Here is a 189062-nt window from a genome sequence, read left to right as displayed (position 1 = left end):
AAGATCCTGACGCTGCGCTTCTACGGCAACCTGACCCAGTCGCAGATCGCCGACCAGATCGGGATCAGCCAGATGCACGTGAGCCGCCTGCTGACCAAGGCCCTCACCAAGCTGCGCGGCCAGCTGGCCGCCGACACCCTGTAACAACACCCAGTCGTTCGTGGCCGGCCCGGTTCGGGCCGGCCACGAGTGTTTCCACCGGTCGCGCTACCGAGGCCAATAGGGCGGTGGGTCCCGCCTGGGGTCGACAATCGAGAAACGCTTGTGGGTCAAGTCGATGCCGATGATTGCCACGAGGCGCTGCCCATCGGCGTTGGCCAACTCCGCCACAGCGTCCGGCATGGCTGCCACCAGGGACGCGACAGCGATAGCGAGTCCACGCAGCCCAGGATGGCGCTGTTTGTACGACACCCGGTGCATGCCCGCCCGCTTAACTTCGCGGCACTCGTCAGGGTCGGACATCTGGGCGGCGTCGTTGGTGACGACGATGTCGTATCCCGCCCGCTTGGCGTCCTGATAGAGCACCAGATCCTTCTTGCCCGCCCACTTGATCAGATGGACATGGTCCACATCGTGACCGCGCAGGACGTGCCGCAACAATTCGACCGAAGGCCGTGGGACATCCTCGTCCAGCAGGATTCGCATCAGGCTGCCGTACGCTCCGGTGCTTGATCGACGTAGTCGGCGAACGACGCTGCATCGCGAGCTGCCGCTGCGGTGACGCCCGGGTAGTACTCCTTGACCGCCTCTGGCGGCACTCCGTCTCGTACCAGACCTGCGACAAGGTCGAATGCGACGCGCGTCCCTGCTACCACGGGGTAGCCGCGTCGCACCGATGGATTCACCGAGATCCGGCGCCGCGGGTGGGCGAGGCTTGGGATCTCTATCTCGCCCAGCGGGAACGCCCGCAACATGTCGCCCAGCTTGATGACCGTGAGCTGCTGACCGGGCTTCTCAACGAGGTCGACAGCCCCGTCCCCGGCGTCCTGGACGAGGGCGATACTCCGGCGACCCTGCGCTACCAGACGATATCGGGAGAGGTGATCGGTCTCGCCGATCTCTCTCAGCTTGTCGAGAGCGCGCCTGATGGTTTGCAGCGGACGCTCTTCACGTAGGTAGACAAAGGTGCGCAGGGCAATGAGATCCCGGAACGAATAGAGCACCGGCCTGGTTGCCGAGACCTCAGGAACAAGGAGCTTTTGACGGCGCCAATAGGCCAACTGGCCGCGCGTCGCGCCGGACAGCGCGGATGCGATGCGCGGTTCGTATGCCATGAATTCATGCTGTCACACCGACCACCCTCCGCGAAAGCGCAGAGCAAGCTGTCGTGTGCCAAGTAGGCCGGCGTGTTCTCCTGCCGCCCACACCGATCAGGCCAGGGATGTGATCGTGGCGTAGCCCGCAGCCAGCCGGAACGGCGGACGGACCGCGCTACCCATGCCGGCCAACAGAACCAGATTGCCCGTGGACTTCTGGACTGCGGCTAGGTCGGGAAAGCCGTCGCGGTCGAAGTCGCCGATACCGATCAGGTCGCGCAGGTCGGTGGCGGAAGCGTTCAGGGGCAGCCGGGCGCCGGTGAAGCCGCCCTTGCGGCCGGGCCACAGGTGGAGGCGGCCGTCGGTGTCGCGGGCGGCCAGGTCGGGGAAGCCGTCGCGGTTGAAGTCGCCGGCGCCTGCGAGGTCGGTGCGGCCGGACCAGCCGGTGCCTACGAGTTTGGCTCCGGACAGCTTGGGGCCGGGCTGGCCGGCGTACAGGTAGAGGTTGTGGCCTGGGGAGACGGCCAGCAGGTCGGGGCGGCCGTCGCCGGTGAGGTCGCCGATGGGGGTGATCTCGCGCATGGTCTGCCAGCCGCGGGTGAGGCGCTTGCGGGCGCCCAGGGTGGTGCCTGTGCCGGGGTGGAACCAGAGGTCGCCGTTGGTCTGGCGGGTTATCACGTCTTCGCGGCCGTCGCGGTTGAGGTCGCCGATGCGGACCACGGCGTTCATCGCGCGGATGTCGGCCAGGGTGCGGCGCTGGTTGTTGTCGATCAGGGAGCCGTTGCCGTGGTAGGCCGACAGGACGCCGGTCGGGGAACGGCCGAGGACGTCGGACCAGCCGTTGCCGGAGAAGTCGGCGGACCTGGTTTTCGGGAGGGGTGCGAAGTCCACGTAGTCGTTGTCGATGTTGATCGTGACGCCGCCGTACGTTTCCTTGTGGCCGCCCCGCCACTGCTTCATGCGGCGTTTTCCGGGCCACACGGTTGCCGGGATGGCCCGGTCGGTGACTGTGGACACCAGGTCCCAGCGGGCGAAGTCCAGGTAGTCGGGGCGGGTGTAGCCGGGGGTGGAGTAGTTCGCGACCTGGTCGGCCACGCCCGACGACACACTGGAGTAGAAGCCCGAGAAGTAGCCGTTGTCGTGCAGCCGGGCGGTCCAGCCGTTCATGAAGGCGAGCACGCCCCGGCGGCACGCCGGGTCGTTCGTGCGGTACGACTCCATGTCGTAGATGAGCACACTCTCGCGGGCCAGCCCGAGTCTGGTGGCCTGCGCGACGGCATCGGACGCGGTGATCCGGCCCTGGGTCTCGGCGTGCGCGTTGTCGATGAGCCGGCGGCCGCCGCCGATCGTCGTGCAGGTCGCCTGCGGTCCGACGTACAGCGGCAGCAGCTTCCAGCCGGCCTGCACCTGCTGCTTGACCCAGGCGGCGCTCAGCTGCGGCTGGGCGCATCCCCGGTTGACGCCGCCGATGTAGATGCCGACGGCCCGGTACGGCGATTTCGCCCGCCACGCCTTCATGGCCGCACTGGTGGGGGCGGTGCAAGCGTCGAAGGCCTCGCCGGTGAAGGCGCCCGGCTGCACGGTCGTCCAGGCGGCGGCGTCGGCCCGCTTCAGCGCGAACGACGACGCGGCCACGACCACGGCGGCGATCAGCGCGCCGACAGCGATCCGGCGCCGGGCTGGTGTCACGACAGACATGACTGCCGAGCCAAGCAAGCCGCGGCCTAGAAAACCTCGGCTGAACGGCTCTTGTCACCCGTCCGGGTAGACATCCGACCCGCCAGGAGCAGGGCCGCCGCCAGTCCGAGCGCGCCCACTTCCATGGCCGCACCGACCAGCGGCGTCGAGTCGTACCCCCAGCCGGCGGCGATGGCCCGGCCGCCCAGGTAGGCGCCGGCGGCGTTGCCGAGGTTGAAGGCGGAGACGGCGGCGGCCGAGACGACGAGGTTGTCGCCGTCGGCCGCGGCGATCACGCGGGTGGTCAGGCCGGGCACGGTGGCGTACGCGGCGACGCCCAGCGCGAAGAGGGTCACAGCGGCCGGCGCCGGCGAGTGCGCGGTCCAGGCGAAGACGACCAGGATGATCAGCATGGCCGCCGAAGCCACGATGATCGTCGGCATGAGGTGGCGGTCGGCTGACCGCGCCCCGATCACGTTGCCCAGCACGAGCCCGAGGCCGAACAGCACGAGCAGCCAGGGCAGCGCGCCCGGGCTGAACCCGGCCACGTCGGTCATCAGCGGCGCCACGTACGTGAAGGGCGCGTAGACCGCACCGAAGGCGAGCGCGGTCATGCCCAGCGCGAGCCAGACGACGGGGCTGCGGAACGCGCCCCACCGGGCGCTGGGCTGATCGCCGGAACCCGTGGCGGGAACGAAGGCCGCCGTTGCCAGGGCGGCCACCACGCCGAGCAGGGCCATCGCCCAGAACGTGGCCCGCCAGCCGAACTGCTGGCCGAGCAAGGTGCCCAGGGGCACGCCGGCCACGCTGGCGACGGTGATGCCGCTGAGCATCGCGGCGATCGCGCTGCTGCGGCGCTCGGGACGGACGAGATCCGCCGCCGTGATCGTGGCGATGCCGATGAACGCCCCGTGGCACAGCGCGGCGACGACGCGGCCGGTCATCATCGCGGCGAAGCCGGGCGCCACGGCCGAGATCAGGTTGCCGGCGACGAAGAACCCGAGCAGGCCGATCAGCACCGGTTTGCGGGCCCGGCGGGCGACCGAGGCGGTCAGCAGCGGGCCGCCGATCACCACGCTCAAGGCGTACCCACTGATCAGCAGCCCGGCCGTGGGGATCGAGACGGACAGGTCGGCGGCGATCGGCGGCAGCAGGCCGGTGATGACGAATTCGGTCATGCCGAGCGCGAACGTGCCGACGGCCAGGGCGGTGAGCGCGGGTGCCGATCGCGATGCCATCGGCACACTGTGGCAGAAGGTAGCGTCGGCGGGGTGGAGCCCGCCTTTGTGCTGCATGACCACCGCAAGCCGCGGCCGCACTTCGACCTGCGGCTCGAGGAGGACGGCGTGCTGCGGTCGTGGGCCGTGCCGCGGGGGCTGCCGACCGACCCGGCTCGCAACCGGCTGGCCGTAGCCGTGCCCGATCACGACCTCGACCACCTCACCTACACCGACGCGGACAAGTCGATCGCAGACATCGGCTGGTGGCGGGAAGAGGACCGCAACGACAAGCGGTTCGTCTTCACCCTGCACGGGCGGGACGGGTCGCACCGGTACGCGCTGATTCACACGGACGGCGTCAACTGGCTGCTGCACCGCACGAAGGAACAACCGCAGTAGCGGCTCCCCACGTCGCGCCCGCACAGCCCCGGTTACCGTTGACGCGATGCCACCTCAAGCTGATCTTCCCGGATTCCTGCAGGGCGTGGCCCCGATTCTCGATCGTTGGGGTTATCTCGCCGTCGGGGCCATGATCGGCGTCGAGAGCTTCGGGGTGCCCGCGCCCGGCCAGACGATCATGGTCGCCGCGGCCGTCTACGCGGGCGCCGGCCGGATGAACATCTTCGCCGTGGCGGCCATCGCGTTCGTCGCGGCCGTGCTGGGCGACAACATCGGCTACTGGATCGGGGTGCGCGGCGGTCGCAAGGTGGCCCTGCGCTGGGGCCGGTACGTGTTCCTGACACCCGAACGCCTGGCCCGGGCCGAGGGCTTCTTCGCCCGCCGGGGCGGCCGGATCGTGCTGGTGGCCCGGTTCATCGACGGACTGCGCCAGTTCAACGGGGTCATCGCCGGGATCACCGCGATGCCGTGGCGCACATTCCTGATCTACAACGCCATCGGCGCCGCCCTGTGGGTAGCCTTCTGGACGACCATCGCGTTCCTGCTCGGCACTCATCTGGTCGAGATCTTCGAGCACGCTCACCGCTACCAGTGGTGGGCCATCACGGCTGTCGTGCTCGCCGTTGCGGGTTACGTGGCGCTGCACGTCCGGCACATCCGTCGCCGTCGCGCGCGCATGGCCGCACCCGCGGCGGTGCCGGACACGTCCTCCTGACGATTGCCGTCCCGCTGCCGGGGTAGGGCCAGAGAGAGGGAAGGAGAAGCCGTGACCAGCAAGCAGCTCGACCGCCGCCGGGAGCAGTCCGCCGCCGCGCACGCCGCCGCCGAACGTACGAGGACAACCGTCACCGAGCTCGAGAACCGGCTCCGCACCAACGCCGACCTGACCACGCAGCAGAAGCAGGCGCTGCGTAACGCCGAGGCCGAGGCCAGGAGGCTGAAGCGCGCGCTCAAGACCCAGGCCCGCGACAAGGACCGCCTGGAGAAGGCGCACCGCAAGGCCGTGACCCGGGCCGGCAAGGCTCAGAGCAAGGCCTCCGCGCTGGAGGAGAAGTACGGCAAAAGTCTGCTCGACGACCTGATCCGGCGCGAGAAGGAGCGGGACCGGGCCTCCGCGTCCGAGCCGCCGACCGCAGAGCCGGCCGTAGAGCCGGTCAGCCCCGCGCTGCCGGCCGTGGTCCCGCCCTCGCCCGCCGAGACAGCTCCCCCCGCCACTTCGAATCCCCCCGCCACTTCGAATACCGCCCGGGCCACCGCTGCCCGGCGGACAGCCGCGAACGCCGCATCGTCGGCCGCCGCGACTCCCCGCACGCGCACGCCGCGCAAGACCGCCACGGTGGACGAGACGCCGGCGCCTGCCACAACAGCTCGGCGGGGCGCGCCCCGCAAGCGCACTCCCTGATTTCGTACGGAGGTAGCCCGCGCCACGCCGGCGGCGGGCCACCCCCGGCGGGGCAGGTCCCGGTCGTCGCCGCCCCACCGCCTTGCCGCGTCGTGCCGTGCGCCCCGGGTCGGTCGTGGGACACCAGGAACAATGGCTGCCGGGACTATGCGCGTGGAGGTTTCAAGTGCCCGATCTCAAGTCGGACCAGTTCGACGTCAGCCGGGTGCGGGCCGTGCTCTTCGACATGGACGGCACCCTGGTCGACTCGGACGGGGCCGTGCTGCGCTCGTGGCTCGCCTGGGCCTCGGAGTACGGCGTCGACGGCGAGCAGGCGTACGAGATGGCCCACGGCAGCCCCAGCGCGACCACCGTCCGCAAGCTGCTGCCCCACCTCGACGAGGGGGCCATGGTCGTGGCCTCGGCCCGCCAGCTCGAGCTGCAGTACGACGACCTGTCCGACGTCACGGCCACACCGGGCGCCCACGACCTGCTCGTGCACCTCACGCTGCGGGGCCTGCCGTGGGCCGTGGTCACGAGCGCCGACAGCCGGCTGGCCAAGGCCCGGCTGGCGGCGGCCGGCATCACCGCGCCGGTGCTGGTGACGACCGACGACATCGCGGCCGGCAAGCCCGACCCCGAGGGTTACCTGCGTGCGGCCGAGCTGCTCGGCGTCGACCCGGCGGACTGCCTGGTGGTCGAGGACGCCGAGGTCGGGCTGGCCGCCGGCCGGGCCGCGGGGGCGCACACCGCCGCCCTGCGCGGGCTCGACGGCGACCTACGGCTGAACGCCCTGGCCGACCTGGTCCGGCTCCTGGGCTGAGGGCAGGTCGTCGAGGAAGTCGGCGGTCGGCACGTAGAACAGCGACCCCGTGCGGGCGGTCGAGAAGTCGAGGATGCGGTCGTACGTGCCGTACGGCTCGCCGAGGAACATGCGGCGCAGCATCAGCTCGGGCACGTCGGGAGTGGCGGCGTACGCGATGTAGTACGTGCCGAACTCGCCCTCCTTGACCGAGCCGAACGGCATGTTGTCCCGCAGGATCTTGAGCTCGTTGCCGTCCGCGTCCTCGATGACGTTGAGGGCGACGTGCGAGTTGGGCGCCTTGTCCTCGTCGGGAATCTCGACGTTGTCGAGCTTGCGGCGCCCGATCGCGGCCTCCTGGTCCTCGACCTTGAGGGCGTTCCAGGCCTCGAGGTCGTGGACGTATTTCTGCACCATCACGTAGCTGCCGCCGGCGAAGGCCTCGTCCTCGTCGCCGATCACCACCGCGTTCCTCGCCTTGGCGCCGCTCGGGTTCTCCGTTCCGTCGACGAAGCCCAGCAGGTCGCGCTCGTCGAAGTACTTGAAGCCGTGCGTCTCGTCCACGATGTCGCCCGCCCCGCGCAGCCGCTCGCCGATCTTGGCGGCCAGCTCGAAGCAGACGTCCATCTGCCCGGCCCGGATGTGAAAGAGCAGGTCGCCCGGGGTCGACGGCGCGGTGTGCCTGGGGCCCTTCCAGGCGCGGAAGCGGTGCAGCTCGGCCGGGCGGGGGCCGGCGAAGAGCCTGTCCCACAGGTCGGAGCCGATGCCGGTGACGCAGGAGAGCTGGGCCGCGGGCAGCCGGAAGCCGACGGTGCGCTGCAGCCCGCTCAGGTCTTCGAGCAGGTCGCGCACGGCCTGCTCGCCGCCGGGGCGGACGGTCGCCACGAGGAAGATCGCGGCGTCGGTGAGCGGGGCCAGCACGGCCTGCGAGGCAACGGTCGGAGCGACGGAGCGTGGCGCGGTCATGGGCCGCAGTTTATGGGCCGGGCCCGGATAATGGACCAATGAGTGATCGGGCTGACGCCGCGCTCAGAACGCGGCGAACCGGCGGCGGTCCCGGCCGTTGATCATCGTGAAGTCGCCGCCCGCCTCGATGGTGCCGGCCACGTGGTTGACGCTCAGCACGCGGACGCCGATCACCCCGTTGGCGGTCGGCGCCCAGCCGGTGAGCTGGCCCTTCGAGGTCACCGCGGCCAGCTTGAAGCGCGCCCGGGCCCCGTCCACGCAGCCGCCCTTGAGGCCGTTCCGCTCGGTCACGCAGGCGCTGTCGAAGTGGCCGCCGACGTAGGTGATGCCGCCGGTGGTGACGATCGCCGACGCGTCCCCGTCGAACACCCGCTGCCAGCGCAGGGCGCCCGTCCAGCCGTACGCGATCGCCCGTCCGCCCTGGCCCGCCGTGGCGACGTGCACGCCCAGCGGGTCCAGCGAGATCGCCCGCACCTCGGCCGGCACTCGCGGCCGGAACCGGGGCTCGACGACCCCGCTCACGCCGTTGACGCCGGCCAGCCGCAGTGTGCCCTTGACCGCGTTGACGGTGTGGAAGCCGCCGCCGAGGTAGACCCGCGGGCCGGTGACCGCGAGCGCGTGCACGGTGTCGTCGGCCGCCGGGCGCCAGCGCCGGTCGAGCACGCCGGTGGTCAGCGAGAAGGCCGCCAGGTTGCTGCGCTTCTGGCCCGAGACGTCGGCGAAGCTGCCGCCCAGGTAGAGGCGTCCGTTGCCGGCCGCGAGCGCGTAGGCCGTGCCGGCCAGGGTGTGCCGGAACGACTTGAGGTCGCCGCTCGTGGGGTGGACGCGGGCCAGGGAGTCGCGGGCCTCGCCGTCGATCCGGTGGAAGCCGCCGGCGACGTAGACGCTGTCCGCGGTCGCGGCCAGGGCCCGCACCACGCCGTCGGCTCGGGGCGCCCAGTCGAGCAGCCTGCCGGTGCGCGAGTCGAAGGCGGCCAGCCGCTCGCGTGGGTAGGTGCGCCCGGCCACGGTGGCCGCGGTGAACGAGCCCCCGACGTAGACCGTCGCCCCGCGGTGGGCGATCGCGTAGACGCCGCCGTTGAAGGTGGGTGCGGTGGACCGGGCCTGCGGGGTGGCCGCGGGCGCGGCGGACGACGGAACGAGCAGAGCGATCAGGGCGACCAGGAAGAGGAGAAGACGAGGCACAAAGTGCCTAACCGTCGTGCGTCCGGGAAAGTCTCGGCCGATCTTGATCGTCGAAGAGGTCCGGCCGCTCGGCGAAGGGCTCGAGAGCCGGCGGCTGAGTGCGCAGACCGAGCATGGCCAGCCACTCGACCAGCTGGCGGTGTACGGCGTCCGGGCCGTCGAGCTCGTTCTCGGTGACCGGCCAGCGGGCCGGGTGCACCAGCACGGCGTCGGTCTGCCAGCCGCCCAGACCGCCGTGCGAGCCGACCAGCTCCTCGAACGCGGCCACCTCTTCGGTCACCGGGTCGACGCAGCTGATCAGGACCAGATCGCCGATGTGGACCGACTCCTGGTGGCGCAGCAGGTCGTGGCGGGCGCGGGGCCCGTACGGCAGAAGCGGGTCGACCCCCTCGACGACGCCGTCGACGAGCCGGTGGCTGCCGGAGCCGCCCAGCGCGACCGGCCCGTCCGCGGTCTGCACGATCACCAGCCCGATGCCCGGATGGGCGACCAGGCCGTTCACCAGGCGCGGGTAGACCCGGTCGATCGCTGTCCGGTCGAGCCGCTCGGGGTAGCGGGTCAGATAGACCAGCGCCAGGTTGCCCGACGAGACCACCAGCAGCGGCGCCAGCGGCGGCTCGGGGAAGTGGGGCTCTCGCGTGGCCTCGCTCTCGGCCGGCGTCGACGGCGCGTCCGCGTGGTCGGGGCCCGAGAACCGCTCGACCACCTCGTCGAGGGTCTCGCCGTAGCGCTGCTTGAACGTGGCGCCCTGGCTCTGCCCGTGGTCGGACAGCACCACCAGGTGGTAGCGGCGGGCCGCCTCGGGGGCCAGCCGTTCGATCACGCCGAGCATGCGGTCGAGGCTCTCGAGCTGGCGCATCGACTCGGGCCGGGCCGGGCCGGCGTGGTGCGCCACCTCGTCGTAGTCGACCAGGTCGCAGTAGATGGCCGGGGCGCCCCGGGCCATCTGCTCGGCGATCAGGGACACGTTCACGTCGCGCAGCAGCATCGAGGCCGGCCGCAGGGCCAGGAAAGCGCCGGAGCGGCTCACCCGGGGCTGCAGGTTGCGGCGGCGCTGCAGGCGGGCCTGGTGCAGCTCGGTGAAGACGTCGCCGACGCCGAGGACGAGGGCGCGTGTGAAGCCGTACGGGGAAGCCATGAACGCCGCCCAGCCGCGCGCCGACCGCCCGGGCAGCGCGGCGTGACTCACCGTGAGCAGGCTGACCGCCGCGTCGCCGCTGAACGCGTTGCCGATGCTCACCCCGCCGTCGCGTAGCAGGCCGCGGCCGTCGCTGAGCCGCGGCTCGAGCACCGCCGCGTCACGCGGGCGGTTGGTCACCATGAGCTTGCGGGTGTCTTTCTCGAACCATCGGAACGCCGGGATCTGCCGGGTCGCGCCGTGCAGGATGCCGGCCTGGGACGCGGGCGTCGTGGAGGGCAGGCCGGTGTGCCAGCCACGCATGGTGTGGCTGCCGGAGCGCAGCCAGTGGCCGAGCGTGGGCAGGTTGCCGGCGCGCACCGCCCACCGCAGCACCGGTTCGGAGAGGCCGTCGAGCTGCACCATCAGCAGCCCGGGCTCGGTGCCCGGGCTGGGCCGGCGGAAGGTCAGCAGCGGACCGCCGGCGAGCCGGGACTGCCGGCGGCGCACGCCCCGCATCAGCCGCCGGGCTTCCCGCACGAACGTGTCCTCCGTGCCGCTGTCGGCCATCCAGTCGACGATCGCGGCGAACACGACGGCCAGGATCGCGGTGACCACCAGCGAGGGCAGGCCGCTGATCCGGTTGGCCGGGTCGATTTCGAGGGCGACCACGATGACCACGACCTGGGCGATGACCCCGAGCAGCATCGCGCCCCAGCCGCCGAGCGCCGTGATGCCCACCAGCAGCAACGGGCGCAGCACGGCGCCCACGCCGGCGACGATCGCCACCAGGCCCAGCGTGTCGACGATGTCGTTGCTCTCGACGCCCGGCATCAGCCAGAGCGTGACGGTGAGCACGACGAAGGTCACCAGCGCGCTGCGCAGCACGGCTCGGAGCCGGTTGAGAATCCGGCGCCAGCTCAACAGGACGCGAAGCTCGGCGCGCCAGCTGCGGACGAGTGGTACGGCGGTGGGTTCGTGGGGGCTGATGGCCACCGGCAAACGATCGCACAACCACGGCCGGTGGTGACCGACCGTGCCCGGAATCACCCGAGCCCGCGCGTACACCCGGACGAGTGATCACCTGGGCCGGCTTGTCCCGCCCGGATAGCTTCGGAGCGGTGCGCGCCCGATTCGTCTTGATCATCCTTATCCTGCTCGGCCTCGCCGCCTGCGGCGCCCCCGAGGAGGAACCCGCCCCGGCGCCCCCGGCCAAGGTGGTCGGCTACTTCACCGGCTGGGGCGTCTACGCCCGCGACTTCCAGGTGAAGGACCTGGACGCGAGCGGGGCGGCGGGCCGGCTCACCCACCTGCTGTACGCGTTCGGCAAGGTCACCGGGGGCCGGTGCACCGCTGCCGACCGCTGGGCCGACTACGAGAAGCCGATCGAGGCCGCGCACAGCGTGGACGGGGTCGCCGACCAGCGCGACGCGGCCTTGCGCGGCAACCTCGGTCAGCTGCGCAAGCTCAAGCAGAAGCACCCCGGGCTGCGGGTGCTGTGGTCGTTCGGCGGCTGGACCGGCTCGGCCGGGTTCACCCAGGCCGCCCGCGACCCGGAGGCGTTCGCCGCCTCGTGCCACGACCTGGTCGAGGACCCACGCTGGGCGGGCGTCTTCGACGGCATCGACGTCGACTGGGAGTACCCGAACGCCTGCGGCTTGAGCTGCGACAAGAGCGGACCACAGGCGCTGCCACGGATGCTCGGCGCCTTGCGGGCGAAGTTCGGCCCCGCTTCGGTGATCACCGCCGCCGTGCCGGCCGACGTGACGAAGCTGACCGCCACCGACTACCGGACGGCGGCCGGCGCCGCGGACTGGCTGAGCGCCATGACGTACGACTATTTCGGCGCCGGCGGTGACCCGGCGCGGAAGGCGCAGAAGACCGCGCCGCACTCGCCGCTGACCTCGTATCCCGGCATTCCCCGCGAGACGGCGACCACCACGACCACCATCGAGGAGCTGTTGAGGCTGGGCGTCCCGCCGGCGAAGGTGCTGCTCGGCATCGGCTTCTACGGCCGGGGCTGGACGGGGGTCTCGGCCGCCGGACCGGGCGGCGACGCGAGCGGCCCGGCCGCCGGCCGCTACGAGAAGGGCCTGGAGGACTACGAGGCCCTGGTCAAGCGTTGCCCGCCGACCGGAACAGCCGGCGGCACCGCCTACGCGCACTGCGGCTCCCAGTGGTGGTCCTACGACACCCCCGAAACGATCAAGGGCAAGATGGCGTACGCCCGCAGCAAGGCCCTGGGCGGCGCGTTCGCCTGGGAGCTCTCCGGCGACACCACGAAGGCCGAACTGCTGACCGCGGTGACCGACGGCCTCGCCGGCCCGAGGGAACGTTAGCCGACCTGCACCCAGACGTTGTCGAGGGCGCCGTTGAACTGGTCGTTGTCGGCGAAGGCCCCCTTGCCGCCGATGCTCATCGGGCGGTTGTTGGTGACCGAGAGCGAAGCCGGGACGGTCGTGCGGCCGCGCAGCAGGTTGTCGACGAAGACGGCCAGGACGCTGCCGACCCGGGAGCAGCGCACCCGGTGCCAGCGGCCGTCGGCCACCGTGACCGTGCTGGTGGCCATCCGGATGCGGCGCAGCCGGTCGCCGACGAGCACGCAGCTCGGGCGCCCGGCGACGCCGTCGATCTGGAGCTTCCACTGGCTGCTCGTCTTCGAGAAGCCCTTCTGGATGACGTTCTGGCCCTTGCTGGTCTGCGTCGGGCTCAGATACACGTCGGCGCCGAAGGAGATGTCACGGGCGCCCGGGTTGAGGTCGGGTGTCGACGGCGTCTGCAGAGCCACGTGCGGGCAGATGCGCAGCAGACACCGGGACGGGAAGAGCAGTGCTGAGCCCTGGCCGTGTGCGACCTTGCGGACGACGCCACCGTGGCCCGAGATGATTCGCAGCGTGTGGCCGCGGCCGGAGTCGTCCAGCACCGGGCGCCCGTTGAAGGCGTAGCGGGCCATCAGCACGGCCGTCGTGTCGCCGCCGTCCGCCGGTCGGCTCCGCGCGGACACGGGGGAACCCGTACTCACCACGACAGCGGCCGAGACAGCCACGGCCATTCCGCCGAACCATTTGGATCCCATGTCCCAATTATGGCTTGTGAACTGTTTGTAACCCTCCGGGCACTACCGACCATCCGTCCGGACCACTCGGCTGAACGGACCAATCCCCCGAACAGGCGTCAGCCCGACACCGTGGAGCTCTCCAACGGGACGGCGGCGCCCCGCACCAGGCCCAGCTGGACCCCCTGCCGGGGCAGCAGCAGGTCGAGCAGCCAGTCGGCCGACACCCGCACCCGGTTGCCGGGCATCGAAAGCAGGTGATAGCCGCGGGTCACCACCTTGGCCGGCAACCCGGTCAGCGGCACGCCGAGCGGGTTGGCCGCCGCGTCGAGGCCGCCCAGATCGACGACGAAGCCGAGGTCGTAGTGCTTGTAGGGCCGGCGGCGGCCCTGCCCGTACGAGGCCGCGATGTTCCGGGCGACCGCCGCGCCCTGCCGGGTCGCGTGCTGCGCGGTCATGCCGGTGAGCTCGCCGGGACGGGTCAGGTCGGGCACGGCGGCGGCGTCGCCGATCGCGAACACGTCGGGGTGGCCGGGGACGCTCAGGAACTCGTCGACCACCAGGCGGCCGTTCTTGAGCGGCAGACCGAGGTCGGCCACCACCGGGTCGGGACGCACGCCGACACACCAGATGAGCGAGCGAGTGGGCACGAACTCGCCCGTGGACAGGTGGACACCGTCTTCAGTGGCCTCCTTGACGCTCGTCCGCAGCAGGAGCTCGACACCGCGCGAGCGCAGCACGGCGTCGGCCGCGTCGCCCAGGCGCTCGTCGAGGCTGGGCAGCACGCGGCCGGCGGTGTCGAGCAGGATCCAGCGCACCTTGTCGCGCAGGTCGGGCCGCTCGGCGGTGAGCGCGTCGGTGTAGAGCACGCCCTGCGCCGCCACCTCGGTGCCCGTGTAGCCGGCGCCGGCCACCACGAACGTGCAGCGGGCGCGCTGCTCCTCCTCGGTGGTGGCGTTGACCGCCAGTTCGATCTGGCGCGTGATGTGGTCGCGCAGGTAGAGCGCCTCGGGAATGCCGCGGAAGCCGTGCGCGTACATGGTCACGCCCGGCACGGGCAGCAGCTTGTTGACGCTGCCGGCCGCGATCACCAGGCGGTGGTAGCCGATCGAGCCGGCCCGGCCGTCGGGGTCGACGAAGGAGACCGTGCGGTTGTCGAGGTCGAAGCCCTCGACCTCGCCCAGCACCAGACGCACGCCGGGGAGGGCGGCCTGGAGCGAGACGGTGACCCGGCGCGGTTCGAGGATGCCGGCCGAGACCTCGGGCAGCAGCGGCAGGTAGAGGAAGTAGTCGGTCGGGTTGATCACCACGATGTCGGCGCCGCCGCGGGACAGCTTGGCCAGGGTGCGGGCCGCGGTGAACCCGGCGAAACCGGCCCCGACGACCACGATGCGAGGGCGTGCCATTCAGGTTCCTTCCCCCCTGGGCGCCACCGACGCCCGCCGAGCGAACCGATGCCCGACCGACGCTACCGAAAACCGCGTCACCAGGGATGTGAGCGGCGTGACATTCGAGTGTCCCCGTTCGCTGACCGTTCGGCCGATCTCGAAAATCGGCCGAACGGTTGTCGTCCGGCAAGGGCTCGTCCGACGTCTGGTATGGCGCCGGACAGTGCCCTCACGGGGAGGCGCTGCACGGGTGAAGTCGCTGGTCGGTGCCCACACGGGGTGGCATCGCCCGGCCCGCGCGGGGTGAAGGGGGAGGACGTGACCGGCAGCGCGGTCCTTGAGCCGCCTGGGTACGCTCACGTCTCCCTCGACACCTCGAACGGACACCCTCGAATGGACGCCCGCGAGGCCGACTATGCGCATTTCGTCCGTACGCGGACGCACGCATTGTTGCGCTCGGCGTACCTTTTGACCGGAGATCAACACCTGGCCGAAGACCTGGTGCAGGAGGCGCTCGCTCGCACCCATCGGGCTTGGCCGCGCCTCGACCGGGCCGAGAACGCCGAGGCGTACGCCCGCAAGGTCATGTACCACGCGCAGGTGTCCGTCTGGCGCCGTCCCAAGGTGGCCGAGGTGCTGCCGGCCGACTTCGAACCCGATGATCGCCGGGGCGCCGACGACCCGGCCGACGCCGCCGTCGAGCGCCTGGTGCTGCGCCGTGCCCTGCTCACGCTCAGCGCCAAGCAGCGGGCCGTGGTGGTGCTGCGCTTCTTCGAGGACCACACCGAGGCCGAGGCGGCCCAACTGCTCGGCGTCTCGGTCAGCACGGTCAAGACCCAGACCGGCCGCGCTCTCGCCCGGCTCCGTGCCCTGCTGCCCGACCTGCGGGTACTCACCGAGGTGCCGGAGGGTGGCCGATGAGCGCCGATCATGACCGGCTCCGGGCCTCGCTGCGCGACCTGGCCGACGTCGTCGAGCCCACCGACATGTACGACCGGGCCGTGCACCGGTCGCGCCGGATCGGCCGCCGCGAGGCCACCGTCGGCACGGGCGCCGCCGTGCTCGTGCTCGGCGTGCTGGCCAGCGGGCTGTGGCAGATTCCGCAGCACAAGCAGGCCGACGTCCCGGTCGCGGCCCGTCCGCAGTCCTCGGCCGCCGCCCGGCCGTCCTCGGTGGCGGCGCCGCCCCTGCGAAGCGCCAAGCCGACCCGCACGTCCGCGTCCGCGACCGTCCCGGCCCGCCAGCGCGACCAGGGCGGCCGGCCCACGAAGAAGCCCCGCCCGGCCAAGCCGCAGTCGCGCGCGCTCTCCGACATGACCGGCCATGTCTTCTACGCCGAACGCGACAGCCGGCCCGACGTCGTCCGCATGTCACCGGACGACGGCGCGCACGAGGTGGTGCTGCGCGACGCCCCGTCCTCGGTCGGCATCTCACCCGACGGCAACCGGGTCGCCTACGTGTCCGACGGGACGCTGCTGATCAGCGAGGCCGGCGGCGAGCCGGAACAGGTGCTGGCGGGCGTGGTCGCCGCCGATCAGGCACCGGTCTGGTCGCCCGGGGGCGACCGCCTGCTGATCGACGCGACCGAGCTCGACTCCGCGCCAGGCATCCTCGACGTCGAGACCGGCACGGTGACGCCGCTGCCCGCCGCGCTCGCGGCCGGACAGCATTTCCGCTGGTCGGGCGATGGCACCACGCTGGTCTACGCGACCTCGTACTGCGGCCTCAAACTGACCGAGGGCGATGCCGACACCAGCACCAGCGTGCCCGTGCTGGGCGCGACCCAGACCCGCGACAACCCCGACGGCCTGGCCGCCTGCAAGCCCACCAGCGTCGACATCACCGGCCGCCGGGTGACCGTGCCGTTGCAGACCACGGGCGAGAACACGACCGGCACCGATACGGCCGACACGATCGTCGACACGTCGACCGGCCGGCTGGAGGATCTGCCCGTCCGGGGCTCGGTGGTGGGCGCCGTCTTCGACGCCGAGGGCAACCTGCTGGTCCGCACCGACGAGGACGGCCGGCGGGTGCTGTCGCTGTTCGGGCCCGACAACACGCTGAAGGTGCAGGCCACCGAGCCCGAGTCGGTGCGCGACCTGGATCTGCTGGCCTACACCCGCTGATGTCCGGCGCGCTCCCACCGGGAGTGCGACGATGATCTCGATGGCCGTGCAGCAGCCGACCGCCCGGGCGACGAGCGGGCCGCCGCCGTGGTGGCGGCGGGGGCCCGCCGTGGCCGCCATCGTCGTGGTCGTGCTGGGGGTCGAGCTGGCGCTGGGCTGGTCGTCGCTGGCCACGGCCCTCGCCCAGCTGCGCGCGCCCCAGTGGAAATGGGTGGCACTGGCGCTCGCGGCCGAAATGGCCTCGATGGGCACGTACGCCCGCATGCAGCGGGCCCTGCTGCGCGGCGCGGGCACCAAGGTCAGCATGAAGAAGCACGTCGCCACGGCGTACGCGGCCCACTCGCTGAGCGCCACGCTGCCGGGCGGCCCGGTCTTCTCGACCACGTTCAACTTCCAGCAGCTCCGCCGGTACGGGGTCTCCCCCGCCGTCGCGTCGTGGTGCATCGCGCTCAGCGGGGTGCTGTCGGCCGGCGCTCTGGTGGTGATCGGCGCGGTCGGCGGCCTGCTCACCCGCAACACCGGCAGCTGGCACTCGCTGGCCGGCTACGCGATCGGGGCGGTGGCGGTGGCGTTCGGCGTACGCCAGCTGGCCGAACACCCGCACCTGCTGGACCGCCCGGTGCGGGCCCTGCTGGGCGGGGTCAACCGGGTGCGACGGCGGCCGCGCGAGCACGGCCACGCCCGGCTGGTCGGCTTCGTCGAACAGCTGCGCGAGGTGCGTGTCAATCCGGCGAACTTCGCCTTCGCGGTGGTGCTCGCCCTGCTCAACTGGCTCTTCGACGCGTTCTGCCTGTGGTTGTGCTGTGTCGCGGTGGGCGCCGGCGAGGTGAACCCGGTCAGCCTGGTCATCGCCTACTGCGCCGGGATGGCCGCGGCGAGCGTGCCGATCGTTCCCGGCGGCCTCGGCGTGGTCGACGCCGCGCTGGTGCTGGGCCTGGTCGCGGGCGGACTCGACAGCGGCTACGCGGTGGCCGCGGTCGTGCTCTACCGCATGATCAGCTTCGGCTTCATCATCGGCCTGGGCTGGCTGGTGTGGCTGAGGATCCGCTACAAGAACCGCGCGGCCGTCTAGCTCTTCCGGCCGAACAGTCGCCAGCCGCGTTTCTTGTTGTCGGCCGGGCGTGCGGCCTCGCCGTTGAGCACGGCCAGCCGGTGCTGGGCGACCGGGTTCTCGGGTTCCATCCGCAGCGAGATGAGCAGCGCCTGCCGCGCCTGGTCGAGGTGGCCGAGCGCGTCCAGTGTCACGCCGTGCGTGTAGTAGTAGTGCGCCTCGGTCGGGTCGAGCCCGATCGCCGTGCGGGCGGCCTGCTCGGCGTCCGCGATCTGCCGCTCGGCCGAGAGCAGCGCCCAGGCCACCCGGTCGTGCCAGAGCGCGTTGCGTGGTTCGGCGATGACCGCCCGGTAGGCCATCGTGACGGCTTCCTCGTGCCGGCCGATCACGGTGAGCGCGCGGCTCGACAGGGCGAGCGCCCGCGGGTCGGCCGGGTCGAGCCGGACGGCCCGGTCGGCCGCGTCGAGGGCGGCCGGGGCGTCGTCCATCGCGAGCTTCAGCCGGGCCAGCAGGATCCAGCCCTCACGGGCCGTGGGCTCGGTGGCCAGCACGGGCTGGAGCACGGCGACGGCCCGCTCCAGCTCGAGCTGTTCGAAGAGGGTGGCGGCCTGGGCGAAGGCCACCTCGGTAGGGTTGTTGAAGGCACGCGGGCCGGCTGGCGCGGGCCCATCGGCGTCGAGTCGCTGGTCGGGGTCGGCCCGCAGGGGGTTAGCGGTCACGTAGACCACTTCGGCCGGTTCGGGCCGGATTTGAGCGTTCGGCGTCAGGAAGGCTGCCAGCCCGCCGACCGCGTGTGGTCGTGCGGCTCGTAGAACGGCACCTGCGCGTACGCCCGCACCGGGAACGTGCCGAAAGCCGTGATCCGCGGCGGCGCGGCGGTGAAGCGCGCACCGTGCGGCGGCAGGTTCTCGAGGCCGGTGAGGTGCTCGACGACCGGGATGCCCGCCGCCAGCAGCACGGTGTGTGCCGGTCGCTCACCGCCGGGCACCGCGTCGTCCAGGTTGACCGAGTCGATGCCGACCAGCGCGGCGCCCCGCTCGACCAGCAGCGCGGCGGCTTCGCCGTTCAGGTAGGGCGCGTCGACGGAGTACTCGGGCGTGCCCCAGCTCCGGTCGCCACCGGTGTGCAGCAGCACGGCGTGCCCGGCCACCGTGAGCGGCTCGAGGTCGGCCTCGGTGACTGCCCGGCGCCCGCTGCCGGCCGTGCGCACCACGACGGCGGGCAGGTCAGCCAGCCGTTCCAGGGGCATCCCGGCCAGGTCGGCGCCGCCGTCGTAGCGGTGCCTCGGCGCGTCCAGGTAGGTGCCCGTCTGTCCGAGCATCTCGATGCGGTCGAGGCTGAACTCGGTGCCCTCGGCGTAGTGCGGGCGGGACTGCTCCCAGCTCTGGTGGACCGTGATCGCCGGCGCGGCCATGCCCGGATACGTCGTCATGCCGTCCGTGATCACGTGGCTGAGCTCGACGAACCGCAGCCGCGGGGCCGGATCGGGCGAGCCGGGCGCCGCCGGCTCGGCGAACGTGCGTACGCCGGTGAGCTCGACCCGCTCGACGTCGCGCAGCCCGAGCGAGCCGACCAGGATCCGGACCAGATCGGCCTCGGTGACCTCCAGGTGCGGCACCTCCACCCGCAGGCCTTGCGTCTGCAGGCGACCGCCCGTCGTAAAAGTGACGTCGGCCGTCACTTCCGCCCGATATTGCCGCACGCCGTTCCCCTATCGCAGCTCGATGATCGCTTCGATCAGCAACCAGATGCCGAAGATAGCGAAGAGCGCGGCCGCGCCGTACCGGATGGCCTTCTCGGGCAGGTGCCGGCCGAGCATGCGACCGACGACGATGGCCAGCGCGTCGGCCGCGACCATGCCGACCGTCGAGCCCAGCCAGGTGCCGAACCAGCCGTACTGGGTGGCCAGCGTGATCGTGGCCAGCATGGTCTTGTCGCCCAGCTCGGCCAGGAAGAACGCGCCGCCGACGGCCAGGATCGCCGAGCCGGTGCTGCGCTCGGCCTTGGTCTTCTCGTCGTCGGTCAGCCTGTCGCCGCGCAGCGTCCAGGCGCCGAAGGCGAGGAACGCCAGGGACGCGACCAGGTTGATCCAGCCGGTCGGCAGCGTCGCGCCGAGACCGTAGCCGATGCCGACCGACACCAGGTGCACGATCGCGGTGGCCACGGTGATGCCGATCAGCACCGGAAGGGTCTTGAAACGGGTTGCGAACGTCATCGCCATGAGCTGGGACTTGTCGCCCAGCTCGGCCACGAAGATCACCGCGAAACTGACCGCGGTCGCGACGAGGAAGCCTTCCACAGATAACTCTCCCGATTCGAGGACCGGGAAGAAGAAGCGCAGGGCGGCCTCGACCCGGCCGTTGTCTGACAGCCAAGTCGAAGGTCTCGCTCGCCTTGTGTGAAAGGCCGCGCGGCCGGACCCCGGAACGAGTCAGGGGTCAGTATGTCGACCGCGACATTGGGAGCTACTCCCCTTCGCGGCACCGAGCATAGCCAACGGCCCCCGCCGTCGGGCGGGGGCCGTGATCACTGTCACCGGCCGGTGATGAGTTTCCGCACCTCTTCGACGGGTGCCGGCGCCCGCTTGGCCTCGGTCGCCGCGACGGCAGCCGGCGGCTGGATCGGCCTGCAGCGCTTGTCGGAGCGCTCGCCCGGCAGCCGCTTCGGCAGCTTGCCGGTGGCCAGGTAGTCGGCGATCGTGTCGTCCACGCACCTGTTGCCGGAGAGCGAACCCGAGTGGGTGGTGCCGTTGACGCCCTCGATCAGCACCGAGCGCGGGAACCGCTTGCGGACCTCGAGGCTGCCGCTGAACGGCGTGGCCGCGTCCAGGGTCTCGCTGATCAGCAGCACCGGCGGGACAGTCTCGCCCGACACGGTCACCGGGATCCCGCTGCGGGCCGGCCAGGTGCGGCAGGGCGCGTTGTACCAGGCGTTGGCCCAGGTCTCGAACGGCGCCTTGCGGTGCACCTCCCAGTTGTCGGCGGTCCACTTGGTCCAGCTCTGCGGCCACTCCGCGTCGGTGCACTGCACCCCGAGGTAGATCGCGTAGTTGTTGTCCGCGTCCTTGGTCTGCGGGTTGTTGGTGTCGTACAGCCTGCGGAGCCCGGACGCGTCGCCGTCGCGCACCCAGTCGCTGAAGGCGCGGGCGATCCCGTCCCAGCCGAAGGTGTAGTAACCGGCCTGCAGGAAGATGTCGGTCAGCTCGGACGGGCCGATCCTGCCGCCGGCCGGCGTGCGGGCCAGGTTCTTCTGCTCGGCGTAGAAGCGCCGCTCCACCTCGCGGCCGGTCCGGCCCAGGCGGTACGTCCGGTGGTTCTTGGCGATCCACCGGAAGTAGATCTTGATGTTGCGGTCGAACGCGATGTCCTGGTCGAGGTTCGAGTCGTACCAGACCCGGGCCGGGTTGACGTTGCCGTCGAACACCATGCGGCGCACGCGCTCGGGGTACCGGGTGGCATAGACCTGGCCCAGGTACGTGCCGTACGAGAAGCCGAAGTAGTTGATCTGACGGGCGTTCAGCGCCTGCCGCAGCAGATCCATGTCCCGTACGGTGTCGAGGCTCTTCAGGTGTTCGAGCAGCTTGCCGCCGGCCTTGCCGCAGGCCCGCGCGTAGCCCTCGGCCCGCTGGAGCCACGCCCGCTCGATCTTGGGCGTCGTCGGCACGTAGGCCGGCCGGTTGTAGCCCGTGTAGCCGGCGTCGCAGCTCAGCGACGGCTTGCTGGCGCCCACTCCGCGCGGGTCGAAACCGATCCAGTCGTACGCGGCCCCGGCGCCCTTGGGCACCAGCGCACCCATCACCGACAGGGCCCGGCCCTTGCCACCCGGCCCACCCGGGTTCACCAGCACGACGCCCTGATACTTGGCCTCGGCGACGGTGTGCCTGATCCGGGACACCGCGATCTGGATCTTCTCGCCGTACGGGGCGGCGTGGTCGAGCGGCACGGACAGCATTCCGCACTCGGCCTTGCGAAGCCGCAGAGCCGACTCGGCGCAGGCGCTCCACTTGATCGTCGGCGCTGTCCGGCCCGCCGGGCGCGCCTCATGCTGGAATGCCTGGGCCTTACTCGCCTGCTGAACCGCCGCCTGCGCATCACTCTGGTGCTGAGATGCCTGGGCCTTACTCGCTGGAGCCGCGATCACCGTCAGGGCGATCGTGGTGGCCGCCGCCAGAAGTCGTCTCATGCCAGCCTCTCGTGTCCGATACGCCCCACTATGGTGCAGGGTGGGCGGTCCGATGGGGACCGCCCACGCCGGGGCGCCACGAAAGAGCGGCTACGCGGTGACGCATTTCCGCATCTGCTGAGCGACCAGAGCGGCCGCCCCGAGCACGGCCACGACCAGGCCGTAGACCAGAGCGGTGTCGTGCAGGCCGGCCGAGGTGGCCGCGAAGCCGGCGATCACGGCCGGAACACTGAAGGCCACGTACGCGATGACCAGCGCCACCGCGAACAGTTCGCCGCGCTCGTGCGGGGCCGCCAGCACGGCCAGCGTGCCGAACGAGGCCAGCGACGAGGCGCCGAACCCGACGCCCGAGATCACCGTGCCGACGGCAGCCAGCAGCGCGCTGCTCAGCTCCAGGCCGGTCACGCTGACCGCCGCGCCGACGGTCAGCAGGCTGCCGGCGAGCAGCAGCACGCGCTTGGTGGGAACGTTGCGCAGCAGGAACGAGGTCAGCGCGCCGGTGCCGCAGAGCAGCGTCACCACCAGGCCGCCGACGAGGTGGCTGCCGATGCCGAACACGCCGGCCGCCACCGAGGGGCCGAGCGAGAGGTAGAGCCCGCCGATGGCCCAGCTCGCCACGATGATCGGGACGAGGGCGAGCAGGTCGCCGCGCAACCGGGGCGGAACGCCGAGCCGGGGCGCCAGCGAGGCGGCCGCACCGGGGCGACGGGCGGAGGTCTCGGGGATGCGGGCCACGACGATGCCCGCCAGCACCATGCCGGCCAGCAGCAGCGCCCAGATGAAGTGGGTGGGCGAGGGTGCGTACTGGACCAGGACGCCGGTGCCGAGCGCGCCGACCGCCAGTCCGGCGACCGGGGCCAGGCCGTTGATCAGGCCGGCCCGGCCGGGCGCGTGCGGCGGATTGAGGTCGACCAGGGCCGCGCCCAGCGTGGTCATCGCGGCGCCGGTGGCGATGCCCTGGATCAGCCGCGCGGCGAGGAGGACGCCGACGTCGCCGGCGGTCAGGAAGAGCACGAGCGAGACCGCCTCGACCGCGATCGCCGCAGCGAGGACGGGACGGCGACCGATGTGGTCGGAGAGCGCGCCGAGAACCAGCAGCGAGCCGATCAGGCCGACCACGTAGACGGCGAAGACCGCGGTCAGCGTGGTCGCCGAGAAGCTCCAGAGGTGCTGGTAGACGACGTACAGCGGAGACGGTGCCGCAGATGCCGCGGAAAACGTCACGAAGATCGCGGCAATCGCCGCGAACGCGACCGGGCGGGACAGCCGCCGGTTGCGGACGGACGGCGGAGGGTCGGCAAGGGTGGTCATGGAGGGTGCCTCCGGAAGATCTAACAGACAGGTCTGTCTGGCTGGCCGAGACTAGACAGGTCTGTCTGCTATCGTCAACGTCATGTCCGCCGCGTCACCCTCCACCACCCGCAAGCCGACGGCCCGCGACCGGCTTCTGGCCGCCGCCGACGAGCTGTTCTACGCCGAGGGCATCCACACCGTCGGCATCGACCGCGTCATCGAGCGCGCCGGCGTCGCCAAGGCCTCGCTCTACAGCACCTTCGGCAGCAAGGAGGAGCTGGTCCGGGCCTATCTGGAGGGCCGGCACGCGCTGCGCCGCACCCGCCTGCTGGCCGGCTTGGAGCGTTACGACGACCCCCGCGACCGCCTGCTCGGCGTGTTCGAGGTGCTCGCCGAGCTGACCGGCACGCCCGGCTTCCGGGGCTGCCCCTTCTACAACGCCAGCGCCGAGTCGACCCCCGGCGGCGCGATCGAGTTGGTCTCGAACGCCAATCGGGCGTGGACGCGTGGCCTCTTCTTCGAGCTGGCCCGCGACGCCGGCGCCAGAGACCCGGCCACGCTGGCCGACCAGCTGGTCGTGCTCTACGACGGCGCGTCGGTCGGCGGCCGCATGGACAAGGACTCGAAGGCCGCCCTCATGGCCCGCGAGATAGCCACCATACTGCTGGCCACCGCCACCCTCTGACCAGCGCTCCGCCACACCCCGCAGGCGCGCACACCGCTCAGGCCGGGCGGGTTGCGCTCGCGCCTCTCAGAGCCATCCGCGGGGCCTCTCAGGCCCGGGGGCGCACGCCCTCGAGGGCCAGATCGGTCAACCGGGTCGCCTCGGCGGCCGCGTCGGCGCCGCCCTCGGTGGCGAGCGAGATGGCGTTCACCAGCGTGAGCAGATCGACGATCGACGCGTCGGGTCGCACGCTGCCGGCGGCGTGTGCCAGCCGCAGGAGCTCGCCCCCCGCGTCCACCAGCATCGTTTCGCAGGTGCTGTCCGGCGGCGGTTCGGCCGCGCGACCCCCGCCCAGCAGCGACCGGGCCAGACCCCGCGTGGTCGCCCCGTAGCGAGCGACGGCACGTAGCCACTCACCGAGCGCGGCACCTGGATCGGGGCGCCCGGCCAGCTCGCGCGCCTGCCCGCACAGCACCTCGACGCGATCGTGGAACACCGCCTCCAGCAACGCCTGCCGCGACGGGAAATGCCGGTGCAGGGTCGCCGAGCCCACGCCCGCACGCCGGGCGATCTCCTCGAGCGACGCCTCGGCGCCATGCCGGGCGATCTCGGCCTCGGCCGCCGCCACGATCTGGTCGTAGTTGCGCCGTGCGTCCGCCCGCTTCGGCTTCACGAGTGCCACGCCGGGATCCCTCCAAAAGTGGTGGGACACCCCACTTTTCCTTTGCCAAGTGGGGCGACCCCCCATATCGTACGACGGGTAAGCGGGGTGCCACCCCGCTTCCTGAGGCAAGGGAGAGAGAAATGAGCGAGGACATTCGCCGCGTCGTGCTGGTCACCGGTGCGAGCTCCGGCTTCGGCCGCCTGACCGTGGAAACGCTGGCCCGACGCGGCCACCAGGTCTTCGCCGCGCTGCGCGACGTGCCCGGCCGCAATGCGAAGGCAGCCGCCGAGCTGGCCGCGCTCGCCTCGGCCGACAAGCTCGATCTGCACGTCGTCGAGCTCGACGTGACCGACCAGGACTCCGCCGACCACGCGATCGACTCCGTCACCAGCGCGGCCGGCCGTCTGGACGCGGTGGTGAACAACGCCGGCGGAATCTTCCCGGGCCCGGTCGAGGCCTTCGCCGCCGAGGAGGCGCAGCGTCAGTTCGACGTGAACGTCTTCGGCGCGCTGCGCGTGGCCCGGGCGGCCCTGCCGCGGCTGCGGGAGCAGGGACACGGCGTCCTCATCCAGGTCGGTTCGATCTCCAGCCGGGTCACCATTCCCTACTCGGGGCTGTATGCGGCGAGCAAAGCCGCCCTCGGGAGCCTGACCGAGGCGTGGCACCACGAGCTGGCGCCGTTCGGGGTCGAGGCGGTCATCGTCGACGCGGCTCCGTACCCCACCAACATCGGCGCGAACGCCGTGCTGCCGGCCGATTCGGCGCGCTTCGGGGCGTACGGGGAAGGTTTTGGCCGTTTTGTCGCCGAGCTCACCGAGCGCCAGACGCAGACCCCCGGCGACCCGACCGCCGTCTCGGACGCCATCGTCGCCCTGGTCGAGACCCCGGACGGTGAGCGCCCGCTCCGCACCGTCGTCGCCCCGGCCGCGCAGCTCGACGCCGTCCAGGCCCTCAACGCCCAGGCCGGCGAAACCGCCCAAGCCGTCAGCGCTGACATGGGCGTGTCCGCCTTCCTGGCCGGCCACCCCACCTCGTAGACGCGACGGGGATCAGCCGGCCAGGGCGTCGAGACGGGCGACAGCGGACGGGGGCAGGGAGAGGTCCGCAGCGGCCACGTTCTCGCGGAGATGGGTGACGGAGGACGTGCCCGGGATCGGAAGCATGGTGGGGCTGCGCCGCAGCAGCCAGGCCAGCGCAGTCTGCTGCGGCGTCGCCCCCACCGAAGCCGCCACCTCGTCGAGAACGGTGGACTGCAGCGGGCTGAAGCCTCCGAGCGGAAAGAACGGCACATAGCCGATGCCGTCCGCGGCCAGGCTGTCGACCAGGGCGTCGTCCGTCCGCAGAACCAGGTTGTACATGTTCTGCACGAAGACGACGGGGGCGATGGCCCGGGCCTCGGCGACCTGCTCGGCAGTGACGTTGGAGAGGCCGAGGTGCCGGATCAGGCCCTCCGTCCGCAGGCCCGCCAGTTCGGCGAAGCTCCCAGCCAGCGCGCCGGGGCCTTCGACGCGCAGGTTGACCGCGTCGAGAGCGTCCAGGCCGAGGTGCTCGAGGTTCGATTCGACCTGGGCGCGCAGGTCGTCCGGGGCGGGGTCCCAGCTTCCGCCGGGTCCCCGGCGGAAGCCGACCTTGGTGACGATCCGAAGATTCGACGGGTACGGGTGCAGCGCCTCCCTGATGATCTCGTTGGTCACGAAAGGCCCGTAGTAATCGCTGGTGTCCACGTGCGTGACGCCCAGGTCGACGGCCTCGCGCAGCACCCGGACCGCCGCGGCGCGGTCGCGCGGCGGGCCGAAGGCGTTGGGCCCGGCGAGTTGCATGGCGCCGAAGCCGATGCGGGTCAGGGTCAGGTTGTCGGCGAGCGTGACGGTGTCGTTCATGGCTTCGAGCGTGCCGCCGCGACGGCGGCAGCGGGAGCCAACGGAGGTGCTGGTACAGGCCGTACCACCCAGGGACGGCCGGGCCGGAGGACCATGGTGGGCATGAGTCAACTCGGTGCGGCGCTGCGGGCCTGGCGGGACAGGCTGGATCCGGCGGCGCTGGGGCTCGCGCACCATTCGCCGCGGCGGGTGGCGGGGTTGCGGCGGTCGGAGCTGGCGATGCTGGCCGGCATCTCGGTCGAATACGTGGTCCGGCTGGAGCAGGGCAAGGCGACCACCCCGTCGGCCCAGGTCTGTGCGGCGCTGGGCCGCGCGCTGCAGCTGTCGGACGATGAGCAGGCGCATCTGATGCGCCTGGCCGGGCACGCCGCCGATCCGGGACGGGTGCCGCGCCTGATCCCCGGCAGCCTGCACCGGATAGTGGACCAGCTCAAGGACAACCCGGTCGCGATCTACGACGCGACCTGGCAACTGCTGCACTGGAACCCGCTGTTCGCGGCCACGTTCGGTGATCCGACACGGCAGCCCGAGGCGGAACGCAGCGCGCTGATCGGCCAGTTCGAAGGGCACTTCTCGCGGATCCGCCAGACCGCGGCCGAGCGCTCCGAGTTCGAGAACTCCCTGGTGGCCGACCTGCGCGCGACCACCGGCCGGTATCCGAACGATCCCGGCCTGGCCGCTCTGGTGGCCCGGCTGGTGCGCATCGATCGGTTCCGGCGGCTGTGGGAGCTGCGCGCGGTGGCCGAGCACGAAACCGCGAGCAAGACCGTGGAGCACCCCGAGGTCGGCGACATTCCGATCGACTCCAACGTTCTGACCACCCAGGGCACGGACCTGCGGATGGTGGTGAGCACCGCGCGACCGGGCACGGACGCGCGCGGCAAGCTCGACCTGCTGGCCACGATCGGCCTCCAGAAGATGTCCCCCGCGTCGTAGGCGCCTCAGTGCCGGCCCGGCGACTCGGTGGCACTCCGCTAGGAGGCCTGCTCGGTGGCCAGGTCGCTGAGCCGCTCCAGCGCCGGCAGGGCGGCGACGACCGCCTCGTACTGCTCGGGGGTGAGGCCCTGAAGCAGTTCGGACAGCGCCTCGGCACGCACCCGGCGGCGGTGCGACACAGCCTCGCGCCCGGCCTCGGTGATGCTCACGATCACGGCCCGCCCGTCGCTGGGGTCGCTCGTCCGCTCGGCCAGCCCCTCCTTCTCGAGGCGGGTGACCAGCTGCGTCATGGCGGGCTGGCTGATTCCCTCGGGCGCGTAGAGCTCACACAGGCGGTGCGGGCCGGAACGCTCGAGGCGGCGCAGCGTCGAGGCGGCGGTCAGGCTCAGCGGGCCGCGCGGCGTCAACCGGCGGAGCGTCTCGTAGAAGCGCTCGAAACCGGCGGCGACAGCCGCATCCTCGGCGGGCATGGTCGGATCCGTGGTCAAGGTGGCAGGCTGCACGACCCCAATTTATATCGCTGACTTATGTACGCAGAATTCGCCCGTACGTGCGGGCCGTCCAGCAGACCTACGGGCAGCCGAAATGTCACCATGCAGAAATGGTCGACGACAGCTCGGACGCCGCGGACAGCGACTCCTGGCTGCACCCGCACCTGGGCACCACCACCCGCGGCGGCCACGCCCCGCGCGAGTACGTGGTCGCCCTGCAGCACGTCGCCCTCACCCTCGACGCCGACCCTCGCTGGCGATCGTGGTGGCAGCAGTCCGGCCTCAGCACCTGCGAGCTGGGCATCGTCGCCGAAGGGCGGCTCGACCACCTGCGGCCCAGTGCCGACATCCGCCGCCTCGAGGACCGCCTGCAGGCCAACTTCACCTGCGCACTGCCCACCGGCACGGCCTCGGCCGAACGCACGGCGGCCGACGAAGTGCGCGAGATGTTCGAAGTGATCCGCCAGGCCCTCACGCTGCCCGCGCTGCCACCCAGCCCACCTCTGCCGTGCGTCCCCCGCGACGTCCCGGACGTGCCGGTCACCGCCAAACGCCTGCCCGAGCCCACGCACGAGCCCGAGGTGCAGGGCTACCTGACCCTCACCCAGATCCAGGAGTTCTTCGCCTAGGACGGGCCCTCGACCCAGGTGAGTGCGACCAGCTCGCGGAGCTGGGTGAGCGCGTCGCTCTTGGCCGGCCCCTCCGGCAGCTCGCGGCGGGCGGCCGCGACCAGGTCCGAGCGCAGCAGCGCGTAGATCTGCTCGCGGCCCGCGTCGGGCAGGTCGGGTATCCACAGGCTGCCGAGGTTCTCCGCGACGACCAGGCGGAGCCGGTCGGCGGTCCTCCGGTCGTCGAGGCGCGGGATGAGATATTCCAGCGTCCATTCGAAGAGCCCGCCCGTCGCCTGCCAGTCCCGGCCCGGTCGAACCATGATGAGAGCCGCCATTGTCGCCGTCCCAGGATGAAGACCCGCGGTGCTAAGCCCTGCTCTGTCACGAACTTTTCCACCTTTGCCACCTGGTCGGCGGTGAACAGCGAGACGTCCACCGGCACCAGGTCCGCCTTCTTCAGGTGCAGCACGATCTGCTGCGAGAAACGCGCCCACTGCCGTTCGAACCGGTGGGCCGCGAACGGGCCCACCGCGTCGTACGAGCGTCCGCGCTGGTCGAACCAGTCGGCCCGGCACCCGGGAGCGGCCCGGGTCAGGCGCACGCCCAGCTCGACCTCGATACGGACAGCCGTCACCGCCTCGTTGTGCCGGTATCGACCGGTCGCAGGGTCCATGCCCAGCGCACGGATCCGTTCCCGTTCGGGGGTCGGATCCGGCGCGCGCATCAGCTTTGCACTCGCTCGGGCCGGTGGGCGCCCGGCTCTTTGGCGGGGCGCCGATCCTTGGCCGAGGGCCGCTCCTCGGCCACAGGTAGCTCCTCGGCCGAGGACTCGGGTCGTGGAGCCGCCGGGGTGACCACCACCGGGACGCCGCCATGCCCGATGCCCGCGTAGATCACCGGCCGGGCGCCACGCACGGTGAGCGCGTGCGCCACCCCCAGCAGGAACGCGGCGGCCAGCGCGACCGGCACGATCCAGCGCAGCGGCGAGCTGCCGGGCACGCCGAACAGCACGGCGAGGTCGCGGAGCACGAGGTAGCCCAGCGCGCCCAGGGTGACGCTGGCCAGCACCGGCGCGGCGAAGCGGGTGAACGCGCCCTCGCCGTTCGGCACCCGGTTGAGGTGCAGCAGCGCGGCCACCGACGTCAGGATCAGGAGCACGAGGATGCCGGCGCCGCCCGCGATCATCAGACGGCGGCCGGTCAGCGGCGCGTCGGCCACTCCGACCGCGGCCGCCCCGGCCAGCAGCAGCGCGGCGACGGCGGACTGGGTCAGCGAGGCAGCGCGAGAAGCCAGGGTGCGGCGGGAGGTGCGACCCAGTCCGGCCGGCAGAACGCGTTCGCGGCCGAGCGCGAACAGGTAGCGCGACATCGCGAAGTGCAGACCCAGGATCGCCGCGAGCAGGCCGGTGAGCAGCATCAACCGGCCCAGCGTGACGGCCCAGGGCGCGAGGCGGGCGGCAGCCAGGTCGAACAGCAGCTCGGCGCCGCGGGACCGGGCCAGGCCGGCGATCCGGTCCGCGCCGGTGGCCGCGCTCAGCGACCACGAGGCGCCGGCCAGCAGGAGGGCGAAGACGGTGACGGTCGCGTAGGCGGCGAGGCCGGAATCCCGCCGGGGGCGGATCGATTCCTCGGCGTACGCCCCGGTGGTCTCGAAACCGACGAAGGCGAGCACACCCACCGCGAGCAACAGACCTAGCGCGGACCGGTCGATCCCCGGCCCCGGCGGGAGGATGCTGCCGACGGTGATCCCGCCGTCGCCCGGATCGAGCACATTGGCCGTCGCGAAGCCGGCCGCCACCGCGATCTCGGCCAGCACGATCAGCGCGATCAGACCCCCGACGATCTCGACCCGGATCGTGCCGCAGAGCGCCACCAGCAGCCAGCAGCCGGCCGCGACCATCCACCACTCGGCGCCCACACCGAACCAGCTGCGCAGCAGGGGAGCTGCGGCGGCGCCCACCAGACCGTAGAGGCCGAGTTGAATCGCCTGGTAGGACGCGAGGGCGAGCCAGGCCGAACCGATTCCGGCCGGCCGGCCCAGGCCCCGAGCGACATACGCGTACATCGCACCGGCGAAGGGCGCCCGGTTGGCCATGGCCGCGTAGCCGGGAGCGAACACGACGAGGACGACGCCGAGGGCCAGGAAACTCAGCGGAACCAGAGGCCCGCCGCCGGTGGCGTAGGCGGCGGGCACCACGGTGATGAGAACGGCGATGGGTGCCGTCACGGCCAGCGCGAAGAACGTGACAGCGGCCGCGCCGAGACGGCCAGGCGCGAGGCTGTGGCGTGACTCCTCGGGCGTACCCACCCGTCTATTTGATCCTGAAGAGTGACTGCCTGACAACTAGCCGTAAGGTTTCACTCACGGCTCAATGAGGATCTTCCTCCCGACCCCGGCCCGGAACTGGTCGAGCGCCTGCGCGTAGTCGGCCAGCGGAAAGCGGTGACTCACGAAGATCGACGGGTCGAGCACCCCGGCCGCGAGCAGCTGCCCGGCGCGGTCGAAGCTGTGCAGCACCGCCATCGAGCCGGTGATCGTGATCTCGCGCCGATAGATCTCGTACGGCTCGATCGCGACCCGCGCGTCATAGCCCGACACTCCGAACTGGAGAAACGTGCCACCGCGTCCGACCCGCGACAAACCATCCCGGATCGCCGCCTCGGCGCCCGTGCAGTCGATGACCACGTCGAAGCCCCGCGGCGCGTCCAGCTCGGCGGCCGAGGTGGTCGCGGCCGAACAGCCCAGCCGCTCGGCCGTCTCGAGCCGGGCCGGGTTCAGGTCCACCATGGACACCGACTCGGCCCCGGCCCGCTTGGCCAGCTCCAGCATCATCAGCCCCATCGTCCCGGAGCCGTAGATGAGGTACGAGGTGGCCATCGCCCGCGGCAGCACGTCGAAGCCGCGGACCGCGCACGAGAGCGGCTCGATCAGCGCCGCGTCCCTGGCGGCGAGGTGGCTCGGCAGCTTGAACAGGTTCGCCATCGGCGCCGCCACGAACTCGGCGGCGCCGCCGCCGACCGTCACCCCGATCGCCGCCCAGTTCTCGCACTGGTTGCCCCGCGCCCGCTTGCAGTAGTAGCAGTAGCCGCAGTACAGCGACGGATCGACCGCGACCTGGTCGCCGACCGCGTAGCCGGTGACCGCCGAGCCGACCGCGACGATCTCGCCGGCGAACTCGTGACCGGGCACGATCGGGAACGACGGGGCGAACTCGCCGTCCATGATGTGCAGGTCGGTGCCGCAGATGCCGACGGCGGCCGGCTTGACCACCACGTCGGTCGGGCCGGGAGCCGGGTCCGGCACCTCCTCGATCGCGATCTTTCCGGGCGTGACGACGACGGCTGCCCTCACTTGACGGCTCCCATCGAGAGGCCGCGGACCAGCTTGTTCTGGGCCACCCAGCCGGCGATGAGCACCGGCAGCGACACGATCGTCGCGGCCGCGCACAGCCGGGCCAGGAAGGCGCCCTCGGACGAGATGAACCCCACCAGGAAGATCGGCGACGTGCCGGAGTTCGTGGCGGTCAGGTTCACGGCCAGGAAGAACTCGTTCCAGGCGAAGATGAAGCAGATCAACGCCGTGGCAGCCAGACCGGGGCTGACGATGGGCAGGATGATCTTGCGGATCGAGGTGAGCAGTCCGGCCCCGTCGACCTCGCCGGCCTCCAGCACCTCGCGCGGCACCTCGAGCAGGAACGAGCGCATCATCCAGACCGCGAGCGGCAGGTTCATGCTCGTGTAGAGGATGACCATCGTCCAGATGTTGTCGAGCATGCCGAGGTGCTTGACCAGCAGATAGACGGGCAGGAAGGCGGCGACGACCGGCATCATCTTGGTGCTGATGAAGAAGAACAGCGAGTCGCTCCACTTGGCCACCGGACGCAGCGACAGGGCGTACGCGGCCGGGGTGGCCAGCAGCACGACCAGGAGCGTCGAGAAGACGCTGGCCATCAGCGAGTTGAGCAGGAACGGCGTGATGTTGCGGTCGAAGACCTGGCCGTACTGGGCCAGGGTGGGCGCGAAGAACCAGGACGGCGGGTTGGTCGCGGCCGCGTTCTCCTGCTTGAAGCTGGTGAGCACCATCCAGATCACCGGGAACACGAACACGATCCCGGCGATCCAGGCGGCGATGCCCCATAGGGAGTTCTGGAACCCCCGGCTTTTCTTTCTGTTTTCCGCCGCGGGCGTGCTCAGCGCCCTCATCGGTTCTCCTCCATCTTGAACAGGCTGGAGATGACCCGCAGCGCGAACGTCGCGACGATGATCGTCAGGATCACCACGATGACGCCGGCCGCGGAGGCCTCGCCGTACTCGAACTTGCGGAACATCGTCAGATAGATCTCGTACGGCAGGTTGGTCGTCGCCGTGCCCGGCCCGCCCTGCGTGATGCTGAAGATCGCGTCGAACGTGTTGACCAGGTAGATCGAGCCCAGCAGCGCGCCCAGCTCCAGGTACTGGCGCAGGTGGGGCAGGGTCATCCGGCGGAAGATCTGCCACGCGTTCGCGCCGTCGACGCGGGCCGCCTCGAGCACTTCGTGCGACTGCGACTGCAGGCCGGCCAGCAGGATCAGCATCATGAACGGCGTCCACTGCCAGACCAGCGTGGTGATCACGGCGGCCTTCGGATATGAGGACACCCAGTCGGTCGAGCCGCCGAAGATGCCGTTGATCAGCCCGTACGTCGGGTTGAAGAGGGCGTGCTTCCAGAGCAGCGCCGCGGCGATCGGCATCACCAGGAACGGCGTGATGAGCAGGGTCCGGACGATGCCGCGGCCGAAGAACTTACGGTCCAGCAGCAGCGCGAACACCAGGCCGAGGACGAGCGAGAAGATCACCGCGCCGGCCGTGAGCACCACGGTGTTGACCAGGGCCGATCGCAGCCGCGAATCGGTCAGGACGGTGACGTAGTTGTCGAACCCGACGAACGGCTTGTCCCCGGGGCGCAGCGCGTTCCAGCTCAGCGTGGAGAGATAGATCGTGTAGAGGAACGGCACCTGGGTGATGACGATGGCGAAGATCAGCGCGGGCAGCAACGGCGCCCGGCGTACCCAGCGGTCTTTGGCTCCGCCCTTGGGGGGCCGGACAGGCGCCTGGGTGCGCCTGCCCGGCCGGGCGACCGTAGTGGTCACTTACTTGTACTTCTTCGCCACGTCTTCGGCCTGCTTCTGACCGTCGGCCAGCGCCTTGTCGACCGTGTTGCTGCCGGCGATGGCCGCGCTGACCTCCTGCGACACCTTGGTGCCGAGGTCGGCGAACTCGGGGATGCCGACGAACTGCACGCCCAGTGCGGGCCGCGGCTGCACACCCGGGTTGGTCGGGTCGGCATGCTCGATCGAACCGAGCGTGACGTCCGCGAACGCCTTCGCCGACTCCTTGTACTGAGGGATCGAGTAGGTCGAGGTGCGCTTGCCGGACGGCACCCGGGACCAGCCGAGCTGCTCGCCGACCAGCTTCTCGTAGTCCTTGCTGGTCGCCCACGACATGAACTTCCAGGCGGCGTCGGCCTTCTTGGTGGTCTTGGGCATGGCCCACGCCCACGTCCACAACCAGCCCGAGTACTCGGTCTTGTTCACCGGGGCGTACGCGTAGCCGACCTTGCCGGCGACCTTGCTGGCGTTGGGGTCCTCCAGCGTGCCGGCGGCCGACGTGGCGTCGTACCACATGGCTGCCTTGCCCTGGCCGAACGTGTTGAGGCACTCGGTGAAGCCGGACTGCGGGGCGCCGGGCTGACCGTGCTGCTTGAGCAGGTTGACGTAGAAGTTCGTGGCTTCCTTGAACTCCGGCGAGTTGACCTGCGCGTTCCAGTCCTTGTCGAACCAGGTGCCGCCGTACGTGTTGACGACCGTGGTCAGCGGCGCGAACAGCTCACCCCAGCCGGGCAGGCCACGCAGGCAGATGCCGGAGACGCCCTTGCCCTTGTCGTCGAGCTTGGCGGCGAAGTCGGCCACCTGGGCCCAGGTGGGCTTCTCGGGCATCTTGAGGCCCTTGGCGTCGAAGAGTTCCTTGTTGTACATGAGGAACGACGACTCGCCGTAGAACGGCGCCGCGTAGAGCTTGCCGTCCTCGCCGCTGAGCGACGAGACCATCGGCTTGATCAGGTCGTTCACGTCGTACGCGGAGTCGGCCTGAGCCTGCGTCGACACCTCGTGCAGCCAGCCGTTCTTGGCCCAGATCGGCACCTCGTACGCGCCGACCGTGGCCACGTCGTACTGTCCGCCCTGGTTGGCGACGTCCTGGGTGACTTTGTCCCGCAGTTCGTTCTCCGGGAGGATCGTGAACTTCACGGTGATCCCGGTCTGCTTCGTGAAGTGCTCGGCGGTCAGCTTCTGGATGTCCTCCATCTGCGGGTTGCCGACCATCAGCGCGGTGATCGTGTTGTCGGCCGAGTCGCCGCCGCCGCTGGTGGTCGAGCCGGCGCCCGAACAGCCGGCCGTGAAGGCCAGCAGCCCGGCCACGACCACAGCTAGTTTTTTGGACATGGTGGAACCTCCGTTTATCTAAAACGGCGAGTGGGAGTGGTGAATCTCAGACCCGGATGACTTGCGGTCCTAGCCGGGAATAGCGGTTCGCCTCGGAGACCGGTAATGCGGTGTCCGTGACCAGTGATTCGAAATCAGATATCTCAGCGAATCGGCAGAATGTGCGTACGCCGAATTTTGTGTGAATGCCGACGAAGACCCGGCGGCGGGCGGCCGCCACCGCACGTGCCTTCACGTCCGCGACGGCCGGGTCCGGCGTGGTGAGCCCGACCTCCCGGGAGATCCCGTTGGCCCCGATGAAGGCCAGGTCGATCACGAAGCCGGAGACCATGGCCGCCGCCCAGTGGTCGACGGTGGCCAGCGTGCGTCCCCGCACCCGGCCCCCGAGCAGCAGAACGGTGGCCGGCGAGTTCGCGGCCATCCAGGCCGCGGTGTTGAGCGACGCGGTCACAACGGTGAGCGGCCGGTCGGCCGGCAGCGCCTCGGCGATCAGCTGAGGCGTGAAGCCCTCGTCGATGAAGATCGTTTCCGCGTCCCCGATGAGGCCGGCCGCGGCCGCCGCGATACGCCGTTTCTCGGGCACCCCGCGAATGGTCCGCATGGCGAGGTCGGTCTCGAATTTCGCAGTCTCCACGGGATAGGCCCCGCCGTGGGTTCGCCGGATCAGGCCGTGCTTTTCCAGCAGGCGCAGATCGCGGCGAATGGTTTCGGCGGACACGTCGAGTTCGGCCGCGAGTTTCGCGACCTCGACCTCACCGTGCCGGCGGGCCAGGGCGACGATCTGATGCTGTCGCTCGTCCGCATTCAATTGCCGCCACCTCCCGCCTCGTTGACCGACCTATTTGTAACACCGGAGAAACCTGTGGCCTCCATCACAAGCTCACAGACTTCGTTGTTTACTTGCCCGTTTGACCAGGCCCGGGGGTCGATCAAGATCGTTCTAAACTACGACGATGCTCGCGAATCGCCTGACCGTTTCCAGGGAAATCATGACCACATCGTGACCGGTCGTGTGAGCTCGGGCGGCCCCGTTTTCCTCATGTGGGACCGTCCGAGGACGACTGGTCAATCGTGCTAGCGACAGATCAGCTCGGTGAGTTCCTCTCCGCGGTCGCGGACCGCCCCGACGGTCCGGCCGCGCACCACGCTGCCGTGGAATGCGCGGCTCGCGCCCTCGGCGCCGACATAGCCGTCCTCATGATCGAGGGCAGCGTCGTGGCGGCCGTCGGCCTGCCGCCCGACAGGGTGCCCGCCCAGCCACTGGCTGAGGTCGCCGCCGGTCGGCAGACCACCCTCGAACTGCCCCACGGGCAGTACGCGGCCACATACGCCACGATCGGCGGCGCGGCCGACGGTGTGCTGGTCCTCGGCCGGGCGCGGGCGCCGTTCACGACCGAAGAGGTCTGCCTGCTTCGCGGTCTGGCCCGCGTGCTCGAGCTCAGCCTCCAGTCGCTGCACATGATCGAGTCGGAGCGGCGCTACGCCGAGGAGAAGGGCCGCCTGCTCGGCTACCTCGACCAGGGCCGGCGTGTCTTCGAGGAGATGGCTGCCGTGCAGCGGGCGATCGGCCGACGCGTGCCCGTCCCGCAGATCTTCGACATGGTCCTGGTCGCCGTGCGCGACCTGCTCGGCGTCGACATGGTCGCGATCAACCTGCTGGACGCCGATGACCGCACGCTCGGCAGCACCGTCGCCGCGCTCGGTGTGCCGCCCGGGCCGGCGGCCAAGCGCCAGCTCATCCCGGTCGCCTCCGGCGGCGTCTCCGGCCTGGCGATCCTCGGCGACGAACTGGTGGCGGTCGAGGACTACGCCTCGTGCCCGATCGCGCTGCCCCCGATGACCGCCATCCAGCTCGAGTCCGTCATGGCCGCCCCCGTGCGGGTCAACGGGCAGGCCGTCGGGAGCCTCACCGTCGGCACGTTCGGCGCCCGTCGGGTGTGGGAGAAGCCGGCCCGCGAGATCCTGCAGGCGTTCGCCGAGCACCTCAGCCTCGCGCTGACCGACGCCCGCACCCAGGAGGCGATGAGCCAGGCGTTCCTCGACTCGCTGACCGGCCTGGCCAGCCGCGCGCTGTTCCAAACCCGCATGGAGGAGTCGCTCGGCCACGCCGGACTGGGCGGGGCCGTGCTCTTCGTCGACCTCGACCGTTTCAAGGTCGTCAACGACTCGCTCGGACACTCGGCGGGCGACGCGCTGCTGACCGGCGTGGCCGACCGCATCCGGAACTGCCTGCGCGACGGCGACACCGCCGCGCGCCTGGGCGGCGACGAGTTCGCGGTGCTGCTGCCCGGCGTGCTCGACGCGGGCGAGGCCGTGCCGGTGGCTGAGCGCATCCTGGCCGCGCTGCGCGAGCCGTTCGACCTGCTCGGTTCCGAGACGTTCATCAGCTCCAGCATCGGCGTCGCGTTCAGCGGCCCCGACCAGCACGCCGCGGCCGAGCTCATGGTCCACGCCGACCTCGCGATGTATCAGGCGAAGAAGCACGGCAAGGACCGGTACGAGGTGTTCGAGCCGGCCATGCAGGAGGCGTTCCAGGCGCACATCGCGCTCGAGGCCGACCTGCGCCGGGCGGTCCTGCGGCACGAGTTCGAGCTGCGCTACCAGCCGATCGTGCACCTGCAGACCGGCGAGATCAGCGGTGTCGAGGCGCTGATCCGCTGGATGCACCCCGAGCACGGCATCGTGCCGCCGATGGACTTCATCCCGCTCGCCGAGGAGACCGGCATGATCGTGCCGATCGGCGAATGGGTGCTGCGCGAGGCGACGACCCGCGTCGCCGAATGGAACGCCCGCCGCGAGGGCCCGCCGCTGTCGGTCAGCGTCAACGTCTCGGCCGTGCAGCTCGAGCAGGCAGCTCTGGTCCAGGTGGTGGAGTCGGCCCTGAGTTCGGCCGGCCTGGCGCCCGACCGCCTGGTGCTGGAGCTGACGGAGTCACTGCTGGTCGACCACCGCGCAGCCACGCTGGAGCGCCTGGGCGCGCTCAAGGCTCTCGGCATCCGCCTGGCCATCGACGACTTCGGCACGGGCTACTCGTCGCTGGCCTACCTGCGCCAGTTCCCGGTCGACATCATCAAAATCGACAAGTCCTTCGTGGACGACGTGGTGGACGAGCCCACCGCGGCCGCGCTCACCCACGGCATCATCCAGCTGGGTCGCGCCCTGGATCTGTCGACGATCGCCGAGGGCATCGAGCACGCGGGCCAGCTGACCTCCCTGGCCGGCGGCGACTGCGAACTGGGCCAGGGCTACTACTTCGCCGAGCCCCTGACCGGCGCCGCCCTCTCCGACCTGCTCTTCCCCTGAACCGCGCCTTCTTCGGACGCCGACCGGCGCCCTTCGGGCGGGCCTTGAGCGCTGATCTGCGCGACAATGCGGCCGTGCGGGAGCGACCGGACGGCCTGAGCGACGACGACGTGATCCGTGGCCTGGCCGACGGCTGGAACCTGCGGCCGCGCGAGCTCGAGTTCCTCCCGGTGGGCGCCGGTGGCTACCACTGGGCCGTCGACGACGAGGGCGGCGAGCGCTGGTTCGCCACCGTCGACGTAAGAGCTGACCTGCCCACGCTGAGGCAGGCACTGGGCACGGCAACCGCGCTACGGAAGGCCGGCCTCACCTTCGTGCTCGCCCCGGTCCCCGACCGCGACGGCGACGCGGCCCGCCCGTTGAGCGCCCAGCACGCCCTGTCGGTCTATCCCCTGGTGCCCGGAACAGCCGGCGACTTCGGCCCCCATGCGGAGTCCGAACGGAACGACGTCCTGAACCTGCTGATCGACCTGCACCGGACCGACCCACCTTCGATCGCGCTCCGCACCGACCTGCGCCTGCCCGGCCGCGAGGATCTGGAGACGGCCCTGTCCGCCCTGGACGCCCCGTGGACGGGTGGCCCGTACGGCGAACCGGCGCGCGAGATCCTGAGCCGCCACGCCGCCCGCATCACGACCTGGCTGCACGAGTTCGACGAGCTGGCCGCATCCGTCGCCCCCACCACCGAGTGGGTGGTCACCCACGGCGAGCCCCACCCCGGAAACGTTCTCCGGACGCCCGACGGCCCACTGCTGATCGACTGGGACACCGCCCGCGTGGCCCCACCCGAACGCGACCTCTGGATGCTGACCAGCGCCATGATCGGCGCTCCCCCGGCCCCCGACGACAGCCTGCTCAAGACCTACGGGCATCGAACCGGCCGCTCCGTCTCCCGCCCGGCGATCGCCTTCTACCGCCGCTGGTGGATCCTCGCCGACCTGGCCATCTACACCGCCGAGCTCCGCCACCCCCACACCGCCACCCCCGACCGGGCCGACTCGCTCCGCTACCTCACCGCCTGTCTCCAGTAAGGCCGTCCGCCTGCCCGCCTCGATGATCGCCGCCGCCGAAGCCGCCGGGCACCCGGCCGGTGTGTCAGGTGTCGTGCAAGAGGCGCTCGCCGACCGTCACGCCGGCCGCGCCAACGAGGTGCGCGACCCTCGCGAGGCCTGGCTGTGCTGCAGCGCGTCATCAGCCATCTCGACAGCGCCGCATGACGAGTTGTCGCTGATCTGTATGCAACAACCTTGCCGGGCTCAAGCGCGATCCCGTCCGGCACGACCTTGCCGGGCTCACGCGATCCTGGCGGGCACAACCTTGCCGGGCTCACGCGATCCTGGCGGGCACAACGCTCGTCCGGCGAAGCGCTCACGGCAGTCGCCGCTGAAGCAGAGAAACGACTTCGGCCAGGTCGGGTGGCTCGAGGCGGTCGAGAAGGGCCGGGAAGTCGGCCGGGCGCACCCAGTCGTGGCCGAGTAGGTCCTCGACCTCGTACGGCATCAGGCCGGCCGCGGAGAGGGCCGGGCGCGCGGTGTCGTAGCGGGCCACGAAGAACTGCTCGTTGCCCGCGAAGAGACGGCCCTTCCAGGTGGTCTCGCGGTAGACGTCGAGAAAACTGTCGCCGATGCGGGCGGGGTCGAGGCCCGTCTCCTCGGCCAGTTCGCGCCGGGCCGTCTCGAGCGGGGTCTCACCCTGCTCGATGCCGCCGCCGGGCGGTTCCCAGAGGCGGGCGCCGTCGTGCGGGTCGCGCCAGTTCATCAGAAGCACCCGGCCGTCGGCGTCGAAACAGATCACGCGCACGGCCGGGCGGTGGAACGTCTCCATGAAACAGACCTTAAGCGCGGGCCTCGACCGGCAGCAGGGCCTCGAAGTCGGCGGCCGGCATCGGGCGGGCGAAGTGGTAGCCCTGAGCGGCCCGGTAGCCCAGTTCGCGCAGCCGCTCGGCCTGCTGCGGGGTCTCGACGCCCTCGGCCACCACGTGCAGCTTCAACGCCTCGGCCAGGTGGGCCACGCCCGCGGCGACCGACACGCGGCCGTCCGGGTCGGCCTGGGTGAACGCGCGGTCGAGTTTGACCTCGTCCAGGGGTACGTCGTGCAGCAGGCTCAGCGGCGAGCTGCCGGTGCCGAAGTCGTCCAGCGCCAGCTTGACGCCCAGGGCGCGCAGCTCGTCGAGCATCGTGAACGACTCGCCCGCTACGACCGGCATCGACTCGGTGATCTCCAGGGTGATCTGGGCAGCAGCCACGCCGTACTCGTCGAGCAGCGCCGACAGGGCGGTGGCGAAGTCGGGTTCCCGCAGGTCACGGGGCGAGATGTTGATGTTGAGGAGGGTGCCGGCGGGCCAGTCGGCGAGCTGGCGCAGCGAGGTGCGCAGCACCCAGCGGCCGAGGGGCACGATCAGGCCCGTACGTTCGGCGAGCGGCAGGAACGCGGCCGGCGCGAGCGTGCCGTGCACCGGGTGGTTCCACCGCACCAGGGCCTCGGCGCCCAGCACCCGGTGGCCCTCGTCGAGCGTCACGATCGGCTGGAAGAGCAGGAACAGCTGGTCGTCGCGGATCGCGTCCTGCAGCTCGGCCCCGACCGAGGTGGCGGCCATGTCGGCGTCGTAGTGCAGCGCGGCCGTGCCGGGGAGCGCCTTGGCCGCGTACATCGCCATGTCGGCCTGCCGGAGCAGCAGGCTCGGGTCGTCGCCGGAGCGACCGTCGGCGATGCCGATGCTCGCCCGGATGGGCAGCTCGTGACCGTCGACCGGCACCGGCGCCCGCAGGGAATCGATCATGCGGCGGGCGGCCAGGTCGGCCGCGTCGGGGCCGGCGCCGTCGATCACCACCACGAACTCGTCGCCGCCGAGCCGGGCCACGGTGTCCTCGACGCGCAGGCAGCCGGCCAGGCGCTGGGCGACCGCGATCAGCAACTGGTCGCCGACCTCGTGCCCCAGAGTGTCGTTGACCTCTTTGAAGTCGTCGAGGTCGATCAGCGCTACGGCGACCGGACGGTCGCCCGGGCTCTCCAGCGCCCGGCGCAGCCGGTCGTGGAAGAGCACCCGGTTGGGCAGCTGGGTGAGCGCGTCGTGGGTGGCGTTGTGGTCGAGGCGGCGCAGCAGCCGGCCGTTGTCGCGGAACGCGGTGATCTGGCGGAGTACGACGACGGCGGTCAGCAGCACGGCGGCGACCACGATGATCCGGCGGTCGCTGCTCTCCCGCCACGTGACCGCGATCAACAGCCCGTCGACGACGGCGACGGCCAGATAGGGCAGGAAGCTGAACGGGCGCCGGCGGACCGGCTGGACGCCGCGGCGCGGGCCGGGCCGGGCAGCGCGCTGACGACGGGTGGCCAGCACGGCGCAGAGAAAGAGGGCCGGCAGGTCGATCATGTCGGGGAACAGGTTGGGGTCGAGCGCCACGAACAACGGCCGCAGCGTGGGCCCGATCACGCCGATCACCACCGCGATGCCGATCATCCGCAGGGCGCCCGGTTCGATCTGGTTCTGGCTGGTGAGCAGGAATTTGGCGACTGCGAAGACGGCGAGCAGGGCGAGCAGGCTCAGCGCCAGCGAGGTGAAGAGCATGCCGGGATCGCCGTCCTCGAGCGCGTACCGGCCGGAGAAGTGCCACAGGTAGACCGCGCAGGCCAGCATCACTGCGCCCGCGTCGAGCACCACGCGGAACAACTCGCCGCGGGTCTGCTGGCCGAACGGAAGGCGGAGCAGGGCGTACATGACCAGCAGGACGGCGATGCCCTGGAAGCCGATCTGACCGACGCTGACGCCGGCATGCACCGGGTCAGGCACCGTGAGCAGGTGGTGGGCCTGAGCGGCGTTACCCAGCCCGACCGGCAGGCAGACCCACGCGATCCGCTTCCAGAACTGGCGTACCGGCGGGGGAAGGTGCTCGGTGCGAGCGGTCCGGACGCTGTCGACAGCAAGCACCGCGGCGCCGGCGACGCTGGGCAGCCACAGCAACGCCCACGGGACCACGGGGTGGACGGCGTTGACGACCACACCGGCGATCACCGCTGCCAGCAACCCAGCGGATACGCGCAGTGCTCGACTGTCGCCGGTCCAGACCATGCCCATCCGGTCGCCTCCTGGGGGAAAAGTGCTCCCGTTCGATCGGCTGGTGGTGGACGAGGGTGAGGAATTGCGCTGTGACCCAGGTCCCCGGCGGAAACACTCGGGGGGCGGCCATACTTTGACACTGTGCTGCGACCTGCGACCTACGCCGAACGGGATCTGATCCTGCCCTGGCGCAACCACGAGTCGGTGCGTGCCGTGAGCCTGACCACGCACGAGATCAAGCCCGAGGAGCATGCGAAGTGGTGGGAAAAGCGGTGGCGTGATGTGCTGATCTACGAAGACGATGCAGGCACGCCCGCCGGCGTGGTGATCTTCGACGGCAACACGTGGTCCTTCTATCTGGACGCCGCGGGGCTGGGCGACAAGTTGCTCTTCGCGTGGATGCGCCTGGAGAAGGAGGCCGTCGACTACGCCTTCGGCACACTTGGCCTGGAGACCCTGGGCGGCGAGACCCTGGCCGACAACAAGCAGGTGCTCGCCCTGCACCGGCGCTTCGGCTTCAAGGAGACGCGGCGCTACGAACGACTCGTCGACGGTGAGATGAAGACTGTCGTCTGGACGGAGAGAGGGAAGCAATGACTGAGTTCGGGCCCGAGAAACGGCCGTACATCGTCGCCGAGATGTCGGGTAACCACAACGGCTCTCTCGACCGGGCGCTCGCGCTGGTCGACGCGGCGGCGGACGCCGGCGCGGACGCGATCAAGATCCAGACGTACACGGCCGACACCATGACCGTGGACGTGAAGCATCCCCGGTTCCAGATCTCCAAGGGCCACGAGCTGTGGTCCGAGGCCTATCTGTACGACCTCTACGAGCGCGCGCACACGCCGTGGGACTGGCACGAGCCGATCTTCGAGCGCGCCCGCGAGCGGGGCATCACGCCGTTCTCCAGCCCGTTCGACCGTACGGCGGTCGAGTTGCTCGAGAAGCTCGACGCCTCGCTCTACAAGATCGCATCCTCGGAGATCACCGACCTGCCCCTGATCCGCCTCGCGGCGAGCACCGGCAAGCCGATCATCATCTCGACCGGCATGGCCTCGGTGAAGGAGATCGCCGCCGCGGTCGAGGCGGCCAAGGGCGTCGGCGCCACCGACATCACCGTGCTGAGCTGCACCGCTTCCTACCCGGCCCCGCCGGAATACACGAACCTGCGCCGCATCCCGGTCCTGGCCCAGATGCTCGAGCTGCCGATCGGCCTCAGCGACCACACGCACGGCATCGGCGTGCCGATCGCGTCGGTCGCATTCGGCGCCTGCCTGATCGAGAAGCACGTGACGCTGGACCGCGCGGACGGCGGTGTCGACTCGGCCTTCTCGCTCGAGCCGGCCGAGCTCAAGGCGCTGCGCATCGAGTCGGAGCGGGCCTGGCAGGCGCTGGGCACCACGCACATCGGCCCGACCGAGGCCGAGAAGGAAGGCCTGCGGTTCCGGCGCTCGCTCTACGTCGTGGCCGACGTGAAGGCGGGCGACAAGGTCACGCCCGAGAACGTACGGTCCATCCGCCCGACCGGCGGACTCGAGCCGGACGCCATCGGGCTGGTCCTCGGCCGCACGTTCGTGGCCGACGCCGCCAAGGGCACGCCGCTGACCTGGGAACTGATCTGACCGGACAGTAAAAGGGGGCCCCTCGGGGCCCCCTTTTCTCACACCTGCTGTTGCTGCTTGGCGGCTGCCTTGCGGGCCCGCCGGTTGCGGACGAACTTGCGGCCGTCGCGCACGATCACCCGGTAGCCGCTGCGGGCGACCATGAGGACCCGGCCCGGCCAGGTCTTCTTGTAGAACTGGACCTCCCAGTCCATCTTGCTGACCGCGAGGTCGCGCGACTTGATCATCTGCTCGGTCCACTCCATCATCGCCAGCAGATGGCTCGCCTCGTACCGCTGGCGCCACAGCGCCTCGGTGAGCTCGCGGAAGCCGGGCACGTCGACCGAGGCCGTGCCGGGCGTGACGGCCAGCAGCTGGAGCCGCCGGTCGTGCTGGTCGGCCAGGCTCAGGTCGAACTCGGCCGCCTCGAGCTGGACGTGCAGCTCGACCGCGGCGCGCACCCGGTCGGCGTCGACACCCCGGCCCACCATGCCGAGCATGATCGCGGTCAGGTCGACCGCGCTCGACGTGATCTGCCACGGGTGGGGCTGACCCGACGTGATCAGCTGCACCGCGAACTGCCAGATCGCGCGGACCACGGCGATCTCGACGGCCACCGGCTCGATCGGTTCCCAGCGGGTGGGCAGCAGCGTCGGGCCCTGGTCGGTGACCAGGACGTCGGCCAGGCCGGCCAACGCGACCGGGCCGGTCAGCCGGCCGTCCTGAGCCTGGCCGCGCAGCCAGGAGTCGAACTGGCCCAGCTCGAGGCGCAGGGCGCGCAGGTCGCTGGTCGCCGCGTGGTGCAGCAGGCGCTCTTCCAGCACGTAACCGGACTCGGCGCCGGACGTGGTCGGCTCGCTGACGCGACGCAGGCCGGCCCGCTCGAGCGGGCCGGAGAGCGGCTGGAGAACGGTTGTGCGGACGTCGCCCTGCTGCGACGAGACCTCGTACGCGAAGCTGCCGCTCGGGTCGCCGACAAGCAGTTCGTGGCGGTCGATGCCGGCGGCGTCACCGGCCCGGGCGATGACCAGCCAGGCCGGGGCGACCGTGGCCTCGGCGCCGGCGCGCAGCGACCGGCTGACCAGGCGGCGCGGGTCGCTGAGCACGGGACGATTGCGGTAGGCCGCGGTGATGGCGCGGGACAGCGCGGTGCCGAGCTGGGGGCGCAGCGGGGAGGAGACCACGCCGAGCAGGCCCTCGCCGACCAGGACGGTCGGGACGGCGGGCTCGGGGAACACCGCGTACGAGGCGCCGACCGTCAGGCCGGACTCGGCGAGCCGGGCCGCCAACTGCTGCTGCGAGGCGGGACGCTGCGGGTCGTTCTCGTCCTCGGGGGCATCCCAGTCCGAGTCGAGGCGTTCGCGGTTGCCCGGCTCGAGCCGGACGGTGTGGTGCACGCCCAGGTGGTTGTCGTGAACCAGCAGCAGGACGCCGTCGGGCCGGACCGCCTCGGCCAGCCGATCGATCAGCCGGGCCGGGGACATCTGCTCGCCCTCGGTGGAGTTCAGGCGCTCCACGCCGTCGGCCGCGACGACCAGGTCGAACCGCTCACCGGCGTCGAGCTTGACCGCGGCGCCGGACAGGACGGTGACCTGCGAGTGATTGCGGGCTGCGTCCTCGGCGTCGATCAGCGAGCGGAGCAGCCAGCTGACCGAGGCGCCGCTGTCGGCCAGCGCGACGACGACCTCGTCGGCGTGCGGGCCGGCGACCAGGACCGAGCGACCGGGACCGGCGTACTGCCCGATCAGGTGGCGAAGGACGGCGCCGCGCGGCAGCGCCTCACTACGCTGCGGGTCGCGGTCGCTCCAGTTGAACATCTCGCCGCCGATACGCCGCAAGTTGTTGACCGGCGGCGCGGTAAGCGCAGCAGCGAAGTCCGTACCCTGATTGGGAAGCAGGGCAGCGGAGCGCTCCGACATCACTTCACCCTCTCTGTGGAAGCTGGCCGACCCGATTTGTGCTGAGGGGCCGGCGGGCGGGCGTGACCGCAGTGATTGTTGAAGTGCTGCATTCCCTCGTCCATCGCCGGCTGCTGGTGCGCTGCCATCTAGTGTCACTCGGGCGCGCGATATCGGCAGGTCCTCGAAGACCCGCGAAGTCGGACGCCGAAAGGTACCACTCAAGGTTAAGTTCCGCGCAGACCGTTAGGGAATCGTTCCCCGGTCATACCGGCGAGCCGTCCGGGCGAAATGTACCCGAATGGCGGGTAAACGTGGCTCCGACCGGAGGCTCCGGGTGACGCCTGAAAGGAAGCTGTGTGGCACACATCACGGGATGACAACCGTAACTTCGTTCACGCGCGCCCTCACCCCAAGATCATGACCTACAGTGGACAGTCCGGCCGGGGCGGACGCCGCCACGTTCGCCCCGGTCACAGCCCCGGTAGCTTGATCCGGTGAACCTCCGGACCCTCACCGTGATCGCCGCCGGCGGCGTGCTCGGCGCCCTGACCCGCTACGGCCTCAACACCGTCTGGCCCCATCCCGAGGGCGGGTTCCCCTGGGCCACCTGGCTGATCAATGTGTCCGGTTGCCTGGTTATTGGCGGTGTTTCGGTGCTTGTTCCCACTCCGCGCCGCTTGCGGCTTTTTCTGGGCACCGGCTTCCTGGGCGGATACACGACGTTTTCGACGGCGATGACCGACGTCGTGGTGTCACCGACCGTGATCGGCTTCGCCTATCTGTTCGCCACGGTCGCCGGCGCCCTCCTGGCCGTCTGGACCGGCAGCTCCCTCGCCCGGCGGGTGCGGCGATGACGGTCCTGCTGGTCGCCCTGGGGGCGGCGGTCGGCGCGCCGCTGCGCTACCTGACCGACCAGGCCCTGCGCGCCCGGGCCGGAACTTTCCCGCTCGGCACGTTCGCCGTCAACGTGGCGGGGTCACTGCTGCTCGGCTTCCTGATCGGGTTGCCCGTGCCGCCGGCGCTGGGCGCACTGCTCGGAACGGGATTCTGCGGAGCGCTCACGACGTATTCGACGTTCAGCCTGGAGGCGCTGACGCTGGTCGAGAACGGGGAGCGGGTGCGGGCCCTGACGTACGTGCTGGCCAGCCTCACCGTCGGCCTGGGCGCCGCCTCCCTGGGCCACCTGGCCGGCTCCGCCCTCTGAGGATTCGCCCGGCGGAGGCACGATCGACGCATGGAATTGGCCAAGATTTTGCAGTTGGCGGCCGGTGGGGTGTTCCCGCCGGCCGACGGGGGCACCACCGTCGTCCCGCAGCCGAGCGTGCGCGACGCCGGCGTGCTGGCCTGCACGGCTCATACCGTGATCTTTCTGGATGACGACCCCGAGTGGATCCGCGCCACGATCGCCGGCCTCGACTGCGACCCGCTCGCGGCCACCATGAACCCGGTCTTCCTGGCGGCGTTGATGGCCCGCACCGGCCGCACCACCGAGACGATCGACCTTCTCACCGTTGCCCCCGCGCTGCCCGGACCACCCCCGCTGCCCGTCACCGAGCAAGATCAGGATCATCCCCGGGTACGCCGGGCACTCACCCGCCGCGACGACGTGCGCACGTGGTCGGCGCCGGGCGGACTGCTCACGATCGGCCGTGGCGTGGCGGGCCGCTGGGAGGTCTCGATCGAGGTCGACGTGCAGGCGCGCGACCGTGGTCTGGGCCGCGCCCTCGCGCTGTCCGCCCGCCACCTGATCCCGCCCGGCTCGGTGCTGTGGTCGCAGCAGGCCGCCGGCAACGCCCGCAGCGTCCGCGCCTTCCAGTCCGCCGGCTACCGCCCCGTCGGCGCCGAAATCCTCCTGCACTCCGCCCACTGACAGAGGCACCCCGCACGGCGGCAGAGGCACCCCAGGCCGCCCGCTGACAGAGGCACTCCGCCCACTGGCAGAGACACTCCGCACGCCGGCTGAGACGCCGACGTCCTCTTGCACCGAGCCCCCCTGACAGAGGCCGGGGCCTCGGCGAAAGCCGAGACCCCGACGGGGAAGGGAAGCGCGTCAGGCGACGGTGGTCAGCTCACGCTCGCGCGGCTCGGGAGCAGCGGCCGGCGGGGGCTCGTGGGCGATCTGCGGCAGCCAGCCCAGCCAGCGCGGCAGCCACCAGTTCTTCTCGCCCAGCATCGCCATCACAGCCGGCAGCAGCACGGCCCGGATGATGGTCGCGTCGAGCAGCACGGCCGCGGCCAAGCCGATGCCCAGCTGCTTGGTCGACGCCATCGGCAGCGTCGCGAACAGGGCGAACACCGCCACCATGACCACCGCCGCGCTCGTGATGACGCCGGCCGTGCGGCCGATGCCCTCGCGGACAGCCTGCCGGGTCGGCAGGCCGCGGTCGTGGCCCTCGCGGATCCGGCTCAGCACGAAGACGTGGTAGTCCATCGACAGTCCGAACAGGATGATGAAGAGGAACAGCGGCATCCAGTTGGTGATTCCCCCGGACGCCTGGAAGCCGAGCAGGTCCTCGAAGTGGCCGTATTGGAAGACGAAGACCAGCATTCCGTACGCCGCGGCGACCGACAGCAGGTTGAGCACCACCCCGGTCAGCGCGACCACGACCGAGCGGAACGACACCAGCAGGAGCAGGAAGGCCAGGCCGAGCACGAAGCCGAACACCCAGGGCAGGCTGGCGTTGAGCCGCGCGTTGAAGTCGGCGCTGCCCGCCGCCTCACCGGTCACCAGGGCTCCCGGCCCGAACGCGGCCGGCGCCACGTCGTCCCGCAGCAGGTCCAGCGCCTTCTCGTCGGTCAGGCCGACCGAGACGACGGCTACGGTGCCCGCCGGGTTGAGCTCCACGTCGACCGGGCCGGCAAGCCGGCCATCGCTGTTCTCGACGGCCTCGCGGAAGCCGGTGACCTTCTGCTCGAAGCCCGCGCCGGGCGACTGCACCACGACCTCGGCCGGCGAGATCTCGCTCGGGAAGGCCTTCTCGACGGCCAGGTAGGCCTGGACGATCGGCGCGTCGGGCGACAGGTCCTCGATGCCCTCGCCCTTGGTACGCAGGTCGAGTGCGGGGGCGGCCAGGGCGGCCAGCACGCCGACGGCCAGCACAGCCGAGATCAGCGGCTTGGCCAGCACCAGGCGCAGGAAGCCGTTCCACATCCGGCCGTCGCCGCGCTTGCGGTACAGGCCCGGGATCTTGACCGCGTCGACCTTGTCGCCGAGAGCCGACAACAGGGCCGGCAGCACGGTCAGCGAGCCGAGCACGGCCGTCGCGACGACCAGGATGGTGCCCACGGCGAAGCTGACGAACGTGGCGTCGTACGTCAGGAACATGCCCGCCATGGCGACGATGACGGTGAGACCGGAGATCCAGATCGAGCGGCCCGAGGTCTGGGCGGCGATCACGAGCGCGCGGTGCGGGTCGGCCCCGCTGCGCCGCTCGTCGCGTTCCCGGCGGATGTAGAAGAGGCAGTAGTCGACGCCGACCGCCAGTCCCACCAGCAGCATCACGTGCGCGGTGGTGTCGACCGTCGGCGCCAGGCGGCTGGCGAAGGCGAGCAGGCCCATGGCCGCCATCACGGCCATGATGGCCAGCGCGACCGGCAGCAGGGCGGCGACCACGGCGCCGAACGCGACCAGCAGGATGCCCAGGGTCACCGGGATGGAGAGGATGCCGAGCTGGGTCAGACCCTTCTCGAGGTCCTCGCCGATCAGCTTGTCGCCGCTGGCCGACCCGCCCTGGGCGACGTAGAGGTCGGGGTGTTTCGCCTGCACGGCGGCGACCGTGTCGAGCGAGGGCTGCACCCGGTCGGCCGCCGTCTCGGCGTCGCCGCTGATGCTGAACGTGACCAACGACGAGCGCTTGTCGGGCGACTCGACCGGCGGCTGCACGTCGATGACGTTCGCCGTGCTCTTGAGGGCCTTGGTCAGGTCGGCGATCGCGGCCTTGCGGTCGGCGCCGGCCCGGTTCTGCACGATGACCATCTCGCCGGCCGGCTGCTCCGGGAAACCGGCCGCCTCGACGATCCGGTCCGCCTTACCAGAATCCCCGTGTCCCTGGTCCGACGACGTCGCCTCGAGAGTGCCGAAGTGTCCACTGAGTACCGTCACGCCGATCACGAATGCGATCCACCCGAGGATCGCGAGCGCTCGGTGGCGGGCGCTCCACAGCGCGGCGCGGGCCGCGATTCCCTTGACGTTTTCCCGGTTTTCCATGGGAATGACGCTATGAACAACCGGGACCCCGATCGATACAGCAGACCCGCGTATCGGGGGTAGTGGTAGCCCTACCCCTGCAGATAGGCCAGCACTGCCATCACGCGGCGGTGCTGCTCCTCGTCCTGATGCAGCGACAGCTTGGTGAAGATGTTGCGCACGTGCTTCTCGATCGCGCCGTCGGTGACGACCATCTTGCGGGCGATCGCGTTGTTGGACAGGCCCTCGGCCATCAGCCCGAGCACCTCACGCTCGCGCGGGGTCAGGTTGCGCAGCGGGTCGTCGCGGCGGCGGCGGACGAGCAACTGGCTGACCACCTCGGGGTCGAGCACCGTGCCCCCGCCGGCCACGCGGCGCAGGCCGTCGAGGAACTCCGCGACCAGGGACACCCGGTCCTTCAGCAGGTAGCCGACCGCGCCCAGACGGTCGGCCAGCAGGTCGTCGGCGTACGAGACCTCGACGTACTGCGAGAGCACGAGGATCGGAGTGCCGGGCACCAGGCCGCGCGCCTCCACCGCGGCCCGGAGCCCCTCGTCGGTGTGCGAGGGCGGCATGCGGACGTCCACGATGGACACGTCCGGCTTGTGCTCGACGATCGACGACACGAGGGAAGGCCCGTCGCCGACGGCCGCCACCACCGTGTGGCCGTTCTCTTCGACGAGCCTGACGAGACCCTCACGCAACAGCACCGCGTCGTCGGCAATCACCACCCGCATACGCACATGCTGTCAGATTTCCAAGTTCTACACGGGGAGGGCTGCGGTGAGCCTCGTCCCTCCCCCTGCCGGGCTCGAGACGTCGAGCACGCCGCCGGCCGCGCGGACCCGGTCGTCCAGGCCGGCCAGACCGTGGCCCTTGGCGACGCTAGCGCCGCCCACCCCGTCGTCGGCGATCGAGACGATCAGGCCGGTGGCGTTGCGCTTGACGCTGACCTGGACCTCGTTGGCGTGGCTGTGCTTGGCCACATTCGTGAGCGCCTCGGCCACCACGAAGTAGGCCGTCGACTCCACCGTCGGTTCGAGGCGCTCGGCCAGCGTGGCGTCCAGCTCGACCGGGACGAGGCTGCGGCCGGCCAGGGCGGTCAGCGCGGCCTGGAGCCCGCGGTCGACCAGGATCGGCGGGGCGATGCCGCGGGACAGCGCGCGCAGCTCGTCGAGCGTCTCGCGGGTCTGGGTGAGCGCCTCGGCCACGGTGGCCCGGGCCGCCTCGGGGTCGGTGGAGAACTGCTGCTCGGCGCGGCCCAGGTCCATCGCGAGGCGCACCAGGCGCTGCTGCGGGCCGTCGTGGATGTCGCGTTCGAGCCGGCGCAGCGCGTTGGCCTCGGCCGAGACCGCGGCCGCCTTCTGCTGCTGGGCGACCGTACGGGCCGCGTTGGCCTCGGCGACCTGCTCGCGCAGCTCGTTGACGCCGCTCAGCAGGCCGCGGGCGAACCACGCCTCGAGCAGGGCGGACGCGCGGACCACGGGGTAGAGGGTGCCGAGGAAGAACACGCCGCAGGCGAAGTAGAAGAGCAGCCGGGTGGCGGTGCCGTCACCCATGCCGAGCAGCTCGGGCAGGTCGGTGTTGTCTTCCGGGTGCGGGATCGACCAGTCCCACAGCACCACGGTCAGGCCGCCGATCGCGCCCGCCCACCAGGTGATGACGAGGCTGAACGAGATGGTGCTGGGGATGAAGCGGAACATCCCGTGCAGCATGTCGAGCCAGGACTGGCCGTCGCCCAGGGTGGTCAGCGCCTGGCGCACGAAGCCGCCCTCGGCCGCCTTCTTGTAATAGGGGTGCGGCAGCCGTTGGCCGAACACCGGGCCGATGCGAGCACGCTCGAGCATGGCGAAGCCGCGGGCGGTCATGAGGGTCGCGATCAGGATCGGGATGCCGACCCAGATGATCAACGTGCCGAGACCGGTGAAGAACAGTGCCATGAAGAGCGACACGGTGAGAAGGCCGATGGGGAAACCGATCAGCACGTACTGGGTGTCGATGCCGACCTGGCGCACCAGCCGGGCCAGGGGTGAGCGCGTGAGGAAGGCTTGCGTCGTCATGCTGTTGACGCTAGGCATCGGCGCGCTCCGTTCCGATCCTGCCCGCCGCCGGATCGACGGTAGGGTTAACCCCACCGTACGGCTCAGGGCAACTCATAAATCGACACCGGCCCCGACGAGAAGCGCAGCGTGGCCACCTCGGCCAGGTTCGCCGACCGGCCGCCGGCCGCCCGGTCGTCCGCGAACAGCCATTTGACGTTGTACAGGCGCTTGAGCTCGGCCACGTCCTCGGGTTGCCCGTGCGCGAAGACCCGCTGGTTGAGGATGTAGCGCAGCAGATCGGGCGCCGGCTGCTTGAAGTAGCGCTCGCCGTTCACCCCGTCCTGGGCGACCGCCTCGTCGGTGTAGCCCCAGCTCTCGATCACGGTGCGCCGGCCGCCCAGCCCGGCCACCCAGAACGCGCGCGAGTCGCAGCTGAGCGTCCAGTCGATCGGGACGCAGTGCACGTTGGTGGCCACGACGTCGTCGCGGCCGGCGTTGTCGTCCAGCCATGCGGCCGCGGCCATCTCGCCGCTGAGCACGAGCTTGCCGGGATCCTGGATTCCGGTCGGCACGGCGGCCAGCGAGGTGTCGACCGCCTCGATCTGGCGCTTGGCCCCGCCGACCAGGCCGGCGGTGAGCACCGCGGCCAGCAGCGCGGGCAGGACCGCCCGCCAGGGGGTGCGGCCGGTGATCACACGGTGCAGGATCAGCCCGATCGCCCCCACGCCGATGGCGATGACGGCCGTGCGGATCAGCGGCTCGGCCAGGATGAAGATCCAGTTGACGACCCGGTCCATCCGCGGCGCGTACATCTGGGGGGCCAGCAGTGCCCACGTGCCGCCCGCGAGCGCGCCGGCGAACACGGTCTTCCAGCCGCGGGCCAGGTCGGCCATGACCCAGGCGACCGCGACCGTCCCGAAGGGCGCCGCACCGGTATAGAAGTACACCTGGCTGGCCGACGGGTGCCAGAGCAGGAAGGTGGCGCCGAAGCCGGCCGCGGTCATGCCGGCCAGCAGCCAGATCGACGGCTCCCGCTTGGTCGTGCCGGTGGCGATGCCGAGCAGCGCCAGCATGCGCGGCGACTGCATGGCGAGCCACCAGATCAGCAGCCCGGCGATGAAGAGCCGGCCCATCGTTCCCGTCGTCTCCACCCCGTACGGAAGGAAGCGGGATCCGTCGATGACGTCCTGGTGCCCGATGGTGTCGCGGTAGGGCGCCATCCAGTAGAGGACGGAGAGCGGCTGGAAGCCGAGGGTTCCCGCGCCGCCGCCGGCGAAGAGGCGGAAGCCGAGCCCGACGCCGGCCAGGGTGAGGGCGAACAGGGTCAGCACGGGCAGCAGCCGGCGGCGGTAGCCGATCAGCACGACCACGGTCGCGGCGAGCAGACCGGCGATGAACGGGGGCAGCGCGCTCGACTTGGCGCCGGCGCAGGCCAGGGCGAGCGGGAAGATCAGCGTCCAGCCCCAGCGCAGCGGGCGGCCGCGCAGCACGTCGACCGTGAGCACGACCATGAGCGCCTGCAGCGGCAACACGTACGTCTGGGACGGGCTCTCGGCGTTGACCGGGCTGCCGCCCAGCGGTGTGTAGGCGGTGCCGAGCAACAACGGCAGGCCGAGGATGGCCGCGGTGCCGCCGAGCGCGCCGGCCCACCACTTGCCGCTGAGCGAGCGGACGAGCGCCGCCATCACGAAGACGGCCGTGCCCGCGACCGGCACGAGCCAGAGACGCATCAGCACCACGGCCGGGTCGATCTTGGTGATCATGCTGGCCGCGGCCATGTCCGCGTCGGAGAGGTAGTGGTAGTGCAGCGGGGTGCCGGACAGCTGGGGCACCTGGAACGGCATCGGCCGCATCATCTCGTGGATGAGCGCCAGGTGGTAATACAGGTCCTGATAGATCACGCCCCCGGCCGGGGGCAGCGGGGTGTTCATCCAGCCGGGGTATTCGCTGAGCACCAGCAGCACCAGCCCGGCCGCGACGATCCACGACCAGCGCAGCGGCAGCGGGCGGGGCCGGCTGACCCGCCAGTAGCGGTGCAGCCGGGGCACGGCCAGGAACGGCACCACGATCAGCGCCGGCCACCAGGGCAGCAGCACGAACTTGTCGAGGGCGGCCGAGAGCGCCCACGAGCCGAGCATGATCAGCAGACCGGTGGCGGCGCCCAGGCCGAGGTCTTCGGGCACGTTGCCGCGACTGCCGCGCAGGGCCCGGTAGACCAGCGTGCCGGGCAGCACGATGTCGACGGCGAAATAGAACGCGTAGAGCGCGATGTCCCGCCCCGAGACGCCGGTGTCGAGCAGCGTCAGGACGAGCGCGACCACCGGGAAGACCCAGGGCAGGATCGCCAGCGGCGCCCGCAGGCGGCGGTAGACGTTCGAGGGTCGGCGGGGGACCGCCGAGGGGCGCATGATCGGATTCGGCGCCGCCTCGACCGCCTCGAGCACGGCGGTCACTCTACGAGTGTCGTCAACCGTGTGAATTCGCGCGGAAGGTCGTAGCCGTCCCAGATCGAGCCGAAGGTCAGAGCCGACCCGAACGGGACGATCCGGTCGACCCCGCGGCCGCCGAGCGCCAGCGCGAACTCGCGCAGCTCGTCCCGCGAGAAGCCGAAGTGGCTGAACGTCTGGTCCTGCCGGTTCATCGCCGGCACCAGTTCGAGCAGGGAGCCGACCTCGGCGAACGGGAAGGCCCCGGCCCCGATCCAGCGGCGCGGCGCGTCGGGCACGGCGCTGAGCGACATGGCGGTGACCGAGTTGGCCGGGAACGCCATCGACGAGACCGCGCCGGTGGCGGCCAGCCCGTAGGCGTTCACCCTCTTCTCGACCGCCATGGCCGCGTCGATCGCCCAGCCGCGCTGGTCGACGACCTGCAGCAGCAGCTCGATGAACTCCTCGCGGACGTCGCCGGTGTCCTCGCCGACCAGGAAGACCGTGCGCGGTGAGGAGCAGGCCGCCTGGTCGAACCAGTACGAGTCGTTGGTGAAGCCGAGCACCGCGTCGCGCCGCTTGGCCGGCTCGGCCGCGCGCCACCCGGCCGCCGACAGGGCGGCCCACGACGTGCGGTCGGGGAAGGTGAGGTCGCGGGCGGACGGGCGCAGCGGGTGCTTGCGGATCGCCTCGACGGCCGAGTCGCCGCCCCAGACGACCCGCAGGTCGGCCCAGTGGCTGAGCGCCGCCGTGACCTTGTCGTCGCGGCCGTACGTGATCATGCGCTGGGTGCGGCCGATCACCGGGTCGGCGTCCGCCAGCACCTCGTTGAGCGCGGTCAGGATCGTGTCGGCCGCGGTGGCCGAACGCTCCGAGATCCGGACGACGTTGTGGTTGCCGGCCAGGGCCGACAGCGCCCACGAGTACACGAAGATCGTGTCGACGTTGGCCGGCGGGATGTGGAAGACGTTGCCCCGGGGGAAGACGAGCGCGTCCTCCCGCTGCAGGTGACCGACCGTGCGGTTGAGCTCGGCCGGGCGCAGGAAGAAGCCGAGCGAGCCCAGCTCGGGGTGCCGCCGGGCCACGGCCGGCGCGAGCAGCTTGCGGGCCAGCTTGGCCAGGAAGTCGATGACCCGGGGGTCGCCGACGGTCAGGCGGTCGTCGGACGGCGCGGTGAGGTCGCCCTGCGCGCCGAAGCGGTACTGGATCACGCCGCCTCCCGGTAGGTGTCGGAGCAGCCACGCGCCTCGGCCCGCGGGAGCCGGCCGAGTACGGAGAAGTGCTTGCCGGGCCAGTCGCCGTCGTCGACGCCGTGCACCACGCCGAGGTCCTCGGTCAGCAGCACATGCCCAGGGTACGAGGTGGGCAGGGTGCTGATGACCTCGATCAGGCCCGGCTTGCCGACCGGCTGCTCGGCCCACGTCTCGGGGTCACGGATCACCACGTCGGCGAAGTCGGGGCAGTAGAGCGAGCCGCCGGACGGCCCCTCGAGGAAGATCGTGCCGATCTGCTCGATCATGCCGTAGTAGTTGTGCACCCGGGTCAGCCCGACCGCGGCCAGCCGCTTGCGGAACTCCTCGGGCGAGACCGCCTGGTCGACCAGCTTCTTCCAGCCGCCCGAGTGGATCAGGATGCCGTTGCTGAGGTCGAGCCCGTTCTCGAGCGCCACCTCGTAGAGGTGCAGCCAGACCAGGTAGGTGAAGCCGAAGATCAGGAACGGCTCGTCGCCGTGCTGGTCGAGGAAGCCCTTGAGCGCCTCGACGTCGACGTGGCCCTCGTTGTCGAGCGCCCAGACGTGGTTGCGGCCGAAGTTCGACATGCCCAGCACGCCGGCGCCGCGGGCGCTGAACGACTTGCGGTCCTTCAGCATGGCCTTGGTGTCGACCAGGATCATCGGCAGCCGCTTGGGGCCGAGCACGGACTGCACCGTGGCGCCCAGCTTGCGGGTCTGCTCGCCGGCCGCCGCCTTGTCGAGGTAGATCCGGCTGACCTCGGAGCCGGTGGTGCCGCTGGACGTGAGGACCTTGTACACCTGGTCGTCGGGGATGCTCTTGAGTTCGAGGTTCTTGAAGAGCCGCACCGGCAGCCAGGGCAGGCCCTCGACCGAGGAGGCGGGCTGATAGCCGTTGGCGGCGAGGATCCGCGCGTACGGCTCGCAGTTTTCCCGGTGATGCTCGGTCAGCGCGGAGAGTTCCTTGAGAAGGACCTCCTCCTTCGCGGCCTGAGGCAGGGTGAAGACACTACTCACAGCGAAGACTCCAGCGCCCGATAGTCGGTCTTGCCGTTGGGCATCAGCGGCAGCGACTCAACACTACGCACCACGACGCCGGAGAAATGTGTCCCGAGCCACTCGGCGATCTTGGTCCGCAGGCCGCGGGCCTCCTCGTCGCTGACACCGACCGCGAAGACAGCCAGCTTGTCGTCGTCGGCCACGGCGGCCACCGGGAAGTTCTTCTCCACGTCGTCCAGGTTGATGCGGACGCCGAACACCTTGGCCATGCGCTTGATGCGGCCGGTGATGAACAGGAAGCCCTCGTCGTCGACGTGGCCGAGGTCACCGGTGCGCAGCACGCCGCCCTGCACGTCGCCCAGTGCCAGGTCGGCGGCGGTCTCGGCGTAACCCATCATGACGTTGGGACCGCGGTAGACGACCTCGTCGTCCTCGATGGTGAAGGCGCCGCCGGGCAGCGCCTGGCCGACGGAGCCGAGCTTCTCCTCGAGGCGGGCCGGCGGCAGCGTGGCCATCCGGGGGCCCGCCTCGGTCTGGCCGTACATGACGTAGAGCCGTCCGCCGACGGTCGCCATGCGCTGCGCGAAGTCGGTCACCAGGTCGGTGCGCAGCCGGCCGCCCGCCTGGGTGAGGCTGCGCACGGTCGGGTACTTGGCCGGGTCGAAACGCAGGCGCCGGAGCATCTCGTACTGCGAGGGGACGAACGCCAGCGAGGTGACGCCGTGCTCGTTGACCGCGGTCCAGAAGTCGCGCTGCATGATCCCGGTGCGCTCGAGCACAACCGTGGCGCCCTTGATCAGGTGCGAGTTGAGCACCGACATGCCGAACGAGTAGAAGAGCGGCAGGGTGGTGATGGCCACCTCGTCGCCGGTGATGCCGAGCACCTCGGCGATCTGTTCGGCGTTGGTCCGCACGGCGTCGGCGGTGAGCCGCACCAGCTTCGGATTGCCGGTGGAGCCGCTGGTGGTGAGCAGCACCGCGAGATCCGGATGCACCTCGGTGGTGGTGAACCGCTCGACGAACGGCGCGTTGTCGTGCTCCGGGTCGAGCAGCAGCACCGGCCGCCCGAGTCGCAGCGCCGCGAGGTAGCGGGCGACCACCGGCAGGGTCGTCTCCATCGGCAGGAAGACCACCCCGCCCGGTTCCGTGGCCAGTTGGGCGGCGGCCGCGGCGATCATGTCCTCGGTCAGCGCCTCGCCGGTGACCGCGTCGATCACGCGGGCGCCCGGGTGGAACAGATTCACAGCGTCAGTCCTCCGTCGACCCCGAGCACCTGGCCGGTCACGAACCGGGCCTGCTCGGAGAGGAGGAACGTGATCACGTCGGCGACCTCGTCGGCCTCACCCAGCCGGCCCAGAGCCGTGTCGTCGATGCGCTCCTGGCGGCCCTTCTCGTCGAGGGTGTCGAGCATGTCGGTGGCGATGAAGCCCGGCTCGACCGCGTTGACCCGGATGCCCTGCCGGCCGAGCTCCTTGGCGGCCGATCGGGCCAGCGCGGCCACAGCCGCCTTGGAGGCCGAATAGACGGCCTGGCCGGCGATGCCGCGCGAGGCGGTGATCGACGAGACCAGGACGACGGCCGGGTTCTTGCCCCGGGCCAGCAGCCGGGCGGCGCCGCGCAGCGTGTAGACCGCACCGGCCGAGTTGACCGCGAACAGGCGCTGGATGGTCGCGTCGTCGGTCATGCCGAGCATGCCGGCCGCGTGCGTGCCCGCGTTGACCACCAGCGCGTCGAGACGCTTGAAGCTCTGGAAGGCGAGCTGCATGAGCGCCTTGGACGTTTCGGGCTCGGCGATGTCGCCGTGGCCGCTGACGACGGTCACGCCGTACTTGGCGGCGAGCTCCTCGGCCACTCCGGTGATCGACTCGGCGCGGTGCCCGTGCAGAACGAGGTCGTACCCCCGTTCCGCGAGACGCGTGGCGGTGGCTCGGCCGATGCCGCGGGAGGCGCCTGTGATCAGGGCCGCCCGATCACTCATTGAAGTCAACTCCGTACTTACCGAGGATGTTTACCGCCTCGGTGAAACTCGACATGTTGATGACGTCGTCTGTGTCAATCATCACCGAGAACTCGTCCTCGAGCGCCGCCACCAAGGACATGTGAGCCAGGGAGTCCCACTTCTCATTGTCCTGGTACCGCAGGTCGTCCACGGGCGCCTCCGCCGGAAGGTCCAGGGCGGTGCGGAACGCCTCGCGCAGTCGCTGCAGGTTGCTCACGGGGGTACTCCAAAAGGGGGGCGGGTGGGCAGAGGATTCTTAAGCTCGTCGTAACCAGCGACGAGGTCGTTAATGCTAGCGGAAGCGCCGATGAACTACGGTTAGCGTTTGATGTTGGCCCGCGAATCGGCTGGTGAGCTGGTTATGCTTCCGGCTCGTACTGCGTCCTGCCCACCCCCCGGGAGAAAATCAAGTGTCTGTACTCAGCGGATCGTCGATCCTGGTCACCGGTGCCACCGGGTCCTTCGGTAAGGCGTTTCTCAACTACGCCCTCACCCACCTCGACCCGCAGCGCATCGTCGTCTTCTCCCGTGACGAGCTGAAGCAGTACGAGCTCCGGCAGATGTTCGGCGACGACTCGCGACTGCGCTTCTTCCTGGGTGACATCCGGGACAAAGCGCGTCTCGACCGCGCGATGCACAACATCGACTACGTGGTCCACGCCGCCGCTCTGAAGCAGGTCGACACCGCGGAATACAACCCCTCCGAGTTCGTCGAGACGAACATCAATGGATCACAGAACGTGATCGACGCCGCCATCGACAAGGGCGTCAAGAAGGTCGTCGCCCTCTCCACCGACAAGGCGTCGAGCCCGATCAACCTGTACGGCGCGACCAAGCTCGTCGCCGACAAACTCTTCATCGCCGGCAACCACTACGCGGCCACCCACCCGACCCGCCTCGCGGTCGTTCGTTACGGAAACGTTATGGGCAGCCGCGGCTCGGTCGTCCCGCTGTTCCGCAAGCTCGCCGCCGAGGGCAAGAGCCTGCCGATCACCGACAAGCGGATGACCCGCTTCTGGATCACGCTCCCCCAGGCCGTGAAGTTCGTCGTCGACTCGTTCGACGTCATGCAGGGTGGCGAGTTGTTCGTGCCGCGCATCCCCAGCATGAAGATCCTCGACCTGGTCGAGGCCGTGGCGCCGAACTCGGCGACCCACGAGATGGGCGTCCGGCCGGGCGAGAAGCTGCACGAAGAGATGATCGCCTCCGACGACAGCCGCCGCACGCTGCGCTTCCCCGACCGCTACGTGGTGCAGCCGGTCGTCGCCAGCTGGGGCTACGAGGCTCCCGAGGGTGGCGAAGAGGTCGAGGACGGCTTCAACTACCGCTCCGACAACAACGATCTGTGGCTCTCGGTCGAGGACATGCGCAAGCTGCTCGAGGAGAACTGATGCTGCCGTACGGACGGCAGTCGATCGACCAGTCCGATGTCGAGGCGGTCGTCTCCGCCCTCGGCAGCGACTGGCTGACGACCGGCCCCCGGGTGGCGCAGTTCGAGGCCGACATCGAGGCGGTCGCCGGCGCGCCGGCGGTCACCGTCACCAACGGCACGACCGCGCTGCACACGGCGTACGCGGCGGCCGGCGTGACCACGGGCGACGAGGTCGTCACGACCCCGATGACCTTCGTGGCCACGGCCTCGACCGCGGCCATGCTCGGCGCCAGGATCGTTTTCGCCGACGTCGAGGACGAGACGGCCAACATCGACCCGGCCGCGGTCGAGGCCGCGGTCACGTCGCGCACCAAGGCGATCGCCGCGGTCGACTACGCGGGTCACCCGGCCGAATACGACGCGCTGCGCAAGATCTCCGAGCCCGCCGGCGCCGTGCTGATCGGCGACGCCGCCCACTCGATCGGAACCACCTACCACGGCCGCCCGGTCGGCTCGCTGGCCGACGTGACGACGTTCTCGTTCTTCCCCACGAAGAACCTGACCACGGCCGAGGGTGGCGCCGTGACGTCCCTGCGGCCCGACCTGCTGCAGCGGGCCCGCGAGTTCCGCATGATCGGACTGGTCCGCGACCGGAGCCGCATGCGTTACCCGGACGAGGGCCCCTGGCACCAGGAGGTCCACGAGTTCGGGCTGAACTACCGGCTGCCCGACTTGCTGTGCGCGCTCGGCAGCTCGCAGCTCAAGCGGCTGGCCGCCTTCAAGACCCGCCGGCAACAGCTGACCGCCCGCTACGACGAGCTGCTGGCCGACGTGCCGGGGCTCCGCCTGCCCGTCCAGCGTGACGGCGTCGACCCGCTGCGTCACCTGTACCCCGTCCGGGTGCTCGGCGGACGCCGCCGCGAGGTCTTCGAGCGCATGCGCGAGGCCGGCATCGGCGTGCAGGTCAACTACATCCCGGTCTACTGGCACCCGGTCTTCGAGGACCTGGGCTACCGGCGCGGGATGTGCCCTGTCGCGGAGGCCTTCTACGCTGAGGAGCTGTCTTTGCCGCTCTTCGTCGACCTCAGCGATTCCGACCAGGACCGTGTCGTCGAGGCGTTGCGGACCATCCTCGGGAGCTAGCTGGTGCACCACGCCAACCACTTCTACGGCCACGCACACATCCTCGCGGAATACTGCGGCCTCGATCCGGAGCACCCGCCCCGGATAGACGGCTATGTGCAGCACGGCTGGAACGTGGTGGACGGACTCGGACTCGGCACGCCCTATATGCCGGGCCGGCCCATCTTCGTCTACTCCGAACGGACCAGACGGAGGGCGTGGTCGATGGGGCGCCGGCAGGCCACGGTCATCGGCGCTCCCTTTCTCTACCTGCTCGCCCTGCGGCCCGCGGCGCCGGACGCGCCGCCCCGCGAGGGCACGATCTATTACCCGTTCCACGGCTGGGAGAAGCAGCAGGTCCTCGGCGATCACCAGCGCCAGGTCGACGAGATCCTCGAGACCGAGCAGGGCCCGGTGACCTTCTGCCTCTACTGGAACGAATACCGCAACGACCGGGTCCGTACGGCCTACGAGCAGTACGGACGGGTCGTGTGCCACGGCTACCGCGGTCAGCAGTGGCTCGACACCGACCGCCATTTCCTCGACAAACAGCTCACCGAGCTGCGCCGCCACCGCCGCGTGGCCTCCAACCGGCTCAGCAGCGCCATCTTCCACGGCGTCGCGGCGGGCTGCGAGCCGGCCGTCTACGGCGATCCCATGCAGCTCGACCGGGAGGACGAACCCACCGCCGAGCGGATCCGCCGCGAATGGCCCGAGCTGCACGGCAAGCACCTCGACGGGCCGGCCGTCCGTGCCTCGGCGCTGGCCGAGCTGGGTGACGGGTTTGTTGCCTCCCCAGCCGAATTGCGCGCCATGCTGGGGTGGACGGAGCTTCATCGGACAGCGCCAGCTAGGGTGCCCGCGTGATCGAGATGATCGGGGGCGAGATGCCCTCTTTCACCGAGGACCGGCCTCGTGCCGGCGGGGTCCTCTACGGCCACCTCGCCGAGCAGCTACCCGCCGATGCCCGGGTGCTGGTGGCCGGGCCGCACGACGACGCCCTGATCACCGCGGTCGCCGCCCGTTCCCCGGTCACCTGCCTGGTCCGATCGCAACCCGAGGCTGACGAGCTGGACGCCCGCGGCGTGCGCGTGCTCTGCGGTTCGCTGGCCAAGCTGAACGGCGACGAGCAGTACGACGCCGTGCTGGCCCTGGACGGACTCGGCCGGCTCTGCTCGGTCGAGGGGCCGCAGCTCGACTGGGCCGACTGCCTGCGGGCCCTGCACCACGTGCTGCGTCCCGGCGGCATGCTGCTGCTCGCCGTCGAGAACGAGCTGGGCCTGCACCGGCTCGTCGACCTCGGCAGCGCCACGTCGGCGCACACCGACAGCGACTGGTGCCCGCTCGGCGAGTTCGGCGCCAAACCCGGCAACCCGGGCCGCCTGAGCGCCCACCTGGCCGCCGAGGGCCTGACCGTGAGCTGGCTGGGCGCGGCCTGGCCGCTTCCCGAGGCGCCGACGCTGATCGCCACGCCCGAGGCGCTGGCCGACGGGCCCGCCGGTGTGCTGTCGGCCCTGACGGCGCGGGCGGCCGGCGACGCGTACGCCGGGAAGGAAGTTCTCAGCGATCCTCGCCGGCTCGCCGCCGCGGCCGTGCGCGACGGTCTGGGCCTCGAGTTCGCCGCCGCCTGGCTCGTCTCCGCCCATCGCGCGCCGATGCCGGAGGCCGGGCCGGCGCTGCCGCCGGTGCTGATCGGCGACGGCCCGGTGGTCGAGCTGGCCCCCGGCGGTGACGGCGTGTGGAACCGTCGTGTACTGCGCGAAGTGCCTGGTCGCGACGGCTCTGGCCTGGACGGGCCAGTTCCGGCGGGTCGCCTGCTGGAAGAGTTGCTCCTGGCGGCCTGCCTGCGGCACGATCTCCCGATCGTGCGGCGGCTGCTTACCGGCTGGGCCTCCGCACAGCCCGGTGCCACCGCTGACAACGTGGTGGTCCACCAGGACAGCTACGCCGTTCTCGACCCGAGCGTCCCGCCGCAGACCGACGTGATCCGCCGGTTCGCGCAGACGCTCATCGGCGGGGGCTACGCGCACCCCTGGCCCGCCGCTGTCAAGCTGGAGACCCTGACTTCGATCCTGCACAGCGCCGCGGGCCTGCCCGGGGACGTGCCGCCCACCTCATCCGAGGAGCTTCCGGCTTCACGCCGGGAACAGGAGGAGCAACTCCGAGCGCTGCGCCGGCAACTGGCCGACGCCGATGCCCGCGCCCAGCGGTTCGAGCGCGAGCTCGAAAAAAGGGACAAAGAACTTCGTAAGGCTCGTACGCAGATCGCGACCTTCAGCGGCTCTGTCAGCTTCCGCGTCGCGAAGCTGGGTATGGGAGTCGCCCGCAAGGCTCGTAATCGCCTTCGAAAAGGACTTTCATGACAACCCTCGGCATCATCCAGGCCCGGATGGGCTCTTCCCGGCTTCCCGGCAAGGTGCTGCGCAAACTGGGCAACCGCAGTGTCCTGGAGCGGGTCGTCCGGGCCGCCCAGCAGAGCGGTGTGCTCGACAAGGTCGTGGTGGCCACCACGACCGAGTCGGACGACGACGCGGTCGCGACCGAGTGCGCCGCGATCGGGGTGCCCTGTTTCCGCGGCTCGGTCGACGACGTTCTCGACCGTTTCCTGGGCGTGCTGGACGAGCACGAGAGCGACATCGTGCTCCGCTTCACGGCCGACTCGCCGCTGCTCGACCCCGAGCTGATCGCGCTCACCCACCGGGTCTTCCTGGCCGCGGGCGTCGACTACCTGACCACTTCGATCACCAAGACGCTGCCCCGCGGCCTGGACGTCGAGATCGTCCGCACGCCGGTGCTGCGCGAGATAGACGCGCTGGCCACCGAGCACCACCGCACCCACGTGACGTCCTACATCTACACCCACTCGGAAGAGTTCGACGTGCTCGGGCTCACCCTGCAGCCCGACCTGTCGCACCTGCGCCTCACGCTCGACACCGAGGACGACTGGAAGCTCATCGAGGCGATCGTCACCCACTTCGGCGACGAGCCCATGTCGGTGCGCAAGCTCACCGACTGGCTGGCCGGGCGGCCCGAGCTGATCGAGCTGAACGCCCACGTCCTCCAGAAGGCTCTGGTGCAGGCGTAGCAGTGGCGATCGTCGGTATTCGCTGCGACGCCGGTGCCCGCACCGGCGTCGGTCATCTCGTCCGGTGCGTCGCCCTGGCCGAGGAACTGGTCTCCCGCGGCGCCGGAGTCGTCTTCCTGAGCGACCTCGGCGGCGTCGAGTGGGCCGAAGCCCAGCTCACCCAGCGCGGCCTGCCCTGGCACCCGCCCCCGGCCGACGCGGCCGGGCTGGTCGCGGCGGTCGAGCGGCTCGAGCTGGACGCCCTGGTGATCGACTCGTACACGCTGCCGCCGTCGCACTCGGTGGCGGTCCGCGAGACCGGCCGGCCGGTGCTGGCGATCGTCGACGGGGACTTCCGCGGCCAAACCGCGGACATCTACGTCGACCAGAACCTCGACTCGGTGGTCGACGTCGAGGGCGCGGTGGGCCTGGCCGGGCTCGACTACGCGCTGCTGCGCAGTTCGGTGCGGAGCCTGCGGCCCCTGACGCCGTCGGTGCACACCGGTTCGCGTACGCCCAAGGTCGTGGCCTTCTTCGGCGGCACCGACGCCTACCGGGCCGCCCCCGAGATCGCCGTCCTGCTGGCCCAGACCGGGGCGCCGTTCGAGGCCACGATCATCGGCGCCAACCAGAGCCTGCGCGACGAGCTGCACGCGGTCGTGCCGACCGAGGGGCAGCGCTTCGACATCATCGCGCCCACCGACGACCTGCCCAAGCTGCTGTCCGAGGCCGACCTCGCGGTGAGCGCCAGCGGCACGTCGACCTGGGAGCTGCTCTGCCTCGGCCTGCCGGCGGCCCTGGTCTGGGTCGTCGACAACCAGATCCTGGGGTACGACCGGACGATCGCCCGCGGATACGGCGCGGGGCTCGGCCGGCTCGGCCACCTGGGCGCGGACGCCGTCGACACGCTGCACCACCTGCTGACCGATGCCGCCGCCCGCACCGACCTGGCCCAGCGGGCCTGGTCGGCGGTGGACGGCCGCGGCGTGGAAAGAGTCGCCGACGCGCTGCTCGTCAGGGCTGAGTCACCTCGATGACGACCTTGCCCACGGCGTTGCTTTCGACGGCCTCGTGGGCCTGGACGACCTGCTCGAAGGGGAAGCGGAGGATCGGCAGACCGGCCTTCTCCCCCACCCGGAAGGCGCCGCTGTTGACGGCCTCGCCCACCGCGGCGACCGCGTTGTCCTTCTCCTGCTCCGAGGTCGTGTAGGTCAGCACGAAGTCGAGGCTGACGTTCTTGAGCATGGCCTTGAAGCTCGGCACCGTGAACTTGCCGCCGACGTAGATCGCGATGTTGCCGCCGGGCGCGATCACGTCGAGGTCGGACGCCAGGTTGTCGGTGTTGACCTCGACGATCACGTCGGGGCCGGTCTCGCTCAGCTCGCGGACCCGGGCGGCCACGTCCTCCTCGCGATAGTTGATCACCGCGTCGGCCCCGGCGGCCGCGGCCAGATCGGCCTTCTCCTTCGACGAGACAGTGGTCAGCACGGTCGCGCCGGCCCACTTCGCGAGCTGGACGGCGGCGTTGCCGACCGCACCGGCCCCGCCGGCCACCAGCACCGTCCGGCCCTCGAGCGCGCCCGGCGCGAGCCGGTCGGGCCCGTCACTGGCCAGGGTGAGGCAGCGGTGGGCGGTGAGCGCCGGAATACCCAGCGCCGCGCCGACCTCGAACGGGACGTCCTCGTTCATCCGCACGACCTGGCGGCGGGGCAGCACGACGTACTCCTGCGCGGTGCCGTTCTCGCGGGCGTACGAGGCGTCCCACACCCAGACGTGGTCGCCCGGCTCGAGCCCGCTCACTCCGTCACCGATCGCATCCACCACGCCGGACCCGTCCTGGTTCGGCACACGTGGCGGCGATACCCCGTCGGGCACGCCGCGCCCGGCCCGGGTGCCGGTGTCGGTCGGGTTGACCGCGGACAACACAATCCGGACCCGCACCTCACCCGGCCCCGGCGGCAACAGATCCCGCTCGACGATCTGAAGAACGGACGCGGGACCTGGCTCAGTGAACACGGCTGCACGCATCATGCATCCACCCTATGTTCACCCCTTGCCCAACGCCGCCGCACAGTTGCGAGCGTGCTCAGTGACACGCGCGACCGACCACTCGGGCAGGCTCGATCCCAGCGCCACGACCGCGTCTGCGCTCGACGCCGCGCGCAACGCTGCAGGACGACGAGCTCCCGGTTCACAGCGGCCCACCGCCCAGGGAGTCGAGGTAGGCGTCCAGATCAATCTCCGGCTCAGGCTCGACCCGAACGTCGATGAGCAGGCCTAGCGCGGACACCACCTTGAACACCAGCCCGACCTCGGCGGTTGGCTTGCCGGCCTCAAGATCGGACAACCAACGACGGCTCACGCCTGCCCGGTCGGCCAGTTGGACCTGCGTCATGCCTGCAGCGCGACGCCGCTCGCGTAGGTAGAGGCCAAGGTCGGTGGAGTTGCTGAGACGCATGACCCTCCTAAGTGCGCGTACGTGCACACCATATCGCGTGTGCACGTACGCGCACACAAGATTTTATGTGCACGTACGCGCACGCAAGGCTGCATGTGCACGGACGCGCACCCTCCATGGAAAAGCACACGTACGCCCCCCAGTTTCTCGGCCTGCGCACGCGGCCCTGGATCACGCGGCCCTGGATGAGGTGAGGCGCTCAGCTTTGACAAGATTCTGTGGGGCGGTTGTGACGGTTTGGGAAGTAGCGAGGCACACAGCCGCACCAGACGCCTGACCTATCCCTTCCGGGCCTGCTCACGGTTACTGTCGCCGCATGGATCTCACCACCGGTCAACCCGTCCGGTACAGCTCGGCGGCCGGCCGGTGGGTGCTGCTCGCGACCGTTCTCGGTTCGAGCCTCGCGTTCATCGACTCGACGGTCGTCAACATCGCGCTGCCCGAGATCGGGCGCGACCTCGGGGCCGACGCCGCCGGTCTGCAGTGGACGGTCAACGGGTACGCGCTCAGCCTCGCCTCTCTCATCCTGCTCGGCGGTTCGCTGGGCGACCGGTACGGCCGCAAGCGGATCTTCCTGATCGGTGTCGCCTGGTTCGCGGTCGCCTCGCTACTGTGCGGCCTCTCCCCCAACATCGAGACGCTGATTCTGGCCCGCGTCCTGCAGGGCATCGGCGGCGCGCTGCTCACTCCGGGCGCACTGGCCATCCTGGAGGCGTCGTTCACAACTGAAGACCGGGGCAAGGCGATCGGCGCCTGGTCCGGCCTCGGCGGCATCGGCGGCGCCCTCGGGCCGTTCCTCGGCGGCTGGCTGGTCGACATCGGCGACTGGCGCTACATCTTCCTGATCAACGTGCCGCTGGCTGCCCTCGTGCTCTGGGTCGGGGCCAAGCACGTGCCCGAGTCACGCAATCCCGAGGCCGCGCGCCGCATCGACCTGATCGGCGTGGTCACCGGCGCCCTCGGGCTGGCCGGTCTCACGTACGGCTTCACGGCCTGGCCGATGGACGGGCCCGGCAGCCCCGTGGTGCTGGTCTCGCTGGCCGTCGGCGTCGCCTCCCTGGTCGCCTTCGTGCTGTACGAACGCCGGGCGGCCCACCCGATGCTGCCCGTACGGATCTTCGCCGACAAGGCCTTCAGCGGCGCCAACCTGGTCACCTTCGTCGTCTACGCGGCGAACGGCGGGGTCTTCTTCCTGTTCGTGATCAATCTGCAGGTCGTGTCCGGCTATTCGCCGCTGGCGAGCGGCATCGCGCTGCTGCCGACGACCGCTCTGATGCTGGTGCTCTCGGCCCGCGCGGGCGGGCTGTCGCAACGCATCGGCCCGCGCATCCCGATGACCGTGGGCCCGCTGATCTGCGCCGTCGCCCTGGTGCTGATGTCGCGGATCGGGCCGGACGCGAACTACTGGACGGACGTCCTGCCGGCCGTGGTGATCTTCGGGCTGGGGTTGTCGGCGCTGGTGGCGCCGCTGACCGCGACGGCCCTGGGCGCACTGGAGGATTCGTACGCCGGGATCGCCTCGGGGGTGAACAACGCGGTCGCCCGGGCCGCCGGCCTGCTCTCGGTGGCCGTGTTGCCGCTGGCGGCCGGCCTGGGCGGCGGCAGCCTGACCGACGCCGCCCAGCTTCAGCCGGTCTACCGGAACACGATGATGATCTGCGCCGGCCTGATGGTGGTCGGCGCCGCGCTGGCCTTCCTGCTGGTGCCGAACCGGCTGGCCGCGCACCCCCCGGCCCGTACGTTCTGCGACCCCGGCTCCACGCCCGCGCAGCCCCCGGTGTCCGAGCGGGTCGCCTGATCAGTAGTGCGCGACGATGCGGCGTCCGGGACCGTCAACGGTCATCCGGCCGCCGTAGGGCAGCACCCACTGCGGTGACGTGTGTCCGAAATCGATCCCGAATACGGCCATCGCGGCGGGGTTGTAGGCGCCCAGCGCCTTGAGCGTCGCCTCCCGCTGCTCGTCGCGGAAGCGGGCGCGTTCCTCCTGCGGCGGGCGGTGGTCGAGGTTGCTCGCCTTGGCCGCGGCGACGAGCACCGCCGGGAACTGTTCGAGCAGCCCGCGTTCGCCGGCGTTGCGCAGCATGCGGAAGACCTCCTCGGCCGGCGGCAGTTCCTCGGAGGTCTCGAGCAGCAGGATCGAGCCCGCGTAGCGCTCCGGCGGCAGGATCCAGCGCGAGGCGGCCAGGTTCCAGTGCAGGATCTCGAGGTTGCCACCCCACGTCGGCGCGGTGACGACCGTTTCGGGCTGGTGCCAGTGCCACCCCGGGCTCGGCACTTTTGGCCCCGAGGTGGTCAGCGAGGCCGGGTCCTCCCAGCTCACCTCCTCGTCGCCGAACTCGGCCACGGGCACGATCGGCAGGTCGACCGTCTCGAAGAGGGCGGCCCGCAGCGACGAGGCGTGTTCGGCCTCGATACCGCCGCCGCGCGCGAGATGCACCATTGTGGAACCGCCGTGATAGCCGGCCACTCCGTGGCTCCACAGCCAGTTGAGCAGGTTGGTGTTGTCGGAGTAGCCGAAGAACGGCTTCGGGTCGGCCACGAACGGCGCCGGGTCGAGGTGCGGCAGCACGGTGATCTGGTCGTCGCCGCCGATGCTGGCGAACACGGCCCGGATCGACGGGTCGGCGTAGGCCGCCATCAGGTCGGCGGCCCGGTCGGCGGCCGGCGAGCCGGGCCGGCGGGTGGTCGGGAACTCGACCGGCTCGAGGCCGAGTTCGTCGCGGACGCGCCGCAGGGCCTGCTCGTGCTGGGCCGGGAAGACGCCGGGGCCGGCCCACGAGGGCGAGACGATGGCAACGCGGTCGCCGGGCTTGAGTTTGGGCGGGGCTTCCATGCCCCCAGCAAACGCCTAGATCATGCCCGCGCGAAGCGCATATGCCACAGCGTGGGATCGGTTGCGGAGTTTCAGGCGATGGGTGACGCCGTAGATGACGTTCTTCACGGTCCGCTCCGAGTAGCAGAGCTTGCCGGCGATCTCGTTGGTGTCGAAGCCGTCGGCCATCAGCCGCAGCACATCGATCTCGCGCGGGGTCAGCCCCGAGGCGTTCAGCCCGTTCGGGGTGAGCACGTCACGCTGCATGCGCTCGACGTGTTTGAGCAGCTCACCGACCAGGTTCGGGGGCAGCACACCGCCGCCCGAGGCGGCCGCCTTGACGCTGTGGGCCAACCGGTCGGCCGACACGGCGCCGCGCGGCAGGATGGCGACCACGCGGCACTCGACCGCGGTCAGCAGGTCGCCCTCGTCGATCTCGGCGACCACCAGCACAACCGGAGCGCCGGTCTCCGCACCCGCCCGCCGCAGCGTCGCCACGACCTCTGTGCTGAGCCTCTCCGCGGCCACGACCAGCACGTCCGCTTCCGCTCGCTGGGCGTTGCGCACTACGGTGAGGTCGCCGCGGAACTGGAGCAACGCGGCGAGGCCGGCGTGGCTGAGCGGGTCGGTCGCTTGCACGGCGACGCGGATCTGTTCCATGGCTGCCTCCCCATAAGGTCAGGGAGGTCAGTCTGCGAAAAGCGCCTTCAGGGAACCTTCACGGATCCTTCATCGCGAACGGAAGGCCGATGAACCAGTTGAGCAGAGAGCGACGGCCGCGCGGAAGGGCGACCGCCGAGGAGTGCCCCTCCGTGCGCTTTCCGTTATCCGTTGGCACCCCGCACCGTCTCCCTTGACCATCATCGACGCGGGAGGACTCTTGACGAACGTCTTGCGCGTCAGCCTGCTCGGGCCGGTGCGGGCCTGGCTGGGCGGCAGAGAGCTCGATCTGGGCCCGGCCCGGCAGCGCGCGGTGTTCGCAGTGCTCGCCGCGCACGCCGGCCGGGTGGTCGGGCGCGACGAGTTGATCACGGCCATCTGGGGTGATTCGCCGCCGGTCACGGCGGTGGGCAGCATCTACACGTACATCTCGGGGCTGCGGCGCGTCCTCGAGCCGGAGAACCTCAGCACGGGCTCGGGCGGCTACCAGCTGCGCGTCGACCCGGGCGACCTCGACTCGGCCCGTTTCCAGCGGCTGCGGACGGCCGCGGCCGAACTGCTCACCGCGGGCGACGCCACGGCCGCCGTCGCCCGGCTGGACGAGGCTCTGGGCCTCTGGCAGGGGGACGCGTACGCCACCCTGGCCGGTCCGTTCCTCGAACTCGACCGGCAGCGACTGGCCGAGCTGCAACTGGCCGCAGCCGAGCAGCGGGCCCGGCTGATGCTCGAGGCGGGCGGCGACGACGGGCTGATCGCCGAGCTGACCGCCCTGGTCCGCGACCACCCGCTGCACGAGCCGCTGCACGAGTTGCTGATGCGCGCCCTGCACCGGGTCGGCCGGCACGGCGAGGCGCTCGAGGTCTTCCGTACGGCTCGCCGCACGCTCGTCGCCGAGCTGGGCATCGAGCCCGGCCCGGCGTTGCGCTCGCTGCACCGGCAGCTGCTCGCGGGATCGGCCGAACGCGGTGCCCCGCGGCCCGGCCCTGGCTCCTTCCGCACGGTGGTGCCGACGCCGATCGCCAAGGCCCTGCGGGACGGGCTCGGCGGCCGCTCCTGGGTCGGCCGGGTGGCCGAGATTGATCATCTGCGAGGGCTGGTGCGCGCGGTCGCGGCGGGCACCGGGGGCGCGGTCTGGATCTCCGGCGAACCCGGCATCGGCAAGACCGAGTTGCTCACCCACGCCTTCGCCGACGCCGCCCGCTTCGGTTGCCGGGTGGCCTGGGGCGCGGCCGACCAGCTGGGTTCCCGCGTACCCCTGCAGGTGTTGTCGCGGGCGCTCGGGCTGGAAACCGCGTCCCGGCGTCCACAGGAGACCGAGGGCCCGGCCGAGGACCAGATCGTCGCCGCGGTGCGGTCGGCCTGCGCCGCGTCGCCGCTGGTGCTCGTGGTCGACGACATGCAGTGGGCCGACAGCGCGACCGTGCGGGTGTGGGAGAGACTGCTCAGCCTGGTCGGCCAGCTTCCGCTGCTGCTGGTCGCGGCGGCCCGGCCCGACGCGCACCAGGCCCGCCTGCGCCGCCGGATCCGGGCCGGTCAGCAGATGCCGCTCGACCTCGGCCCGCTCGTTCCGGCCGACCTCGACCGGCTGGTGACGGCGCTGGTCGGCGCCCCGCCCGGGCCCAACCTGCGCGAGGTGGCGGCCCGCTCCGGCGGCAACCCGTTGTTCGCCCGCGAGTTGGTGGCGGCGCTGCGGCAGCGGGACGCCGTCGAGATCAGTGGCGGCCGCGCCGACATCGGCCCCGAGGTGACCGTCGATCCGCCCCAGACCCTGCTCGATGCCGTGCACGCCGCTCTCGAGGTGCTCTCCGCCGAGACCCGTGAGGTGCTGCGGCTGGCGGCCCTGCTCGGGTCGGAGTTCTCGGTCAGCGAGGTCGTGGCGGTAACCGGACGGTCGGCGCTCGACCTGGTCGGCGCGCTGGAGGAGGCGCTGGCGGCCGCGGTGCTGGTCGACAGCGGCACCGACCTGGCGTTCCGGCACCCGTTCCTGCGTCAGGCGCTGATCGCGAGCGTGCCGCCGGCGCTGCGCGCGGGGCTGCACCGGCACGCGGCCGAGGTGCTGGCGGCCGGCGGCAGCCCGCTCACCCGGGTCGCCGAGCAGCTCAACGCCTCGGCCCCGCTGGCCGACTCGTGGGTGCTCAACTGGCTGGTCATCCATCACGCGGCAGTGGTGCGCCGGGCCCCGCAGATCGCCGGCGACCTGATCCGGCGCACGCTCGCCACCGACCTGCCCTCGGCCGAGGAGAGGGCAGTCCTGCTGGTCGCGCTGGTACGGCTCGAATACCGGCGCGGACGCGTCCCGCTGCACCAGGCGGAAGAGGCGATGAGCCTGGCCACCGATCCCGGCGACCGGGCCGAGATGCGCCAGCTGCTCGCGACCATGCGCCACCACCGGGGTGAGACGGCCGAGGCCGAGGCGATGCTGCACGAGGCGGTGGACGACGACCGGGTGCCGGCTATCTGGCGTTCCCGGCACCGGGTGCTGCTGGCCAACTTCCGCCGCGGCGACCTCGAGGATCTCGACGCGGCCGAACGCCGGGCGACGGCCGTCTACAACGAGGCGGTGGCGGCCGGTCAGCCTTACGAGACCGCGTTCGCCCTGCAGACGATCTGGCTGACCAGCTCGATCCGCCGCGACCACGAGCGCGCCCTGGAGCATGTGGACCGTGCGCTGAGCGTGGTGCGCGGCCGCCCGGGACTGGCCGGCACCTACTTCGACCTGCTCGACAACCGCCTCTTCTCGCTGCAGAACCTCGACCGGCTCGACGAGGCGCAGCAGACCCTGGAGACCGCGGCCGCCTTCGCCGCCGAGGAACGCCTGCCCGCCGGGTTGCAGGTCGCGACCGCGGTGCAGGACTACTGGCTGGGCCGGTGGGACGAGGCGCTGGCCGAGGTCGGCGCGGTCACCGAGGACGGCCCGGGCATCACGTTCCACGGCCAGCGCGAGCCGGGAGCGGTGACCATGCTGCTGCACGGGGTGGCCGCGCTGATCGCCCTGCACCGCGGCGCGCGTGACCTCGCGGCGGCTCACCTGGGCGCGGCCGACGCGGTGCCGGCCAGCGAGGCCGAGCGCGAGAACTGCGACTTCCTGCTCGTGGCGCGGGCGCTCGCGGCCGAGCAGCGGAACCGGCCGGACGAGGCGCTCGACCTGCTCGGGCCGCTGCTGCAACCGGCGTACGCGCCGATGATGCTGCGCCACCAGTGGCTGCCCGATGTGCTGCGGCTCGCCCGCCGGCACAACCGGCCGGAGGTGGCCGATCAGGCGGCCGCGATCTGTGCGACCGAGGCCGCCCGCGAGGTGCGACCGGCCCGGGCGTACGCGGCGAACCTGCGTTGCCAGGCCCTGCTGCTCGGCGATCCGGCCCCGGCGCTGGCCGCGGCGGCCCACTACCGCAAGGTCGGCCGCGCCCTGGAACTGGCCGCGGCGCTCGAGGACGCGGCGGTGCTCAGCGGCGAACGGCCCGAGGAGGCCCGCCGTCTGTACGCCTCGATGTCAGCGCGCTGGGACGTCGCACGGACATCGACTCCCATGGTTTGATCAAGCCGAAGTCGCAAAGACGATCTTGGATCGCGTGCATTCGTGCGCGTCTATGGTGCGGAGTCTTGACAGAAAAAGTTCGATAGTGCGTGAATGTGTTTCGAGGTGGTTACTCCCCGATGTCACATCCACCGCTAAGGAGCTCTGTCATGAGCGTTTCCCCCGGCCGCTGGCGGCCGGCGGCCGCGATCCTAGGTGCGGCCCTTCTCTTCACCAGCGCCTGCGCCAAGTCCGAGGACGACGGCGCGACCGCGAGCAACACGCCCGCGTCGGCCGGTGCCCAGGTCGTGCAATCGGCTGATCCCGAGGCTGCGACCTGCACACTCGAACAGTTCGGCGGCACCAAGTTCGACCTCAAGACCGCGAAGGTCGGCTTCTCGCAGTCCGAGAAGGAAGCCAATCCCTTCCGCATCGCCGAGACCAAGTCCATCAAGGACGAGGCGGCCGAGCAGGGCATCACAAACCTCACCACAACGAACGCGAACTCCCAGTTCAACAAGCAGATCAGCGACGTCGAGCAGATGATCGACTCCGGTGTTCAGCTGCTGGTGATCGCGCCGCTCAACTCCGACGGCTGGGACTCCGTCTTCGCCAAGGCCTCGGCCAAGAAGGTCCCGATCATCACGATCGACCGCAAGATCAACGCTGATCCCTGCAAGGACTACCTGACGTTCATCGGGTCGGACTTCGCCGAGCAGGGCAAGCGCGCGGCCGACGAGATGGCCAAGGCGATGGGCAACAAGGGCAAGGTCGCGATCCTGCTGGGGGCGCCCGGAAACAACGTGACAACGCTGCGGACCAGTGGCTTCAAGGACCAGATCGCCAAGGTCGCGCCGGACATCCAGGTCGTCTTCGAACAGACGGGCAACTTCGCGCGCGAGGAAGGGCAGAAAGTCACCGAGCAGCTACTCCAGTCCAATCCGGACATCAACGGGATCTACGGCGAGAACGACGAGATGGCCCTCGGCGCCATCACCGCCCTGAAGGGCGCGGGCAAGAAGGCCGGCGACGTCAAGGTGGTGTCGATCGACGGCACCAAGGGTGCTGTGCAGGCCATCGTGGACGGCTGGGCCTCCGCGGTGATCGAGTCGAACCCGCGGTTCGGCCCGCTCGCGTTCGAGACGGCGACGAAGTTCCTGAACGGCGAGCCGGTCGGCCAGGACATCATCATCGAGGACCGGCAGTACGGCACGGATAACGCCAAGACGGACATCAGTAGCGCGTACTGAGCGGGCACCCGGGCGGCGTGCCTAGGAACGCGCCGCCCGGGCCCGCTTCCCGGAACCCGGAACCCGGAACCCGGAACCCGGAAACGCTACACAATGAAGTTCGTCTATTGCTGACTGTGTGCGTTCACGTCAGTATGTGTGCATCCCCGCACGGCTCACTCTTAGAAGGAGAGAGAACGTGACCGCACATCCCCGAAGACTGCTGGCCATCGCCGCGGCAGCGTTGACGGCCACCGCCGGCACGCTGGTCGCCACCACCGGACCCGCCGCGGCGTTCGTCCCCAAGACGCCGCCGATGACCACGCCGTGGACCGGCCAGGTCAGCACGGCCAATCCCCTCCCCGAATACCCCCGTCCGCAGCTCACCCGCGCCGACTGGCAGAGCCTCAACGGCATCTGGCAGTTCACGGGGGCCTCGAACATCAACACCCCGCCGACCGGGCAGACCCTCGGCGAGGAGATCCTCGTGCCGTACCCGATCGAGAGCGCGCTCTCCGGGATCATGCGGCGCCAGGACTTCTCGTACTACCGGCGCACGTTCACAATTCCGGCCGGTTGGTCGGGCCGGAATGTGCAGCTCAACTTCGGCGCCGTCGACTGGCAGTCGAAGGTCTGGGTGAACGGCACGCTGCTCGGCACGCACGAGGGCGGCTACGACAAGTTCTCGTACGACATCACCAGCGCGCTGCGCGCCGGCAGCAACGAGATCATCGTCGGCGTCTGGGACCCGACCGACAGCCAGGACATCCCCGTCGGCAAGCAGCGGATCAACCGGGGCGGCATCTTCTACACGCCGTCCTCGGGCATCTGGCAGACGGTCTGGCTGGAACCGACCAACCCGGCTCGGATCACCCGGCTCGACACCACCCCCAACGTGTCGGCGGGCGGCCTCGATCTGATCGTGCAGGCGGCCAATGCGGGCGGCCAGGCGGTCACCGCGCAGGTTCTCTCCGGCGGCACGGTCGTCGGCTCGGCCACCGGCACGGTGGGCTCGTCCTTCCGCGTCCCGGTCCCGAACGCCCGCCTCTGGACCCCCGACGACCCCTTCCTGTACGACCTGCGGGTCACGCTGGGCAGCGGTGATGCCGTCGGCGGCTACTTCGGCATGCGCTCGCTCGGCAAGGCGATGCTCGGCGGGGTGCTGCGGCCGACGCTGAACGGCAAATTCGTCTTCCAGCTCGGCTCGCTCGACCAGGGCTACTGGCCGGACGGCATCTCGACCGCGCCCACCGACGCGGCCCTGCGCTTCGATCTGGAACAACAGAAGTCGCTCGGCTTCAACATGGTGCGCAAGCACATCAAGGTCGAGAACGACCGCTGGTTCTACCACGCCGACCGGCTCGGCCTGATGGTCTGGCAGGACATGCCCGCGCTGGCCAGCGGCCGGGAGCCGTCGGCCATCGGGCGCACCCGCTTCGAGAAGGAACTGCGCGAGCTGGTCGACGAGCACAAGGGCATCACCTCGATCGTCCAGTGGGTGCCGTTCAACGAGGGCTGGGGCGAATACGACGCCGGCCGGATCGCCGACCTGGTGAAGAGCTGGGACCCGACCCGCATGGTCAACCACAACTCCGGCTCCAACTGCTGCGACTCCGACCCCGACCCGGGCAACGGCGACGTCATCGACGATCACCTGTACGTCGGCCCGGGCATCTCCCGGCCGCCGACCGCGACCCGTTTCGTGGTCAACGGCGAGTACGGCGGCCTGGGCCTGCGCACCAGCCGTGAATGGCCGACGGCCGGCAAGTTCGCCTACGAGTGGCTGCCCGACTCGAACGCGCTGACCAGCCGCTACGTGCAGATCACGAGCCGGATGACCGATCTGATCAACGCCAACGGGCTGTCCGGCTCCGTCTACACCGAACCGACCGACGTCGAGGAGGAGCTCAACGGCTTCTTCACCTACGACCGGCAGCAACAGAAGATGGACTTCGCCCGGGTCCGCGCGGTGCACCAGCAGGTGCTCGGTGCCGCCAACGGCAGCACCATCTCGACCGGCAAGCTGGTGTCGCTGCGGGTCACCACGCCCGGTTACACCAACCGCTACCTGCGGCACGCCGCCGGCGCCGCCCGCACCGACGTGGTCAGCACGAGCAGCTCCACCACCGACCGGCAGGACGCGACGTTCTGGGTGCGGCCCGGCCTGTCCAACGCGGCCTGCTACTCGTTCGAGTCGCGCAACTTCCCCGGCCAGTATCTGCGGCACCGCAACAACCGGGTCTACCGCGAGGCCAACACCGGCGGCACGTTCGCGGCGGACGCCACGTTCTGCGGCCGGGCCGGCCTCTCCGGTGGCGGCACCTCGCTCGAGTCGGCCAACCTGCCCGGCTCCTACCTCCGGCACCGCGCCGAGGAGGTCTGGGTCGAGCAGAGCAACGGCGGCTCCTTCGCCAACGACGCGACCTGGACGGTCGCCGCGCCGCTGTGGCGCAGCGGCGCCGACCTGACCGTCGGGCAGAACCGCTCGTTCCGGGTCACCACGGCCGGCTACGACACCCGCTACCTGCGACACCGGGACAGCCTGGCCCGGACCGACGTGATCACCACCGGCAGCCCGGCCGCCGACCGGCAGGACGCCACCTTCACGGTCCGCGCCGGCCTGGCCGACAACAGTTGCTACACGTTCGAATCGGTCAACTATCCCGGCCGTTACCTGCGGCACGCCGGCTACCGCCTGCAGACGGCGGCCAACGACGGAACGGCGACGTTCCAGCAGGACGCCACGTTCTGCGGCCGGCCCGGCCTGAACGGCGGGGCGGGCACCATCTCGCTCGAATCGATCAACTATCCCGGCTACTACTGGCGGCACTACGCCGAGGCCGTCTACATCGCCACCAACGGCGGTGGCAACACGTGGGACGGCACCGGCAGCTACAACGCCGATGCCACCTGGAACAACGCTTCCCCACTGGGGTAGCGCGAGAGCAGCCGGGCCGGGTGGTGCCCTGATCACCCGGCCCGGCACCCGTACGGAGGAGAACTGAATGGCGTTGCTGGAAGTCAACGACGTCTCGAAGATATTTCCGGGCGTGCGCGCCCTCGACCAGGTCTCCTTCACGCTGCAACCGGGCCAGGTGCACGCGCTCGTCGGTGAGAACGGCGCCGGCAAATCCACACTGATCAAGGTGCTGACCGGGGTCTATCAGCCCGACGGGGGCGAGCTGAGATATCAGGACGCGCCCGCGCAGTTCGGCACCCCGATGGACGCCCAGCAGGCCGGCATCTCGACCATCTATCAGGAGGTCAACCTCGTCCCGCTGATGAGCGTGGCGCAGAACCTCTTCCTCGGCCGCGAACCGCGCACCGGCCTCGGCCTCATCGACCGCAAGCGGATGGACCGCGAGGCCCGCGAGATCCTCACCGGCTACGGCGTCACCACGGACGTCCGGCGGCAACTGGGCACCCTGGCCCTCGGCGCACAGCAGATGGTCGCCCTGGCCCGGGCCGTGATGGTCGACGCCAAGGTCGTCATCATGGACGAGCCCACCTCGTCGCTCGAGCCGCGCGAGGTACAGACCCTGTTCGGCGTCATCCGCGATCTGCACGCCCGCGGCATCGGCATCGTCTACGTCAGCCACCGCCTCGACGAGCTCTACCAGATCTGTGACACGGTGACGATCCTGCGCGACGGCAAGCTCGTGCACACCGGCAAGCTGGCCGCCCTCGAGCGGATCAAGCTGGTCTCGCTCATGCTCGGGCGGGACATGGCCGAGGTACGCCGGGAGGGCGCGACCGCGTTCTCCGGTGCGGCCACCGGCGACACCGACGCCCCGCCCGTGCTGCGGGTGCGCGAGCTGAACAGCCGGCACAAGCTGCACGACGTGAGCTTCGACGTGCGGCCCGGCGAGGTCGTCGGCCTGGGCGGGCTGCTCGGCGCCGGGCGCAGCGAGACGATCAAGGCAATCGGCGGCGCGTACCACCTGGACAGCGGCGACATCCAGGTCGACGGCAAGGACCTGAAGAAGCCCACTCCCGTACGCGCGGTGGAATTCGGCATCGCGGTGCAGCCCGAGGACCGCAAGGCTGAGGGAATCGTCCCCGGCCTGTCGGTGCGCGAGAACATCGCCCTCGCCGTGCTCCCCCGCGTCTCCCGGTTCGGGTTCGTCTCGGACAGCAAGGTGAACGAGATCGTCGACCGGTACATCAAGCGCCTGCGCATCAAGGCGTCCAGCCCCGACCAGGCAGTCGGCGACCTGTCCGGCGGCAATCAGCAGAAGGTGCTGCTGGCCCGCCTGCTCGCCACCGATCCCAAGGTGCTGCTGCTCGACGAGCCGACCCGCGGCATCGACGTCGGCGCCAAGGCCGAGGTCCAATCGCTGATCGACGAGCTGGCGGCCGAGGGGCTCGGCGTCGTGCTGGTCTCGTCGGACGCCGAGGAGCTGGTCGAGGGTTCGGGCCGGGTGGTGGTGCTGCGCGACGGCGTCGTGGTCGGCACCCTGACCGGCAACCGGGTGACCACCGAGGACCTGATGGCAACGATCGCGACGGAGGCCACCCGTGAGCACTGAGACGGTGGCCGCCCGGCCCTTGGCCGACGCAGCGAAGATCAAAGCCTGGCTGCCGAAGTACGGCGTCTACGCCGCCATCGTGCTGCTGGTCGTCTACAACATCTTCTTCACCCCGTACTTCGCGACCTGGAGCAACCTGCGCATCCAGCTGATCCAGGTGGCGCCCATCGTGATCGTGGCGCTCGGCATGGCGCTGGTGATCGGCACCGAGGGCATCGACCTCTCGGTCGGTTCGGTCATGGCCCTGGCGGCTGCCTTCATCCCCCTCTATCTCGGGTACGGCGTGGTGGCCGCGATCCTGGTCGCGCTGCTCGCCGGAGTCGCGGTCGGTCTGATCAACGGAATCCTGGTGGCCCGGGTCGGCCTGCAACCGATCGTCGCCACGCTGGCCCTGTTCGTCGGCGGCCGCGGTCTCGCCGTGGTCATCAGCGAGGGCAAGCTGGTCGACATCCGCAACCAGGACTTCCTCTACCTGGGCTCGGGCGACCTGCTCGGCATCCCGGTGCTGGTCTGGATCGCGGCGCTGCTGGTGCTCGTCGTGGGGTTCGTCGTCCGCCGCACGGTCTTCGGCCGGCGGCTGCTGGCGATCGGCGGCAACCGGCCCGCCGCCGAGCTGGCCGGCCTGCCGGTCAAGCGGGTGCTGATCACCGTGTACGTGGCGTGCGCCGTGCTGGCCTCGATCGCCGGCCTGCTCTCGGTGGCCCGCATCCAGTCCAGCGACGCGTCCTCGGTGGGGCTGCTCATCGAGTTGTCGGCGATCACCGCCGTGGTGGTCGGCGGCACGCCGCTCACCGGCGGCAAGGTGCGGGTCCTGGGCACGGTGGCCGGCGCCCTGCTCATGCAGCTGGTCATCGCCACGATGATCAAGCACAACCTGCAGCCCTCGACGACCGAGATGGTGCAGGCCGTGATCATCCTGATCGCGGTCTACGTGGCCCGAGAGAGGAAGACCCGATGACCATGGGACTCGCATCGGAGCCTTCGGCAATTGTGGTGGAGGACGTCCGCAAGGCGGAGCGCACCGACCGGATCGTCGGCACGATCCAGCGGCAGGGCGCGCTCGCCGTCCTGATCGTCGTCGTGCTGATCGCGCTGGCCACCTTCCCCAACTTCCGCAGCCTCGACAACGCGGCCACCATCCTGGTGGCGGCCGCGCCGCCGATGCTCATCGCGCTCGGCATGACCTTTGTGATCATCACGGGTGGCATCGACCTGTCGGTCGGGTCGCTCTACGTGCTCGGGGGCGTGCTCGCCGCCTGGGCGTCGCAGTACGGCATTCTGGCCGCGTTCCTGCTGCCCCTGGCCGTGTGCGGGGCGATCGGCGTGGCGAACGGGCTCCTCGTCGCGTACACCCGGATGGCGCCCTTCATCGTGACCCTGGCCGCTCTCCTCGGCGCCCGGGGCCTCATGCGGGCGATCAGCTCGGAGGGCTCCAACACCTATCTGGTGCAGAACGACGCCTTTCGCAAGCTCGGCAACGGCTCGTTCCTCGACATCGGCTACCAGGTGTGGCTGGTCGCGGCGCTGGTCGTGATCGGCATGGTGGTGCTGACCCGCAGCCGGTTCGGCTCGTCGGTCTATGCGGTGGGCGGCAGCGAGGACGCGGCCAGCCTGATGGGTGTGCCGGTACGCCGCACCAAGGTCTGGGTCTACGTGCTCTCGGGTCTGCTGGCCGGCCTGGCCGGCGCCATCAACGCGGCCAAGCTCGGCTCCGGGGTGACGGTCCTGGGCACCGGCATGGAGCTGGACGCGATCGCCGCCGTAGTGATCGGCGGGACACTGCTGACCGGTGGCGCGGGCACAATCGCCGGGACGATCGCCGGTGTGCTGCTGCTGGGCGTCATCCAGAACCTGATCAACCAGGTCGGCAACGTCAACAGCAACTGGCAGCAGGTGATCAGCGGCACGTTCCTGGCCCTGGTCGTGGTGGCGCAGACCTATCTCGTACGGCTGAGAAGGGTCACCTGACCTGGTTTCAATCAACCTCGGCGGTGCCCAGGACCTGGCCGTCGTGGTCCTGCACCTCGATCCGGCTGACGTTGCGCAGCTGGATCGAGCTGGCCCCGATCACCTTGGCGTTGCCACTCGGCGTCGGCCCCCACACCATCGCCTGCTCCACCTGGCCCGACGACCCGCGCACCTGGCAGTGGAACGGGCCGTCGCCGCTGAGCTTGCTGACGTCGAGCGACACCGAGACCCCCCACGTCTTCGGCGTCAGCACCGCCTGGCCGGCCAGGCCACTGCCCTGGGCCGGTTGGAACTGCGCCGTCACCAGTTGGGGGCTCGGCAGCACCTGGGGCTGCCGGCCCTCGCGGCTGCCCCGCAGCACCCCGATGCCGACCGCCACCGCGACCAGCACCACGGCCGCGGCGGCCAGCCAGCGGACACCAGCCATGCGACTCTGCCGGGAACGCTCGGCCCGCAGACGACGTAGCAGGCCCTCGATGTTCTCCGGGCTGGGCCGGGCCGACATGCTGACCGGTGCGGTCGCGACATCGTCGTCGGCCCGCTCGGCCTCGGGCAGGCGGCGCAGCAGCTCGGGCACGGCAGCGAGACGATCGAGCTCGTCCCGGCAGCGGTCGCAGTCGCGCAGATGGGCGTCGAGCCGCTCGGTGTCCGCCTCGTCGAGGCCGCCGAGCAGGTAACCGCCGAGCAGGCGGTGCAGCTCATCGTGGTCGGTGCTCACCGCAGCACCCCCATCTCTTCGAACACTGTGCGTAAGGCCCGCACCGCGTAATAGGCCCGGGACTTCACCGTGCCCTCCGGAACCGAGAGCTGGCGGGCCGCGTCCGCCACGCTCTGACCCTCGTAGTACATGGCCCGGACCACCGCCTGGTGGTCGGCCGACAGCCGCTCGATCGCCTCGGCCACCAGCCAGCCCTCGACCATCCGGTCGACGTTGTCGGCCGACGGCATCGCGTTGACCGCGGCCTCGTCGGCGACCAGGTGCGGGCGGCGCTGCTCGGCCCGCCACGCGTTGGTGACCACGTTGCGGGCGATGGTCAGCAGGTAGGAGCGGGTGCGGCCGGGCTCGGGGTCGAGGTGGTCGATGTGCTTCCAGGCGCGCAGCAGGGTCTCCTGCACCAGGTCTTCCGCCCGGTGCCGGTCGTGCACGTAGCGCAGGATGAAGCTGAGCAGCACCGCGTAGTGCTCGGTGTAGAGCGCGGTCATCAGCTCCTCGTCGGGGCTCACCCGTCGCCTCATCCGCGCCCGCCTTCTCGACCTTCGCTCCGCCAACACGTTGTACACCGTGACGGTGAACTCGGTTCGACCGGGCTTTTGCCGACGTGGCGTACACCAAAAGAACGATGCCCGGTCCCCCTCGCCGGGACCGGGCATCGCGTCACATGTCGGACGTTACGATTTCTCTCAACAGAGGCCCGTGGGCCGGGCCGGGCCGCCGTAGCGGAATGACCGCTTCGAGGGCACGGGCGGTTCGACCGACTCGTCCACGACGGGCTTCACCTTGTAGAACGGGACCTCTTCCTCGCCGGCCTTCAGCTTGTCCGGGAAGCTGCGCATGTAGAGATCGACGGCCGGGCCGTCGACGAAGCCGACGCTCGAGAACCGGGCCGAGGTGTCTTTCTCGGGACCCGTGCCGTTGCCCATCGCGGTGCCACACGGCTTCTCGCGGCTGGCAGCCACCTCGCCGAAGACCTGGAGGTAACCGGAGCGGTTGAACTCCACGCCCTTCGCGGTCCAGTTGGTCTCGGGGAAGTAGCCGATCCACTCGGTGTCGTAGGCGACCCACCAGGCGTCCTTGAAGTACTGGATGCCGAACTTCTTGGTGATGCCGTAGGTGAGGGTCGCGCCCGGCTTCACGGTCGGACTCACCTGCACGAAGCCACATTTGTTGTAACAGGTCGGCTCGCCGTTGACCCAGTGGAAGACGAACAGGTGCGGGTCGTCGTCGCCGTTGACCAGGCGGTCGACCGTCCAGCCGATCTCGACGATCTGTTCGCCGTCGGCCGACTGGAGCGCGACCTCGGCCAGCGTGTGGTAGTCGTTCCGGTCGAGATCGGGCTTGCCGATGGTGACGTTGGCGAAGATGCCCGAGGTGTCGGCGGCCTGCGAGCCGACGTTGTAGAGATAGTTGACGTTGTTCGCGGCGGCCTTCACACCCAGCGGCTTCGGCGGCACGGCGTCGGTCTGCTCGGTGCGGATCACGCCGGCGTTGCCGCCGCTGCGGCCCTTGGGCCCATAGCGGGCCCGCGGCACCAGCGAGCCGGTCGTGTCGGGTGCGGCGGCGGAGAGGCCCTCGGCCCGCAGCGTCTTGCTGGTGACGCCGTTGCGGCCCTTCTTGATCCGCTTGGGGCGATCGCCCCACGGCAGGACGGGCGGTGGCAGCAGCACCTGGCCCGCGCCCGCTACTACGGCGTCAGCGTCGGGCGAGTCGTCGGCAACCCCCGCAGCCGCACTCGCCTCGGGTGGGGTAGCGATCTGGTCGGCCCCTGCGCTCACGGTGGAGACCACACCGATGGCGCCGACCACGGCAACCGCTAGGCCGGCGGCTAGGAGACCGCGGCGTGACTTCAACACGTGTCCGTCCTCGTTGATCGGGGGTTCGGAGGAGGGGGCGAGGCTGCCTCCGGCACCGGTTCTCGGCGGCGACGTCACCATATAGCTTTCTCGATTGCCGAGCCCCGGCTCAGCTTGATTTCCGCCTTAACGGTTGAGGCGGTGAGCCGATCCGGTGATACATCGGCGCATTTCGCTGACGGAGCGTGTCGGCATGACTCCGGAGAGCCTGATTCGGGCTTTGTCAAGAAAGAGGCTAACTCCCGCGAGCTTCTTTCAGCTCTCGCGAGTGGCACCGCCCGCACGATCCTGTCCGGAGGCAAGGAACCCCTTGTCCGGGCCGGGTTTCGCACCGACCGGTCGACTTCCGGCGAGCCGGACTGCCGACTTCCGGCCGCCGCTACTGTGCGCAATGGAATGTCTCGCAATCTGTCCGGATATATCCGGATCGCTAATTGTCGATCTTGAGCATCCGGCTCGGAACGTTTCGGGCATGTCTGCTATCGGCGACTCGATCAAATGATCGGTAATGAATAAGACCGGCATTCGGTGTGGACGGTCCACCGCACCAGGCTGCTCTCAGACCCCGCGCCGTGGCCGACACCACGCGATCCTGATCGGCTGACTTCCCGCCATCCTGGCCGCCCAGGCGGTAATGTGACCCAAAGCCTATGGTACTGATAGGCAATGTATAAAAAGCGAGGAGCTCCCGTGACTGTCGTCGACACCCGTCCCGACCATCTCGCCGTCGCCGCCCGTTTCGCCACCGCCCCCGAGCAGTGGCCGGTCGCCCCGCGGTTCAATCCGGTCGGCCGGTGGTACCACCGGCTGCACGTCGCCGACGACCACGAGGTCTGGCTGCTGACCTGGCTGCCCGGTCAGGGCACCGAGTGGCACGACCACGGCGGCTCGGCGGGCGCGTTCCATGTCTTCGGCGGCACCCTCACCGAGGACACGGTGGCGGTGGCCGACGGCCACCCGCCCCGCGTCACCTCCCGCGAACTGGGCGAGGGAGCCGGCCGCCGGTTCGGCCGCCACCACGTCCACCGCATGACCAACCGCTCGCGCCGGCCCGCGGTCAGCGTCCACGTCTACGGCCCCGCCCTGACCACGATGACCAAGTACCGCCTCGGCGCCGGGAGCCTCGAAGCGCTCGCGGTGGAACGGGCCGGCGCCCAGTGGTGACCGCAGCTCCGGCCGGCTCCCTGAGCATCGACCAGATCCTCGCCAACGCGCGGACCCGCCTGACCCGGGTCGGCCCGCTGCGGACGGCGGCCGCGCTGAGCCGGGGCGCGGTCCTGGTCGACATCCGCCCGGCCGCTCAGCGGGCCCAGTTCGGCGAGATCCCGGGCGCCGTGGTGATCGAGCGCAACGTGCTCGAGTGGCGGCTCGACCCGCGCAGCGACGCCCGGCTGCCCTTCGCCGACAGCTACGACCTCGAAATCATCGTCACCTGCCAGGAGGGCTACACCAGCAGCCTGGCCGCGGCTGCCCTGCAGGACCTGGGCCTGCACCGGGCCACCGACCTGGCCGGCGGTTTCGCCGCCTGGCGCGATGCCGGCCTGCCGACGATCCCGGGTGCTTCCCAGGGTCCCCGACTGTTCTCCCAGAAATCACCGTGAGATAAGTCGATGTACCCGGTAGTTGATCGCACCGTCCAGTGTTGATACTGGGACCATGGACGGCGAGATCGATCCGGGTAGACGGCTGCCGGTGCCTGTCACCGTGCTCGGTCCGCTGCATCTGCTGGCGCAGCGGGTGCACCGCCTGGCCAACACCGGTCACGGCCACGAGGCGCTGGCAGCGGCCGACGCCTACCTGGCCATAGCGCACGCGGTCGGCGACGACCGCACCATCCTGTTCCTCGTGCAGGGGCAGATGTACGCCAACCTCTATATGGGACGCCTGATCGAGGCGGCCGACCTCGGCGAGCGGCTGCTGCGGTTGCACCAGGCCGCCGGCTCGACCCTCGGCGAGGCCAAGTGCCTCTGCGATCTGGCCCAGGTCGACGTCCTTCGTGGACGCTATTTCGTCGCCATGCGCAATCTGGCCCGGGCGGCCGTGCTGCTCGACCTGCCCTACACCGACTTCGGCCGGCGCATCTCGGCCCTGTGCTCGTTCGCCGAGGCGGCGACGGCGGCCGAGATGTACGAGATCGCCGCCGCCACCTACGAGAAGCTCAGCATCACCCACGCGAACTTCAGCCTCGTGCACGCGGCGACCCTGCTGCACTGGGGTCTGCGGCTCAGCCACGTCGGCCGGCACGACGAGGGTGCGAACCGGCTGCGGCGCAGCGCCGAGATCACCCGCCGTCAGGTCGAGCAGCGCCCCGACGACATGGTGGCGACCGCCATGCTCGCCCTCGCGCTGGCCAAGCTGGGCGACGTGGTGCCGGCCGAGAAACTGGCCCGCGAGGCGGTGATGCCGCTGCGCCAGTCGGAGAATTTCCGGTACGCCCGGATGGCCCACCTGGCCCTCGGCATCAGCCTGCGCGCGCAGGGAGCGCTGGCCGAGGCCCGCACCGAGTTCGTGGCCGCCCGCGAGTTGTGCGCGTTCGGCCCCCGTCCCGACGAGAAGCCGGTGATCCGCTTCGAGATGGCGCTGACCGCGCTGGCCATCGAGGACGGCCAGGCCGGGCGGGACCTGTTCGATGCGGTCGAGGGCCAGACCCGCGAGTTGTGGCGGCTGCGCATGCAGCGACTCGCCATGCTGCGCCAGGCCCGCCAGCGCGAGGAGTCCGAGGCGGCGCTCGAACGGGCGGAACGCGAGGTGCTGCGCGACCCGCTCACCGGCCTGGACAACCGGCGCCGCTTCGACCTGCTGATGGACCGCATCGACCGCGGCCTGGCGGCGACCCCGATGGTGCTGCTGATCGTCGACGTCGACCACTTCAAGGCGATCAACGACGCGTACTCGCACGCCACCGGCGACCGCGCGCTGCGCGAGGTGGCCCGGATCCTGCGCGCGCACTGCCGCACCGAAGACGTGCCGGTCCGGTACGCCGGCGACGAGTTCACCGTCTTCCTCCAGGGCGACCTGGCCGTCGGACGCGAGGTGGCCGAGCGCATCCGCGCCGCCGTCGCCCGCACCGACATCGTTCCCGGCGTCCGCCTCACCGTGAGCGTCGGCCTGGCCGTCCTGGGCGAGGGCATGTCCGGCGAGACCCTGTTCCGCGAGGCCGACGACCGCCTCTACGCGGCCAAGTGGAGCGGTCGCAACACCATCTCGTCCTGACTCAGTTCGGCTTCACGACCCCCGAGCGGCCGCTGTAGAGGCTGCGCGAGTTGTCGAGGCCGCGCGGGGTGTCCGGAGCGTCGAGCCAGACGATGTACGGCGCCCCCGGCTTCAGCCCGCTGATGGTGGCGCTGCCGGTGCATCCACCGCCGGTGGTCACGGTCTGCCACTTCGGCTCCGGCTGGGCCCCGCTGACGATCTCCTGCGGTACGGCGGCCACCCGGTAGACCTCGCCGTAGCGGGCGGGCCACTGCACCTTCAGCGAGCCCGCGCCCGGCGTCACGGTCATCGGGATGAGAACCTGTCCGACGTCCTCGTTCCAGGCGATCGCGCAGGCCGAGCTGGTCGGCAGGAACGAGACCGGCGGCAGCGCGGGCGGGAACGTGCCGCTGCGCCGGGTCACCGCGCTGGGCGTCGCCCGGCCCGGCTCGACGTTCACCCAGGCCTCACCCGGTGCGGCCGTCGGGCTCGCGCTCGCCGACGGGCTCGAGCCGCTGCCGCAGGCCCCCAGCAGGAACGGCAGCACCGCGAGCACGGAAACTCGGCGCATCTCTCCCCCTCCCCACTTCCGTTCGGCGCGGAGGAGCCGGGGCTTAGGGCCGGCCGGCCCTCGCCTCGGGGCGGACCCGTCGTCCCCTATCCGGTGGGGGCGGGCCGGTCGTCCCCCGCACTATCAGGCGCGGCGGGATCACCACCCGGCTCGGCCGAGGCGGTGGCCGGCCATCTCGAGCACCTCGTCGCCCACGGACACGGGCGTTCGCAGGCCGGAATAATCGCTGAGGGTCAGGGTGCGGCCGGCGAGGTCGTAAGTGCCCTGCGGGCGACGCTTGCGCCCCGCCACCTTCCCCGCGTACGTTCCGTCCGTCCTGATATCGAGACGAACCGTGCCGTCCGCGCTGAGCCAGATACCGACCGGCGCCGAGACCGCGACCCTGGTGGGCTTCCGCCCCGAGGTGCCGGGTTGCTCGGCCGCCTGCCCGCCCATGGCGATCGCGATCAGGGCGGTAGCGTCCAGAACGGCGGTGTCCACGTGCTGGTGCATGTCGGCTCCGAGGGCAGGGGGCATGGAGCCCTCACCATCGGCAGCCCCCGGGCCGACTCGCGGCAACCGGCCGGTGCAACCCGGTTGCACGCGGCGCGCGGCCGGGCGTCAGTTCGCCGTGCTGCGCAGGGCGGCCGTCACCGCGGCCATGAGCTTCTCGAGGTAGGCGCCGTCGGGCTTGGTGCGCGAGACGGCCAGACGCCAGTACAGTGGCCCGAGGATCAGGTCGACCGCCAGGTCCGGATCGGTGCCTTCGGGCAGCTCTCCGCGCGTCACGGCCGAGCCGACCAGCTTTTCGCCGACGGCCTGCTGGTGGGTGCGCAGCGCCTTCTGGAGGGTCTCGGCGATCTGCGGGTTGCGGGCCGCCTCGGCCATCAGGTCGGGAATGATCTGGGACGCGATCCGGTGTCGCAGAGCACGGCTCACGATCATCATGATCAGTTGGAGGTCGCCGGCAAAGCTACCGGTGTCGGGGAGCGGCACGCTGCGGCCGGCCACGTCCGACACGATCTCGAGCACCATCTCGAGTTTGTTGCTCCAGCGCCGGTAGATCGCCGTTTTACCGACGCCGGCCCGGCGGGCCACGGCCTCGATGGAGAGCCGGCCGTAACCCACTTCGGCCAGCTCGTGCATCACGGCGTCGCGGATGGCGACAGTGATGTCGCTCCGCAGCACGGCCGCCCCGGCAGGTGCTCGCTTTCCAGTCGCCACGCGGTCACTATACGCCAGGACGTAACGGTTGCGTTCCGCCGTTTGGTCGGATAGCCTCTCCGGACGTCGATACGAAGCCGTTCCATCGGCGACGACTTGACATGCTGCTTAAGTGTTCTCGCCTAAGGAACCAGGGCCCGGTATCCCTCACGGGCCGACGAGATCGGAGCACCACCCCATGGCTCAGACGGCGGTTGCCGATTCCGACACCGGGCCATCGCTCACCGAGCTGGCCAGGAGTCACGGCCTGACGAAGGCGGGGCGCCTGCCTCGCCTGCCGGAATACACCCGGCATCTGTGGTCGTACCGTCACTTCATAGCCGCCTTCGCCAACGCGAAGGTGAGCGCTTCGCTGGGCAGCACCAAGCTGGGCGTGGTCTGGCAGCTCCTGACGCCGCTGATCAACGCCGGCGTCTACTACCTGATCTTCGGTGTTCTGATCAACACCAAGCAGGACGTCGACAACTTCATCGCGTACCTCTGCGCCGGCGTCTTCATCTTCGGCTTCACCCAGTCGGTGGTTCAGGCCGGCTCGCAGTCGATCACCGCCAACATCGCGCTGATCCGGGCGCTGCACTTCCCGCGGGCCAGCCTGCCCATCGCGGTCAGCCTGGTCGAGGTGCGCAACATGATCGCCTCGATGATCGTGCTGGTCGCGATCGTGCTGTTCACCGGCGAGCCGATCACGCTCCAGTGGCTGCTGCTGATCCCGGCCCTCGTGCTCCAGACGATCTTCAACACGGGCCTGGCGCTGTTCGTGTCCCGGCTGATCTCCAAGGTCACCGACATCCGCCAGCTCATCCCCTACATCCTGCGCATCTGGATGTACGGCTCGGCCGTGCTCTACCCGGTCACGTTCTTCGCCGAGCGGATCGACGGCTGGCAGCTCGCGCTGGTCGAGTCCAACCCGATGCTGATCTACATCGAGCTCGTCCGGCACGCGCTGATGGAGAACGTCGATCTCGCCACGTCGGCACCGCTGCTGTGGCTGCAGGCCGCGATCTGGACCGTGCTTGTCGGGTTCGGCGGCTACGTCTACTTCTGGCGCGGAGAGAAGGGTTACGGCCGTGGCTGACCAGCGGCAACCAACCGTCATCGCGGACAATGCGAACATCGTCTACCGCATCTACGGCTCGGTGGCGCCGGGCGCGAACAGCCCGCTGGCCAGCCTCAAGCGGATCATGACGGGCAAGAAGAGCGCGGCCGTGCGCGAGGTGCACGCGGTCAAGGGCGTCAGCTTCGTGGCCTACAAGGGCGAGGCGATCGGCCTGATCGGCACCAACGGCTCCGGCAAGTCGACGCTGCTGCGGGCGATCGCCGGGCTGCTGCCGGTGGAGCGCGGCGGCGGCATCTACGCGGCCGGCCAGCCATCCCTCCTGGGGGTGAACGCGGCGCTGATGAACGACCTGTCCGGCGAGCGCAACGTCGAGCTGGGCTGCCTGGCCATGGGCATGTCACCGGCCGAGGTCAAGGAGCAGGCGCCCGGCATCATCGAGTTCTCCGGCATCAACGACCGGGGCGACTTCAGCTCGCTGCCGATGAAGACGTACTCGTCCGGCATGGCGGCCCGGCTGCGGTTCTCGATCGCGGCGGCCAAGAAGCACGACGTGCTGCTGATCGACGAGGCCTTGGCCACCGGTGACGCCAAGTTCCGCAAGCGCAGCGAGCAACGGGTCCGCGACCTGCGCAAGGAGGCCGGCACGGTCTTCCTGGTGAGCCACAGCGAGCAGTCGATCCGGGACACGTGCGAGCGCACCATCTGGCTGGAATCCGGCGTCATCCGGGCCGACGGCCTGACCGACGACGTGCTCAAGGAGTACGAGACCTACGTCAACAAGTGAGTAGGTAGGAGGCGTAGGCCCGCGAGCGCCGCTGGTGAGATGGGGCTCGGTTTTTCGACGGCCGCAGGGTTTGCGGACGGCGGAAAATCGCGTCCCATCTCACCAGCTACAAAGGCGCTCGCTCGCGGAGCGAAGCGGAGCCAGAGTTACCGCACCGAGAGGTGCACGTGGTTCGTGTGGTCGCTGGAAGGGTCCCCGTTTCCTCGGGAGTACGACTTCCAGCCACTGCTCGGCAGCCAGATGCGTTTGAACCAAATGACGTAGAGCACGCCCAGCCGGCTCGAGTTGCTGATGAAGTAGTTGGCCAGCCGGGTGCCGTACGTCTTGTCACCGCCCGACGCGACCCCGCCGAAGCCGTTCTTCTCGGCCGCGAAGTCGCACGCCTGGCCCTTGGGGTGCTCGCCGCTGTTCTGCTCGCGGAAGCACGCCACGTAGCGGGTGAACCCGTCGGCCTGAGCCTCCTTGAGCGCGTGCAGCGTGCGGGGCGTCAGGCAGCCGCTGGTGGTGGGGTCTTTCCGGGTGCAGCCCTCTTCGGACAGCGAGCCGTCCCGGTTGCGCGGAGCCGGGCTGGCCTTGTTGCTCGAACTGGCCTGACTGTCCGACGGCTCGTCGGCGTCCTCGCCGGCGTTCGCCGCCTTCAGCGCGTTCTCGGCCTGCACCTTGCGCTTGGCCATGAGGTTGACCTGCTTCTGCTGGTTGCGCACCTCGGCGTCGATGGCGAGCTTGGCCCGCTGCTGCGCGTCCCGGTTGGCCTTCAGATCGGCCACAGCGGCGTTTTCCTTGACCGCCACGGTCTCGAGCGTCTCGGCCCGATCGAGGAAGCTGCCGGACGAGTTGGCCGTGAGCAGCGCGGTCATCGGCCCGAGGCGGCCGGTGCGGTACGACTGCTGGACGATCTCGTCGATCGCGGCCTGGCGCGGGCCGAGTTCGGCGTCGAGCTGCTTGACCTTCGCGGCCAGTTGGGTTTGCCGCTTGCGGGAGTTGGTCAGCGCCTCCTGGGCCTCGAGGAAGCCCTTGGAGGCGGCCTGGAGCTGCTGGATCAGGGACTTGGGAGCGCCCTCGCCGTCGTCGCCGTTGTCGCCGGGGGCCGCGCCGGCCGGACCGGCCACCGCGACCGCGAGGCCGGAGATCGCGATGAGCAACGCCAATGACGATGCCAATCTTCGCCGGACAGTCTTGTGCCGCACACCTGTTCCTTCCGTCGGCCGCCGACCGAGTTAGCTGACGGGTTCGGGACGGAAGTGATCCCTACCGCTTGCGCGGATTCACCCCGGAAAGATTGGTTCCCCGGCTCGCCGTGAAGGCGATTAGGCGGCGGCCCCCTGGGGGTGAGGACCGCCACCGACCATACCCAACTCATCGAGCAATCGACAGTTATCGCACGCAGTGCAATTCGACCACGACCATCAGTCACGAGAATTACGGAATGTGTTGGCATGACTACGAAATTTGCCATTCCGCAGCGCTGAAGCGAAGCGAACTCTCGGGTAAACTGGCCGCCGGTTCTGCCACCGAGGCACCGCCCCCGAGGTGCCGGCAGGCCACCGCCCAATCGCCGCGAGGCGAGCCGGGGAACCAGGTCAGTGGGGTGTATCCGCGCAAGCGGTAGGGATCGCTTCCGTCCCGAACCCGTCAGCTAACCCGGTCGGCGGTTTACCGGAAGGAACTGCATTGACCGTACGACCCCGCCGGTGGCTGATGCTTGCCCTGGCGCCGATCGTGGCCCTGTCTTTCCTGGCCGCACCCGCTTCCCCGGCGAGCGCCGAGCCTGATGGCTCCTCGGCCACGCCCGACGAGGCGGGCGGCTCAGTCGCCAAGAACGCGACTCTGGACGACGTCATCGAGTCCTCGAACCGCAAATTCGTCGCCGCCAAGGCCGCGGTGGCGAGGTCGACGAAGGCGCAGAAGCGGCTGGCCGCCGAGATCAAGGTGGCCCAGGGCCGGCGCCTCGCCCTGTTGCCCGAGGTCAACGCGATCGCCGCGCAGCAGTACCGCACCGGCCACCTCGGCACGGCCGGCTTCCTGCTGGGCAGCCAGGGCTCGAGCGACTTCCTGCAGAAGGCCGTCTCGCTCGAAGAGATCAACACCATTCAGGACCGCAAGCTGGCCGAGCTGAACAAGGCGATCGACCAGGTCAACTCGAAGAAGGCCGCGCTCGACGCCGAGGTCAAGAAGCAGCAGACCAGCCTGGTCGTGATGCGCAAGCAGAAAGAGGCCGCGGACAAGGCCCTCGCCCTGGTCGGCGGTCAGAGCCTGACCCAGGGCGTCGTGCTCGCCGAGTCACCGACCGCGGCGCCGGCTCCGCGCGACTCGAACGGCGGCTTCCCGAGCCTGCCCTGCAACGTCGACGACCCGACGACCGGCGGCTGCATCACCGCGCGCACGCTGCACATGTTGAAGGAAACGCAGAAGGCCGGCTTCGATCGGTTCGTCGGCTGTCATCGCAACGGCGGGCCGTTCGAACACCCGAAGGGCCGGGCCTGCGACTGGTCGTTGCAGGATCGGGGCTTCGCGGTCGCGCACAACGCGGACATGAAGACCTACGGCAACAACCTGATGGCATTCCTCGTGCGTAATGCCGACCGCCTCGGCATCTATTACGTCATCTGGTACAAGCAGATCTGGTTCCCGACCAGGGGCTGGAGTTCCTACAGCGGGCCAAGCGCGCACACCGACCATGTGCACGTGTCGATGCTCTGATATCGAGAGGCGAGAAGCCTCGAGTACGCGAAAAGGGGCCCCGGAGAAATCCGGGGCCCCTTTTGCTGTCCGCTTACGAGGTGGCCCGCCGAACCGGAGCACGCCCCGCCGGCTGGACCGGCGCGGGGCCGACCGGGTGCGCCGGTGGAATGGGCACCGTCACCGGCTTGACCTGGGTGACCTCGACGTCCTTGCCGTGGTGCTGGAGCACCAGGCGAGCCGATCCGCCGCCGTTGCGCAGCGAGTACGTGGCGTCCTCCGCGGTCACGTTCACCCGCAGCCGCAGCCCGCGCCAGAGCAGCGAGAACTCCAGGTTGTTGATCCGGCTGGGCAGGCGCGGCGCGAACGACAACTGACCGTTGAAGTCGCGCATGCCGCCCAGACCGGCCACCAGCGAGATCCACGTGCCGGCCAGCGACGCGATGTGCAGGCCGTCCCGCGAGTTCTGGTGCAGGTCGTGCAGGTCCATCAGGGCGGCCTCGCCCAGGTAGTCGTGGGCCAGCTCGAGGTGGCCCACCTCGGCCGCCATCACGGCCTGGACGCAGGCCGACAGCGACGAGTCGCGCACCGTACGGGCGTCGTAGTAGGCGAAGTTGCGGGCCTTCTCCTCCGGGGTGAAGGCGTCACCGCGGATGTACATCGCCATGACCAGGTCGGCCTGCTTGACCACCTGCTTGCGGTACAGGTCGAAGTACGGGTAGTTGAGCAGCAGCGGGTACGCCTCGGGTGGGGTGTTCTCGAAGTCCCACTCCTGCAGCCGCGTGAAGCCCTCGGACTGCTGGTGGACGCCCAGCTCCTTGTCGAACGGGATGTGCACCGAGGCCGCCGCGTCCCGCCAGCTCGCCGTCTCCTCGTCGTCCACGCCCAGCTTGCGGGCGAGGTCGGGGTGCCGCTTGGCCGCATCGGCCGCGGCCAGCATGTTCTGCTGGGCCAGCAGGTTGGTGTAGATGTTGTCGTCGACCACGGCCGTGTACTCGTCCGGGCCGGTGACGCCGTCGATGTGGAAGCGGCCGTGCCGGTCGTGGTGCCCCAGCGAGCGCCACAGCCGGGCGGTCTCGATCAGCAGCTCGAGGCCGACCTCACGCTCGAAGTCGTAGTCGCCGGTGGCCTGCACGTAGCGGCGGACCGCGTCGGCGATGTCGGCGCCGATGTGGAAGCCCGCCGTGCCGGCCGGCCAGTAGGCCGAGCACTCCTGCCCGCGGATCGTGCGCCACGGGAAGGCCGCACCCTGCAGACCGAGCGTCTGAGCCCGCTCCCGGGCCAGGTCGAGCGTCGAGTGGCGCCAGCGCAGCACGTCGGCCGCCGCGGACGGCTGGGTGTACGTGAGGGCGGGCAGCACGAAGGTCTCGGCGTCCCAGAACGTGTGGCCGTCGTATCCGGGCCCGGAGAGGCCCTTGGAGCCGATCGGCCGCTGCTCGGCCCGGGCGCCGGCCTGGAGCGTGTGGAACAGTCCGAAGCGGACCGCCTGCTGCACCTCGGGGTCGCCCTCGACCTTGACGTCGGAGTGGTCCCAGAAGGCGTCCAGGTAGTCGCGCTGGGCCTCGACCAGGCCCTCCCAGCCGTCCAGCCGGGCGCTGGCCAGTGCCGCGCCGACCTGGTCGCGTACGGCGGGCAGCGAGCGGTGGCTGGACCAGCCGTACGCGGCCAGCTTGACCACGCGCAGCTTCTGGCCCGGCTCGAGCTTGCAGGCGACGGTCGTCCGCAGCCAGTCCGGGTGGCCCTCGGTGGTCACCGCGTGCTTGCCCGGCGTCTCCACCAGGTGTTCCATCGCGGCCGCCATGCGCAGGTCACTCGCCTTGGTGCGGTGCACCAGCAGACCGCCGGTGCGCTGCTCGAGCATCTCCTCGGCCTGCAGCGGGTGGTCGAGCACGGCGGCGACCCGCGGGTCCTTGCTCATCGGCGGGAGCTGCTCGTTGGCCACCAGCTCGGACTGCAGGATGAGCCGGGACGGGCCGTCGAGCGGCTCGACCTCGTACAGGAAGGCCACCACGGCACGCTGGGTGAAGGAGACCATTCGTACGCTGCGGACCCGGATCGCCTGTCCGGAAGGAGACACCCATTCCACGGTGCGCTCGAGGGTGCCGGCCCGCAGGTCGAGCACGCGCTCGTGCGACCGCAGCTCGCCGTAGCGCACGTCGAACGGCTCGTCGTCGACCAACAGCCGCATGAGCTTGGCGTTGGTGACATTGACCATCGTCTGGCCGGACTCGGGAAAGCCGTAGCCGGCCTCCGCGTACGGCAGCGGGCGGAGCTCGTAGAACGAGTTCAGGTAGGTGCCGGGCAAGCCGTGCGGCTCACCCTCGTCCAGGTTCCCGCGTATCCCGATGTGACCGTTGGCCAGCGCGAACACGGACTCGGACTGGGCCAGCAGATCCAGGTCGAGTCGCGTCTCCCGGATGTGCCAGGGGTCCACGGGATATGCCCGTTCACGGATCACGGTGGTGCCTCTCGAAAATCAGAAAGGAGAAAGTCTTTCGATATAAACGCTGATACGCGTTCAGCGCGTCAGGAGTTCGGACAGGTCGGTGACGACGATGTCGGCACCGTTGTCCAGAAGGGCCTGAGTCTGGCCCACCCGGTCAACCCCGATCGTTATCCCGAACTTGCCCGCGTGGCCCGCCGCGACCCCGGCCAGAGCGTCCTCGTAGACGGCACAGTTCTCGGGCGGAACGCCGAGCTTCTGGGCAGCAAGGAGGAACGTGTCGGGTGCGGGCTTGCCGGGCAAGTTTTGCTCACGGGCGGTGATCCCGTCCACGCGTACCTCTATGAGGTCCGCGATACCCGCTGCCTCCAGGACGTCCTTGCAGTTGGCGCTCGCGGACACGACGGCGCGCCGCAGGCCGGCGTCACGCGCGGCCTTCAGGTAGGCGACCGATCCGTCGTAGACCTGGACGGCGCCCTCCTTGATCTTCTGCAGGACGAGGAGGTTCTTGCGGTTGCCGACGCCGTTCACGGTCTGCAGGTCGGGACCGTCGTCCGGGCTGCCCTCGGGAAGGGTGATCTCGCGAGAGGCCAGGAAGGTACGAACACCGTCAGCGCGCTGCCGGCCGTCGACATATAGGTGGTAGTCGGCGCCGGAATCGAAGGGCACGAACTCCTGCCCGTGCTGCGCCGACCACTTCTCGAGGAACTCGTCGAAGGTCAGCTTCCAGGCAGCATTGTGCACCAGGGCGGTCTGGGTGAGCACGCCATCAAGATCAAAAAGGCATGCAGTCACATGAGTAGGTAGTCCGAGCACGCGCCCAATGTAGTCGCACCTCGGCACCCATGAGTCCGGAAGGGCTGCTTCACGTTTCGACGGCGGGTTTACGCCCAGTTCAACGTGCTATTGCGAACTCGTGTCGACCGGCGTGGCGATCAAGATCCGCAACCCGATCGTGGTACCGATCGGACCGGTCGCGACGGTGACCTCGTCGCACAGCTGGTAGGCGAGCCAGATGCCCCGGCCGCCCACCTCGAACGCCTCGGGCACCTCGGGAGACGCCAGGAACCGCGCCGGGATGCCGGGGCCGGAATCGGTGACCGAGCACCACGCCGAGCCGCCGGAGACCCAGAGCAGCAACCGCCCGGTGCCCCCGGCGTGCAGCACGACGTTGGTGACGACCTCGTTGACGGCGAGGATGAAGCCGTGCAGACGGTCACCGCCGAGACCGGCCTCACGCAGACGGGCGGAAACCTCGTGACGCACCTGGGCGATGTCGTCGCGGCCGAAGCGGCGGTCGGCCAGCCGGCCGGAGTCCCGCGACAACGGCTCGGCAAGGACCGCCTCCGTCCCCGGAGCCGGCCGCACACCCTGCTTCACTGTGTCCTCCACCGTGGTGCAGCCTACGCGGTGTGCCACCTCGGTGGCACCACGCGTCCACGTTTCGGTTTCCGTCCGTTCCAGGGTCGGATGGGCCCGGCAGTGAATCAGAACAGGTCGGCGATCGTCCGGAAGATCTCCGCGTAGAAGTTCCCGTCGATGTCCCGGTACAGGCTGAAGTCCTTGTCCGGGCTGCCGAAGAACGGCCGCAACGTCCACGCCAGCTGGGTGCCGACGAAGCCGAAGAGCAGGATCCAGATGTAGAGCAGGGTCATGCTCGGCGGCGTCTGCGCGCCGACCGGCTGGCCCGGGCGCGGGCGCGGGTGCTGCTGCGCGAAGCCGGGCGGCGGGATCTGCACCACCGGGGGCTGAACCGGCATGGGGACCGGAGCCGGCCCGGCGGCCGGTGCGGCCCCGTTCGCGGCGCCCTCGGTGGCCGGGGCGCCGGCCGGAACCAGATCCCTGACCGGCTCCGGAGCCGGCGCCACAGCCGGTGCGGCCACCTTCGGGGTGAGCAGCCCGTGTTCGTTGAGCACCCGCATGCCACCGGTCAGGAACCGCAGGCCGACCAGCGCCGACAGTCCCAGGATGGCCACGTTGAGCAGCTTGAAGAACGCGTAGTCGGGCGCCGTGATCAGGAAGAACAGGCTGATCGGCGCGAACGCCAGCGCCAGCATGGCGGTCACCGTGAGGGCCACCGTCACCAGCGAGAGCGACTGCCGGATCGACAGCTGGGCGCCGAACACCAGGTTGAACAGGTACAGGGTCGGCAGACAGATCGCGAGCGTGACCAGGAACAGCAGCGGCAGCTTGACCGCCGACGTCAGGGCCATCAGCACGCCGTGGAAGGAGCCGAGCACCGCCCCGTAGACGGCCAGGGCGACCACCGAGCTGACCAGCATCTGGCCGGTCAGCCGGGGCAGGTCGCGGTCCTCCACGATCTGCTGCCAGATGCCCTGTTTGTCGCGCAGGATGCGCTCGATAACCAAGAGTCCGGACGCGTTCGCCACGTGCCTACCCCCAAGGTCGGGTCCGTATCGTCGATACGCCATCGCACCGACGTGTGGGCGGAACGGTACGCCATGGGTGCAACCAGGGGAAGTGGAAGTCAGCGCCAGCCCACGTCGATGCGGTCCCCGCGCTCGTCGAAGAAGTGCAGGGCGTCCATCCGCACGGCGACCGAGAGCGGATGTCCGGCCGTCACCGGCGGATAGGGCGCCAGCCGCACGCCCAGCTCGGCCGGGCGCCGGTGGTGCCGCCCGGGGTCGTTGAGCACGCTTTCCGGCCCGGACTCGCGGGCCGGGGCTCCGGCCGAGCCGTTGGAGCGCCCGGCCAGCCGCTGGAGGGCGCCGCCGAACCGCTTGAGCGGGCCACCGGGCGGAAGCTCGTCGTCGCGCGCCCGGGCGCCCGGGTCGTCGAGGACGATCGCGGTCGCGCCGATGTCGAGAAAGGCCAGCGACTCGTGCCCGTGGTGCTCCAGGTAGCGGATCCGGCCGCGCAACACGTCACCCGGCACGTCGGGCGCGACCGGGGTCAGCGCCTCGGCCCGCATCCCGACCACGATCCGCTCACCGTGGTAGTGCGCCACCGCGCGCGCCCGGATGTCGTTCCAGGGCAGGTAGAGCGCCTGCTCGCCGAAGTTGAGCTCGATGTAGCGCTCGAGGTGCACGTAGACGGCCGCCTCGAGCAGGTTCATCCGCGGAGCGCCCAGGAAGGCCGCCACATAGAGGGTGGCCGGCCGCCCGTAGACCTCGGTGGGCGTGCCGATGTCCTGCAGGACGCCCTTGCGCATGATCGCCACCCGGTCGGCCATGGTCAGCGCCTCGGCCTGGTCGTGGGTCACGTACATGGTGGTGACGCCCAGCTCGCGGGTCAGGCCGGTGATCTCGGCCCGCAGCTCCGCGCGCAGCCCGCTGTCGAGGTTGGAGAGCGGCTCGTCCATCAGGAAGAGGCCCGGGCGGCGCACGATCGCGCGGCCCATCGCGACCCGCTGCCGCTGCCCGCCGGAGAGCTGGCTCGGCTTGCGCCGCAGCACGTCCCCGATGCCCAGCGCGGAGGCCACGTCGCCCACCCGCTCGACCCGTGGGGCGGGGTCGATGCCGGAGAGCTTGAGCGGGAAGCCGATGTTGTCGCCCACCGTCATGTGCGGATAGAGCGCGAAATCCTGGAAGACCATGGCGATGCTGCGGTCACGGGGCGCCAGCTCGAGCACCGGGTCGCCGTTGAGCAGGATGTCGCCCTCGGTCGGGTCCTCGAGCCCGGCGATCATCCGGAGAATCGTGGACTTCCCGCAGCCCGACGGCCCGAGGAGAACCAGGAACTCACCGTCGTCGACGTCCAGGCTGACGTGGTTGACGGCTACCGTACCGTCCGGCCACACCTTCGTGACGTCCTTGAGCGAGACGGTCGACACCGCCTACCTCCCCTACCGGGCAACATCAATGTGATCCCGGTCCCACGACGGCCGGCGATCGGCCTAATTTGACGAGGAGTATCGATGTCACACCATCGGGTAAAGGTGCCATTTGCGCTGAGTTACCGTGTAGTTACTGGTTAGTGTCGAAGAAAATGCGGCGCACGACACGCTCCGCGGCATGCCCGTCGTCGAGCGAACAGAAGCGCGTCCGGAAGCTCGCCCGTGCCGCCGCGGCCGATTCGTCAGCGTACGACCCGTTCTGGAACAGGCCGACCAGCGCCGCGTACTCGGTGGCGACCGCACCCGGCGGCTCGGCGAGCAGGTCGAAGTACACGCCACGCACGTCGCGGTACACCGGCCAGTCGGGCGCGAAAATCACGATCGGCCGGTTCAGCACGGCGAAATCGAACATCGCCGACGAGTAGTCGGTGAGCAGCACGTCCGCCGCGAGATAGAGATCCTCGACCACCGGGTGGTCCGAGACGTCGACGACCGCCGCCCCGGAGGCGGGCTCGGCCGGGGTCGTGAAGTAGTGCTCGCGGACCAGCAGCGTCGAATCCGGTCCGAGCTCCTCGGCGAACCGTTCGGTGTCGAGCACCCGGCGCCCGTCCGGCAGCCACTCGCGGTGGGTGGGCATGTAGAGCACCACCCGCCGGCCCGCCGGGATGCCCAGCCGCCCCCGCGCCGCGGCGCTGTCCGCGGCCGTCGCGGTGGCCAGCCGGTCGTTGCGCGGATAGCCGACCTCCAGGGTCTCGTGGGAGCACGGATAGGCCGACTCCCACGCGACCGTGGTGAACGGGTTGGCGGTGACGCTGTAGTCCCAGCGGTCGGCCCGCCGCATCTGCGCCCGGAAGTCCGGGTCCTTCACCGCGGCCGGATGGTCGGCCTGGTCGGCGCCCATCTTCTTGAGCGGGGTGCCGTGATGGGTCATGACGTGCGTGGTGCCGCGCCGCTTGACCAGCCGGTTCGGCCAGTTCACGTTGTTGACCAGGTAGCGGGCCCGGGCGACGGCGCGGTAGTAGGGCAGCGTGCCCGCCACCACGTGGTCGACGCCGGCCGGCATCGCCTTCGCGTACGGCTCGGCCACCACCCACACCGGTCGCAGGTGCGGCGCGAGCTCGGCCGCCTTGGCCGCGATCGCGGCCGGATTGCAGCTGACCCCGCGGAACCAGTACGCCCCGTACAGCGCGAGCGACTGGTCGACCGGCAGCCGCAGCTGCACCCGGTAGTAGACCTGTCCGGCGACCTGCCGGGTACGCCGTTTGACCCACCCGGCGGCCCGGCGCACCAGCCTCTTGGCCTGGCGGGCCCGGCCGACCGCGAAGTCGAACACGCGCAGCGACCGGTAGGAACCACCGGCCACCATGCGGTAGCGCATGCCCTCGGTCCGCGCGGGCAGCGGGTAGCCGGCCGGCGGAAGATGCGTCTTGTACATCTCGGACATCCGCCCGAAGAACCGGGCCCGCGACTCCCGGGGTACCCGGGCGTCGTGCCGCAGCACCCGCAGGAAGTGCCAGATCATCCGCCGGAAGAGCAGGCCGCGCACCTCGTCGGTGGGCGAGGCGTACTTGGTGGCCAGGTCGAGCGCGTGCTCCCAGTGGTCGAACACCTCGAAATGCCGGTCGCCGACGGTCCGGGTGATCGCACCCGTGCGCCGCTGCCGGTAGTGCACGCACGTACGGGGCAGGGTGCTGATCCGGGGCGCGGCCAGCATGACCGGGAACGAGAACGAGACGTCCTCGTACCACCCGGCCTCGAAGACGAAGCCGAGACGTAGCAGGAACTCACGCCGGACGACCTTGTTCCACGCGACGTGCAGGATGTTGAGCACCTTGGGCCACTGCTCGACCGAGAAGACGTCGGGCGCCGCGGCAAGCGACTTGCGGGCCGTACCGGCCTGCACCCGGCCGTCCCAGTGCACCCTGTCCCAGCCGACGATCAGCAGGTCGGCATCGGTTTCGCGCAGACGTTCGGCCGTCGCGTTCAGCGCTCCCTCGGAGAGCCAGTCGTCGGAGTCGACGAACCAGACGTACTCGCCGGTGGCGTGCTCCAGGCCCAGGTTGCGAGCGCGGCCCAGGCCGAGGTTCTCGGGGGCGGTCACCACGCGGACGCGGGGGTCGCGCGCGGCGTACTCGGCCAGGATCGCGCCGCTGTAGTCGGGCGAGCGGTCGTCGACGGCGACGATCTCGAAGTCGGTGAACGACTGGCTGAGCAGCGAGTCGAGGCACTGCCGCAGATATCCCTGCACCTTGTAGACCGGCAGGACGATGCTGAGGAAAGTCACGGGCGGGTGCCACCTGTCCGCCAGTCGGCGATCGTGTTGACGAGGAACATGCCGCCGACCACCACGGTCAGCACCACCATGCCGTCGACCGCGATCCCGGCCAGCGCGCCCACGGTGAGCAGCACGACCCGGCCGTCCCAGCCGAGCGGGTCCCCCGTGGCGCGTCCGGTGGGTGCGCCCTTCTCCATCCGGGCGACCAGGTCGTAGTGGTGCAGGGTCAGCATGAAGATCAGCAGATAGACCACCGGCGTCGGCACCGAGCCGGACAGTCCGACGACCACCACGAAAAGGTATTCGGCGGCGCGCAGGGCGGCCGGGATCAGCCAGTCGAGCGGGCCGCCGTGCCGCGCCCGGGCCGGCAGCCCGGCGCCCAGCACGACCAGCGCCACCACGACCAGGGCCACCTTGGCCGGCGGCTCGATCCACCCGGCGAGCAGCGCCACGACCAGCACCAGGGCTGCCACGGCAGCCGTCACCGCCAGAGCGAGCGGGGCCGGCAGTTTCGCGCGCCCGATCAGCTCGCGCACCAGGAAACCGTCGTCGCGGAAACGGGCGGTGTCCACCTTGTCCAGCACACCGACCCGCATGCTCAGCGCCCGCAGGGACCGCAACCCCAGGGTGTACGCCAGGGCGAAGAGCCCGCAGACGACCGCGCCGGCCAGCGCGATCCGCCCGTTGGTGAAGATCGCCAGCACCGAGAGCAGCGCCCAGCGTTCGCCGATCGGGAAGACCACGATCCGCTTCAACCAGTACGCGACCGAGCCGGTGTCCCCCTGCACCCGGGTCGACGCCGCGCTCAGCCGGGCGCCGACACCACCGGCGGCCTGCGGACGCGGGTGGGCGGTGGCCTCGTCGTGCAGCGCGCCGTACCAGGCATCGGTCATGTGCCGCACGGTCTGCAGCACGATGGCGGTGATGGCGAGCGGCCAGGCGTACGGGAGTCCGATGCGCTCGGCACCGGCCGCGAGCCCGGCGTACGCCGCGTACTCCTTCGCCCGGTCGGCCATCGTGTCGAGCCAGCCGCCGAACGCGCCGAACCGCCGCGTGTAGCGGGCCAGCTGCCCGTCCACGCAGTCGAGCACAAAACCCAGGTAGAGCAGGATGCCGCCGGCGATCATGGCGGGCCGGGAGGCCTGCCAGAAGGCGAGCGCGGCCGCGACCGCGAACAGCACCGAGATCGCCGTGACGCCGCTCGGGGTCAGCCGCAGCCGCGCCGAGGCCTTGGTTACCCAGGGCGACCAGGTACTCACGGCGTACGTCGTGAAGAAGTCGTCCTTCTCCTTCACGGCCATGCGCAGCCGCGCCTTGTCCTCGTCGACCGCGGCGACCTCGGCCCGGGCCCGGGCGAGTTCGGCGGCGTCGTGCACCAGGCCGGCCCGCAGCAGGCGCAACGGCGTGGCGACCGGCACCAGACCCGCTTCGAGCAGCGCGGGCAGCAGGTCGGGGCGGTCGGCCACCTCGGCCAGCACCGGCAGGTCGGCCGGCGCGACCCACATCGCGCCGCCGTAGCGCACGGTTCCCGGGCCGTCGGTTGCCGGCAGCACCTTGCCTCGGTCGTCGCGCAGGTCGCCGTCCGGGTCGGGCACAACCAGGACGGTGGTGCGGCCGGCGGGCTCGGTGGCCAGCATCCACAGCAGACTGGGGTGCGCGACCAGATTGCCGGCACAGATCAGGACGCCCTGGTGCGATTGCCGCGCCCGCTCGACCACCACCGGCAGAGCCGACGGGCCGGTCTCGACCGCACTCACGCCGGCCGCCCGCAGGGCGCCGGAGAGTTCCTCGGCGAGCCGGGCCGAATCGGCGGGTTCGAGAGTGTTGCCGGCGCTGATCAGTACGGCCAGCGTCACCGGGAAGTCACCGTGTGCCTCCTTGGCGGCCTGTGGCGCGCGGGGTAGCGCCCGAAGAGCCGGAAATCGGCACCCAGGTTAACAGCGGAGAGTACGGGGGTACGGGTCACCCTTACGGGAGCCGGGACGCCCTTCTCCACCTGAGGACCGAGGGCGGACGGTCACCGCGCCCTTACCGTCGAATAAGAGCCGGCAGACAGCCGGAACTCTCATTGAAGGAGTGAAGTGACTGTGACTCGCCGTCTCGCTCGCCCCCGGGACGACCGCTGGGTCGCCGGGGTCTGCTCCGGTCTGGCCCGCCGCTTCGGTGTGTCGTCCGGAATCATGCGGCTGATCTTCGTGGCTTCCATCCTGCTTCCCGGGCCGCAGATCCTGATCTACTTCATCCTCTGGGCCCTGCTGCCCAACGAGTGACCGGCCGCGGCGCCGCCGCAGCCCCATGATCCACCGGGCGCCGTTGCCCCCGCCCCCGGAACGGCGGCGCCCGGTCCACTACTCGAACGCCTTCCTGGCGCCTCGCGCACAACCGACAACACGCGAGCCGCCCGGCACCTTCTGGCGCCGGGCGGCTCTTGCGCGTTCACGGATTGCCGAAAGTCACCGTCACGGTCGAGTAGCCGAGCCGCGTGAACAAGCTCTCGAGCATGTTCTCGGTGTTCTGTTTGGCCCGCTCGTCCAGGCCGCTGGCCCGGGCGGCCTCGGTGATCCGCTGCTGGGCCAGGGCGTACACCTGCTGCTGTTTGCCGGGGTCGCTCTTGAAGGCGTCGCCGAAGCGGTTGAGCAGACCCCGCTCCTCGGCCACGACGTAGCTCTTCTGCAGGTCGAGGTTGGCCGTGCCCTGCTGCGGGGGCGGCAGCGTGATGGTCACCGTGTTCTTGTCGTTGTCGATCTGGAGCGCCTTGTCGGAGAGGGAGCCGAACTCGACATACTGCTCGACGGTGCCCGTGCCGACGAACAGCGTGCGACGGTTGACCAGGAAGTCGGGGATGTTCTCCTTGTTCTCCTGCAGGTCGACGATGACCTGGAAGGTGCCGTCGGCCGCCACGTAGCGGCTGAGGTCGCGCATCGACTGCAGCAGCACGGGCTGGCTGCGGTCGGTCGTCTGGTCGGAGAACGGGTTGTCGAAGCCGGGCAGCACGTTGACCGCGCGCAGGCCGAGGCAGGCCGCGACCATGAGCGCGAAGACGAAGAACGTGAAGATCAGCAGGCGGGCGAAGCCGCTGATCCTGGACGCGGGCTGCTCAGGCCCGGCCGGTGGCGGCCCGGGCGGTGCGGGCTCGGCTGACGGCGGCTCGGCCGACGGCGGCAGGGCCGGATATTCGCGTGTCGGCTCGCCCACGCCGTCGCGCGCGGAGACATCGGTCGAGACATCGTCCGGAGACTTGGCCATGAGTTCACGGTACGAGGGGGGTGCGACATTCGCAGCCTCACCGGATTCCGCTATCGGCCACTGCGGGCCGCCTCACCTCACGCGAAAGCGTTCAATCCGGTCAGCTTCTGGCCGATGACCAGCTGATGGATCTCGGAAGTTCCCTCGTAGGTGAGAACGCTCTCGAGATTGTTCGCATGACGCATGACGGGATATTCCCCACTGATCCCGTTGCCGCCCAGAATCGTCCGGCAGGTGCGGGCGATGGCGATCGCCTCCCGCACGTTGTTGAGCTTGCCCACGCTGACCTGCTCGGGCCGCAGCGCCCCGGCCGAGTCGCGCAGCCGGCCCAGGTGCAGCGCGAGCAGGTAGCCCTTCTGCAGCTCGAGGGACATGTCGGCCAGCTTGGCCTGGGTGAGCTGGAAGCCGCCGATCGGCCGGCCGAACTGCTCGCGCGTGGTCGCGTAGTCGATCGCCACCCGCAGGCAGTCGCGCGCCGCCCCCATCGAGCCCCAGATGATGCCGAAGCGCGCCTCGGTCAGGCACGACAGCGGCGCCTTGAGGCCGCGCGCCTCGGGCAGCCGCGCGCTCTCGGGCAGCCGCACGCCGTCCAGCGTGATCTCGCCCGTGCTCGAGGCCCGGAGCGACATCTTGTTCTTGATCTCGCGGGCCGAGAAGCCGGGGGTGTCGGTCGGCACGGCGAAGCCGAACACGCCCTCCTCACCCCGGGCCCAGATCACCGCGACGTCGGCCAGCGGCGCATTCGTGATCCACATCTTGCCGCCGTCGAGCACCCAGTCGGCGCCGTCGCGCCGGGCCCGGGTGGACATGTTGGCCGGGTCGGAGCCGTGGTCGGGCTCGGTCAGGCCGAAGCAGCCGATCAGCTCGCCGGCCGCCATGCCGGGCAGCCAGCGCTGCTTCTGCTCCTCCGAGCCGTACTTCCAGATCGCGTACATGGCCAGGGATCCCTGCACGCTGACCAGCGACCGGACCCCGGAGTCGGCTGCCTCGAGCTCCAGGCAGGCCAGTCCGTACGAGACGGCGGACGCGCCGGCGCAGCCGTAGCCGGTCAGGTGCATGCCGAGCAGGCCGAGCTTGCCGAATTCGAGGGCCAGCTCGCGTACGGGAACCTCGCCGTCCTCGTACCAGCCGGCGACGTGCGGGCGGACCTTGTCGTCGGCGACCCGGCGCACGACGGCCCGGATGTCGCGCTCCTCGTCGTTCAGCAGCGTGTCGAGATCGAGCAGATCGAGCGGAGCGGCCATCACTCGACGACCAGCACTCGCGCGTGGATCTGGTTGCGCTGTTGCAGCGCCGCCCGCAGCGCGCGGTGCAGGCCGTCCTCCAGGTAGAGGTGACCGTGATATTCGACGACGTGCGGGAAGAGGTCGCCGTAGAACGTCGAATCCTCGGCCAGCAGCTTGTCGAGGGCGAGCTCGCGTTTCGTCGTGATCAGGTCGGCCAGCCGGATCGGTCTGGGCGGGATCTCGGCCCACGCCTTGAGGGTCGTGTGATGGTCGGGATAGGGAGCGCCGTCCCGGACCGCCTTGAAGATCACGGCCGATCCCCCTCTCCGAACTGTTCGCGAATTCGCTGCCAGCCTAGCCCGGCTCCGGTCACTCGGAAGCCTTCGGCGTCGCGGCCCATCGGCCATGATGCACCACGTCGTCCACCGGCCGGTGTCCGCGTTTGAGTGAGGGAGACCTCTTGTCCGGTGCCCGATAGCCGACGGTCAGGGTGCCGATCGGCGTGTATTCGGCCGGCACCCCGAAGGCGTCCTTGAAGGCCTGCACGGTCGGCACCGGGATGCCGAAGAAGCACGACGCCAGCTCCTCGTTGACCGCGCTGAGGTGCATGAGCAGCGCGGCGAAACCGGTGTCGATGTCCCAGTACGGCACCGGCCAGTGCGACTCGCTGCGGTCGGTCCAGCCCTTGTCGGGCTGGGCGTAACGCTCGAGATAGGCCGACTTGTTGGACAGGCACACGATGATCGCCGGGGCGGTACGCATCCGGGTGAGCCAGTCGCCCTTCCACGCCTCGTCGGTCTTGGCGTCGCCCAGGTCGCCCTCGGTCGTCGACTCCCAGTAGAGGTCACGGTCCTTCTGCTCGGTGAGCACCAGAAAGCCCCAGCCCTGCGAGAAGCCGGCGCTGGGCGCCCGCAGTCCGTGCTGGACCACCTTGTCGAGGAGCTCGGCCGGAACCGAGCGGTCGGGGTCGTAGCTGCGGATCATCCGCCGCCGGCGGACCACCTCGTCGAACTCCATCAGCCCTTGATCCCCCACGAGGCCGTCCAGCGCTCGCCCGGCGCCAGCACGATCAGGTCGCGGCCGGTGCGGAAGGCGTCGGGCGGGCAGGTCATCGGCTCGATCGCCACCGAGCGGCGGAACCGCTCGCCGTGCAGGGTGTCGCCCGTGAAGACCTGCCAGTACTTGAACTTGTCGTCGGCCCAGACCACGACCTTGCGGTCGGCGGACGGGTCGGCGATGGTCACCTCGGTGATGCCGTCGGCGTCGTGGGTGATGTCGCCGAACGTGGTGTCGAGCACCAGGTCCCCGATCTTGCGGGGCTCGGTGAAGTCGTACTCCGTGCCGGCCACCGCGTTGGCGCCGATCGGCAGCAGGCGGGCGTCGGCGACGATGCGCTTGCGGCCCGGCACGTGCAGCAGCGTGTCGTTCACGCTGACCCCGGCCAGCTGGACGTACGGGTGCACCGAGTAGCCCCAGGGGGCGTTGGCCGACGAGTTGTTCACGACCGCCTGGTCGCAGCGCAGGCCCGCGGCCGAGACCGACCAGGTCGTCCGCAGGGTCAGCCACCACGGGTAGCCGATCTGGGCCGGCAGCTCGTACTCGAGGGTCACGGCCGACGCGCTCTGCTCGACCAGCGTCCAGCGGCTCCAGTTGACCAGGCCGTGGATGGCGTTGTTGCGGGCCGGCTCGGTCAGCGAGAGCTGGTACTTCTGCTCCTCGAAGGTGTACTGCCCGTCGCGGACGCGGTTGGGCCACGGGGCCAGGATCTGGCCGGCCGAGGCCGGGGAGAGCTCGTCCACCTCGAAGCCGTCGAGCACCGCCACGTCGCCGGCGGAGTAGCCGCGGAGCGTGCCGCCGACCTCCACGACGACGGCGCTCTGCCCGTCCGCCTCGATGGACCACTGGGTGCCGGACTTCGCGGCAACGACACTCGTCATGGCTTGGACATTATCGGTTCGGCTCGTCGCCGGTGTCGGCTGCCGGGGCCTGGGGTGGCCGATACCTCAGCAGGGCCGGGAACGCCGCGGCCAGAACGACGGCCAGACCGGCCGCCGCGAAGCCGCCGCCCGCCCACGAGGCGGTGGTCGAGGTGAGGTCGGCGGTGGCGCCCGCCCGGAGGTCGCCCAGGCGCGGGCCGCCGGCCACCACGACCGTGAAGACGCCCTGAAGCCGCCCGCGCAGCCGGTCGGGCGCGTAGACCTGCAGGATCGACTGCCGGTAGACCGCGCTCACCAGGTCGGCCGCCCCGCCCACGGCCAGCAGCAGCACCATCAGCCACAGGCTGTGGGCCAGGCCGGAGAGCCCGATGGCCACGCCCCAGGCCACGACGGCGATCACCAGCGCCACGCCCTGCCGCTTGACCCGGCCGATCCAGCCCGAGGTCAGGCCGCCGACGACCGAGCCGATGGCGATCGCGGCGAACAGCCAGCCGACCGCCCAGTCGCCGCCGAACCGGTCGGCCGCCACCTCGGGGAACAGCGCCCGCGGCATGGCGAAGACCATGGCCACGATGTCGACCGCGAACGACAGCAGCAGCACCGGCTGGGTGACCAGGAACCGCAGGCCGACCAGGATGCCGCGCACGCCCGCTGTGGCCTTCTCCGCACCCGGCTCGTGCTCGACCGGCGGGATGGGCGGCAGCTTCCAGGTGGCCCAGAACGAGATGGTGAACAGCAGGGCGTCGACGGCGTAGGCGACCGTCACCCCGTGGCCCGTGCCCGAGACCGCGAAGATCAGGCCGGCCGCCAGCGGACCGAGCACCCCGCCCGCGGTGGTGGTCGTGTAGGCCAGGGTGTTCGCGGCGGGCACCAGGCCGGCCGGCACGATGCGCGGGATGATCGCCTGACGGGTCGGCGAGCTGATCGCGAAGCCGGCCGACTGCACGGCGGTGAGCCCGAGCAGCAGCCAGCCGCTGTTCACGGTGAACAGCGCCTGGACCAGCAGGCCGGCGGTCGCCACCCAGGCCAGCAGCGAGCTCGCCAGCAGCAGCTTGCGCCGGTCGACCACGTCGGCCGCGGCCCCGCCCCACAGTCCGAAGACCAGCAGCGGGATTAGGCCGGCGATGCCGAGCAGGCCGACCCAGGCCGAGGAGTGCGTGATCGCGTACATCTCGACCGGCACGGCGACGGCGGTGAACTGGAAACCGAAGAACGAGAGCCCGTTGCCGATCCACATCCGGCGGTAGGCGACGACCTTCAGCGGCCGGATGTCGATCACCCAGGACTTGCGTTCCTTGAGCTCGGCGATCTTCTCGCCTTCTTCGACGGCGTCCTGACTCAAGGCGCGAGCCTTTCCACGATCCAGACCCCGTCTCCGGTACGGCGGAAGCGCAGCCGATCGTGCAGGCGGCTGCTCCGGCCCTGCCAGAACTCGACCGTCCCGGGCACGACGCGGAACCCGCCCCAGTGCTCGGGGGCCGGCACCGGCACGTCCGCGAAGCGCTGTGCGGCGGCCGCGTAGGCGTCGTCGACCGCCGCCCGGTCCGGCACCACCGACGACTGCGGGCTGGCCCATGCGCCCAGCTGCGAGCCGCGCGGCCGGCCGGCGAAGTAGGCCTCGGTCTCGTCGCGGCTGACCCGTTCGACGGCCCCGCCCACCAACACCTGGCGCTGCATCGGGAACCAGGGGAAGACCAGGCTCGCGTACGGATTGGCGGCCAGCTCACCGCCCTTGCGGGAGCCGTAGTTGGTGAAGAACACGAAGCCGCGCTCGTCGTACTCCTTGAGCAGCACCGTGCGCGCCGAGGGCCGGCCGTCCGGGGTCGCGGTCGACACGATCATCGCGTTCGGCTCGGGCAGCCCGAAGGCGGCGGCGTCGGTGAACCAGGCCTCGAACTGGGTGCGCCAGTCGGCCGCCAGATCCGTCTCGAGGAGCGCCCCGCGCGCGGTGTAGTCGCGCCGCATGCTCGCGGGCGAGGGTGGTTCGAGGGTCACGAAAGCTCCTGCGTCAGGTGTCCGGCCGATCGTTAGCACTGCAAACGACCCTAAGTCGCTCCGGCCCGCGCGTCAGGTCGGTGAGGATGGGTGTCGCGGAGAGCACATCCCGGCGGGTCGACCCGCCGTTACCCGGCGAGCAAGATGAAGCACCTACAGCATTCTGTCCCAGGGAGGGTCGTGACCGACTTCAAGCCCGGGCTCGAGGACGTCGTCGCCTTCGAGACCGAGATCGCCGAGCCCGACGAGGCCGGTGGCGCGCTGCGATACCGCGGCGTCGACATCGAGGACCTCATCGGTCAGGTCTCCTTCGGCGACGTCTGGGGGCTGCTCGTCGACGGACGGTTCGGGCCGGGGCTACCGCCGGCCGAGCCGTTCCCGGTGCCGGTGCACTCGGGCGACATCCGGGTCGACGTGCAGTCGGCGGTCGCGATGCTGGCGCCGTACTGGGGTCTGGCCCAACTCCTCGACATCTCCGACGAGCAGGCCCGGCGCGACCTGGCGCGGGTGTCGGTCACCGCGCTCTCCTTCGTGGCCCAGGCCGCCCGCGGGCTGGGCCTGCCCGCCGTGCCGCAGAAAGACATCGACAAGGCCGGCACGATCGTCGAGCGGTTCATGCGGCGCTGGCGGGGCGAGCCCGACCCGCGGCACGTGAAGGCGGTCGACGCCTACTTCATCTCCGCCGCCGAACACGGCATGAGCGCCTCCACGCTGACCACCCGGGTGGTCGCGTCGACCGGCGCCGACGTGGCCGCCTGCATCTCCTCGGGCATCGGCGCCCTGTCGGGCCCGCTCGACGGCGGTGCGCCCGCCCGCGTGCTGACGATGCTGGAAGACGTCGAACGCGGCGGCGACGCCCGGGGGTACGTGCGGGGAGTCCTCGACCGGGGTGAGCGCCTGATGGGTTTCGGGCACCGCCTCTACCGCGCCGAAGACCCGCGGGCCCGGGTGCTCAAGCGCACGGCCCGCGACCTCGGCGCCCCGCGCTACGACGTGGCGGTGGCGCTCGAGCAGGCCGCGGTCGCCGAGCTGCAGGAACGCAAGCCCGACCGCCCGCTGCCGACGAATGTCGAATTCTGGTCAGCCGTCGTGCTCGATTTCGCCGAGGTGCCGGGCCACATGCTCAGCTCCATGTTCACCTGCGCGCGGGTGGCCGGCTGGAGCGCCCACGTGCTCGAACAGAAGCGTCTGGGCCGCAACGTCTACCCCCGTGTCCGCTACGTGGGACCAGCGCCCCGCAAGCCGCAGCAGGTCGAGGGCTGGGGCGAGCTGCGCGCATAATGTCTCCCCGTGACTGACATCCGGATCCCCGACACGATCAGGCCCGTCGACGGACGCTTCGGCTCCGGCCCGAGCAAGGTGCGCCCCGAGGGCGTCGAGTCGCTGGCCGCGGTGTCCCGCACGTTCCTCGGCACGTCGCACCGCCAGCCGACGGTGAAGAACCAGGTCGCCCGGCTCCGGCGCGGCCTGGCCGAGTTCTTCTCGATGCCCGAGGGCTACGAGGTGATCCTGGCCAACGGCGGCACCAGCGCGTTCTGGGAGGTCGCGACGTTCGGCCTGATCCGCCGGCAGGCCCAGTTCGCCGAATTCGGCGAGTTCGGGGCCAAGTTCGCCAAGGCCGTGAAGGACGCGCCGTTCCTGGCCGAGCCGACGGTCCACCGGGCGCCGGGCGGGCAGGCGGCGTTCCTCCAGGCCGAGGCCGGCGTCGACGTGTACGCCTCGGTCCAGAACGAGACGTCGACCGGCGTGGCCGTCCCCGTACGTCGCGTGGCCGGCGCCGACCAGGGCGCGTTGCTGCTCACCGACGCCACGTCCGGCGGCGGCAGCCTCGAGGTCGACCTGCGCGAGACGGACGTCTACTACCTCGCCCCGCAGAAGGCGCTCGGCTCCGACGGCGGCCTCTGGATGGCCCTGATGTCCCCCGCCGCGATCGAGCGGGCCTTCGAGATCAAGGCGAGCGGCCGCTACATCCCGCAGTTCCTCGACCTGGTCACCGCCGTCGAGCAGTCCCGCCTGGAGCAGACGTACAACACCCCCGCACTGTCCACGGTGTTCCTGGCGGCCGAGCAGCTCGACTGGATGAATACCCAGGGCGGCCTGGCCTGGGCAGTAAGGCGCAGCACCGAGAGCGCCGCCGTCATCTACGGCTGGGCCGAGAAGTCCGCGTACGCGACACCGTTCGTCACCGACCCGCTGCTCCGCTCGGCCGCGGTGGCCACGATCGACTTCGAGGGCGTCGACGCCGCGACGATCGCCAAGGTGCTGCGGGCCAACGACATCGTCGACACCGAGCCCTACCGCAAGCTCGGCCGCAACCAGCTGCGGGTGGCTCTCTACCCCACCGTGGAGCCCTCCGACGTGGCCGCCCTGACCGCCTGCATCGACTACGTCGCCGAGCGGCTCTGACGAGTTCCGGGTTGCCGCCGGACGCGTCGTCGGGCATCGTGCTCTTGGTCACCCTGGGCTGCGGTCATCTGCCGTTGAAGTCGCTGAATTTTCAAGATCATCGCAGCTCAGTCAACTTGACGGCGTGGCTTACCACCATTAGGTGACCAAGGCGCGTACCGTGTTTCGAAACGCGCCCGGGTGGCTGACTCTCGCCGAGCGCAGGCCAACGCGACGGGACGGAGGCAACGCATGCGGCCGGTACGCTTCGTCGCCCTTTCCGAGGACGGGCAGGCCATGGTGCTCGCCGACGAGGTCGGCCGGCTCCTGGCCCTCCCCATCGACGACCGGGTCTCCGGTGCGATCGCCCACGACGGTCAACCGGTCTCGCCCGGGTCCATGGTCGCCGTGATGTCGCCCGACGCCCCGCCTTCGCTGTCTCCGCGCGACATTCAGTCCCGCATCCGTTCCGGTGAGTCCGCCGAAGATGTCGCACGCATCGCCGGCGTGCCGGTCGACCGCGTCCTGCGCTACGCGGGCCCGGTGCTGCAGGAACGGGCCATGCTGGCGCAGCACGCGCGCCGCACCCGCCTCAAGACCTCCGACTCGGGCGCCCCGCTGGCCGAGGTGGTCGACAGCCGCCTGTCCCAGCACGGCATCGACACCGAAAAGATCTCGTGGGACGCGTTCCGCCGCGAGGACGGCACCTGGCGCATCGTCGCCACGTGGCCGTCCGGCAAGGCGACCGCCCAGGCGATCTGGGATCTCGACAAGGGACGTCAGGTCGTGTCGCCGCACGACGACATGGCCCAATACCTGTGCGCCGAGCGTCCCACCCAGATCCTCGGCCAGGAACCCGCGCCCGAGCGGGCCGCCTTCACCGAGCGCGGCGGTCACGGCCTGCCCGGTCCGTCCCGCTCGGCCGAGCCCACGCGCGCCGGCCACGGCCTGCCCGCCGCCGAGCAGTCGCCGCGCCCACAGCGCGACCCGATCCGGGCCGGGCGTGACGCGCTGCTCGCCTCGCTCGACCGTCCGCTCAGCCCGTCCGGCGGCCGCAACCTCGACGCGGGCCCGTCCGAATCTCCGCGCCGCCCGGTCGCCGGGGGCGCTGCCGCCCTGCTCGGCGGCGGTTCCGGCTCGGCCTTCGACGAAGACTCCGACCTTCCCAAAGAGGTCCCGGCCGTGCCGTCGCTGGCCGTCCTGCGCCCCCGGCGCACGGTCGGCCAGGGCGGTCAACAGCCCGCCGAGACCGACGAGGCGAAGCCCCGCAAGCGCCTCCCCAGCTGGGACGACGTGCTCTTCGGCGGCGGCCCCGCGGCCCGCGAGTCGTCCTGACCCGTCTCTTCGTCGGCGTCTTCCCGCCGGCGCCTCCGCGAGAGGCGCTGCACGGCATCCTGCCCGCGGCCTCCCGCCTGACCCCGATCGAGAAGTGGCACCTCACCCTGGTCTTCCTGGGTGACGCGCCGCCCTCGACGGTGATCCCGTTTCTGGCCGATGTGCCCTCACCGGGCCGGTTCGAGCTGCGGCTGAGCAGCGGCGGCCAGTTCGGCTCGGCCGCCTGGGTGGGCGTCGAGGGTGATCTGGCCCAACTGACCGAGCTCCGCGAGGACGTCCGGGACGCGCTGACCCTGGGCGGCTTCCCCAGCGACGACCGCCCGTTCCGCCCGCACCTGACGGTCTCGTACCACTCGGACGGCGCCCTGCGCCGGGCCCTGGCCGCCCACCGGGGCGACTCGTGGCCGGTGACGTCGTTCGAGCTGGTGAGCAGCGACGAGGGCCGCTACGAGCGCCTGGCCGCCTGGCCTCTCTGACAGCGCCCGCTGCTCGCCTGTGGACAACCCGCTCAGCCCGCGGCGCGTTCACCCTCGAGCCTGATGCCGCTGAGCAGCAGGCGCAGGCCATAGTCGAACTGCTCAGCCGATCCGACCACGGGCAACGCCTCCCCCGGCAGGCCTTCCATCGCGGCGCTCACCTGTTGCCAGCGCCGGTCCTGTACCCCGGCATCCACCGCCATCCGCAGTCCGGCCGCGGCGTAAGCGATCAGAGCCTGAAAGGCCCGCACCACATCACCCGGCGCCAGACCGGCCTCGGCCAGCGCCACGAACAATTCCCCCGCGACCCGGCGCCCGCACGGCCCGAGCGGCGGCCGGGACGCGATGTGTCCCGCGATCCCGGGATGCCGCAGCGCCACTGCCCGCATGCCGGTGAGAACGACCCGGATACGTTCGTCCCAGGGCCCGCCCCCACCGGGCGCGGGCACCTCGGCCACCACCGAGTCGGCCACGGCGTCGAGCAGGGCCTCGCGGTTGGGGAAGTGCCGGTAGATGGCCATCGGGTCGCAGCCCAGCTCGGCAGCGATCCGGCGCATGGACATCGCCTTCTCGCCCTCCCGGTCGCCGAGCGCGAGCGTGGCCTGAGTGATGGAGGCGGCGGTCATCGGCACAGCTCGGGAGTCTACGCCGTAGACATTCGGGCCTCGCATGTCTACGGTGTAGACATGCGACTCCTCATGTGGGGCCGGATCGCGGGGGCCATCCTCAGCCTGACCACGTTCGCCTTCCTCTTCCTGCACGATTCCTGGCGCTCGGACAACCTGTTCCTGGTGCCCGACCTGATTCTGATCGGCGCGCTGGCCATCGCCTCGGCCCTGCCCGGTCGCCTGGCCCGGGTGGCCCTGCCGGTCGCCTTCGCCTATACCGGCGGCGTGCTCGCGGCCTCGGCGTCGTCCTATGCCGTCCAGGGCGAGTTCGGTCTGCCGAGCACCGTGGGCGCGCTGACCGCGATCATTCTCGCCGTGTTGCTGACCGGTCGGGGCGGCATGTCCGCGCCGTCAGCCAACCGGCCCCGGGTCGATTCCTGGGCGGGATGACCACGTCCCCGGCGGTCAGCGGAGCTGGAGGCCGGCCTCTTCGAGGGCGCCCTCCACCCGTACGCGCTCGATCTCGCGGTCGAGGCCGTCGAGGGGACGCAAATTTTCGGTGACGCCCAGGCACTGGCAGGCCAGGCAGAGCCGCTCGTCGTAGGCGCGCATCACGGCGGCCTTCCAGCGAACCGACTCGAGGGTCACCCCGCCCCGGCGCTGGCGGTCGAGGCGGCGCAGGTCGCGGGCCAGCCACTCGATCGGGGGCGGGCCGAGGTGGGCCAGCGTGTGCGCCGGGTCGGTGTCGCGGATCGACTCGTCGAGGCGGATCAGGTCGCGCACCTGCGCCGGACCGTCAGCACAGGCCCGTCTGCGGCGGAACTCGTCACGCCTCAGGGCGACCGCCACCGCGTACGGCACGGTCAGAGGAAGCACGAGCGCCGCCGTGAGCACAACCATGTGCGCGAGGGCCACGCACTGAAGCTAATTCGAAACAGGCCTGTACCGGAATACCCTTTTCTGCCAAATACCCGTCAGGCGGCCGAAGCCTCCCGCTCCGAAACCCTGGCGATCTCGATGTCGCGGACCGGCTCCTCGATGGGGGGCACCAAGCGCAGACGCGGCCGGGGCCGAAGCGTCAGGGACAGCCGCTCGCCGCTGTTGCGAAGCTGCCACACCAGCGCGACCAGCGACGCGACAAAACAGACCGCCCCGGCGCCGGTGATGCTCGACGCCACCCCGAAATGCTCGCCCCACCAGCCGGCCAGCGACGCACCGATCGGTGTTGTACCCAGGAAGACCAGCACGTACAGCGCCATCACGCGCCCCCGGAACTCCGGGTCGACGCCCATCTGCACGCGGTGGTTGGCCGCCTGGGCCAGATAGATCGAGAAGAACCCGGTCGGCACCAGCAGCAGCATCGCCACCACGAAACTGGGCGCGAACCCGACCACGAACTCGAGCACGCTGAAGGCCAGCGCCGCACCGATCACCACGTACGCGCCGGGCCGGGCCCGTCGTCCGCTGCCGGCCAGCGCCCCGCCGAGCGCGCCGACCGCCAGGGCCGTGGTCAGCAGGCCGAAGGTGGAGGGTCCGGCGTTGAAGTCGATCTTCGCGAGGGCGGCCAGCGTGACCGGGAAGTTGAAGCCGATCATGCCGACCACGAACATCAGGCCGATGGGCAGCATCAGGTCGGAGCGCCGGCCGACGTACCGCAGGCCGTCCGAGATGCGGGCGTCCTTCTTGGCCTGTCGTTCCGAGGGACGCAGATCGGCTGCCCCCATACGGGCGTAGCTGAAGATCGGCGCGACGGCCAGGACCGTGGCGATCAGGAAGACCGGCCCGGTGTCGAAGAGCGCGAGTGCCACCCCGGCCAGCGCCGGCCCGCCGATCCGCGCGGTGTTGAAGGTGGCCGCCGAGAGCGCGAGGGCGTTCGGCAGCAGCGGCAGTTCGACCAGCTCGGAGACGAAGGCCTGCCGCACCGGGGTCTCGACGGCGTTGGCGATGCCGAGCAGGCCGGCGAAGAGGAAGACGTGCCAGAGCTGCACGTGACCCGAGGCGACCAGCACGGCGAAGGCGATCGCGGTGACGGCGAACGCGGCGTTGGCGATCACCAGCAGGCGCCGCTTGTCGAAGCGGTCGGCGAGCTTGCCCGCGTACAGGGTCAGCAGCAGCACCGGCAGGAACTGGAGGGAGGTCACCGCCCCGAGCGCGACCGGCGAGTTGCCGGACAGGTCGAGCACCAGCCAGTCCTGCGCGGTGAACATCATCCACACGCCGACGAGCTTCACCAGCTGGCCGGTGGCGAAGAGCCGATAGTTGCGAACCTGCAGGGAACGGAAGGTGGTGCTGAGCACTGACCGCACGCGGTTGTGCCTCCTGTTCGTCGTACGCGTCATCGTCGCGTGACGAAGCGCCGCGTAGCCGAACCCTCAGGCGCGGGAGATCTTCTGAAGGATCTCCGACGCCCGAGCGAGCGTCTCCCGTTCCTCGGGCGCCAGAGCGGCCAGCTGGGTGGCCAGCCACTCGTTGCGCGCCTTCTCGAACTCGGCGTGCACGGCCCGCCCCTGCTCGGTGGCCGACAGGATGACCTGCCGGCCGTCGGTCGGGTGCGGCGTCCGGGCGACCAGTCCCCGTTCCTCCAGCTTCCCGACGATCTTGGTCATCGTCGGGGGCTGGACACGTTCGACATCGGCGAGTTCGCGCGGGGTCAGCGCGCCGGCCAGCTGGAGGCTGGTCAGCGCGGAGAGCTGGCTGAAGGTGAGGTCACCGACCGGACGGGCCTGACGGATCCGCCGGTTCAACCGCATTATCGACTCGCGCAGGGCCTTGGCCAGCTCGTCGGCTGTGCCTCGATCCGCCATCACGGGCCACTCCATCACGATTATTAGCTTAGCTAATGAGCATGGCTAACGACATTCGAACAGGTCATGACAGCGGTCACAGGATCCAAGCCTCCAGGGGACCCCGCAGGAAGTACAGGACGAAGAGCACGGCCACGCCGTACAGAATGGGGTGGATCTCGCGCGCCCTGCCGGTGGCGACCTTCAGTACGACGTACGAGATGACGCCGGCCCCGATGCCGTTCGAGATCGAGTAGGTGAACGGCATGAGCGTGACGGTCAGGAACGCCGGCACCGCGATGGTGTAGTCGGTCCAGTCGATCTGCCGGATGGCGGTCAGCATCAGGAAGCCGACCACCACCAGCGCGGTCGACGCCGCCTCGAACGGCACCACCGAGACCAGCGGCGTCAGGAACATCGCAAGCAGGAAGAGACCGCCGGTGACCAGGTTCGCGACACCGGTGCGGGCGCCCTCGCCGACGCCGGCCGCGCTTTCGATGTACGCGGTGTTGCTCGACACGCTGGCGGCGCCACCCGCGGCGGCGGCCACGGAGTCGACGAGCAGAATCTCCCGCGTACGCGGCGGCATGCCACGCTCGTCGAGCAGCCCGCCCTCCTGGCCGACCGCGACCATCGTGCCCATCGTGTCGAAGAAGTCGGTGATCAGCAGGCTGAAGATGAACATGAGCACGACCAGCCAGCCCGCCCGCGACCACGAGTCGAGCACGTTGAAGTGGCCGATCAGCGACAGGTCGGGGGTGCTCACGATCTTGTCGGGCAGCGTGGGCACGTTCAGCGACCAGCCCTGGGGGTGCGCGATCGCCTCGACGATGATCGCCAGCACGGTCGTGCCGAGGATGCCGATCAGGATCGCGCCGCGCACCTTGCGGACGAACAGCACCAGCGTGAAGAGCAGACCGATCACGAAGACCGCGGCGGGCCAGGTGGCCAGCTTGCCGCCGACGCCGAGCTCGACCGGCACGGTGGTGTTCGCGGCGTCCGGCACGCGGTTCACGAACCCGGCGTCGACCAGACCGATGATCATCAGGAACAGGCCGATGCCGACCCCGATGGCCGTCTTGAGCTGGGTCGGCACGGCCCGAAAGACCAGTTCCCGCAGGCCGGTGAGCACCAGGATGGCGATCAGCACACCCTCGATCACAACCAGGCCCATCGCGTCGGCCCAGGTCATCTCCGGCGCGATCTCGTACGCCACCAGGGCGTTGACCCCCAGCCCGGCGGCCAGAGCGAGCGGGAAGCGGGCCACGACACCCATCAGGATGGTCATCACGCCCGCCACCAGCGCAGTGCCCGCGGCGAGGGCGGCGATCGGCAGCTGGGCGCCGTCCGCATCCACCCCGTTACCGATGATCAGCGGGTTGAGCACCACGATGTAGGCCATCGTGAAGAAGGTGGCGAGGCCACCGCGGACCTCCCGGCCAAGGGTCGAGCCCCGCGCCGAGATCTCAAAGAAGCGGTCAAAACCATTCTTCGACGTACTTGTATCGGCTGCGGTGGACATGCGGGGCTCTCCGGCATCATGAGGTGGGCGTCGCGGGCATGTTCTCAGCCCTCGATGACCTGCGCAAAACCGATGAGTGTCGGCCCTGTCACAGGGGCCTACCCGTGATCGTCGCGGACCTATCCTGTCCGTGTGAGTGAAGCGAAGCCCCGAGTCGAGCCGCTGGACCCGCCGATGGTCCCGTTCGCCGCCGGCGGGCTGGCCGCTTTCGCCGTCGCCGCCCTGATCGTCTGGCTGGCCGACGCTCCGGAGCGCTGGCTGCAGATCTGCATCGCCGGGTTCCTCGCGGGCATACCCGGCCTGATCACGATGATCGTGCACGACCGGCACCGCAGGCGCCGGCGCGCCCTGACTCACGGCGAGTTCCGGGTCACCAATCAGCTGTGACCGTAGTCCTCGGCCGGCTCGCTCTCTTCGACCGAGCCGTGACCGCGGCTGACCGCCACCGACTCGACCTCGCTGTCGTCGAAGACCGTCGGCAGCTCCTCGACCGGCTGCTCGGCCGAGCCCTGCAGCGCCTCGGAGTGCGCGCCGCAACCGTGGTCGGAGCTGACCGCCCGGCCGTCGTCGGGGGCGTAGAGGTTGCCGCAGACGCCGAACATCGAGCGCAGCGACCCGGCCAGCGGCAGATAGAAACCGCAGGTGCCGCAGCGGGCGTTGCGCGGGGCAGCCACCGAGATCGGCGCCTCGGGGCCGGCCTCGCCGTCGTACCACCGCTGAGCAGCGTCGATGCGGCCCTCGCGCGACATCACCCGTGACCGGCCGAGACCCAGTTCCCAGCTGACCTCTTCCACCGCGGAGTCGTCGCTGAGCACGTAGCCCTGGGCGAGCCGGTCGTCGTCGGGCGCGGTCGGCATGAGGTCGCCCACGCCGAGGTCGCCGGGCTGGAGGCGCTCGTTCCAGGGCACCCAGCCGGGGGCGAGCAGCGCGTCGGGGCCGGGCAGCAGCACCGTCTCGCACACGGTGACGTGCCGGCTGCGCGGGACGCGGGTGACCGTGACGGCCCACCGCCAGCCGCGGTAGCCGGCCAGGTGACTCTCGAAGAGGTGGGTCACGAGGCGGTCGCCCTCGGCGATGGCCTCGAGGTGCTCGCCGATGTCGGCCGGGTCCACATCGGTGATCGCGCCGCGCGCGACCCCGATCGCGTCGGCACAAACCTGGTCGAGTCGGGCGGCGCGCGTGGAGGTCCGAGTCGTCACATATTCATTGTCCCCCACCGTGACTGAGGTTCCGCACCGACTCCCCCGGATTCTGCCGGTCGCGGAACGGGACAGCGCTCGCCTGGATCAGTCAGGATGGGAGCCATGCCGCTGCTTCCCTCTCTCGGACGCACCGTCGGCACCAGTGTCAAGGCGGCCCGCCTGCTGGTGCGGGGATCCGTGCGCGGCGGAGCGTGGGCAACCCGCCGCGTCGGCACGGCGCGGGCGCGGGGCGCCGCCAACGAACAGGGCATGATCCGCCTCTTCGACCTGCACGCGCTCTCCTGCGCGGGCGACACCCTGATCGCGATCGGCCTGGCCGGCACCATCTTCTTCAACGTGCCGCTGGGTGAGGCGCGCAGCAAGGTGGCGCTCTACCTGCTGATCACGATGGTGCCGTTCGCGCTGCTGGCCCCCGTGGTGGGCCCGCTGCTCGACCATTTCCGGCACGGCCGGCGGTACGCCCTCGCGGTCACCATGCTCGGCCGCGCGTTCCTGGCCTACGTGATCTCCGATCACCTTTTCGGCTGGGGTCTCTATCCGGCGGCTTTCGGGGTGCTGGCGCTATCCCGGGCGTACGGCGTAGCTCGCTCGGCCGCCGTGCCGAGGCTCCTGCCCGAGGGCGTCGGCCTGTCCCAGGTCGGCGCCCGGGCCAGCGTCTACGGCACGTTCGCGGGCGCGGTGGTCGCCCCCGTGGGCCTGCTCGCGTTCAAATTCGGCCCGCAGTGGCCGCTGCGCGTAGCCATGATCATTTTCATCATCGGCATGGTCGTGTCGCTCCGCCTGCCGCCCCGCGCCGACTCCGACCCGCCCGAGGCGGTGCCGCGCCCCTGGCGCACGATGCTGCGCCTGGGCCGGGGGGAAGACCGCCCGCTCTCCAGCCGGCTGGTGGTGGCCACCCTGATCGGCAGCGCCAGCCTGCGCATGCTGTTCGGCTTCACGCTGCTCTTCCTCGCCTTCGTCATCATGGCCGACCAGCTCGACACGACGATCCTGGGCAACGACATCGGACGCCAGGGCGCGGTCGGCCTGATCGGCGGCGCCCTGGCGGTGGGCACGTTCCTGTCCACCGCAGTGGGCACGAGACTGCGTATCCGCCGCCCGCTGGCCCTGCAATCCGCCGGCCTGGCCGTCGTAGCCGCCATGGGCGTACTGGCCACGCTCTTCTACAGCCTGGCCACGGTCACCCTGCTGGCGCTGCTGGTGGCCGTCTTCAGCGGCATCGCCAAGCTGGCCGTCGACGCCAGCATCCAGGAAAGGGTCCCCGAACGCCTGCGCGCCAGCGCCTTCGCCCACTCCGAGACGGTCCTGATGATCGCCTGGGTCGTCGGCGGCGGCATCGGCATCATCCCGCTACCCGGCCGTCTCGGCGTGGCCCTGGCCGCCCTGCTGGCCGTCGTGGCCGCCGCCCGCGCCGGCTGGGTGGCCACCCGCCTGCACAACGAGCGCCTGAGCGGCCGGGTCGACGATCCCACCCCCGACCGCGAGCCCGCCCACGCCACAGCCGGCCCCGACGAACCGGCCCCCCGCTGGAGCAGTCCCGGGTCGTCGAGCAGCACGGGCCCGGCCGACCCCTGGCCGGACGCGCCGACCGTCCCCACCCACACCCGTCCCAACAACACGCCTCCCGGCCGCACGCCGCCCACCCAGCCCACCCGCGCCGACCGGGCAGAAAGCGCACGCACGACCCGAAACCGCACCCCCGACGAGGGCGGGCGCGCGTCGTCAGACCGCACCTTCGAGAGCAGCCGGCGCGCGTCGTCAGACCGCACTTCCGAGGGCCGCGGGCGCGCGACCTCAGACCGTGCAGCCCGCCGGGAAAACGATCGAGTCGCCGGCGGCAGCGGCCGCCCCGCAAGCGACGGCCCGCCCACTCGCATCGACTCCGGCGAGCCCAAGAAGGGGTGGTTCGGCCGCCGCAAGGACAAGCGAGCCGCGTCGGATCCGCCGCCCTCTCGAACCTCCGAACCACCGGCGCCCCAGCCGGCCGCGCAGCCGAAGCCCGACGCCGCGCTCGCGCCGCCCGGCTTCCACGTCTACCGGCCCACGTCGGCCGACCACCCCACCGACGGCGGCACCCCTCCGGACGATCAGGACCGCTGAGGCCGCTGCTTCCGCAGTTATCCACAATTCCGGCTTGTCCACAGTCGGCGGCGCCGCGCACCGCAGTGATCCACGATTTCCGCCACAATCGTCGAGGTGGGGGCCCCCGAGGGAGGGCGGGCTCTGTGGTGGGCGAGCTGTGTGGTGGGCTTCGGAACAGACGATCAGCATGCCGAGAAGCGAGGACCCCGTCCGATGACTCTGCCCCTGCTCGTGGTCACGGCTGTGGCCGCTGAGGCGGAAGCTGTGCGCGCCGGCGCCGACCCCGACAACGTCGTGGTCGAGCCAGTCGGGGTCGGGCCCGCCGCAGCCGCCGCCGGCACCGCGCGCCTGTTGGCCACCGGCCGCTACCGCGCCGTCGTCTCAGCCGGGATCGCCGGCGGTTTCCCGGGCCGCGCCCCCGTCGGCTCGATCGTGCTGGGCGCCCGCAGCATCGCCGCCGACCTGGGCGCCGAGACGCCCGACGGCTTCCTCCCGGTCGACGAGCTCGGCTTCGGCACCAGCGTGCTGTCCTGCGACCCAGCCCTCCTGAAGGCCCTGACCGCCGAGCTGCCCGAGGCGATCGTCGGCGATGTCGTGACCCTCAGCACGGTCACCGGCACAAAACGGACCGCCGACCGCCTGGCCGAAAGTTATCCACAGGCTGTGGCCGAGGCCATGGAGGGTTACGGGGTCGCGGTTGCCGCCGCCGGTCTGCCCTTCGCCGAGCTGCGCGCCATCTCCAACCCGGTCGGACCGCGGGATCGGGCCGCCTGGCGCCTCCGGGAGGCCTTCGCCGCTTTATCCACAGCTTCGGGCCAGTTGTGGACAGCCTGTGGATAACCTCACCGTGTGGGATGAGCGACACCCGTCGTGGCAGGTGAGGGCCGCGAGACGCGTCTAGCGTGGACCCGTGGCGCTCTCACTCGCGGTCTCCCCGTGTCCCAATGACACGTTCGTCTTCCACGCTCTCGTGCACGGGCTCATCCCGGGCACGCCCGAGGTCAATCTGACCTTCGCCGACGTCGACGTGACCAACACGGCGGCCGAGCGGGGCGAGTTCGACCTGGTCAAGGTGAGTTACGCCGCGCTGCCCTGGCTGCTCGACGACTACGACCTGCTGCCCACCGGCGGCGCGCTGGGCCGCGGCTGCGGTCCGCTGGTGCTGGCCCGCGAGCCCGGCGTCGACCTCGCCGGCAAGACGGTGGCCGTGCCGGGCGACCGTACGACGGCCTATCTGCTGTTCCGCCTCTGGTCGGCCGACCGCGCGCCGGGCCGCATCGAGGTCGTCCCGTTCCACCAGATCATGCCCGGGGTGGCCGAGGGCCGGTTCGACGCCGGCCTGGTCATCCACGAGGCCCGCTTCACCTATCAGCGCTACGGGCTCACCGCGCTGGCCGACCTGGGCGAGTGGTGGGAATCCGACACCGGCCTGCCCATCCCGCTCGGCGCCATCCTGGCCCGCAAGGGCGCTGTCGACCCGGTCCAGGCCACCGAGTGGATCCGTAACTCGGTGAGCATGGCGTGGGCCAACCCCGACGCGAGCCGCGAGTTCGTGCTGGCCAACGCGCAAGAGATGGAGCCCGAGGTCGTCCAGCAGCACATCGACCTCTACGTCAACGAGTTCACCCTGGAATTGGGCCCAGACGGACTCGCCGCCGCCGACGCCCTGTTACAGCGTGCAGCGGCGGCGGGATTGACGCCGTCGGTGAAGCCCTTTATCTAGACTTCGAACTCTTTCGCGACCGCGTGGACGAGCTGCGCGATCTTCTGGGCGACCCGCTTGTCGGGGTAGCGGCCGCGGCTCAAGCCGGGCTGCACCTGCGACTCGAGCAACTTGATCATGTCTTCGACCATGCTGTGCAGCTCTTCGGCGGGCCGGCGCCGCAGCTCGGACAGCGACGGCGGCGCGTCGATGAGTTTCACGCCCATCGCCTGCGCGCCCTTGCGGCTGTCGACCACGCCGAACTCGATGCGCTGACCTGTCTTCAGCTCGGCCACCCCGGCCGGCAGCGCGCCCTTGGGCAGGAACACGTCGCCGCCCTCATCGCTGGTGACGAACCCGAATCCCTTCGCCGCGTCGTACCACTTCACTCGACCCGTGGGCACCGCTGACCTCAACTTCACTGGTGAGAATTGTTCAGGGCGGTGGGAGGCGCCGACCTACGGCAGTCCGCCGGTCAAGGCAGGCCCCGAACAACCCTCGAATGGAAACCGCTTACCGCAAGGCTACTTAAGCCGTGGGTCCGGACCCAACTGCAATCTCGCGCAGCAGACCCGGCACACCGGTGAGATCTTTCAACACGTACGCGGCCCCGGCGGCCCGGAGTTCGTCCGGCGGGCACGGCCCGGTGGCGACGCCGACGCCCGGCACCCCGGCCGTGCGCGCGGCCACCATGTCGGCCACATGATCCCCGACGTACCAGCCGACGCCGTGCTCGGTGATCGCCGCCGCCTTGCCCTCGGCGAAGAGGTCACCGGCCACCTCGTCGGCGACGATGCCCAGGTGGTCGAGGTGCAGCCGGGCGAGCCGGCCCAGCTTCGATGTGACGACCACAACACGGAGTTCCAGCTCACGCACGGCCGCGAGCGCCTCGGCGGCGCCGGGCATCGGCACGGTCGGGGCGATCGCGTACCGGGCGTAGAGAGCCCGGTAGGTGGTCACCGTCTGCTCGATCTGCTCGGCCGGAAACCAGTGGCGGAGCTCGGTGCGCAGCGGCGGCCCCAGGCGGCTGACCGCGAGGTCGGCGTCCACGAAGACGCCGGTCTCGGCGGTCAGCGCCTGGTAGGCGGCGCGAATGCCCGGCCGGGAGTCGATCAGGGTCATGTCCAGGTCGAACCCGACCGCTTGCGTCATGACCGACTGCACCGAGCGGCACCCCGCCGCGCCTCAGCACGGCCTCGCAGGCGAGGGCCCGGAGGGCATGACATTTGCCGGCTCAGTTCACGCGGGGGTCGACGGGATGTAGTGCAACTGCTCGACCGGGAGCGGGAAGGTCTGGTCGTCACCGAAGGGCGACGGCGCCGCGGCCCGGTCGGACACGATCTCGGACACGTTGAAGTGGTCTTCGGGCCCGCGCGGCTGCGTCTGGCGGTCGGCGGCGCCGCCCTTGACGGCGGTACCCGGCAGATTGTTCTTCGCGGCCACGGATGTCCCCTTCAATGTCCCGGTTCAAGATCTTGGCGCCGGCCGGAGCCGGGCACTCCAATATCGTCCCACGGTCGCTAGCGTTGAACACGATGGCCACCACATTCGCCGATCACCTGCGGTCGCTCACTGACGAGGCGCTGAGCGCGCTCATACAGTTGCGCCCCGACCTGGTCGTCCCCGTACCCGCCGACATCTCCGCGCTCGCCGTGCGCGCGCAGTCCCGCGGCTCGGTCGCCCGCTGCCTGGACGGCCTCGACGAGTTCACCCTCGCCGTCCTCGACGCGGCCCGGCTCAGCCGCGCCCCCGAAACGGCCCTGACCTCGGTCGGCGCGATCCTGGAGCTCGCCTGCGACGTCGAGCCGGAGGACGTCCGCGTCGCCATCGACCGCCTTCGCGTCCGCTTCCTCATGTTCGGTGGCGACGATGCTCTGCACCTCGTGGGCGCGATCGACGAGGTCACCTCGCCCTATCCGGCCGGTCTCGGCCGGCCCGCCGACTTCCTCGACCCCCAGGCGGCGGCGCTCTGCGCCGACAAGGCCAAATTGCGCCGTACGGTCCTGGCCGCCCCGCCCGGCGCCCGCGCCGTGCTCGACCGGCTCACCGCCGGCCCACCGATCGGCGCGCTCGGCCGTGACTCCCATCCAACCGCCCCACCCGCCACCCAAAAAAGGACTAAAGGCACAGCCGGCGAGCCGGTGCGCTGGCTGGTCGACAACCACGTGCTGGTGCCGATCAGCGAGGCCGGCCGGGCCCCGCGCCCCGACGGTGAGCTGGTCGAACTGCCCCGCGAGGTGGGCCTGCTGCTGCGCCGCGACACCGGCCCGCTGGGCCCGCTGCGGCCGTTCCCGCCGATCCCCGAGGGCACGGTCCGCGACCCGAAGTCGATCGACTCGGCCGGCGCGGGCCAGGTGATGGAGGCCGTCCGCAGCACGGAAGCCCTCCTCGAGGCGCTGGCCGCCGAGCCGGCCCCGGTGCTGCGGGCCGGCGGCCTGGGCGTACGCGACCTCAAGCGCCTGGCCAAGGCGGCCGGCCTCGACGAGCCCGGCGCGGGCCTGCTACTCGAGGTGGCGTACGCGGCCGGGCTGCTCGGCGAGGCCGACGCGGCGGGCACGTCGCGGTCGGTGACCGTGAGCAGGGCCTCCGGGGTGGTCGACGAGATCTTCCTGCCCACCGGCGCCTACGACCTGTGGCGCGCGCTCAGCATCGCCCAGCGCTGGGTGTCGCTGGCCCGCGCGTGGCTCGCCATGACCCGGCAGCCCGGGCTCATCGGCCGGCGCGACGACCGCGACCGCCCGATCAACGCCCTGGCCCCCGACGCCGAACGCGCCGGCGCCCCGCAGGCCCGGCGCGAGGGTGTGCTCGTGCTGGCCGACCTCAAGCCGGGCACCGCGCCCCAGTTCGACGAGGTGCTCGGCCTGCTCGCGTGGCAGACGCCCCGCCGCTCGCGAGGCCGCGAGGCGGCGCACCGCGATGCCCTGACCAGCGCGGCGGCGCTCGGCGTGACCGCGCTCGGGGCCGTCACCTCGTACGGCCGGCTGCTCTTCGAAGATGCCGAGGACACTGACGGCGACCCGCTCGGCGTCCGTCCGGGCGCGGCCGAGCCGCCGGGCGACGTCGTGCGCACGCTCGACGCGCTGCTCCCGGCTCCGGTCGACCACGTGCTGGTGCAGGCCGACCTGTCCGTGGTGGTGCCCGGCCCGCCCGAACCGGAACTGGCGGCCGAGCTCGACGTGATCGCCGAGCCCGAGTCGGCCGGCGGCGCGAGCGTGTTCCGGGTCACCGCGGCCAGCATGCGGCGGGCCCTCGACGTCGGCTACACGGCGGCCGATCTGCATTCGCTGTTCCGCCGCCGGTCACGCACTCCGGTGCCGCAGACGCTGACCTACATGATCGACGACGCCGCCCGCAGACACGGCGGCCTGCGCGCCGGCTCCGCCGGGTCCTACCTGCGCAGCGACGACGAGGCGCTGCTGGCCGAGGTGATGGCCGACAAGCGGCTTGGCTCGCTGGGCCTGCGCCAGATCGCGCCGACCGTGCTGGTCAGCCCGTTGCAGGTGGCGCGGCTGCTGGGCGGCCTGCGCGAGGCGGGCTTCGCTCCGGTCGCCGAGGACGCGGGCGGCGCCGCGGTGCTGGCCCGGCCCAAGGTGCGCCGCGCGCCGACCCGTACGTCGGTGGTCTCCCGGCTGGCCGATCAGGCCGGCCCTCCACTGCTGGCCGGGCCGAGGCTGGCCGGGGTGGTCGAACAGATCCGGCGGGGGGACATCGCCACCCGCGCGGCCCGCCGGGCCCCGGTGAGCGTGCGCGCTGCCAACGGGCAGGGCGTGCCGGGGCTGACCTCGGTGCAGCAGCACGGCCAGGCGATGGCGGTGCTGCAGCAGGCCGTACGGGAGAAGGCTCGGGTCTGGGTGGGCTACGTCGACTCGCACGGGGCCACGTTGTCGCGCCTGGTGCGGCCGGTGTCGCTGAGCGCCGGTTACCTGCGGGCGGAGGACGAGCGTACGGAAACGCTGCACACCTTCGCGTTGCACCGGATCACGGCCGCGGTTCCCGACGAGGAGAACTGACGCGCGGGTCGCACACCCCCGTAGGGTGCGACCCGCCTCCCCCGCGCATCTCTATCAACGCGGTCGCGTGCCGGAAGGTTGCACCGGATCCGTGTCACACTGGAGGGTCGGTTTGAGCTCTTCGAAGGGTGTAACACGTGAGCGGCGGACCACTTATCGTCCAGTCCGACAAGACCCTCCTGCTGGAAGTCGACCATCCGGACGCGAAGGCGTGCCGGATGGCCATTGCCCCGTTCGCCGAGCTCGAACGGTCACCGGAGCACGTGCACACGTACCGGCTGACCCCCCTCGGCCTGTGGAACGCGCGCGCCGCCGGGCATGACGCCGAGAGCGTGGTCGACTCGCTGATCAAGTACTCGCGCTATCCGGTGCCGCACGCGCTGCTGGTCGACGTGGCCGAGACGATGGACCGCTACGGCCGGTTGCAGCTGGTCAACGACCCCTCGCACGGCCTGGTGCTGCGCGGCCTCGACAAGATCGTGCTGATCGAGGTGGCGAAGTCCAAGAAGCTGGCCGGCATGCTCGGCGCCAAGATCGACGACGAGACGATCGCGGTCCACCCGTCCGAGCGCGGCCGGCTCAAGCAGGCGCTGCTCAAGCTGGGCTGGCCGGCCGAAGACCTGGCGGGCTACGTCGACGGCGAGGCCCACGAGATCAACCTGGCCGAGGACGGCTGGACCCTGCGGTCGTACCAGCAGGAGGCGGTCGACGGCTTCTGGGCCGGCGGCTCGGGCGTGGTGGTGCTGCCCTGCGGCGCCGGCAAGACGCTGGTCGGCGCGGCTGCCATGGCCACGGCCAAGGCGACGACGCTGATCCTGGTCACCAACACGGTGGCCGGCCGCCAGTGGAAGCGGGAACTGATCGCGCGCACCTCGCTGACCGAGGAAGAGATCGGTGAGTACAGCGGCGAGCGCAAAGAGATCCGCGCCGTGACGATCGCCACGTACCAGGTGCTCACCTCGCGCCGCGGCGGCGCGTTCACCCACCTCGACCTGTTCGGCGCCCGCGACTGGGGCCTGGTCATCTACGACGAGGTCCACCTGCTGCCGGCGCCGATCTTCCGGTTCACGGCCGACCTGCAGGCCCGCCGGCGGCTCGGCCTGACTGCCACGCTGGTCCGCGAGGACGGCCGCGAGGGGGACGTGTTCTCGCTGATCGGCCCCAAGCGGTACGACGCCCCGTGGAAGGACATCGAGTCCCAGGGCTGGATCGCGCCCGCCGAGTGTGTCGAGGTGCGGGTCACGCTGACCGATGCCGAGCGGATGGCGTACGCGGTGACCGAGGCCGAGGAGCGCTACCGGGTGGCCGCCACCGCGCGCACCAAGCTGCCGGTCGTGCGCGCCCTGGTCGAGAAGCACCCCGACGAGCAGGTGCTGGTCATCGGGGCCTACATCGACCAGCTGCACCAGTTGGGCGAGTACCTCGACGCCCCGATCATCCAGGGCTCGACCACCAACAAGGAACGCGAGCGCCTGTTCGACGCGTTCCGCTCCGGCGAGCTGAAGACGCTGGTCCTGTCCAAGGTCGGCAACTTCTCGATCGACCTGCCCGAGGCGGCGGTGGCGATCCAGGTGTCGGGCACGTTCGGCTCCCGGCAAGAGGAGGCGCAGCGGCTCGGCCGGGTGCTGCGACCCAAGGGGGACGGGCGGCAGGCGCACTTCTACACGGTCGTCTCCCGGGACACGATCGACACCGAGTACGCCGCCCACCGCCAGCGTTTCCTGGCCGAGCAGGGCTACGCGTACACGATCGTCGACGCCGACGACATCCTGGGCCCGGCCTTGCCCCAGGTCGACTAGGGGCGCGGGTCGCCTATTCTGGCCGCCGTGTCCAGCACCGAGAGCAGCGGTAAGGCCGGCAAACTCCTCCGCGCGACGCTCGGCCTAGTGGTCGTGGCGGCGGCCACCGGGGTCGCGTCGCACGCGATGGGCCTGTGGCAGATCAACGACCCACAAGATCCACCAGCGCCGGTACGAGCGGTGGCCGAGCCCGTCGCGGTCAGCGGTCGCACGGTCACCGTCCTGGCCGGTGGCAGCATCCTGCCCACGCCCGAGCTCCGCGACCAGGCCCGGCGCGACGGCGGGGGCACCCGGCCCGACTTCGCGGCGGTGCTGGCCGGCGCCCGCCCCGCCGTCTCGGCGGCCGACCTGGCTCTGTGCCACCTGGATGCCCCGCTGCGTCGCGGCAACGGGATCTACCTGGGTGACCCCGAGCTGGCCCGGGCCATCGCCGACGCCGGCTTCGACGGCTGCTCGACGGCCGCCGCGCACGCCTTCGACCAGGGCACGGCGGGTCTGACGGCCACGCTGGACGCGCTCGAGAAGGCCAAGGTCGGCCACTCCGGCACCTACCGCAGCGAGGACCAGTCCGGGTCGCCCCGGCTCTACACGGCGGACGGCGTGAAGATCGCCCATCTCAGCTACACGCTCGGACTCAACGGGCAGAAGGTGCCGCCGGGCCGCGAGTGGGCCGTCGCCCGGCCCACGGTGGAGAAGATCAGGGACGACGCCCGGGAGGCCCGCGACGCCGGCGCCACCATCGTGGTGGTCAGCGTCGACTGGGGCTCGCTGGGCGAGAACGAGCCGGACGTCGATCAGCAGACCCTGGCCCGGTCGATCGCCACGATGCGCAATGTGGACATCGTGTTCGGTCACGGCGCCCACGTCGTGCAGCCGGTCGAGCGCATCGGCGACAAATGGATCATTTACGGCCTGGGCGACCTCGCCTCCCGCCATCCGCAGCCGGTGAACGGCAACCGCGAGGGCAGCATGATGCGCGTCATATTCGCGCCGGCCGGCGAGAAGGGCCGCTGGAAGGTCGCCGCCGTCGAGGCGTTGCCGACCTTCATCGACCTCAATCCACATATTCGGCTTATCGATCTCGAACAGGCGCTGGCCAGTCCGGCCCTGCCGGCCGGGCGGCGGGAAATCTACGAGGCCGCGGCGACCCGGATCCAGAGCCACCTGCTCAACCGGGGCGGGGGCGTGTCGACCTTCTACGTACGAGGGGTTGGCCGGTGAAAAGTCCGAAAGGCCCAGTAGCACAGGTGAATTGCTGTTGAACGAGTGCCACGCCGCGCTATCGGATTGTTATAGTCCCCGCTCGAACGCGGAGACCGGCGCAATTGCGGGGAGGCAAGCCGGCCCAACCCCCCGACGCGGATGCCCCCCGGATGGGACGCGCTCTAAGTGACGACGGTCGACACCCGCGTGGCGTCGCCGAGCGGGCCGGAGACTTCCGTCCTCTCGACCGATCAGCTCATCGCCTGGCGATGGCGCGCGCTGAGCCAGCAGCTGCCCGAGTCCGGGTTCCCGGCCGGGTCGCATGCGCCCGCCCTGGTCTACCTGTGGACCACGATGGTGATCGCGCTGGCGACCGTGCTGGGCTTCGCGGTCTCCGACCGCGAGGACGTCCCGGCCGCGGTCCGCGAGTCACAACAGGACCTGATGCGCAAGGTCGCCCACAGCCTCGCCCTGAGCGTGACCGCGGCCGACGACGCCTTCGACCAGACCGCCGCCGCCCTGCTGGCCGGGGCGCCGGTCGCGGCGGCCACGATCGCCGGGCTGACCGGCGAGGAGGCCTCCTGGGCGGGCGTCGCGGTCATCCAGCCCAGCACCCGCAAGGTGATCGCGGCCAGCGCCGAGCCGATTCCGCTCAACCTGATCCCGAACGGCCTGCTCCCCGTCGGCGACACCCCCGTGATGACCGTCGAGGGCCCGGCCGTGATCCGGGCCCAGATCCTCGGCGAGGATCGGATGCTGGTCGGCGTCCAGCGGCTGCTGATGCGCAGCCTGCGCCTGAACGCGGACGCCCAGCAGGGTCTCTACGTCCTCACCCCGAACGGCCAGAACTACCTGGTCCAGGGCGTCGACGCGATCCCGGCCGAGCACCGGGGCGAACTCCTCCGCGACCTGCCCGGGCTGGGCTCCAGCCGCAGCGAGACGATCCGCATCAAGGAGTGGAGCGGCCGTGCGCTGGTCGTGTCGGCGGCCCCGGTCGCCGAGACCGGCTTCGTGGTCGCCTCGGCCGTGGTGGCCGCCGTGACCGCGGGCCCGTCCCTGTTCACCGGGCTGGTGCTCGGCCTCGCCGTGACCCTGACCGCCATCGCCGCGTACGTCCTGATGCGGGCCTTCCTCGTGGCCCCGCTGCAACACCTGCTGTACCAGGCCAAGCTCGACGCCAGCGGTGCGCTGACCAGGACCCGGCGGATCCTGCGGACCCAGGAGGCGTACCGGGTGGCCCAGGCTCTCGCGGTCGCGTCGGGTCACCGCATCCACGGCCGGCGCTGGCGGCCGACCGTCCGGCAGGGGCTCACCCTGGCCGCGCTGGTTGCCGTCATCGGGCCCGCACTGGCGGTGACGGTCGCCGTGGTCACCCCGTCGGCGACGCTGCCAGTGCAGCTGAACCGCGACGAGGAGAGCCGGGTCGAGGCGATCAGCAACACTCTCGGCAACGCGCTCGACAGCGGCCTGCGCACGGTCGCCCGGCTGGCCCCGGCCCCGAGCCTCGGCCGGTCCCAACTCGACGAGGCGCTGGCGGCCAACCACCGGTTGCGCGGCGTCTATCTCGTCGAACCGGACGGGTCGGTCACCGCCTCGGCCGGACGCGAATCGCTGCGTTCCCGGCAGGCCCTGCCCGGACGCAGCGGGGTGCTGCTGGACCCGGAGGTTGACCGCCTGCCCGTCGTCTACGCCTACCAGGTGCGCACCGACGGCCGGGCCGTCGTCGCCGAGTACGACATCGACTACCTGCTGGGACTCGTGCGCAGCAGCGACGGCCGGGCGGTCGTGGCCGACCCCGGCCTGCGGACGATCCTCGATTCCGAGGGGTACCGCGCGTTCCAACCGCTGCGGGACACGACCATGCGGACCGTGGCCGCCACCGCGCTGCCGGGCGTGACGAACTCGCGCGCCCAGGACCTGGACGGCCGACCGGCACTGGTCGCCGGGGCCGCGATCACCCATCCGACGGCGGCCCACCTGGAATGGGTCGTGGTCACCGACCGCAAGGCGGACACCCTGCCTCTGCCCAGCCTCATCGAGCGCCGCTGGGCCCTGCTCATGGTGGCGGCCGTCGTGGCTGTCCTCGTCGTGGCCCTGATCTGGCAGTTCTTCATCTTCGTGCGCCCGCTGCGCCGCCTGGCCGACGCGGCCGACCGGATCGGGGCCGGCGACTTCGACGAGCCGATCATCCCGCAGCGGCACGACGACGTCGGCGCCATCGCCATGTGCCTGGAGATCTGTCGTCAGGTCCGGCACACCGGCTCGGCCCGCTTCGGCGGCGCCGTCCGGCTGCGGGGCTCCGCTGCCAACTTCACCGCCGTCCTGCCCCGGCCCCGCCGGGCCAAGCGCGAGTCCTGAGCGGGGAGCAACCGTCCATGCTGTACCTCTATGTGATCTTCACGCTGTGCTTCCTGGGCTTGCTCGGGGCGGGCGTGATCGAGCAACGCAACCACGAGCGGAACCTCGCCACCATCCCGCACAGGGTGCTGGTCAACGGCATCCGCGGGAAGAGTTCGATCACCCGGCTCTGCGCCGGCGCGCTGCGGGGCGGGCACCTGCAGGTCGTCGCGAAGACGACCGGGACCGCGGCCCGCTTCATCTTCCCGGATGCGACCGAGGAACCGGTGCACCGCAAGTTCGGCATCGCCAACGTCGTCGAGCAGATCGGCATCGTGCGGCGGGCCGCTGTCTACCACCCGGACGCCCTGGTCATCGAGTGCATGGCGGTCATGCCGGCCCTCCAGGAGATCAACCAGAGCAAGCTCATCAAGTCGGACATCGGGGTGCTCTGCAACGTCCGCGAGGACCACCTGGCCGAGATGGGCCCCACCCTCGACGACGTCGCCCGCTCGCTGAGCAAGTCGATGGCGGTCGGCGGGATCTGCGTCACCGCCGAGCGCGAGCGCCTGCCGATCCTGCGGGAGGAGGCGGACAAGCGCCGCTGCCGCCTGATCGCGGTGGACCCGGAGTCGGTGACCGACGAGGAGATGAGCCACTTCGGCTGGATCACCTTCAAGGAGAACGTGGCCATCGCGCTCGCCGTCGCCGAACTGCTCGGAGTCGACCGGGCCAGCGCGCTTCAAGGCATGTGGGACGCGCCGCCCGACCCGGGTGTGCTCTCGGTGTCGCGGGTGCGGCAGGGGTACAAGCGGGTCGCGTTCGCCAACGTCTTCGCGGCCAACGACCCGGAGTCCACCCTGATGAACATCCGCCAGCTGGAGAGCCAGCGGCTGATCGGCCGCCCGCTGGCCATGCTGATCAACTGCCGACCCGACCGGGTCGAGCGCAACGGGCAGATGGGCACGCTCACCGGCCAGGTCGAGCCGGACCGCATCATTCTGATCGGCGAGCCGACCCGCAGCGCCGCCTCGGCCGTCCCCGAACAGCTCCGCTCGCGGGTGGTCGACCTCGGTGGCCGGATGCCGCCGGAACGGCTGCTCGAAGAGGTGCTCGACGCCGTAACGGACCTGGCCTCGATCGTGGCCTGCGGCAACATCCACGGCCAGGGCGAGGTGCTACTGCACGAGCTCGGCGCCCTACCCGGGTGGACGGCCAGCGAGACCCACGATGCCCAGGCGGCCGCCGTCCCCCGCCCGCGACAGACAGGTGTACCCCGATGACCTTGGGCGGCGAGCTCAGCGCCCAGCTCTCGACCGCGTGCCTCGGCATCGGTCTGATCTTCGCGCTGCTCTGTTATCTGACGACGAATCTCTCCCCGGGCGGGATGATCACGCCGGGCTGGATCGCACTGGCCCTGATCGAGGACCCGCCCCAGGCCGCGGTCATGTTCGTCATGACCATCGTGACGTACGGGCTGACCCGGGTCATGCAGCGCTTCGTGATCCTCTACGGCAAGCGGCTCTTCGCCTCGATCGTCCTACTGAGCGTGTTCCTGCAGCTCACCCTGTTCGTCATCGTGCAGCGCGACCTGCCGCTGCTCTTCGCCCACCAGACCCTGGGCTTCGTCGCCCCCGGCCTGATCGCCTACCAGCTGGTGCGGCAGCCACCCCGGGCCACGATCCTCGCCACCACGATGGTGACGGGCCTGACGTACGGGATCGCCATCACCGGCATCGTCGCGGGCTTCGTCCCGGCGACCTGAATCCAGGAGCGACCGCATGAACCGCAACTCGGCTGGCATCGCCGCCGCCGGCGTGGCCCTGTTGATCGGCGTGGGCGTCGTCACGTTCGGTGGCTCCCGGCTGGCCACCGCGCAGCAACGCGAGATCAGCATCGGCGGCTCGGTTCAGGCCGCCCAGGCGCCGGCCCTCCAGCAGTACGTCGTCAAGCGCCGCCCCGCCCCCAACCGCACCGAGGTCCTCACCAAGCAGGGCCAGCTGGTGGCGGTCATGACCGACGGCACGCGCACCGCCCACCTCCAGGGTCCACGGCGGACCTTCGCCGAGGCGCGCTTCACCTCCGCGAAGATCATCACCACCGAGTACGTGCGGCTGGCGCCCAGGTCGTGGACCCCGGCCGCGGTCAACGAGCCGTGGTTCGCGACCTGGCTGACCAAGGCAGTGGCCGACCGGTCGCCCGACATCCTGGCCATCGCGTTCGAGTACACGTACGGAGCGGCGCCGAAGAAGGACAAGAACGGCCGGCAGTACTCGGGCGACGCGTCGTTCGGCCCGCTGTCGGACATCGACCCCGACGGCCGCGCCGAGAACTCGGACTTCTACGACTACCTCGGCAGTCGATGGGAGTTCGTCGACGGCAAGGACGAGAAGCCGTCGGCCACCCACATACTGAGCCTGGACTGCTCCGGCTTCCTGCGCATGGTCTACGGCTACCGCAGCGGCTACCCGCTGCTCGGCGGCAACGACAAGGGCCCGGGCCTGCCCCGGCGCGCCCTCGCCATGGCCGCCAACGGGCCCGGGGTGCAGCTCATGCCCAACACCGGCAAGCGCGCCACGGACATCGACCGGCTGATGCCCGGCGACATTCTGCTGTTCAACGCCGGACCGGTGCAGAACAAGCACATCGAGCACTCGGGCATGTATCTGGGCATCGACGACCAGGGGCACCGCCGGTTCATCTCGAGCCGCAGCCAGGCCAACGGCCCGACCATGGGTGACCTGCACGGCGAGTCCATCCTGGACGGCTCCGGCTACTGGGCCACGCGGTTGCGCACGGCCCGGCGCATCTGAGCCCTACGCCCAGGCGCGGACGATGGCGTCCCGTACGACGTCGCGGTCGGCCAGGTCGCGGCGGAGCCCCCAGCCGAGTTCGAGATGCACGAACGGGGTGTCGCCGGCCGCGGCGGCCTGCACGTTGGTGCGGCCCTCGAGTCCGACGCACCGGGACGCCCAGGCCCGGCAGACTTGCCGGTCGACCGCCTTGAGCTCGCGGGCGATCCGGACGGCGAGGTCGTTGTGCGGCGCCGAACCGGTGGACACCACCGCGTCGGCGCCGGGCAGGCTGCGGTCGGCGAACCCGTGCAACTGCACCTGGGGCAGGCCGCGCCGGGCCGACTCGACACTGAACACCTGGAACATCGACCGGTCGTTGTGCGCGACGTCGGCCGCTCCGCCCCCGGCCTGTCGGTGCGCCCCGGCCATCAGCAGCAGGCTGCCCGGGATCGCCCGGAAGAGGCTGAGCCCGAGCTTCTCGGTGTTCAGGTCGAACGCGGGATGCGGGACCTCGACGACCGACCCGACCGCCGTCGACGGGTCGACGAAGAGGCCGCCCCAGCCGGTCTGCGGGTCGGCCCAGTAGATCCGGACCGGCTTGCCGTCCTTGTTCACCGCGTGGGTCGTCCGGAAGCCGAGATCGCCCAGCAACTGCTCGGCCCGAGCCAGGTCGCCGCCGGTGATGGCCGTGAAGGCGTCCCGGGCGGTGTCGCGTTCGGACTGGTCCGGATCCCGGTAGGGGCCGTCGACCGAGAACGTTGCCACCTGCTGCGCGATCCACCGGTGGAGGTCGACCGGTTCGTCCACGCCCGCCCCTCCGGCCGTCCGGGTGCAGGCCAGGGTGAGCGCGGCAAGCACAGCTGTCAGCAGGACGGCGCCCGTTCGCAGAGACGTCGTCACGCCAGCAGCGTACCCACCGGGGTCATGACGCCTCGGGCGCCGGTGGTGCGGTCGCGGCTGGTTGTGCCGGGCCCTCGACGCTGCTGTCGCCGCTGGCCAGGGCGAAGAAGGCGCAGAAGCCCAGCACGAGCACGACGGCGGCGGCGATCCCGAGGATCAGCCACAGCTTGCCGCGACCGGGCGCGACCGGCGGGGTGAACCGGGTGCCGGCCTCCTCGTGGGCGGCCGCGGCCACCACCTCGGGGCTGCCCAACCGTTCCAGCACCTCGATGATCTCGCCCTCGCTGCTGAGGTTGCGCTCGGCCTGCTCGGCAGCGATGTGCGCGGCCAGGTCGTTCAGCAGTTCCCGCCGCTGCAGGACGGGGATGCCGGCCAGGCGCTGATCAACCTCGCGGAGGTATTCGGCGACGACATCGTTCTCTCGGGTCTTCATGCGGCCTCACCGGTCCCCACAAGTCGGTCGACGGTCTGTCGGAACTGCACCCATTCGGTGCGGAAGTGGTCGAGCGCGGAGCGCCCGCCCGGGGTCAGGCCGTAGTAGCGCCGCGGGGGGCCGCTCGGCGACTCGACCCATTTGCTCTCCAGCCAACCTGACCGGCGCAAGCGGGAGAGCAGTGGATAGATCGTGCCTTCGCCGGCGGCCAGCCCGGGCTCCTCGCCCAGTCGTCGCACGAGTTCGTTGCCGTACCTGTCCTCGGTCTCGACCATGGCCAGGACGCAGAACTCGAGCGTGCCGCGGCGCAGACTCGTCGCCAATTGCGAAGCATCTGCCATGCGCGACACAGTACCTTGCGCCGCAAGGTAGGTCTAGGCGGGAAGTGCCGGCCCCGCTTCGAGCAGGCCTTCCATGAGGTCGCCGTGCTTGTCGACGCGCTCCAGCACCTCGGCCGCGCGATAGTGCCGCGGCTCCGCGGCGCCGGTCGCCACCGCCTCCACCTCGTCCCAGGTCAGCGGGGTCGAGGCGGTCGGCTCGGCCTGGGCCCGCAGCGAATAGGGCGTGACGGTCGTCTTGGCCGCGTTGTTCTGACTCCAGTCGATGAAGACCTTGCCCGGCCGAACGGCCTTGGCCATCTTCGCCGTGATCGAGCCAGGAACCATCGCCGCCAGCTCTTCCGCGACGCTCTTGGCGTACGCCGACACAAGCTCCGCGTTCTGAGTGCCCGAGATCGGGCAGCACAGCTGCATCCCCTTCTTGCCCGAAGTCTTCGGGTACGCCGAGACCCCGTCCGCCTCCAGCCGGTCACGCATCAGCATGGCCACCGCGCTGCACTCCCGGAGTCCGGCCGGCGCCCCCGGGTCGAGGTCGACGACGAGCAGGTCGGGGTCGGCGCCGATCCGCCACTGCGGCGTGTGCAGCTCGAGCGCGGCCAGGTTGGCCAGCCACACCAGGGTGGCCAACTCGTCGACGACCACGAAGTCGATCGTCTCGCGGCTCTTGGTCGACCCGGGCACGGGCAGCGTCTCGAGCCGCACCCAGTCCGGCGTGCCCCCGGGCTTGTTCTTCTCGAAGAAGTGCACCCCGTCGACGCCGTTCGGGTAACGGATGCGGGTCACCGCCCGGTCGGCCAGGTGCGGGATCATGATCGGGGCGATGCGCGTGTAGTAGTCGATGACCTCGCCCTTGGTGAACCCGGCCGCCGGGTACATCAGTTTGTCGAGGTTGGACAGTTCGAGGTCACGGCCCTCGATCGACACTCCGAAACGGTCACCGGGCATCCTCGTTCTCCTCCGCGCACTCCTCGGGCGACTTGTCGGGGCGCAACCGCAGATAGCGAGGGAAGCGCAGCCGCCCGTCCGGCGTCCGGTTGCCGTAGCGGACCTCGACCACCAGCTCCGGTCGTACCCAGTGGGCTCCCCGGGAATCCTCGCGGGGCACCGCACCGGCCCGGAACGGCGACTCCCGCCGGGCCAGCGGTTCGAGCGCGGCCAGCAGCTCCTTCTCGGCCACGGCGCCGATGCCCCCGCCGACCCGCCCCCGGAAGGCCAGCCCGTCCGCGGTCGGCACGCCGACGAGCAGACCCCCGAGCTTGCGTACGCCCGACCGCCACCCCCCGATCACGTAGTCGCCGGTCCGGTCGAACTTGACCTTGACCCAGTCCGGTGAGCGGCTGCCCGGCAGATAGACCGAGTCGTCCCGTTTCGCCACCACACCCTCGAGGCTGTTCTCGCGGGCCGCGTCCGCGGTGGCCGCCCCGTCACCGAATGACGGTGGCACCATCCAGTTCGGCCCGGCCAGGCCCAGCTCCTCGAGCTTCTCGCGGCGGGACCGATAGGGCAGGCCGGTGCAGTCGTGGCCGTCCAGGAAGAGCAGGTCGAAGATCATGTACGTGACCGGCAGCGTCACCGCCAGCCGGGCCGCTCGCAGGCGTTCCCGCACGTGCATGCGCTCGGCCAGCGCGGTGAACGACGGCCGGCCGGCCGCGTCGAGCACCACCATCTCGCCGTCGACGAGCGTGCCCGCGGGCAGGCTCAGGTCGGCGATCTCCGGGTACGCCGCCGTCACGACCGCCCCGGAGCGCGCGAACAGGTCGGGTGATCCCTCGGTGAAGAGCGCGAGAACCCGTACCCCGTCCCACTTGAACTCGTAGCTCCACCCTGGCCCGACCGGCAGCGCACCGGCGGTCGCGAGCATCGGAGACAACGGCGCACCAGGCACCGAATCACCATAGGCAGGATCGAACACCTTACGCAGGGGTCTCAGTGATGCCATCCTGATCAGGACGTCTCACCCTGGGTACAGGAGTCATCATGCGAGCGATCTGGAAGGGCGCGGTCTCCTTCGGCCTGGTGTCCATCGCCGTCAAGCTCTACTCGGCGACCGAGGAGAAGGACATTCGGTTTCACCAGGTGCACCGCACCGACGGCGGCCGGATCAAATACCAGCGCACCTGCTCCGTCGACGGCGAGGTGGTCAGCTACGACGACATCGCCAAGGGCTACGACATCGGCGGCGGCGAGATGGTCATCCTCACCGACGAGGATTTCGCCGACCTGCCGCTGACCACGTCGCGCGCGATCGACGTGCTCGAGTTCGTGCCGGCCGAGCAGATCGACCCCATCCTGTTCGCCAAGTCGTACTACCTCGAGCCCGAGGGCCAGGCGGCCAAGCCGTACGTGCTGCTCCGCGACGCCCTGCAGGACGCCGACCGGGTCGCCATCGTCAAGATCGCGATCCGCCAGCGGGAGCAGCTGGCCACGCTGCGCGTGCACGAGGGCGTGCTGGTGCTCAACACCATGCTGTGGCCCGACGAGGTTCGTACGCCCGACTTCGGCTTTCTCGACGAGGACATCGAGACCCGCCCGGCCGAGCTCGCCATGGCCAGCTCGCTGATCGACTCGATGGCCGGCAGCTTCAAGGCCGAGGAGTTCACCGACAACTACCGGGCGGCGCTGCAAGAGGTGATCGACGCCAAGGTCGAGGGCCGCGAGATCGTACAGCCGGAAGAGGCCGAGGAGGCTCCGGCGGCCGCGGTCGACCTGATGGCGGCGTTGAAGGCCTCGGTCGAACGAGCCAAGGCCGCCCGCGGCGAGTCCGCACCGGCCCCGGCCGCTGCGGCCCCGGCCCCGGCCGCTGCGGCCCCAGCCAAGAAGGCGGCTGCCAAGAAGACCACTGCGGCCAAGAAAGCCCCGGCCAAGAAGGCTGCTCCGGCCAAGAAGGCCGTCAAGAAGTCGGCGTGACTAGAGTTGATCCGTGGCATTGACGTGGGCTGAGTCTTACCTGGGCAAGGTGCGGGCGAGTGTCGGGGATTCCGACACCATCCTCTTCGTCGGGGCGCGCGGGGTCATCTTCGACGACCAGAATCGGCTGCTGCTGATCCAGCGGTCCGACAACCACCGCTGGGCCATTCCGGCCGGGGCGATGGAACTCGGCGAAAGCATGGAGGACTGCGCCATCCGCGAGGTGTGGGAAGAGACGGGTCTGCGGGCCACGTCGCTCACGCCGTTCGCGTTCTACAGCGCCTACACCTACACGAACGACTACGGGCACACCTACCAGCAGATCCTCATGTCGTTCCGGATCCACACCTGGGAGGGCGAACTGCTGCGCCAGACCGAGGAGTCCGTCGACGCCGGCTTCTTCCCGCTCGACGCGCTGCCCGGCCCGAAGTCGTTCGTCCTCGACGAGACCCTGGCCGACCTGGCCCAGTTCGAGGCCACGGGCCGCCTGGTCATGAAATAACGGTCGCCCCGCCCACGACGCGTGGCTGGCCGCTACCGAAGCTCGTTCGCGAGCAGCGGTTCCAGCGCCACAGCGCCTCGGCGTCCGCGACCCCCATGGCCCGCAGCCGGACCTTGTCCCCGTAGGCGTCCATGGCGCGTCAGCGTAGCTCCACCCGGCGCGTGAAGTCGTGCCCGCACGGGAGCACGACGAAGACAACGGATTCGACGAGCAGCGATCCGTCCTCCTGCTCCCGGTAGTCGAGCGGCTCGGCGTTGACGTCGGTGACCACCTTGCCGCAGGCGGGGCACCGGCCGCCCGCCGTCACCACGCCGAAGACCTGCGCCGGCAGGGCCTCCGGCTGGTCGTCGGAGGTGTCTTTCTGAGCCGGGGTCATGGGCGGGCGGAGATGAGGCTTGGCCATTCCCTTACCGTACGGCGAATCAGACGCCCCGGGCCGGACGCCGTGGCCTCCCGGTAACCGCTGCCCACGCGCGGGATCGTACTGCTAGGACACCTTCGGCTCCGGCAGCGGCTTCACCGCTCCGGCGATGGTGATCGAGACGATCAGCAGCACCGCCACGGCGACCAGCGCGTTCTTGACCATGATGTGGTCGCCCAGGAAGCCGATCAGCGGCGGCCCGCCCAGGAAGGCGCAGTAGCCGATCGAGGCGACGACGCTCACCCGGGACGCTGCGTGGGCCGGATCATCCGCGGCTGCGCTCATGCCCACCGGGAAGCCGAGCGACGCACCCAGTCCCCAGAAGAGCGCACCCACGAAGGCCAGCGGCGTGGCCGGCCCGAGGATGTAGAGCGCGAGCCCACCCAGGCTGACGGCGGCGAGCACCCGCACGACGGCCACCCGACCGTACCGGTCGAGCAGCGCGGGCCCGAACCACCGGCCGGCCGTCATCGCGGCCAGGAAGAGCGCGAACGCCAGCGTGCCGACCGCGGCCGATGTGCCGTAGCTGTCGATCATGGAGATGCTGATCCAGTCGATCCCCGCGCCCTCGGTGAACGCGAACGCCAGCACGAACACGCCGACGATGATCGTGCGCGGCTCACGCCACGTGGCCAGCGCGTCGTGCAGGCCGTTGCGCTTGGTGACCGGCGCGGTGGAGCCGACCATCGTCGGGTCGGACGGGGTGACTGCGGGCACCGGGCCGGCGTCGTCGGGGACGAAGGCCCGCACCGCGACGATGACGACGGCGGCGATCAGCACCGCGGTGACGGCGAGGTGGATCGTGACCGAGATGCCGAGCGCGACCGCTCCGGCGCCGGCCAGGGCGCCCGCGACCGTGCCGATGCTGAAGCCGGCGTGGAAACGCGGCATGATCGCCTTGCCCAGGCGCCGTTCGACGATCGCGCCCTGCACGTTCATGGCGACGTCCCACGAGCCGTTCGCGAAACCGAACGCGAACAGGGCGAGCAGCACCGGCGGCACGCCGTACAGGTAGCCGATCGAAACCCCGACCATGGCCGCGCCGAGCAGGGCGCCCATGGCGGCGACCGTTCGGCTCGAGCCGAGCCGGGCGACGATCTGCCCCGCGAGCAGCAGCGAGATGATCGAACCGGCGGCCAGCGAGAGCAGAACCAGGCCGATTCCGGACGGGGTGAGGCCGAGTTCGTCGCGCACCTGGGGGATCCGCGAGGCCCAGCTGGCGGCGGCGACGCCGGCCAGGATGAAGGCGGCGTAGACGGCGCGGGTCGCCGCCCGCACCTCCGGTGTCGCCTCGACGGCAGAGGTCACTGCGGGACTCCGAGGAAACGGCCCACGATCGTACGGGTCTCCGCGCGGTCGTAGGTGGCGGTGGACAGGGTGAGGTGCATGACGAGGCCCTCGATGACCGCGTCGATGCCCCGCGCGGTGACCGGATCGATGAATCGCTCAAGCACCGTTCGTGATCGGCGCATCCAGGCGTCGGTCACGCTCCGGAGGGCAGGATTGCGCAGGGCGGCGAGGTAGAGCTCGTACGACACGGCCCAGTCGCGCACGTCGCCCCCGGCATCACCGTTGATCAGGTCGGTGACGGCGTCGGCGAACCCGGCCAGGTCGGCGACCCCCTCGAAGTGCGCCTCGTAGCGCGGCGACATCAGCTCGGCGTGCCGCCGGAAGGCCTGCTCGAGCAGGTCCTCGAGGCTGTCGAAGTGGTAGGTGATCGAACCGAGCGGCACGTCGGCGGCGGCCGCGATGCGCCGGCTGGTGGTGCCGGCGACGCCGTGATCGGCGATCACCCGGATGGCCGCGTCGACGATCCGGCTCTTGCGGTCGGGGTCGTAGCGGCGGGGCGAACGGGCGGCGGGCACGGCGGTCACGGCTCCACCTCGCGGATCACGCGGGCCGGATTGCCGACCGCGACCACATCGGGTGGCAGGTCCCTGGTCACGACCGCTCCCGCCCCGACGACGGTGTTGTCACCGATCGTCACCCCCGGCAGCACGATGACGCCGCCGCCGAGCCAGACGTTGTCGCCGATGACGATGGGCGAGGCCGCCTCCCACTTGGCGCGCCGGGGCCCGGCAGCGACCGGATGCCAGGCGGTGAGCAATTGCACGTTCGGCCCGATCTGCACGTCGTCGCCGATGGTGACGGTCGCCACATCCAGGCTGATCAACCCGAAGTTGGCGAAGGTGCGGGCGCCGACGAAGGTCTGGTATCCGTAGTCGCATCGGAACGGCGGGCGGATTTCGCTTTCCGCGCCGAACCGCCCGAGCAGCTCGGTGAGCAGCTCGCGCCGCAGGGCGTGGTCGGTAGGGTCGGCCGTGTTGAGGCGGTGGGAAAGCGCCGCGGCCCGGTTCATGTCGCTGAAGAGGGCCGGATCGTCGGCCTGATAGAGCTCACCGGCGAGCATGCGCTCGCGCATCGCGGTCATGCGTACAAGCGTACATAAGATTGCGCGATTAGACTTCCGCCCCGTGATCGCGGAGCCGGCTTGGGATGTGGCGGTTGTCGGCGGCGGGCCGTCGGGTCTGTCGGCAGCAAGGGCTGCGGCCGCCGCCGGGGCTCGCACGATCGTGCTGGAGCGGGCCGAGCACCCGCGCTACAAGACCTGCGGCGGCGGCCTCATCGGCACTTCCCTGGCGTACGCCTCGGAGCACATCGACGTGCCGGCGCGCGACAAGATCTCGGCGTTGACCTTCACGCGAGCCGGTCGCCACTCGTTCACCCGCCGGGCCGCCTCGTCGCCGTTCCTGACCCTGGTCCGGCGCGACGATTTCGACCACGCCTGGTATTCGGCCGCGGTTACCGCCGGTGCTGTCGTCCGGCAGAACGCTCAGGTACGCGCGGTCGACCAGGGCGTGGTCACGCTCACCGACGGTGAGCAGATCACCGCCGGCACGATCATCGGCGCCGACGGGTCGGCCGGCATCACGTCCCGGTACGTCGGGGTGACGTTCGCGCAGCAGGATCTCGGCCTCGAGGTGGAACTGGCCGCCACGGAGGCCGACCGCTCGACCTGGGAAGGCCGGGTCCTGCTGGACTGGGGCTCGTTCCCCGGCTCGTACGGCTGGGTCTTCCCGAAACAGGACGAGCTGACGGTCGGCGTGATCATGGCGAAGGGACACGGCGCCGAGACGAAGAAGTACCTGGCCGGATTCCTTGAGCACCTGGGCCTCAGCGATCGCCGGGTCGTCCGCGATTCCGGACATCTGACGCGATGCCGACGACCCGACGCACCGCTTCGGCGGGGACGGGTCGCGGTCGTCGGCGACGCCGCCGGCCTGCTCGAGCCGTGGACCCGCGAGGGCATCAGCTACGCGCTGCGGAGCGGCGGGTGGGCCGGCAGCGCCTGGAAAGATCTTTCGCGGTACGAGCATCAGGTGACGGCCGAACTCGCGCCCGAAATGGCGGCGGGCCGCCGCATGCTGGACGCGTTCTCCCGCTACCCGCGCGTCGTGCACGCGGCGATGGCCACGCCACTGGGCTGGCGCGCCTTCGAATCCTTCTGCCAGGGCAACCTGTCGATGGCCGGCGTCATCCAGCGACCCAGCGTCCGCGCCCTGCTAACCCTCTTCCGGGCCTGAGGTCTCCTTCAGCGGCCGCGCCGGCCAGGGCGCCCACTGCACGGGGGCAGCGAAGCCGCTCCGTCGCGCCTCGCGGGAATCTTCCCTGGTCAATGGGCCCTCCCGGCGAGCGTTGATGCCCACGCCGATCAGCCGGCTCTCGTACCAGGAGCCACCCACCCCGCGCCGCACGCGCTCCCACAGCCCGCCCTCGACGAGGGCAGCGGCCTGGAGGCGAAGCAGCTCGACCAGCTGCACCGGATCCTCGTCGCAGACGGCACACGAGCAGCCGGGCAGAGTCTCGACCCACCATCGACCGAGACGCAGGGCGATGCCCGGCGTCTCGGTGAACGCGATGGCCAACGGTGCGGCCGCCGGCGTACGCGGCATGAGCCTTTCCAACCGCACCAGAGCGTCAGCCGCCCCGAGGGACTCCTTGCTCTCGCGGCGGTCGACCATGTAACGCTCCGCCAGCTCGTCCAGCAGCGCCTCGGCCGCGTCCTGCAGAACGGCAAAGCGGGCAACCTGCGGGTCTGCCCTCACCAGCGCAGTATGCCGTCCCCGGCCGACGGCTCACCAGCGCTTCGCCAGGACTTCCCCTCATCAGGAAGAGAAGTCCCCCTCCTTGACACCCGCGACGAACGCCTCCCACTCCTCGACGGTGAAGGAGAGGACCTCGTCGGGGCTGGTCGAGTTCCGCATCAGGACCGCACCATCGGTCCGTGCCACCTCGACGCAGTTGCCGCCTGTGCAGCGTCTGGCTTTGCGCCATTGCGGTTTTTCGGTCGGCTTGATCATTTTTGCACCTCCGTGCCGGTTCCCGAGGTCCACGTTAAGGGACCATTTCACGATCCGTCAGGAGTGAATGGCGTGAGCGATGGGCGAAGTGAGCGATTTGCCAAAAAAGGACGGCCAGAAGCGAGCGCTTTGTAGGTTCTTGTCCGTTTTACGGGACACCTGTAGCGAGGCTCGAGCCGGGCGACGGGAGCGCTGTGTCCAAGATCAGACAGTCAATTCGCAGGCCGGCGTGACAAATGGAGAGGGCGACATGCGTTGCGCACGCCGCCCTGCACAGAAAAATGCCCGCACAGGGCGGGTGAACAAAGGTCGATCAGAAGCTGAATTCGCCTGCTCTTACGCCCGCGACGAACGCGGTCCACTCATCCCCCGTGAATGCATGGGCCGGGACGTCGGGGTTCTTGCTGTCCCTGAGCAGGTACTGACCGTCGACCTTGGCCACTTCGACGCAGTTCCCACTTGCACAGAAGCTGCTCTTGCGCCACTGGGGCGACTCGACCTCTCGCATTTTGCTGATAACCCTTCGAGAATGAATGTTGATAGATCAGTATTTAGTTGGATTCAACTTCGACACCCGGAGAGGTCGCTCCAAGATCTTCTATGCGCTTCCTGACGAAGGCGATCGTGTCGCTCTCGTCCATGGCGGCTTGCCAAAGTTGGTTGAAACGCTTTCGATGCCGCCTGGTCTCGGCAAGATTTTCCACCGTCTCGTCGGCCACGCCGTTCTCGCGATACATGACTTCGCGGTCGGGATGGCTCGGGTCGACGGTCAGGAGTTCGAAACTGCCGTTGTTGGCGATCGTCTGCACGATGTCGAACGGCAGCATGCGCATCTGGAACAGCCCGGACTCGGCCAGCTCGACGATCTGCTGCAGCTGCGGGATGAAGATGTCCAGCCCGCCGATCAGGCGCATGAAGACCGACTGGTCAGCGAGGAAGTAGTACTTGAGCGGATCGCTGCGGTGGAGCATCGCTTCGCGGCGCTGGCCGCGGATCTCCACGAGGGCGTCGACCTGCGCTTCAGTGAATTCGTCGTCCAGCCAGGCGCCCGTCAGGGCACGCGCATATTCCGGCGTCTGCAGCGGTCCATGCACGTAATACACGTTGAACGAGCGCAGCTCGGTCGCCTCGGCCTCGTACTCCAGGAACCGCCGGAAGGGTTCGGAGGTGTTCTCCCGGAAACGAGGCTCTTCCCACCAGGCATAAGCCGACCGTTTGCGGGTCCGCGCGATGCGCGCGTCGGCAAGCAACGGCTCCACGATCGCCTTGTCGCGAATGCCGAGCAGATTCAGCAGGCCGCGGAGATCGTTGATCGAGATCGAGACGTCGCCGTTCTCGATGCGAATGACCTTGCTGAGGGACCACTCCATCTCCTCAGCAACCTGGGCCTGGGTAAGCGGAAGCGCCTCACGGGCCTCGCGGATCGCTATGCGAACACGCCGGCGCGCGATGGTAGGCGACTCGCCTTCGGCCATCAGTCCTTCAACGTTGAAGTAGGTCCGGTGTTACAGGTGCGTGTTACAGGTGCGTAAACTGCCACCTCGCTGACTGCGAAGTAGCACTCAGCGAGGTTGCTGGCAGATGCTATTACCGTCCCATATGACGAGTGACACCGGGGTGGGGTTTCGCCCACAAGATCAGGCAGCAGCGAGATCGAGCCCCTTCCCGTGCGGCCGGCCGTTCTCGAGAGAGCGCCGCAAAGCGCGTTTGACCTGCCCGAACTGACGTTCGTCGGCACAGGCGTAGAGCACCACGTCAGTCCCTCGATAGGTCGCGTGAAGTTCCCACCCCCGAGCGCGGCGGACCATCGACGGCACGGTGAAAGCCAAGGGAACCGTCACGGCGAGTAGTCCGAGCGCGTAAGCAGTAGGTGGTTGCAAAAGCGTCCAACCGGCGCCGACGGCCGCCACCGTACCGGCGGCCACAGTCAGGACGGTGGCCGGGGAGGCCGGCTCCGCGGCGACTCGCACTTCGCCGACGTTGTGCAGGTCCCGAACGAGGAAACTTCTTGCTGACGTCCCGCGCCAGATGAACAGTTCGTCGGTTACCACAGCGTCCGGACCGCGATAGTAGATACGTTTGCTCATGGCGCACCCCTCACCCGAACTCCTTGCGAGGAACAGGGAGACAGAGCCACGATGGCGCTGGAGAGAAATGAATCCCCGCCCGCTCGTTCGAAGTCAACAGAGAACGTTCGCAGAGGCGAGAACGGCACCCGGTTGCCGCCGGGTGCCGTTGTTTTGAAGCGTCTCCCTCAACTTCCGCCCTTGTTGCTCTGGATCCAGTAGAGCATGCCGTACGGCTGTCCGCCACCACTCAATCTGCCATGTCGCAGATTGCGTACAAGCCGAGTATCCTGAGGGGCGCGTCACTCTGACCGCCTTGTGGCGTTTCATAGACGAACCGGCCGGGTAGGCCAGACGTCGAAGCCACTGTCGAGCCTGTGATTGCGCAGGTAGAAGGGCGATACCCGCATGGAGAGCCGACTCAAGATCGCGGGCCAGGCGGTGCAACCCATCCTGGTGATGTTCCCGCTGGGACTGTTCGCGATGGCCATCATCTTCGATCTTGCCAACCTGGCCGGCGCCCCGGCGATCCTCGGATCGCTGGCCTACTGGAACATCGTCGCCGGCCTGGTGGGTGGCGTGGCTGCCGCCGTCGCGGGTGCGATCGACGTCGCCTTCGTCCGCCGCGCCGACACCAAGCGCATCGGCGTGCTGCGGATGCTGCTCAACATGGGCGTGCTCTTCCTGTTCGCCGTGATCGTCATGGTTCGTGTCGGGGACCCCAACCGTGAGGCCGGCGTCGGTCTCTTCCTGCTCGAACTGCTCGCGCTGGCCATCTCCGGCTTCGGCGCCTGGTTCGGCGGCGAACTCGCCAACGGCCGCACCCCCGCCTTTGCTCGGGCGGCCGTGGGGAACCGCGGCTACTAGCTCCACTGTCGCGGCTGCGGCCTGCGACGCGTACCCCGAAATGCCAGAAGCCCAGGTCGCCTGACCTGGGCTTCTGCGTGGAGCCGCCTGACGGAATCGAACCGTCGACCTACGCATTACGAGTGCGTCGCTCTAGCCGACTGAGCTAAGGCGGCAACGAAAAACAAGTGTACGGTATGCGCCCCGGGCCAAGGCGGGGGCACCCCCGAAGCGCAGCCGGATCGGCAGCGGTCTGTCAGGGGCCGGGTCTAGTCTGCCTGGCGTGACCGTCGATCACCCGCAACCTCCCCCCACGGGCCAGGTCGTGCCATCCCGGCCCGCGAGCATGAATCCACAGGAGCTGGGCTTCACACCGCAGCGCCCGGTCGGCTGGCTCGCGCCGCTGCTGCTGCTCAGCACCGGCCTGCGCACCCTGCTGGCGGTCCTCTTCGGGGCCTATCTCGACAAGCGCGAGCTGCAGAACGCGCTCGACGGCGACTGGTTCGACCACTCGCAGACCGCCGACGGCGAGCTCTGGTTCGACTACGTGGCCGACCTGGGCGACGGCTTCAACGCGACATATTCGGTGGCCTATCTGCTGGCCCAGCCCAGCCTCGAGGTCGACGGCGCCGCGCTGCCCCGGGGCCGCCTGCTGGTGATGGGCGGCGACCAGGTCTATCCCCTGGCCAGCGGCGACGGCTACGAGAGCCGCATGAAGGGCCCCTACCGCGCCGCCCTGCCCGAGCCGCCGACATCCTCGACGCAGCCGACCCTCTTCGCGCTGCCCGGCAACCACGACTGGTACGACGGCCTCACGGCCTTCATCCGGCTGTTCGCGCGCCGCCGCGACGGTCATATCGGCGGCTGGCGCACCGAGCAGCGGCGCTCCTACTTCGCGGTCAAGCTGCCGGCCAACTGGTGGCTCTTCGCCATCGACGAGCAGTTCGGCGCGTACATCGACGATCCTCAGCTCGGCTATTTCGAAGAGGCGGCCCGGCACGTCGGCCCGGACGACCGCGTGATCCTGATGACCCCGTCGCCCAAGTGGGTCAAGTCCGTCGACAATCCGGAGCAGTACGACGCGATCGACTACTTCATCCGCAAGACGCTCGACCCGACCGGGGCGTCCACGCGGGTGCTCGTCTCCGGCGACCTGCACCACTACGCCCGCTACAGCAGCGCCGACCGTGAGCTGATCACGTGCGGTGGCGGGGGCGCCTATCTGCTCGGCACCCAGCAACTTCCGCCGGAACTGATCGTGCCCCAGCCCGACACGCTCACCCGCAACCGCAGCATCAGCAAGCCGTACGCGTTCCAGTCGTCCTATCCGGATGCGGCCGGCTCGAAGCGGATGGCCTGGGGCGTGTTCCGCCGGGTGCCGACGCGCAACCCCGGTTTCGTCACCATGCTCGGCCTCATCCACGTGTTGACCATGCTGGCGATGACCGGCGCCGCGGCCGGCAACGCGGGCATCGTACAGCGGCTGTTCAGCATCCCGCTGGCCGCCATGCTGGTGCTCATCCTGGCCGGATCGGTGGCGTTCGCCCAGCCGCCCAAGGCCGACAAACCCAAGCACGCGCGCCACTGGATAGCCGGCCTGCTGCACGCCTTCGCCCACATCGCCCTGGCCGCGGGCGGCACGTGGTTGTGGCTCCAGCTGCCCTTCCACGACTGGATGTGGCCCGGCCCGCTGGTGGTGGCCGCGGTCGTCTACGGCCCGGTCATCGGCTTCGTGGCCACCCAGGTGACCGCGCTCTACCTGCTGATCGCGTCCACAGTCGACGTCAACCTCAACGAGCTGTACGCGGGCCAGGGCATCGAGGACGCCAAGAGCTTCCTCCGCATGCACATCGCCGCCGACGGCACCCTGACGATCCATCCCATCGGCATCGACAAGATCTGTCGCAAGTGGACGCCCGACCCCGGCGGCGCTCCCGACGCTTCCTGGCTGCACCCCCGCGACCCGCTGGTTCCCCACCGCATCGAGGCGCCCATCAAGGTCCGCTGAGCGTCCGCCTCACCCACGAGAGATCGCCCGCACGCCCGGCGCCAGGCCGCCGGGTTGCTGAGTCAGGTGTAGCGCTCCTCGTGGGCCAGGCGGGGGCCGCAGACCGAAGCTCGGCTGCACGAGCAGCGGGAGCCGTCGGCGTCCATGCGGACGACCACCGCGTCCTTGGGGACGCTGTGGGCCACCACGCGGCCGTCACCCTCGGGGGTGGTCACCCGGCTGCCGACGGCGGGAGCGGAGGCCTGGAAGGCGGAGTACAGCGGGTGCTCGTATTTCAGGCAGCACATCAGGCGGCCGCAGGCGCCCGAGATGCGCAGCGGGTTGAGCGGGAGGTCCTGGTCTTTGGCCATGCGGATCGTGACCGGCTCGAAGTCGGTCAGGAACGTGGCGCAGCACAGGTCGCGGCCGCAGGAGCCGATGCCGCCCTGGACGCGGGCCGAGTCGCGGGCCGAGAGCTGGCGCAGTTCGACCCGGCAGTGCAGGGTGGCGCCCAGGTCTCGTACGAGAGAACGGAAATCGACCCGGTGCGGGGCGGTGAAGTAGATCGTGGTGCGGGCGCTGCCGGCGCCGGTCTGGTCGAGCACGTGATCGACCGCCACGACCTTCATGGGCAGCTCATGGGCCTTGATCAGCTTTTTGGCGGCGACCTTGGCCTCGGCCTTGCGTTTGCGCAGCAGCTCGTCGCGGAGCAGGTCGTCGTCACCTGCCAGGCCCGCGACCTTGGGGAAGGCCGACGTGTCGTCGCTGACCCATTGCGCCGCCCAGACGCACTCCGCCACCTCGGGGCCGTCGTCCGTGGGCACGAGCACACGGTCGCCGACCTGGGGCGAGAACTCGCCCGGGTCGAGGTAGTAGAGGCGGCCGTACCGGTTGAAGCTGACCGCGCACAGCATGCCCATGGCCACCACCATACGACGCCGGAAAGGCCGCACCAAATGCCTGATTTGGGCTACCCGGCGGGGTTGTCGCATAGATGTTTCGCAACCACCCAGATCGACCTTCGTTGGGCAGACCCGTAGACGCCGCATCAGTGCGGCCCAATCGGGAGGAACCTGCCATGACGCCCGCCAGGTCGCTGGCCGCCAGTGTCGTCGCGCTCGGTTTCGCGAGCGCACTCACCGCACCGCAACCGGCCCTCGCGGCGCCCGCACCCTGCGAACGGGCCGAGAACTTCGCCGCCCAGTCCGGTGCCGAAATGCTCCGGATCGACAAACTCGAAGTACGGGCGGCCGCCCCGGAACGGCCACGGTTCAAGAACGCCCCCAAGACCGAGAAGGGCACCGTCGGGGACGCTGCCAACCGGGTCCTGAGCAGGGACGACGACCCGACCATCCCCAATCCTGAGGACAGCGACACGATCAGCGAGGGCATCGGCCTGACCGGCATGGGGGTGCTGGGCTATCTCGGCACGCTGCCGAAGTCGGCCGCGAAGACCACGGGTGACGCCGATGTGGTTCCCACGCCCAAGAAGCGCCCGGCCGGCGAGATCACCGAGCGGGGCGGAGCGGTGGCCGACGGCCTGAGCAAGCGCACCGACTCGGGTGGAGCCGGTGGCGGCGAACCCGTGCCCGAGGAGCCTGCCGACAGCGACGAGGCGTCGGACCGGCGCTCGCAGAACCCAGGTGGCAGTCACGAGGCGTCGGACCGGCGCTCGCAGAACCCAGGTGGCAGTGACGAAGCGTCGGACCGGCCGTCGCAGACCCCGGGTGGCAGTGACGCTTCGTCGGATCAGCGCTCGCAGAACCCGGGTGGCGGCGACGGGCGGGTGAAGTCGGCTTCGCTGGCCGAGGTGGGGCTGGGCGAAGCCCGTACGGCAATGATCGCGGAGTCCAAGATCGCTTTGGCCGCCTACGCCCGGATGCTCAACGGAGCCCCCGCCGGCAAGAAGTACGCCGCGATGGTGAAGCCGCTGCTCCAGCAGGCGCCGCCGACCAACGCCAAGGCGTCGCGGCGCTCGACGCCCGCCGGGAAGGCCGGCCCGCTGCGTCTTGGCCGGGGCGGGCTGGGCACGCACGCCCAGTGGGACGCCGCCATGGCGTGCGGACGGGCCGCCGGCGAGACAGGCCGCGCCGACGCCTCGCTGACCAGCCTCAGCGTGCTGAACGACCTGGTGCGGGTGCCCGGCGCGATGACCAGCCGGGGAACGACAGCGCTGGAACGCCGGGGCGACGAGGCGCGTACGGTCGCGCGGTCGACGGTGACTGCCGGGCGCATCGAACTGGCAGGCGGTCAGGTCCAGCTCCGCGTTCTGCAGGCTCCCGTGCTCGAGGCCGCCATGTCGGCCGGCTCCGGCGGCAAGGTCAGCTACCGCCCGGCGGTCGTCGAGATCTCGGGTGACGGCGTCCAGACCCGGCGACTCAAGACGGCCGGGGAACACGTCGACATCGCACTGAACCCGCAGTACCACGAGATGGAGTCGGCCCGGGTGCCGAGCCTCACCGAGCTGGGCCGCCTGGGCAGGGCCGAGCCGCTGCCTGTGCCGGCCGTGCCCGGGCTGCCTTCGGTACCCGCGCCCACAACCGAGTCGGCGCCCGCCGCGACCGACGGGATCAGGCTGCGAGTGGCCCTGGGCGACGTCCGCCACGCCGTCAAGGGACAGGCCATCGCGGCCCGGGCCTCGGCCATCAAGGTCTCGCTGACCCGGAAGACCAGCTCGAAGGCGCGCGGCCAGGACGGGTACGGCGCCAAGTCGGGTGTCTCGCTGACCATGTCGCTGGGCGTGCTCGAGGCCGCGGCCGTCTCCCCCGAGGCGCAGCAGATCACGTCGTCGGGTGCAGGTGGCGGCCTTCCGGTCACCGGCTCGGACGTCACCCGGGTCGCCCTGGCCGGCGGAGGCCTGCTGCTGGCCGGCGTGGTGGCGATTCTGCTGACCGTACGTCGCCGCCGCACCCACTCCTGACGCGTCCCGCATCGTTCATCGTTCATCGTTCATCGGGCGGCCCGTTCCCGGGCCGCCCGGTGCCGTTACCGGAACCGGGTCACCCGGATGGAGATATGTCGATCTCCTGATGGACGAGTCATCTCGAACGGTCGTCCCCTCCTGCTCCTCCGAGCGGGCGGAAGCCGACCCGATCCCGAGACAACCATCGATTCGTAGCGTTGAGTGGTGCCTACACCTGCGGGGGGTGCAGGAGGTCGCGGCGTCGCATTCGGAGTTCTTTCCGGTTGTCCGAATGTGGCGCCGCACCCATGCCACCAGCCAACGAGCGCCAAGTCGCAACGCAGCGCCGCGCGTACGCCGCCAGCCGCCAGCCGCCAAGCGCCGAGCCGCAACACAACTCCGCGCTACGCCGCCAGCCGCCAAGCCGCAACACGGCACCGCCGACCGCCAAGCCGCAACACGGTCACCCGGCGGGCAAGGGACTTGTGCGGCCCGGGGCCGGACCGTGAATGCGAGCTCGCGCCCATGCGAACGCTGCCCACGGTCCAGAGGCCGGCCAACCGGCGAGGTCTCCACCACGCGCTCGGCCGCCATACGCGTCACTGCCCTGCGGAGCCCCCGGTCCACGTATCGGCGGTCCGCGTCGCGGCGGTCCGCGTCGCGGCGAAGAACCTGACGTGGGCACCCGAAAGCCCTGGTCACAGTCGAAGGCGAATCTGTCGTTGAGCGCGCCTACAGAGGGACAGGGTTGGCCAGCTCCTGGGAGCCGCGCAAGAGGTCTTCGGCTTCGGCGTAGTCGGTGGCCACGACGCGGAGGACGTGCGAGGTCACGTCTGCGGCCGCCCGAGCCTCGGCCGTCGATGGCGGGTGGTGAGCGCGCACCCCCAGGGTGATCGACTCAGCCGAGCCCAGCACGTCGGCCAGTGCGGACGCCAGGTTGTCGCGGGTACGCGTCATCCATTCCCGCAGGGCCGCGGCCAGGTCGGCGGTCGCTTCCAGTCGCTCGTCGAGACTCTCGCCCGTGCCGGAAAGATGGACGGCGTAGCGGCGGCGGCGGTCGTCGTAGGCGTCGGCGGCCTCGCCCTCCCACGCGCCGGGCGGGGGCAGTGACGTTGCGACCTCGGCACACACCCGGGCACCAGCTCTCAGTTCGGCGGCGGCGTCAGCCAGGGCCGATGGGCGCAGACCGGCCACCGCCTGAGCCGCGTCAGCGGGCATCAGGCGTACGCGCCGAAGGTCGTCCAACACCGGGTGACCAGCCGGCGCCCCGGCCGCGTCGAGCACCTGCTCGGCTCGACGCAGCAGAGGCGTGGCCGCATCGAGCACCTGGTCGAGCCGATCCATCACAACTCCCGCGTGAAGCGGCGCTCGACCGCTTCGTCGGTCTCGGCGTACTCCCGCCGGGTGGTCCGCACCGAACGAGCCATCTCTGCCACCCGGGCAGCGGCGACGGAAGCCTCGCGCGATCGCGCGCCCAGCACCGCTTCCCAATGATCGTGAAGGGCCAGCCCAATCCGCGCAGGCAGCCCCGGTACCACGAACGCACCCGGTACAGGCGCCGCAAACGCACTCGGTCCAGGCGCCGCGGACGCACCCGGTGCCGCGAACGCGCCGGGGGCCACGGCGAGGGTTGGGACATCGCGCGACAGCGCGGTCAGGGCGTCGGAGGCCTGGTCGAGGCGGTCGGCTACGTCGTCCATCTCAGGCCTCGCCCAAGGCGCGGAACTGGTCGAAGATCTCGTTGTGCAGTTTTTCGCGGGCCCAGCGGGCCGCGTCGGTGGCATTGCTGACGGCGGCCTGCAATTCCCGGCTGAACTCGCCCGGATGGCGATGGCTCAGACCGCCGTGAATCTGGATGTCGGTGATGCGGCCGGATGCGGTCACGGTGACCTCGATGGAGTTGTCGGGTGAGTGAACCGAGACCTGGTGGGACTCGACGGCCCGGTCGTAGTCGCCGCGCAGCTGTTCAACGCGTCGATGCCTATCGATGGCCTCACTGATCCACGCCTCGTCGATCTCACGTGCCATGCCGAGGCTCCTCACCGTGTGTCAGCGCGCCATCGCGGACCGGATCAGACCGTACCCGGAAGAGTGATGCCTTGGCTACGGGCTGTTTTCCACTGTGGATAACTGGAGCTCACTATCCACAGGCGCAAGCATTCTGTCGGGGGCGCGCAATACCATCAGTGCCGTGAGTGACGTCTTCGCTGATCTGGTGGGCCAGGCCGAGACGGTCGCCACGCTGCGGCAGGCCGCGGCGGCGGCGGCCCGGGTCGTGGCCGGCGAGCAGGTGGCCGCCGGCGCGATGACCCATGCCTGGATCTTCACGGGCCCGCCCGGGAGCGGCCGGTCGGTGGCCGCCCGCGCCTTCGCGGCCGCGCTCGAGTGCGAGCGTGGCGGCGCCGGTTGCGGCGAGTGCCACGGCTGTCACACCACGCTGGGAAAAACCCACGCCGACGTCCGTTTTGTCGTGCCTGAAGGGTTGTCGATCGGCGTCAGCGAGATGCGTGCCCTGGTGCTCCGGGCGGCGAGCGCACCGTCGGGCGGCCGGTGGCAGATCGTCGTGATCGAGGATGCCGACCGGCTCACCGAGCAGGCGGGCAACGCGCTGCTCAAGGCGATCGAAGAGCCGCCGCCGCGCACGGTCTTCCTGCTCTGCACGCCGTCGACCCACCCCGACGACATCTCGGTGACGATCCGGTCCCGCTGTCGGGTGATGGCGTTGCGGCAGCCGCCGGCCGAGGCGGTGGCCGAGGTCCTGGTGCGGCGCGACGGTGTCGCCCCCGAGGTGGCGTCGTGGGCCGCTGCCGCGTCGCAGGGGCATGTCGGGCGGGCCAAGCGGCTGGCCAACGACTCCGAGGCCCGTGGGCGGCGCGACGCCGTGCTGTCGGTGCCGCGGCGGTTGACCGGGGTGGGCGCGTGCTTCGAGGCGGCGAGCGCGCTGATCAAGGCGGCCGAGGCCGAGGCAGCCGAGCAGCTGGTCGAGACGGACGCGTCCGAGCGCGCGTCCCTCGAGCAGGCGCTGGGGGCCGGGGGTACCGGCCGGGGGGCGGCGGGCGCGATGCGTGGCGCCGCCGGCCAGTTGAAGGATCTCGAACGCCGCCAGAAGTCCCGGGCCACCCGCTCGAAGCGGGACGCTCTCGACCGCGCACTGGTCGACCTGGCCGGCTTCTACCGCGACGTCCTGGTTACCAACATGCGTGCGCCCGTCGGCGTCGTGCACACCGACGTGGCGACACAGTCCGAGGCCGCGGCCGGCAAGTGGTCACCCGAGAGCGCGCTGCGCCGGCTGGAGGCGGTACTCGCCTGCCGCCAAGCCATCGACGAGAACGTCAAACCCGAGATCGCCGTCGAATCCATGATGCTGACCCTCTGGCGCGGCTGACCGTGCCAACGGCGGCGAGTGCCGCCCAGCGGCCAGCGGCCAGCGGCCAGCGGCCAGCGGCCAGCGGCTGAGTTTGCCTGATACGGCCACGGGTTCGCCATTCGAGGACAGCCCACGGCGCGCCGCGCCGAAACCAGCCGGCTGAGTTCAGCTGCTCCCCATTGACTGGCGCAGCGGCGACTCAGCCGTCACGGGCCGCCTGCGGCACAGACGAGTGCTTGCGGCAACCTTGTCAGACGCATCTGGCTGGCGCGCAGCCCCGATGATCAGCGGCGGCTGAGTTCAGCCGCTCCCCATTGGTTGCGGCAGCCGCGACTCGGCCGTCAACGGCACAGACGAGCGCTGGGCGCAAACCTGTCACGCGCACCTCGCTGGCGCGCAGCCCCCGATGATCAGCGGCGGCTGAAGCGACCGGGGCCGTCCGGGGTCTCGTCGTCGTTGACGCCAAGCAGCTCCGCCATCTCGTCGAGCACGGGCTCCTCGTTGCGCCCGTTGGCCCGGCTGACGGGCCGGTCCTCAGAGGTCGAAAAGCCCGGGCGCTCATGGGTGGCGTCGGCACCATTGGGAACTGACTGAGCCGCAACCGGCGAGGTGGCCTCGGCACCATCCGCAATCGGCCGAACCACAACCGGCTGCGTGACATCAGCACCATCCGCACCCGGCCGAACCGCAACCGGCTGCGTGGCGTCAGCGCTGTCGGGAGCTGGTTGAATCGCGACCGGCTGCGTGGCTTCGGCGTCATCTGGACGCGGTTGAGTCGCGATCGGCTGTGTGGGGCTGCCGAGGTCGGCGGTCGGGTCGGACGAGTCGGCTGCGGGCTGGTCGGAGACGCCGGCGTGGGTGGCTCGGCGGTCGTCGGGCCCTACGCGGCGGTCGGGGGTGGCGGCCAGGTCGGGGGCGTCGAAGTCGGGGCCGGGCGGCAGGTCGGTCGAGGCGGGGGCCGGGCGGGCCGATTCGGCCGCGCCCAGCAGGCCCGTCAGGCGGTCGCTCACGGCGGTGGTGATCTCGTCGAGCGGGCGGGCCGCGTCGAGCACCAAATAACGCTTCGGGTCGGCCGCGGCGAGGTCGAGGAAGGCGTAGCGCACACGCTCGTGGAACGCGCGGGACTCGCTCTCGAGGCGGTCGGCGCCCGCACCTCGGGAGTCGACGCGGTTCAGGCCGACGCCGGGGTCGACGTCGAGCAGCACGACCAGGTCGGGTTTCAGGCCGCCGGTCGCCCAGGAGGACAGCCAGGAGATCTCGGTGACCGGCAGGGTGCGGCCCGCGCCCTGGTAGGCCAGGGACGAGTCGACGTACCTGTCGCTGATCACTACCGCGCCGCGGGCCAGGGCCGGGCGCACGACCGTGGCCACGTGGTGGGCCCGGTCGGCCGCGTACAGCAGCGCCTCGGCACGGGCGGAGGGCGTTTCGCCTTTGTCGAGCACCAGCTGGCGGATGCGGGCGCCGATGTCCGTCGCGCCCGGCTCGCGGGTCACCACGACGTCGCGTCCGTCCGCCTCCAGGGCAGCGGCGAGGCGGGTGACCTGGGTCGACTTGCCGGCGCCCTCGCCGCCCTCGAAGACGATGAAGATGCCGCTGCGCACGAACTGCTCGGCCGGTGACAGCGGCCGCCCGCGGACCGAGCCCCACAGGTCGGCCAGCACGGGCACGCCGCGCTTGTCGTCCATCTGGCGGAACGAGCTGATGCCGACGAAGACGCCGAGCGCGCCCGCGACCAGCAGCAGCACGCGGGTGAAGGAGAGGTCGAAGCTGACCGCGCCCAGGTCGACGCGGCGCGAGCTGCCCAGGCCGACCAGGAAGCCGGACAGGGTGATGGCGAGCAGCAGCACCATCCGGACGCCGATCTGCACGACGGCGAAGACCCGGCCGCGTACGGCGTCGTCGACCTCGCCGTACAGCAGCGTCGTGCCGGCCAGGAACGCCATGCCGGCGCCCGCACCGACCAGCAGCGCCCCGACCAGGGCCATCGACAGGTGGAAGGCGAGACCCAGGAACATCACCGAGCCGCTGGCCAGCACGATGCTCATGCCGAACCAGCGCCGGCGGGACAGCTCACGGATGATCATCGGGCCCAGGCCGATGCCGACCGCCAGGCCCATGAAGATGGTGCCGAAGAGCAGGTAGAACGCCGCTTCACCGGCGCCCAGCGAGGTGGCGAAGGTCTTGGCGGCGCCGATCACCACACCGCCGGCCGCGAACGCGCCGAAGATGCCCAGCACCAGGCCCCGCACCAGCGGGGTGGTGCCGATGTACTTCCAGCCGTCGAGGAACTGGCGGGTCATGCTCTGTTGCTGGGCCGCCTGCTGCCGCTGCTCGCTCTTGCCACCGATCTCTTTGATGCCGAAGAAGACCGTGATCGCGGTGGCGAGGCGGGAGATCGCGTTCAGGTAGAGCGCGATCTGCACCGGCTGGGCCCAGTCGGGCAGGGCGGCGCCGGACTGCTGGATGCCCGCGGTGAGGGCGGAGAGCGCCAGGGCGGCCAGGATCGGCGTGATGCCGTACGTGGTGACGAGCGTGAGCTGGTTGGAGACCTCGATCCGCGACTTGGGGATGAGGTTGGGCACCGCGGCTTCCTTGGCCGGGATCCAGATCAGCGTGATCGTCTCGCCGATGAACGTGGCGATGGTCGCCCAGGCCACGGTGACACCCGGCGAGCCGCCGAACAGCGGGACGAGCGGGATCGAACCGTAGAAGACGAACCGCAGGAGGTCGGTGATGACCATGGTGTAGCGCCGGTCGAAGCGGTCGGCGAAGACACCGGCGATCGGGCCGAGCAGCAGGGCGGGCAGCAGGCGGACGGCGATCGTGCCACCGAACGCGGCGCCCTGGCCGGCACTGCTCTCGAACTGGGCCGCGGCGAAGATGCCGGTGGCCAGCAGGCCGATCCAGTCGCCGAAGGAGGCCAGGCCGAGCACGAGCCAGAGGCGACGGAAGGGCCGGATGCGCAGCACCGATCGCAGCGCCGCCGCGCCCGACAGGTCAACCGGTCCGGAGTCCCGCTTCTCGCTGTCGATGGCCCTCTACCTCCCGTGTTTGCAGGTGCACTCTATCGGGCCACCACACATGGCCCGGTGACCCACGTTCGGGTATCGAAGAAGTGAAGAGGTTTCGCATTGCCGGTAACGGCGATACCGTGCTGACGTGATCGAAGACCGCACGGCTCTGAAGGAGCGGCTCGACCGGGCCACCGCCCATCTCGAGACGCCGGTCGCGGCCGTCGACCTGGCGGCCTTCGACGACAACGCCGACCAGTTGGTGGCGCGGTCGCAGGGCAAGCCGCTGCGGGTCGCCAGCAAGTCCGTGCGCTGCCGCACGCTGCTGGAACGTGTGCTGGCCCGGCCGGGCTGGCACGGCGTCATGGCGTACACGCTGCCCGAGGCGATCTGGCTCGTGCGCACCGGCCTGACCGATGACGTGCTGGTGGCGTACCCCTCGGTTGATCGCACCGCGCTGCGCGAGCTGACCACCGACCCCAAGCTCGCGGCGGCCATCACGATCATGGTGGATCACCCGTCGCACCTCGATCTGGTCGATCAGGTGACCCCTCCGGGTGACCGCCCGGCCGTCCGGCTCTGTCTGGATCTCGACTCGTCCTGGCGCCCCGCCGGTCCCCTGCACCTCGGCGTACGCCGCTCCCCCGTGCACTCCGCCGGGCAGGCCTCGGCCTTGGCCCGGCGGCTGGTCGTCCGGCCCGGCTTCACACTGGTCGGCATGATGTCGTACGAGGCTCAGATCGCCGGACTGGGCGATCTGCCCCCCGGCCAGGCGTTGCGCGGCCGGGCGATCCGCCTCATGCAGTCCCACTCGTTCCCCGAGATCCTCCGCCGTCGCGGCGAGGCCGTGGCCGCCGTCCGCGAGCACGCCGACCTCGAGTTCGTCAACGCCGGCGGCACCGGCAGCGTGGCCGCCAGCGGATCGGACCCGGTGGTCACCGAGGTCACCGCCGGCTCCGGCCTGTACGGCCCGACCCTGTTCGACGCGTACTCGGCCTGGCGCCCGACACCGGCCGCCTTCTTCGCGCTCAGCGTCGTGCGCCGCCCGGCGCCGCGGATCGCCACCGTGCTCGGCGGCGGATGGATCGCCTCCGGGCCCGCCGAGACCTCCCGGCAGCCGACCCCGTACCTGCCCGCCGGCCTGAAGTTCAAGCCGGACGAGGGCCCCGGCGAGGTGCAGACGCCGCTGGTCGGCGCGGTGGCCGACACGCTGCGCCCGGGCGACCGGGTCTGGTTCCGTCACGCCAAGGCCGGCGAGCTGTGCGAGCACGTCAACGAGCTACAGCTGATCGACGGGAGCTCAGCAGCACCGGCCCCGACGTACCGGGGGGAGGGACATGCCTTCCTGGGGTGACTCAGGCCGTGACGTGGCGGTGCAGGTATTCCCTGATCAAAGCCTTGGCCTCGGTGAGGACAGCCTCGTCGCCGTGCTGGTCGCGCCGGAACGCCAGCTTGATCAGCGCGTCCGCCGCCTCGACCGAGATCTCGAGCGAGAACCGCAGCCGGGCCCGGTCCATCAGCTGGAACTGGTCGACCAGCAACTCGGCCAGGCGCTCGGCGATCACCGCGTTGTTGTCGCGTTCGACGTCGAGCAGGTGAACGTCGACCACGTCGCCGAAGTGCAGCGTGCGGAAGCCGGGCACCGTGCGGTGCATCTGGATGAAGATGTCGATCGCCGCGTCGACGCCGTCCCACCAGTGCGTGAAGGTCTCCCGGCCGAAGCGGTCGGACAGGCCCTGCAGGTAGGCATCCATGTTGCGCATCGCCAGCGCCTGGACGATCGCCCTCTTGTCGGGGAAGAACTGGTAGACCGAGCCGATGGCGACCTCGGCCCGCTCGGCGAGAAGCGTCGTGGTCAGCCCCTCATAGCCGACCTCGTCGACAAGCTCGGCGCAGGCGTCGAGCATGCGCTGGACCCGGGCAACGCTTCTGCCCTGCACCGGGACCCGCCGCAGCGGCCCGGTGGTGACGGTTGGTGTCGACACGCGTCGCCACTCCCTCTCAGCAGTGATAATCGGAACGTTACTCGGATCAACGAGCGAGACGCATCGACGGGACGCGCCGGGTACTCGTCCGCTCGTACGGAGGACAAGGGCCTAAATGACGATCCCTCGTAACGGCCGCCGCTGGGTCAATTGGGGCGGCAACCAGCAGTCACTCGCCGTAGACGTTTTGACCCCTGGCACTGTTGACGAGGTGGCCGTCCACGTCAAGGAGGCGTCGGAAACCGGACGCCGGGTGAAGGTCGTGGGCAGCGGCCACTCGTTCACCGCGATCGCCGTCGCCGACGACCAACGGCTGCTGCTCGATCGGATGACCGACCTCATCGCGGTCGACGGTCCGCTGGTCACGGTGCAGGCGGGCATGCCGTTGTGGAAGCTCAACGAGACGGTCGCCCGGCACGGTCTGGCGATGCCGAACCTCGGTGACATCGACGCGCAGACGGTCGCCGGGGCCATCTCGACCGGCACACACGGCACCGGCATCGCCCACACGACACTGGCCGCCTGCGTCGAGGGCGTGAAAATCGTGACCGGCCACGGCGAGGTGCTCACCTTCAGTAAGGGTGACGACATCTTCCCTGCCACCCAGCTCGGCATCGGCGCGCTCGGCATCCTCGTCGAGGTGACCCTGCGGTGTGTGCCCGCGTTCACCTTGCTCGCCGACGAACGGCCGATGGCGCTGCCGGACGTGCTGGCCGGTCTCGACGACTGGATCCCGGCCAACGAGTTCGTCGAGTTCTACTGGTATCCGTACACGGACCGCGCCCAGCTCAAGCGCAACAACAAGGTGACCGGGAACGACCGCCGGTTGTCGCCTTTCCGGCACTGGCTGGACGACGAGTTCCTCGCCAACTCCCTCTGGCAGGGCGTCTGCCGCCTCGGTCGCCGGGTTCCGGCCATCGTGCCGGCCGTCCAGTCGATCGCCGCCCGGGCGCTCACGGCCCGGACGTACACCGAGCGTTCCGACCGTGTCTTCTGCACGCCACGCCGGGTGCACTTCACCGAGATGGAGTACGAGATCCCGCGCGCTGCCCTGCCCGAGGTGCTGGGCGCGCTGCCGAAGATCATCGGCGGGCTGCCGTTCAAGGTGCAGTTCCCGGTCGAGGTGCGGTTCACCGGCCCCGACGACGTCTGGCTGAGTCACGGGTACGGGCGTGAGTCGGCCTACGTGGCGGTGCACCAGTTCACCGGGGCGCCCTACGAGCCGTACTACCGCGCCTTCGAAGCCCTCTGCCGGCCCCTCGGCGGGCGGCCGCACTGGGGCAAACTTCATTACCGTACGGCGGAGGATCTGCGCCCGGTCTACCCGAGGTTCGACGACTTCGTGGCCGTGCGCGACCGCCTCGACCCGGCCCGGGTCTTCACCAACGACTACCTGGACCGGGTGCTCGGCGCCTGAGCTATTCGGCGGAGGCCGTGGCCTTGGCCGGCACTGCCTTCTTGGCCGGCGCCGCCTTCTTCGCCGTGGCCTTCTTGACGGGAGTCGCCTTCTTGGCCGGGGTGGCCTTCTTGGTCGCGGCCTTCTTGGCGGGCGTCTTCTTCGCCGCGGCGTCTGCTGCCTTGGCCGGAGCCTTCTTGGCAGCCCGCTTCTTCGGGGCTGGTCCCTTGGCCCGCTTCTCGGCCAGCATCTCCGAAGCCTGCTCGATCGTCAGGTTCTCGGGCGTCTGGTCGCCGCGCAGCGAGGCGTTGTATTCGCCGTCGGTCACGTAGGGGCCGAACCGGCCGTCCTTGATGACCAGCGGCTTCTCGGTCGCCGGGTCGGCGCCCATCTCGCGCAGCGGCGGCTTGGCCGCACCCCGCCCCCGGGTCTTCGGCTCGGCCAGCAGGGCCAGGGCCTCGTCGAGGGTGACGGTGAACAGCTGATCCTCGCTGGCCAGCGAGCGCGAATCGGTGCCGCGCTGCACGTAGGGGCCGTAACGACCGTTCTTGGCGATGATCTCGTTGCCCTCGGGGTCCTTGCCGACGACCCGGGGCAGCGAGAGCAGCTGGATCGCCTGCTCGAGGGTGAGCGTGTTGGGCGACTGCGAACGGAAGAGCGAGCCGCGCCGTTCGCCGCTCTCGACGTACGGCCCGAACCGGCCGGACTTGAGCACGACGTCGACACCGGTCTGCGGGTCCTCGCCGAGGCTGCGCTCGCCGCTGCCGCCGAGGAAGAGCTCCTCGACCTTCTCCGGAGTCAGCTCGTCGGGCGCGACCCCCTCGGGGATCGAGACCCGGTTGCTGGGATCGTTGGTCTGCTCCTCGGACACGCCGGGAACCTGACGCTGCAGGTAGGGCCCGTAGCGGCCGACCCGCACGACGATGTGCCGGCCCTCGTCGTCGTCGAAGAGGGGAATCGAGTTGATCAGGCGGGCGTCGATGTCACCCAGGTTCTCGGTGACCATCTTGCGCAGGCCGCCGGCCCGGGCGATCTCGTCGTCCTCGCCGGCCTTCTGGCTGCCGAAATAGAACGCGGTGAGGAAGTCGAGCGACGCGTGGACGCCCCCGGCGATGCTGTCGAGGTCGTTCTCCATGGCGGCGGTGAAGCCGTAGTCGACCAGACGCGGGTAGTGCTTCTCCATCAGGTTGACCACCGCGAACGCGATGAACGTCGGGATCAGCGCCTGGCCGCGCTTCTCGACGTAACCCCTGTCCTGGATCGTCTGCATGATCGACGAGTAGGTCGAGGGACGCCCGATGCCGAGCTCTTCCATGGCCTTGACCAGCGAGGCCTCGGTGTAGCGGGCCGGCGGGCTGGTGTGGTGGCCCGCGGCGTTCAACTCGTCGGCGTCGAGCGGCTGGTCCTTGACGAGGTTGGGCAGGCGACGCTCGGCGTCCTCGGCCTCGGCGTTCTCGTCGTCGGACGACTCGACGTAGGCCTTCAGGAAGCCGGGCTCGGTGATCGTCTTACCGGTGGCGCCGAAGTCCGCCTCTTCCTGCGCGGTGGAGACGGCCCGGATGCGCACGGAGATCGAGTTGCCGACCGCGTCGGTCATCTGCGACGCGACCGTGCGGCGCCAGATCAGCTCGTACAGCCGGAACGCGTCGCCGCTGAGTTCCCCGGCCAGCTCGGCGGGGGTGCGGAAGGTGTCACCGGCGGGCCGGATCGCCTCGTGCGCCTCCTGCGCGTTCTTGACCTTGCCGGTGTAGCGGCGCGGCTCCGGCGGCACGCTGCGCTCGCCGTAGAGCTCGGCGATCTGCCGGCGGGCGGCCGCGATGGCCGTCTCCGACAGGTTGACCGAGTCGGTACGCATATAGGTGATGTAGCCCTCTTCGTACAGGCGCTGGGCCGTACGCATCGCCTGGGCCGACGACATGCGCAGCTTGCGAGCGGCTTCCTGCTGCAGCGTCGAGGTGATGAAGGGGGCGTACGGCCGGCGGCGGTACGGCTTCTCCTCGACGCGGGTGACCGTGAAGTTCTGCCCCTCGAGCCGGGCCGCGAGGCCCCGGGCGCCGCCCTCGTCGAGCTGCACCACCGCCGCGCCGGGCTTGAGACGGCCGGTCGTGGGCTCGAAATCCTTGCCGGTGGCGATGCGGTCGCCGTTGAGCGCGATCAGCGTGGCGCCGAACTGGCGCGGGCCCTCGACCTGGCCCTGGACGGCCAGCAGGGCGTTGATGTCCCAGTATTCGGCCGTGCGGAACGCCATGCGCTGGCGCTCACGCTCGACGACGATGCGGGTCGCCACGGACTGGACCCGGCCCGCCGACAGCTTCGGCATGACCTTCTTCCAGAGCACCGGGCTGACCTCGTAGCCGTAGAGGCGGTCGAGGATGCGGCGGGCCTCCTGCGCGTCGACCAGGTTCTGGTCGATCTGGCGCGGGTTGGCCACGGCGGCCTGGATGGCGGGCCGCGTGATCTCGTGGAAGACCATGCGGTGCACGGGGACCTTGGGCTTGATCGTCTCGAGCAGGTGCCAGGCGATGGCCTCGCCCTCGCGGTCCTCATCCGTCGCGAGGAAGATCTCGTCGACCTCTTTCGCCAGCTTCTTGAGCTTGGCGATCTGCTGCTTGCGGTCGGCCGAGATCACATAGAGCGGGTGGAAGCCGTTGTCGACGTCGACGCCCAGCCGGGCCCACGACTCGCCCTTGTACTGCTCGGGCACCTCGTCGGCATTCTTGGGCAGATCACGGACATGGCCGATGGAGGCCTCGACCAGATAGTCGGGGCCCAGATAACCGGCGATCGTCTTGGCCTTCGACGGGGATTCGACGATGACCAGACGGGTCGTCCTGGCGTCACTCGGCACGGCACTCCCAAACTTCGACTTCGGCTTCCTTCTGTTCTCCGCCGTTGAACAACGCGGCCGGCGGAGCGCAGACTTTCAACGTAACGCGCCGGACGAGCACACATTCCCCGGCTACCCCCGGAGCCGGATGGTAACGGTCCGGCCACCGTATGCCTCCGACGGCGACACCGTACACCGGGAACATGCTGTCGTGTCGCACACAATCCAGGAAGATCACGCACCCGCGCCGCCGGGCCACAGCTCCGCGGGCGCCGCTTCGGGCCGCTCCCCGACCAGCTCAGAGAGTCTGGCGACCCGACGCTTACCCATAATCAAATATTGTCGCCGGTCATCTGACAGCCGTCCGGCCAGACCGGCCCGCACCAGCGCCGCGTCGATCTCCGCGGCGTCCTTGGCCGGGTCCAGGCCAAGCGCGTAGCCGTTGGGGACCGGCCCGCCGGCCGCGGCCACCCAGAGGCGCAGGCGAGGGCCGCTGAGGAAGAGTTGCGCGGCGGCCCGAGGCCAGGCCTGGGCCAAACCGTTCAACCTCCGGGAGTACGCGGTGAGGACCTCGAACTGAGGGGCAACCGGCACTGGTTCGGGCCTTTCCGCCGCAGAATCGGTCATTTTCGCCGTTTCGGACCGATCACCTGCCATCTCATCGGCGACCGCGTCCGCCTCGACCACCGGCTCCGCGTCGGCGGACGACTCGTCACCGACAGCCGGCTCGTTCTCGGCTGCCGAGTCGTCGTCTTCTTCGACCACCGGCACGTTTTCCGCGGCCGGGTCGTCGGCGGTGACCGGGCGCCAATTGACGACCAAGCCGCGGACGACCAGCTCGGCGACCAGGACGTGGACCCGCCAGGCCCCCTCGACGACGACCGAGACCCGGGCGGTGCCGCCCATGCGCCCGAGCTGCCCCGGACCGGCCAGCAGACCCGCCAGGTCGGCCGGCGTGGGTTCGGTGGTGCCCGCGCCGAAGATGGGCAGCTGACGGCCGGCGTCGTGCAACGGGGACGGCCGCGGGTGAGCGGGGCGCTTGGCAGCCGGAACCGGCGCGGGCAGCACCTCGCGCGGGATCAGGGGCCACCCCGTCTCGGTCATCTCACCGGCACTCGGGCACTTCGTCGAAGGCGTCCTTGAGCTCGACCGAGTTGAGGTTGCTGGTGTCCAGACTGCTCGCCTGGTAATCAGTCTGCATCTGCTCGACCACCTTGCTGACCTGCTGATAGAAGGTCTCGGCGGGAGCGGTCGCCAGCCCCTTGATGCCACTCTGGGCCCGGGCGTAGGCGTCGCGCGTGGCAGCCAGCGATCCGGTGAAGCCTTCGGCGATGCGGGCGCCGTCGTCGACGTCGGGCACGCCCGCCTTGGCCACCCCGGCCCGGGCGCGCTCGCTCGCGTCGGCCGCGCCGCCGAAGAGCCGCATCAGGTTTTCCTTGGCCTGGCCGGGGGTGGTCGCGGTGTCCATCTGCTGCTGGGTGCGCGAGGTGAGGGAGCCGATCTCGGTGCGCCACGGCTCGAGGGTGGTGCAGACCGAGGCGGCCCAGGCTCGAGCGCCGGGACTGCCGGAGCACCCGGCGAGCGATGCCGCGAGCGCTAGAAGGGCCAGTAGTGCGAGGGGTCGGGCCGGGCGCATGGGAAGCAGCGTACGGGCAAGGTCCGACAACCTCATCTATGGTGCGGGCGCCCGCTCCTCAATGGCGCGGGGCACCCGGCGATAGCCGGGTGCCCCGCGGGGAACTGCGTGTTGTCAGGCGGTGATCTTCGTGGTCGGCGTCGAGTTGCTCGACGTGGTGTCGTCACCCATGGAGATCGGCTTGCGCTTGCTCCACACGACGGCGCCGGCCACGATCGCCGCCGCCACGACCGCGATCGTGATCCGCAGCGGGTCGTTCTGGTCGTTGCCGATGCTCCAGGCCACCACGGCCGGGGCGATCAGCAGCGAGACCAGGTTCATCACCTTGAGCAGCGGGTTGATGGCCGGGCCGGCGGTGTCCTTGAACGGGTCACCGACGGTGTCACCGATGATCGTGGCCTCGTGCGCGTCGGAGCCCTTGCCGCCGTAGTTGCCGTCCTCGACCAGCTTCTTGGCGTTGTCCCAGGCTCCACCGGAGTTGGACAGGAAGACCGCCATCAGCGTGCCGGTGCCGATCGCACCGGCCAGGTAGGACGCCAGCGCGCCGGCGCCCAGGCCGAAGCCGACCGCGATCGGGGCCAGGATCGCCAGCAGACCGGGGGTGAGCAGCTCGCGCTGCGCGTCCCGGGTGCAGATGTCGACGACGCGGCCGTACTCGGGCCGCTGGGTGCGGTCCATGATGCCGGGGAACTCGCGGAACTGGCGGCGGACCTCCATGACGACCGCGCCCGCCGAGCGGGACACGGCGTTGATGGCCAGGCCGGAGAAGAGGAACACCACGGCCGAGCCGATCAGCAGACCGACCAGGTTGCGCGGGTTCGAGATGTTCAGCAGACCGAGGATCTCGGCGCCGACCGCATCCGGCGTGATGCCGGCGTCGGCCAGCGAGGTGGCCAGGCTGTTGGTGTACGAGCCGAACAGCGCGGTCGCGGCCAGCACGGCCGTCGCGATCGCGATGCCCTTGGTGATCGCCTTGGTGGTGTTGCCAACCGCGTCGAGCTCGGTGAGGATCTGCGCGCCCTTCTCGTCGACGTCACCGGACATCTCGGCGATGCCCTGCGCGTTGTCCGAGATCGGGCCGAAGGTGTCCATGGCCACGATGACGCCGACCGTGGTCAGCAGGCCGGTGCCGGCGAGCGCGACGGCGAACAGCGACAGGGTGAGCGACGAGCCGCCCAGCAGGAATGCGCCGAAGACCCCGGCGCCCAGCAGCAGGGCCGAGTAGACAGCGGACTCCAGGCCGACGCTGATGCCGGCCAGCACGACGGTGGCCGCGCCGGTCTGCGACGACTTGCCGATGTCCTGCACCGGACGGCGGTTGGTCTCGGTGAAGTAGCCGGTCAGCGCCTGGATGGCGGCGGCCAGCACGATGCCGATGACGACCGCGCCGATCGCGATCCAGCGTGGGTCACGGCCGCTGGCAAGGACGTCCGGGGCGATGCCTTCGTCGTTGAAACCGGCGAACGTGGACGGCAGGTAGACGAAGCTGACCACGGCGACGATGACTGCGGAGATGACGGCGGAGATGTAGAACGCCCGGTTGATCGCGGTCAGACCGTTGCGGTCGCTCGGCCGCAGCCGGGTGATGAACACACCGAGAATGGCGATCACGACGCCGACCGTCGACACGATCAGCGGGAAGACCAGGCCGTCCTGGCCGAACGCGACCTGACCCAGGATCAGGGCCGCCACCAGGGTGACCGCGTACGACTCGAACAGGTCGGCCGCCATGCCGGCGCAGTCACCGACGTTGTCGCCCACGTTGTCGGCGATGGTGGCGGCGTTGCGCGGGTCGTCCTCGGGGATGCCCTGCTCGACCTTGCCGACCAGGTCGGCGCCGACATCCGCGGCCTTGGTGAAGATGCCGCCGCCGACCCGCATGAACATGGCGAGCAGCGCGGCGCCGAAGCCGAAGCCCTCGAGCACGGTCGGGGCGTCGCTGCGGAAGATCAGCACGACCAGCGCGCCGCCGAACAGGCCCAGACCAACGGTGAGGAAGCCGACCACACCACCGGTGCGGAAGGCGATGCCCATGGCGGTCTCGCGACCGCCGTTCTCGCTCGCCGCCGCGGCCACCCTCAGGTTGGCCCGGGTGGCGAGCGCCATGCCCGCACCGCCGATGAACGAACTGAACACCGCGCCGACGACGAAGAACAGCGAGCGTCCGATCTTGACCCAGACCTCGTTGTCGGTGTCGTGCACCGGCAGGAGGAAGAGCAGGACGACCGCGATCACCACGAAGATGGAGAGGGTCTTGAACTGGCGGAACAGGTATGCCGACGCGCCTTCTTGGACGGCTCCGGCGATCTCCTGCATGTTCTTGGTGCCCCGGCCGGCTTTGAGAACCGACTGGACGAACATCGCCGCGAAGCCCAGCGCGATCAGCGCGAAGACCATGGCGACGATGACAAACGTGACGTTAGAACCACTTAATGAGGTCCCGGACATCAATGTCCTCCTGTACACCGACCGCGCCCGCTTCCGGCGGACGGCACCGGCGGGCGCATCCCCGTCCAAGGGGAGACGACAACTGGGTCCCGCGGCCGCGGGACCAGGAGCAGTAGCTGATAACTCGCGTACTGTATCGGCCGATGGTGGTGATGGTCACACCTGAGTTCAGCCGTGTCGTGGTGATGTTTGCCGCTGTGTTAGCAGGCGGTGGAGTGGGCATGGATGCAGGTTGATATCGTCGCGGATTTGTCCAATTTGCTGGAGTCGGCTCAGCGACGCTGAACCGGCCACACCATCCGGACCTCGGTTCCCGGGCCGTCCTCGACCGGGCGTACCTGCAGGTCATCGACGAAACCGGCGAGCAGCGCGAACCCGACGCCGGTGGTGAGCGCCTCGTCGGTCAGCGACTCGTCGGCCAACTCGTCCGGCGGCAACTTGGTCAGGCCGACGCTCGCCTCGATCGGGGCGTGGTCGATGACCCGGACCGAGTAGGCCTCCGAATCAGACATTTCAACGGTCACCAGGTCGGCCAGCCCGTACTGGTTGTGCAGGGCGACCGCCCGGGTGCAGGCCTCACCGATCGCCAGCCGGACCTCGTCCAGCAATTCCTCGGCGACGCCGGCCCGCCGGGCCACGGCGACGCCGACCAGCCGCGCCGTACGCACATGCACGGGGGCGGGTGAGAAGGACAGCCGAACCGTCGCCATCACGAATTCGCGCTGTCGTCGCTGCCTCGGGTCGCCGCCTCGATCGTGGGAAAGATCGGGAACACCTGGTCGAGCGCCGTGATCCGGAAAATCTTGAGGAGGGCTTCCTTGGAGCAGACGAGGCTGAAACTCCCGTTCGCCACCCGCAGCCGCTTCATCGCGCCGACCAGCACACCCAGGCCCGTGGAGTCGAGAAACTCGACACCGCCGAGGTCGACGACGACGTCGCGCACCCCGGAATCGACCAGCTCGACGAGACGCTCACGCAACCTCGGAGCCGTGTAGACGTCGACTTCGCCACCGACCTCGAGCACTGTGTGCTCCTCCACCGTCCGGGTCGCAAGGGACAGCTCCATCGCTCCTCCTCCCTGCGGGGCCTGTTGATCCGACGGTCGATCTCCCCAGCGAATCTAACCATCGCCCGGTATCGGGCTGCCGTCCGGCTCCACCGTCGTACCCGTTTGAGGTTCGCGTCATTCCGGTGTCACAGTGCTGGATGTGACGTCGACCGCCTACAGCCCCGCCGAGTTGCTCCACCGGTTCCAGGCGCGGACGTCAGAATCCCCGATCACCCATGTCGAGCACGTTCCGGCTCGCGAGGGCCGGCCGGCGCCCTGGCCGTCGTGGGCGTCACCCGAGGTGGTGGCCGCCCTGAACGCGCACGGAATCGCCCGCCCGTGGGAACACCAGGCCACCGCGGCGTCGCTGGCGGCCGAGGGAATCCACGTCGTGGTGGCGACCGGCACGGCGTCCGGCAAGTCGCTCGCCTACCAGCTGCCGGTGCTGTCGCGGCTGCTGGGCGACGACCGGGCGACGGCGCTCTACCTCTCGCCGACCAAGGCGCTCGCGGCCGACCAGTTGCGCGCGGTGGCGAAACTCGGTCTCGACGGGGTCCGCCCGGCCACATACGACGGTGACACCTCGCGCGAGGAACGGGAGTGGATCCGGCAGCATTCGCGGCTGGTGCTCACCAACCCCGACATGCTCCACCACGCCCTGCTGCCCGGCCACGCCCGCTGGGGCAGCTTCCTGCGCCGCCTCTCGTACGTGGTGATCGACGAGTGCCACGCCTACCGCGGTGTTTTCGGCTCGCACGTCGCCCACGTGCTGCGCCGGCTGCGGCGGCTGGCCGCCCGCTACGGCGGTTCGCCCACTTTCGTGCTGGCCTCGGCCACCTCGGGCGACCCGGCCGACGCCGCGTCCCGCCTGACCGGGTTGCCGGTGACCGCCGTGACGACCGACGCGTCCCCGCGCGGGGCGACGACGTTCGCTCTCTGGGAGCCGCCCCTGCTCCCAGCCGATCCTCTCGATGAAAACCTTCCCGAGGTACGCCGTTCCGCGCTCAGTGAGACGGCCGACCTCCTGGCCGACGCGGTGGTGGCCGGCACCCGCACGCTGGCCTTCATCCGCTCGCGGCGCGGGGCCGAGGTGGTCGCCACGATGACCAGGCGCTCGCTCGACGAGGCAGTGCCCGGCCTCGGCGACCGGGTCGCCGCCTACCGCGCCGGCTACCTCAAGGAAGACCGCCGTCAGATCGAACGCGCGCTGCTCTCGGGCGAACTACTCGGGCTCGCCTCGACCAACGCGCTCGAACTCGGCGTCGACCTGGTCGGGCTGGACGCGGTGCTGATCTGCGGCTACCCCGGCACGCGGGCGTCGCTGTGGCAGCAGGCCGGGCGCGCGGGCCGGGCCGGCGGCGAGGCGCTGGCGGTGCTGATCGCCCGCGACGACCCGCTCGACACCTACCTGGTGCACCACCCGTCGGCTCTGTTCGGGCGGCCGGTCGAGGTGACCGTGCTCGACCCGGCCAACCCGTACGTGCTCGGTCCGCAACTGTGCTGCGCGGCCTCCGAGGCGCCGCTGCGGGCCGACGACCTGGAGCTCTTCGGCGGGGAGGCAGCCCGCGCCGCGGTCGACGGGTTGACGACCTCGGGCGCGCTGCGGAAGAGGCCGTCGGGCTGGTACTGGACGCATCCCGGCCGCCCCGACGTCGACCTGCGCGGGGCCGGGGGCGCGCCGGTCTCGGTGGTCGAGTCGGCCACCGGCCGGCTGCTCGGCACGGTCGACCAGTCGTCGTCGCACTTCATGCTGCACACCGGCGCGGTCTACCTGCACCAGGGCGTGACCCACCTGGTGGACGAGCTCGACCTGGAGGACGCGGTCGCGCTGGTCCACCGCGCCGATCCGGACTGGTCGACGCACGCCCGCGACGTCACCGACGTGTCGGTGCTGGGCGTCCGGTCCCACGTGGACGCTGGTCCGGTCGATCTCTACCTGGGCGACGTCGAGGTGGCCAGTCAGGTTGTCTCGTACCAGCGCCGCCGTCTGGGCTCCGGCGAGGTGATCGACACCAAGCCGCTCGACCTGCCCGTGCGCGAGCTGCGCACGGTCGCCGTCTGGTTCACGGTCTCGCCGCGCGCCCTGGGAGCGGCAGGCGTGGAACCCCCCGACGTTCCCGGGGCCTTGCATGCCGCCGAGCACGCCGCGATCGGCCTGCTCCCGCTGATGGCGACGTGCGACCGCTGGGACATCGGCGGCCTCTCCACCGCGAACCACGTCGACACCGAGGCGCCCACCGTCTTCGTCTACGACGGCCACCCCGGCGGCGCGGGCTTCGCCGAACGCGCCTACGCCACCGCTGCCGCCTGGCTGGCCGCCACCCGGGAGGCGATAGCCGCCTGCGGCTGCGAGTCCGGCTGCCCCTCGTGCGTCCAGTCCCCGAAGTGCGGCAACGGCAACAATCCGCTGCACAAGCCGGGCGCCGTCCGGGTTCTCGACACCGTGCTGGCCGCCCTCGGCACCGTCACGGCCGGCTGAGCCCAGGATCCTGTCGGCCCGCTCGTAGAACTCCCGCCGTGCCTCGGCCGGCGCCTCGAGCAGCGTGGTCGGTGGGAGGGCGGAGACCGGGCCGGCGCGGGCCGTGGCAACAGCGTGGCGGCCGAGGCCGGGCAGAGCGACCTCGGCCCGCACCACGATCTCGAGGTCGTCGACGACGCACGACGCCATGCGGCCGTGGTTGGCTGCGACGAACTGCCCGGCCCGCGCGCACGCGACCTCCGCTCCGTACACGGCCTTCGCCGCGCCCGCCAACGCTCCCAGGTCGGCGGCAGTCCGAGCCTGGTGCCGGCCAACGCGCGCCGTCCCGACGCCGGCCGCCGCCACGCCGGCCACGGTGAGGAACAGCCCGAAGGCCAGCACGAGGATCGTCGCCGCGCCCCGGTCCCGCCCAGCCGGGCCGACGGCCGACGGCCTCACGGAATGCTGTTCTGGGGCGTCATCGGCGCCGTGGTCTGCCTCGAGTTCGCGCGCCGCCAGGCAAACGGCCGACGGCCTCACGGAATCGCCTCGGGTTCCCGCGCTGCCGTTGCCGTGCCCTCGACGGTGATCGCCGGCAGGTTGGCGCCCAGCACCCGCAGCCGGGCCCGCACCCGGGCCGTCACGATGTCGGCGTCGCCCCCGATGCCGACCTCGGCGCCAGGTGGAGCGACCCGCGCGCCCTCCGCGGCGCCCGAACCGCCGCGGGCCTCGGCCAGGGCGGCCTCACGGGCGGCGTCCAGGCACTGGCCCTTGGCGGCCACCGCGGAGACCGCCGTCAGGCCGGTCATCAGCAGCAGCATCAGCGCCGGCAGCCCGGCCGCGAGCTCGGCCGTGAACGCTCCCCGGTCGCGGCCGGGCCACCGGCGCCCGGTCACTTCAGCGCCCGGTCGATGACCGCGTCCAGCGCACCCGCGACACCGGTGCTGGTCACGACCTTGTAGAGCACTCCGGCGAACGCGACAGCGGCCAGGGTGCCGACGGCGTACTCGGCCGTGTTCATGCCTGCGTCGGCAGCCTCGGCCCGCAGCCGGGCGAAGTTCGCGATGAGTTTGCGCACGTGGTTCTCCTTCGGTTGGGGATGACGACCGGCCCGCGGCCGGTCCTGGTGGCCCACGGGTCAGAGGACGTCCCCGAGGACCGCGATCAGCACCGGGACGAGTCCGGCCAGTAGGAAAGCGGGCAGGAAGCACAGCCCGAGCGGCAGCACGATGAGCACGCCGGCCCGCTGCGCCGCCGCCTCGACCGCGACCGTCCGGTCGGCACGCAGGTCGTCCGCGAGCCGCCCGAGGGCGCCGGCCAGCGCGCCGCCGCTCGCGCTGGTGCGCACGGCCGCCGCGATCAGCCGGTCGGCGCCGGGGACCTCGGCCAGGTGCGCCCAGGCCTCGGCCGGCGCGGCGCCGAGAGTGAGCGACCGCGCGGTGCGGCTGAGCCTGGTCGCCAGCGGCCCGTCGAGCGCGTCGGCCACTGCCGCGGCCGCCCCGTCGACCGGAGCGCCGGCCCGCAGCGCAGCCGCCAGCAGGTCGGCGCCGAGGGGCAGGTCGGCCGCGGCGGCCCGGCGTTCCTGCCGTACGCGGGCAGGCTCGCGCCGTCGCAGAAGGCGTTCCGCCCCCACCCCGGCGATCACTCCGGCCAGACAGCCCCACCAGGTGCCGAAGAACCCGGCCACCGCCAGCCCGCCCACCACGGCCAGCAGGACGCGGGTCCGGCGGCCATCCGGTTCAACCGTGCCCGGCGAGGACAGGACGGCCCGGAGCCGAGCCAGCCGCCGGCGCACCGCCCGCCCACCGGCCACCGGCGCCACCACCAACGCCAGCCCCGCCACCACAAGCAGCAGGGCCGTCATGACGCGCCCGCCTGCTCGGCCACGGGCACGCGCTCGTCGTCTGCCGGCAGCGGCGGGCAGCCTCGACCGCCACCGCGCCCGCCGACCAGAAGCGCAGCCACACAACAGGCCCGCAACGGCACCTGCCCCGGCCGGCCCGCCCGCAGAAACTCCACCAGCGCACAGGTCGCGCTCATCGGGTCACCCCACCAACCAGGCGCTCGGACCAGAGCAGCCCGGCCGCCTGGAGCGCGACCGCGGCCACCCCACAGGCCGCACCCAGCGGCGTACGCAGCAGCACGTGGAAGGGATCGGCGCCCATCAGCACGCCCAGCCCGAGACCCGCGAGCGGCAACGCGGCCAGCAGCATCGAGGTCGCCTGAGCACCGGCGGCCTGGGCCGCGGCCGAGGCGCCGGCCCGGTCGGCCGCCCGCGCGTCGGCCTCGATCCGCTCGACCAGGTCGGCGGCCGGCGCCCCGGTCCGCTCGGCGAGGCGCCACACCGAATTCGTGAGCCGCCGCAGCCGGTCGCCCGAGTCGCTCCGGGCCTCGGCCGGCGGCAGACCCGCCCGCAGATCCGCAGCCAGGGCAGCCAGCGCATCCAGCGCGGCCGACCGCGCGATCGCCGCCTGCCGGCGGTTGGCCCGCCGCACCAGGGCCCGCCCGCCGAGCCCCGCGTACGCACCGGCGATCACTCCGGCCACCGGCCCGCCCAGGAGCAGGCCCAGCACCGCGGCCAGGGCTACGCCACCGGCCAGCGCCTGCCTCGGAGCCGCTGCGGCGAACGCGACGACCCGCCGTCCGAGCGCCACCACCGACGCCCGCGGCACCGCCCGGAACCGGCTCACCGGCAGGACGACCACCAGCGCGCCCGCCACGAGCAGCAACGACGCCCAGATCACGGCGTCACCACCGGCGGCCGCAGGACGGCCGGGGCGGTCACCCCGCGAACGGCCAGCATCCTGGCCAGCGCCGTCGCGCCAGGACCAGCCCCGTGCCGGCGCCGCCAGGCCGGCACCACCGTCGCCAGCCGATCCTCGCCGGCCGGCAGCAGCACGCTGACCGATTCCAGGACGCGCCCCCGGTCGGTCCGCCGGACCTGGAGCACCACCTGCAGCGCCGCCACCACCTGGGCGTGCAGCGCTGCCCGGGGCAGCCCACCGAGCAACCCGAGCGCCTCGAGCCGGGCCGGGACGTCGGCCGGAGCGTTCGCGTGCAGCGTGCCCGCGCCCCCGTCGTGGCCGGTGTTGAGCGCGCCGAGCAGGTCGACGATCTCGGCGCCCCGGCACTCCCCCACGATCAGCCGGTCGGGCCGCATCCGCAGCGCCTGCCGCACCAGATCGGTCAGCCCGATCGCGCCCGCCCCCTCGACGTTCGCGGTGCGGGCCTGCAGGGCAACCACGTGCGGGTGCAGCGGCCGCAGCTCGGCCGCGTCCTCGACCAGCACGATCCGCTCGGTCGGCGGCACCATGCCTAGCAGCGTGGCCAGCAGCGTCGTCTTGCCGCTGCCGGTGCCGCCGGTGACCAGGTAGGCCAGCCGGGCGGCGACGATCGCGGCCAGCACGGGAGCGATCGTGGGCGGGACCGTGCCGTGTTCGACCAGGTCTTCCAGGCGGAACGGCCGGTGGCGGAAGGTGCGCAGCGACAGGTACGGCCCGTCGGTCGCCACCGGGGGCAGAACGGCGTGCAGGCGGGTGCCGTCGGGCAGGCGTGCATCCGCGTACGGCTGACCGTCGTCGAGTCGGCGCCCGCACGCTGCCGCGAGCCGCTGGGCCAGTCGCCGCACCTCTTCGTGGTCGCCGAGCACGATCGGCGCCCGTTGCAGTCCCGCGCCCCGGTCGACCCAGACCGCCCGGCCGTTGACGAGCACGTCGGTCACGTCCGGGTCGGCGAGCAGCGGCGCCAGCGGCCCGGCTCCGACGAGCTGGTCGTGCACCCGGTCGGCCAGCCGCAGCACTGCCGTGTCACCGAGCACCGCAGCGCCCGGCTCACTGCGGACAGCCTGCACCACGGCCGCCGGGGTGGCCTCCACACCGTCGACCGCGAAGCGGTGGCGCACCCGGTCGGCGACCGACGGCGCCGCCGCGGACAGGCGGCTGCCGAGCCCTGCGTACGCCGTCATGCCGCCGCCACCAAGGCCGCGTCACGCATCAGGTCGCTCAGCACCCGCCGGCACAGCCGCGCCAGCGGCCCCTTGCCGTCGGCCGTGGGCGGCATGCCGTGTTCGATCCGCTGGGCGATCGCCGGTTCGGGCCGCAGCGTGCCGATCAGCGGCAACCCGAGCGCGGAAGCAATGTCGCGCGCCCGCAATCGGCCCGGCGCCGGACCGCGGACCACCAGGGACAGCTCGTCGCGGTGGGCCCGCACCATTCCGGCGACCCGGGCTGCCGCTGCTGAGGCGCGAACCTCAGCCGGGACGATCAGCACGGCATGGTCGGCGCACTCGAGCGCGAGCACCCCGGCGTCGTCGAGCCGGCGGGGCAGATCGACGACGATCACCTCACGGGCCCGGCGGCCGGCGTCGATGGTCGCGGCCATCGCCTCGGCGGGCAGCTCCGGCGAGGCGTCCCGGTCGAACGAGAGCAACACCAGATCGCCGTCGCGGGGCAGCGCCCCGAGCAGGCTGGGCGGGTCGACACGGCCGCCGGCCTCGGCCAGCGCCGACCAGCGCAGACCGTCCCGGCGCTCCCAGCCGAACATCATGTCGAGACCGCCGCCGATCGGGTCGGCGTCGATCAGCAGGGTGCGGCGTTGGCTTCGGGCCGCGGTCACGGCGAGGCCCGCGGCGAGAGTGCTGGCACCGGCGCCGCCCCGGCCGCCGATGACCGCCAGCACCCGGCCCACCGGCTGATCGAGTTGCTCGGCGAAGCGCTCCACCACCCAGGATTCGGCGGTGGGCAGCTCGGCGATGTGCTCGACGCCGTACGCGTTGGCGGCCCGCCACAGCGGTTCGGCGACCTCGCCGTGGCCCACCACCGCCACCCGGGAGCGGCGTGGCAACCGAGCCCGCAGGCAGGCTTCCAGCTGGTCGGCGCCGATCAGGACGAGGGAGGCGGCGCCGTAGCGCGGGCGGGCGGCGGCCGGATCGGGCGCCACGTCGACCTTGGTGCCGCCGGCCGCGGCGAGCCGCAGCAGGTCGTCGAGCAGGTCGGGGTCGGCAGTGACGACGAGGGGAAGGCGGGCAGCGGGCATCGGTGGTCTCCAGCGCTCGGGTGGCAGCGGGTGAGGCGCCCACCTTCGCGGCCGGGGCATCCGGCGGCCAGGCCCGACGACGCCGGCTGTGGACAAGCCGCCCACCTGTGGATATCCCCTGCTCGTGGAGTGGATCTGCTATCGGGACGGCCATCGGGAAGAGTGGAAGCAGCGGCGGTTGGGTATGTTGATGGCCGACACGAACCGATGGGGTTGGCATGGACAGTTCGATCACCCGCTCGCTCGACGCCGACGGCGTTGCCGTGGTGGCCGTCGAGGGCGAGATCGATTTCTCGAATGCGGACGAACTGGCCGACTGTGTCCGTGCTGCCGTGACCGAGTGGTCCCCGCCGATGGTGCGGGTCGACCTGCGCGGCGCGCGCTTCATCGACTCCACCGGTCTGGGCGCGCTGATCGAGGGCTACCGCGCGGCGCTCGGGATCGAGGCCCGGTTCCTCGTCGTCAACCCGACTCCGGCGTTCCGCCGTGTACTCGACGTGACCGGACTCTGCGACTTCTTCGGCCTGGGCGACGTGGTCGAAGCCGAGCCGACGCGGGCCACCGGCGCCTGATCATCGACTCCTGATCGCCGACGCCGGAAAGGGAACGACCCCCGTCGGGGGAGACGGGGGCCGTCCGAGGATTCGGCTCCGGGGGGGTCGAGCCGAATCGACTCGGTGATCGCGGGGGGCGCAATCACCGAGGGTTCCACTGAGTGCTTCAAGTAGTGGTTCGCGACGGGTCACAACATGAATCCCGGTCGCAACAGCACAAGCATGCCTCACAGAAGCAGCACAGTCGAGTACTGATTGTCGCTCGCTGCGATACTGCTGCCCGTCTGACCGATTTCACTGCGAGTCACGGCCGGTCCCGATCGACGCGCCGGGGACGACCGAGATGAACCACTTGCGACTACACTGCGGCGCGTGGGCCCGAGCGCCGCGTTTTTCGACCTCGACAAGACCGTCATCGCCAAGTCCAGCGCGTTGGCTTTCGGACGGCCGTTCTACCGTGACGGCCTGATCAGCCGTCGTGACATGGTCAAATCCGCTTACGCACAGCTGATGTTCCGGCTCGGTGGCGGATCCGACGAGCAGGCCATGGCGCGCACCCGCGACTACCTGGCGGCCCTCTGCAAGGGCTGGCGGGTCGAGCAGGTGCAACAGATCGTGGCCGAGACTCTCGAGGAACTGATCAACCCCTACGTGTACGCCGAGGCGGCCACCCTGATCGCCGAGCACCAGGCGGCGGGGCGCGACGTCGTGCTGGTCTCGGCCTCGGGCGACGAGATGGTCCGCCCGATCGGCGCGCTGCTCGGCATCACCGACATCATCGCCACGCGCATGGGCATCGTCGACGGCCGCTACAGCGGCGAGGTCGAGTTCTACGCGGCCGGCCCCAGCAAGGTGGTCGGCGTGCGCGAGCTGGCCGCCGAGCGCGGCTACGAACTGGCCGACTGCTACGCCTACTCCGATTCCAGCAGCGACCTTCCCCTGCTCGAGGCGGTGGGCCATCCCAGCGCGGTCAACCCCGACCGGGCGCTGCGCCGCGCCGCGATCGAGAACAAGTGGCCGGTTCTCGAGTTCCGGCACCCGATCCCGCTGAGCCGCCGTCTGCGCGATCGGCCGGCCGTGCCGGTGGCCGCGGCCGCCCTGAGCGTGGGCGTCGGCGCGGTCATCGGTTTCGCCATCTACGCCCGTCATCGCCGCACCCGCACACCTGCCTGAGCAGGTCCTGCCCGGCGGCAATGAGCAGCGCGAATGGCTTTGGTCTGACTAATGCGGAAAGTGAGATTTGCCGGGCCGAAGCTCTGGCGATCATGCCACGACGGGCGTAGAAAGAACTGGCGAGGATCGAAGCGGAAGGGGCGGGATTACCTGCCGATTCGGCATCGATTTTCGTGCATGGCCACCGGGAACCCACGCGCGATCAGCCACGGCAGGCACGTTGCGGCGGGACCGCGGCCCCCTAGGCTCCATTTGAGGAGCCGTGAGGCTGTGGACTGTCGACAACGACCCAGGTGCACGCTTGATAACCCGGTTCGGACGCGCAGCAGCCGGCGCCCCATCGCGGGACGCCGGCTCTAGATTTTCTAACTCTGGGCTCTGCGGCCCGCGGCCAGGTGGCGGGTGCGCAGCTCGTGATAGACGGCCCGGAAGAGCTTCGGCCGGGAGTGGAAGTCGACCCCCTGCGCCCACAGTTCTGTGTTCACCGTCGAGCCGTCACGCCGTTCAATGAGCACGGTGAGGCCGCTCGGGATCCGGAACGGGCCGATCCGATGGCTCGCCTCGTGCAGGTGGACGTGGGCGATCTCGGCCCAGGCCATGGTGCGGGAACGCAGCAGGCCGTGGATGCGCACGCCGCCGGCGCCGACGTAGGCGCCCATCTGCAGGATGCGGTGGGTGCCGATCACCCACACGGCGGCCAGCGCGCACGCCAGCAGGCGCAGGCCGTGGTTGTTCAGCTCGAACGTCTCGATCGACGTCCAGCCCAGTAGGGCCAGCGCGAAGGCTTCCCAGCCGATGATCAGCCAGCGTCCGGTGCCGGGCGTGTACGGGCGCGTCCAGGACTCCACGTGTGGAAGTGTAGAAACCCCTGATCACGGATTGTGCTGTTCGCACATACACACAGTCCGACGACCCGTCATACCGTCGCCAGCACGTCGTCCCCTATCTTGGTGATCTCATCGGCGGCGGCGGTGACCGCGGCAGCGTAGTGACGCAGCCAGGAGCGGACCCCGTCGGGGGTGCCGGTGGCATAGGCGCCGGCCGAGCCCACGTACTCCGGCTCGCGCACCTGATGCCCGACCTCGACCGCAACCAGGCCCCGCGGGTCGAGCCCACGACTGATCATGGTGAGCCGGGCGGCCGCGCGGGCGACGACACCGGCCGGGCCGGCGAACGGTCGCAGCGTCAGAAGCTCGGCATGCACGATCGCGGCGAGCAGCAGCGGGGGCGTACGGTCGTTGCCCGCGACCAGACCGGCCAGCATGTCGATGCGGTCGGCGTCCCCGGTGAGCCGTCCCAGGTCCGACGACGGCACGGCGCCCCGCGCGGCGAGGACGTGCAGCTTGGCGAGCACCTGACGGGGCGCGCGGGGCCAGAGGTCGACCAGGCCGCCGACGCCCTCGGCGACCCGCAACGCGCCCTGCACGACCGGATCGGTGACCGTTCCGGCCCGTACGTCGTCGAGCTCGTGGACGTTGCCCTCGAGCGCGGCACTGGCCACGGCTGCTCGCAGACTCGCCTCGGCCGCGACCTGGCCACCGTGCCGGCGTAGAGCGCGGTGGCGCATGGCGGCGTCGACGCGGTCGCGGGCGGCAGTGAGCGCGGGCGCGACATCGGCAAGATCAAGAAGGGGCGCTAGCGGATCCACGGGAACACCGTAGCCGGTAAACCGGGCGAAACGTGGGGTGCGCAAACAGGCTCACAAATGGCAAGATTCGCGCAGGAACAAGCACCTGTTGGTCATCCGGCGCGACCACGACGCCATCTGGCGCGCAGTTATCCACAGGTGTCGCCGGTATCCACCGGCGCAACTAGTGTGCAACGAAGAAGCCCGGGTCAGCAGTGAAAGAGGAGCCGCCCTCATGAGCGAGACATTGGCGAACTTGTCATCGGAGAGCCGACAGTTCCCGCCGCCCGAAGCGCTGGCCGCGGCCGCCAATGTGAAGGCGGCCGCGTACGAAGAAGCTGCCGGCGACCGCCTGGCGTTCTGGGCGACGCAGGCCGACCGGCTCACCTGGGCCAAGAAGTGGGACCAGGTGCTCGACTGGTCGAACCCGCCGTTCGCGAAGTGGTTCGTCGGCGGCGAGCTCAACATCGCCTACAACTGCGTCGACCGGCACGTCGAGGCCGGCCGGGGCGACCGGGTCGCCATCCACTGGGAGGGCGAGCCGGGCGACACCCGCACCATCACGTACGCCGAACTGCTCAAGCTGGTCAGCCAGGCCGCCAACACGCTGACCGACCTCGGGGTCGGCGCCGGCGACCGGGTCGCGATCTACATGCCGATGATTCCCGAGGCGGCGGTCGCGATGCTGGCCTGCGCCCGGGTCGGCGCGACCCACAGCGTCGTCTTCGGCGGATTCTCGGTCTCCGCGCTCTCGACCCGCATCCAGGATGCCGACGCCAAGCTGGTCATCACCGCCGACGGCGGGTACCGGCGCGGCAAGCCGTCGGCGCTCAAGCCCACCGTCGACGAGGCGGTCGCGGAATGCCCCAGCATCGAGAACGTGCTCGTCGTGCGCCGCACCGGGCAGGACGTGGCGTGGACCGACAAGGACAAGTGGTGGCACGAGACCGTCGAGCAGGCCAGCCCCGAGCACAAGGCGCAGGCGTTCGACGCCGAGCACCCGCTGTTCATCCTCTACACCTCGGGCACGACCGGTAAGCCGAAGGGCATCCTGCACACCACCGGCGGCTACCTCACCCAGGTGTCGTACACGCACAACGCGGTCTTCGACCTCAAGCCGGACACCGACGTCTACTGGTGTACGGCCGACATCGGCTGGGTCACCGGCCACTCCTACATCGTCTACGGCCCGCTCTCCAACGGCGCCACCCAGGTGATGTACGAGGGCACGCCCGACACCCCGGGCCGCGACCGGTTCTGGCAGATCGTCGACAAGTACAAGGTGTCGATCCTCTACACCGCCCCGACGCTGATCCGCACGATGATGAAGTGGGGCGACGACATCCCCGCCGGCTTCGACCTGTCGTCGCTGCGGGTGCTCGGCAGCGTCGGCGAGCCGATCAACCCCGAGGCCTGGATGTGGTACCGGGAGAACATCGGCCGCAACCGGACCCCCATTGTGGACACCTGGTGGCAGACCGAGACCGGTGGCGTCATGATCTCGCCGCTGCCCGGCGTGACCGCGACCAAGCCCGGCTCGGCCATGACCCCGCTGCCCGGAATCACCGCCGACGTGGTCGACGACCAGGCGCAGTCGGTGCCGAACGGAGGCGGCGGCTTCCTGGTGCTGCGCGACCCGTGGCCGTCGATGCTGCGCACCATCTGGGGTGACGACAAGCGGTTCCTCGACACGTACTGGTCGCGCTTCGGCGCCGGCGCGGGCACGGGCGACGAGTGGATCTACTTCGCCGGTGACGGCGCCAAGAAGGACGACGACGGCGCGCTCTGGCTGCTCGGCCGGGTCGACGACGTGATGCTCGTGTCGGGCCACAACATCTCGACCACCGAGGTCGAGTCGGCGCTGGTCTCGCACCCGTCGGTGGCCGAGGCGGCCGTGGTCGGTGCGACCGACCCGACCACCGGCCAGGCGATCGTCGCGTTCGTGATCCCGCGTGGAAACGTGGACACCGAGGGCGACGTGGGTGACCAGCTCACCGTCGACCTGCGCAACCACGTGGCCAAGACGCTCGGACCGATCGCCAAGCCCCGTCAGATCATGCTCGTGCCCGAGCTGCCGAAGACCCGCTCCGGCAAGATCATGCGGCGGCTGCTCAAGGACGTGGCCGAGCGCCGCTCGCTGGGTGACGTCACCACGCTGCAGGACTCCGCGGTGATGGATCTGATCTCCGCCGGCATGAAGACGGGCAAGTCCGAGGACTGACCCTGACCGTCGCGGCGTCTCTTCCCCGGGAGGAGACGCCGCTCTTCCCCCGGAGGAGACGCCGCGTCGACGGGAAGTAACCAGGCACACTCGGACCGGCTCGCTTCCAGCGCCTACGCTGAAGGGTATGGGCGGTCGGGTTGACGAGTCGTGCGTGCTGATGGACGGGCCGTGGACCCATCGATTCGTCGGGGCCAACGGCAGCCGGTTCCATGTCGTCGAGGCCGGCACCGGGCCGCTCGTGTTGTTCCTGCACGGCTTTCCCGAGTTCTGGTGGGCCTGGCACGACATCCTGCCCCGCATCGCCGACGCGGGCTTCCGGGCGGTCGCGATCGACCTGCGCGGCTACGGCGCGAGCGACAAACCGCCGCGGGGCTACGACGGCTACACGATGGCGGCCGACGTCACCGGGCTGATCCGGGCGCTCGGCGAGCGGAACGCGACCATCGTCGGCGCCGGTGCGGGCGGCATGATCGGCTGGGCCGCGGCCGCGTTCCACCCGAAGCTGGTCAACCGCCTGGTCGTGCTGGGTGCGGCCCATCCGTTGCGGTTACGGGCGGCGCTCTTCGCCGACCCCCGCGGCCAGTTCGCGGCCTCGTCCAGCGCGCTGCGGTTCCAGGTGCCGCGCTACGAACACGTGCTGACCCGCGATGACGCGGGGCTGGTGGGCGAGCTGATGACCCGCTGGACCAGTCCTCAGTGGAGAGAAACGCCCGAGTTCGCCGACTACGTGGCCCGCTGCCGCGAGGCCATGCAGATACCGCAGGCGGCGTTCTGCGCCCTCGAGGCCTACCGCTGGGTGTTCCGCAGTGCGATCCGCCTGCAGGGCTATCGCTTCGTGAAGCTCATGCAACGCCCGCTGATCACGCCCACCCTGCAACTGCACGGTGAACTCGACACCGCCACGCTCCCCCGCACGGCTCAGGGCTCGGGGCGTTACGTTCTCGCACCGTACGAATGGCGGCTGATCCCCGAGGCCGGCCACTTCCTGCACCAGGAGGCCACCGACGTGGTCACCGGCGAGGTCCTCCGCTGGCTCAAGACCAACTGACGGCCGTACGAGACCAACTGACGGCCGTACGAGCTAAATGCGCTGCTCGCTGAGGTCGGAAACCTCGTGCAGGGGCGCCCAGCCCTGATAGACGCCGAAGTCGAACTCTTCGAGGCCGAGCTGGCGGGCGATCGGGGAACGGCCGCCCGCGTACTCCACACGCAGCCAGGAATCGGCCTCGGCGAGCACGATGAACGGCGCTCCGCGCCAGGTGCACGTGGTACGTACGTAGATCAGCTCGTCGTACTCCTCGGGCGTCAGCACCCGCACGTAGCGGCCGGGGCGCACCTCGTCGAAGCCGTCGACCGGATCGGTGTGATAGATCCGGACGTTGTCGCCGTCGGGCGAGGCGTCGTACTCCCGCCCCTGCCAGGCCACCACGTAGCCGTCCCGCATCACTGCTCACCCACCCGTCGCCACGTCGGGCCGTCGTTGTCGAAGATGGCGACCATGCGCTCCGCGCCGTCGGCGTCCATCCGCCACAGCTGAGCGCCGTGCGGCAGGCGCACACTGTCCACCTTGAACTCAGCGATGACGTCCCGACCCTCGCCGGGCGCGAAACCGTTGCCGCGGAACGGCGAACGCTCGATCACCCAGCCGTCCATCGCCTTCAGCGCCTGCTCGTTCTGCCCGCCGTAGGGGATGCGATAGAGGCTCGGACGGTACGCGGGCCAGCGCAGGACATACGCCTCCTTGGCGTCCGCCTGGTGCGGCGAGCCGTCGTAGCTCAAGCCCAGAGCGCCGAGAAGTTCCGCGGGCGTACGGAGGTGTTCCACCTCGGTCGCGCGGTGGACGAAGCCGGCCACGCGGTCGTAACCGCGCTCCAGGTAGTAGTCGACCTGCTCCGGCGGGAGCGTCTTCTGCATGACCGTGGCGTGCTGCGCGTCGTCGCTGGCCGGCTCGGGCGCGGGCACCGGGACGGCGTCGTCGGCCGGGCTTTCCGGGTCGAGGCCCAAACCGGATTCCGCGGCCCAGCTGGCGAGGGCGATGACCTGCGGGCCGGGGTACTTGGCGCCGATCGGGCCGTCCGGGTTGACCGCGAACGACCAGGCCGGATCGGGCCAGTTGCGGATCAGCTCGTAGAACCGGACCCCGACCGTGCGGGTCGGCTCCGAGTAGTGCTCGGCCAGCCTGTCCTTGCTCGTGAAGACGACCAGGAACGTCTCCCCGTCCACCTGCTCGGTGCGGAACGCGAAGCCCGACTCGCCGGGTGAGCTGCCGGGGCGCGAGTGGTTGGCCACCGGCACGAGGACGGTAGCGAGCAGCAGCGTGGACAGGTAGGCGTCGGTGCTGTGGCCGCCGGCGGCGTCGAAAAGATCCCGCTCGACGTCGTTGGCCGGGACGAAGTTGTCAACCGGCGGGGGCAGCGCGGGAGCGGCCCGGGTCTCGAGCGGCGGGAGCGCCTCGAACCCGCCCTGGCCGCCGGGCCGGGCCGGGCGGTCGTTACCGGGCGAGCCGGGGATCACCGGCGGGGCCACCGACTGCGGAGAGGCCTCGGAGCGTGTCTGGAACGCCGGGAACGACGTCATGTCCGGACGCTCGGCCGCCGAGGTGGCCTGGCGGCGTGGCAGCGGGGTGCCGAAGCCGGGGCTCGGCTGAGCCTGCATCGGCGGCGAAGCGGGAGCCGGAGCCGGGGGCGCCGAGATAGGTGGCATCGCGGGCGGCGGCGTGTGCTGGGCAGCGGCAGCCTGCGGAGAGGCCGGGCCTTGCGGAAAGCCCGCGGGCTGGCGGCCCTCGGCGGACTGGCGGCGGGGCAGGTCGCCGAGTGCGCCGGAGGGAGCGCCGGTCGCGCCCGACCAACTCGGGTTGAACGGCGTCTCGTCGGGGTTGTGCGGCGTGATGTGCTCGGGCACCGGCGGCGTCTGCGCCATCGGAGTGCGAACTGGCAGCGGGCCGCTCGGCATCTGGAGGGCGCCACGCGGGTCTTCGCCGGGCGTTGGAGACGGGCGCGTGCTCATCGGCGGCGCCGACGACACGGGCGGCACCGACGGCGTCTGGTAGGCCGGCGGGACGGCGACCGGCGACGGCGGCTGGTAGGCGGCGGGCACGGCCGGGCCGGAGGCCGGAGTTGCGCCCGGCCCACGAACCGGCAGGCCGTTCGGCGCGCCATTGGGCATGGCGGTTCCGGGCGTACGGAGGGGGAGACCGCCGGGGCCGGTCGGCTCCGGGACGGGCTGAGGCTGCCCGAATCCGTCCGGGCGGCCGGGCGAGGCCGGACTGGTGGGCTGACCATACGCCGGGGGCGCGGACGCGGGACGGCCGGAAGCCGGCGGTGCGCTCACGGACTGGCCGTAGGCGGGAGGCGTACTCGCGGGCTGACCGTACGCAGGGGGCGTACTCGCGGGCTGACCGTACGCGGGAGGAGCACTCGCGGGCTGACCGTACGCGGGAGGAGCACTCGCGGGGCGGCCGTAGGGCGCGGGTGGGGCGCTCGCGGGGCGGTTGGTGGCCGGCGGGGCGCTGGCCGGCGCGTTCGCCGCGGGCTGGCCGTAGGCGGGCGACGGCGACCGGGCGGGCAGACCGTCGGTGGACGACGGCATGCGTGCCGGCAAGGCGTCCGCAGCCGACGGCGACCGGGTCGGCAGGCCGCCGGCAGCCGAGGGCGACCGGGTCGGCAGCGCATCGGCGATCGACGGCGTACGGGCGGGAAGAGCATCCGTTGCCGAGGGCGTCCGGGTGGGTAGGGCGTCCGCGGCCGAGGGGGCGCGGGTCGGCAGGCGGCCGGGGCCGGACGGCGTACGGGCGGCGAGCCCGTCAGCGGCCGACGGTGTGCGCGCGGGCAGGCTGTCGGGCCCCGCCGGCGTACGGGCTGGCAGCGTGTCAGCGGGCGGCTGGCCCGCCGGCTGGACGTACGCGCCACCGTAAGTATTCGCGGCGGCCTGGCCGTAGGCCGCGGGCGCGGCCGGACCCTGCTGGCCGTAAATCGCAGGGGCGGATGAATCCGGGGCCTGCTGACCGTACGGCGCCGGCGAAGCCGGAGACTGCTGACCGTACGGCGCCGGCGAAGCCGGAGACTGCTGACCGTACGGCGCGGGTGAGGCCGGAGTCTGCTGA

At 70.7% G+C, this 189062-nt stretch carries 176 protein-coding genes, 1 tRNA gene, 2 pseudogenes and 2 riboswitches; of the genes and pseudogenes, 70 read left to right on the top strand and 109 right to left on the bottom strand.

Features of this window, described 5'->3' with window-relative positions:
- Window positions 1-144 (top strand): sigma-70 family RNA polymerase sigma factor (locus tag LXN57_RS18350; protein WP_251799389.1); only part of this gene is annotated, 144 nt, incomplete at its 5' end.
- Between the two features lie 63 nt (window positions 145-207).
- On the opposite strand, the gene LXN57_RS18345 is transcribed toward LXN57_RS18350, so the two are convergent.
- The 4 genes from LXN57_RS18345 to LXN57_RS18330 form a co-directional block, all read right to left on the bottom strand.
- Window positions 208-645: a DUF5615 family PIN-like protein gene (locus tag LXN57_RS18345; protein WP_251799380.1), complete on the bottom strand. Its 438-nt coding sequence runs from the start codon at window positions 643-645 to the stop codon at window positions 208-210.
- Entirely contained in the window at window positions 645-1274 is a 630-nt protein-coding gene (locus LXN57_RS18340) for a DUF433 domain-containing protein (RefSeq protein WP_251799379.1), read from the bottom strand. Before LXN57_RS18340 ends, LXN57_RS18345 begins: the two co-directional genes overlap by 1 nt.
- Before the next feature lie 96 nt (window positions 1275-1370).
- Window positions 1371-2954 (bottom strand): glycoside hydrolase domain-containing protein, encoded by a 1584-nt coding sequence (locus LXN57_RS18335; protein ID WP_251799378.1) that lies wholly within the window; start codon window positions 2952-2954, stop codon window positions 1371-1373.
- Between the two features lie 26 nt (window positions 2955-2980).
- Window positions 2981-4171 (bottom strand): MFS transporter, encoded by a 1191-nt coding sequence (locus LXN57_RS18330; RefSeq protein ID WP_251799377.1) that lies wholly within the window; start codon window positions 4169-4171, stop codon window positions 2981-2983.
- A 33-nt stretch (window positions 4172-4204) separates the two neighbouring features.
- Between LXN57_RS18330 and LXN57_RS18325 the strand changes: the two genes are divergently transcribed.
- The 4 genes from LXN57_RS18325 to LXN57_RS18310 all read left to right on the top strand — a co-directional run bounded on the left by LXN57_RS18325 (window position 4205) and on the right by LXN57_RS18310 (window position 6756).
- A complete protein-coding gene (locus tag LXN57_RS18325) occupies window positions 4205-4552 on the top strand; it encodes a DNA polymerase ligase N-terminal domain-containing protein (protein WP_251799376.1) in 348 nt (115 codons plus the stop codon).
- Between the two features lie 46 nt (window positions 4553-4598).
- Window positions 4599-5267 (top strand): DedA family protein, encoded by a 669-nt coding sequence (locus LXN57_RS18320; protein WP_251799375.1) that lies wholly within the window; start codon window positions 4599-4601, stop codon window positions 5265-5267.
- Window positions 5268-5318: 51 nt separating this feature from the next.
- Window positions 5319-5954: a hypothetical protein gene (locus LXN57_RS18315; protein ID WP_251799374.1), complete on the top strand. Its 636-nt coding sequence runs from the start codon at window positions 5319-5321 to the stop codon at window positions 5952-5954.
- Window positions 5955-6120: 166 nt separating this feature from the next.
- Window positions 6121-6756 (top strand): HAD-IA family hydrolase, encoded by a 636-nt coding sequence (locus LXN57_RS18310; protein WP_251799373.1) that lies wholly within the window; start codon window positions 6121-6123, stop codon window positions 6754-6756.
- Here the strand turns inward: LXN57_RS18310 and LXN57_RS18305 are convergent.
- The 3 genes from LXN57_RS18305 to LXN57_RS18295 all read right to left on the bottom strand — a co-directional run bounded on the left by LXN57_RS18305 (window position 6712) and on the right by LXN57_RS18295 (window position 10999).
- Complete coding sequence (locus tag LXN57_RS18305; RefSeq protein WP_251799372.1) at window positions 6712-7701, bottom strand: Dyp-type peroxidase; 990 nt, start codon at window positions 7699-7701, stop codon at window positions 6712-6714. The genes LXN57_RS18310 and LXN57_RS18305 overlap by 45 nt on opposite strands.
- 63 nt (window positions 7702-7764) lie before the next feature.
- Window positions 7765-8886 carry a hypothetical protein gene (locus tag LXN57_RS18300; RefSeq protein WP_251799371.1) on the bottom strand — a complete coding sequence of 374 codons (1122 nt, stop codon included), beginning with the start codon at window positions 8884-8886 and terminating at the stop codon, window positions 7765-7767.
- Between the two features lie 7 nt (window positions 8887-8893).
- Window positions 8894-10999: an alkaline phosphatase family protein gene (locus LXN57_RS18295; protein ID WP_251799370.1), complete on the bottom strand. Its 2106-nt coding sequence runs from the start codon at window positions 10997-10999 to the stop codon at window positions 8894-8896.
- A gap of 125 nt (window positions 11000-11124) precedes the next feature.
- Between LXN57_RS18295 and LXN57_RS18290 the strand changes: the two genes are divergently transcribed.
- Window positions 11125-12342: a glycoside hydrolase family 18 protein gene (locus tag LXN57_RS18290; RefSeq protein WP_251799369.1), complete on the top strand. Its 1218-nt coding sequence runs from the start codon at window positions 11125-11127 to the stop codon at window positions 12340-12342.
- Here LXN57_RS18290 and LXN57_RS18285 read toward each other — a convergent pair.
- Window positions 12339-13079, bottom strand: a complete 741-nt coding sequence (locus LXN57_RS18285) for a LamG-like jellyroll fold domain-containing protein (RefSeq protein WP_251799368.1) — start codon at window positions 13077-13079, stop codon at window positions 12339-12341. The genes LXN57_RS18290 and LXN57_RS18285 overlap by 4 nt on opposite strands.
- A gap of 98 nt (window positions 13080-13177) precedes the next feature.
- Window positions 13178-14464: an NAD(P)/FAD-dependent oxidoreductase gene (locus LXN57_RS18280; protein ID WP_251799367.1), complete on the bottom strand. Its 1287-nt coding sequence runs from the start codon at window positions 14462-14464 to the stop codon at window positions 13178-13180.
- A 375-nt stretch (window positions 14465-14839) separates the two neighbouring features.
- Between LXN57_RS18280 and LXN57_RS18275 the strand changes: the two genes are divergently transcribed.
- The 3 genes from LXN57_RS18275 to LXN57_RS18265 are packed head-to-tail and all read left to right on the top strand — an operon-like array spanning window position 14840 to window position 17644.
- Window positions 14840-15367 (top strand): SigE family RNA polymerase sigma factor, encoded by a 528-nt coding sequence (locus LXN57_RS18275; protein WP_251799366.1) that lies wholly within the window; start codon window positions 14840-14842, stop codon window positions 15365-15367.
- On the top strand, window positions 15364-16572 hold the full coding sequence (locus LXN57_RS18270; protein ID WP_251799365.1) for a hypothetical protein: 1209 nt from the start codon (window positions 15364-15366) through the stop codon (window positions 16570-16572). Before LXN57_RS18275 ends, LXN57_RS18270 begins: the two co-directional genes overlap by 4 nt.
- A 40-nt stretch (window positions 16573-16612) precedes the next feature.
- Entirely contained in the window at window positions 16613-17644 is a 1032-nt protein-coding gene (locus LXN57_RS18265; RefSeq protein WP_251799364.1) for a lysylphosphatidylglycerol synthase transmembrane domain-containing protein, read from the top strand.
- Here the strand turns inward: LXN57_RS18265 and LXN57_RS18260 are convergent.
- From LXN57_RS18260 to LXN57_RS18240, 5 genes are all read right to left on the bottom strand, one after another.
- A complete protein-coding gene (locus LXN57_RS18260) occupies window positions 17641-18342 on the bottom strand; it encodes a tetratricopeptide repeat protein (protein ID WP_251799363.1) in 702 nt (233 codons plus the stop codon). The genes LXN57_RS18265 and LXN57_RS18260 overlap by 4 nt on opposite strands.
- Window positions 18343-18386: 44 nt before the next feature.
- Window positions 18387-19325 carry a cyclase family protein gene (locus LXN57_RS18255; RefSeq protein ID WP_251799362.1) on the bottom strand — a complete coding sequence of 313 codons (939 nt, stop codon included), beginning with the start codon at window positions 19323-19325 and terminating at the stop codon, window positions 18387-18389.
- 9 nt (window positions 19326-19334) lie between these two features.
- Window positions 19335-19922, bottom strand: a complete 588-nt coding sequence (locus LXN57_RS18250; RefSeq protein ID WP_251799361.1) for a TMEM165/GDT1 family protein — start codon at window positions 19920-19922, stop codon at window positions 19335-19337.
- 233 nt (window positions 19923-20155) lie between these two features.
- Complete coding sequence (locus LXN57_RS18245; RefSeq protein ID WP_251799360.1) at window positions 20156-21805, bottom strand: alpha/beta hydrolase; 1650 nt, start codon at window positions 21803-21805, stop codon at window positions 20156-20158.
- Between the two features lie 90 nt (window positions 21806-21895).
- Entirely contained in the window at window positions 21896-23116 is a 1221-nt protein-coding gene (locus LXN57_RS18240) for an MFS transporter (protein ID WP_251799359.1), read from the bottom strand.
- An 82-nt stretch (window positions 23117-23198) separates the two neighbouring features.
- Here LXN57_RS18240 and LXN57_RS18235 point away from each other — a divergent pair, with 82 nt between their 5' ends.
- Window positions 23199-23783, top strand: a complete 585-nt coding sequence (locus tag LXN57_RS18235; protein ID WP_251799358.1) for a TetR/AcrR family transcriptional regulator — start codon at window positions 23199-23201, stop codon at window positions 23781-23783.
- Window positions 23784-23871: 88 nt separating this feature from the next.
- Here LXN57_RS18235 and LXN57_RS18230 read toward each other — a convergent pair whose 3' ends face one another.
- Entirely contained in the window at window positions 23872-24444 is a 573-nt protein-coding gene (locus LXN57_RS18230) for a TetR/AcrR family transcriptional regulator (RefSeq protein ID WP_251799357.1), read from the bottom strand.
- Window positions 24445-24566: 122 nt separating this feature from the next.
- Between LXN57_RS18230 and LXN57_RS18225 the strand changes: the two genes are divergently transcribed.
- Window positions 24567-25463, top strand: coding sequence for an SDR family oxidoreductase (locus tag LXN57_RS18225; RefSeq protein ID WP_251799356.1), 897 nt, complete (start codon window positions 24567-24569; stop codon window positions 25461-25463).
- 12 nt (window positions 25464-25475) lie between these two features.
- Here LXN57_RS18225 and LXN57_RS18220 read toward each other — a convergent pair whose 3' ends face one another.
- Window positions 25476-26306, bottom strand: a complete 831-nt coding sequence (locus tag LXN57_RS18220) for an oxidoreductase (protein WP_251799355.1) — start codon at window positions 26304-26306, stop codon at window positions 25476-25478.
- A 102-nt stretch (window positions 26307-26408) separates the two neighbouring features.
- On the opposite strand from LXN57_RS18220, the gene LXN57_RS18215 reads away from it, so the two are divergent.
- Window positions 26409-27242, top strand: a complete 834-nt coding sequence (locus tag LXN57_RS18215; protein ID WP_251799354.1) for a helix-turn-helix transcriptional regulator — start codon at window positions 26409-26411, stop codon at window positions 27240-27242.
- A 38-nt stretch (window positions 27243-27280) separates the two neighbouring features.
- On the opposite strand, the gene LXN57_RS18210 is transcribed toward LXN57_RS18215, so the two are convergent.
- Window positions 27281-27730, bottom strand: coding sequence for a MarR family winged helix-turn-helix transcriptional regulator (locus LXN57_RS18210; protein ID WP_251799353.1), 450 nt, complete (start codon window positions 27728-27730; stop codon window positions 27281-27283).
- A gap of 113 nt (window positions 27731-27843) precedes the next feature.
- Between LXN57_RS18210 and LXN57_RS18205 the strand changes: the two genes are divergently transcribed.
- A complete protein-coding gene (locus LXN57_RS18205; protein WP_251799352.1) occupies window positions 27844-28362 on the top strand; it encodes a hypothetical protein in 519 nt (172 codons plus the stop codon).
- Here LXN57_RS18205 and LXN57_RS18200 read toward each other — a convergent pair.
- From LXN57_RS18200 to LXN57_RS18170, 7 genes are all read right to left on the bottom strand, one after another.
- The gene (locus tag LXN57_RS18200; RefSeq protein WP_251799351.1) at window positions 28359-28664 is read right to left on the bottom strand and encodes a hypothetical protein; all 306 of its coding nucleotides are present in this window, start codon (window positions 28662-28664) and stop codon (window positions 28359-28361) included. The genes LXN57_RS18205 and LXN57_RS18200 overlap by 4 nt on opposite strands.
- Window positions 28665-29067: 403 nt before the next feature.
- Window positions 29068-30651: an APC family permease gene (locus LXN57_RS18195; protein ID WP_251799350.1), complete on the bottom strand. Its 1584-nt coding sequence runs from the start codon at window positions 30649-30651 to the stop codon at window positions 29068-29070.
- Window positions 30652-30705: 54 nt separating this feature from the next.
- Window positions 30706-31695, bottom strand: coding sequence for a zinc-dependent alcohol dehydrogenase family protein (locus LXN57_RS18190; RefSeq protein ID WP_251799349.1), 990 nt, complete (start codon window positions 31693-31695; stop codon window positions 30706-30708).
- The gene (locus LXN57_RS18185; protein WP_251799348.1) at window positions 31692-32546 is read right to left on the bottom strand and encodes a carbohydrate ABC transporter permease; all 855 of its coding nucleotides are present in this window, start codon (window positions 32544-32546) and stop codon (window positions 31692-31694) included. The genes LXN57_RS18190 and LXN57_RS18185 overlap by 4 nt, the downstream gene beginning before the upstream one ends.
- Window positions 32543-33472 (bottom strand): carbohydrate ABC transporter permease, encoded by a 930-nt coding sequence (locus LXN57_RS18180; protein ID WP_251799347.1) that lies wholly within the window; start codon window positions 33470-33472, stop codon window positions 32543-32545. Before LXN57_RS18180 ends, LXN57_RS18185 begins: the two co-directional genes overlap by 4 nt.
- Window positions 33473-34822, bottom strand: a complete 1350-nt coding sequence (locus tag LXN57_RS18175; RefSeq protein ID WP_251799346.1) for an ABC transporter substrate-binding protein — start codon at window positions 34820-34822, stop codon at window positions 33473-33475.
- A gap of 46 nt (window positions 34823-34868) precedes the next feature.
- Window positions 34869-35630 carry a DeoR/GlpR family DNA-binding transcription regulator gene (locus LXN57_RS18170; protein ID WP_221379669.1) on the bottom strand — a complete coding sequence of 254 codons (762 nt, stop codon included), beginning with the start codon at window positions 35628-35630 and terminating at the stop codon, window positions 34869-34871.
- A gap of 263 nt (window positions 35631-35893) precedes the next feature.
- Between LXN57_RS18170 and LXN57_RS18165 the strand changes: the two genes are divergently transcribed.
- Complete coding sequence (locus tag LXN57_RS18165; RefSeq protein WP_251799345.1) at window positions 35894-38125, top strand: putative bifunctional diguanylate cyclase/phosphodiesterase; 2232 nt, start codon at window positions 35894-35896, stop codon at window positions 38123-38125.
- Window positions 38126-38199: 74 nt separating this feature from the next.
- Window positions 38200-39156 carry an aminoglycoside phosphotransferase family protein gene (locus LXN57_RS18160; protein WP_251799344.1) on the top strand — a complete coding sequence of 319 codons (957 nt, stop codon included), beginning with the start codon at window positions 38200-38202 and terminating at the stop codon, window positions 39154-39156.
- A 337-nt stretch (window positions 39157-39493) separates the two neighbouring features.
- Here LXN57_RS18160 and LXN57_RS18155 read toward each other — a convergent pair whose 3' ends face one another.
- Window positions 39494-39949 (bottom strand): NUDIX hydrolase, encoded by a 456-nt coding sequence (locus LXN57_RS18155; RefSeq protein ID WP_251799343.1) that lies wholly within the window; start codon window positions 39947-39949, stop codon window positions 39494-39496.
- Between the two features lie 10 nt (window positions 39950-39959).
- A complete protein-coding gene (locus LXN57_RS18150; protein ID WP_251799342.1) occupies window positions 39960-42200 on the bottom strand; it encodes a putative bifunctional diguanylate cyclase/phosphodiesterase in 2241 nt (746 codons plus the stop codon).
- 123 nt (window positions 42201-42323) lie between these two features.
- Between LXN57_RS18150 and LXN57_RS18145 the strand changes: the two genes are divergently transcribed.
- Both LXN57_RS18145 and pseI read left to right on the top strand, forming a co-directional pair.
- Window positions 42324-42779: a GNAT family N-acetyltransferase gene (locus LXN57_RS18145; RefSeq protein WP_251799341.1), complete on the top strand. Its 456-nt coding sequence runs from the start codon at window positions 42324-42326 to the stop codon at window positions 42777-42779.
- Window positions 42776-43804, top strand: coding sequence for a pseudaminic acid synthase (gene pseI / locus LXN57_RS18140; protein ID WP_251799340.1), 1029 nt, complete (start codon window positions 42776-42778; stop codon window positions 43802-43804). The genes LXN57_RS18145 and pseI overlap by 4 nt, the downstream gene beginning before the upstream one ends.
- A 38-nt stretch (window positions 43805-43842) precedes the next feature.
- Here pseI and LXN57_RS18135 read toward each other — a convergent pair whose 3' ends face one another.
- The gene (locus LXN57_RS18135; RefSeq protein ID WP_251799339.1) at window positions 43843-45702 is read right to left on the bottom strand and encodes a class I SAM-dependent methyltransferase; all 1860 of its coding nucleotides are present in this window, start codon (window positions 45700-45702) and stop codon (window positions 43843-43845) included.
- Between the two features lie 476 nt (window positions 45703-46178).
- Between LXN57_RS18135 and LXN57_RS18130 the strand changes: the two genes are divergently transcribed.
- Genes LXN57_RS18130 through LXN57_RS18120 form a run of 3 tightly spaced genes read left to right on the top strand, consistent with a single transcriptional unit; the run spans window position 46179 to window position 47554 of the window.
- The gene (locus tag LXN57_RS18130) at window positions 46179-46538 is read left to right on the top strand and encodes a fluoride efflux transporter FluC (RefSeq protein ID WP_251799338.1); all 360 of its coding nucleotides are present in this window, start codon (window positions 46179-46181) and stop codon (window positions 46536-46538) included.
- A complete protein-coding gene (crcB, locus tag LXN57_RS18125; RefSeq protein ID WP_251799337.1) occupies window positions 46535-46888 on the top strand; it encodes a fluoride efflux transporter CrcB in 354 nt (117 codons plus the stop codon). The genes LXN57_RS18130 and crcB overlap by 4 nt, the downstream gene beginning before the upstream one ends.
- A 30-nt stretch (window positions 46889-46918) precedes the next feature.
- Window positions 46919-47554 (top strand): GNAT family N-acetyltransferase, encoded by a 636-nt coding sequence (locus LXN57_RS18120; protein ID WP_251799336.1) that lies wholly within the window; start codon window positions 46919-46921, stop codon window positions 47552-47554.
- Window positions 47555-47734: 180 nt separating this feature from the next.
- Here LXN57_RS18120 and LXN57_RS18115 read toward each other — a convergent pair whose 3' ends face one another.
- From LXN57_RS18115 to LXN57_RS18075, 9 genes are all read right to left on the bottom strand, one after another.
- Entirely contained in the window at window positions 47735-49891 is a 2157-nt protein-coding gene (locus LXN57_RS18115; protein ID WP_251799335.1) for an MMPL family transporter, read from the bottom strand.
- A gap of 71 nt (window positions 49892-49962) precedes the next feature.
- On the bottom strand, window positions 49963-50607 hold the full coding sequence (locus LXN57_RS18110; RefSeq protein WP_251799334.1) for a response regulator: 645 nt from the start codon (window positions 50605-50607) through the stop codon (window positions 49963-49965).
- A 27-nt stretch (window positions 50608-50634) separates the two neighbouring features.
- Complete coding sequence (locus LXN57_RS18105) at window positions 50635-51930, bottom strand: sensor histidine kinase (protein WP_251799333.1); 1296 nt, start codon at window positions 51928-51930, stop codon at window positions 50635-50637.
- 83 nt (window positions 51931-52013) lie between these two features.
- Window positions 52014-54365 (bottom strand): hypothetical protein, encoded by a 2352-nt coding sequence (locus LXN57_RS18100; RefSeq protein ID WP_251799332.1) that lies wholly within the window; start codon window positions 54363-54365, stop codon window positions 52014-52016.
- Window positions 54362-55549 carry an acyl-CoA reductase gene (locus LXN57_RS18095; protein WP_251799331.1) on the bottom strand — a complete coding sequence of 396 codons (1188 nt, stop codon included), beginning with the start codon at window positions 55547-55549 and terminating at the stop codon, window positions 54362-54364. The genes LXN57_RS18100 and LXN57_RS18095 overlap by 4 nt, the downstream gene beginning before the upstream one ends.
- Window positions 55546-56586 carry a LuxE/PaaK family acyltransferase gene (locus LXN57_RS18090; RefSeq protein ID WP_251799330.1) on the bottom strand — a complete coding sequence of 347 codons (1041 nt, stop codon included), beginning with the start codon at window positions 56584-56586 and terminating at the stop codon, window positions 55546-55548. Before LXN57_RS18090 ends, LXN57_RS18095 begins: the two co-directional genes overlap by 4 nt.
- Window positions 56583-57812, bottom strand: coding sequence for an AMP-binding protein (locus tag LXN57_RS18085; RefSeq protein ID WP_251799329.1), 1230 nt, complete (start codon window positions 57810-57812; stop codon window positions 56583-56585). The genes LXN57_RS18090 and LXN57_RS18085 overlap by 4 nt, the downstream gene beginning before the upstream one ends.
- Window positions 57809-58546: an SDR family NAD(P)-dependent oxidoreductase gene (locus tag LXN57_RS18080; RefSeq protein ID WP_251799328.1), complete on the bottom strand. Its 738-nt coding sequence runs from the start codon at window positions 58544-58546 to the stop codon at window positions 57809-57811. The genes LXN57_RS18085 and LXN57_RS18080 overlap by 4 nt, the downstream gene beginning before the upstream one ends.
- Window positions 58539-58784, bottom strand: a complete 246-nt coding sequence (locus LXN57_RS18075; protein ID WP_221379685.1) for an acyl carrier protein — start codon at window positions 58782-58784, stop codon at window positions 58539-58541. Before LXN57_RS18075 ends, LXN57_RS18080 begins: the two co-directional genes overlap by 8 nt.
- Before the next feature lie 193 nt (window positions 58785-58977).
- Between LXN57_RS18075 and pseB the strand changes: the two genes are divergently transcribed.
- From pseB to LXN57_RS18045, 6 genes are read left to right on the top strand one after another with little or no spacing between them, the layout of a single operon-like run.
- Window positions 58978-59958, top strand: coding sequence for a UDP-N-acetylglucosamine 4,6-dehydratase (inverting) (gene pseB / locus LXN57_RS18070; protein WP_251799327.1), 981 nt, complete (start codon window positions 58978-58980; stop codon window positions 59956-59958).
- Entirely contained in the window at window positions 59958-61082 is a 1125-nt protein-coding gene (locus LXN57_RS18065) for a DegT/DnrJ/EryC1/StrS family aminotransferase (RefSeq protein ID WP_251799326.1), read from the top strand. The genes pseB and LXN57_RS18065 overlap by 1 nt, the downstream gene beginning before the upstream one ends.
- 3 nt (window positions 61083-61085) lie before the next feature.
- Entirely contained in the window at window positions 61086-61928 is an 843-nt protein-coding gene (locus LXN57_RS18060; protein ID WP_251799325.1) for a hypothetical protein, read from the top strand.
- A gap of 5 nt (window positions 61929-61933) precedes the next feature.
- Window positions 61934-63424 carry a hypothetical protein gene (locus LXN57_RS18055; protein WP_251799388.1) on the top strand — a complete coding sequence of 497 codons (1491 nt, stop codon included), beginning with the start codon at window positions 61934-61936 and terminating at the stop codon, window positions 63422-63424.
- Window positions 63421-64146: a cytidylyltransferase domain-containing protein gene (locus LXN57_RS18050; protein ID WP_251799324.1), complete on the top strand. Its 726-nt coding sequence runs from the start codon at window positions 63421-63423 to the stop codon at window positions 64144-64146. Before LXN57_RS18055 ends, LXN57_RS18050 begins: the two co-directional genes overlap by 4 nt.
- 2 nt (window positions 64147-64148) lie before the next feature.
- The gene (locus LXN57_RS18045; RefSeq protein ID WP_251799323.1) at window positions 64149-65162 is read left to right on the top strand and encodes a PseG/SpsG family protein; all 1014 of its coding nucleotides are present in this window, start codon (window positions 64149-64151) and stop codon (window positions 65160-65162) included.
- Here the strand turns inward: LXN57_RS18045 and LXN57_RS18040 are convergent.
- Both LXN57_RS18040 and LXN57_RS18035 read right to left on the bottom strand, forming a co-directional pair.
- Window positions 65140-66153, bottom strand: a complete 1014-nt coding sequence (locus LXN57_RS18040; protein WP_251799387.1) for an NADPH:quinone reductase — start codon at window positions 66151-66153, stop codon at window positions 65140-65142. The two genes, LXN57_RS18045 and LXN57_RS18040, sit on opposite strands and share 23 nt — an antisense overlap.
- A 163-nt stretch (window positions 66154-66316) precedes the next feature.
- Entirely contained in the window at window positions 66317-66583 is a 267-nt protein-coding gene (locus tag LXN57_RS18035; RefSeq protein ID WP_251799322.1) for a helix-turn-helix domain-containing protein, read from the bottom strand.
- A gap of 316 nt (window positions 66584-66899) precedes the next feature.
- On the opposite strand from LXN57_RS18035, the gene LXN57_RS18030 reads away from it, so the two are divergent.
- Complete coding sequence (locus tag LXN57_RS18030; protein ID WP_251799321.1) at window positions 66900-68381, top strand: MFS transporter; 1482 nt, start codon at window positions 66900-66902, stop codon at window positions 68379-68381.
- Here LXN57_RS18030 and LXN57_RS18025 read toward each other — a convergent pair whose 3' ends face one another.
- Window positions 68382-69416: a S66 family peptidase gene (locus LXN57_RS18025; protein ID WP_251799320.1), complete on the bottom strand. Its 1035-nt coding sequence runs from the start codon at window positions 69414-69416 to the stop codon at window positions 68382-68384.
- A 15-nt stretch (window positions 69417-69431) separates the two neighbouring features.
- Window positions 69432-70055, bottom strand: a complete 624-nt coding sequence (locus tag LXN57_RS18020) for a helix-turn-helix transcriptional regulator (protein WP_221379694.1) — start codon at window positions 70053-70055, stop codon at window positions 69432-69434.
- A gap of 220 nt (window positions 70056-70275) precedes the next feature.
- On the opposite strand from LXN57_RS18020, the gene LXN57_RS18015 reads away from it, so the two are divergent.
- The 6 genes from LXN57_RS18015 (at window position 70276) to LXN57_RS17990 (ending at window position 81295) form a co-directional block, all read left to right on the top strand.
- A complete protein-coding gene (locus LXN57_RS18015) occupies window positions 70276-73590 on the top strand; it encodes an ATP-binding protein (protein ID WP_251799319.1) in 3315 nt (1104 codons plus the stop codon).
- 149 nt (window positions 73591-73739) lie between these two features.
- A complete protein-coding gene (locus LXN57_RS18010; protein ID WP_251799318.1) occupies window positions 73740-74819 on the top strand; it encodes an ABC transporter substrate-binding protein in 1080 nt (359 codons plus the stop codon).
- Window positions 74820-74997: 178 nt separating this feature from the next.
- Window positions 74998-77736 carry an AbfB domain-containing protein gene (locus LXN57_RS18005; protein WP_251799317.1) on the top strand — a complete coding sequence of 913 codons (2739 nt, stop codon included), beginning with the start codon at window positions 74998-75000 and terminating at the stop codon, window positions 77734-77736.
- Between the two features lie 67 nt (window positions 77737-77803).
- Window positions 77804-79327 (top strand): sugar ABC transporter ATP-binding protein, encoded by a 1524-nt coding sequence (locus LXN57_RS18000; RefSeq protein ID WP_251799316.1) that lies wholly within the window; start codon window positions 77804-77806, stop codon window positions 79325-79327.
- The gene (locus LXN57_RS17995) at window positions 79317-80285 is read left to right on the top strand and encodes an ABC transporter permease (protein ID WP_251799315.1); all 969 of its coding nucleotides are present in this window, start codon (window positions 79317-79319) and stop codon (window positions 80283-80285) included. The genes LXN57_RS18000 and LXN57_RS17995 overlap by 11 nt, the downstream gene beginning before the upstream one ends.
- Window positions 80282-81295: an ABC transporter permease gene (locus LXN57_RS17990; RefSeq protein ID WP_251799314.1), complete on the top strand. Its 1014-nt coding sequence runs from the start codon at window positions 80282-80284 to the stop codon at window positions 81293-81295. The genes LXN57_RS17995 and LXN57_RS17990 overlap by 4 nt, the downstream gene beginning before the upstream one ends.
- Before the next feature lie 7 nt (window positions 81296-81302).
- Here the strand turns inward: LXN57_RS17990 and LXN57_RS17985 are convergent, their stop codons facing one another.
- From LXN57_RS17985 to LXN57_RS17975, 3 genes are all read right to left on the bottom strand, one after another.
- Window positions 81303-82013, bottom strand: coding sequence for an anti-sigma factor family protein (locus LXN57_RS17985; protein ID WP_251799313.1), 711 nt, complete (start codon window positions 82011-82013; stop codon window positions 81303-81305).
- On the bottom strand, window positions 82010-82531 hold the full coding sequence (locus LXN57_RS17980) for a sigma-70 family RNA polymerase sigma factor (RefSeq protein WP_251799312.1): 522 nt from the start codon (window positions 82529-82531) through the stop codon (window positions 82010-82012). The genes LXN57_RS17985 and LXN57_RS17980 overlap by 4 nt, the downstream gene beginning before the upstream one ends.
- 165 nt (window positions 82532-82696) lie before the next feature.
- Complete coding sequence (locus LXN57_RS17975) at window positions 82697-83866, bottom strand: neprosin family prolyl endopeptidase (protein ID WP_251799311.1); 1170 nt, start codon at window positions 83864-83866, stop codon at window positions 82697-82699.
- A 690-nt stretch (window positions 83867-84556) separates the two neighbouring features.
- Here LXN57_RS17975 and LXN57_RS17970 point away from each other — a divergent pair.
- The 3 genes from LXN57_RS17970 to LXN57_RS17960 are packed head-to-tail and all read left to right on the top strand — an operon-like array spanning window position 84557 to window position 87079.
- Window positions 84557-85030 (top strand): cysteine dioxygenase, encoded by a 474-nt coding sequence (locus tag LXN57_RS17970; protein WP_251799310.1) that lies wholly within the window; start codon window positions 84557-84559, stop codon window positions 85028-85030.
- Window positions 85027-85467, top strand: a complete 441-nt coding sequence (locus LXN57_RS17965; RefSeq protein ID WP_369077284.1) for a rhodanese-like domain-containing protein — start codon at window positions 85027-85029, stop codon at window positions 85465-85467. The genes LXN57_RS17970 and LXN57_RS17965 overlap by 4 nt, the downstream gene beginning before the upstream one ends.
- Before the next feature lie 55 nt (window positions 85468-85522).
- On the top strand, window positions 85523-87079 hold the full coding sequence (locus LXN57_RS17960; protein WP_251799308.1) for a GGDEF domain-containing protein: 1557 nt from the start codon (window positions 85523-85525) through the stop codon (window positions 87077-87079).
- Between the two features lies 1 nt (window position 87080).
- Here the strand turns inward: LXN57_RS17960 and LXN57_RS17955 are convergent, their stop codons facing one another.
- The 3 genes from LXN57_RS17955 to LXN57_RS17945 all read right to left on the bottom strand — a co-directional run bounded on the left by LXN57_RS17955 (window position 87081) and on the right by LXN57_RS17945 (window position 88832).
- Window positions 87081-87629 (bottom strand): hypothetical protein, encoded by a 549-nt coding sequence (locus LXN57_RS17955; RefSeq protein WP_251799307.1) that lies wholly within the window; start codon window positions 87627-87629, stop codon window positions 87081-87083.
- Window positions 87630-87767: 138 nt separating this feature from the next.
- The gene (locus tag LXN57_RS17950; RefSeq protein ID WP_251799306.1) at window positions 87768-88121 is read right to left on the bottom strand and encodes an Atu4866 domain-containing protein; all 354 of its coding nucleotides are present in this window, start codon (window positions 88119-88121) and stop codon (window positions 87768-87770) included.
- Between the two features lie 108 nt (window positions 88122-88229).
- Window positions 88230-88832 carry a TetR/AcrR family transcriptional regulator gene (locus tag LXN57_RS17945; protein WP_251799305.1) on the bottom strand — a complete coding sequence of 201 codons (603 nt, stop codon included), beginning with the start codon at window positions 88830-88832 and terminating at the stop codon, window positions 88230-88232.
- 178 nt (window positions 88833-89010) lie between these two features.
- On the opposite strand from LXN57_RS17945, the gene LXN57_RS17940 reads away from it, so the two are divergent.
- A complete protein-coding gene (locus LXN57_RS17940; protein WP_251799304.1) occupies window positions 89011-89907 on the top strand; it encodes an ABC transporter permease in 897 nt (298 codons plus the stop codon).
- Entirely contained in the window at window positions 89900-90673 is a 774-nt protein-coding gene (locus LXN57_RS17935) for an ABC transporter ATP-binding protein (RefSeq protein WP_251799303.1), read from the top strand. Before LXN57_RS17940 ends, LXN57_RS17935 begins: the two co-directional genes overlap by 8 nt.
- Window positions 90674-90819: 146 nt before the next feature.
- Here the strand turns inward: LXN57_RS17935 and LXN57_RS17930 are convergent, their stop codons facing one another.
- On the bottom strand, window positions 90820-91860 hold the full coding sequence (locus LXN57_RS17930) for a coiled-coil domain-containing protein (RefSeq protein ID WP_507185040.1): 1041 nt from the start codon (window positions 91858-91860) through the stop codon (window positions 90820-90822).
- A 3-nt stretch (window positions 91861-91863) separates the two neighbouring features.
- Window positions 91864-91997: riboswitch (cyclic di-AMP (ydaO/yuaA leader) on the bottom strand.
- 211 nt (window positions 91998-92208) lie between these two features.
- Window positions 92209-92341: riboswitch (cyclic di-AMP (ydaO/yuaA leader) on the top strand.
- Window positions 92342-92344: 3 nt separating this feature from the next.
- Here LXN57_RS17930 and LXN57_RS17925 point away from each other — a divergent pair.
- Window positions 92345-93373, top strand: a complete 1029-nt coding sequence (locus LXN57_RS17925; RefSeq protein ID WP_251799301.1) for a coiled-coil domain-containing protein — start codon at window positions 92345-92347, stop codon at window positions 93371-93373.
- A 73-nt stretch (window positions 93374-93446) separates the two neighbouring features.
- Here LXN57_RS17925 and LXN57_RS17920 read toward each other — a convergent pair whose 3' ends face one another.
- The 7 genes from LXN57_RS17920 to LXN57_RS17890 form a co-directional block, all read right to left on the bottom strand.
- Window positions 93447-95810, bottom strand: a complete 2364-nt coding sequence (locus tag LXN57_RS17920) for a glycoside hydrolase family 65 protein (RefSeq protein ID WP_251799300.1) — start codon at window positions 95808-95810, stop codon at window positions 93447-93449.
- A 60-nt stretch (window positions 95811-95870) separates the two neighbouring features.
- On the bottom strand, window positions 95871-96611 hold the full coding sequence (locus LXN57_RS17915) for a beta-phosphoglucomutase family hydrolase (RefSeq protein WP_251799386.1): 741 nt from the start codon (window positions 96609-96611) through the stop codon (window positions 95871-95873).
- Between the two features lie 87 nt (window positions 96612-96698).
- Window positions 96699-97187: an ATP-binding protein gene (locus LXN57_RS17910; protein WP_251799299.1), complete on the bottom strand. Its 489-nt coding sequence runs from the start codon at window positions 97185-97187 to the stop codon at window positions 96699-96701.
- A 95-nt stretch (window positions 97188-97282) separates the two neighbouring features.
- Window positions 97283-98185 (bottom strand): hypothetical protein, encoded by a 903-nt coding sequence (locus tag LXN57_RS17905; RefSeq protein ID WP_251799298.1) that lies wholly within the window; start codon window positions 98183-98185, stop codon window positions 97283-97285.
- A 98-nt stretch (window positions 98186-98283) separates the two neighbouring features.
- The gene (locus tag LXN57_RS17900; RefSeq protein WP_251799297.1) at window positions 98284-99588 is read right to left on the bottom strand and encodes an ABC transporter ATP-binding protein; all 1305 of its coding nucleotides are present in this window, start codon (window positions 99586-99588) and stop codon (window positions 98284-98286) included.
- A 133-nt stretch (window positions 99589-99721) separates the two neighbouring features.
- Complete coding sequence (locus LXN57_RS17895; protein WP_251799296.1) at window positions 99722-101875, bottom strand: bifunctional glycosyltransferase/CDP-glycerol:glycerophosphate glycerophosphotransferase; 2154 nt, start codon at window positions 101873-101875, stop codon at window positions 99722-99724.
- Window positions 101872-103722 carry a DUF5941 domain-containing protein gene (locus tag LXN57_RS17890; protein WP_251799295.1) on the bottom strand — a complete coding sequence of 617 codons (1851 nt, stop codon included), beginning with the start codon at window positions 103720-103722 and terminating at the stop codon, window positions 101872-101874. Before LXN57_RS17890 ends, LXN57_RS17895 begins: the two co-directional genes overlap by 4 nt.
- A gap of 225 nt (window positions 103723-103947) precedes the next feature.
- On the opposite strand from LXN57_RS17890, the gene LXN57_RS17885 reads away from it, so the two are divergent.
- A complete protein-coding gene (locus tag LXN57_RS17885) occupies window positions 103948-104136 on the top strand; it encodes a PspC domain-containing protein (protein ID WP_251799294.1) in 189 nt (62 codons plus the stop codon).
- 166 nt (window positions 104137-104302) lie between these two features.
- Here LXN57_RS17885 and LXN57_RS17880 read toward each other — a convergent pair whose 3' ends face one another.
- From LXN57_RS17880 to pdxH, 7 genes are all read right to left on the bottom strand, one after another.
- On the bottom strand, window positions 104303-105112 hold the full coding sequence (locus LXN57_RS17880; RefSeq protein WP_251799293.1) for a DUF4230 domain-containing protein: 810 nt from the start codon (window positions 105110-105112) through the stop codon (window positions 104303-104305).
- A gap of 77 nt (window positions 105113-105189) precedes the next feature.
- Window positions 105190-106356, bottom strand: coding sequence for an acyl-CoA dehydrogenase family protein (locus LXN57_RS17875; protein WP_251799292.1), 1167 nt, complete (start codon window positions 106354-106356; stop codon window positions 105190-105192).
- On the bottom strand, window positions 106356-106649 hold the full coding sequence (locus LXN57_RS17870) for a type II toxin-antitoxin system VapB family antitoxin (protein ID WP_221379722.1): 294 nt from the start codon (window positions 106647-106649) through the stop codon (window positions 106356-106358). Before LXN57_RS17870 ends, LXN57_RS17875 begins: the two co-directional genes overlap by 1 nt.
- A 58-nt stretch (window positions 106650-106707) precedes the next feature.
- Window positions 106708-107355 (bottom strand): nitroreductase family protein, encoded by a 648-nt coding sequence (locus tag LXN57_RS17865; RefSeq protein ID WP_251799291.1) that lies wholly within the window; start codon window positions 107353-107355, stop codon window positions 106708-106710.
- On the bottom strand, window positions 107355-108275 hold the full coding sequence (locus LXN57_RS17860) for an aldose 1-epimerase family protein (RefSeq protein WP_251799290.1): 921 nt from the start codon (window positions 108273-108275) through the stop codon (window positions 107355-107357). Before LXN57_RS17860 ends, LXN57_RS17865 begins: the two co-directional genes overlap by 1 nt.
- A 10-nt stretch (window positions 108276-108285) precedes the next feature.
- Window positions 108286-109617: an MFS transporter gene (locus LXN57_RS17855; RefSeq protein WP_251799289.1), complete on the bottom strand. Its 1332-nt coding sequence runs from the start codon at window positions 109615-109617 to the stop codon at window positions 108286-108288.
- A complete protein-coding gene (gene pdxH / locus LXN57_RS17850; RefSeq protein WP_438872888.1) occupies window positions 109614-110240 on the bottom strand; it encodes a pyridoxamine 5'-phosphate oxidase in 627 nt (208 codons plus the stop codon). The genes LXN57_RS17855 and pdxH overlap by 4 nt, the downstream gene beginning before the upstream one ends.
- 210 nt (window positions 110241-110450) lie before the next feature.
- On the opposite strand from pdxH, the gene LXN57_RS17845 reads away from it, so the two are divergent.
- The 4 genes from LXN57_RS17845 to thpR all read left to right on the top strand — a co-directional run bounded on the left by LXN57_RS17845 (window position 110451) and on the right by thpR (window position 114466).
- Window positions 110451-111551, top strand: coding sequence for a citrate synthase 2 (locus tag LXN57_RS17845; RefSeq protein WP_251799287.1), 1101 nt, complete (start codon window positions 110451-110453; stop codon window positions 111549-111551).
- 9 nt (window positions 111552-111560) lie between these two features.
- Window positions 111561-112676: a phosphoserine transaminase gene (gene serC, locus LXN57_RS17840; protein WP_251799286.1), complete on the top strand. Its 1116-nt coding sequence runs from the start codon at window positions 111561-111563 to the stop codon at window positions 112674-112676.
- Window positions 112677-112907: 231 nt separating this feature from the next.
- On the top strand, window positions 112908-113990 hold the full coding sequence (gene sepH / locus LXN57_RS17835) for a septation protein SepH (RefSeq protein ID WP_251799285.1): 1083 nt from the start codon (window positions 112908-112910) through the stop codon (window positions 113988-113990).
- A complete protein-coding gene (thpR, locus tag LXN57_RS17830; protein WP_308206632.1) occupies window positions 113939-114466 on the top strand; it encodes an RNA 2',3'-cyclic phosphodiesterase in 528 nt (175 codons plus the stop codon). Before sepH ends, thpR begins: the two co-directional genes overlap by 52 nt.
- Window positions 114467-114498: 32 nt before the next feature.
- Here the strand turns inward: thpR and LXN57_RS17825 are convergent, their stop codons facing one another.
- Complete coding sequence (locus LXN57_RS17825; protein ID WP_251799284.1) at window positions 114499-115092, bottom strand: TetR/AcrR family transcriptional regulator; 594 nt, start codon at window positions 115090-115092, stop codon at window positions 114499-114501.
- A gap of 60 nt (window positions 115093-115152) precedes the next feature.
- On the opposite strand from LXN57_RS17825, the gene LXN57_RS17820 reads away from it, so the two are divergent.
- A complete protein-coding gene (locus LXN57_RS17820; protein WP_251799283.1) occupies window positions 115153-115524 on the top strand; it encodes a hypothetical protein in 372 nt (123 codons plus the stop codon).
- A 15-nt stretch (window positions 115525-115539) separates the two neighbouring features.
- On the opposite strand, the gene LXN57_RS17815 is transcribed toward LXN57_RS17820, so the two are convergent.
- The 4 genes from LXN57_RS17815 to LXN57_RS17800 form a co-directional block, all read right to left on the bottom strand.
- Window positions 115540-115989 (bottom strand): hypothetical protein, encoded by a 450-nt coding sequence (locus LXN57_RS17815; RefSeq protein ID WP_251799282.1) that lies wholly within the window; start codon window positions 115987-115989, stop codon window positions 115540-115542.
- A 59-nt stretch (window positions 115990-116048) separates the two neighbouring features.
- A complete protein-coding gene (locus tag LXN57_RS17810; protein ID WP_251799281.1) occupies window positions 116049-117380 on the bottom strand; it encodes an MFS transporter in 1332 nt (443 codons plus the stop codon).
- A 66-nt stretch (window positions 117381-117446) separates the two neighbouring features.
- Window positions 117447-117893, bottom strand: a complete 447-nt coding sequence (locus tag LXN57_RS17805) for a MarR family winged helix-turn-helix transcriptional regulator (RefSeq protein WP_221379929.1) — start codon at window positions 117891-117893, stop codon at window positions 117447-117449.
- A gap of 61 nt (window positions 117894-117954) precedes the next feature.
- Window positions 117955-119379, bottom strand: coding sequence for an NCS2 family permease (locus tag LXN57_RS17800; RefSeq protein WP_251799280.1), 1425 nt, complete (start codon window positions 119377-119379; stop codon window positions 117955-117957).
- Window positions 119380-119553: 174 nt separating this feature from the next.
- Between LXN57_RS17800 and LXN57_RS17795 the strand changes: the two genes are divergently transcribed.
- Window positions 119554-119766 carry a DUF2530 domain-containing protein gene (locus tag LXN57_RS17795; RefSeq protein ID WP_251799383.1) on the top strand — a complete coding sequence of 71 codons (213 nt, stop codon included), beginning with the start codon at window positions 119554-119556 and terminating at the stop codon, window positions 119764-119766.
- Here LXN57_RS17795 and LXN57_RS17790 read toward each other — a convergent pair.
- Entirely contained in the window at window positions 119757-120596 is an 840-nt protein-coding gene (locus LXN57_RS17790; RefSeq protein ID WP_438872887.1) for a DUF3027 domain-containing protein, read from the bottom strand. The two genes, LXN57_RS17795 and LXN57_RS17790, sit on opposite strands and share 10 nt — an antisense overlap.
- An 87-nt stretch (window positions 120597-120683) precedes the next feature.
- Here LXN57_RS17790 and LXN57_RS17785 point away from each other — a divergent pair, with 87 nt between their 5' ends.
- From LXN57_RS17785 to LXN57_RS17775, 3 genes are all read left to right on the top strand, one after another.
- Window positions 120684-122681: an MFS transporter gene (locus LXN57_RS17785; protein WP_308206628.1), complete on the top strand. Its 1998-nt coding sequence runs from the start codon at window positions 120684-120686 to the stop codon at window positions 122679-122681.
- Window positions 122682-122876: 195 nt separating this feature from the next.
- Window positions 122877-123503 (top strand): futalosine hydrolase, encoded by a 627-nt coding sequence (locus tag LXN57_RS17780; RefSeq protein ID WP_251799278.1) that lies wholly within the window; start codon window positions 122877-122879, stop codon window positions 123501-123503.
- A 70-nt stretch (window positions 123504-123573) separates the two neighbouring features.
- The gene (locus LXN57_RS17775; RefSeq protein WP_251799277.1) at window positions 123574-124386 is read left to right on the top strand and encodes a 1,4-dihydroxy-6-naphtoate synthase; all 813 of its coding nucleotides are present in this window, start codon (window positions 123574-123576) and stop codon (window positions 124384-124386) included.
- Here the strand turns inward: LXN57_RS17775 and LXN57_RS17770 are convergent.
- The 3 genes from LXN57_RS17770 to LXN57_RS17760 all read right to left on the bottom strand — a co-directional run bounded on the left by LXN57_RS17770 (window position 124383) and on the right by LXN57_RS17760 (window position 125808).
- Window positions 124383-124769, bottom strand: a complete 387-nt coding sequence (locus LXN57_RS17770) for a cold-shock protein (protein WP_221379738.1) — start codon at window positions 124767-124769, stop codon at window positions 124383-124385. The genes LXN57_RS17775 and LXN57_RS17770 overlap by 4 nt on opposite strands.
- A gap of 124 nt (window positions 124770-124893) precedes the next feature.
- Entirely contained in the window at window positions 124894-125517 is a 624-nt protein-coding gene (locus LXN57_RS17765; protein ID WP_251799276.1) for an HAD family hydrolase, read from the bottom strand.
- Window positions 125518-125604: 87 nt separating this feature from the next.
- Complete coding sequence (locus LXN57_RS17760) at window positions 125605-125808, bottom strand: hypothetical protein (protein WP_251799275.1); 204 nt, start codon at window positions 125806-125808, stop codon at window positions 125605-125607.
- A 92-nt stretch (window positions 125809-125900) separates the two neighbouring features.
- Here LXN57_RS17760 and LXN57_RS17755 point away from each other — a divergent pair, with 92 nt between their 5' ends.
- The 7 genes from LXN57_RS17755 (at window position 125901) to LXN57_RS17725 (ending at window position 136527) form a co-directional block, all read left to right on the top strand.
- Complete coding sequence (locus tag LXN57_RS17755) at window positions 125901-128375, top strand: helicase-associated domain-containing protein (RefSeq protein WP_251799274.1); 2475 nt, start codon at window positions 125901-125903, stop codon at window positions 128373-128375.
- A gap of 137 nt (window positions 128376-128512) precedes the next feature.
- On the top strand, window positions 128513-130174 hold the full coding sequence (locus LXN57_RS17750) for a DNA repair helicase XPB (protein WP_251799273.1): 1662 nt from the start codon (window positions 128513-128515) through the stop codon (window positions 130172-130174).
- Window positions 130175-130201: 27 nt separating this feature from the next.
- Window positions 130202-131395, top strand: a complete 1194-nt coding sequence (locus LXN57_RS17745) for a CapA family protein (protein ID WP_251799272.1) — start codon at window positions 130202-130204, stop codon at window positions 131393-131395.
- A 168-nt stretch (window positions 131396-131563) separates the two neighbouring features.
- Window positions 131564-133735, top strand: a complete 2172-nt coding sequence (locus LXN57_RS17740; protein ID WP_251799271.1) for a HAMP domain-containing protein — start codon at window positions 131564-131566, stop codon at window positions 133733-133735.
- Window positions 133736-133752: 17 nt separating this feature from the next.
- Entirely contained in the window at window positions 133753-134997 is a 1245-nt protein-coding gene (pgsB, locus tag LXN57_RS17735; protein WP_251799270.1) for a poly-gamma-glutamate synthase PgsB, read from the top strand.
- Window positions 134994-135479 (top strand): poly-gamma-glutamate biosynthesis protein PgsC/CapC, encoded by a 486-nt coding sequence (locus LXN57_RS17730; protein WP_251799269.1) that lies wholly within the window; start codon window positions 134994-134996, stop codon window positions 135477-135479. The genes pgsB and LXN57_RS17730 overlap by 4 nt, the downstream gene beginning before the upstream one ends.
- Window positions 135480-135495: 16 nt before the next feature.
- Window positions 135496-136527 carry an NlpC/P60 family protein gene (locus tag LXN57_RS17725; RefSeq protein WP_251799268.1) on the top strand — a complete coding sequence of 344 codons (1032 nt, stop codon included), beginning with the start codon at window positions 135496-135498 and terminating at the stop codon, window positions 136525-136527.
- A gap of 3 nt (window positions 136528-136530) precedes the next feature.
- On the opposite strand, the gene LXN57_RS17720 is transcribed toward LXN57_RS17725, so the two are convergent.
- Genes LXN57_RS17720 through ligD (LXN57_RS17700) form a run of 5 tightly spaced genes read right to left on the bottom strand, consistent with a single transcriptional unit; the run spans window position 136531 to window position 140065 of the window.
- On the bottom strand, window positions 136531-137409 hold the full coding sequence (locus tag LXN57_RS17720; protein ID WP_251799267.1) for a hypothetical protein: 879 nt from the start codon (window positions 137407-137409) through the stop codon (window positions 136531-136533).
- 22 nt (window positions 137410-137431) lie between these two features.
- Window positions 137432-137842, bottom strand: a complete 411-nt coding sequence (locus tag LXN57_RS17715; RefSeq protein ID WP_251799266.1) for an HAAS signaling domain-containing protein — start codon at window positions 137840-137842, stop codon at window positions 137432-137434.
- Entirely contained in the window at window positions 137839-138183 is a 345-nt protein-coding gene (locus LXN57_RS17710) for a PadR family transcriptional regulator (RefSeq protein WP_251799265.1), read from the bottom strand. Before LXN57_RS17710 ends, LXN57_RS17715 begins: the two co-directional genes overlap by 4 nt.
- 33 nt (window positions 138184-138216) lie before the next feature.
- Entirely contained in the window at window positions 138217-139125 is a 909-nt protein-coding gene (gene ligD, locus LXN57_RS17705; RefSeq protein WP_251799264.1) for a non-homologous end-joining DNA ligase, read from the bottom strand.
- Window positions 139115-140065, bottom strand: a complete 951-nt coding sequence (gene ligD / locus LXN57_RS17700) for a non-homologous end-joining DNA ligase (RefSeq protein ID WP_251799263.1) — start codon at window positions 140063-140065, stop codon at window positions 139115-139117. Before ligD (LXN57_RS17700) ends, ligD (LXN57_RS17705) begins: the two co-directional genes overlap by 11 nt.
- A gap of 92 nt (window positions 140066-140157) precedes the next feature.
- Here ligD (LXN57_RS17700) and ku point away from each other — a divergent pair, with 92 nt between their 5' ends.
- Window positions 140158-141087, top strand: a complete 930-nt coding sequence (ku, locus tag LXN57_RS17695; RefSeq protein ID WP_251799262.1) for a non-homologous end joining protein Ku — start codon at window positions 140158-140160, stop codon at window positions 141085-141087.
- Window positions 141088-141100: 13 nt separating this feature from the next.
- Window positions 141101-141589, top strand: a complete 489-nt coding sequence (locus tag LXN57_RS17690) for an NUDIX domain-containing protein (RefSeq protein ID WP_251799261.1) — start codon at window positions 141101-141103, stop codon at window positions 141587-141589.
- Between the two features lie 139 nt (window positions 141590-141728).
- Here LXN57_RS17690 and LXN57_RS17685 read toward each other — a convergent pair whose 3' ends face one another.
- The 4 genes from LXN57_RS17685 to LXN57_RS17670 form a co-directional block, all read right to left on the bottom strand.
- Entirely contained in the window at window positions 141729-141992 is a 264-nt protein-coding gene (locus LXN57_RS17685) for a hypothetical protein (RefSeq protein WP_251799260.1), read from the bottom strand.
- An 84-nt stretch (window positions 141993-142076) separates the two neighbouring features.
- Window positions 142077-143318, bottom strand: coding sequence for an MFS transporter (locus tag LXN57_RS17680; protein ID WP_251799259.1), 1242 nt, complete (start codon window positions 143316-143318; stop codon window positions 142077-142079).
- On the bottom strand, window positions 143315-143884 hold the full coding sequence (locus tag LXN57_RS17675; protein WP_251799258.1) for a TetR/AcrR family transcriptional regulator: 570 nt from the start codon (window positions 143882-143884) through the stop codon (window positions 143315-143317). Before LXN57_RS17675 ends, LXN57_RS17680 begins: the two co-directional genes overlap by 4 nt.
- On the bottom strand, window positions 143881-144441 hold the full coding sequence (locus LXN57_RS17670; RefSeq protein WP_251799257.1) for a sugar O-acetyltransferase: 561 nt from the start codon (window positions 144439-144441) through the stop codon (window positions 143881-143883). The genes LXN57_RS17675 and LXN57_RS17670 overlap by 4 nt, the downstream gene beginning before the upstream one ends.
- Before the next feature lie 43 nt (window positions 144442-144484).
- On the opposite strand from LXN57_RS17670, the gene LXN57_RS17665 reads away from it, so the two are divergent.
- On the top strand, window positions 144485-145594 hold the full coding sequence (locus LXN57_RS17665) for a geranylgeranyl reductase family protein (protein ID WP_251799256.1): 1110 nt from the start codon (window positions 144485-144487) through the stop codon (window positions 145592-145594).
- On the opposite strand, the gene LXN57_RS17660 is transcribed toward LXN57_RS17665, so the two are convergent.
- The 5 genes from LXN57_RS17660 to LXN57_RS17640 form a co-directional block, all read right to left on the bottom strand.
- On the bottom strand, window positions 145574-146116 hold the full coding sequence (locus tag LXN57_RS17660; RefSeq protein WP_251799255.1) for a DUF6226 family protein: 543 nt from the start codon (window positions 146114-146116) through the stop codon (window positions 145574-145576). The two genes, LXN57_RS17665 and LXN57_RS17660, sit on opposite strands and share 21 nt — an antisense overlap.
- 60 nt (window positions 146117-146176) lie before the next feature.
- Window positions 146177-146371 carry a DUF397 domain-containing protein gene (locus LXN57_RS17655; protein ID WP_251799254.1) on the bottom strand — a complete coding sequence of 65 codons (195 nt, stop codon included), beginning with the start codon at window positions 146369-146371 and terminating at the stop codon, window positions 146177-146179.
- A 313-nt stretch (window positions 146372-146684) separates the two neighbouring features.
- Complete coding sequence (locus LXN57_RS17650) at window positions 146685-146879, bottom strand: DUF397 domain-containing protein (RefSeq protein WP_221379759.1); 195 nt, start codon at window positions 146877-146879, stop codon at window positions 146685-146687.
- A 43-nt stretch (window positions 146880-146922) separates the two neighbouring features.
- Window positions 146923-147846 (bottom strand): helix-turn-helix domain-containing protein, encoded by a 924-nt coding sequence (locus LXN57_RS17645; RefSeq protein WP_251799253.1) that lies wholly within the window; start codon window positions 147844-147846, stop codon window positions 146923-146925.
- 162 nt (window positions 147847-148008) lie between these two features.
- Window positions 148009-148458 carry a DUF6232 family protein gene (locus tag LXN57_RS17640; protein ID WP_221379761.1) on the bottom strand — a complete coding sequence of 150 codons (450 nt, stop codon included), beginning with the start codon at window positions 148456-148458 and terminating at the stop codon, window positions 148009-148011.
- Window positions 148459-148845: 387 nt separating this feature from the next.
- Between LXN57_RS17640 and LXN57_RS17635 the strand changes: the two genes are divergently transcribed.
- Window positions 148846-149304 (top strand): DUF2231 domain-containing protein, encoded by a 459-nt coding sequence (locus tag LXN57_RS17635; RefSeq protein ID WP_251799252.1) that lies wholly within the window; start codon window positions 148846-148848, stop codon window positions 149302-149304.
- A 78-nt stretch (window positions 149305-149382) separates the two neighbouring features.
- On the opposite strand, the gene LXN57_RS17630 is transcribed toward LXN57_RS17635, so the two are convergent.
- A tRNA-Thr gene (locus LXN57_RS17630) sits at window positions 149383-149459 on the bottom strand.
- A 170-nt stretch (window positions 149460-149629) separates the two neighbouring features.
- On the opposite strand from LXN57_RS17630, the gene LXN57_RS17625 reads away from it, so the two are divergent.
- Window positions 149630-151291: a metallophosphoesterase gene (locus LXN57_RS17625; protein ID WP_251799251.1), complete on the top strand. Its 1662-nt coding sequence runs from the start codon at window positions 149630-149632 to the stop codon at window positions 151289-151291.
- 62 nt (window positions 151292-151353) lie between these two features.
- On the opposite strand, the gene LXN57_RS17620 is transcribed toward LXN57_RS17625, so the two are convergent.
- Entirely contained in the window at window positions 151354-152190 is an 837-nt protein-coding gene (locus LXN57_RS17620; RefSeq protein WP_251799250.1) for a PSP1 domain-containing protein, read from the bottom strand.
- Between the two features lie 158 nt (window positions 152191-152348).
- Here LXN57_RS17620 and LXN57_RS17615 point away from each other — a divergent pair, with 158 nt between their 5' ends.
- Complete coding sequence (locus tag LXN57_RS17615) at window positions 152349-154190, top strand: hypothetical protein (RefSeq protein ID WP_251799249.1); 1842 nt, start codon at window positions 152349-152351, stop codon at window positions 154188-154190.
- Window positions 154191-154904: 714 nt separating this feature from the next.
- Here the strand turns inward: LXN57_RS17615 and LXN57_RS17610 are convergent.
- From LXN57_RS17610 to LXN57_RS17600, 3 genes are read right to left on the bottom strand one after another with little or no spacing between them, the layout of a single operon-like run.
- A complete protein-coding gene (locus LXN57_RS17610; protein WP_251799248.1) occupies window positions 154905-155516 on the bottom strand; it encodes a hypothetical protein in 612 nt (203 codons plus the stop codon).
- Window positions 155516-155872 (bottom strand): hypothetical protein, encoded by a 357-nt coding sequence (locus LXN57_RS17605; RefSeq protein WP_251799247.1) that lies wholly within the window; start codon window positions 155870-155872, stop codon window positions 155516-155518. The genes LXN57_RS17610 and LXN57_RS17605 overlap by 1 nt, the downstream gene beginning before the upstream one ends.
- A gap of 1 nt (window position 155873) precedes the next feature.
- The gene (locus LXN57_RS17600) at window positions 155874-156200 is read right to left on the bottom strand and encodes a YbaB/EbfC family nucleoid-associated protein (protein WP_251799246.1); all 327 of its coding nucleotides are present in this window, start codon (window positions 156198-156200) and stop codon (window positions 155874-155876) included.
- 163 nt (window positions 156201-156363) lie between these two features.
- Here LXN57_RS17600 and LXN57_RS17595 point away from each other — a divergent pair, with 163 nt between their 5' ends.
- Entirely contained in the window at window positions 156364-157557 is a 1194-nt protein-coding gene (locus LXN57_RS17595) for a DNA polymerase III subunit delta' (RefSeq protein ID WP_251799245.1), read from the top strand.
- Window positions 157558-158378: 821 nt separating this feature from the next.
- On the opposite strand, the pseudogene tmk reads toward LXN57_RS17595, so the two are convergent.
- Window positions 158379-160472, bottom strand: a pseudogene (tmk, locus tag LXN57_RS17590) (dTMP kinase); the annotation flags it as partial.
- A 226-nt stretch (window positions 160473-160698) separates the two neighbouring features.
- Here tmk and LXN57_RS17585 point away from each other — a divergent pair.
- Window positions 160699-161904 (top strand): amino acid deaminase/aldolase, encoded by a 1206-nt coding sequence (locus LXN57_RS17585; protein ID WP_251799244.1) that lies wholly within the window; start codon window positions 160699-160701, stop codon window positions 161902-161904.
- A gap of 1 nt (window position 161905) precedes the next feature.
- Here the strand turns inward: LXN57_RS17585 and LXN57_RS17580 are convergent, their stop codons facing one another.
- Window positions 161906-162535 (bottom strand): TetR/AcrR family transcriptional regulator, encoded by a 630-nt coding sequence (locus tag LXN57_RS17580; RefSeq protein WP_251799243.1) that lies wholly within the window; start codon window positions 162533-162535, stop codon window positions 161906-161908.
- Window positions 162536-162650: 115 nt separating this feature from the next.
- On the opposite strand from LXN57_RS17580, the gene LXN57_RS17575 reads away from it, so the two are divergent.
- Window positions 162651-163952: a D-arabinono-1,4-lactone oxidase gene (locus LXN57_RS17575; RefSeq protein ID WP_251799242.1), complete on the top strand. Its 1302-nt coding sequence runs from the start codon at window positions 162651-162653 to the stop codon at window positions 163950-163952.
- Between the two features lies 1 nt (window position 163953).
- Here the strand turns inward: LXN57_RS17575 and topA are convergent, their stop codons facing one another.
- The 6 genes from topA to LXN57_RS17545 all read right to left on the bottom strand — a co-directional run bounded on the left by topA (window position 163954) and on the right by LXN57_RS17545 (window position 171908).
- The gene (topA, locus tag LXN57_RS17570; protein ID WP_251799241.1) at window positions 163954-166779 is read right to left on the bottom strand and encodes a type I DNA topoisomerase; all 2826 of its coding nucleotides are present in this window, start codon (window positions 166777-166779) and stop codon (window positions 163954-163956) included.
- A 213-nt stretch (window positions 166780-166992) separates the two neighbouring features.
- Window positions 166993-167862 (bottom strand): hypothetical protein, encoded by an 870-nt coding sequence (locus LXN57_RS17565; RefSeq protein ID WP_251799240.1) that lies wholly within the window; start codon window positions 167860-167862, stop codon window positions 166993-166995.
- Window position 167863: 1 nt separating this feature from the next.
- Window positions 167864-168394 (bottom strand): hypothetical protein, encoded by a 531-nt coding sequence (locus LXN57_RS17560; protein ID WP_251799239.1) that lies wholly within the window; start codon window positions 168392-168394, stop codon window positions 167864-167866.
- A gap of 114 nt (window positions 168395-168508) precedes the next feature.
- Window positions 168509-170842 (bottom strand): sodium-translocating pyrophosphatase, encoded by a 2334-nt coding sequence (locus LXN57_RS17555; protein ID WP_251799238.1) that lies wholly within the window; start codon window positions 170840-170842, stop codon window positions 168509-168511.
- A gap of 272 nt (window positions 170843-171114) precedes the next feature.
- The gene (locus LXN57_RS17550; RefSeq protein ID WP_221379777.1) at window positions 171115-171555 is read right to left on the bottom strand and encodes an ATP-binding protein; all 441 of its coding nucleotides are present in this window, start codon (window positions 171553-171555) and stop codon (window positions 171115-171117) included.
- Window positions 171552-171908 (bottom strand): STAS domain-containing protein, encoded by a 357-nt coding sequence (locus LXN57_RS17545; protein ID WP_251799237.1) that lies wholly within the window; start codon window positions 171906-171908, stop codon window positions 171552-171554. Before LXN57_RS17545 ends, LXN57_RS17550 begins: the two co-directional genes overlap by 4 nt.
- 133 nt (window positions 171909-172041) lie before the next feature.
- Between LXN57_RS17545 and sftH the strand changes: the two genes are divergently transcribed.
- Window positions 172042-174369, top strand: coding sequence for a DEAD/DEAH box helicase (gene sftH / locus LXN57_RS17540; protein ID WP_251799236.1), 2328 nt, complete (start codon window positions 172042-172044; stop codon window positions 174367-174369).
- A 99-nt stretch (window positions 174370-174468) separates the two neighbouring features.
- On the opposite strand, the pseudogene LXN57_RS47915 reads toward sftH, so the two are convergent.
- The 8 genes and pseudogenes from LXN57_RS47915 to ssd all read right to left on the bottom strand — a co-directional run.
- Window positions 174469-174807: pseudogene (locus LXN57_RS47915) on the bottom strand (Rv3654c family TadE-like protein); the annotation flags it as partial.
- Between the two features lie 77 nt (window positions 174808-174884).
- Window positions 174885-175244, bottom strand: coding sequence for a TadE family type IV pilus minor pilin (locus LXN57_RS17530; RefSeq protein ID WP_251799235.1), 360 nt, complete (start codon window positions 175242-175244; stop codon window positions 174885-174887).
- Window positions 175241-175369, bottom strand: a complete 129-nt coding sequence (locus LXN57_RS17525; RefSeq protein ID WP_250002493.1) for a DUF4244 domain-containing protein — start codon at window positions 175367-175369, stop codon at window positions 175241-175243. Before LXN57_RS17525 ends, LXN57_RS17530 begins: the two co-directional genes overlap by 4 nt.
- A gap of 117 nt (window positions 175370-175486) precedes the next feature.
- Window positions 175487-176212, bottom strand: coding sequence for a type II secretion system F family protein (locus LXN57_RS17520; protein WP_251799233.1), 726 nt, complete (start codon window positions 176210-176212; stop codon window positions 175487-175489).
- Window positions 176209-176388 carry a hypothetical protein gene (locus LXN57_RS17515; RefSeq protein ID WP_251799232.1) on the bottom strand — a complete coding sequence of 60 codons (180 nt, stop codon included), beginning with the start codon at window positions 176386-176388 and terminating at the stop codon, window positions 176209-176211. The genes LXN57_RS17520 and LXN57_RS17515 overlap by 4 nt, the downstream gene beginning before the upstream one ends.
- A complete protein-coding gene (locus tag LXN57_RS17510) occupies window positions 176385-177092 on the bottom strand; it encodes a hypothetical protein (protein ID WP_251799231.1) in 708 nt (235 codons plus the stop codon). The genes LXN57_RS17515 and LXN57_RS17510 overlap by 4 nt, the downstream gene beginning before the upstream one ends.
- Window positions 177089-178312, bottom strand: coding sequence for a TadA family conjugal transfer-associated ATPase (locus tag LXN57_RS17505; protein ID WP_251799230.1), 1224 nt, complete (start codon window positions 178310-178312; stop codon window positions 177089-177091). Before LXN57_RS17505 ends, LXN57_RS17510 begins: the two co-directional genes overlap by 4 nt.
- Entirely contained in the window at window positions 178309-179382 is a 1074-nt protein-coding gene (gene ssd / locus LXN57_RS17500) for a septum site-determining protein Ssd (protein WP_251799229.1), read from the bottom strand. The genes LXN57_RS17505 and ssd overlap by 4 nt, the downstream gene beginning before the upstream one ends.
- A gap of 218 nt (window positions 179383-179600) precedes the next feature.
- Here ssd and LXN57_RS17495 point away from each other — a divergent pair, with 218 nt between their 5' ends.
- Window positions 179601-179954, top strand: a complete 354-nt coding sequence (locus LXN57_RS17495; protein ID WP_251799228.1) for an STAS domain-containing protein — start codon at window positions 179601-179603, stop codon at window positions 179952-179954.
- Window positions 179955-180299: 345 nt separating this feature from the next.
- Window positions 180300-181109 (top strand): HAD family hydrolase, encoded by an 810-nt coding sequence (locus tag LXN57_RS17490; RefSeq protein ID WP_251799382.1) that lies wholly within the window; start codon window positions 180300-180302, stop codon window positions 181107-181109.
- A 365-nt stretch (window positions 181110-181474) separates the two neighbouring features.
- On the opposite strand, the gene LXN57_RS17485 is transcribed toward LXN57_RS17490, so the two are convergent.
- Window positions 181475-181957 carry a PH domain-containing protein gene (locus LXN57_RS17485; protein ID WP_251799227.1) on the bottom strand — a complete coding sequence of 161 codons (483 nt, stop codon included), beginning with the start codon at window positions 181955-181957 and terminating at the stop codon, window positions 181475-181477.
- Window positions 181958-182025: 68 nt separating this feature from the next.
- Window positions 182026-182757: a Fic family protein gene (locus tag LXN57_RS17480; protein WP_251799226.1), complete on the bottom strand. Its 732-nt coding sequence runs from the start codon at window positions 182755-182757 to the stop codon at window positions 182026-182028.
- 214 nt (window positions 182758-182971) lie between these two features.
- Between LXN57_RS17480 and acs the strand changes: the two genes are divergently transcribed.
- Both acs and LXN57_RS17470 read left to right on the top strand, forming a co-directional pair.
- Window positions 182972-184957: an acetate--CoA ligase gene (acs, locus tag LXN57_RS17475; protein WP_251799225.1), complete on the top strand. Its 1986-nt coding sequence runs from the start codon at window positions 182972-182974 to the stop codon at window positions 184955-184957.
- A gap of 127 nt (window positions 184958-185084) precedes the next feature.
- Window positions 185085-186008 (top strand): alpha/beta fold hydrolase, encoded by a 924-nt coding sequence (locus tag LXN57_RS17470; RefSeq protein ID WP_251799224.1) that lies wholly within the window; start codon window positions 185085-185087, stop codon window positions 186006-186008.
- 33 nt (window positions 186009-186041) lie between these two features.
- Here LXN57_RS17470 and LXN57_RS17465 read toward each other — a convergent pair whose 3' ends face one another.
- Both LXN57_RS17465 and LXN57_RS17460 read right to left on the bottom strand, forming a co-directional pair.
- Window positions 186042-186407 carry a UCP033725 family protein gene (locus LXN57_RS17465; protein ID WP_251799223.1) on the bottom strand — a complete coding sequence of 122 codons (366 nt, stop codon included), beginning with the start codon at window positions 186405-186407 and terminating at the stop codon, window positions 186042-186044.
- The gene (locus LXN57_RS17460) at window positions 186404-188725 is read right to left on the bottom strand and encodes an SseB family protein (protein ID WP_251799381.1); all 2322 of its coding nucleotides are present in this window, start codon (window positions 188723-188725) and stop codon (window positions 186404-186406) included. The genes LXN57_RS17465 and LXN57_RS17460 overlap by 4 nt, the downstream gene beginning before the upstream one ends.
- Window positions 188726-189062: the final 337 nt, after the last annotated feature.

Source organism: Paractinoplanes hotanensis, from assembly GCF_023717965.1.
GTDB lineage: Bacteria > Actinomycetota > Actinomycetes > Mycobacteriales > Micromonosporaceae > Actinoplanes > Actinoplanes polyasparticus.
The sequence above is the reverse complement of the archived record's forward strand: the minus strand, read 5'-3'. Positions and strand labels throughout refer to the sequence as shown.

Excerpts from the sequence above, each read along its gene's own strand:
- LXN57_RS18345 (WP_251799380.1), bottom strand. The coding sequence starts at position 645 with ATGCGAATCCTGCTGGACGAGGATGTCCCACGGCCTTCGGTCGAATTG.
- LXN57_RS18340 (WP_251799379.1), bottom strand. The coding sequence starts at position 1,274 with ATGGCATACGAACCGCGCATCGCATCCGCGCTGTCCGGCGCGACGCGC.
- LXN57_RS18335 (WP_251799378.1), bottom strand. The coding sequence starts at position 2,954 with ATGTCTGTCGTGACACCAGCCCGGCGCCGGATCGCTGTCGGCGCGCTG.
- LXN57_RS18330 (WP_251799377.1), bottom strand. The coding sequence starts at position 4,171 with ATGGCATCGCGATCGGCACCCGCGCTCACCGCCCTGGCCGTCGGCACG.
- LXN57_RS18320 (WP_251799375.1), top strand. The coding sequence starts at position 4,599 with ATGCCACCTCAAGCTGATCTTCCCGGATTCCTGCAGGGCGTGGCCCCG.
- LXN57_RS18305 (WP_251799372.1), bottom strand. The coding sequence starts at position 7,701 with ATGACCGCGCCACGCTCCGTCGCTCCGACCGTTGCCTCGCAGGCCGTG.
- LXN57_RS18285 (WP_251799368.1), bottom strand. The coding sequence starts at position 13,079 with ATGGGATCCAAATGGTTCGGCGGAATGGCCGTGGCTGTCTCGGCCGCT.
- LXN57_RS18280 (WP_251799367.1), bottom strand. The coding sequence starts at position 14,464 with ATGGCACGCCCTCGCATCGTGGTCGTCGGGGCCGGTTTCGCCGGGTTC.
- LXN57_RS18275 (WP_251799366.1), top strand. The coding sequence starts at position 14,840 with ATGGACGCCCGCGAGGCCGACTATGCGCATTTCGTCCGTACGCGGACG.
- LXN57_RS18270 (WP_251799365.1), top strand. The coding sequence starts at position 15,364 with ATGAGCGCCGATCATGACCGGCTCCGGGCCTCGCTGCGCGACCTGGCC.
- LXN57_RS18265 (WP_251799364.1), top strand. The coding sequence starts at position 16,613 with ATGGCCGTGCAGCAGCCGACCGCCCGGGCGACGAGCGGGCCGCCGCCG.
- LXN57_RS18245 (WP_251799360.1), bottom strand. The coding sequence starts at position 21,805 with ATGAGACGACTTCTGGCGGCGGCCACCACGATCGCCCTGACGGTGATC.
- LXN57_RS18240 (WP_251799359.1), bottom strand. The coding sequence starts at position 23,116 with ATGACCACCCTTGCCGACCCTCCGCCGTCCGTCCGCAACCGGCGGCTG.
- LXN57_RS18235 (WP_251799358.1), top strand. The coding sequence starts at position 23,199 with ATGTCCGCCGCGTCACCCTCCACCACCCGCAAGCCGACGGCCCGCGAC.
- LXN57_RS18225 (WP_251799356.1), top strand. The coding sequence starts at position 24,567 with ATGAGCGAGGACATTCGCCGCGTCGTGCTGGTCACCGGTGCGAGCTCC.
- LXN57_RS18220 (WP_251799355.1), bottom strand. The coding sequence starts at position 26,306 with ATGAACGACACCGTCACGCTCGCCGACAACCTGACCCTGACCCGCATC.
- LXN57_RS18215 (WP_251799354.1), top strand. The coding sequence starts at position 26,409 with ATGAGTCAACTCGGTGCGGCGCTGCGGGCCTGGCGGGACAGGCTGGAT.
- LXN57_RS18205 (WP_251799352.1), top strand. The coding sequence starts at position 27,844 with ATGGTCGACGACAGCTCGGACGCCGCGGACAGCGACTCCTGGCTGCAC.
- LXN57_RS18200 (WP_251799351.1), bottom strand. The coding sequence starts at position 28,664 with ATGGTTCGACCGGGCCGGGACTGGCAGGCGACGGGCGGGCTCTTCGAA.
- LXN57_RS18185 (WP_251799348.1), bottom strand. The coding sequence starts at position 32,546 with ATGAGGGCGCTGAGCACGCCCGCGGCGGAAAACAGAAAGAAAAGCCGG.
- LXN57_RS18175 (WP_251799346.1), bottom strand. The coding sequence starts at position 34,822 with ATGTCCAAAAAACTAGCTGTGGTCGTGGCCGGGCTGCTGGCCTTCACG.
- LXN57_RS18155 (WP_251799343.1), bottom strand. The coding sequence starts at position 39,949 with ATGGAGACGTTCCACCGCCCGGCCGTGCGCGTGATCTGTTTCGACGCC.
- LXN57_RS18150 (WP_251799342.1), bottom strand. The coding sequence starts at position 42,200 with ATGGGCATGGTCTGGACCGGCGACAGTCGAGCACTGCGCGTATCCGCT.
- pseI (WP_251799340.1), top strand. The coding sequence starts at position 42,776 with ATGACTGAGTTCGGGCCCGAGAAACGGCCGTACATCGTCGCCGAGATG.
- LXN57_RS18135 (WP_251799339.1), bottom strand. The coding sequence starts at position 45,702 with ATGTCGGAGCGCTCCGCTGCCCTGCTTCCCAATCAGGGTACGGACTTC.
- crcB (WP_251799337.1), top strand. The coding sequence starts at position 46,535 with ATGACGGTCCTGCTGGTCGCCCTGGGGGCGGCGGTCGGCGCGCCGCTG.
- LXN57_RS18120 (WP_251799336.1), top strand. The coding sequence starts at position 46,919 with ATGGAATTGGCCAAGATTTTGCAGTTGGCGGCCGGTGGGGTGTTCCCG.
- LXN57_RS18115 (WP_251799335.1), bottom strand. The coding sequence starts at position 49,891 with ATGGAAAACCGGGAAAACGTCAAGGGAATCGCGGCCCGCGCCGCGCTG.
- LXN57_RS18110 (WP_251799334.1), bottom strand. The coding sequence starts at position 50,607 with ATGCGGGTGGTGATTGCCGACGACGCGGTGCTGTTGCGTGAGGGTCTC.
- LXN57_RS18105 (WP_251799333.1), bottom strand. The coding sequence starts at position 51,930 with ATGACGACGCAAGCCTTCCTCACGCGCTCACCCCTGGCCCGGCTGGTG.
- LXN57_RS18080 (WP_251799328.1), bottom strand. The coding sequence starts at position 58,546 with ATGAGTGATCGGGCGGCCCTGATCACAGGCGCCTCCCGCGGCATCGGC.
- LXN57_RS18065 (WP_251799326.1), top strand. The coding sequence starts at position 59,958 with ATGCTGCCGTACGGACGGCAGTCGATCGACCAGTCCGATGTCGAGGCG.
- LXN57_RS18055 (WP_251799388.1), top strand. The coding sequence starts at position 61,934 with ATGATCGGGGGCGAGATGCCCTCTTTCACCGAGGACCGGCCTCGTGCC.
- LXN57_RS18050 (WP_251799324.1), top strand. The coding sequence starts at position 63,421 with ATGACAACCCTCGGCATCATCCAGGCCCGGATGGGCTCTTCCCGGCTT.
- LXN57_RS18040 (WP_251799387.1), bottom strand. The coding sequence starts at position 66,153 with ATGCGTGCAGCCGTGTTCACTGAGCCAGGTCCCGCGTCCGTTCTTCAG.
- LXN57_RS18035 (WP_251799322.1), bottom strand. The coding sequence starts at position 66,583 with ATGCGTCTCAGCAACTCCACCGACCTTGGCCTCTACCTACGCGAGCGG.
- LXN57_RS18030 (WP_251799321.1), top strand. The coding sequence starts at position 66,900 with ATGGATCTCACCACCGGTCAACCCGTCCGGTACAGCTCGGCGGCCGGC.
- LXN57_RS18025 (WP_251799320.1), bottom strand. The coding sequence starts at position 69,416 with ATGGAAGCCCCGCCCAAACTCAAGCCCGGCGACCGCGTTGCCATCGTC.
- LXN57_RS18020 (WP_221379694.1), bottom strand. The coding sequence starts at position 70,055 with ATGGAACAGATCCGCGTCGCCGTGCAAGCGACCGACCCGCTCAGCCAC.
- LXN57_RS18010 (WP_251799318.1), top strand. The coding sequence starts at position 73,740 with ATGAGCGTTTCCCCCGGCCGCTGGCGGCCGGCGGCCGCGATCCTAGGT.
- LXN57_RS18000 (WP_251799316.1), top strand. The coding sequence starts at position 77,804 with ATGGCGTTGCTGGAAGTCAACGACGTCTCGAAGATATTTCCGGGCGTG.
- LXN57_RS17990 (WP_251799314.1), top strand. The coding sequence starts at position 80,282 with ATGACCATGGGACTCGCATCGGAGCCTTCGGCAATTGTGGTGGAGGAC.
- LXN57_RS17980 (WP_251799312.1), bottom strand. The coding sequence starts at position 82,531 with ATGAGGCGACGGGTGAGCCCCGACGAGGAGCTGATGACCGCGCTCTAC.
- LXN57_RS17960 (WP_251799308.1), top strand. The coding sequence starts at position 85,523 with ATGGACGGCGAGATCGATCCGGGTAGACGGCTGCCGGTGCCTGTCACC.
- LXN57_RS17955 (WP_251799307.1), bottom strand. The coding sequence starts at position 87,629 with ATGCGCCGAGTTTCCGTGCTCGCGGTGCTGCCGTTCCTGCTGGGGGCC.
- LXN57_RS17950 (WP_251799306.1), bottom strand. The coding sequence starts at position 88,121 with ATGCACCAGCACGTGGACACCGCCGTTCTGGACGCTACCGCCCTGATC.
- LXN57_RS17940 (WP_251799304.1), top strand. The coding sequence starts at position 89,011 with ATGGCTCAGACGGCGGTTGCCGATTCCGACACCGGGCCATCGCTCACC.
- LXN57_RS17880 (WP_251799293.1), bottom strand. The coding sequence starts at position 105,112 with ATGGCCAAGTCTCCGGACGATGTCTCGACCGATGTCTCCGCGCGCGAC.
- LXN57_RS17875 (WP_251799292.1), bottom strand. The coding sequence starts at position 106,356 with ATGGCCGCTCCGCTCGATCTGCTCGATCTCGACACGCTGCTGAACGAC.
- LXN57_RS17865 (WP_251799291.1), bottom strand. The coding sequence starts at position 107,355 with ATGGAGTTCGACGAGGTGGTCCGCCGGCGGCGGATGATCCGCAGCTAC.
- LXN57_RS17860 (WP_251799290.1), bottom strand. The coding sequence starts at position 108,275 with ATGACGAGTGTCGTTGCCGCGAAGTCCGGCACCCAGTGGTCCATCGAG.
- pdxH (WP_438872888.1), bottom strand. The coding sequence starts at position 110,240 with ATGCGGCGCGACTACACCGCGCGCGGGGCGCTCCTCGAGACGGATCTG.
- sepH (WP_251799285.1), top strand. The coding sequence starts at position 112,908 with ATGCGGCCGGTACGCTTCGTCGCCCTTTCCGAGGACGGGCAGGCCATG.
- LXN57_RS17825 (WP_251799284.1), bottom strand. The coding sequence starts at position 115,092 with ATGACCGCCGCCTCCATCACTCAGGCCACGCTCGCGCTCGGCGACCGG.
- LXN57_RS17820 (WP_251799283.1), top strand. The coding sequence starts at position 115,153 with ATGCGACTCCTCATGTGGGGCCGGATCGCGGGGGCCATCCTCAGCCTG.
- LXN57_RS17805 (WP_221379929.1), bottom strand. The coding sequence starts at position 117,893 with ATGGAGTGGCCCGTGATGGCGGATCGAGGCACAGCCGACGAGCTGGCC.
- LXN57_RS17800 (WP_251799280.1), bottom strand. The coding sequence starts at position 119,379 with ATGTCCACCGCAGCCGATACAAGTACGTCGAAGAATGGTTTTGACCGC.
- LXN57_RS17795 (WP_251799383.1), top strand. The coding sequence starts at position 119,554 with ATGGTCCCGTTCGCCGCCGGCGGGCTGGCCGCTTTCGCCGTCGCCGCC.
- LXN57_RS17785 (WP_308206628.1), top strand. The coding sequence starts at position 120,684 with ATGCCGCTGCTTCCCTCTCTCGGACGCACCGTCGGCACCAGTGTCAAG.
- LXN57_RS17780 (WP_251799278.1), top strand. The coding sequence starts at position 122,877 with ATGACTCTGCCCCTGCTCGTGGTCACGGCTGTGGCCGCTGAGGCGGAA.
- LXN57_RS17765 (WP_251799276.1), bottom strand. The coding sequence starts at position 125,517 with ATGACGCAAGCGGTCGGGTTCGACCTGGACATGACCCTGATCGACTCC.
- LXN57_RS17755 (WP_251799274.1), top strand. The coding sequence starts at position 125,901 with ATGGCCACCACATTCGCCGATCACCTGCGGTCGCTCACTGACGAGGCG.
- pgsB (WP_251799270.1), top strand. The coding sequence starts at position 133,753 with ATGCTGTACCTCTATGTGATCTTCACGCTGTGCTTCCTGGGCTTGCTC.
- LXN57_RS17730 (WP_251799269.1), top strand. The coding sequence starts at position 134,994 with ATGACCTTGGGCGGCGAGCTCAGCGCCCAGCTCTCGACCGCGTGCCTC.
- LXN57_RS17725 (WP_251799268.1), top strand. The coding sequence starts at position 135,496 with ATGAACCGCAACTCGGCTGGCATCGCCGCCGCCGGCGTGGCCCTGTTG.
- LXN57_RS17715 (WP_251799266.1), bottom strand. The coding sequence starts at position 137,842 with ATGAAGACCCGAGAGAACGATGTCGTCGCCGAATACCTCCGCGAGGTT.
- LXN57_RS17710 (WP_251799265.1), bottom strand. The coding sequence starts at position 138,183 with ATGGCAGATGCTTCGCAATTGGCGACGAGTCTGCGCCGCGGCACGCTC.
- ligD (WP_251799264.1), bottom strand. The coding sequence starts at position 139,125 with ATGCCCGGTGACCGTTTCGGAGTGTCGATCGAGGGCCGTGACCTCGAA.
- ku (WP_251799262.1), top strand. The coding sequence starts at position 140,158 with ATGCGAGCGATCTGGAAGGGCGCGGTCTCCTTCGGCCTGGTGTCCATC.
- LXN57_RS17685 (WP_251799260.1), bottom strand. The coding sequence starts at position 141,992 with ATGGCCAAGCCTCATCTCCGCCCGCCCATGACCCCGGCTCAGAAAGAC.
- LXN57_RS17670 (WP_251799257.1), bottom strand. The coding sequence starts at position 144,441 with ATGACCGCGATGCGCGAGCGCATGCTCGCCGGTGAGCTCTATCAGGCC.
- LXN57_RS17655 (WP_251799254.1), bottom strand. The coding sequence starts at position 146,371 with ATGATCAAGCCGACCGAAAAACCGCAATGGCGCAAAGCCAGACGCTGC.
- LXN57_RS17650 (WP_221379759.1), bottom strand. The coding sequence starts at position 146,879 with ATGCGAGAGGTCGAGTCGCCCCAGTGGCGCAAGAGCAGCTTCTGTGCA.
- LXN57_RS17645 (WP_251799253.1), bottom strand. The coding sequence starts at position 147,846 with ATGGCCGAAGGCGAGTCGCCTACCATCGCGCGCCGGCGTGTTCGCATA.
- LXN57_RS17640 (WP_221379761.1), bottom strand. The coding sequence starts at position 148,458 with ATGAGCAAACGTATCTACTATCGCGGTCCGGACGCTGTGGTAACCGAC.
- LXN57_RS17635 (WP_251799252.1), top strand. The coding sequence starts at position 148,846 with ATGGAGAGCCGACTCAAGATCGCGGGCCAGGCGGTGCAACCCATCCTG.
- LXN57_RS17625 (WP_251799251.1), top strand. The coding sequence starts at position 149,630 with ATGAATCCACAGGAGCTGGGCTTCACACCGCAGCGCCCGGTCGGCTGG.
- LXN57_RS17620 (WP_251799250.1), bottom strand. The coding sequence starts at position 152,190 with ATGGGCATGCTGTGCGCGGTCAGCTTCAACCGGTACGGCCGCCTCTAC.
- LXN57_RS17615 (WP_251799249.1), top strand. The coding sequence starts at position 152,349 with ATGACGCCCGCCAGGTCGCTGGCCGCCAGTGTCGTCGCGCTCGGTTTC.
- LXN57_RS17610 (WP_251799248.1), bottom strand. The coding sequence starts at position 155,516 with ATGGATCGGCTCGACCAGGTGCTCGATGCGGCCACGCCTCTGCTGCGT.
- LXN57_RS17605 (WP_251799247.1), bottom strand. The coding sequence starts at position 155,872 with ATGGACGACGTAGCCGACCGCCTCGACCAGGCCTCCGACGCCCTGACC.
- LXN57_RS17600 (WP_251799246.1), bottom strand. The coding sequence starts at position 156,200 with ATGGCACGTGAGATCGACGAGGCGTGGATCAGTGAGGCCATCGATAGG.
- LXN57_RS17575 (WP_251799242.1), top strand. The coding sequence starts at position 162,651 with ATGACGATCCCTCGTAACGGCCGCCGCTGGGTCAATTGGGGCGGCAAC.
- LXN57_RS17565 (WP_251799240.1), bottom strand. The coding sequence starts at position 167,862 with ATGACCGAGACGGGGTGGCCCCTGATCCCGCGCGAGGTGCTGCCCGCG.
- LXN57_RS17560 (WP_251799239.1), bottom strand. The coding sequence starts at position 168,394 with ATGCGCCCGGCCCGACCCCTCGCACTACTGGCCCTTCTAGCGCTCGCG.
- LXN57_RS17555 (WP_251799238.1), bottom strand. The coding sequence starts at position 170,842 with ATGTCCGGGACCTCATTAAGTGGTTCTAACGTCACGTTTGTCATCGTC.
- LXN57_RS17545 (WP_251799237.1), bottom strand. The coding sequence starts at position 171,908 with ATGGAGCTGTCCCTTGCGACCCGGACGGTGGAGGAGCACACAGTGCTC.
- LXN57_RS17525 (WP_250002493.1), bottom strand. The coding sequence starts at position 175,369 with ATGAACACGGCCGAGTACGCCGTCGGCACCCTGGCCGCTGTCGCGTTC.
- LXN57_RS17520 (WP_251799233.1), bottom strand. The coding sequence starts at position 176,212 with ATGACGGCCCTGCTGCTTGTGGTGGCGGGGCTGGCGTTGGTGGTGGCG.
- LXN57_RS17515 (WP_251799232.1), bottom strand. The coding sequence starts at position 176,388 with ATGAGCGCGACCTGTGCGCTGGTGGAGTTTCTGCGGGCGGGCCGGCCG.
- LXN57_RS17505 (WP_251799230.1), bottom strand. The coding sequence starts at position 178,312 with ATGACGGCGTACGCAGGGCTCGGCAGCCGCCTGTCCGCGGCGGCGCCG.
- ssd (WP_251799229.1), bottom strand. The coding sequence starts at position 179,382 with ATGCCCGCTGCCCGCCTTCCCCTCGTCGTCACTGCCGACCCCGACCTG.
- LXN57_RS17495 (WP_251799228.1), top strand. The coding sequence starts at position 179,601 with ATGGACAGTTCGATCACCCGCTCGCTCGACGCCGACGGCGTTGCCGTG.
- acs (WP_251799225.1), top strand. The coding sequence starts at position 182,972 with ATGAGCGAGACATTGGCGAACTTGTCATCGGAGAGCCGACAGTTCCCG.
- LXN57_RS17470 (WP_251799224.1), top strand. The coding sequence starts at position 185,085 with ATGGGCGGTCGGGTTGACGAGTCGTGCGTGCTGATGGACGGGCCGTGG.